The organism is Tomitella fengzijianii, from assembly GCF_007559025.1.
Taxonomy (GTDB): domain Bacteria; phylum Actinomycetota; class Actinomycetes; order Mycobacteriales; family Mycobacteriaceae; genus Tomitella; species Tomitella fengzijianii.
Window position 1 is genome coordinate 1,141,390 of the sequence record NZ_CP041765.1, and the last position, 230,686, is coordinate 1,372,075.

Genomic DNA, 230,686 nt, shown 5'->3' on the forward strand with positions numbered 1-230,686 from the left:
CGATCCCGCCTGTGATCCGGCTCTGCTCGAGAACCCATCACAGCTGTCGGAGCCGTAACCTGATGACCGAGAATTCCCAGTCCGAGGACACACCGGCGCAGTCCAGCCGGGGCGCTTCCTACGCCGCCGCCGGTGTGGACATCGCCGCCGGTGAACGCGCCGTGGAGCTGTTCGCCGATCACGTCTCCAAGGCCACGCGTCCGGAGGTCGTCGGCGGCATCGGCGGATTCGCCGGGCTGTTCGCGCTCAAGGGCGGATATCGGGAACCGCTGCTCGCCGCCTCCTCGGACGGTGTGGGCACCAAGATCGCGGTGGCACAGGCCATGGACAAGCACGACACCGTGGGGCAGGACCTCGTGGCGATGGTGGTGGACGACCTCGTCGTCTGCGGTGCGGAACCGCTGTTCCTGCAGGACTACATCGCCGTCGGCAAGGTCGTCCCGGAACGCGTGGCGGAGATCGTCGGCGGCATCGCCGACGGGTGCGCCATCGCCGGGTGCGCGCTGCTGGGCGGAGAGACAGCGGAGCACCCGGGCCTGATGGAGCCGGGCGTGTACGACCTGTCCGCCACCGGTGTCGGCGTGGTCGAGGCTGAGGACGTCCTGGGCCCGGACAAGGTCCGCCCGGGCGACGTCGTCATCGGCATGCGCGCGTCGGGGCTGCACTCCAACGGCTATTCCCTGGCGCGCAAGGTGCTCCTCGACATCGCCCGTCTTCCGCTGGACGGCTACGTGGAGGAGTTCGACCGCACCCTGGGTGAGGAGATGCTCGAGCCCACCCGCATCTACGCCAAGGACTGCCTGGCGTTGATCGCGGAGACCGAGGTGCGCACGTTCTGCCACGTCACGGGCGGGGGGCTCGCGTCGAACCTCGCCCGCGTCATCCCGCAGGGTCTCGTGGCCGAGATCGATCGGGGCTCGTGGACGCCGGCCGCGGTGTTCGCCCTGATCGCGCAGCGCGGCCGCGTCGAGCGTGCCGAGATGGAACAGACCTTCAACATGGGCGTGGGAATGGTCGCCGTCGTGGCGCCCGAGGACGTGGACCGCGCCCTGGCCGTTCTCACCGCACGCCACGTCGATTCTTGGGTGCTGGGCAGCGTGCGCAAGCCCGCGGAGGACGAGGCGGAGCGGGCGATCCTGGTGGGCGATCACCCGAGGTTCTGACCGGCTTTGCGGCCCCATCCGGCCCGGGCCCCGCGCTGCATGTGCGCGGGGCCCGGGCCGGATGCGTCTGTGACCGCGATTGCCGGAGCCACACGTCTCGCGAGTGCGGAGCGAAAAGCACGGTACGACGCTGGACCGTGCAGTCCGGCGTCGTACCGTGTATTCAAGGCCAGACGAGCGGCCGCGGCTCGCGGCGCACTCGCGTGCTCGGGGTGAGGCTCCTCAGCTACGCCACTGGTCGTGGTCGTCGTCCCACGAGGACTCCGCGTCCTGCTCCGAGCGATCGTCCTCAAGCAGGTCGCCCCCGGAGGGCGACGAGGTCGACAACTCCTGCTGCAGGCTTTCGAAGTCTGTCGTCGGGGAGGAGTACTTCAGCTTCCGAGCAACCTTGGTCTGCTTTGCCTTCGCCCGGCCGCGGCCCATGGCTGCCCCCTTCGCGCAATGACGGGGCGGCCTGGGGAAACGTGGCGGCCCCGTACAACTGAGTATCTTTTCCTGCCACACACTCTAGCCTGCTCGCGCGAGAAGTGCCGCCACCGCCCACCGACGGTGTCGTAATGAACATGCCTGCAGTCCGCCGACCAGCGTAGGAGCGCATCGGCGGGCGCGGACGCAGACTGCGGCATCCGTCAGGTCAGCGCCCCCTCAACCGGTCGATCGCAGCACGGCCGGCCTGCACCCGGTCGTCACGCGGGACCGAGTCGGGGTCGATGGACGCGGCGACGCCGCCCGCGACGAGCGGGGTGTCCGCGGGCACCGAGCGCTTGACCAGAGCGAGCGCGACCGGCCCCAGCTCGAAGTGGTCGATCACCGTGCCGACGCGGCCGACGGTGCGGCCGTCCGCGGTGACCGGGTCGCCGAGGGCGGGGCGCTGGTCCTCGCTGCCGTCGAGGTGGAGCAGTACCAGATTGCGCGGGGCGCGGCCCAGGTTGTGCACGCGCGCCACCGTCTCCTGCCCGCGGTAACAGCCCTTGTCCAGGTGGACCGCGCCGCCCTCGTCCGGCCCGCCGATCCAGCGGACTTCGTGGGGGATCGTGCGGTCGTCCGTGTCGACGGAGAGCCTGGGATTCAGGGACTCGACCCGCAACGCCTCGAAGGCCCACGTGCCTGCGGGGCGCGCGCCGGCACCGGTCAGCCGGTCCCACCACTCGGCCAGCCGGCTCCGCGGAACCACGAGGTCCAGCGCGCCCTGCGCCGGCCACGGCATGCGGCGGACGAATCCGCCGCCGGGAAGCGGTGCAGAAGCGTAGAGCCGCTCCGGGACCGGCACGACGGATGCGAACTCGGGGTGCTGCTGCGGGGCGGTCGCGTGCAGGCCGTCGCCGAGGATCGTGAGAACCGCGTGGTCGTCGGCGGCCTGGGGCTCGACCTTCGCCCAGAACACCATGGAGGTCAGGTAGTGGAGCAGCGAGCGCCCGTGCCCGGGCTCCGTATCGAGCCACAGGGTGTCGTCCCGGTCGGTGAGGACGAAGTGCTCCTGGATCCGCCCCGAGATGTCGAGGACGAGATCCTCGGCGCCGTCGTCGGGCGACAGGGATTCGAGGTGCTGGCTGGTGAGGGAGTGCAGCCAGGAGAGGCGCTCCGGCCCCGGTATCCGGATCACCGGCCTATGCGAGCGGTCGACCACGGCGATGCCGCGGGCGGCGGCGCGTTGCTCGCCGAACGGGTCGCCGAAATGCCATGCGACGCCGTCATCGGAGACCGTGCCCGCGCCGGGGGGTGCGGGGACTGCGCCGGGCACCGACATGGAGGGGCCGTCGGGTACGGGAGTGCTGACTTGGTGGGACGTGTCGTCACGTGAAGCCGGAACCACGTGCCCATCCTACGTCCGCCCCGCCGCGGCACGCTGTACGTGATTGCGCGGGCGCGGGCGGGTGCCCGCATTAGGCTGGTCCCATGACTGATACGGGCGTGAAGGATGGTCCTGGCGGCACTCGTGGCGGCGTGCAGGTCGTGATGACCCTCGACGGCGCGGCGCATGCGCCCGACGCCCCGCTGCTCTACGCCGACGACCTGGCGGTGCTCCGCGGCGACGGGGTGTTCGAGACGGTGCTCGTGCGCGGGGGGACGCCGCGGTTGCTGGACGCGCACGTGGAGCGCCTCGCCGGTTCGGCGCGCATGCTGGAGCTGCCTTCCCCCGACAAGGAGGCGTGGCGGCGCATGGCGAAGGCCGCTGCGGCGCGCTGGGGGACGAAGGACGAGGGCGTGATGCGTCTGGTCCTGACCCGCGGGCGCGAGTCCGGGGGTGGTCCCACCGGCTTCGCCCTGGTCTCACCCTTGCCGGCGCGGAGCCTGCGGGTCCGCAAGGACGGGCTGGCCGTCATCACGATGGACTGCGGGCGCTCGGTGGAGACGGCCGGTGCGTCGCCGTGGCTGCTGGCCGGGGCGAAATCCATCTCTTACGCGTCCAACATGGCCGCCCTGCGATACGCCGAGCGGCAGGGCGCCGGAGACGTGATCCTGGTCAGTTCCGAGGGGTATGTGCTGGAAGGACCACGGTCGACGGTGGTGATCGCGCGCGACGGCGGACTGATCAGCCCGCCCGTGGAGCACGGGATCCTGCCCGGCACCACACAGCATGCGCTGTTCGAGGCCGCCCGGGAACGCAGGATCGCCTGCCGGCACGCGCCGCTGCGGCCGGCGGACCTCATCGCCGCGGAGGGGGTCTGGTTGCTGTCGTCCACCACGCTGGTGGCGTCGGTGCGCACGGTCAACGGGGTCGAGATCGGCCGGTCGGAGCTGGACGGCACCGTTCGGTCCATGGTGGAGACGGCGGTGGGCGGCGGGGCCGGCACCGACGGGCGGGAAGCCGCAACGGCCACGGCGGACGGCGCGTAGGCGGGTTCAGCGCGGGGCGGTCCCCGCAAGTGGTGGGAACGGCCCGCGGGCGCTCAGGTTTGCGTCTGAGGGGCCTGGTGGGCTGCGAGGATCTTGTCCAGGCGTGCGCGGCGCCGCGGTGGGACAAGCCCTGTCAGAAGCACCTGCAGCATCTCGTCGACGCGCCGGGACAGGTCGGTCCTCCGGGTCTCGAACTGGGAGAACAGCTGCACGCCTGCGAACGCGGACACGATGAAGTGCGCGAGCGCCCCGGCGTCCACGTCCTCACGCAAGTCGCCCTCGTCGATCGCGCGTGCTGCGAGCCGCGCGCATCCGGCGATCCAGGTTTCGTAGGGATGATGCGGGCCGTCCGTGATGCTCAGCTCGAGTGTGATGCGCACGCCGGCCCGGACTATCGGGTCCTCCAGGATCTGCCGTGCCATCTCGTGGCAGACCATGACGATCTGCTCGAGTGCGGCGGAGCCCGACTCCTCGATGGCCTCGACTGCCGCATGGGACTGCCGCTCCTGCTCCACGATGACCTCGCGGGCGAGGGCTTCCTTGGTCTTGAAGTGGAAGTACAGTGCGCCCTTCGTGGTGCCGGCCGCCTCGACGACGTCGTTGAGGCTGGCCCCGTCATAGCCGTACCGCTCGAAGGCGATGGCGGCGCCCTTGACGATGAGCGCGCGCGTCGTGAAGGCGCGTGCCTGTGTGACCATCGCGGTGACCTCCGGAGCCTGGGCGGTACCGCACTTGTCGCGCGGTACCGCGGTGTGATGCATCGATGAGGCGCGCGCCGTCATCGAATGGCCGACCCGCGGCCGTCGAACGGGTAGCCGCCATGGGCGGCGACCGATTCTGCGCGAGTAGAACGTGTCACATATTAAATTACCATCAAGAGAATTGCAGGGTGATGCCTCGTCGCAGTCGACCGCAGATGCGCGCCGATGGGGCCACCGGCTGCGGCGTGGCGCGTGGCGCTGGTGGCGAAGGGATAGGTGGCGAAGGGGCGGGTGATCGCCGATGGCAGTGCTCAGACTGCGTACGCGGGGCCGGTCCGGGTGGCGGGCGCTGCGAGTGAACGGTCCCGTCGATCGGGGACGGGCCCGCCGAGGCAGGGGCGGTCAGCCGGCGTAGCGGCTCAGACGCGCCGACATGTGGGGGCGGGGCTCGCCGTCGGCGAAGGCGCGTTCCTCGACGTACGCGAGGTCGCCGCCCTCGACGATCCCGTAAATGCGGGTGGCGCCGCCGTAGTGGGGGCCGGTGGCGCTGCGGATGACGACGTCCGTCGCCATCTCCCAGGAGGATTGATTGCGCGGCGCGCCGTAGAACATCTCGATCACGCCGGAACTGTGCGTGAGCATGAACTCGATGACGTCGTCGTTCGTGATGCGCCAGAACCCCGACTCGCGGAGGGTGGGGCGGACGAAAGCGCCCTCATCGTCGAGCAGCCACGCCCGCGCCTCCCAGGCGAGATACTCGCCCCCGTCGTGGGTGATCGTGATCTGCTGGCCGAAGCGGTGGGCGCCCAGCGCGGGGGAGTCCCCCTCGCCCTCGCCGCGCCATACCCCGACGAGCGGAAGCAGTGCCAGCAGCGCCGGATTCAGGTCCGGCCCCTGGCGCAGGTTCGCGGTGTCGTCCGGCAGCGGCAGGCCGGGAAGGTTGCTCAGGTTGCGGTCTGCGGAGCCGGTGCCGGCGGCCCGCTCGGCGGCCTCCGAGACGGCCCGGTTGGCCGAACCCGCAACGGGCGACGGCCCGACCGGTGCGGGAGCGTAGCCTGTGGGGTCGTCGTTCGACGGCCCGGACATCACTGGTCGGGGGACTCGTTCGAGATCGTGCGCATCACCGTGTAGACGGCGAACCATGCGATGGCGATGCTGCACAGGACCAGAAGGATCGTAAAGAAGATTTCCACGCCTGCCATCCTATCGTGATCGGGGTCCGGCGAATGCGCGCAGGGCCGCATGTGCCGGATATCGCGAGCGGGGGCCCGGCACCGCACGGTGCCGGGCCCCCGCGCCCCGGATGCGACCGGGGCGGCGTCACGGTCGGCTACGCGCCGATGGTGATCGTCGTCTCGTGCACGCCCGGCCCGGACGGTGCGATGGTCGTGTCGCCGTTGCCGGCGGACGACAGCGCACGGACGGTCCAGCTGCCCGGTCCGGCGAAGAACCGGAAGTCGCCGGTGGCGGACGCGACGACCTCGGCGGTGAACTCGCCCGACGAGTCGAGGAGACGGACGAACGCGCCGCCCACCGGCTGCCCGTCCTTTCCCGCGACCCGACCCGTGATCACGGTCTCGGTCTCCGCGTCGACCCCGGCGGGAAGGGTCTGACTCTGCACTGGTGCTCCGCACATGGTGATCTCCCTAGTGTGTTCTGGTGCGCTCTCAGGCGCCCTGTTCGACGGGGGCGCCGACGAGCGAGCCGTACTCGACCCAGCTGCCGTCGTAGTTCCTGACGTTCTTCTTGCCGAGGATCTCCTGGAGGACGAACCAGGTGTGGCTGGACCGCTCGCCGATCCGGCAGTAGGCGATGGTCTCCTTGGAGTCGTCGAAGCCCTTCGCGCCGTAAAGCTCGGTGAGCTCCTCGTCGGACTTGAAGGTGCCGTCCTCGTTGGCGGCCTGGCTCCAGGGGACGTTGAGCGCGCCGGGGACGTGGCCGCGGCCCTGCGCCTGCTCCTGCGGGAGATGCGCGGGCGCGGCCAGCTCGCCGGAGAACTCGCCGGGCGAGCGGACGTCGACCAGGTTCTGGTTCCCGATGGCGGCGATGACGTCGTCGCGGTAGGCGCGGATCGACGTGTCGGGCTGCTGCGCCTTGTACTCGGTGGCGGGGCGGTGCACCGCATCGGTGGACAGCGGACGCGCGTCGAGCTCCCACTTCTTGCGGCCGCCGTCGACGAGCTTGACGTCCTTGTGTCCGTAGTACTTCAGGTACCAGTACGCGTACGCGGCGAACCAGTTGTTGTTGCCGCCGTACAGGACGACGGTGTCGTCGGCGGCGATGCCGCGCTCGGAGAGCAACTTGCTGAATCCCTCGCGGTCGAGGAAATCGCGGCGGACGGGGTCCTGCAGGTCCGCGCGCCAGTCCAGGCGCACGGCGCCCTCGATGTGTCCGGTCTCGTACGCGCTGGTGTCTTCGTCGACCTCGACGAAGACGATGCCGTCCGCGCCGATGTTCTTCTGTGCCCAGTCGGTGCTGACCAGGACGTCGGAGCGTGCCATGAGGTTCCTTCCTCGCTGTATCACCGCAGGGGCGGTGACGCTGGGTGTGTGACTCTCGATCAGTCGATGCGAAAATCGTTCCCCGGCAACGTGATGCCGGTGGATTCTGCGGGGCGATCGCGCGGGGGCGACCGGGTCTCCCGGCGGGTGCGGCCGTCATCGCGGCACAGCCCGCCGGCGGGGCACCGGATCCGGCGCCGGCGGCGCCGCACGAAGGCGGCGGGTCCGGCGGCGCGGAATCCGGTCATGTCATTCGCAGGTAGGCGATCATCGGGTACATCCGGCAGCCCAGGCAGAAGCCGAAGGCGGCGTTCAGCAGCGCGGCGAACAGTGCCAGCGCAGTGGCGAGCGCGCCGAGCAGCGGTACTCCCGCCGCGTATCCGGCCACGCCGACTGCCGCGAAGACTAGGCCCACAGTCTGCGCGAAACGCAGGGGCGCCACCGGTTCCCGCTCCGCCGGCGGCGTGATGCGGGGCGCGACGACGTGGGAGAAGAACCAGCCGTACGGGGTGCGGCGCGGGCCGAAGGCGGCGCCGACGGCGAACACCACGGCCTGGACGGCCAGCAGCCACCAGGCGCCGGTGAGCAGGACCGACGCCAGGACCACGGTGGTGACCGCAGCGGCGAATCGGGGGCCGCGGACGTCCACTACCGCGCTCTGCTGCCGGTGCGCCGGACGCTCAGCGTCGCGGTGGGTGGATTCGAGGGACATCGGGTGTGGGCTCCTTGGCTGCTGAGGATGCCGCGCAACGCGAAGAATGCTGCGGCTGCCGGGGATCCGGCGGGGGACTGCATGGGCGGCGTTCTCAGAGGTACCGGCGATCCGGATCGCGCCTCCGAGGGCGGCGATGGTCGGCATGCCCGAGAATCGATGCCGGGTCCGCGGTGGAATCACCGTTGGAAGCGACCTTTGCCTGGCCCGTCTATCAGCAACAGGAACAGCAACAGCCCCCGAGGCGGCACAGGTCTACTGCGCGGCGTCGGGTGAGCATCATTCGCTCGTGGCTTGTCTGCACACGGTGAGACTACCGTGCGCCCTGCGGTCTGCGCCACTCCGGGTGCGAACCGCGCGCATCAGCGGAGACTAGCGCCGTTGCCGCGGTCGCTCAGTGCAGCCGGTCGCTCAGTGCAGCCGGACGCTCAGTGCAGCCGGTCGCTCAGCGCAGCGGGCGCAGCGCTTCAGCGAGCGCGGACGCGTCCGGCACGCCGCTGATCCGGCCGTGGCCGACGCCCTCGGCGTCGTAGATGAAGGTCGTGGGCAGCGACATGACCCGCAGTCGGCGCGCCAACACCGCGTGCTCGTCCAGGTCGAGCTCGAGGTCCTGCACCGGGGCGCCTTCGGGAGCCTCCGCCGCCAGGCGCGCAGACGTGCCGGCCACCACCCGGCGCACCGCCGCGCAGGGGCCGCACCAGGTGGCGGAGAAGTGCACGACAGCGGGGCCGTCGCCGCGCAGCCCCGCGGCGCGCAGCAGCGCCTGCACCCCGGTCTGATCTCCGGACTCCTCTTCGGCCGTGTCGACGTCGCGATCGGCCTGGTCGTCCGGCCGGCCCGCGGGTGCCGGGCGTCGGGCCACCGTCTGTGCGCCGGCCGTGGGCTTCACCGTGCCCGAGCGCGCGCGCAGGACGAGCCCGACGGCCACGGCGAGCACGACCACCAGCACGAGGATCACCGTTCCCGTCATCGATCCCCCTCCGGGACGATCGTGTCCGGTGCCGATCGGAGGTCGGTCAGTCGGACCCGGACGTCGTCGGCGCCGCCCTGGACGACGATGTCGGTCCCGTCGGAGTGCACGCGGGTGGCGTCGAGGCCGTAGGGGAGGTGACGTGCGTCGATGGTGACGGCGAACTGCGGGCCGACGACCTCGATCGACGGGACCGGCTCGGGTTCGATGCCCGGCGCGCCGGCGCGGGGCCACACCGCGCTGGGGACGATCGACAGCATGCCCTTGTCCAGGACCAGATAGGCGACGACGGAGACCGGACTGCGCACGGGGCCGGATTCGTCCGCGGACGTCTGCACCGTCCCGGTCAGCAGCACGCGGTGGGCGCTGAGCGGCGGGCCGTAGGTGAGAGCGCCCGTCCGGGCGGCGTCGTCCGCGTCGGGCGGCTCGGACACCTCCAGGTCCGGGACGCCCAGCAGCCGGCCGAGCGTCGTCTGGCCGATGACCCAGCTCGCAGTGGCGTGCTCCGCGCGGACCGTCGTCCGGGGATCGGAGATTATGCCGCCATCCGGGAAATCCACTCCAGTGAAACGGGTTTCGACCGTGGTGCGGTAAGAGATCGGGGTGGGTACGTCCTGTGCGCTGACGGTGATGGCAGAGGCGTGCCCGCGGGGCACCGACCACAGGAACGGGAAGGCGGAGATCGAGACCTCCGGGTCGCTTCCGAGCGCTGCGCTGTCGCGTACGGCGCGCGATACGCGGTACTCGGTGGCGATCGCAGCGCCGAAGTCGACGACGACGAGCAGAGCCGCCAGCGCTGCCAGTCCCAGGACGAGTTTCCGCACCCGCCCATTGTCGCCGATCCCGCGGGGCGCCCTACGCGCGGTGGGGGCTGCCGATAGAATCGGCGCAAAGCGATGGATCCGCTGTGCGTTTGGGGGACCCGGTCTCCGCGGTCTCGTCCGGGACACAGCGTTCGGGCCGGGACGGCCGGGGCCGTTGGGGGATCCATGGCCTCCGAGAGGGAGTCCGGGTGGAGCTGCTGATGTTGTCGTCCGCGAACGACGCGGCGGCAGTGCTGCCGCCGCTCGGCCTGCTCGCACACGGGGTGGAGGTCGTCTCGTCCCTGGCGGCCGCGCCCGAGCAGGCGATGCGGGCGGACGTCATCGTCGTCGACGCTTTGGCGGATCTGCCGCGGGCGCGCGCGGCGTCGGCCTCGCTGGCGGCCGCGGTGCCGGACGTTCCGGTTCTGATCGTCGTCTCCGAGGGCGACGCAATCGCCTTGAACGCCGAGTGGGGGCTCGCGGATTTCGTGCTGCCCTCCGCAGGGCCCGCCGAGGTGGACGCGCGCCTGCGACTGCTCGGGGCGCAGGCGGCACGGGGCGGCGGCACCGGAGAGCCGGACCAGGCGGAGCAATCGACGGTCACGCTGGGCGAGCTGGTGATCGACGAGCACACCTACACCGCCAGGCTGCGCGGCCGGCCGGTGGATCTGACGTACAAGGAGTTCGAGCTGCTGAAGTTCCTGTGCCAAAGCCCGGGGCGGGTGTACACGCGTGCGCAGCTGTTGCACGAGGTGTGGGGCTACGACTACTTCGGCGGTACCAGGACGGTCGACGTGCACGTCCGCCGTCTGCGCGCGAAACTCGGCAGCGAGTACGAGTCCATGATCGGTACCGTTCGGAATGTGGGGTACAAGTCGGTTCCGCAGCCGGGTTCACGCGAACAGGGCGACTGACACCGCAGGATCCGGCGCCGGTGGTGCCCATGCCGTTGGATGCGTGCCGCGCGGAGGACTCGACGCGGCACCTGTGCGAGGAGGTCGGGAAATGTCTGGTCCACGGGATCGAGAGGGCGGCGCCGGGGCGCGGGGCGGTGCGGGCGGCCACAATCTGCGGCGCACCTCGCAGCTGACGCAGGAGGAGGCGGACGCGGTGCGGTCGGCGGTCGCCGTGTCGACCCGCGTGGACGGGGTGGAGCCGATCGGTGACGGTCCGATGCGCAGCCTCGCCGGCGGCGCCGGGACGCGCCACCTGCTGGTGCACGACGGGTCCGGACGGCTGCTGGCCTATGCCAATATCGAGGCTCCCGGGACGCCGCACGCGATGGTCGAAGCGTTCGTCGTTCCGGACGCGCGGGGCAGGGGCATAGCGTCGGCGCTGCTGCACGCCGCCACCACGGAGGCAGGGTCGCAAGGGCGCATCTGGGCGCACGGGGACGGGGTGGCGGCACGCGCTGTCGCCGAGCGCATGGACATGGACGTCCGACGTGAGTTGCTGCAGCTCTCCCGGCCGCTGACGGACCCCGCGCTGCCGCCGTCGCGGATGCCGGAGGGCATCTCGTTCCGCACGTTCCGCGATGCCGACGAGGACGAGCTGCTGCGCGTCAACAACGCGGCCTTCAGCTGGCACCCGGAGCAGGGCGGGTGGACGTCCGGGGACTTCGACGAGCACCGCGCGCAGCCCTGGTTCGACCCCGACGGCATCTTCCTCGCGTTCGACGAGGCGCAACCGGGCGCGCTCCTGGGCTTCCATTGGACCAAGGTCCACGCGGCGCGCGGCGACGAACCCGCCCTCGGCGAGGTCTACGTGCTGGGCGTGGACCCGGGTGCGCAGGGGCGCGGGCTGGGGTCGGCGCTCACTCTGGTCGGCCTCGAGCATCTGCGTGACCAGGGGTTGGCGACGGTGATGCTCTACGTGGAGGGGGACAACACCGCGGCGGTCAATACCTATACGCGCCTGGGCTTCACACGCGCGCGCGCCGACGTGGCCTACGGGTGGTCGAGCTGACGGCGGACCTGCGGTGATCGTCACCCACCGTTCCGCGCGCGTTCACCCGGCCGCAGCAGCGCGGTAATCCCGGTCTCTTAGCGTTCGCATCGACGGCAGGGCGCCGTCGATGCGAACCGAGGGGAACGAGTGCAGACACCACAGCTGCAGGACGGCCGCACGGCAGGGCGCGACCGTCAGTCGATTCGACGGATCACCGGTGCCGGGCGGGCGGCAGGGACGCTGGGGCTCGCGGCCGTGACGGTCATGACGGTCGCGGCATGCGGCAGCGACAACAACAGTGCCGCGACCAGCGCCGCTGCCACCGGCGCGGCAGCCGCCGCGGCGGACTTCCAGGTCGATTGCCAGGACAGCCGCGCGTTGTCCGCCGCCGGTTCGTCGGCGCAGAAGAACGCGATGGACCAGTTCACGGCCGCATACATCGCGGCATGCGGCGACGCCGGAGCCAATCTGGCGTACACCGCGAGCGGTTCCGGCGACGGGCGCAAGCAGTTCATCGGCGACCAGGTGGACTTCGCCGGTTCGGACTCCGCGATCACAGGCGACCAGAAGCAGCAGGCGGCTGCCCGGTGCGGCGGCGAGGTGTGGAACCTCCCGATGGTGTTCGGACCGGTTGCGCTCGCTTACAACCTTCCGGGGGTGGACGGGCTGATTCTCGACGGCCCGACGGCGGCGAAGATCTTCTCCGGCCAGGTGACCACCTGGAACGACCCGGCGATCGCCGCGTTGAACCCGGACTCCGAACTTCCCGACACGCCGATCGGCGTCGTGTACCGCTCCGACTCGTCCGGCACCACCGACAACTTCCAGACCTACCTGGAGGCGGCGTCGGACGGGGTGTGGACGAAGGGTGCGGGGTCCGACTTCGTCGGCGGCGTCGGCAACGGGTCCAAGGGCTCGGCGGGAGTGGCGCAGGCCGTCTCGGCCGCCGAGGGCTCCATCACCTACGTCGAAGCGTCGTTCGCGACGCAGTCGGGGCTGCAATCCGCGCAGATCGACAGCGGGGCGGGACCGGTGGAACTGACCCCGGAGAACGCGGCCACCGCCATCTCCCAGGTGGAGTTCGTCGAGCCTGGCGGCAACGACATGGCCATGGACCTCACGTCCATCTACGGCACCGAGGCGCCGGGCGCATACCCGCTGGTCCTGGCGACCTACGAGATCGTCTGCGGCAGTGGCTACGACGAGCAGACCGCCGGCGCGGTGAAGTCCTTCCTGAAGGTCGCGGCCGGTCCGGGTCAGCGGGGCCTGGCCGACATCGGTTACGTCCCGCTGCCCGACGACCTGCGGGCCAGGCTGACCGGCGCGATCGACTCGATCACGGCGGGCTGACCGGGAGATGACGACGATGCTTCGGACGCCGGACTCCGTGCGCGCGCGCGAGGACTTCCGGCACCGTGATCGCGGCGGAGCCGGGGCGCCCGGCGGTCCCGGCCCCGGCGGTCGATTCGGCCGCCGCGGATGGACCGGGCCGTCGACCGGACGCACCGGCGACCGCGTGCTGCGCGCGACGACGAAAACGGCGGCGGTCGGTGTCTCCGCGATGGTGGCGGCGATCGGCGTCTTCCTGGCGTGGCGTGCGGTGCCGGCGTTGCAGCGCAACGAGGCGAACTTCCTGACCTCGCACGAGTGGTCCACCACCGATGTCGCGCACCTCGCGTTCGGCATCGCGGATCTCCTGGCGCTCACCGTGATGGTCTCGGTGTTCGCGCTCGCGCTGGCGATGCCGGTGTCGTTCGGCATCGCGGTGTTCGTGACGCGCTACGCGCCACGGCGCCTCGCCGGGCCCGTCGCCTACGTCGTCGATCTGCTCGCGGCCGTCCCGTCCGTCGTCTACGGGCTCTGGGGGCTGCTGGTCCTGGCGCCGGCGCTCGAGCCCGTCGCCACCTGGCTCAACAGCACGCTGGGATGGCTCCCGCTGTTCGCCGCCGGCTCCGGTTCGGTCGCGGGCGGCGGCACGGTGTTCACGGCGGGCATCGTCCTGGCCCTGATGATCGTCCCCGTCATCACCGGTGTGACCCGGGAGGTGTTCCTGCAGACGCCGCGTGAACACGTAGAGGCCGCGCTCGCGCTGGGCGCGACCCGGTGGGAGGTGGTGCGCACCGCGGTGCTGCCGTTCGGCCGCAGCGGGTTCATCGGCGCCTCGATGCTGGGCCTCGGGCGCGCGCTCGGCGAGACCATGGCGCTGTACATGGTTCTGCAGACGACATCCGCGGCCTTCGGCTGGTCCCTGTTCGACAGCGGTGCCTCCATCGCCTCGAAGATCGCCCTGGGCTACGCGGAGTTCAACAACGAATTGCAGGCGGGCGCATACATCGCGGCGGGGCTGGTGCTCTTCGCTCTCACATTCGTCGTGGGTGCGGGTGCGCGCATGATCGCTGCGCGCGGAAACGGAGGCCGACGATGACACTCGCGACAGACGCACGCGTCGCGCCTGTTCGGGCGGCCACGTTCGTCCCCACCTCCCGCCGGCGCCGATGCACCGACGGAGCGGCGCGCATCCTGGTGTGGGCCAGCGTGGCGGTGGCGCTCGTGCCGTTGGCCTGGATCCTGTGGACCGTGACCGCCAAGGGGCTTCCCGCTGTCGCGTCGTCCACCTGGTTCACGAATTCCCTGAGCGGACTGTCCGCGACGACCCCGGGCGGCGGCGTATACCACGCCATCATCGGCACGCTCCTGCAAGGGCTCGTGTGCTCGGTGATCGCGATTCCGCTGGGGATCTCCGTGGCCGTCTACCTCGTCGAGTATGCCGGTGCGTCGCGGCTCGGCAAGGTGACCACCTTCATGGTCGACGTCCTCGCCGGGGTGCCGTCGATCGTCGCGGCGCTGTTCATCTACGCGCTCTGGGTGGTGACCTTCGGATTCGACAGGTCCGGAATCGCGGTGGCGCTGGCACTGGTGCTGCTGATGGTCCCGATGGTGGTGCGCTCGACGGAGGAGATGCTGCGGATCGTGCCGACCGACCTGCGTGAGGCGGCCTTCGCGTTGGGAGTGCCGCAATGGAAGACGATCGCCAAGGTCGTGCTCCCCACCGCGTTGCCCGGCATCGTCACCGGCACGATGCTCGCGATCGCGCGGGTGCTCGGCGAGACCGCGCCGCTGCTGATCCTCGTCGGCTACGCGCCGTTCATCAACTTCGACCTGGGGTCGGGGGAGATGGGGACGCTTCCCGGGCTGATAGTCGACCAGATGAACAATCCCGGCGCGGTGGGAGCGGACCGGATGTGGGGATCCGCGCTGACCCTCATCGGCATGGTCGCGATTCTCAGCATCGCCGCGACGCTCCTGGCGCGGCGCTCCACCGTCCGCGGCGGTCGTTGAGAACCGGGGCACGTGCCACAGCACCGGAGACCCGTCCGCACTGGGGACGGGAACCCACCGGGGACACCTCCCCGCAACCGCACACGAGAAGGAGGGCCCGCAATGTCCAGGCGGGTAGATCTGAAGGACGTCAACATCCATTACGGCGACTTCCAGGCCGTCGCCGACGTGGACCTGAGCATGCCGGCGCACAGTGTCACGGCGCTGATCGGGCCGTCGGGCTGCGGCAAGTCGACGGTGCTCCGGTCTATCAACCGGATGCATGAGGTCACCCCGGGTGCCCGAGTGGAGGGCAGCATCCGGCTCGACGACGAGGACATCTACGGGCCGGGAGTCGACCCGGTGGCCGTGCGGCGCACCATCGGCATGGTCTTCCAGCGGCCCAACCCGTTTCCGACGATGTCGATCCGCGACAACGTGGTCGCCGGCCTGCGGCTGCAGGGCGTGCGGGACAAGTCCGCTCTGGCCGAGATCACCGAACGCGCACTGCGCGGGGCGAACCTGTGGGGCGAGGTGAAGGACCGCCTGACCTCGCCGGGCGGGGGGCTGTCCGGCGGTCAGCAGCAGCGGTTGTGCATCGCCCGTGCCATCGCGGTCTCACCGGAGGTGCTGCTGATGGACGAGCCCTGCTCGGCGCTCGACCCCATCTCCACGCTTGCGATCGAGGAGCTCATCGCCGAGCTCAAGGAGCAGTACACGGTGGTCATCGTCACCCACAACATGCAGCAGGCCGCCCGGGTGAGCGATAGGACCGCGTTCTTCAACCTGCCGGGAGTGGGCATGCCCGGCGAGCTGATCGAAGTGGACGATACGGAAACGATCTTCTCCAACCCGGCACAGAAGGCCACCGAGGACTACATTTCGGGCCGCTTCGGCTGACCTGCCGGGCCGTGCGCACCGGCGCGGGCGGGTCAGAAGGCCGCCTCATCGAGGTGCATCGGCTCCTCGTCGAGCCCGTCGATGACCTCCCTGGCCGCGGTGATCCCGGGAAGGACGTGGCGGGCGAAGAACGATGCGGCGACCACCTTCCCCTCGTAGAACAACCTGTCCGGTTCGGCGGGGTCCGCGTGGAGCAGCCGCAGGGCGATCTGCGCCTGCAGGGACAACTGCCAGGCGATGAGCAGGTCACCTACTGCCAGAAGGAAGTCCACCGCGCCGAGCCCGACCTTGTACAGCCGGTCCGGGTCATCGTGCGCCGCCATGGCATGGCCTCCGAGCGTGGCGGTCATCGCCTGCACGTCGCCGAGGGCTTGCGCGAGCCGGGCGCGCACCGGGGCGAGACGGTCCGCGCCGACGTCGCCGCCTCGGCTGACACCGTCGTCACCACCGTCCGCGGTTCTCCGGACCTGTTCTGCCAGATGCGCCAGCGCGCCTCCGCCGTCGCGCAGGATTTTGCGGAAGAAGAAGTCCTGTGCCTGGATCGCGGTGGTGCCCTCGTAGAGCGAGTCGATCTTGGCGTCGCGGATGTACTGCTCGACGGGGTGGTCCTGCAGGAAACCCGACCCGCCGAAGCACTGAAGGGTTTCGGTCAGCATCGCGTAGGCGCGTTCGGAGCCGGCGGCCTTCACCACGGGCAATAACAGGTCGTTCACCCGGGCGGCCATGTCGGCGTCGGCGCCGGAGACGCGGGCGGCGACTGCAGCGTCCTGGTGTGCGGCCGTGTACAGGTACAGCGCGCGCAAACCCTCCGCGTACGACTTCTGCATCAACAGCGAGCGGCGCACATCCGGGTGATGGCTGATCGTCACTTTGGGGGCCGATTTGTCCCCCATCCGCGCGAGGTCGACTCCCTGGACGCGCGTACGCGCGTAGTCGAGCGCGCCGAGGTAGCCGGTGGACAACGTCGCGATCGCCTTGACGCCCACCATCATCCGGGCTTCCTCGATCACATGGAACATCTGGGCTATCCCGGCATGCCGGTCACCGACGAGGTAGCCGACAGCAGGGGTGCCATGCATGCCGAAGGAGAGCTCGCAGGTGGCGGAGGCCGTCAGACCCATCTTGTGTTCGATCCCGGTGACGAAGACACCGTTGCGCGCCCCGGGCTCGCCGGACTCGGGGTCGAACAGGAACTTGGGCACGAGGAACAGGCTCAGCCCCTTGGTGCCAGGGCCGGCCCCCTCGGGGCGGGCGAGCACCTGGTGCACGGTGTTCTCGCACAGGTCGTCGGCGTCGGCGGAGGTGATGAAGCGTTTGACGCCCTCGATCCGCCAGGTGCCGTCGTCCTGGCGGATCGCGCGTGTGCGTCCCGCCCCCACGTCGGAACCGGCGTCGGGTTCGGTGAGCGCCATCGTCGCGCCCCATTCCCGCTCCACCGCGATCCGTGCCCACCGCCTCTGCCTGTCGGTCCCGATGCGGTGGAGTATCTCGGCGAACTTGGGCCCGGCGAGGTACATGTATGCGGCCGGCTGGGCTCCCAGAGCGAGCTCATTGAGTGCCCACACCAGGATGCGCGGTGCCGGGACGCCGCCCAGTTCCACGTCCATACCGACGCGGTACCACCCGGCGCTGCGCCATGCGCGGAAGGACTCCTTGAACGATTCCGGCAGGCTCACGGAGTGATCGGCCGGGTCGAAGCGCGGAGGATTGCGGTCGGCGTCGGCGTAGGACGCCGCCAACGGCCCCTCCGCCTGCCGGGCGGCCTCAGCGAGGATATCGCTGACGGCATCCGGATCAAGGTCGCCGAAGGCGCCGTCGGCCAGGATCTTTCCGATGCCCAGCACCTCGAAGAGATTGAACTCGATGTCCCGCACGTTGCTCCGGTAGTGGCCCATCTGCAGCCTTCCGAGTCCGGCTTCCGCGGGTGCGGGCGGCACGGCGTACCGCGTGCCCCACAGTGCGCCGCGACATGCGGGTTACGCAACGGTAGGTTGTGCGTCGCGCCGGGTCCGCAGCGTCCGGCGCCGAGGCCGGTCGCAAAACGATGTCGCGAAACGCTTCGGTGACGGATTTCGGCAGTGTCACGGACGGCGCGGACGTGTCGGACTCCTCGGGTCTGCGCTCGGTGACAGACTCGGCCTCCACCGGTTCGACCCGTGGCTCACAGCAGCTCGTGGTCGACTACCTGGTCCGGCATCTCGCCCGTCGCCAGGAACACCACCCGGCGGGCCACCTGCACCGCATGGTCCGCGAAACGTTCGTAGAAGCGGCCGAGCAGTGCCACGTCCACGGCAGCGCCGACACCGTGCCGCCATTCGCGGTCCATCAGCACTGTGAGCAGGTGATGGTGCAGGTCGTCCATCGCGTCGTCTTCGGCCTGCAGGTGGCCCGCGCGTTGCGGGTCGTGCGTGACCAGCACCTCGCGCGCCGCGTCCGCGAGGGCCACCGCGATCCGGCCCATCTCCGCCACATGCCCGCCGACCTCCTCCGGCAACGCGTGCTCGGGGTGGTTGCGCGCGGCGACCTTCGCGATGTGCGCCGCCAGCGCGCCCATCCGCTTGAGGTCGGCGACGATCTGGATGCCGCTGACGATCTGGCGCAGGTCCCCGGCGACCGGAGCCTGCAGTGCGAGGAGCGCGAACGCCTGCTCCTCGCAGCGTGCGGCCAGTTCGTCGAATCGGGGGCGGGTGGCGAGGACGTGCTCGGCGAGGGGGAGATCCGCCTGCAGCAGCGCCTCGGTCGCCTGGTCCATGGCATCCTCTGCCAGGCCGCACATCTCCGCCAGTCCGGTGGAGAGCTGCTCGAGCTTCTCGGTGTATGTGGATCGCACGGACCCAAGCCTAGGCGGGCAGTCTTGAGGGGCGGTGCGGTCGCGGTGAACGCCGGATGAATTTCCGGGCCGGGTCCGCGGGTGCGGTCAGCTGCAGCTCGTGTCGCCCGCGTTGACGACGCTGACGTCGAGCGGAACCGAGCCCTCTTCGGAGCTGTCTCCGGCGAGCATCGGGGTCAGCACGGAGCCGGTGCTCTGCGGGGTGACGGTGGATTGCGACGAGGTGTCGCTGAGCAGCACCTCGACGATGGAACCGAGCCCGGTGGTGCGCTGCAGCCTGGCGCCCGGGAACGCGGAGGCCACCGTCGCCGCGGCCGCCAGATTGTCCCCGGAGAACTGGACGATCGTCCCGCCGGTGACGGGCGCCGTGTGATTGCCGATGCTGTAGATCTGGAAGCCCTCGGCGCCCAGCTCGTCCGCGGTGGAGGAAGCGAAACCGCCGATGCTCGACGCGTTGCTGACCTGCACCGAGATGGTCCCGGGGGCGACGGCGTGAACCTGGGTCGTATCCGGGTCGCCGGCGGCATCCGCACCTTCCGTCCCCGCGGTGGCCGGGGCGGCGGGCGCGCTCGTCGACTCGGCGCTCCGGGCGTCGGCGCGCTGCTCGCCGGGGAGCGGCTCGTCGTCGATGATCGCGTCGAAGATGTTGCGGATGTCCTGCAGCCGCGGCGTCTCGTTGCCCCAGGCGTCGGTTCCGTCCGTGGGGGCGGTCAGGAAGGTGACCTGATCGGCGTCGACGTTCTGCAGCGAACGGCCGAGCGTGATGAGCGCCTGGGTGTCGAGATTGTCGCCGAAGGACGCCTTGATGAACTCGTTGATGAACGAATTCAGCTTGCCCGGGTCCAGCAGGACGTTGTGCGACAGGGCCTTGCGCAGCAGTGACGACAGGAACATCTGCTGGCGCTTGATGCGCCCGTAGTCGCCGTTGCCCTCCGCCTCGACCTTGCGGGCCCGCACGTACTCCAGCGCGGTCGTGCCGCTGATGGTCTGCGTGCCGGGCTCCGGCAGGATCGTGCCCAGCTCGTCGTCGACCAGGGGCCTGGTGGTGCACACTTCGACGCCGCCGACGGTGTCGACCATCGCCTCGAAGCCTGCGAAGTCCATGCCCAGGAAGTGGTTGACCTTGATCCCGGAGAGCTTCTGGATCACCTGGACGAGGCATCGGGGTCCGCCGAAGGCGTACGCGCTGTTGAGCTTGACGTCGTCCTGCGCCGGCACGATCTCGTCGGTGTAAGTGCCGGACGAGTTGTCCCAGCGCTCGCAGGAGGGGCGGTCGACGTTGAGGTCGCGCGGGAAGGACACCCCCACAACCCGGCTGCGGTCGGCGGGGATGTTGACCAGCATGATGGTGTCGGATCGGGCGCCCTCGACCTGGGTGGAACTGCCCGCGCCCACCTCGGAGTTCGCGCCGGCCCGGGTGTCCGTTCCGATGATCAGGTAGTTCTCGTCCCCGAACTGTCCTGCGGGGTTGCGCACGTCGTCCGAGTTCTGGTCCAACGCGGAGACCTGGGTGTACTGGCTGTCGGTGATGCGCAGGTAGCTCCACACCGCGCCGGTCACCACCAGGGAGAGCACCGAGACCAGCGCGATGGCGACATGGCTGACGCGCAGCCAGTAGCTGGGGTGGCGGTCGTGCCCGGCGCGACCGTGGTGGAGGCGTCCCGGGATGCTCAGTGGCAGCGCCGAGCGGATCCACGACGCGGTCTCCGGCGTGGGGCGGGGCGCTTCCCCGTCCGCTGCGTGCGGGATGCCGACGTCCGCGGCGGCTTCGCCGTCGTGCGCGTCGTCGTCCTGAGGGGAGTCGTCCTGAGGGGAGTCGTCCTGCGGGGGGCCGTCGGAGCGAAGGTCGTCCGGAGGGGCCTTGTCGCCGTGATGAGCGGAGTGCGGCCGTCCCGCCGGGTCGGACGGCGCGGATCCCGCAGGCGATCCCGCGGTCGACTCGGCGGTGTATGCGGGCGCGTCCGGGGGAGTCCGCCGCGGTGGAGCCCCCGCGTCGGATGGGGCGGACGGCGCGGATGCCGTATCCGGTTCCGGTCCGGTGGCCGGATCCGCCGACTCGTCCCCGGAGCCCGGCGGTGCCGTGTCGCCGGGGGCGGAAGGAGCCTGGCCGGGGTGGCCGATGCGTGCGATGAGGTCGGCGACGGTCACCCGGCCGTGCGGCGCCTGGTCTGCGGAACTCAGCCTGCGTCGCCCGCCGTCGGCATCCGACTGCCCGGAGGCGCTTCGACGGGCTTCACGCCCCGGATCGCCGTCGTCCTCCAGTCCTGGGGACCCCTCGTCCCCGACGCCCCGGCCGGTGTCGTCGGGGGCGGCTGCCGGGGGTGATTCCTCGCCCCGGACGCGGGACAGGGGGCGTTCCCAGGGGGCGGTGAAACGGTGATCGTCGGTCACTGCCCGCCCTTCATGCTCCTCGACCCGTCGGCCGTCGTCGTCGGTGGCCCGTCGGCCCCGGGGTGTGCGTGATGCCGCGCGACCGTTGACGGCCGCCGACATCCCTGCCTGTGTCCGGCGGCGCCCGGCCGTTCTCCGGCCATGGTCTCCGGTCGATCACTCATCGTACTTATCGGCGCGCCCGGGCGCCGTGACGCCCACCCGGAAAGGCGCGTCCGGAGCTCGCCGTTGCAGCCGGGCCGCGGCACCCGTGTAGGTCAGCCGCCCGAGTTCATCACGTCGGCGCCGAACGGCACCGTCAGGTCGTCCGGATCGTCCAGCCATCCCTCGGGCAGGACCACCTTTCCGGGCGAACCCTGCCGCCCCCGGGGCTGGTAGCCCTCGGCGGGGAAGGGCACGTCCGGGTCGAGGCGCCCCAGCCGGTCCTCGAACTCGGCCATGCTCGTGACCCGGGCCAGCGCCACCCGCAGCTCGGATCCGGCGGGGAAGCCGTGCATGTACCAGGCGATGTGTTTGCGGATCTCGCGGCAGCCCTTGAGCTCGCCGTGGTGGGCGATCAGCAGTTCCAGGTGCCGACGCATGATGCGCGCCACCTCGCCGAGATTCGGGGCGGCCGGGATCTCGCGGCCGCCCAGGTGCGCGTCGAGCTCGGCGAACAGCCACGGCCGGCCCAGGCAGCCCCGGCCGATGACCACGCCGTCGCAACCCGTCTCCGCCATCATCCGCGCTGCGTCCTGGGCGGTGAAGATGTCGCCGTTGCCGAGCACGGGGATCTGCGGAACATGCTCTTTTAGCCGGGCGATCTGCGACCAGTCCGCCTGCCCCGAATAGCGCTGCTCGGCGGTGCGGGCGTGCAGGGCGAGAGCCACCGCGCCCTCGTCGGCGGCGATGCGCCCGGCGTCGAGGTGGGTGTGGTGGTCGTCGTCGATGCCCACGCGGAACTTCACCGTCACCGGCACGCCGCTGCCCTCGGTGGCCCGGACGGCGGCCGCCACGATCCGCCGGAACAGCGCGCGCTTGTACGGCAGGGCGGAGCCGCCGCCGCGCCGCGTCACCTTGGGCACCGGACAGCCGAAGTTCATGTCGATGTGGTCGGCCAGGTCCTCGTCGACGATCATCTTCGCCGCGTCGTAGGTGGTGTCCGGGTCCACGGTGTACAGCTGGAGCGAGCGCGGCGACTCGTCCGGCCCGAAGGCGGTCATGTGCATCGTCACCGGGTGCCGCTCGACCAGCGCCCGCGCCGTGACCATTTCGCACACGTACAGCCCCGCGGCGCCGCCGGTCCGCTCCCGCTCCACCTCGCGGCAGAGCGTGCGGAAGGCGATGTTCGTGACCCCGGCCATGGGGGCGAGGACCACGGGACTGCGCAGCGCGAACGGGCCGATGGTCAGAGGGGCGGGGCGGGTCTGCAGCGAAAGCACCCGTCCATTGTGCCGGAACTCAGCCGGCGAGCGACTCCCGGCGCTTGCGGTCACGCTCGAGTGCGCGGGCGCGGGTCTCCTCGAACCGCGCGACCTTGCCTTCGAGATCGTCGATGAACGCGCCGATGCGGTCACGCTGGCGCTCGCCCTCGGCCGTGTAGTCGGTGCGCTCCATGATCTGCCACTTGCGCAGCACGGGCTTGACGACCTCGTTGAGGTGCTGGCCCAGATCGTAGATGCCGTTCTTCGCGATGAGCACGGCGTTGCGGCGGAAGTCGGGCATGCCGTGCCCGGGCATCTCGAAGGCCTCGAGAATGTCCGCGATGGCGCCCACCGCCCTGTCCGGCGCGAGCTCCAGGGCGGACTCGCATAGGTTGCGGTAGAAGACCATGTGCAGGTTCTCGTCGGCCGCGACGCGCGCGAGCATGCGGTCGGCGACCGGGTCGCCGCAGGCCTTGCCGGTGTTGCGGTGGCTCACCCGCGTGGCCAGCTCCTGGAAGGTCACGTATGCCAGGGAGTGCAGGATGTCCTTGTCCGTCTGCGGGTTGTAGCCGGTGATCATGTGCTGCATGCGCGCGCGCTCGAGCGCCACCGGGTCCACGCCGCGGGTGACCACCAGGTAGTCGCGCATGACGATCGCGTGCCTGTTCTCTTCCGCGGTCCACGTGCCCACCCACGTGCCCCACGGTCCGTCCAGCGAGAAGTTGGTGGCGATCTCACGGTGGTAGGAGGGCAGGTTGTCCTCCGTGAGCAGGTTCGTGATCATCGCCGCCTTGGCGGTGGGATCGAGGCGTGACTGCTCCTCGTCCCAATCGACGCCGCCCATCGCCGCGAAGTTGGTGCCCTCGTCCCAGGGGACGTAGTCGTGGGGGTGCCACTCCTTGGCCATCGACTGGTGCCGGTTGAGGTTGGCCTCGACCACCGGCTCGAGTTCGGTGAGCAATTCGAGCTCGGTCAGCATGCTGGTCATCGGTTCCCTCCCATTGGACTCCTGGACACGGTCACTTTACGGCACCGTAGGTACGGGTGAAAGGGTCCAGGGGTTGAATTCGTCGATCGTCGATGCACCCTGGCCCGGCCGTGCATGCTGGGTGGTGCCGGCCGCTGCTCGGCGTCCGGAGCGTACGCGACGGGAGGACGCATATGTCGATAGCGACGATCAATCCGACGACCGGCGAACTTGTCCGCAAGTTCGACGAGATGTCCGCCGACGAGGTCGAGCGGCGCATCGCCCTGGCGCACGATGCCTATCTTCGCCATCGCCTCACCGGATTCGACGAGCGTGCCCGCCTCATGCGGGCGGCGGCGGACCTCATGGATTCGGACGCCGATGAGCTGTCCAAGACGATGACCGTGGAGATGGGCAAGACCCGCGAGTCGGCCCGCGGCGAGATCGCCAAGTGCACGAGGACGATGCGGTACTACGCGGACAACGCCGGGAAGTTCCTCGCCGACGCGCCCCGCGACTCGGCGGCCGTCAAGGCGCAGGACGCCTACGTCAAATACCTGCCGATCGGCCCCGTACTCGCGGTGATGCCCTGGAACTTCCCGCTCTGGCAGGTCGTGCGCTTCGCGGCCCCGGCACTGATGGCCGGCAATGTGGGGCTGCTCAAGCACGCGTCCAACGTGCCGCAATGCGCGCAGTATCTCGGCGAGGTGTTCACGCGGGCGGGGTTCGAGGAGGGCTGTTTCCAGACTCTCCTGATCGGCGCCCGGCACGTCGAGGCCGTACTGCGCGATCCCCGGGTACAGGCCGCGACTCTCACCGGCTCGGAGCCGGCGGGCCGGTCGGTCGCGTCGATCGCCGGTGACGAGATCAAGCACACGGTGCTCGAGCTCGGCGGCAGCGACCCCTTCGTCGTCATGCCGTCCGCCGACATCGACCGCGCGGTGAAGACGGCGGTGTTCGCCCGTACTCAGAACAACGGCCAGTCCTGCATCGGCGCCAAGCGGTTCATCGTGCACGCGGACGTCTACGAGGAATTCAGTGCGAAGTTCGTCGCCGGCATGGACGCCCTGCGCGTGGGCGACCCGATGGAGGACGGCGTCGACGTCGGGCCGCTGGCCACCGAACAGGGGCGCAAGGACGTCGAGGCGCTGGTCGACCCGGCCCTGGCGGCGGGAGCGAAGGCGCTGTGCGGCGGCAAGCGGCTCGACGGTGCGGGATGGTTCTACCCGCCGACGGTCATCACGGACATCACCGAAGACATGGACATCTACCGTCAGGAGGTGTTCGGTCCGGTCGCGTCGCTATACAAGGTGGCGGACATCGACGAGGCGGTCTCGCTGGCGAACGTCGTCGATTTCGGGCTCGGCGCCGTCGCCTGGACCGAGGACGCCGACGAGCGCGCCCGGTTCATCCGTGACCTCGAGGCCGGTGCGGTGACCATCAACGGCATGACGACGTCCTATCCGGAGCTGCCGTTCGGCGGAGTCAAACGCTCCGGGTACGGGCGCGAGCTCCACGCCGAGGGCATCCGGGAGTTCTGCAACGCCAAGACGGTGTGGGTGGGCGAATAGGACTCTCCACAGGTTCTCCGTACGGACCGTTCCCGGCCGGGCTCACGACCGGCCGGGAACGACGAACCGATGTGTCCGATGTGTGGGACCGCGGCTGAAAAGTGGGCCGGCACACTGTGGGATGCGCGATATGACGATCGGAACCGGGAATGCCGGCAACGCGATGAGCGGACCGGCGGAAGAGGACACGGCAGTGGACGCGAGCGGCGACGGCGAGTATGTGGCGCCGACGAGTGAGCCGGAGGACGTCGAGCGGCTGTTGCCGGAGGAGGCCGCAGCGCAGGGGCTGACTTTCGCAGACGTCCTGATGCGGCGCCGGGGCGACGACCATCCCGGCATGTTGTTCGAGGATTCGGCGTGGACGTGGGGGCAGGTGGTCCAGGAGTCGATCGACCGTGCCGTGGTGCTGCGCGGGCTGCGCAGCGAGGGCAAGCCCTTCCACGTGGGCGTGCTTCTCGAGAACGTGCCCGAGTACATCTTCCTCATCGCCGCGGCAGGGTTGGCGGGAGCCACTCTGGTGGGCATCAACCCCACCCGTCGCGGCGCGGAGCTCGCGGCCGACATCCGCGGGGTGGACTGCGACCTGATTCTCACCGACTCGGTGCAGGGCGCGGTGCTCGACGGCCTGGACACCGGAGTCGCGGCCGACAGGATCATCGACGTGGACGGTGCGCGGTGGCGCGGACTGCTCGCCGAGGCCGCGGGTTCCGAGGTGCCGGACGTGCCCGAGGCGCACGACCCGTCTCGCATCCTGCTGCTCACGTTCACCTCGGGCTCGACGGGCGCTCCGAAGGCGGTCATCTGCAGCAGCGGCCGGCTGGCGGCGCTCGCGGCGATCAACCACCTGTCGTTCGTGCGTGACGACGTCACCTACAACTCGATGCCGCTGTTCCACGGCAACGCGATCTTCTCCTGCTGGGCCCCGTCGGTGTACACGGGCGCGACGTTCAGCATGCGCCGCAAGTTCTCGGCGTCCGGCTTCCTGCCGGACGTGCGCAGGTTCGGGGCGACGTTCTTCAACTACGTCGGCCGGTCGCTGGCGTACATCCTCGCGGTGGAGGAGACGCCGGAGGAGGCGGACACCCGGCTGCGCACGGTGTTCGGCACCGAGGCGGCGCCGCACGACCGCGACGAGTTCGAACGGCGGTTCGGCGTCCGTCCCATCGAAAGCTACGGCTCGTCTGAGGGCGGGTGCATCGTGAGCCAGACGCCCGATGCGCCGGCGCAATCGTTGGGTCGACCGCCCGTCTTCATGGATGTGCGGGTGCTCGATGACGACGGGAACGAGTGCCCCCCGGCCGGGTTCGACGCGGACGGGAAGATCACCAACGCCGCCGCCGCGATCGGCGAACTGACCACGCTCAACGGTGCGGCGATGTTCGAGGGCTACTACAAGAACCCGGAGGCCACCGCGGACCGCATCGACGGCGAGGCCTACCGCACCGGCGACCTGGCCTACCGGGACGCCGACGGCTTCTTCTACTTCGCGGGCCGCAAGGGCGACTGGATGCGGGTGGACAGCGAGAACTTCTCGGCCGCGCCGGTGGAACGGATCCTGGCCCGGTTCCCGGGTGTGTCGCTGGTGGCCGTGTACCCGGTGCCGGACCCGCGCACGGGCGACCAGGTGATGGCCACATTCCAGATGCTCGGCGGCACCGCGTTCGACCCGGCGGAGTTCGGCCGGTTCCTGGCCGCTCAGCCGGATCTGGGCACCAAGTGGGCGCCGCGGTTCGTGCGCATCACCGACGGCATCCCGGTGACCGCCACCCGCAAGATCGACAAGCCCACGTTGCGGCGTCAGTCGTGGGTGGACGCGCACACGGTGTACGTCGGCGACACCAAGTCGCTCGAGTACACCGCGCTCGACGGCCCTGTCCGCGAGGAACTACTCCTGGAGTACGCCAAGTACGATCGCTCGCCCGCATAGCAGGCGGACGACAGCCGACGGCGGCCCCGGAGGCGCGTCCTCCGGGGCCGCCATCTCTGTGACGCGGGCCCTCCGTCAGCCGGCCGCGAGCATCAACTCGTCGCCGTCGACCGTGACCTCGATGGTGTCGCCGCTGTGCACGCGGTCGTCCAGCAGCAGGTCGGCGACCCGGTCGTCGATCTCGCGCTGAATGGTGCGCCGCAACGGCCGCGCACCGTACTCGGGCTGGTGGCCGCGCTCGGCCAGCCAGCTCACCACGTCGTCGGAGAAGCTGATCCCGATCTCGCGCGTGGCGAGCCGGGCGCGGCTGTCCTCGAGCAGCTTGTCGGTGATCACGTGCAGCTGTTCGGCGGCGAGCTTCTGGAACACCACCACCTCGTCGATCCGGTTGAGGAACTCGGGCCGGAACGACTCCCGGAGTCGACCCAGCACGCGGTCACGCGCCTGCTTCTCCGAGCCGTCGCCGTCGAGCGTGCCGAATCCGATCCCGCCGGATCGCGACGAGATGAACTCGGAGCCCAGGTTGCTCGTCATGATCAGCACGGTGTTGGTGAAGTCGACCGTGCGTCCCTGGCCGTCGGTGAGGCGGCCGTCGTCGAGCACCTGCAGCAGCACGTTGAACACGTCCGGGTGCGCCTTCTCGATCTCGTCGAGCAGGATCACCGAGTACGGGTTCCGCCGCACCTTCTCGGTGAGCTGACCGGCCTCGCCGTATCCGACGTAGCCCGGGGGAGAGCCCACGAGACGGCTGGCCGTGTGCCGCTCGCCGAACTCGCTCATGTCCAGCCGGATCATCCGGTCGGCATCGCCGAACAGGCTCTGCGCGAGCGTCTTCGCCAGCTCGGTCTTGCCCACGCCCGTCGGCCCCAGGAACAGGAAGCTCCCGACGGGCCGGTTCGGGTCGGACATGCCCGCCCTGCTGCGGCGCACCGCCCGGGCGATCGCGTGCACGGCGTCGTCCTGCCCGATGACCCGCGCGTGCAACTCGTCCTCGAGCCGTACCAGCCGGTCGCGTTCGCGCTCGGTCATGCGATCGGCCGGGATGCCCGTGGCACGCGCGATGATGCCTGCGATGTCCTCCTCCGTCACGGTCCGGTCGGCGTCGCCGGAGTCTGCGGCGACACGGTCCGCGTTCGCCGTATCGCCCTCCGGGCCCGCAGGCTTCTCGGCCTGGGCCGCGGCGACCCGCTTCTCGAGCGCGGCGATCCTGTCGCGCAGAGCCCCCGCCGTCTCGTAGTCCTCCGCGGTGACGGCGTCGTCCTTCTGGGCGGTCAGACGTGCGACCTCGCGGTGCAGAGCGTCGGTGTCGACGGTCGAGAGCCGCTTGCGCGCGCCCGCCTGGTCGATCAGGTCGATCGCCTTGTCCGGCAGCAGTCTGTCGGTGATGTACCGCTTCGACAGCTCGACCGCCGCGCGGACCGCCTCCCGGGTGTAGGTGACCCCGTGGTGCTTCTCGTAAGCGGGACGCAGCCCTTCGAGGATCCGCACGGCGTCCTCCACGGCGGGTTCGGCCACCGTCACCGGCTGGAACCGCCGCTCCAAGGCGGGGTCCTTCTCGATGTTCCTGCGGTACTCGTCGAGCGTCGTCGCGCCGATCATGTGGAGGTCGCCGCGTGCCAGCTTGGGCTTGAGGATGTTGCCCGCGTCCATGGCGCCCTCGGACCCGCCGGCGCCCACGATGGTGTGGAGCTCGTCGACGAACACGATGGTCTCGCCCTCGGCCGCGGAGATCTCGTCGAGCAGCTTCGTCAGCCGCTCCTCGAAATCGCCCCGGTAGCGGGTGCCGGAGAGCATCCCGGCCAGGTCCAGCGCCACGACCCGGCGTCCGAGCAGCAGCTCGGGAACGTCGCCGTCGCTGATCCGCTGCGCCAGGCCTTCGACGATCGCGGTCTTGCCGACGCCGGCCTCGCCGATCAGCACCGGATTGTTCTTGGTGCGGCGCAACAGGATCTCCACCACCTGCTCGATCTCGTCGCCGCGGCCGATGACGGGGTCGAAGCCTCCGTCGCGGGCGCGGGCGGTGAGGTCGTCGCCGTACTTCGCCAGCATCGAATCGGATTCGCCGCCGGAACCCGCGCCCGGGCCGCCGTCGTTCGGGCCCTGCCCCTGTGCCGCGGCGATGAGCCGGTCCGGCGTGGCGCCCGATTCGTTCAGCTGCCGGCCTGCCGGAAGGTCGGGGGTCATGGCGAGGGCGAGCAGGACGTGTTCGGGCGCGATGCGCTGGGCGCCTGTCGCCCTGGCCAGCTCGAGCGACTCGCTGAGGATGCGGCTGCCCTCGAACCCCAGGGACGGGGCGTCGGACAGCGCGACGTGCCCGGATGCCGACCCGGCGTCGGTGCCGCCCCTGTCGGGGCGGATTGCGTCGGGGTCGAGGCCCGCGGCCTGCAGCAGGTCCGCGACACGTTCGTGCTGCGCGAAGGCGTGCAGGATGCGCAGCGAGCCGACGACCGATTCGCCGTGGCGCTGCGCCTCGGCGAACGCCTCCGCGACGATCTTCTGGGTCTCCTCGTCGGCGACGGCGCCCAGTTCGATGCGCCGCCGGCCGCCGGGGTTGCCGGAGAACGGGTTGCCTTGGCCGAATCCGCCCGGAGTACCGGAGCCACCGCGGCCGAACGAGCCCGGCCCGTAGAACACTGCCATGAACAGCCTCCTGTATGTGAGTGATTCTGACTCAACTAACAAGGAGGTCGGTGTTCGTATTCCTGCCGGTTCGCCCAAGGTTGAGCGTTGCAGGGTTAATCCTGTGGACGGTGGGCCGTGTGGTCGGCGAGACTCGTGGACAAGTATCGTGTCGGATCGAGCCCCTTTAGCTCAGTTGGTAGAGCTACGGACTTTTAATCCGCAGGTCGTCGGTTCGAGCCCGACAGGGGGCACTCCGGTGGCTTCCATCGCTGGTGGGCATGACTGTTCCGACGTCGACCGCGGGGTGGCCTTCCCGGACCGTGCGGCCGATTTGGCGGACGGGGATCGCATGTCATATGCTTTCCTCGCTCCCAACGGAAAGCCGTTGAGGGTACTTGCCGAGCCTGCTCGGCGAGCCCCCTTCGTCTAGCGGCCTAGGACACCGCCCTTTCAAGGCGGCGGCGCGGGTTCGAATCCCGTAGGGGGTACGTTCCACCGGAGTGTGCCTTCGCGTGCGAGCAGTAGCGTGATCGTCCGCGATCACCACTGCGAACCAGGCGATTCGGTTCCGGCGGCGGGACATGGTAGAAATTACTACCGGAAGCGCGAGTTTCCCGGTGGTACACAGCAAGGCCCTGTGGCGCAGTTGGTTAGCGCGCCGCCCTGTCACGGCGGAGGTCGCGGGTTCGAGTCCCGTCAGGGTCGCAAAAGGTTTCGGTGGTAAGCCGAGACCTTCCGGCCAGGTAGCTCAGTTGGTACGAGCGTCCGCCTGAAAAGCGGAAGGTCGCCGGTTCGACCCCGGCCCTGGCCACAACAGTATTCACACGGAAACCCCGGTAGCCCTTCGGCGCCGGGGTTTCCGTGTTCTACGGCGGCGCGTGCTCCGCCGGAAGGGGTGAGGCGGGGAGTGCGACGCCGACACCGCCGGATAACCTGACCGAACGGCGGCCACCGCCCGCCCCGCAGGGATCGGCACCGAAGGCGGTCAGGTCGCCGCTGCACCACAGCCGTCCCTGCCGCCCCGCCACGAGGAGTGAATCCGTGCCGCAGCCCACCCACCCGCTCGACGCCTCGCTGGAACTGACGCAGGGAGACGACGGGAGCGTCACGGGAGCCACCACGGCGGCGTACGCGAACATGGTGGGACCGTTCGGCGGCAACACGGCCGCGGTGCTCCTGCACGCGGCACAGGAGCATCCGGAGCGCCTGGGGGAGCCCGTGGCACTGACGGTGAACTTCGCCGGGCCCGTCGCGGACGGCGACTTCACCGTCACCGCCCGGCCCATGCGCACCAACCGATCCACGCAGCACTGGTCGATCGAGCTCAGCCAGGACGGCGTCGTCGCCACCACCGCCACCGCGGTCTTCGCGGTGCGCCGGGACACGTGGGCCGCCGACGAGGCGGTGATGCCGCGGGTTCCCGCAGCAAACGAGGTGCCGGCGACGGCGATGCCGCCGTTCATCAAGTGGGCGGACAACTACGAGTTCCGCTGGGTCGTCGGCGGCATCCCCCAGCCGCCCGCGGACGGCGAGGCCCCTGTCGAGAGCGACGATTCGACCACCACGATGTGGGTGCGCGACATGCCGCCGCGCCCCCTCGACTTCGCGGCGCTCACCGGCATCTGCGACAGCTTCTATCCACGCGCGTTCCTGCGTCGCGGCACCGCGCTGCCGGCCGGGACGGTCACCTTCACGGTGTACTTCCACGCGGACGCCGAGGCCCTGGCAGGCCAGGGCAGCGAGCCGGTGCTCGGCACGGCCCGGGCGAAGGCGTTCGGCAAGGGCTACTTCGACCAGGTGGCGGAGATCTGGGGTGCGGACGGCCGGCTGCTGGCGACCTCGCACCAGCTCGTCTACTTCAAGGCCTGACCCGCCGGGACCCGGCCGCGGCGGGACCCGGCGGGTTCCGGAGGATCAATCACCCAGCACGGCGTGCAGGAACTTGCGGGTGCGCTCCTCGTCGGGTTCGCCGAAGATCTTCTCCGGCGTCCCCTCCTCGACGATCCGGCCGCCGTCGAACATCAGCACGCGGTTGGACACGTCCCGCGCGAACCGCATCTCATGCGTGACGATGAGCATCGTGATATCGGTGGTGCGGGCGATCTCGCGCAGCACGTCGAGCACGTCGGAGACGGTCTCCGGGTCCAGCGCCGAGGTCACCTCGTCGAGCAGCAGGATCTCCGGCTCCATGGCCAGTGCGCGGGCGATGGCCACGCGCTGCTGCTGACCGCCGGAAAGCTTCGACGGGTGCTGCTCGGCCTTGTCCGCCAGCCCCACCATCTCGAGCAGTTCCATCGCCCTCGTGCGGGCGTCCTGCTTGGAGTGCCCGAGCACGCGGATCGGCGCCTCGGTGATGTTGTCGATCACCTTCATGTTGGGAAACAGATTGAAGTGCTGGAACACCATGCCGATGGTCCGTCTGCGGCGACGCAGGTACTTCTCCGGTGCGGGGATCAACTTTCCGCGGCGGCGGATGTGGCTCAACGGCTCGTCGCCCACCCAGATGACGCCGTCGGTGACCTTTTCGAGCGTCATCAGCAGCCGCAGGATCGTCGTCTTGCCCGAGCCCGAAGGGCCGATGAGGGTGACGCGGTCGCCGCGGCGCACCGAGAAGTCCAGGTGGTCGAGCACAGTGTTGTCACCGAACTTCTTGACCACCTTCTCGAAGCGGATCATCGGCTGATCCTGCGTGGTGGTCGCGGTGTCAGCTGCGGGCAAGGCGTGCCTCCAGACGGCGGATGAGCAGGGACGTCGGGTAGCTGGCCACCAGGAAGATCAGGCCCGCCATCGTGAGCGCCTCCATGTAGCGGAAGTGGTCGCCGCCGTAGACCTGCGCCACGCGGACCATCTCCGTGACGGTGATCACCGAAAGGAACGGCGTGTCCTTGAACATGGCGACGATGTTGTTGCCCAGTGCGGGCACCACGCGGCGGAGTGCCTGCGGCAGGATCACCGCGATCCAGGTCCTGTGGCGGGGCAGCGACAGCGCGGTGCAGGCCTCCCACTGGGGCTTGGGCACGGCATCGATGCCGGCGCGGAAGGCCTCCGACTGGTAGGTGGCGTAATGGACGCCGATGACGGCGATGCCGATGTAGAGCGGTTTGACGGTGGGCATGGCCACGTAGACGGCGGTGAGCTGCACCACCAGCGGCGTGGAGCGGATGAAGGTGAACACGAAGCTCAGCGGCCACGTGACGGGTTTGAACCCGGTCTGCTGGATCACGGCGACTACGAGCCCCGCGACGACGGCGATGGCCGAGCCGATCACGGTGACCAGCAGCGTGGTCTTGAAACCCTCGAGGAGTACCGGCAGTACGTCCCAGGTGGTTTCCCAGCTCCAGTCGACGCTCATCGGTCACCCCCTCGCAGGCCGCCCGGCCCCTCGTTGGACCCGCCCGGCGCGGACGGTGCGGCACCCGCCGGAGCGGGCGTCGCTGTCATGCGGCGGCGCGGGTCCCACCACGCGGTGTCGACGAGGCCCAGCCGGTGCTTGGCGAGGTACTCGACGCCCTTCATCAGCCACTCGATCACGTACGCGATGATGAAATAGAGCACCAGCACGATGCCGTACGCCAGGAACGTGTTGCCGGTGGCGTTGCGGAGGATCTCCCCCTGGAAGTTCAGGTCCACCAGCGTGATCGCCGAGGCGATGGCGGAGCCCTTGAGCAGCTGGATGATCAGCACTTTCATGGGCGGGATCATCTGCACCCACGCCTGGGGGAAGACGACTCGGCGGAAACGGTCCACGGGCGAGAAGCCCAGGGCCACCGCGGCCTCGCGCTGGGGCACCGGCACCGCGCCCAGCGAGCCGCGTACCACCTCGGCCCCGTAGGCCCCGTAGTTGAGGCCCAGCGCGAGGATGCCGCACAGCATCGGCGAGATCTCCACGCCGAGCTGGGGCAGGACGTAGAACAGCCAGAACATCTGGACGACAAGGGATGTTCCGCGAAAGAACTCGATCACCACACGGGCCGCGCCGCGGACGACGACCGCGGGCGAGGTGGATGCCAGGCCCAGCGTGAACGCCAGGATGAACATCAGAACCGTACCGCCCGCGGTCAACTCCAGGGTGACTACGAGACCGTGCTGGAAATCCGGAAGGTGGTCGAGTACAGCGTCGAGCTGGTCTCCCATACCGCTTACGGCAGCTTCCCGTCGCAGAACGCCTGCGTGGTCCAATCCGGGTCGGGCATCTCCGCCTCGCTGAAGCCGAAGTCACTGACCAGCGAGAGGTAGCGTTGCTTGTCGGTGACGATGGGGCGGACCTTCTCGTTGAAGGCGTCGACCAGTTCGGTGTCGCCCTGGCGGAACGTCGCTGCGCCGCCGCTGATCTGCGGGACGCCGTCGATGGCCTGGACGAACGAGGGCGTGACGTCCACGGGCGCATCCGGTTGCTGCTTCTTCATGTAGTGCAACGACACGCCGGTGAGCGCGAAGGCGTCGACGCGGCCCGAGGTGACCGCGTCCATGCCGTCCTGCGCGGTGTCCACCGAGGTCTTGTTGATCCCCAGCTTGTCGCAGTATCCGCTCTCGAGCGCACCCGCCATCACGGCGATGTTGGCGCCCTTGGCGGCCGCATCGTCGAGGTTCATCAGCCCCATCGGGTTGCCCGGCGGGGTCATCAGCGCCGTGGTGTAGCGGAAGGTGGGGGTGGAGAAGGCCACCTCCTTGCAGCGCTCCGGCAGGATCGACATGTCGGCGCTGACGGCGTCGAACCGCCCCGCTTTGAGCCCGGGAATGAGCCCGCCCCAATCGACCAGCACGCCCTCGACCTTGTCGATGCCGAGCTCCTTGTAGGCGGCGCTGTCGATGGCGATCGCTGCGCCCGTGAGCTTCCCGTCCTCCTTGAAGCTGTGCGGCCGCTCGCCCGCGAAGCCGACGGTGATCTTGCCGGCGTCCTGCGCCTTCTGCAGCGTGTTCCCCGACGCCGTGTCGCTTCCGCACCCTGCGAGCGTGAAGCCGGTGGCGGCCACGAGGCCCACTCCGCCGGCCCCCGCCAGGAATCCGCGCCGCGTAAAGCCCTGCGTAAGCGGCGTTGTCAATGACTGTCTGCTCATGATCGCGCTCCTCGCCGCGGCGGCCGGCACGCGGGCGCCACTCGTCGGTTGCTTCCGTGCCTTCGGTCGAATGTGACCTTATAGGTAATTCGCCCCCGATGTGATCGGCACCCCGGAATCACGCCTCGGGGGAGATGCGATCGTGATGTGGCGTTCGCCCCTGTGCGCCGCGTCCACCGCGTGCGGGCTTCGGGATCAGCAGCGCCACCGCACATGCCAGGGCGGCGGCGCCTGCGGCGGCGTAGTACGCGGTGTCGAAGGCGCCCGGCGCAGGCAGATGCGCCAGGGACCCGGGCACGCCGCCCGCCTGCCCGGCCGCGAGGTCGGCCGCGGTCACGGTCATCGCGGTGAGCAGCGCCGCCACCACCGCGCTGGCAGTGGACGTGCCGATGGACCGGAGCAGCGAGTTGAGCCCGTTCGCGGAGGCGGTCTCGGTGCGCGGGACGGACTCCATGATGAGCATCGGCATCGACGAGTACGTGATGGCGGTGCCGATGCTGACGAACATGGCCCCGAGCACGATGAAAGCGACCGAATGGTCCAGCTGGGTCCGCGCGAGGTACGCGACGGCCATGACGGCCGCACCGACGAACAGCGTGGTGCGGGGCCCACGGCGGTTGGTGATGTACGCGGAGAACGGCGAGAACAATGCCATCGCCATGCCGCCGGGGATCATCGCGAAGCCGGCGGCCATGACGGACAGCCCGAACCCGTGGGCGAGGGAGTCCGGAAGCTGGAGCTGCTGCGTGGTCAGCAGCATGTTCGCGTACATGGAGAAACCGACGAGAGCGGACGCGGCGTTGGTGAGCAGGACCGGCCTGCGGGTGGAGGTGCGCAGGTCCACCAGCGGGTTGGTGACCCGCCGCTCGAACGGGATCCAGACGACGAGCAACGCCGCGGCAAGCGCGAAGGTGGCCAGGGTGCCGGGGCTCGACCAGCCCCATGCGCCGCCCTTCGTGATCGCCATGAGCAGCGCGGTCAAGGCGCCGGACAGGAGGAGCGCGCCGAACCAGTCGAAGCGTCCGCCGGTGCGCACCGGCGACTCCGGTACGACGATGCGCACCGCCACGAGCATGATCGCGCCGAACGCCGCGGGCACCCAGAAGATCCCCTGCCAGCCGATCGCGGCGTCGATCATCCCGGCGAGGGGCAGGGCGAGCGCGCTGCCGATTCCGAGGGTCGCGCTCATCAGGGCGGTCGCCCCGGCAACCTTGCGGGCCGGCAGGTGGTCGCGGAGCAGCGAGATGCCCACGGGGATCAGTGCGATGGCGAATCCCTGCAGCCCGCGGCCGACGACGGCCGCGGCGAAAGACGCGGACACGGCGGGCAGCGCGGAGCCTGTCACCATGAACGCCAGCGACACCTGCAGCATCCGCTTCTTGCCCACCATGTCGGCGAGCCGGGAGATCAACGGCGTCCCCACGGCGGCCGTGAGCAGGGTGATGGTGATCAGCCAGGAGGCGTCGTCCGCGCGAACGCCGAAGATCGTCGGGAACTCCGGCAGGATCGGCACCACCATCGTCTGCAGCAACGCCACCGACGTGCCGGTGAGGCACAGGACGAGCGTGATGAGCGACGGCGATCGGTGGGGCGCGGCCGCCACCTCGCCGCCCGGCGCGGGCGGCGATGGGGGCCCCGGCAGCTCCGGGGCGCCGGCCTCCGCCGCGCGCCGCCGGATCACCGGAACCCCAGAAGCGGGATCTCGCGTTCGACGGGGGTCAGAGCTCCGTGGTGCCCGATGAGCCGAGACTGCAGCGGCTCGTGCGACCGGCGGATGAGCGCCGACGTCCCGGTGGCGACGGCCAGCACGTCGCCGATGCGCCTGCGCGCATCGTCGGTGACGACGGGGCCGAACCAGCCGCGCGCGATGGCGTCGTCGCGCTCGACGACGGTGAACCGCTGCTCCGGCCGGCCGGCCGCGCGCGCGGCCAGCGTTTCCGACCAGCGGTCACGCACGTCCGGGGCCGCGCCGTCGCGCGTGTAGACGTGCCTGTCGCGGGGCTCGCCGCCGATCAGCCGCACGCCGTCGAGCATGTCGGACTCCGCGTCGTGGTCGTCGATGTCCAGCGGGTCGTCGATCGCGAGCATGCCGTGATCGGCGGTGACGATGAGCGCCGCGTCGTCCGGCAGGTCGCGGACGATCGAGGCGGCCAGCAGGTCCACCTGGGCGAGCTCGTCGCGCCAGGAGTCGGAGTCGGGCCCGCGCACGTGTCCGGTGAGGTCCAGGTCGCCGTGGTACGCGTAGACCAGCGCACGGTCGGAGGCGCCGAGCGCGGCCACGGAGCGTGCGGCGAGGTCGCCCAGGGCGAACGTCGCGTCGAACCGGCCGCCGCGCAGCGACGCCCTGGTGAGACCGGACTTCGCCTGATACCCGGGCGCCACCCGGGTGACGGCGATGCCCGCCTCGGCGGCGCGTTCGAAGGCCGTGGCGCGGGGCTGGAACCGCTCCGGGGGCAGCTCCGCGAGCAGGTCCACGTGGTCGCCCTCGCCGTGCAGGCGCCAGCGCAGCGGATTCATCGCGCGATCAAACCCGGGGACGGCCATGAGATAACCGACCAGGCCGTGCTCGCCCGGGGGCACGCCGGTGCCCAGGGAGCTGAGGCTCACCGCGGTGGTCGACGGGAAGCCGGTCCCGATCACCCGCATCGACGCCGAGGTGGCGGGGGCGCGGCGGGTGGTCAGCAGCGGCGCCGCGTCGGCGCAGGCCGCGAGTTGGCGTGCGCCCATTCCGTCGACCAGCAGGATGCACAGCCGGCGCACCGGTGCCGGGCCCAGCAGCGACTGCAGATCCAGCCGGTCGGCCTCGCCCGGGAGTCCGAGCACGGCGAGCGCACTGGGCACGAGGTCGGCGATCGTGCCGGAACCGTATGCGGGAGCGGGCATGGCCGGGTCGTGCGGCCGGGGAGAGGAAGTGACCGTCGCCATCACCTGAGGGTATCCGGGCGCCGTGCGCATCGTATTGTCGGCGGCATGACCGGAGTCGAACCGGAAAGCGCGGACACCGCCGCGGAGGGTGGCACGCTGCGCGACCGGCAGAAGGCCGACAGGCGCCTGCGCCTCCTCGACGCGGCGGCGCGCCTGTTCGCCGACCGCGGCTACGGCGGCGTCTCGATGCGCGACCTCGGTGCTGCGGCGGACGTGAGCGGCCCGGCGGTGTACCGGCACTTCGCGAGCAAGCAGGACGTGCTCGTGGAGCTTCTCGTGGGGATCAGCGAACGGCTCCTGGCCGACGGGAAGGCGCAGGTGGCGATGGCGGACGGCCCCGAGGACGCGCTCGAGCGCCTGGTGGCCGCGCACGCCCGGTTCGCGGTGGCCGACGAGGATCTGATCCGCATCCAGGACCGCAGCCTGGCGGTGCTCGCCCCGGAGGCCGAGCGGCGCGTCCGCCGATTGCAGCGTGAGTACGTCGAACTGTGGGCGAGCACGTTGCGCGAACTGGATGCCGGGCTGTCGGTGCGCGACGCCCGGTTTCGCGCGCACGCGGCATTCGGGCTGATGAACTCGACGCCGCACGCGCCGTCGGTGGACGCGGTCGGGGGAGACCACGCTGTGCGCCTGCTGTCGGCGATGGCGCTGGCGGCGCTGCGCGCGCCGCTCGCCGACTGGCCGGTGTAGAAGCGTCCCCGCGTTCTCGCAGGCCCCCGCCCGCCAAGCCCCTCTCCTGGGCCGTCCTGTCTCGGGTCGGCCCTCGCTCGATGATCACGCTGTCCGTGCTTACCCGGCCACGGAATGCTCGGACGTCCCAGTGATGGTGGACACATGGACGCCCCGGTGCTAGTCTCAGTTATCGGTTGTTAACCGAGTGCGGGGTCGAGGTACTGCCCGGCCCGGGCGCTTGCCGTCAGCCGGACGTCCTGCACGGAGCACCACCGGAATCGGGAGAGCAGAATGGTCGATGCGGATCGCCGCGGAGTTTCCGCGGACCGGGGGGAACTGTCGTACGCGCAGGGCGAGGGGGCGCCGCCGCTGCTGGAGCAGACGATCGGGGCGAACTTGGCCGCCACCGCCGCGCGCCACCCGGAGCACGAAGCCCTGGTGGACTGCGCCGCCGGGCTGCGCTGGACCTACACCGAGATGCGCACGGCGGTCCGCCGGCTGGCCGCGGGGCTGCTGCGCGCGGGCGTCGGCAAGGGGGACCGGGTGGGGATCTGGGCCCCCAACCGCTGGGAATGGGTGATCGTCCAGTTCGCCACGGCGGAGATCGGTGCCGTCCTGGTGAACATCAACCCCGCCTACCGTGCGTTCGAGCTCGAGTACGCACTCGGACAGTCCGGCATCAAGACGGTGTTCGCGGCGGAGAGCTTCAAGGACTCCGACTACCGCGCGATGCTCGACGAGGTCGCGCCCCGGTGCCCCGCCCTCGCCGACGTCGTGTACCTGGGTTCCGCCCGGTGGGCGGAACTGGCGGACCGCCCGCTCGACGACGCCGCCGAGGCGCGGTTGGCGGAGGCGGCCGCGCAACTCGACCGGAACGACCCGATCAACATCCAGTACACCTCCGGCACCACCGGGCGGCCCAAGGGCGCCACGCTGACCCACCGCAACATCCTCAACAACGGGTTCATGGTGGGCGAGCTGATCGACTACACCGAGCACGACCGCATCTGCATCCCGGTGCCCTTCTACCACTGCTTCGGCATGGTGATGGGCAACCTGGCCGCCACCAGCCACGGCGCCGCGATGGTGATCCCCGCGCCGGGGTTCGACCCGCAGGCCACGCTGCGTGCCGTGCAGGACGAGCGCTGCACGAGCCTCTACGGGGTGCCGACGATGTTCATCGCGGAACTGGGGCTGGCGGACTTCGACTCCTTCGATCTGTCCGGACTGCGCACCGGCATCATGGCCGGGTCGACGTGCCCGGCGGAGGTCATGCGCAAGGTCATCGACCGGATGAACATGAAGGACGTCTCGATCTGCTACGGCATGACCGAGACTTCGCCGGTGTCCACGCAGACCCGCACTGCCGACACGCTCGAACAGCGCGTGGGCACCGTCGGGCGTGCGGGACCCCACGTGGAGGTCAAGGTGATCGACCCGGTCGACGGTTCCACGCTGCCCCGCGGGGCTGCCGGCGAGTTCTGCAGCCGCGGATACCTCGTGATGCGGGGCTACTGGGAGGACCGGGCGAAAACCGACGAAGCCATCGATGCCGACGGCTGGATGCACACCGGCGACCTGGCGGTGATGGACGCGGACGGCTACGTGAGCATCACGGGGCGGATCAAGGACATGGTGATCCGGGGCGGCGAGAACATCTACCCGCGCGAGATCGAGGAGTTCCTCTACACGCACCCGGACATCGTCGACGCGCAGGTGATCGGCGTGCCGGACGAGAAGTTCGGGGAGGAGCTCATGGTGTGGGTCAAGCTGCGCGAGGGTGCGTCGCCGTTGACAGCGGACGGGCTGCGGGAGTTCTGCCGCGGCAAGCTCGCGCACTTCAAGATCCCCCGATATGTGCACATCGTCGACGACTTCCCGATGACCGTCACCGGGAAGATCCGGAAGGTGCAGATGCGGTCCGAGGCCCTCGAGCTGATCGGGAGGAAATGATGGCGACCACGGATACCGCGGAGCGCACCGGGAGCGCCGGCCGGAACGGCAGCGGAACGGGCAGCACCGGAACGAGCAGCGCGGGCGGGTCTTTCGGTGACCAGCACCGTGCGCTGGTCACCGAGCTGCGCGAACGGTTGGCGGCTGCGGCGCTGGGCGGCGGCGAACGCGCCCGGCAGCGGCACGTCGACCGTGGGAAGCTGCTCCCGCGCGACAGGGTGGAGCGGCTCCTGGACCCGGGCTCGCCGTTCCTCGAGATCGCTCCGCTGGCGGCCGGCGGCATGTACGACGACGAGTGCCCGGGCGCGGGCGTCATCGCCGGCGTCGGACGGGTGGCCGGCCGCGAGTGCGTGATCGTCGCGAACGACGCCACCGTCAAGGGCGGCACCTACTATCCGATGACGGTCAAGAAGCACCTGCGGGCGCAGGAGGTGGCGCTGCAGAACAATCTGCCGTGCATCTACCTCGTCGACTCGGGCGGCGCGTTCCTGCCCCGGCAGGACGAGGTGTTCCCGGACCGCGACCACTTCGGCAGGATCTTCTACAACCAGGCGACGATGAGCGCGCGGGGCATCCCGCAGATCGCGGCGGTCATGGGCTCGTGCACGGCGGGCGGCGCCTACGTGCCTGCGATGAGCGACGAGGCCGTCATCGTCCGCGAACAGGGCACGATCTTCCTGGGCGGGCCGCCGCTGGTGAAGGCGGCGACCGGCGAGGTGGTGACCGCGGAAGAACTCGGCGGCGGTGATCTGCACTCGAAGGTCTCCGGGGTCACCGATCATCTCGCCGACGACGACGAGGACGCGCTCGAGACGGTCCGCCGCATCGCGGGCACCTTCGGCCCGCGCGCGGACACCCCGTGGGAGGTGGCCGAATCCGCACCGCCGCTCCACGATCCGGAGACCGTCTACGACGTGGTCCCGCCGGACTCCCGCATCCCGTACGACGTGCGCGAGGTCATCAGCCGCATCGTCGACGGCGGCGCCGGGCCCGGCGCCGTGGAGAACGGATTCCAGGAGTTCAAGGCGGAGTACGGCAAGACGCTCGTCACCGGGTTCGCGCGCGTGCACGGGCACCCCGTCGGCATCGTCGCCAACGCCGGCGTGCTCTTCTCCGAGTCGGCGATGAAGGGCGCCCACTTCATCGAGCTGTGCGACAAGCGGAGCATCCCGCTGCTGTTCCTGCAGAACATCTCCGGGTTCATGGTGGGCCGCGACTACGAGGCGGGCGGGATCGCCAAGCACGGCGCCAAAATGGTCACCGCCGTCGCCTGCGCCCGGGTCCCCAAGCTCACCGTCGTCATCGGCGGCAGCTACGGCGCCGGCAACTACTCGATGTGCGGGCGGGCGTATTCGCCGCGTTTCCTGTGGATGTGGCCCAACGCGCGGATCTCCGTGATGGGCGGCGAGCAGGCCGCCTCGGTACTGGCCACGGTGCACGGCGACCGGCTCGAGTCCCAGGGGGAGAGCTGGTCCGACGAGGACATCGAGCGGTTCAAGGCCCCGCTGCGCGACCAGTACGAGCGGCAGGGCAACCCCTACTATTCGACGGCCCGGCTGTGGGACGACGGCGTCATCGACCCCGCCGACACGCGCACCGTCGTGGGTCTGGCGCTGGCCGCAGCGGCGAACGCCCCGCTCGAGCCGGTCTCCTACGGCGTCTTCAGGATGTGAGTGAAACGATGCGGAAATCCGAGCGCAAGCAGGGATTCGACACGGTCCTGGTGGCCAACCGGGGCGAGATCGCGGTGCGCGTGATGCGCACGCTGCGCCGGCTGGGCATCCGGTCGGTCGCGGTGTACAGCGACGCGGACGCCGACGCCCGGCATGTCGCGGAGGCGGATGTGGCCGTGCACCTGGGGCCCGCCGCCGCGCGGGAGAGCTACCTGCGCATCGACAAGGTCATCGATGCGGCCGTGCGCACCGGCGCTCAGGCCGTGCATCCGGGATACGGCTTCCTGTCGGAGAACCCCGAGTTCTCCGCCGCATGCGCCGAGGCCGGCATCGCCTTCCTGGGGCCGTCGGCGCACGCGATCGAGGTGATGGGCGACAAGATCACGGCGAAGAAGGCGGTCACCGCGTTCGACGTGCCGGTGGTGCCCGGCATCGCCGAACCCGGGCTGACCGACGAGGAACTGATCGCAGCGTCCGGGGACATCGGCTTCCCCGTGCTCATCAAGCCGTCGGCGGGGGGCGGCGGCAAGGGCATGCACCTGGTGGACGAGCCCTCGGCGCTCCCGGATGCGCTGGCGACGGCGCGCCGCGAGGCGGCGTCGGCGTTCGGCGACGACACGCTGTTTCTGGAGCGGTACGTGCTGCGGCCCCGCCACATCGAGGTCCAGGTGCTCGCCGACGGCCACGGCGAGGTCGTCCACCTGGGTGAGCGCGAGTGCAGCCTCCAGCGGCGGCACCAGAAGGTCATCGAGGAGGCGCCCTCTCCGCTGCTGGACGAGGCGACCCGCGCCCGGATCGGCGCGGCCGCATGCGATACGGCGCGCAGCGTCGACTACCTCGGTGTGGGGACGGTGGAGTTCATCGTGTCCGCGGACCGCCCAGACGAGTTCTTCTTCATGGAGATGAACACGCGACTGCAGGTGGAGCATCCGGTCACCGAGCTGGTCACCGGCGTCGACCTGGTCGAATGGCAGCTGCGGGTGGCGGCGGGGGAGAAGATCGACTTCCGGCAGGAAGACGTGGTCATGACCGGTCATGCGGTGGAGGGGCGTGTCTACGCGGAGGACCCGGCGCGCGGGTTCCTCCCCACCGGCGGCACGGTGCTCGCCGCGCTGGAGCCGCACGGCGAAGGGGTGCGGATCGACTCGTCGCTGCGCGACGGCACCGCGGTGGGCAGCGACTACGATCCGATGCTCGCGAAGGTCATCGGCTACGGCACCGACAGGGCCGAGGCCATGTCCCGGCTCGACCGCGCGCTGGCGCAGACCGCGGTGCACGGCGTGCAGACCAACATCGAGTTCCTGCGGTACCTGCTGGCCGACGACCGCGTGGCGGCGGGCGACCTGGACACCCTGCTGCTCGATGCGCGCGCCGAGGAGTTCTCGCCCGCCCCGGCGCCGGACGACACGATGGTCGCGGCCGCCCTCGTCCGCCAGCAACGCCTCACCGCCGGCGGGCGGTCGCCCTGGGCGACGGAGATCGGTTGGCGGGTGGGCGGCACGGCGCCGGTCCGCACGCGCATGCGCAGTCCCCTGCGCGCCGAGACCGTGTCGGTGTGGGGGAGTCCCGCTGCGGCACGGGTGCATGTGGGGGAACAGCCGCCTGTCGGCGCATCGGTACTGGACTATTCGCCGGAGCCGGGCGGCCGACTGGGTGCCGTCATCGACGGCGTGCACAGGGCCTACCGGGTCTCGGAGTCGGGGAGCGACATCTGGGTGAGCGATGACCGCGGCACCTGGCGCCTCGGCGAGGAGGAAGTGCGCAGGACCGCGCGCACCCGCGGCCCGCAGAAGGCCGAGGTGCTCAGCCCGATGCCCGGCAGCGTGATCGCCGTCGTCGCGGACACCGGATCCACCGTGTCCGAGGGTGCACCGGTGGTCGTGGTGGAGGCGATGAAGATGGAGCACACGCTGACCGCGCCGGTGGCGGGGACGGTCGAGAACCTGGTGACGGTGGGCGAACAGGTCGGCCTGGAGCAGGTGCTCGCCCGGCTCGTGCCCGACGACACCGCGCCCGACGACACCGCGCCCGACGGCGCGGGCGCGGAAGGCGACGGCGCGGGGGACGGGCCCGGAGATGGCCCTGCGGGACAGGACGACACAGCGGAGACGATCGCACAGGAGGCATCGTGACGACCAGCATGGCGGCGGAACTGCCGGAGGACTACCGGACGCTCAGCGACACAGTGGCGGACTTCGCCGACACCGTGGTGGCGCCGGTGTCGGCGCAGCACGACCGCGAACACACCTTCCCCTACAAGGTGGTGGCGCAGATGGGGGAGATGGGGCTGTTCGGCCTGCCGGTGCCCGAGCAGTACGGCGGCATGGGCGGCGACTACTTCGCGCTGGCCCTGGCGCTCGAACAGCTCGGGCGGGTCGACCAGTCGGTGGCCATCACCCTGGAGGCCGGCGTGGGGCTCGGACTGATGCCGATCTTCAAGTTCGGCACCGAGGAGCAGAAGCAGAAGTGGCTGCCGGACCTCGCCGCCGGCAGGCGTCTCGCGGGGTTCGGGCTCACCGAGCCGGGCGCGGGGTCCGATGCGGGCGCCACCAAGACCACCGCCAAGGCCGACGGCGACGACTGGGTGATCAACGGCGCCAAGCAATTCATAACGAACTCGGGCACGGACATCACCTCGCTCGTCACCGTCACCGCAGTCACGGGCGCGCGCCCCGACGGGCGCAAGGAGATCTCCACGATCATCGTCCCTTCCGGCACTCCAGGATTCGTCGCCGAGCCCGCCTACGACAAGGTCGGGTGGAACGCTTCGGACACGCACCCGCTGTCGTTCACCGACGCCCGGGTGCCCGCGGGGAACCTGCTCGGGGAGCGCGGCCGCGGGTACGCCAACTTCCTGTCCATCCTCGACGAGGGGCGGGTGGCCATCGCGGCCCTGTCCACCGGCGCCGCACAGGGATGCGTGGACGAGTCGGTCAAGTACGCGCGCGAGCGGCAGTCGTTCGGCCGCTCCATCGGCGAGTACCAGGCCGTGAACTTCAAGATCGCCCGGATGGAGGCACGCGCGCACACCGCCCGGCTCGCGTACTACGACGCGGCGGCGAGGATGCTGGCCGGCAAGCCGTTCAAGAAGGAGGCGGCGATCGCCAAGATGGTCTCGTCGGAGGCGGCGATGGACAACGCGCGCGACGCGACGCAGATCCACGGCGGCTACGGGTTCATGAACGAGTATCCGGTGGCCCGCCACTACCGCGACAGCAAGATCCTCGAGATCGGCGAGGGCACCACGGAGGTCCAGCTGATGCTCATCGCGCGTGAGCTGGGGTTCAAGTGAGCGCCGGGGACGAGGCGCAGTCCGAACCGCTGCGGGAGGTGGTGCAGCGCGGGCTGTGGTTCGAGGAGTTCGAGACCGGGGTCGTGTACAAGCACAGCCCGGGGCGGACCCTCACCGAGGCGGACAACGTGCTGTTCACGACGCTGACTATGAACACGCAGTCGCTGCACCTGGACGCGGCATGGGCGGAGGGCCAGCAGTTCGGCCGGCGGCTGATGAACTCGATGCTCACGCTCTCCACGCTCGTCGGGCTCTCGGTCGCCCAGCTCTCGCAGGGCACCATCGTCGCCAACCTGGGCTTCTCCGAGATCGCCTTCCCCAAGCCCATGTACCACGGCGACACGCTCTACGGCGAAACCGTGGTGCTGGCCAAGCGCGAGTCGCGCAGCCGGCCGGACGAGGGCATCGTGACGCTCGAGCACGTGGGGCGCAACCAGGACGGCGACATCGTCGCCCGGGCGGTCCGTGCAACCTTGATGCAGAAACGGCCGCACTGATGCAGAAACGACCCGATACACACCGCGAGACCGGAGGCCACCGACCGTGACAGCACCATCCGCATTGGCGGCAGGCCCGGCGTGGCTGTTCTGCCCTGCCGATCGCCCGGAGCGCTACGCCAAGGCGGCGGCCGCGGCCGACGTCGTCATCCTGGACCTGGAAGACGCGGTCGCACCGGGCGACAAGGCCGCGGCCCGGCGGGCGCTGATCGACAATCCGCAGGACCCGTCCCGCACCGTCGTCCGCGTCAACGCCACGGATTCGCCGGAGCAGGCGCTGGACCTCGAGGCGCTGGCCGCGACGCGATACTCGCACGTGATGCTCGCCAAGGCGGAATCCGCGGAGCAGATCGCAGCGCTGGCACCCCGGCGTGTGATCGCGCTGGTGGAGACCCCGCGCGGCGCGGTGATGGTGCGGGAGATCGCTGCGCAGGCCGCGACGGCGGGCCTGATGTGGGGCGCGGAGGACCTGGTGGCCGGGCTCGGAGGCAGTTCCAGCAGGTCGGCCGACGGCGCGTACCGGCCGGTGGCGCAGCAGGTGCGCGGCGCGGTGCTGCTCGCCGCGAAGGCGTACGGGAGGCTTGCCCTGGACGCCGTCCACTTGGACATCAAGGATCTCGCCGGTCAACGCGCCGAGGCGCTGGACGCGGTGGCGACGGGGTTCGACGCCTCGGTGTGCATCCATCCCGCGCAGGTCGCAGAGGTCCGGACCGCCTACCGGCCCACGGATGCGGAGACCGACTGGTCCCGCCGGGTGCTCGCGGCGGCGGAAGGCGAGCGCGGAGTATTCGCCTTCGAGGGCACCATGGTCGATTCGCCGGTGCTCCGGCACGCCGAAGCCGTCCTGCGCAGGGCGTGAATCCGGCAGTATGACGAGGGTTACGTATTTCGGTTATTGAGATCAGTGACACCCTGCGGTGATCTGTCCCACTACGGTTCGATCCGAACCGCCTCCGGGATCGGAACCCGGGGGCAATGCAACGGTGAGGACTGCAGTGAAAAGACCATGGATTCGTTCGAGCGTCCGGCTCGCGGCGGTCGGGGCGGCCGCGGCCCTGTTGGCGGCGGGATGCGCCTCGACTGATGACGGCGGCGCGTCGGGCTCCGGAGGCGCGACCTCCGACGGCTCGACGACGATCGGCTTCGTCGGTGCCGGCGCCGCCGATTCCGGCGAGCCCGTCGACGGCGGCACGCTGACGTTCGGCTCGTACTCGTTCCCCAGCTCGCTCGACCCCACGAAGACGCTGGCGGCCGGTTCCAACGGCGGAACGGAGATGGCCGCCGTCTACGACACGCTTGTGCGCACCGACCCGGAATCCGGCGACTTCGTTCCGCAGCTCGCGGAGAAGCTGGACCACAACGAGGACTACACGAAGTTCACCCTGACGTTGCGCGACGGTGTGACGTTCAGCGACGGCACGCCCCTGGACTCCGCGGCCGTCAAGTGGAGCATCGACAGGTTCGTCGACGCCGGCCGCGACGTGGCCCAGGTGTGGGCGGACATCGTCACCGGCATCGGCACGCCCGACGCGCACACCGTGGAGTTCACGCTCAACAAGCCGTGGGCGCAGTTCCCCGTGATGCTGGCGATGGGCCCGGGCATGATCGTGGGCCAGGGCTCCGACGCGGGCGGCGACTTCACCCCCATCGGCGCCGGCCCGTACACCCTCGGCGAGTTCGCCCCCAGCGAGAAGATCGTGCTCAATGCGCGCGACGACTACTTCGCCGGCAAGCCGCACCTGGACTCGGTCACCTTCGTGCCCACCCACGGCGCGCAGCAGCAGTTCGAGTCGCTGCAGAGCGGCCAGCTTTCGATGACCTACATCAACCGCGACGCCCAGGTGATCAAGAGCGCCGTCGACGCCGGTCTTCCGGGGTACCTGGACATCCAGGGGCTCGGCAGCCTGGGATACGTCAACCAGCATGAGGGCCGTCCCGGTGCGGACGTGCGCGTGCGCAAGGCCATCGCGTACGGGATCGACCCGCAGGTGATCAACCAGCGCGTCGAGAACGGGCTGGGCATCGCAGGCTCCGAGATCGTCCCGGAGAGCTCGCGGTGGTACGACGGGGCGAAGGGCGTGCCGTTCGATCCGGCGCAGGCGAAGAAGTTCCTCGACGAGGCCAAGGCCGACGGCTACGACGGCAGTCTGCACTACCTGTCCGGCAACGACCCCTCCGCACGGGCCGCGGCCCTGGCGGTGCAGGCGCAGCTCAACGCGGTCGGGTTCAACGTGCAGATCGACTACGCCAACAGCGTCAACGACCTCGTCCGCAAGATGTACGTCGACCACGACTTCGACATGGCGCGCGCGGCGTTGCAGCTCATGGACGACGCCCCCTATCTGCGTCTGTACGCGGGCATGGGCAGCGACTCCAAGAACAACGCCGCAGGCTATTCGGATCCCAAGATGGACGAGCTGCTCACAGCGGTGCAGACGGCCACCGACGACGACGCGAAGAAGGCGGCGATCGACGAGGTCCAGGCCCAGGCCAACGAGACCATCCCTTACGCGGTCTGGGGGCCGGCGAAGGTGCTCACCGTGTGGAACGACGACGTGCACGGCGTCAAGCGCAGCGCCGACAACATCTACCTGCTCGACTCCGCGTGGGTGACAGGATCCTGATCCCCGTGTGACGGGAAGGGACGCCGCCCCGACGGGCGGAACACAGTGACTGCGCCCCGGCCGGAAGGCCGGGGCGCAGTCACTGTGTTCACCTGTGTGCTCGCCTGTTCAGGCGATGGTCACGAACCGCTCTTCCACGCCTCGCCCAGGAGCATGATCCCGGTGGCGGACGGCTCCACGCCATGCACGTTCTTCTGCCACGCCCAGAGGGACGGCAGCGCGCCGATCGGTGCGGATGGGACGGTGGCGTTCCAGTGCTTCTGGATCTCGCCCATCACCGCGCGGGCGTCGTCTTCGGAGGCGGTGGAACGGAACTTCGCGATCAGCGCGTCCATCTGCGGGTCGGCGTACCCGGCGGTGTTCGACGGCGAATCGCTCTGGAGCACGCCCTGCAGGCCGAGGTCCGGAATCGACTCGTAGAAGCCCAGCCCCGCGTGCGCGATGTCGAAGTCGTGCTGCACGTAGACCCCCGTGATGATGTCGGCGGCGCTCGTGGCGCCGTGCATGTTCACGGTGAACCCCACTTTCTGCAGCAGCGCCTGCACCGCCAGCGCGATGGCGTGGTCTTTCGGCTCGTTGAGGAACACGTAGTCCAGGGTGCCGTCGTAGCCGTCGGCCTTCGCCTCGTCCAGGAGCTTCTTCGCCTGGTCGGGGTCGAAGGCGACGCCTGGCACGTCGGGGTGCCAGCGGGAGGACTTCGCGAAGATGTCGGACGTGGGGATCCCCTCGCCCTTCTCGGCGCGCTGGCCGATCTGCTCCGGATTCAGCGCCATGGCGATCGCCTTGCGCACCCGCACATCCGCCCCGGCGCGCCCCTCACGGTTGTTGATGATCTCCGCGCTGCCCGAGTTGAGGATGCCGACATAGCCGGGGAAGCCGGCGTCGACGACGTCCTTGATGGCCGGCGCGAGGCCGCGGATGTACGCGAGGTCGAGCCCACCGGACTTGAGCGAGTCGACGTTCTCCTGCGGGCCGTTGAGGGCGACCATCCGGACGGTGTCGAGCGGCGGCGGTCCGCCCCAGTAGTCGGGGTTGGCCTTGAGCACGCGTGCCTCGCCCGGACGGAACTCCTGCTCGGTGAACGGGCCGGCGCCGATCGGCTTGAAGGCGTCCCCGCTGCCTGCCGTCGGCGCCACGATCATGCCGTAGCCCAGCGCCAGCATGGACGGGAACCGGTGCCAGGGAGCCGTCAGGGTGATGGTCACGGTGAGCGGGTCTGTGGCGGTGGCGGACTCCACGGTCTGCTTCCACAGGCCGGCGTCGGCGCCGTTCTGCTCGGTGTACCGGTCGAAGCTCGCCGCCACCGCCTGCGCGTCCATCGGTGTTCCGTCGCTGAACTTCACCCCGTCGCGCAGCTTCAGCGTCCAGGTGACGTCGTCGTCGGACGTGAGCGATTCCGCGAGCTGCGGCGTGAACTCGCCGCTGTCCGGGTCGTACTTCATGAGAACGTCGTACACGGCGGCGGCCGCGTCGCCGCCGGTTCCGCCGCGGCTCGCGCCCTGCTTGCCGGGGTCGAGGACGGGCGCCAGGGCTTGCACGCCGAAGGTCAGTGTGCCGCCGCGCACCACGTCTCCCTCCTGCGACTGCACGTTCACCAGTCCTTGCGTGAACGCGCCGGATTCGCCGGACGGCGCCGCGTTCCCGGTGCCGTCGCCGCTGCCACCGCCGTCGGAGCTTGCGCAACCGGTGACGAGGACGGCGGCCGCGAGCACGGCCAGGCCGGCACGCCCGGCGGTGCGGACGCGCCGCCTGCGCCGGCCGCCGGCCCTGTGGTCGGTCGATTCCATTGAGTCCTCCGCTTCAAATGTGAACGAGTGATCCCGTGGCCGGGAGACGGCATCATCCTGGGCGAAATTGTGACGCGCAACACTGCTGGTTCCCGCCCAGCGGTACTCCCCCCGGGTGGGGCGGTGTTGCTCTGACGTACGTCCTGCAGACGGCGGCGATCAGGTGAGCCCGTGGCGCTGCAATGCCCGGACCGCGAGCCATGCGAGCGCCGCCGCCTGCGTATCGAGCACGGCGTCGTCGAAGACGATGCGCGGCGAGTGGTTGACCTCTCCGCGCGCCGATTCCGGGAGTTCGTCGGGCCGTGCACCGAGGAACAGGTAGGTGCCGGGTACGCGTTCGAGGACCTTCGAGAAATCCTCCGACCCCATCGCCGGGTACGGCATGGTCACGATCGACTCGGCTCCGACGAGGTCGGTGAGATCGGCGACGGCGGCCTCCGTCTCCGCGGGATCGTTGAGAGTGACCGGGTAGCCGAGGTCGAAGTCCACCTCCGCGGTGCACCCGTGCGCGGCCGCCACCGCTTCGGCCACCTCCGTGATGTGCTGCGGCAGCCGGGCGGCCGCCTCGGCGGAGACCATGCGGACCGTGCCGGCGAGCTCCGCGGTGTCGGGGATGACGTTCAGCGCGTCGCCGGCGCGCATCCGGGTGATGCTCAGGACCACGGGATCGAAGGCGGGGAAACGCCGCGTCACCATGGTCTGCAGAGCGCCCACCAGCTCGGCGGCGGCCGGGATCGGGTCGTGCGCGGAGTGCGGTTGCGACCCGTGTCCGCCCGACCCGCGCACCACGATCCGCAGCTCGGCCGCGCCGGCCAGGACGGGGCCCGGGCGGGTGACGAAGGTGCCGCGGTCTCCGGGGCCCACGTGCACCGCGAAGGCCGCAGCGGGGGGTCCGGCCACCGCGAGCACGCCCTCGTCCAGCATCACCTGCGCGCCGTCGTGCCCCTCCTCGCCCGGCTGGAACATGAAGGCGACGGTGCCCGCGAGCGTGTCGCGCGCGGCGTGCAGCAGGTGTGCGGCTCCGACGAGTCCGGTGGTGTGCAGGTCGTGGCCGCACGCGTGCATCGCGTCGTTGACCGACTTGTACTCCACCTCGGCCAGTTCGGTCACGGGCAGTGCGTCCATGTCGCCGCGCAGCAGCACTGTAGGCCCCGGCCGGGCGCCGCGGAGTACGGCGACCACCGACGTCGTCGCCGAGCCGCGCACGATCTCCAGACCAGGGAGCCCGTCCAGGGCACGCAACACGGCCTGTTGCGTGCGTGGCAGATGCAGACCCACCTCGGGGTGACGGTGCAGGTCCCGCCGCAAGGTGACCAGGTCGGGAAGCAGGGCTCGCGCGTCTTCGAGCAGGCGTGCGGGGGTGACGTCAGTGGAGGGAGCCGGATTCGGCTCCGTGGCCGCGGTCAACGGAGCTTCTGGCTTCCGCCGTCGACCATGAGCGTCTGGCCGGTCATGTAGCTCGCGTCGTCGGAAGCGAGGAAGACGGCGACCGGGCCGATGTCGCCCTCGGGATCGCCGTAGCGCTGCATGGGCACCGCGGAGATCAACTTGGCCGCCGTTTCCGGATGCTGCTCCATCCAATGCGCGACGCCCTCGGTGGCGGCGAGGGGACAGATGATGTTGACGTTGATGCCGTCGGCGGCCCACTCGTTGGCGGCCACGCGGCTCACGGCGCGGATCGCCTCCTTGGCGGCGACGTACGACGCCTGCGTGCGCATTCCGTCCATCGCCGACCCGGAGCCGAAGTTGATCACGGAACCCGCTGCGTCTTTGAGATGCGGGTAGGCGGCCTGCATGAGGCGGACGGCAGGCACGAATCCGGTGCGGAACGACAGGTCGAGGATCTCCGCGGTGGTCTCCATCAGCGGAGCCTGGCGGGACGCGTGCGCGTTGTTGACGAGCACGCTCACCCCGCCGAACTCGTCCACCGCGGCCTTGACGATGCGCTCGGCCCCGTCGTCGGCGGAGATGTCGATCTCCCGGAAGGCCGCCCGCCCGGGGTGCCCGCTCGCGTCCAGTTCGTCCTGCACGGCCGCGCCGGCCTCGGCGTTGATGTCGACGAACAGCACGTTCGCGCCCGCCTTCACGAACGCGGTCACGATGCCGCGGCCGATGCCGCCGGCCCCTCCCGTGACGATCGCGTTCTTGCCCTGCAGGCGGGTCTCGGTGCTCATGGTGTCTCCTCACCGTCGTCGGTGGTGCGCCCGGGGGCCGTCCACCGGGGTCGAGTCGGTCGTCCGTACCTTCCGGACACACCGGGTAGTCTTCGTCACATGTGACGTGCGGGACAACCCGGCGTACCGGCCACCGGCGGTGAGCACGCCGGAAATGGGGAACAGCCACCCGTGGATGACGTTGGGCCGCCGGTTGATCCGGGCGGCAGTCGATACGGAGACGACGATGCCCCGCGGCCTTCGTCGGCCGCGGGGCATCGTCGGGTACGCGGGCGTCACTCGGTCCGGAGCGCGTCCTTCTCGATCGCCGCGAGACTGTAGGCGGCGTAGGTGTTGTAACGGTCGCGCCCGGTGAAGTAGGCGGAAAGCTGCGCGTCCATCTCCTGCGGGGTGAACGTCCCGTCCGCGGCGACGAACTTGTGCTCGATCTTGGGCGAGTCCATCAGCGTGACCATGTTGCCGTAGACGACGAACACCTGCCCGGTGATCTCGTGGGAGGCGGGGGCGGACAGATACTGCACCAGGGTGGCGACCCGCTCAGGTGCGAGCGGGTCGAGTCCGGCCGCGGTGTTCTCGTCGAAGGTTTCCGCCGTCATCTCGGTGCGCGCACGGGGGCAGATGGCATTCGCCTTGACTCCGTACTTGTGCATCCCGTTAGCCGTGGACAGCGTGAGTGCCACGATGCCCGCCTTGGCCGCGCCGTAGTTGGGCTGGCCGGCGGGGCCGAACAGGAACGCCTCCGACGCTGTGTTGACCACCCGGCCGTACACCGGCTGCCCGGTCTCCTTCGACAGGTTCCGCCAGTGCGCCGACGCCGCGTGCGAGGTGGCGGCGTGCCCCTTGAGGTGCACGCGCAGCACGTCGTCCCACTTGTCCTCGGTGAGGTTGAAAACCATCGTGTCGCGGGTGATCCCGGCGTTGTTCACCAGGATGTCCATGGAACCGAACTCGGAGACGGCCGTGTCGATCATCGACTGCGCCAGCGCCCAGTCGGACACGTCGCCCTTGACGGCCACCGCCTTGCCGCCGGCGCCGACGATCTCGGAGACGACCTCGTCGGCGCGGTCGGTCATGTCGTTGATGACGACCGCGGCGCCGGCGTCGGCGAGCGCCAGCGCCTCGGACTTGCCCAGCCCTGCTCCCGCCCCGGTGACGACGGCGGCCTTGCCCGCCAAGCTCAGTTCGTCGGCCATGTCGGCTCCTGTCCTGTTGTCAACTGGATCACGTTCCACTGCGTCGGCCGATGCTACGTCTCCGGCGTCGGCCCGGTCGCTTCGGCGTCCCGGTCTACGGGGCCCGGCGGTGCGCGCATCCGCGGCGATGCGGTAGATGTGATGTCTCCCATACGCGTGCACCCATAGACTCGCGGACGGGCCGCGGGCGGCACGCCCGTGCAGCCATCGGGAACGACTCGACAGGCAGGCGCAGATGATGAACGGGGACGGGACGGACAGCGCGACGGCGGGGCCGGGAGAGGCGGCCGGCAGGCAGCGGCGCGGCCGGGCGATCGCGATGGGCGACGCGGAGCGGGACGCGTTCCTCGCGGCCGAGAGGACCTGCCGCGTCGCCACCGTCGGCGCGGACGGGGCGCCCCATGTGAGCCCGCTCTGGTTCGGCTGGTCGGACGGAGCCCTGTGGTTGTTCTCGATCACGAAGAGCCGGCGATGGCGGGATCTCGAGAGTGATCCGCGCGTGTCCGTGGTCGTGGATGCGGGGGAGCAGTACGACGAACTGCGCGGCGTGGAGATCTCCGGCCACGCCCGGCAGGTGGGCGAGGTGCCGCGCACCGCCGCGCCGGACCCGGAGCTCGAGGCGGTGGAGCAGCAGTTCGCCGACAAGTACATGGGCGGAACCTTCTACGCGGACGGCCGTCACGCGTGGCTGCGCATCGTGCCGGAGAAGATCGTGAGCTGGGACTTCCGCAAACTGGCAGCGCTGCAGAAGGGCTGAGCGGCATGGGCGTGACGGCGGACGGCGCGACCCCGGAGATCTGCCGCGCACTGATCTCCGCCCTGCGGTCGGCGCGCCGCGTGGTGGTGCTCACCGGGGCCGGCGCCTCCGCGGAGAGCGGGATCCCCACGTTCCGTGACGCCCTGACCGGGCTGTGGGAACGGTTCGATCCCGCGCGGCTGGCCACCCCGGAGGCGTTCGCGGCGGACCCCGATCTGGTGTGGGGCTGGTACGCATGGCGACGCGATCAGTTGGCGCGGTGCCGGCCGAACCCCGCGCACGACGCGGTGGCACGACTGCAGCGCGCGGTTCGCGCGCGCGGGGGCACGGTGACAGTGGTGACGCAGAACGTGGACGATCTGCATGAGCGGGCCGGGACACAGGACGTGGTCCACCTCCACGGTTCCATCGCGCAGTCGCGTTGCGCGATGTGCGGCGAGACGGCGGAACCCGGGCAGGCGGGTGCCGACGCTGCCCTCTCCGCCGGATCCGACGGTGCGGGCGAGGGGAAGCGCATTCCGCCGCCACTGTGCGTGGGATGCGGCGGGCGGTTGCGCCCGTCCGTCGTGTGGTTCGGGGAGGAGCTTCCGGTCTCCGCGTGGCTACGAGCGCAGAACGCTGCGGAGGGCGCCGACGTGCTCATGTCCGTGGGGACGTCGTCGACGGTGTATCCGGCGGCGGAGCTGCCGCACATCGCGGGTCGCGCCGGGGCCCGGATAGTGCAGGTCAATCCATCGCCGACCGGCCTGGAGCCGATCGTGCACGACGACTTCCGCGCGAGCGCCGGCGAGGTGCTCCCGGCCCTGGTCGACGCCGCTTTCGGCCGGTAGCTGCACACCCGACCGCGCAGTTCACCCGCACGAACCGGCCATGGCGTCCATACTCGAGAGACGATATGTGACGGATCACAGTGTGATCGCGCATGTGCGGTGTGACCGGGTCGGCGATCGGGTCGCGTACGGGGCGGCGTCGGCGACGGGGAAGTGGGTTGACCGGCGTGTTTGCGGCTCCGCGGCGGGTATCGGTGAGTGGGAGCGTGCTGGCGTTTCCGGGCGAACACTGCATGTCCGTTGATTCGAGAGGTGGGTCACTGCTACAGTTTGAGAATCAATTCCAATTCTGCGGTGCGGCACCCACTGGTTCCGGCATCCTCCTCGGCTTTACCAGCGTCGGCAACGCCGACGCGGGTATCGCCCGCGGCCCCCGGCGCGGACGCTCGCACGCGCCCGGCGGGACCTGCGGACAGGAGGCGGACCCCGGTCGTCCACCACGGATTGCAACGCCGTCACCCGATGGAGGCACCGATGTCATCTGTGGACACCCGTTCGCTCGAGGCCGCCCCGCGCCCCGCCGACGACCAGAAGCCGCTGCCGCCGTCGATGGTCGAACGCATGACCTTGATCCTGGACGCATTCGAGCGGCGCTCGAGTCGCCTCAACCTCGAAGAGGTCGCCCAGCGCACCCGGCTGCCGCGCTCGACCGCGCACCGGATCCTCGACCAGCTGGTCAAGCTCGACTGGCTGGACCACGGCTCGCTCGGCTACGGATTGGGACGGCGCGCACTGGGCTTCGGAGACAGCGGCAACAACCATGCGGAGTTGCGCAGCGTCGCCAACCCGTACCTCCACGAGCTGCACATGCGCACCGGAATGGTCGTGCACCTGTCAGCCCTCGACGGCGCCGACGAGATCTTCCTCGACAAGATCGGCGGCCGTTTCGCCGGCAAGCTCGCCTCGAAGGTCGGCGGCCGCTGCGGCGCACACTGGAACAGCGGCGGCCGCGCCATGCTGGCCGCGCTCACTCCGGAAGAGGTCGACGACCTGGTCGGCGAGCGCATCCGCGCGCACCGCGGCGAGGAGGGCTGGTCGCTCCCGGAACTCCATCAGGAGCTCAACCGGATCCGCCAGCACTACGGACTGTCGATCGACCGCTCCGGGCGTCGGTCGATGGGTCTGATCAGCGTGGGCGCCGCCATCGTCGGCCCGGAGGGGCCGGAGGCCGCCGTGTGCCTGTGCCCGCCCTCGAACGCCGTGCCGCTCGAGCGCTACGCGCCGCTGGTGCTGGCGACCACGCGGGAGATCTCGAACGAGATGTACCCGGAGCTGCAGCGCCTCGCGGGCCAGCGCGGGGGGCGCTCCGGCGCACCGCGTGTAGCAGGTGGCCACCGGCGCGTGCTGCGCACCGCCTGACGTGATCGGAGAGGCGTTCCGGTGATCGGGACTCCCGCAATCCGTCGCGTTCACCGGGGATAATTTCCGGTATGCGCAGAGGAAGTTCCGGCACGCACGCATGATCGGGCAAGGCGCCTCGAGGACGGGAGCACGCTAGATGGTGGACGTCGATTACGAGGGTTCCCGCAGGGAGCTGCAGACCGATGCGGGGGTGCTGCGCTACCACGAAGTCGGCGACGGGCCGCCGTTGCTGCTTTTGCACGGTTCGGGGCCGGGCGTCACGGGGTGGCAGAACTACCGCGGTGTGGTGGGCGACCTGGGCGAGCGGTTCCGCTGCCTGATCCTGGAGTTCCCCGGTTTCGGCGTGTCCGACCCGGGGGAGGGCCATCCGATGATGATGGCCGGCGCCTCCATCGGCCGCTTCCTCGACGGTCTCGGACTGGACAGGGTCGACATGGTCGGCAACTCGATGGGCGGCATCGTGGCGGTGAATGCGGCGATCGCCGCGCCGCAGCGGGTGCGCCGCCTGGTGACCGTCGGCGGCCCGGGAAAGGCGCTGTTCAGCCACGGCCCCAGCGAGGGGATCAAGCTACTCTGCGAGTTCACGGACAACCCCACCCGTGAGGGACTCGTCCGATGGCTGCACTCGATGGTCTACGACCCCGCGGTCGTCACCGAGGAGATGCTCGAGGAGCGGTGGCGTCTGGCCACCGACCCGACCACGCTCGCGATCGCCAAGCGCATGTACAGCACCGAGGCGTTCGCTGCCACCATGGCTGCGGCGAAGAACTCCAAGGTGCCGCCCTACTGGTCGCGTCTGGACAAGGTCCAGGCACCGACACTGCTCACCTGGGGGAGGGACGACCGCGTAAGCCCTCTGGACATGGCGATGCTGCCCATGCGCGACATCCCGCGCGCCGAGCTGCACGTGCTGCCGGACTGCGGGCACTGGACCATGATCGAGGCGCGTGAGGCATGGTTGTCTGCGGCGCTCGCGTTCCTGACCCGTCCGGAATCGGCCGACCGACTGCCCGGATGATCCCGGGCGCGCTACGGGGGAGACCCGCATCGCGCCGAATAGAACAAGCGACCAACCGATCCGGAATCGAGGAAACATGACCAAGGCGCTCGACTACATAATGGAGCGGGCGGACGAGATCCGCGGGAACTCCGCCGAGAACGAGAAGCTGATGCGCGTCGCCGACTCGTCGGCGGACGTCCTGCGCAAGTCCGGCATCATGCGGCTGCTCCAGCCGAAGACGCACGGCGGCGACGAGGCGCACCCGCGCGAGTTCGCGGAGACGGTCATGGCCACCGCCTCGCTCGACGGGGCCACCGGCTGGCTCGGCGGCATCGTGGGCGTGCACCCGTGGGAGCTCGCCGTGGCGGACCCCAAGGTGCAGGAGGAGATCTGGGGCGAGGACCCGGATGTCTGGATGGCTTCGCCGTACGCGCCGATGGGCGTCGCGGTGCCCACCGACGGCGGCTTCATCCTCAACGGCCGCTGGTCGTTCTCGTCCGGCACCGACCACTGCCGCTGGCTGTTCATCGGCGCCATGGTGGGCGACAAGGACGGGAAGCCGTTGATGCCGCCGCAGATGATGCACGTGCTGGTCCCGTGGGGCGACTACGAGATCGACCATGAGAGCTGGGACGTCGTCGGCCTGCGCGGCACGGGGTCGAAGGACGTCGTGGTCAAGAACGCGTTCATCCCCACCCACCGCACGCTGGACGCTCCGAAGGTGATGAGCGGCGAGGCGGCCAAGGAGATGGGCCTGACCCAGACCCTTTACAACATGCCGTACTGGAACGTCTTCCCGCTGGGCATCACCGCAGCCGTGATCGGCATCGCCGAAGGCGCCATGCACGCGCACGTCGAGGCGCAGAAGAACCGCGTGGCGATCACCGGGCAGCCGATCAAGGAGGACCCGTACGTCCTCTACGCCATCAGCGAGGCGGCCGCGGAGATCCAGGCGTCGCGCTCCGCTCTCATCGAAACCACCTGCCGCTTCTACGACAAGGTGGACGCCGGCAAGGAGGTCACGTTCGAGGAGCGGGCCATCGGCCGCCGGACCCAGATCCGCGCCGCGCACCGCGCTGTGCGTGCCGTCGACGAGATCATGGACCGCTCGGGCGGCGGCGCGCTGCACCTGCGCCACCCGTTGCAGCGGTTCTGGCGCGACGCGCACGCCGGCGTGGTCCACGCGGTCCACGTGCCCGGCCAGATCTACCACGCGAGCGCGTTCACGCAGCTCGGCGGCGAGCCGCAGGGCAGGATGGCCAGCCAGATCTAGATCAGGCGCACCGCGCCCCGCCGGATTCCGGCTCAGGCGAACCGACGCCGCGCCCCCGCCTCACCGCAGGCGGGGGCGCGACGTCGTCGTCGGGCCGGAACCGGGCATGCGCACGCCGGGCGCGTCGACCGGTGCCATGGCCCGCGCCATGATGAACGCGTCGGCCTGGCCTGCGGGTTGATGAACGCGATGGGCGCCGCGGTGATGAATAGGCCACGGTGGCGGTGGGCGCTGCCTACGATTGATCTGTGACCCGGCAACTCTCGGAGTGGAGCATCGGACGCCTGCTGATGACGGCGTCCCGGCTGATGCAGCATGCCTGGGAGCAACTGCTGCGCGAACACGGGGTCAGCCACGCCGGGTTCATCATCCTGGAGAGTCTGCGGGACGGCCCGCTTCCGCAGCGCAGCGTCGCACGCTACTGCCGGGTCACCGACCAGACGATCAGCCGCAGCATCGAGCGGCTCGAGCGGCACGGCATGGTCACGCGCGCCACCGATCCTCAGGACGAGCGGCGCCAACTGGTCACCATCACCGAGCGGGGCCGGGAACTGCACGCGAGGATCACGGAGCGGGTGGAATCTGACCCCTTGATCACCGGCGCGATCAAGGATCCGGAACAGTTCCGGGCGGCCCTGCTCGAGCTGATCGCGAACCTGGAGGAAAAGTACGAACAGCGCTGAGACGCTGCGACACGGCGGCGGGGAGGAAGACGGCGGCGGGGAGGATCCGTGAGGATCCTCCCCGCCGCTTCGTCGTAGGCCCCGCCACTACCGGGGCCGTGCCGTGGCGCGCGGTGCGGCCGCAGTCAGCGACCCATCAGCTTGCGCAGCGCCGCGGCGTGGCCGGCGACGAGCTTGTCCCGGGGGAAGCCCGACTGCAACTCGGCGCCCTTCTGGTTGCCGTCCGCCACCCACACCGGGCCGTCGGCGATGTGCTCGAGGCCCTCGCGCGCAACGGTCAGCGGATCGGACACGCGCATGCCGGGAACGTCGAAGTTCAGGCCGGCGCGCTCCATCGCCGGAGTGCGGGTGACGCCCAGAACCAGCTGGACGACGTCGACGCCGCGGTCCTTCATCTCCAGCCACAGGCCCTCGGTGAAGATGCGGCTGAACGCCTTGGACGCGGAGTAGATGCTCTGCTGCTCGGAACCCAGGTAGCCGGACAGCGAGCCCAGCAGGATGATGCCGCCGCGGCCACGCTCGGCCATCGGCTTGCCGTAGAGCTGGGCCAGCTCCAGCTGGCGGTCGACATTGAGCGTGATGACCCCGCGGAAGCCGTCCATGTCACCGGTGACGAACTCGTGGCCGTAGGTGTTGGCGCCGGCGTTGAAGACGAGCAGGCCCACCTCCAGACCCTCCGTGACCTCGGCGATGTTGGCCACCGCGTCGTCGGTGAGCAGGTCCTGCGCGAGCGTCCGCACCTCGACCCCGTGCTTGCGCACGGCCTCGGCGGTCTCCTCGAGGGGGCCGGCCTTGCGGGCGACGAGGACGAGGTTGATGCCGGCCTGGGCCAGCTCGTCCGCGAACGCGGCGCCCACGCCCTCGGAGCCGCCGGCGATGACGGCCCAGGGGCCGTACTTGTTGGTGTCGATCATCGGTGTGTGAGTCCTTTGCTTGAAGTGGCGGGCGGTGTGCGCGGCGCGGTCAGCCGTCCAGCCGCTCGGTGGCCGCCTCGCCGGGCGAACCGAGTCCCGGAATGGTGCGGTCGTCGTCCTCAGGCACGGCGAGCCTGCCTTCGATCACGGCACGCTCGATGCTCGCACGCAACGCGGGGCACGAGTGCGCCTCCGGCTCGAGGCGCTTGCCCTCGGACGCCGCCGACTGCAGAAGCTCGCAGTTCTGGGCCGCCTGGCCGCTCCACTGCACCGAAGTCTGGTGGAAGCTGGACTTGTGCACCAGCACCTCGGTGCCGCAACGGTCGCAGCTGACGGGGTGGAAGTCCATGGTGCTACCCCTGTGCCCCGGCGGTCTCGCGGGCGGCCATGTTCTCGGCGATCTGGGCGCGCCAGGACTTCATCGGCTTCGAGGTGTCGATCTCGAACTCGAAGCGGTCGGTCATCTCGTCGGTGACGTCGGCGCGGTCCACGTAGAACTGCTCGTACCAGCGGCGCAGCTGGTAGACGGGACCGTCTTCCTCGCTGAGCAGCGGGTTGTCGATGCGCGTCTTGGAACGCCAGATGGCCACGTCCTGCTCGAAGCCCTTGGTGATGAACTGGACGTTGGTGGCGGCGATCTTCTCGGCCTTGCCGGCGGGGATGTCGGCGGTCTTGCGCACCGTCGCGCCGTACATGAGCACGAAACGGTCCGGGCTGATCGGGTAGTGGCAGTTGATCAGCTTGGTCTCCACGTCGAAGTCCGCGTAGTGGTAGCAGAGCTCGTCGACCATGAAGGACGGCCCGTAGTAGGAGGCCACCGACGAGTTGCCCTGTGCAACGTGGGCCGGGTTGGCGCCCGGCGGAATCATGTCCTCGCGGCCCTCGCCGTTCATGTACTGGGTGGCGGTGACGCCCTCGAAGACGTTCTTGAAGTACGTCGGCAGCGCGTAGTGCACATAGAAGAAGTGCGCCATGTCCACCACGTTGTCGACGATCTCACGGCAGTTGGTGTCGATGATGATCGTCTTCCACTGCCACTCGGTCCACTCGTCGTCGCCGGTGCGGATGACGGGGATGTAGTCTTCCGGCTCGCTGTTCTCCGGGTCGTTCCACACGAAGAGCAGGCCGTCGCGCTCCAACGTGGTCCAGGACTGGGTGCGGGCGCGCATCGGCACACGCTTGGCGTAGGGGATCTCCTTGCACTTGCCGTCGCCGCCCCAGCGCCAGTCGTGGAACGGGCAGGCGATCTCGTCGCCCTTGACCGTGCCCTGGGAGAGATCGCCCCCCATGTGCCGGCAGTACGAGTCGAGGACCTTGATATCGCCCTTGGTGTCCTGCCAGATGACGAGCTTGCCGCCGAACGCCTCGACGGAGTGGGGCTTGCCGTCGCGGTAGTCTTCGGCCAGCCCCAGGCAGTGCCAGCCGCGGGCGAAGCGCGCCGGGGCGGGGCCCGAGTCGATCATGCGGGCCGAGTTGGTGCCGTCTGCGGTGATAGTCATGACGTCCGTCCTCGATGCGGGTGTGCTGAGTTGAGGCCACGGTATGGCGGCACCTATACGCGCTGGTAGCCCTTCCCGGAGAGCGAGACCTCCGGCGGTGCCTGCGATCCCCGGGTTCCGGTGAGCGGACGGGCGATCGGCGCGGAATACGCCTTTGTCACACGATGGCGTGGCCGGAGTCACCGCGTGGATCGCATTGCAGGAGCCGCCGGCACACGGACGACTACTGAAATGGGGTGCGGAGGGGAATGCCACGTATCGCTGAGGCGCGGGTGCCCGCCGAGCCGAGTTCGAAGCTGCAGTGGGAGAAGTACCGCCGCATGCTCGACACGGCCACTGAGCTGGCCGAAGAGCACGAGTTCGAGCGCGTGCAGATGCATGACGTGGCGAAGCAGGCAGGGATCGCCATCGGCACCCTGTACCGGTATTTTCCGTCCAAGACGCACCTGTTCGTCGGCGTCATGGCGCGTGAGGTCGAGGACATGCGGTCGAGCTACCGGGTGGCCGCAGACCCCTGCCGGTCGCCCCAGGAGGCGGTGGCGGCGCTGTCCACGCGGGCGTTGCGGGCGTTGATGCGCAAGCCGCTGCTGGCCTCGGCGATGGTGCGGTCGATCAACACGGCCCATGTGGACACGGTCCTCGACTCGGCGCGTGTCGATGCGGCCTTCGACGACGCGGTACTCGAGGCGGCGCGCATCGACACGCCGACCGAGCGTGACGAACAGCTGCTGCGTCTGCTCAACCAGCAGTGGCTGGGCGTGCTGCAGTCGTGCCTCAACGGCCATGTCTCGCAGAAGACCGCGGAGGCGGACCTGCAGGCGTTCTGCCTGATCCTGCTCGGGACGCTCTCCAGCGCCGTCGCCTGGAAGGAGTCGCATGGTGCCTGAAGCGCGGCCCCCGCGGATGGGCGAGTACCCGGACGGCACGGTCCTCACCTCGACGCGCGGAGACGCGGCCATCGACAGGGCGACACACGCGGCGCGGCGCCTCATCGACGCTCTGCTGCGCGCCGACCGGGACGGCACCGATCTGTCCGGCGTGGCGGAGCGTCTCGAATCCGTCGTGGACGACCTGGATGCGCAGGCGCCGGCGGTGCAGGACCGGCTGGTGGACATGTGGTCGGGCGAAGGCATAACGCGCCACGACCCGGTGACGGGGCCGGAGAACGCGATAGCCCCGCCGCTCACCCTGTCCGGCCGCGCGGACGGCAGCGTGGACGGCGAAGTGACCATGACCATCCCGTACCAGGGGCCGCCGACCTGCGTCCATGGCGGGGTGTCGGCGTTGCTGCTCGACCACACCCTGGGCGTGGCCAACTCGTGGGCCGGCAGGGACGGCATGACGGCGCAGCTGACGCTGCAATACCACCGTCCCACGCCGCTGTTCCGCGCGCTGACGGTGTCTGCGCGTCAGGAAAGGACCGAGGGGCGCAAGATCTGGACCGTCGGGGAGATCCGGGACGACGAAGGGCAACTGTGCGTGTCCGCGGAAGGGCTGTTCATCGACAAGAAGGTGCCCCGGCCCCGCTGAGAGCTGTGAGCGGGTGCAGGGTGCGGAGACGGGCCCCCGTCAGCGGGGGCCGATGCCGAACAGGCGCGCGGCGTTGTGGAATGCGACATCCCGGAGCCAGTCGTCGCCCAGGTCCAGGCGTGCCAGGGCGTCGAGCGACTCGGCGTAGGGGTAGGGGATGTTGGGGAAGTCCGACCCGTGCAGGATTTTGCCCTGCAGCCCGATCAAACGAGGGCGTTCGGCCGGGTTGAAGGGGATCTGCTCCTCGGTGAATTCAGTGAACGCCATCGTGGTGTCCAGATGGACGTTGTCGTACTCGTCGGCGAGATCCATGAACTCCGAGTACTCGGGCATTCCCATGTGCGCGATGATCAGCGGCAGCCGGGGGAAACGGGCCAGCAGGCGCGCCACCGGCCCGGGCCCGGTGAACCTGCCGGGCGCGGGGCCCGAACCGCAGTGGATGACGGTGGGCACGCATGCGTCGCTGAGCAGGCCCCACACGGCGTCCAGCCGCGGGTCGTCGGGGGAGTAGTCGCCCACCTGCACATGCGACTTGAAGATGCGGGCACCGGCCCGCAGCGCATCCGATACGTATTCCCCGGCGCCCGGCTCGGGGTAGAACGTGGCCGTGTGCAGGCAGTCGGGCGTGCGGGCGGCGAAGTCGGCGGCCCAGGAGTTGAGCCAGGCCGCCATGTCCGGCTTGTGCGGGTAGAGCATCGACGAGAACGCCCTGACGCCGAATCCGCGCAGGGTGTCGATGCGGGTGGCCTCGTCGTGCCGGTAGGCGATCGGCCACGGCCGGCCCACCAGGGGGCCGGCCGAGTCGAAGTACTGCCACACCTTGTCCAGCACGCGGGCGGGCATGAAGTGGGTGTGGACGTCGATCAGACCGGGCAGGCCCAGCCGTCGCCAGAAATCCACGACCTCCGCGGATTCCGCCGCGGCTGCGTCTTCTTCTGGCTCAGGCCGGTGCTGCAAGGTCCGATCACGCTCCTCTACACGGTCGGGATGGCGATCTCCCGGCGCACGATCTTGCCTGTGGCATTGCGCGGCAGCGGGTTCTCCGTGATCCGCCAGCGCACCGGGCGCTTGAAGTAGGCGAGCCGCTCCGAGACCCACCCTCCCAGACCCTCCCTGGTGACGTCCGCGCCGGGTTCGGTGACCACGATGGCGACGGGAACCTGGCCGAAGTCGTCGTCGGGCGCACCCAGCACGACGCATTCGCGCACGCCGGGGTAGTCGTCCAGGCACTGTTCGACCTCGGTCGGGTAGATGTTCTCGCCGCCGCGGACGATCAGGTCGGACCGGCGCGAGGTGAGGAACAGCAGGCCGTCCTTCATCATGCCGATGTCGCCGGTGTGCAGCCAGCGGTCCTCGTCGAAGGCGGCCGAATTGGCTTCATCGTTGTTCCAGTAGCCGATCATGATGTATTGGGCGCGGGCGCACACCTCTCCCTCGACGCCGTCCTCGACCTTCTCGTTGAACGCGTCGCGGATCTCCATCTCCACCGTCAGCGTGGGGCGGCCCACCGTGGTGGGTTGCGCGGCCAGGTCGGGCGGGGTGGCCACGGCGATGCCGCCGCAGCTTTCGGTGAGCCCGTAGCTGTTGACGAGGCTGTTCTGCGCGAAGGGCACATGCTCGCGCAGCTGCTGCTGGAACGACGGGGAGGACGGGGCCGATGCCAGGGCGAAGGCCTTGAGCGACGACGTGTCGTACTTGCCGAAGTCGCCGTCCGAGATCAGGCGCTTGGCCATGGTGGGTACCGCGCCCCAGTTGGTGATCTTCTCCTTCTCGATGAGGGAGAGAACCTTGTTGGCGTCGAACTTGCCCTGGTAGATGACCATCTTGGTGCCCGTGGCGAGTCGCGGTACGACGATGTTGTGCAGGCTCGCGATGTGGAACATGGGCGAGGTCACCAGGTAGACGTGGTCCGCGTCGGCATCATCGCCGGCGAACGCCTCGAGGATCGAATCGTTGAACACGTGGAACCCGGTGACGGCGATGGCATTGCGGTTGGAGTGCACCGCGCCCTTCGGCTTGCCCGAGGTGCCGGACGTGAACAGGATGATCGCCGGGTCGTCCTCGTCGATCTCCACGGACGGCGCGGCCGCCTCGGGGTGTGCCGCCGCCAGCCGGGGGACGTCTTCCTCGAGCGAGAGCAGCGGCACGTCGACCTCGCCGAGCAGCGAGGCCCGCTTGGTGTCGACGAGCAGCAGCTTCGGCTCGCTCAGCTCCATGCCGTTGGTGACCTCCATCGGCGCCCACCAGGCGTTGAAACCCACGGCGATCGCACCCAGCAGCTGCGTGGCCCAGAACGCCTCCACCCACTCGGGGCTGTTGGCCCCGAGGATCGCGACGCGGTCGCCCTTGCCGATCCCGTATTCGTCCGCGAACACCTTGGCGATCGAGCGGACGTCCCGGGCGTGCTGCGCGAACGTGATCCGCTGGCTCTCGGTGACCATGTACTCGGCGTCGCCGTGCCGTTCGGAGTCGACGAGCATCTGCGCGAGCGAACCGATCCTGTTCTTGAACACGGTCATGGGGGCGCCCAGCACGTCCTCCCGGGCGAGCTCGTGCGGCCCTCCCGGGCCGGTCAGCCGTCCGATCAGCTGTGCGTAGGCGGCCTGCGCGTCGACGGGCATCTCGTTCTCCTTCTAGATCCGGACTGCCGGATGTGATCCACGTTGCACGGTGCCGACAGTGTGCCGTGCCGTACCCGTGATGCGGCGCGGAATCTTCCGATGATCGGGACATCGCACCCCCGGCACGGACAGGCGGCTAGCTTCAGAGTAAGAGTGCCCGTGCCGCGACCGCAGGGCGCCCGTCCGAGAACGGTCACCTGGAAGGGGAATGAGAGTGGCGGAATCCGGGCGGGAAGGCGGCGCTGCGGCGCGAGTCGACCGCACGACCATCGCGCAACTGCTGCTGGACCGTGCAGACGATCCGCACCCCGGGGTCCGCACCCGTGAACGCACCTGGTCGTGGGCGGAGACGGTGCGCGAAAGCGCTGCCCGAGGCGCGTTGGCCGCCGCCGCTTTAGCCGAAGGTCCGCGCCACATCGGCGTCCTGCTGGACAACGATCCGGAATACCTGTTCTGGCTCGGCGGCGCGGCGTTGACCGGGGCCGCGATCGTCGGCATCAACTCCACCCGCAGGGGAAGCATGCTCGAGGCGGAGATCCGCTTCGCCGACTGCCGGATCATCGTCACCGACACCGCCGGGCTCGCGCTGCTCGAGGGGCTCGACGTCGGCGTGCCGTCCGACCGGATCTTCGTCGTCGACGGTCCCGGTTACGCGGAGGCCGTCGACGCGCATCGCGGACCGGTGGAGGGCGGTGTGCAGGCGGATCCGGCAGCCGGCGAGGACTCGCTGATGCTGCTCCTGTTCACCTCCGGCACCACCGGCATGTCGAAGGCCGTCAAGTGCAGCCAGGGCAGGCTGGCCCGCCTCGGCTACCAGTTGGGCCGCAAGTTCGAGGTGGGGCGTGAGGACGTCTGCTACTGCTGCATGCCGCTGTTCCACGGGAACGCGTTGATGTCGCTGTGGGCGCCGGCGCTCGCGGCCGGGGCGACAGTGTGCCTCACGCCCAAGTTCACCGCGTCCGGCTTCCTCGGCGATGTCAGGTACTTCGGCGCCACGTTCTTCACGTATGTCGGCAAGGCGCTCGGGTACCTGATGCTCACGCCCGAGCGGCCCGACGACGCGGACAACACGCTCACCCACGGGTTCGGCACCGAGGCGTCGCCGGACGACCAGGCCGAGTTCCGCCGCCGCTTCGGCGCCGTGCTCTACGAGGGCTACGGCTCGTCGGAGGGCTCCGGCAGCGTGCGCAGGGCGCCCGACGCGCCGGAGGGGGCGCTCGGCCGGCCGGCGCACGACGACATCGTCATCGTCGACCCGGACACGCTCGAGGCGAAGAAGCCCGCGCTCCTGGACGGATACGGGCGGGTGCAGAACCCGGACGAGGCGATCGGCGAGATCGTCGACAAGCGGGGCGCCCGCGCATTCGAGGGCTACTACAAGAACGACGCCGCCGACGCGGAACGGCTGAGGCACGGCTGGTACTGGACCGGGGACCTCGGCTACGTCGACGACGGCGGGTTCATGTACTTCGCCGGGCGCAAGGGCGACTGGATCCGGGTCGACGGGGAGAACACCTCGGCGCTGCTGATCGAGCGGATCCTGCGCCGGCATCCCCAGGTCGCCACCGCCGTCGCTTTCGCGGTGCCCGACCCGCGCTCCGGCGACCAGGTGATGGCCGCCGTGGAGATCGAGCCCGGCGCGGAGTTCGACGCCGACGAGTTCGTGGGCTTCCTCGCCGCCCAGAACGACCTGGGGACCAAGGCCACTCCCCGGCTGCTGCGCGTGTCGCGGGGCCTGCCGACGACGGGATCCAACAAGGTCCAGAAGAAGGTCGTCGCCCAGCAGGCATGGCGGTGCGATGAACCCGTCTACCGGTGGGCCGGCCGAGGGGCTGTGGACTACGAACTGATGACGAACGAGCAGATGGACGCGCACGAGGCGGAGTTCGCGGAGCACGGGCGCGTGCGCCTGCTGCCGCCGGGGGCGGTGGGGGCGTGAACCTGGCCCGGCTGCTGGAGGACTCGGCCGGGCGCGGCGACGCCGAGTACCTGGTGGCGGACGGCCAAAGGGTGGGATTCCGCGAAAACCATGAGCGTGCGCACGCGCTCGCAGCAGCGTTGCGCCGCGAGTACGGGATCGGCCGGGGAGACCGGGTGGCGATCCTCGCCGCGAACGGGATTCCCTGGATCACCGCGTTCTGGGCGGTGACGGCGCTGGGCGGGGTCGCCGTGGCGATGAACGCGCGGTGGGCGGCGCCGGAGGTGGAGCATGCGCTCCGGCTGACCGAGCCCGCGCTCGTGCTTGCGGATGAACGACGGCGCCGGCTCATGCCTCGCACCGGCGACGATGCCGTGCCGGTGTGCGCGATCGAGTCCGTCGAGACGATGGTGGCGGCCGGCGCGGGCGGCGTCGTATCCGGCGGGTTGCGTGCGCAGTCGGAGGATCCGGCGACGATCCTGTTCACCTCGGGCACCACAGGCAGGGCCAAGGGGGTCGTGCACCCGCAGCGGAGCCTGATCGCCACCGTCGACCACCAGCGCGCGTCCCGCGTCGACGACCCGGCCCCGCGGCGCTATCTGCTCGCCACCCCGCTGTTCCACGTGGCCGCGCTGCACAATCTGACGGTGCCGCGGCTGGTGGTCGGCGATGCGGCGGTGCTGTGGGAGGGACGGTTCGACATCGACGGCGTGACGCGACTGATCGAGGGGGAGTCGGTGACGCACTGGAGCGCGGTGCCGACGATGGCGGCGCGGCTGCTCGACCTGCTCGAGGAGCATCCGGAAGCCGCGGAGCGGTTGCGGACCCTGCGGGCGTTGTCACTGATCACCGCCCCCGCGTCGCCCGCGATGCAGGACAGGCTGCGGGCGCTGGTGCCGACTGTGCGGACCTCGCTCGCCGCCACCTACGGCCTCACGGAGACGGCATGCCCGGTCACCGCGGCCACGGACTCGGACCTGGCGGCGGATCCGCTGTGCGTCGGCACTCCGGTGCCGCGGATGGAAGTGCAGATCCGCGAGGGGCGGCGCCCCGCCGCCGGCGTGGGCGAGATCTGGGCCCGCGGGCCGCACCTGATGAGTGGATACTGGCGTGACCGCGAGGCGACCGGCGCGGCGTTCGACGCGGACGGTTGGTTGCGGACCGGGGACGTGGGCGAGTTCGTCGAAGGCCGGCTCCGGGTGCACAGCCGCCGCACGGATCTGATCATCCGCGGCGGCGAGAACGTCTACCCGGCCGAGGTGGAGGCCGTCGTCGAGTCGCATCCGGCGGTGGCCGAGTGCATGGTGCACGGCGCCGCGCATCCGGAATGGGGCCAGGAGGTGTGCGCGGTGGTCGTGCCGGCGGACTGGAGTGCCGGCACGCTAGGGGGTGCGGATCCGGCGCTGCCCGACGGTCTTGTCCGGTTCGCCTCCGAACGGCTCGCCGCCTACAAGGTGCCCGTCCGGTGGACGGTGCGGGACGCGCCGCTGCCACGCAACGCCTCCGGCAAGGTGGTGCGCGGCGAGGTGCTCCGGCGCGGAGCGTGATTCGGAGTCGGACGTGCGGCATCGCCGGGTGTGCTCCGGCACAGACCTGGCGTGGTCCTTCCTGCTGGGCCCGGGCCGTGGCCGGGTGACGGGCATGCGTCGACCACGCGCATCGATCTGCGCGCGACGCACATCGCGAGGTGGCCGACGCGGTCGACCGCGGTGCTATTCCGGGGGCGGCTGGGCGCCACCGTCGGAGTCGATCCATTGCAGTGACAGCGAGTGTCCGGCCGGCGCCCGGAACCGCGGCCGTCTCGTAGCGGCGTCGACCTTGACCGTCCACCCGTGATGGTGCACCGACCGGTGGTGCTCGGTGCACAGACCGACGAGGTTGTCCATATCGGTGGGGCCGCCGTCCGCCCAGTGGTGCACGTGGTGCGCGACGCACCAGGCGGGCGGGCGGTCGCACCGGGGGAAGGCGCAGCCGTGGTCGCGGGCGGCGAGTGCGCGGCGCTGCGCCACCGTCGCCAGGCGCCGGCTGCGGCCGACGTTCAACGGCGCGCCGTGGCCGTCGACGCCGACCGGGGTGACCGCGGCGTCGCAAGCCAGGCGCCGCGCGGCGGAGACCGGCAGGGCGGCGAACCAGTCGGTCATGCCGTGGGGCAGGTTGTCGAACACCTCCCCGTACCGGCCGGCGGAGATCAGCCCCGCGCGCACGTCGTGATCGGCGTCGGTGTCCGCGAGGTCGCGAAGCCCGATGTGCACCGACAGCGTCGTACCGGTGCCGGCTCCGCCGCCGAAGTCGTGCATGCCGCCCGCTGCTCCGGCACCGCCGCGCGCAGGTTCCGCTCCGGGCGACTCCTGCGCGTCGGCGGCGGAGCACGTGGTGTGTCGGCGCAGGTATTCGGCGAGCCCGTCGGCCCGGCGTTTGGAGGCGCTGCGGCGGTCGCTCGTGCCGTCCGGCTCGGGCCGCGGCGCGGAGTACGGCGACAGGGCGACGCTCAGCCGCTCGCCGGTCTCGGCGTCGAGATCGCCGCGCAGCACGTAGCGTCCGCCGAGGGTGCGGGACAGGAAAAGGGTGTTGCGGGTGGTGTCGTCGCCGCCGAAGGTGTCGCTGCGGCGGCGCAGCGGCCAGGGGACGCCCTGCCCGCTCTCATCGCCGCCGGCCGCAGAGCCGCCGTCCCCGCCGCCGGAATCGTCCCCGCCGCCGCCGTCGGAGTGTTCGCCTGTGGGTCCCGCCTCGGGATCGACGGGCGGCTCGGTGTAGTGCTCACGGATGCCGTCGATCGTGGCGGACAGCTCGGCCTGCTTGTGGGTGCGCACGAACTCGACGAGCACCGACTCGGCGGTGGCGACCTCGTCGGCGGGCATGTCCGGCGGCGGGTCGTCGAGGAAGTCCATGATCAGCGTCGCGGCGGGCTTGGAGATCTGCTCACCCGCGTAGGCCTCGAACACGAGCGGCCTGTCATGCAGACGCCGGGCGAAGGCGACCAGGTTGCGCGCCAGGTACAGGGACATCGTGGTGCGTTCTGCGACCATGCTCGCGACGTGGGCCGGATTGCCGACGTCGCTGCCGCGTCCCGAAAGCTCGGCGATCAGGCGCAGCATCTCGACCTCGCGGGCGAACAGCGAGTGGACGGCGTCGTCGAGGCCTTCGACGAGTTCCGGCTCGGTGCGGCGCCACAGGCTCGCGGTCATCGGTGAGGCCGAAGCCCCGCCCGCGCCGGTGTTGCGGCCCCGCCTGCGCCCCATCGTTCCGCCCCCCGGTTTCCTTCTGCAGCCCCCCGCTGCAGAATCCACCATACGGGAACGATTGTTCGATGTCATGGAATTGACGAACACAAAATCGAATCGACGTTCGATGACGTCCGGGCATTCCGCGACTGCTTACATCTCGCGGAAGGCGAGCTCCTTGCCGTCGCGGACGAACACCCGGTCCGTCACGTCGTGCCCCTCCGCCTGCAGCTGCCGCTTGATCACCTTGCTGGTCGTGGTGCGGGGGAGGGCCGCGGAGATGCGCACGTACTTCGGCGCCCACTTGGTACCCAGGTCCGGCTGCTCTGCCAGGAACAGGCCGAAGGCGTCCGGTTCGAACTCGACGCCCGGGTAGAGCTCCACCGCGACCATGACCTGGTCGCCCACCGCCTCGTCGGGAACGGCGTACACCGCGACGTGGTTGAAGGCGGGGAAGCGGGCCACGATGCGTTCGACCGGGGCGGCCGCGAAGTTCTCGCCGTCCACGCGCAGACGGTCGGAGGTGCGGCCGGCGAAGTACCAGTACCCGTCGGCATCGCGGTACGCCATGTCGCCGGACCAGAGGATGCCGTGCCGCACGCGCTCCTCGTCGGCCTCCTGGTTGCCGTAGTAGCCCTCGAACTGGTTCACATTGCGGGTGTTGGCGATCTCCCCGATCGCCTTCTCCGCGTTGATCAGACGACCCTGCCCGTCGAACTCGGCGCGTGGGCATTCCTCGAGCGTGTCGGGGTCGATGACTGCGGTGCCCTCGTCGGCCAGCCCCAGCGACCCGGCGGGCATTCCTGGGATCCTGTTGATCCGCATCCCGCCCTCGGAGGTGCCGTACGAGTCGATCACCTCGCACCCGAAACGCCGCGAGAACGTGTCGATGTCCTTCTCGTTCGCCTCGTTGCCGAAGGCGATCCGCAGCGGGTTGTCGGCATCGTCGGGGCTCTCGGGGGTGGCCAGGATGTAGTTGAGCGGCTTGCCCACGTAGTTGAAGAACGTGGCCTTGTAGCGTCGGATGTCGTCCAGCCACGCCGAGGCGGAGAACTTCCTGCGCAGCGCGATGCAGCCGCCGGCGCTGACGGCGGGGGCGATACCGGCCATGATGGCGTTCGAGTGGAACATCGGCATGGCGACGTAGAAGACGTCGTCGGCGCCGAGGCCCCGGCGCTCCTGCTGCTGGCGGGAGATGGTGCCCAGACGGCCCTGCGAGCAGATCACCGCCTTGGGGGCGGAGGTGGTGCCGGAGGTGAACACGAGCGAGAAGATCGTCGCCGGATCGGGAAGTGCAAACCCGCCGCCACCGCGTTGTGCGGACAGCAGATCGCCGAATCCGGGCGCGTCGCTGGTGAGGATGCGCTCGGGCGGGCAGGTGAGTTCGACGCCGTCGAGGAGCGGCCGGTGCGCCTGATCGGTGACGATGAGTTGGATGTCGGTGAAGTCGATGTCACGCACAAGTTCGGCGCCGCGGCGGGTGGGGTTGATGCCCACGATGGTGGCCCCGGACAGGCCGGCGGCGAGGACCCAGAACAGGTTCTCCGGCGAGTTCTCCATGAGCAGGCCGATGTGCCACGGCCCGTCCACCCGCATGCTCCGGGCGAGTTCCGCCCGCGCCTGCGCTTCGGCGACGACCTCGCGCCACGACCATTCGCGGTCCTCGAACCGCAGGCCGGGGTTGTCGTCCTCCGCACGCGCCGCGATGAGCGACGCGAACGGGTCGGCCTTCGTCCAGATCGTGTCGGTGCGCATCAGCGGGCCTCCTCGCCGCGGGTGACCAGGTAGCGGCCCGGGAACTCGCCGCCGCCGTGTACGGCCAGGTCGGTCCCGGTCAGGTAGGACGCGAGGTCGCTGCTGAAGAACAGGCACGCCTTCGCCACGTCCTCGGGCACCGCCATCCGCTGCATGGGAATGATCGACGCCACCGCCGCGCCGCCGTCGTCGCCGTAGACCTCGGCGGCGGCCTCCGTGCGGATGAGGCCGGTGGTGATGTGGTTGACGCGCACCTTCGGCGCCCATTCGAGCGCCAGGGCCTGGCTGAACATGAGCAGGCCCGCCTTGGCGGCCGAGTACGCGGCCGTGCCGGGCTGGGGGTCGTGCGCGGAGACGCTGCCGATGTTGATGATGGACCCGCCCGAGTCCTGCTGCTGCATGACGGCGTTGGCCGCCTGCGCCAGGTAGAACGGGGCGAGCATGTTCAGTGCCACGATCTTGTCGACGAATCGGGTGGACACAGTGGCGGAGTCGGCGTCGGGGGAGCCGCCGGCGTTGTTGACGAGGATGTCCAGGCGGCCGTGGCTCTGCTCGACGTCCTGCACCATCGCCTTGGCGCTCTCCGCGTCGCGCACGTCCAGGGCACGGAACTGCGCGGTGCGGCCGCCCGCGGCGGGCAGCGATTCCGGTTCGGTCCTGCCGCACACTGTGACCTGGGCCCCGGCGGCCAGCAGCGTCTTTGCGATGACGAAGCCGATGCCCTTGGTGCCGCCGGTGACGATCGCCACCCGGCCGCTCAGATCGATCGTGCTCGTGGGGTCGGGGGAGCTCATGCGGTCCTCGCTTCCGGGCGTCGGCATGCCCTGCGTGCCTGCGTGTTCTGGTGCGTCGCCGTGCAGAGTGCTGCGGAGCTGTGCGTCGGCGTACTCCGTATATCGGGATGAGGCTACCAAGCACTTGCTAGGTTGATTACCCTGGTGGTCACTGAACGGGTAGCTAATACCCACCGACACTTGGGAGCGCATCGATGGGCACATTGGACGGCAAGGTCGCGCTGATCACCGGCGCCGGTCAGGGCGTGGGCGAGGGGATCGCCTTCGCGCTCGCGAAGGAGGGCGCGAGCATCGCGGCGCTGGGACGCACCAAGGCCAAGGTGGACGAGACGGCGGAGGCCATCCGCGCCCTGGGCGGCACCGCGATCGCGGTCGAGTGCGACGTGGCCAAGGAGGACCAGCTGGCGCCGGCGGTCGACGAGGTGGTGACCGCTCTCGGCGGGATCGACATCCTCGTCAACAACGCCAACTACAGCGTCCTGGGTCCCATCGCCCAGATCAAGCGGCACCACGTGGAGAAGGCCCTCGCGGTCGGTCCGCTGGCGGCGCTCTCGCTCATGCAGCTGTGCCATCCGGTGATGAAGGAGCGCGGCGGCGGGGCCGTCATCAATATGGTCACCTCCGCGGCCGTGCGGTGGGACACGTCGAACTACGGCGGATACGCGGCGGCCAAGGAGGCCCTGCGTTCGCTGACGCGCGCGGCCGCCTCGGAGTGGGGGCGCGACAACATCCGCGTCAACGCCGTCGCGCCGCACGCGCTGTCGCCCGGCCTCAAGGGCTGGATCGAGCACAACCCCGAGGAGGCCGCGGAGTTCGTCGCCACCATTCCGATGGGGCGCATCGGCGAGTGCGAGGAGGACATCGGCCGCGCCGTCGCATTCCTCGTCGGCCCCGACGCGCGCTACCTCACGGGTGCGACGATCCCCCTCGACGGGGGGCAGGCCCGCTGGGTGTAGTCGGCCCGCAGCACCTCAGACGGCACCGGCCGGCCCTGATGGGGCCGGCCGGTGCCGTTCGTCATCGCAGCGACAGCGCGACGTCCAGCGGTGTCCCGTCGATGTCGACATCCACCGTGTCCACATTGGGAAACTGCAGCGCCGGCTCGGTGAGCTGCGCGCGGACCCGGGGGATGTCGCATTCGCCGCCCATCGTCAGGTCGCCGGTGAGGTGGACCGTCGCATGGCCGTCGGAGATCGTCGCGGACTGGTACGTGAGGTCGGACGCCGCAAGCGCGTTGTACAGCCCTGACGCGCCGTAATCGCGTTCGCGGGTCCCGAGCTGGGCCCGGTACACCTCACCGAGCGGTGCGATCGTCGTCGTGGTGACAGTGACCGGAACTGCGCTGTCGCCGCAGCCCACCGGCATTCCCGATGCGCCGCCGTCGCCCAACGCGATGAATGTCAGCGAGTGCTGGTGCGACGCGGGGACGCCCGCCGAGGTCCCCGAGTCGGGGGCGCCCGTCGGCGCGGCCTCGGCATCGGGCTCGGCGGATGCGGCCGGGCCGCCCGCCGCCGGCGACTGCGCGGCAGGGGACCGGGTCGCCGGAGGAGTCGCCGCTGAAGCCGCCGGCGAAGCCGTGCCCGGGGCGGGTGCTGCGGTGGACGCGCTCGGGGAGGAGCCGCCGCAGGCCGCGGCAGCCAGCGGCAGTACGGCGGCGGCCGCAACGGCGGCGATGGTGCGTGACGTGCGGTGCATGGCTCGGCTCCTCGATACCTTGTGACCGTGACATCGTGTGCAGCTGCGGCAGCGTTGCGCGCTACGGCCTCATCCCGGCCCGCGCATTGTTCGCTGCGCCCTCTTCGGCCCCGTTCTCGTATGACTGCCGCCAGGTGGCGAGTGACGCTCAGCAACCTTTCGACCACAGGTTGGATCTATCCGCTTTGCTCGCACCTGCCGGTCGCCACGATGTTGTGCGGGGTGGAACTGTCGCGTGGCCGGCTGGCGGAGGCGGTCATGGCCCGTTGCCGCAACGACTTCGTCGAGCCGCCCGCCCCGGCTAAGGTCCGGCGCCTGGTGGGCAAGGCGGTCCGGGACTTCGATACGCGGTTCTGCCGTATTACCGTGGACCACGCGACCCGCTCGCGGCTGGAGGACCTGGTCGCGGGCAGCAAGGACGGCGACGAGGAGCCGACTGAAGACCAGGCGCCGGCCGGGGGGTGGGGCCGGTCGCTCTTCACCGAGCTCAAGGCCGACCCGGGAGCCCCGGGGCTGGAAGGCGTGTTCGCGGAGGTGGACAAGCTCCAGCGGGTACGGAAGCCGGATCTTTGGGCCGACCTGTTCGCGGACGTGTCGGAGAAGAAGGTCGACAAGGAGCTGACCGGCGAGCTGAAGAAGGTGCGGGGCGCGGAGGCGATGATGCTCCGGGTCGCCGAGGCGGCCTTGTCTGAGCCCTCCGGCACGGTCCGCGAGGTGATCTACCCCGTCGTCGGCGGGGAGAAGACGCTCAAGGTCCTCGCCGCAGAGGCCGCGGCGAACGAGGCCAAGTACAAGGCGCGTATCCGCGCCGTGCTGCGATCGGTGTACTCGGCGCGCTGACGGCGGATGCGCACCGCGCTGCTGAAGGCGTTGACGCTCAAGTGCAACAACACCGCCTACCGGCCGGTGATGAACGCCATCGACCTGCTCCAGCGGTACCTGGAGCAGCCGCTGAAGGAGGGTGCGTTCTCGAACTCCGACCTGTTCTCCGGCAAGGACGGTGACCTGACGGGTGCGAACAAGGAGAGCCAGGAGGTCCCGATGCTTGCTCGGCACCTTTTGCAGAGCAGTCTCGTGCATGTCGACCTTGCTCGTTCGTTCAGCAGGTTCTGGCCGATCCGAAGTGGGCGGACACGCTCACCGAGACGGACCGGCGGGGGCTGTCTCCGCCGTTCTGGGCCCATTTGAACCCGTGTGGAAGATTCGAACCGGATATCAACAGCCGTCTCGACCCGGGCCTTGCGGCCACCGGAGCCACGATGCCCGGCCCGCGCGCTCCGCAGGTCGAGGCAGCGGCAGTTCCGGCACGGGAAGCTGTGTCATAGCCCCGGAGCGACTCTTGTCGTGACCGGGTGAGCCGTCACCCGGGGCTCGACAGTCGAATCATGTGATATGCTGCCGAAGGACTTTTCGGCTTGTGACTATTCGAGGGAGGTGAGGTTAATGATCGCGGCAGAGACCGCTGCTGTCGGCAGCGCCCGGACCATCCTCACGTCCCGGGTCCCGGTCTGAATCCGTTTCCCTCCATCCTGCTGTGAGCGTGCTTGCTCGCGCGGTGGTCGTGTGACGTCCTGACGGGGCCCCCATCCAAAGGTCTCTCAAGTTGTCATCCTTCTTCTCCACCTCTTCCACCTCTAGCTCGTCGTCCGGGTCGGCCGGTTCAACGCTGGCCGAATTCGGGTGGGACGATGCGTTCGACCGCGCCTTCGCCGCGCATCGCTCCGCCGGTCTGGTGCCGGCCAGGATCGTGCGTGTGGACCGTGGTCAGTGCGACGTCGCCACCGAGTCCGGCCCGGTACGGGCAGGCTCCTCGGCGGTCGCCTCACCGGATCCCGTCCATTCCCCGTGCACTGGCGACTGGGCCGCCCTGCGCACCGGCTCCGATCCGCAGCTGGTGGCCCTGTTGCCGCGCCGTAGCGCCATCGTGCGCTCCGGCGCCGACCGCTCCTCGCGCGGGCAGGCACTCGCTGCCAACATCGACACCGCGGTCGTCGCCGTCTCGCTCGCGGACCCGCTCAACCCGGGCCGGATCGAGCGGCTGCTCGCGTTGGCGTGGGACAGCGGCGCCCGGCCAGTGCTCGCCCTCACCAAGCAGGACCTTGCGGACCCGTCCGGCGCCGACGCCGTGCAGGCCGAGGTCGCCGCTCTGGCGCCGGGCGTGGACACCGTGGTCACCAGCGCCGCCACCGGTGTGGGCCTGGACGTCCTGACCGCGGTGGCGTACGGCACCACGGTGCTGCTCGGCCCCTCGGGCGCGGGCAAGTCCACGTTGGCCAACGCGCTACTCGGCGACGAAGTCCTGGCGACCGGCGCGGTGCGGGCCCAGGACGGCAAGGGTCGGCACACCACCGTTCACCGCGAACTCCTCCTGCTGCCCGGCGGGGGCGTCCTCATCGACACCCCGGGGCTGCGCGGGATCGGCCTGCAGGACGCCGCCGACGGTCTGGAGCAGGTCTTCGCCGAGATCGAGCAGCTCGCTCAGGAGTGCGCTTTCCGGGACTGCGGCCACGGCGCCGAGCCCGACTGCGCGGTCCAGCGGGCGATCCACACCGGTCAGCTGAGCGAACGCCGCCTGGACAGCTACCGCAAGCTGCTGCGCGAGAGCTCCTGGGCGGCCTCCCGCAGCGACGCCCGCATGCGGGCCGGCCGCACCGACCAGCAGAAATCCATCACCCGGCATCTGCGCGCGACCTATCGCTTCCGCGAGCGTCGGCAGTGACGGCGTACGACCGTGCCACTCAGACCTCCACCCCTCTGTGCCTCTACGAAACGGACCGGCCTCTCCTCATGAACAACCCCCTCACCTGGACCACCCGCCCCGAAACCGCCGACGACATCGCCGCGATCCGTGCGGTCAACCTCGCCGCGTTCCCGACCCCGCTGGAAGCCGACCTGGTCGAGGCCCTGCGCACCGACCCGGCCTGGATTGACGGCCTCTCCCTGGTCGCACAGACCCCGGACGGCACCATCGCAGGCTTCGCGCTGCTGACCCGCTGCCACATCGACGACAGCCCCGCCCTCGTGCTGGGCCCGTGCGCGGTGCTTCCCGCCTACCAGAAGACGGGAGCAGGATCCGCCGCAGTCCGCGCGGCCCTCGACGCCGCCCGCGCCCAGGGCGAGAATCTCGTCACCTGCTTGGGGCACCCCGGCTACTACCCGCGCTTCGGGTTCACCCCGGCCTCACGCCACGGCATCCGCCCCACCTTCGAGGTGCCCGACGAGGCCATGATGGTCCTCGCCCTGGATGTCAATGCTCCCGCCCCGAAGGGCACCATCCACTACCCGGCACCCTTCGGAGTCTGACGGACCCGCATCCGGCCGGCCCATCGCACACGACGGCGATGGGCCGGTGCCGGCCGTGGCGTCCCGCGCGAGTCTCGGCACTCCACCTTCTCTCAAACAGTCCTTTGCGCGAGCAAGATCAAACAGAACCCGACGGAGACCGCCGGGAAGCCGATCTCGTCGAATGCCACCCGCCCACGCGGGCGAGCAGCCGCGCCACCGCCCCGTTGCCATCGCCACCCGCAGTCCCCGCGACGAATGCTCGGTATCGACATAGTAGGTAGTCCTAGTATATTCTCCATGTAGCGGAGGTCACACCTCCGCCCGGCAGCGTCGGCCGTGTTCGCCACGGCCGCATCGGGGAAGGCAGGGAACGGCATCATGGTTCACGAACTCGCGCATTTCATCGGCGGACGTCGGGTGCCCGGCGCAAGCGGGGAGTTCGCCGACGTCTACAACCCGAGCGAGGGCGCGGTGCAGGCCCGGGTGCCGTTGGCGAGCGTCGACGAGGTGTCCGCAGCCGTCGGGGACGCCGCTGCGGCGCAGAAGGAGTGGGCGACGTGGAACCCACAGCGGCGCGCGCGGGTGATGATGAGGTTCGCGCAGCTGGTGCGCGACGATGCCGACGAGCTTGCGCGGCTGCTGGCCTCGGAGCACGGCAAGACCATCGCCGACGCCCACGGCGACGTGGCGCGCGGGCTCGACGTCGTCGAGTTCGCGATGGGTATCCCGCACCTGCTCAAGGGCGAGTACACCGAGGGTGCGGGCACCGGGATCGACGTCTATTCGGTGCGCCAGCCGCTCGGCGTGGTCGCCGGGATCACGCCGTTCAACTTCCCGGCCATGATCCCGCTGTGGAAGGCCGCGCCGGCGATCGCCTGCGGCAACGCGTTCATCCTCAAGCCCTCGGAACGCGACCCCTCCGTGCCACTGCGGCTCGCTGAGCTGTTCATCGAGGCCGGGCTGCCCGCGGGGATCTTCAACGTGGTCAACGGCGACAAGGTGGCGGTGGACGCCATCCTGGAGGATCCGCGCGTCAAGGCGGTGGGCTTCGTCGGTTCGTCGGACATCGCCGAGTACATCTACTCCGGCGCGACCTCGCGGGGCAAGCGCGCACAGTGCTTCGGCGGCGCCAAGAACCACATGATCATCATGCCGGACGCCGACCTCGACGACGTGGCCGACGCGCTGGTCGGCGCCGCCTACGGCTCTGCAGGTGAGCGCTGCATGGCGCTGTCCGTCGCGGTGCCCGTCGGCCAGGAGACCGCGGACCGGTTGCGGGAGAAGCTCATCGCCCGCATGGACAAGCTCCGGATCGGGGCATTCGACGATCCGGACGTGGACTACGGCCCGCTCGTCAGCGCCGCCGCCGTCGACCGTGTGCGCGACTACATCCAGGCAGGGATCGACTCCGGCGCGGAGCTGGTGGTCGACGGTCGCGAGATCACCGTCGCCGGGCACGAGAACGGCTTCTTCCTGGGCAGCACGCTGTTCGACAACGTCACCAAGGACATGTCGATCTACCGGGAGGAGATCTTCGGCCCGGTGCTGTGCATCGTCCGCGCGCACGACTACGAGGAGGCGCTGGATCTGCCGTCGAGCCACGAGTACGGCAACGGGGTGTCGATCTTCACCCGCGACGGCGACACCGCGCGCAACTTCGCGAGCCGCGTGGACACCGGCATGGTCGGCGTCAACGTGCCGATCCCGGTGCCGGTCGCTTACCACACCTTCGGCGGGTGGAAGCGCTCCGGATTCGGCGACCTCAATCAGCATGGGCCGGACTCCATCCGCTTCTACACCAAGACCAAGACGGTCACGCAGCGTTGGCAGACCGGCTTCAAGGAGAACGCCGACCACTTCGTGCTGCCGGTGATGGAATGACGGTGCAGTCGGCGCCGGCGGCGGGTGTGTTCGCGCTCAGCGAGGACGAACGCGCGATCATCGACACCGCACGGGATTTCGCATCCGGAAACGTCGCGCCGCATGCCCTGGACTGGGACCGCGACAAGCACTTCCCGGTGGATGTCATGCGCACGGGCGCCGCGATGGGCCTCGGCGGCATCTACGTCCGTGAGGACGTGGGCGGTTCCGGCCTGCGGCGGGTCGATGCGGCGCGCATCTTCACCGAGATCGCGGCCGCGTGCCCCGCCACCGCGGGCTTCATCTCAATCCACAACATGGTGGCGTGGATGATCGACTCCTACGGGAACGACGAGCAGCGCCGGCGTTGGCTGCCGGGGCTCTGTGCGATGGACCTGCTGGGCAGCTACTGCCTCACCGAACCGGGTGCCGGTTCCGACGCGGCGGCGCTGCGCACGCGTGCGGTGCGCGAGGGCGATCACTACGTCCTCGACGGCGTGAAACAGTTCATCTCCGGTGCGGGGGTCTCCGACGTCTACATCGTCATGGCCCGCACCGGGGAGGCCGGGCCGCGGGGGATCTCCGCCTTCGTCGTCGAGAAGGGCGCAGACGGGCTGAGCTTCGGCGCGAACGAGGCCAAGATGGGGTGGAACTGCCAGCCCACCCGGCAGGTCATCCTGGAGGGCGTCCGCGTTCCGGCGGCGAGCCTCCTGGGCGGAGAGGGCGCGGGCTTCGCCATCGCGATGAACGGGCTCAACGGCGGGCGCATCAACATCGCGGCCTGCTCGCTCGGCGGCGCCCGGGCGGCGTTCGAGAAGTCCGCCGCGTACCTGCGCGAGCGCGAGGCCTTCGGTGCGCTGCTCAGCGGCTCGCCGGTGTTGCAGGCCGAGCTTGCCGACATGGCCACCGGCCTCGAAGCGGCCCGGCTGATGCTGTGGCGCGCAGCGGACGCGCTCGATCACGACGCGCCGGACAAGGTGACTCTGTGCGCGATGGCCAAGAGGTACGTGACCGACACGGGCTTCGAGATCGCGAACAAGGCGCTGCAGCTGCACGGCGGCTACGGCTATCTGAGCGAGTACGGGCTGGAGAAGATCGTGCGCGACCTGCGCGTACATCAGATTCTGGAGGGAACCAACGAGATCATGCGGATGATCGTCGGCAGGACGGTGGCGTCGTGACCGTGGGCGGCGACCCCTCACCCGCGGCCGTGCGCGCCGCTGAAAGGACTGACTCGTGAGCACAATCGCATTTCTGGGCCTGGGGCACATGGGCGGCCCCATGGCGGCCAACCTCGTGCAGGCCGGCCACACCGTCCGCGGCTTCGACCCGGTGCCCGCCGCGCAGGAGGCGGCCGCGTCCGCGGGAGTGGGGATGGAGTCCGCCGCGGCCGACGCGGTCGCCGGTGCGGACATCGTGATCACCATGCTGCCCAACGGGGCTCTGGTGCTGGAGCTGTACGCCGAGATCCTTCCGGCGGCCGGGCCCGGGACTCTGTTCATCGACAGCTCCACGATCGACGTGGCCGACGCGCGGAATGCGCACGACCAGGCGGTGGCCGCAGGACACGCCATGATCGACGCGCCGGTGTCCGGCGGCGTGGTGGGCGCCGAGGCGGGCACGCTCGCGTTCATGGTCGGCGGTGACGAGGCCACGTTCGAGCGCGCCAAGCCGGTTCTGGAGGACATGGGCCGCAAGATCGTGCATTGCGGCGCGCCCGGCAACGGCCAGGCGGCGAAGCTGTGCAACAACATGATCCTCGCGATCTCCATGGACGCGGTCAGCGAGGCTTTCGTCCTGGGCGAGGCACTGGGGCTGTCGCATCAGGCGCTGTACGACGTCGCGTCCAACGCGTCCGGCCAATGCTGGGCGCTCACGACGAACTGCCCTGTGCCCGGCCCGGTGCCGGGAAGCCCCGCCAACCGCGACTACGAGGCGGGTTTCGCGGTGGGACTCATGGCCAAGGACCTGGGGCTGGCGGCGAACGCGCTGCGCGAGCACGGCGTCGCGGGGGAGCTGGGCCTGCGCATGGCCGAGCGCTACGCGGAGATGCGCGACGCGGGCCGCGCCGCCAACGACTTCTCCGACATCATCAACGACATCCGGGACAAGTCCAGGAAGGGAAACTGAACCAGTGGGCGATTACGAGACCATCCTCCTCGACCGCAGCGGCCGCGTCGGTCTGATCACGCTGAACCGGCCGAAGGCCCTCAACGCGCTCAACTCCGCGGTCATGCGCGAGGTGATCGACGCGGTGGCGGGTCTGGACGCGGACCCGGGCATCGGCGCGATCGTCGTCACCGGATCGGAGAAGGCCTTCGCGGCGGGTGCGGACATCAAGGAGATGGCGGACCTGGGCTTCGCCGACGTGCACGGCAGGGAGACCTTCTCCGGGTGGGACGCGCTGACGCGGGCGCGCACCCCGATCATCGCGGCCGTCGCCGGCTACGCGCTGGGCGGCGGGTGCGAGCTGGCGATGATGTGCGACATGATCATCGCCGCCGACACCGCGAAGTTCGGCCAGCCGGAGATCACCCTCGGCGTCATCCCCGGCATGGGCGGCTCGCAGCGGCTGACCCGCGCCGTCGGCAAGGCGAAGGCGATGGACCTGTGCCTGACGGGGCGGCAGATGGGCGCCGACGAGGCGGAGCGCGCCGGCCTGGTGGCGCGCGTGGTGCCGGCGGCCGAGTTGCTCGACACCGCGATGGCGGCGGCGGGCACGATTGCGGGCATGGCGAAGACGACGGCGATCATGGCGAAGGACGCGGTGAACGCGGCCTTCGAGACCACCCTGGCGGAGGGGGTGAAGACCGAACGCCGGATCTTCTACTCCACCTTCGCGACCGACGATCAGACGGAGGGGATGGCCGCGTTCATCGCCAAGCGCAAGCCGGAGTTCAACAAGAGCTGAGCCAGTAGCCGGCACCCGGCCCGGTCGTCATCATTCACCGGCGGGGAGGGCGCCGTCGGCGTGGCGCCGGGCCAGGTCGCGGTAGGTGCGGGGGTTGTTGTCCACCCACCAGACGGCGCTGCCGCTGAGCGGCCCGCGCACCGTCGCCGGTGTGCCCGTGGCGACGGTTTCCGCGGGGATCCGTGTGCCGGGCGTGACGACGGCGCCCGCGGCGACCAGCGCCCGGTCGCCGATCACGGCCCCGTCCTGCACCACCGCGCCGTTGCCGATGAGCGCCTGCGCGCCGACCTCGGCGCCGTGCACCACGCACGAGTGGCCGACGGTGGCGCCCGGGCCGATCACCGTGGCCTCCTCGCCTCCGTGCACCACCGAGCAGTCCTGCACGTTCGCGCCGGCCCGCACGATGATCGGGCCGAAGTCGGCGCGCAGTACGGCGTTGTACCAGACGGATGCACCCTCCTCGACGTGCACGTCGCCGACGAGCGTGGCGGTGGGGGCGATCCACGCGCCGGGATGGACCTCGGGCGAGGCGCCCTCGAAGCTGAACAGCGGCATGTGCGGAATGTAGCGCGTCCGCCGCGGATCGGCACGGACCCTGCCGCGGCGACGACCCTGCCGCGGCGACGACCCTGCTCCGGCGGCGCGCGGATTGCGGTGGGAAAGCCGGTTCACGGCTGCCGCGCAGCGCGGCGGGGCTACTGTGACGATACTGTTCCGCAGCCGGCGAGGTGGCCATGTCGAGAGCGCAGCATCCAGCCCTGGTGCGCGGCGCCGTCTGCGCGGCGGTCGCGGCGTCGGCGGCGGCTCTCGCCGTGGCCGCGGCGGCCAACGCCGCGGCGACGCCGCCGTCCGGTGTCATTCCTGTGCCCCTCGGCACGGTGAATATCGGCGGCACCGATCTCACCGCGCGCGTCATCGTGTTCTCTCCGAGCGGCACGACGGGGTGGCACACGCACGACGGCGATGTGCCCGGGATCGTCACCGGCGGATTCATCACCCGCACGCTCGAGGATTGCTCCGTCTACACGGCCGGCCCCGGCGACCCGATGTCCGGCGGTGGCGCCGCGCACGTCGGCGCCAACACCGGCGACACCACTGCGTTCCTGTGGAGCCTGTACATCGACCAGGCCGGGGATCCCCCGGCGATCGACGCGCCTGCGGCGGACTGCCCGGGGCGATAGCACGGAGCCGGCCCCCGGAGCCGTAGCCGCAGGGTTCCGCGGAACCGCGCCGAACGCTCGTCCAGGGTGCTAGCTTCCAGGCATGCTGAAGCGGGTTGCAGTGCGGGTGGCCGGTGCGGCGGTGATGCTCGTCGGGCTCATCGCGGTGCCGCAGAACATCGCCGCGGCGGAGGGCGTCCCGGCGATGGGCGACGACTTCCACTGGGGCGTGGCGATGTCGGAGTTCCAGTCCGGCGGATTCTTCCCGGACAGCAACTGGACGCGGTACGCGCAGGAATCGGCCGATCCGTACTTGAACTCCGTCGATTTCCGCCACCTCTACCGCGAGGACATTCAGCTCGCGGCGGAGATGGGCGTGAACACCTTCCGGCTGTCGATCGAGTGGGCACGCCTGGAGCCGGCGCCGGGGCGGTGGGATGAGAAGGCCTTCGAGTACTACGACGACGTGCTGCGCGCGATCGTCGACGCGGGCATGCGCCCGATGCTCACGCTCGATCACTGGGTGTATCCGGGCTGGGTGGCGGACCGGGGCGGCTGGGCGAATCCGGACATCGTCGACCAATGGCTCACGAACGCCCGCAAGGTGGTGGACCGCTACGCGCATCTCGATCCCCTGTGGGTCACCTTCAACGAGGGCACCGCCTACGTGATGCAGGAGGTCAAGCACGGCGGGCTGTCGCCGGTGGACGTCCCCGTCATGTTCGACCGCATGGCGCAGGCGCACCGATCCATTTACGACTACATCCACGCCGTTCAGCCCGGCGCCATGGTCACCACCAACGCGTCGTACATCCCCACGGTCGAGCCGGTGATGGACGCGCAGCTCATCGACAAGGTGGCGGGCCGGCTCGACTTCGTCGGCATCGACTACTACTACGGCGTGTCGCCCGCCAACCCGACGGCGGTCTACGCGCTGCTCGACGAGCACTGGAAGGCCACCCTGGAGCCCGAGGGGATCTACTACGCGCTGCGGTATTACGCACGCAAGTTCCCGGGCAAGCCGCTCTACATCGTGGAGAACGGGATGCCCACCGACAACGGAGCGCCGCGCGAGGACGGTCAGACGCGCGCCGCGGCGCTGCGCGACGACGTCTACTGGATCCAGCGCGCCAAAGCCGACGGGATGAACGTGATCGGCTACAACTACTGGTCGCTGACCGACAACTACGAATGGGGCACCTACGCGCCCCGATTCGGGCTGTACACCGTCGACGTGCTCACCGATCCGACGCTGACCCGGCGCCCCACCGACGGTGTGGACGCCTACCGGCAGATCATCAGCACCGGCGGAGTGCCGGACGCCTACGTGCCCAGCCGCGCCCCGGCGGGGTGCTCGCTGGTGGACGCGCCGTCGAGCTGCCTGGACCCCGTGACGGTGGACTAGCGGCACGGGACCGACGATTCGGGGACTGACGGCACCTGGAACGGCGGATCAGTCGGCGTCCACGCGGATCATCGTCGCGACCATCGTGGCGCAGTGCGTCTCGCTCGCACCCGCCACGCCGAAAACGTCGGCCTGGCACACGGTGATGGTGCGGCCGGAGCGGACGACGCGGCCGCGGGCGACGATCCGGTCTCCGCGTGCGGGCGCGAGCAGGTTGGTCTTGAACTCGACGGAGAGCACCTCCGAGCCTGGGGCCATCAGCGTCAGCGCCGCGTAGCCGCACGCGGTGTCGGCCACTGCCGTCGTCACGCCGGCGTGGACGTATCCGGCCTGCTGGGTGAGCGCGTCGGCGAACGGCACAGCGATGTCGACCCGCCCGGGTTCCACGCGTTCGAGTAGCGCCCCATAGGTGGTCATCAGGCCCTGCCGCGCGAACGAGTCGCGGACGGTCTGCTCGAACCCGGGATTGCGCACCACATGTTCCGGCATCTCGACAGATTGTCATACCGGCAGGCGCCACCGGGTGGCACCATCGGTTCCGTGAGCGATCATCCGATCTGCGCGACCTGCGGGGTGCAGTTCCCCCGCGGCCACGATCTCGAGCGTTGCCCGGTGTGCGACGAGGAACGCCAGTACGTCGGTTACGGCGGACAGCAGTGGACCACGCTCGAGGCGCTCCGCGGCGACCATGCGAACGTGCTGCGCCAGGAGCCGCGCGGGCTGTGGGGCGTGGGCACGGAGCCGTGGTTCGGCATCGGCCAGCGGGCGCTCATCGTTCCGGGCGAGGACGCCGACGGCGCTCCCGCGAACCTGCTGTGGGACTGCATCAGCCTGGTCGACGACGACACCGTCCGGCGTATCGGGGAGCTGGGGGGACTGGCGGCGATCGCGATCTCGCACCCGCACTACTACAGCGCGATGCTCGAATGGTCCGAGGCCTTCGGCGGCATCCCTGTATACGTGCACGCCGACGACGCGCGATGGGTGGAGCACTGCGTGCGGGGGAGGGCGGACCCGGTGCGACTGTGGGAGGGGGACGCGTTCGAGGTGCTGCCCGGTCGCACGCTGCTCAACCTGCGCGTGCACTTCGCCGGCGGCACGGTGGTGCACTGGCCGGGCTCCGACGGCCGCGGCGCGGTGTGTTCCGGCGACATCCTCCAGGTGGTGTCCGACCGCCGCTGGGTGAGCTTCATGTACAGCTACCCCAACCTGATTCCGGAGCACCCCGACACAGTGCGCCGCGCGGTGCGGATGCTCGAACCTTACGATTTCGACATGGTCTACGGCGCGTGGTGGGGCAAGATCCTCGACGGGGCGCAGGTCGAGGGCGGCGCGAAGGTGGCGGTGCGCCGTTCGGCCGAACGCTACTTGCGGCACCTCGGGGAGGCGCTATGAGTGGCGCGACGGCGGCGCAGTCGCGGGAGATCGCCCGCCTGAGGCTGGCCGCGCAGCGGCTGGTGGGCGAGGGGCTGCCGGATGCCGCCTCCGCCGTCCGTCACATGTCCGCGATGCAGGGCCAGGACCTGCCCGGTGCGATGACGTCGGTCGCCCTGCGGGTGGACGGCCGCTCACGGCAGGACGTCGTGGACGCGATGAACGCGGGCGGCATCGTGCGGACGTGGCCGATGCGCGGCACGCTGCACCTGATCCCCGCGGAGGACCTGGGCTGGATCCTCTCGCTCACCGGTGAGCGGACGCTGCGGGCGACCGCCCGCAATCGCGAACTCCGCGGTGTGGACGACGCGCTGGTGGACCGGGCCCGCATGACGGCATTCGAGGCGCTCGCCGAGCGCGGCGCGCTCTCGCGGGACGAGCTGATGGCGCTGTGGACGGAGGCGGGCGTGATGAGCGACGGCGGCCAGGGGTACCGCCTGCTGTTCACGCTCGCGGTCGGCGGCGACGTCTGCTTCGGGCCGTTCGAGGACGGCGGGCAGCGCATCGTCGCGGTGGCCGACTGGATCCGGACGACGCCGCTGCCGGACCCCGACGAGGCGCTGGCCCAGTGGGTCCTGCGCTATTTCCGCAGCCACGGGCCGGCGACGGTGCGGGACTTCGCGTGGTGGACCAAGTTGCCGCTGAGCGCGATCCGCGCGGCGGTGGCCGAGGCCGCCGACGGCCTCGAGGCGTGGGCGGTGGGCGGCACCGAGTACTTGATGGCACCCGAGACCCCGGAGTTGCTCGCCGGGGCCGGGCGCGCTGCGGGCGGGACGCTGCTGCTTCCCGGATTCGACGAGTTCCTGCTGGGCTACGGGGAGCGCGGGGCGGCTCTGCCCGACGAGCACGCCGGCAAGGTGGTCCCCGGAAACAACGGGATGTTCCGCGGAACCGTCGTGTCGGGCGGCCGCGTCGTCGGCACCTGGAAACGCAAGGGCAGCGGCCGCGCCGTCCGCATCGACGCCGAGCCGTTCACCTCGTTCGCCAAGGCGGTGGCGACGGCGCTGCCCCGCCGGTTCGCCGCCCTGCCGTGAAGCGTCAACTCCGCGGCACCGGTTCGCCGCGGTAGGGGCCGAAGCTCCACTTGTTGCCCTCCGGGTCGCGCACGGCGAACTCCCGGTTGCCGTAGTCCTGGTCGGCGAGCGGGCGCATGATGTCGGACCCCGCGGCCCGCACCTTCTCGTAGAGTCCGTCGACGTCGTCGGTGACCACGTAGGCCCCGAACGATCCGGGTTCCAGCGCCCATTCGGCCCCGGGCTTGTGGTCGCCCAGCATGATTCCGCCGCCCTCCGGCCAGGCGAGCTGGGCATGGGCGACGCGCCCGCCGTCGGTGTAGCAGGCGGCCTCGATGAAGCCGAGCGTGCCGACGAGCCAGTCGATGAGGGCCCGGGCGTCGCGTGCCTGCAGCGACGGCCACACGGTGGGCGCCGGGGTGGTGGTGTCGTCTCTCGTGTTCATGCCGCTCAGTCTCCCGCGCGGCGGTGGCCCCCGGCTTGGATGTTTCCGATCTCCTCGTCCACGAACGCGCTGGGCGAGGTGTCGGTGAAGCGCCGGAACTCGCGTGCCAGGTGTGCCTGGTCGTAGAACCCGGCGGCGGTGGCGACGTCGGCCAGCAGAGGACGGCGGCCGTCGCGCACCGCGCGAGTGAGCGTGGCGAACGCGGCGTCGAAACGCATCAGCCGCCCGAGGTCGCGCGGGGTCACGCCGAGTTCCCGACGCACCACTACCGCCAGCTGCCGTTCGCTCAGGCAGGTGTCCCGGGCCAGTGCGGACACGGGGATCGCGCCGTCCGCCACGGCCAGCCGCACCCAGGCGGTGCGCACCTCGTCGCGCGGGCGGAACCGGGACCGTGCGTCGGACAGGCGGGCGCGCAGATAGCCCTCCACGGCATCGAACCGGCCGTCCCAACCGGGGATCTCGTGAAGTTGTTCGCGCAGCCGTGCGACGCCCGGGCCCAGTATTTCCTCGGCCTGCCAGGTGCGCTGGTCAAGTTCTCCGGTGGGAACGCCGAACAGCGCGGGCGCCGCCAGAGGGTGCACGGACACCTGGATGCCGCGCTGCCGCACGGGCTGCCGGATGTAGGCGGGAGCGATGTGCAGTCCGGCGACGAGGGTGTCGAAGGCGGTCAGGCGTCCCGCGTTCCAGTGCGGAAGAGTGTCGGCGCCCTCCACCGGGTCGTCCATGCTGAGGATGAAGGTGAGTCCCCGCGAAGGGATCCCGCGGTGCAGCCCGGCCTCCAGCCCGTCCGCCGCGTACCCGTACAGCGCGAGCACGCCGGGCACCTGCGAATCGCGGTGGACGAACTCGCGTGTGCTCACGGCGGCGCACCCGGCGCTCAGGTTTCGACGAAGTCGCCGGCGTCGCGACGCAGCTCGGTGAGTACCGATACGAGCTGCTCGACCGCCGGCCCGGCGAGTCCGGGGTCTGCGAAGACCTCGTCGTTGAGCCTCCCGGTGGCGATGCGGGCGAGCTCCCGGCCCTCGTCGGTGACTTCGACCAGCGTGGTGCGGCGGTCGCTGGGGTGCGGCAGCCGACGGACCATCCCGGCGGCCTCGAGGCGGTCGACGACGTTGGTGATGCTGGTGGGGTGCACCTGCAGCCGGGCGCTGGCCTTGTTCATGGGCAGGGCCCCGTGCCGGGCGAAGACCAGGAGCATGAGCATCTCGTACCGCGCGAACGTCAGCCCGTGGGGGCGCAGCACCTTCTCGACGCGGCTGAGCATGATCTGATGCGCGCGCATCACGGAGGTCACGGCGGCCATGCCGTCCGCCACCGGCCCCCAGCCGTGCGCGACCCACTGTCGACGGGCCTCCGCGATGGGGTCCTCGGGCAGGGGGGTCGGCGGACTCATGACACCGATCATACCGATTGCGGAGAGGCCGATTATCGGAAGGCCACGGACCTTCCGGCTCCGCCGACAGGCGTCGGCAGGTCGGCCCCGGCTGCGTCGCGGATCGGATCCCACCCGGACGGGGGTGGCCGACGGGGACGCGGGAGGGTATACGTCTATCGGGATGCGGCGGGATGCGGGACTGTCCTATCGTTGAATGTGACGGGTGTCTCGTTGCGAGTCCTGCCCGGCGGCGAGCGGCCTGCGGGCGCGTTCGCGGGCCCGCGAAGTTTCAGGTGAGGAGTACAGGTGGCACACGACGATCGCGTGGCCATTCGTGACGCCGTCGGTCGGCTGCACAGGGAGTCAGGCCTGCCGATGGTCTTCGGCGGAGCGATCACGGGCAGGGACAGACTCCAGATCACGGAGTTCGTGGGCGCCAAGAGTGGAACCATGCGCGGCCTGCGCGTGCAGGCGGGCTCCGGTCTGGGCGGCAAGGCCATGGCCATGCGGCGGCCCGTGCTGGTCAACGACTACGCCCGGGCGGATGCGATCACGCACGATTACGACGAGGCCGTCACCGGCGAGGGCATCCGCACGATGGTCGGCGTTCCGGTGCTCGTGGGGCGGTCCGTGCGCGGGGTCCTCTACGGCGCGCTGCGGGGCACCGTCGCGATCGGCGACCGGGTGGTCGATTCGATGGTCACGGTGAGCCGCGTGCTCGAGCAGGATCTGGCGGTGCGCGACGCCATGGAGCGCCGGCACCCGTCCAGTGCGATCTTCCCGCTGCCGGAGGAGCATGCCCTGGAACAGGCGCCGCCGGAGATCCGCCGGCGGCTGCTCGACCTGGCGGGCCGCGTGGACGATCCCGACGTGCGCGACGAACTCATGGATGTGGTGGCGCATCTCGCCGGCAATGACGGAGCCACCCCCGAAGCGCACCTCGAGGAGGTGCCTGCCGCGGCATCCGGTTCGGTGGTGCCACGCGTGCGGCTGAGCCCGCGCGAACGGGAGGTCCTCGCCCAGGTGGCGATGGGGCATACCAACGCCCTCATCGGCGAGCGTCTCGGCGTGGGCGCCGAGACGGTCAAGAGTTATCTACGCACCGCGATGCGCAAGCTGGGTGCCAACAACCGGATCGAGGCCGTGGTCGCGGCGCGACGATTCGGCGCGCTCTGAGCAGCGGCGTGGTCCCGCGGGCCGCCGACGTCGTCATCGTGGGCGGCGGCTCCTGCGGGTCGGTGCTCGCGGCCCGGCTGAGCGAGGACCCGGCCTGCTCGGTCCTGCTGATCGAATCCGGTGCCGGAGACCCGGTGCCCGCCTCCCCGACGCCGGCGCACATCCTGCCGATCGGCCCCGGATCGCCGCGCGTACGCCTTTACTCGACGACCTTGCGGCGCGGCCTGGCGGGGACGCTGGTGCGCGGCCGGGGTCCGGGCGGGTCCGGTGCCGTCAACGGCGCATACTTCGTCCGCGCCACGCCGGCGGACCTCGAGTCGTGGGGGAGTACGATCGGCGGTGGCCCGGGCCGGACCGGCTGGTCCTACGGCGACGCGCTCCCGTACTTCCGGCGCTCGGAGAACGACCGCGACTTCGGTTCGTCGTCCGCGCACGGTGCCGCCGGGCCGGTCCCGGTGTCGCGCCGCCCCGCGGGGGAGTGGAGCACGACGACGGCGCGGTTCGTGGCGGCGGCCGAGGCCATGGGATTCCCCGGCGAGCCGGACAAGAATGCCGGCGGGCCCCCGGGCATCGGCCCCGTGCCATGCAATATCGATCGCGGCATGCGCGTCGATCCCGGCTCCGCGTACCTCGCGGCCGCGGCGGAGCGCCCCAACCTGACCGTCTGGACGGGAGCGACCGTCGCGGGGCTGCAGTCCACGGCGGGCGCCGTGCGCGCGGTGCAGGTGATTCGGGACGGGGAATCGCTGCTGGTGGAGGCGGGCACCGCGGTGGTGGCGGCGGGGGCCATCGAGACGCCCGCACTGCTGTGGCGCTCCGGCATCGGCGATCCGCGGATTCTCGGGGCGGCGACGGTGCATCCGCTGCCGGGGGTGGGACGCGAGTTCTCGGACCACCCGGAGATCACGGTCCCCTACGATCCGGTCCCGCGACGGCCGGCTGCCGATCCGCTCGTCGCAGAGCGTGTCCCGCCGCCGATCCTCGAGGCCTGCCTCAACCTGAACTCCGGTGACGGCGCCGTGGAGATCCGTCCCTACACGGCGTCCTTCGGCGACGCGGTGCCGGGGAACCCGCGCATGCCGCCGGTGCTGGGCGCCGCACTCATGGCACCGCGGGGGAGAGGCCGGATGGTTCCGCACCCGACGGACCCGCTGGGCGCACCCCGGATCGAACACCACTATCTGTCGGATCCGCGGGACAAGGCGGCCGCTGTCGCGGCGGTGGACCTGGCCCGAGGGCTGTTGGACGCGTCGGGCATCGGCGCGCCGATCGATGGGATGACGCCGCACCTGGGCACCTCGCAGCATCTCAGCGGAACTTGCCCGATGGGCTCCGACGTCGGCACGTCGGTGGTGGATCAGTGCTGCCGGGTGCACGGAATCGCGGGGCTCTACATCGTCGACACCTCGGTGTTCCCGCGGGTGCCCAGTAGGGGACCGCACGCGACGGCGGTGATGCTCGCCGAGCGTGCCGCGGAGTTCATCGCGTCCGGATTCCCCTGACGGCGCCCTCGGGCGTTCCCGGCCGGCCCCGTACTTCCGGCCGGGCCGCACCTCAGCGCGGGCGGACCACCCGGTAGTCGGAAGTGTGCCAGAACGCCTGCATGCTCGTGATCCTCGCGTCCTCGTCGAACGTCATGACGTCGATGGGGGTGACTTCGACGGTGCGCTCGGGCAGCGTCGTGGTGATGCGGAACCGGAAGGCGGCGTTGTCGCCGGAAATGCGGCAGTCCAGCAGTTCCGACTCGTTGTGGTATCCGGCGGACTTCGCGTAGAACGCGGCGATGGCGTCTCTGCCCCGGTGCGCATCGGTGCCCACCGGGTCCTCCACGGTGGCGTCCGGCGCGTAGAGGGCCAGCACCGCATCAGGATCGGTCGCGCCGACGGCGTCGACGTAGGCCTGGACTGTTGCACGGATCGCTTCGCGCTTCACGGAATCGTCGACGGCCACTGTTCCTCCTGCGTGTTGCGGCGTGTGCTTCCTTGGAACGTTATTCCAGGCCGCGGGCCATTGCGATGGACACGCCGCAGAACCGCGGACCGGGAACTCAAAGGACGGTGTTCCCTTTTAGTCGGTGGGGCCGTATGCTGGCGACTGCAGCTGGTTCGCCCGCCGCGGTCGCAAGGAGCCCCGAGGACCGCGCCGGGCGTCGAAACCCCTGTGCCGCAACGGCACGGGCGGCGAGAGGGAACCCGGTGGGAATCCGGGACTGTCCCGCAGCGGTGAGTGGGAACGAACCCCGCCAATGAGCACTGGGCGTACGCCCGGGAAGCGGCGGGCAGTAGGTGCGGCCGACGCCGCGGGCCCGCGAGTCCGAAGACCTGCCGGCCGTGACGGGCACGCCGTGCCCGTCGGACCACCGCCTCGGGGAATGGGCGTGTCGACAGGCTCGTGTCACAGTGCAGGGAGAACTGCACGGCAGCGGGACTGCAGCGGATCCCGGATCCGCATCGCAGTCCGGTGCTGCCAGGGGCTCGGGGCGTGCGCACGTACCTCCGGCGGTGGTGACACCGACGTTCCTACTGGAGACACACGTGAACACGACATTCACAGCGACAGTTCTGGGCTCACCGCGCATCGGCCCCCGGCGTGAGCTGAAGAAGGCGGTCGAGGCCTATTGGGCGGGCCGCATCGACGCCGACGAGCTACTGGCCACCGGGGCCGCGTTGCGCGCGGACATGTGGTCGCAGCAACGGGCCGCGGGGCTGGACTCCATCCCGGTCGGCACCTTCTCCCTCTACGACCAGGTGCTGGACACCGCGGCCATGCTGGGAGCACTCCCGGAACGGGTCGCGGGAATCGCCGACCCGCTCGACCGCTACTTCGCGGCCGCGCGCGGCAACGACACGGTCGCCCCGCTGGAGATGACCAAGTGGTTCGACACCAACTACCACTACCTGGTCCCCGAGATCTCCCCGCAGACGCGGTTCGCGCTGGATCCGTCGAAACCGCTGGGCGAACTCGCCGAGGCGCGGGCTCAGGGCGTGCCGGCGCGCCCGGTGGTGATCGGGCCGGTCACGTTCCTGCTGCTGTCCAAACAGGTCGACGCGTCAGGCCCGCTGCTGGACCGCATCGACGAGCTGCTTCCGTTGTACGCCGAGCTGCTGGGACTGCTCGCCGAGGCGGGCGCGGAATGGGTGCAGATCGACGAACCCGCGCTGGTCGGCGACCGCACCGACGACGAGATCGCCGTCGCCCGCCGCATCTACGACGAGTTGGCGGCCCTGACGCAACGCCCGGCGATCCTCGTCGCCTCGTACTTCGGCAGCCTCGGTGACGCGCTGCCGGCTCTGGCCGCCACGGGCATCGAAGGCATCGCCGTGGACCTGGTGGCGGGATCGGACGCGCCCGCATGGGTGCCGGGCCTGGCGCGCAAGCATGTCGTGGCGGGCGTCGTCGACGGCCGCAACGTGTGGCGCACAGACCTGGAAGCCGCCCTGGGCACGCTCGTGACACTGCTGGGCAGCGTCGGGTCGCTGGCGGTGTCCACCTCGTGCTCGCTGCTGCACGTGCCGTACACGCTCGAAGCGGAGTCCGGACTGGAGGAGCCGCTGCGTTCCTGGCTCGCGTTCGGCGCGGAGAAGACCGGCGAGGTCGTGACGCTGGCGACCGCCCTGAGCCGGGGGCGTGACGCCGTGGCGGGCGCGGTCGAGGCCGGCGGCTCCGCGGTGCGGTCACGGCGCGAGGACCCGCGCCTGCACGACGAGACGCTGCGCGCGCGGATCGACGCGCTGACCTCGGGGACCAGGGGCAGGAGCGAAGCCGACGTCCGCCGGCGGGCCCAGCAGGGCCTCGGCCTGCCCGTGCTGCCGACCACCACGATCGGTTCGTACCCGCAGACCCGGGAGATCAGGCTCGCGCGCGCCGCGCTGCGCAAGGGCGAGATCGACCAGGCGGAGTACCTGCGCCGCATGCGGAGTGAGATCGGCGACGTGGTGGCGCTGCAGGAGGAGCTGGGCCTGGACGTGCTGGTGCACGGCGAGCCGGAGCGCAACGACATGGTGCAGTACTTCGCCGAGCAACTGGACGGATTCTTCGCCACGCAGAACGGCTGGGTGCAGTCCTACGGCAGCCGATGCGTGCGCCCGCCGATCCTCTACGGCGACGTGCGGCGGCCGAGCCCGATGACGACCGAGTGGATCACCTACGCCCAGTCGCTCACCGGCAAGCCCGTCAAGGGGATGCTCACCGGCCCGGTGACCATCCTGGCGTGGTCGTTCGTGCGCGACGACCAGCCGCTGGCGGAGACCGCCGACCAGGTGGCGCTGGCGATCCGCGACGAGACGGTGGATCTGCAGGCCGCCGGCATCCGGATCATCCAGGTGGACGAGCCGGCCCTGCGGGAGCTTCTGCCGCTGCGCGCCGCGGAGCAACAGGCCTACCTGGACTGGGCGGTGGGGGCGTTCCGGCTCGCCACGTCGGGCGTGGCCGACTCCACGCAGATCCACACGCACCTGTGCTATTCGGAGTTCGGTCAGGTGATCGGCGCCATCGCCGGACTGGACGCGGACGTCACGTCCATCGAGGCGGCCCGCTCGCACATGGAGGTGCTGGGCGACCTCAACGAGGTGGGCTTCGACCTGGGGGTCGGGCCCGGGGTGTACGACATCCACTCGCCACGGGTACCGGGTGTGGACGAGATCGAGGAGCTGCTGAAGGAGGCGCTGGCGGCCGTGCCCGCGGAGCGCCTGTGGGTCAATCCCGACTGCGGGCTCAAGACCCGCGGAACCGAGGAGACGACGGCTTCGCTCCGCAACCTGGTCGAGGCGACGCGACGGGTGCGCGCCCGGCTGTAGCGGATGGGGCGCATCCCGCCCCGATCCGAGAGCCCTCTGCACGGGCCGAGCACCGGTTCCCCGGGTTTCCGGGAGAACCGGTGCTCGGCTCGCAGGGGTCGCCGCTAGTGTGCGTCCGGCTCGATCACCGCCAGCAGGTCGCCGCCCTCGACCTGGGCGATCCCGGCGACCGCGATGCGGCCCACGGTGCCCGCCACGGGCGCGGTGATCGCGGCCTCCATCTTCATCGCCTCGATGCTCGCGATCGGTTCGCCCGCGGCGACGTGGTTCCCGACACCGACCGCGAGCGTGACGACCCCCGCGAACGGGGCCGGCACCTGGCCCGGCTGCGCCGGATCGGCCTTCTCCGCCCGGGGCCGCTCGTCGACGATCGACTCGTCGCGCACCTCGATCGGCCGCAGCTGCCCGTTGAGCGTGCACATCACCGTGCGCATGCCGCGCTGGTCGGCCTCGGAGATCGACTCGAGACCGACGATCAGCGTCTTACCCGGCTCGAGCTCGATGCGGTGCTCCACGCCGGGGATGAGCCCGTAGAAGAACTCCGCCGACCCCAGCACCGACGTGTCGCCGAACTCCCCGCGGTGTGCGGCGAAGTCGCGCGCGGGTGCGGGGAAGAGCAACTCGGACAGACGGTGCCGGCGCAGCCTGCCGGGCGAGGCGAGCATTGCACGGTCGTCCACGCTCAGCGGCGACTGCGGCTCCGCGGCACGCCTGCCGGTGAGGGCGCTGCCGCGCAGCGGCTCGGGCCAGCCGCCTGCGGGCTCGCCCAGCTCGCCGCGCAGGAAGCCCGTCACCGAGTCCGGAATGTCGAAGCCCGCCGGATCGGCCGCGAACTGCTCGGCGGTGGCCCCGGCCCCCACCAGGGCGAGCGCGAGGTCGCCGACGACCTTCGACGACGGGGTGACCTTGATCAGCCGGCCCAACACCCTGTCGGCGCCCGCGTAGGCGTCCTCGATGGTCTCGAACCGGTCGGCCAGCCCGAGCGCCGCTGCCTGGCTGCGCAGGTTCGACAGCTGCCCGCCGGGGATCTCGTGGCGGTACACCCGCCCCGTCGGCGCCCCGATCCCCGTCTCGAACGGCGCGTACAGGCCGCGCAGCGCCTCCCAGTACGGCTCGAGCGCGCACACCGCGGCGAGGTCCAGGCCCGTCTCGTACTCCGTGTGGGCGGTGGCGGCGACCAGCGCCGACAGCGGCGGCTGGCTGGTGGTGCCCGCCAGCGGCGCCGCCGCGCCGCCGCGCCGTCGACCGCCGACGCCCCCGCCGCCGCGGCCGCCAGATACGTGGCGAGCTGCCCGCCCGCGGTGTCGTGCGTGTGCACGTGCACCGGCAGCCCGAACTCCCGGACGAGCGCACCCACCAGGGCGGTGGCCGCGGCCGGGCGCAGCAGCCCCGCCATGTCCTTGACCGCCAGGATGTGCGCGCCCGCCGCGGCCGCCTGCTCGGCGATCCGCAGGTAGTAGTCGAGGGTGTAGAGGTCCTCGGCCGGGTCGGCCAGGTCGCCGCTGTAGGCGAGGGCGACCTCGGCGACGGCCGTGCCGGTGGCGCGCACCGCGTCGATGGCCGGGCGCATCTGCTCGACGGAGTTGAGCGCGTCGAAGATGCGGAAGATGTCGACCCCGGTGGCCGCGGCCTCGTCCACGAACCCCTGGCACACGGCGTCGGGGTAGGGGGTGTAGCCGACGGTGTTGCGGCCGCGCAACAGCATCTGCAGGCAGATGTTGGGCACGGCCTCACGTAGTAGGGCGAGCCGCTCCCACGGGTCCTCCCGCAGGAACCGCAGCGCCGTGTCGTAGGTGGCGCCGCCCCATGCCTCGATCGACAGCAGCCCGGGCAGCATGGCGGCGGTGTGCCCGGCGGCGGCCACCAGATCGTAGGTGCGCACCCGCGTGGACAGCAGCGACTGGTGCGCGTCGCGGAAGGTCGTGTCTGTGACGGCGAGGCCGGGCTGTGCGCGCAGTGCGGCGGCGAACTTCTCGGGCCCGAGCTCGCGCAGTCGCTGCCGCGAGCCGGCGGGCGCCGGGAGACCGGTGCGCGGCAGCTTGGCCTGCGGAGAGACGGCGGTGGGGCGCGGGCCGTGCGGGGCGTTCACGGTGACGCCGGCGAGGTAGGTGAGCAGGCGGGTGCCGCGGTCTGCGGGGGTGTTGCCGGTGAGCAGCTGCGGGCGATGCGCGATGAAGCCGGTGCCGACCGGGCCCGCGGTGAAGTCGGGATCCTCGAGCACCGACTGCAGGAACGGGATGTTCGTGGTCACCCCGCGGATGCGGAATTCGGCCAGCGCGCGCCGGGCCCGGGTGAGCGCACTGGCCCGGTCGGCGCCGCGGCAGGTGAGTTTGACCAGCATCGAGTCGAAGTGCGCGCCCACCTCCGCGCCCACCGAGGTGCCGCCGTCGAGGCGGATTCCCGCCCCGCCGGGAGTGCGGTAGGCGGTGATCTTCCCGGTGTCGGGGCGGAAGTCGTCGGCCGGGTCCTCGGTGGTGATGCGGCACTGGATCGCCGCGCCCCGGATGGCGATGGTCTGCTGGCGCAGGCCCAGTTCTGCGAGGGTGGCGCCGGTGGCGAGGCGCATCTGCGCGCCCACCAGATCGAGGTCGGTGATCTCCTCTGTGACGGTGTGCTCGACCTGGATGCGCGGGTTCATCTCGATGAACACGTGCCGGCCGTCCGCGTCCACCAGGAACTCGACGGTGCCGGCGCAGGTGTAGCCGACGTGCCGGGCGAAGGCGACCGCGTCCGTGCAGATCCGCCCGCGGAGCGCCGGGTCGAGGCCGGGGGCGGGCGCCTGCTCGATGACCTTCTGGTGCCGGCGCTGCACCGAGCAGTCGCGTTCATAGAGGTGGATGACCTCGCCGGACGCGTCGCCGAGCACCTGCACCTCGATGTGCCGGGGCGCGGTCACGGCCTGCTCGAGGTAGACGGCGCCGTCGCCGAACGCCGACGCCGCCTCGCGTGATGCCGCCTCGATCGCGGCGGCCAGCACCTCGGGGCGCTCGACCTGCCGCATCCCGCGGCCCCCGCCGCCGGCGACGGCCTTGACGAACAACGGGAACCCGACAGCATCAGCCTGCCCGGCGAGGGCGGCGAGGTCGGTGGTCGGTGTGGTGGAGGCGAGCACCGGCAGCCCCGCGGCGCGGGCGGCGGCGATCGCGCGGGTCTTGTCGCCCGCGAGCCGCAGCACGTCGGCGTCGGGGCCGATGAAGGTGATGCCCGCCGCCGTGCACGCGTCGGCGAGGCCGGGGTTCTCCGAGAGGAACCCGTAGCCCGGGTACACCGCATCCGCCCCGCACTGACGGGCGACCCGCATGATTTCGTCGGTGTCGAGGTAGGCGCGGACCGGATGGCCCGGCTCACCGATCTGGTACGCCTCGTCCGCTTTGAACCGGTGGGTGCTGCCGCGGTCCTCATACGGATAGACGGCGACGGTGCGGGCGCCGAGCTCCACCGCGGCGCGGAACGCGCGGATGGCGATCTCACCGCGGTTGGCGACGAGGATTCTGGAGAACACTGGTGGTTGCCTTCCTGTACGGGGAAGACGCAGAGCGGCACGCCTCGCGTGCCGCTCTGCGTCCGGGGTGCGGGGCCGCGATCAGGCGGGAACGGCCCGCTGCGGTACGCCGTTGTATTCGCTCAGCGGCCTGATCAGCGCGTTCGACTGGCTCTGCTCCATGATGTGGGCGGTCCAGCCGGTGATCCGGCTCATCACGAAGATCGGCGTGAACATCGGGATGTCGAACCCCAGCAGGTGGTAGGCAGGCCCGGTGGGGAAGTCCAGGTTGGGTTTGATGCCGGTGGCGGCCTGCATCTCGGACTCGAGGATGCGGTAGATCTCCAGCCACGCGCCGCCGTCGCGGCGGTCGGCGATCTCGCCGAGCGCCACGCGCATCGTCGGCACCCGAGAGTCGCCGTCCTTGTACACGCGGTGGCCGAAGCCCATCACCTTCTCGTGGGCGTCGAGCTTCGCACGCAGCCACTCTGCCGCCCGCCCGGGCTCGTCGATCTCGATCATGTCGTGCATGACGGCCTCGTTGGCACCGCCGTGCAGCGGCCCCTTGAGCGCGCCGATCGCTGCGGTGACCGCGCTGTACATGTCCGACATGGTCGAGGTGACCACGCGGGCGGTGAACGTCGAGGCGTTGAAGCTGTGCTCGGCGTAGAGGATCAGCGACGTCTCGAAGGCGCGCACGACCTCGGGTTCGGGGGCCGCACCGAAGCACATGGTGAGGAAGTTCTCGGCGAATCCCAGCTGCGTGTGCGGGGCGATGGGGTCCTGGCCCCGGCGCCGGCGCATGTCCGCGGCCACGATCGTCGGCAGCAGCGCCATGATGCGCAGCGCCTTCTCCCGTGCGGCGACGAGGGCGCCGGCCGGGTCGGCCGGGGCCGAATCCTCGTCAGGGTCTTCGGAACCCAGATAGCTGACCACCGTGCGCACCACGTCCATCGGGTGGCAGGTCTCGGGCAGCTTGGCCAGCAGCGTCAGCAGCGAGCGGTCGGCGCGGCGCTGCGCGCGCTCGCGCACGCAGAACTGCTGCAGCTGGAGCGGGGTGGGCAGCTCGCCGTTCCAGAGCAGGTAGGCGACCTCCTCGAAGCTGCACCGCGCGGCGAGGTCCTGCACTGCGTAGCCGCGATAGGTCAGTGAGTTGGTCTCGGGGATCACGGCGGAGATCTCGGTGGTGTCGGCCACCACGCCCGCCAGACCTTTGCGGATGTCCGGCGCCGACCCCCGGCCGTCGAGCGCGGCGCCGTCGGCTTGCTCCGGCATCATGCGCCTCCTTCCAGCGTGAAGTTGAACAGCGAGGTGTCGAAGGCGTTGTAGCCCTCGTAGTCGAGCAGCTCGTAGAGCCGGCTGCGGTGCTGCATGCGGTCGAGCATCCCGGCCTGGGTGCCCTCGGCGGCGAGCTCGCGCAGCCCCTCCTCGGCGGCGAACATGGCCAGGCGCAGCGTGGTGACCGGGTAGATGACCGCGTTGTAGCCGATGTCCTGGAGCCGGCGTGCGGGGATGAGCTCGGACTTGCCGAACTCGGTCATGTTCGCCAGCAGCGGCACGTCGACGGCCTTGCGGAAGGCCTCGAACTCGGCCTCGTCGGCCAGCGCTTCGGTGAAGATCATGTCGGCGCCCGCGTCCGCGTAGGCCTTGGCCCGGTCGATGGCGGCATCCAGCCCCTCGATGCCGCGGGCGTCGGTGCGCGCGCAGATCACGAAGTTCTCGTCGCGGCGGGCGCCGACGGCGGCGCCGAGGCGGCGGACCATGTCGGCGGCCGGCACCACGGCCTTGCCGTCGAGGTGCCCGCACCGTTTGGGGTTGACCTGGTCCTCGAGGTGGCAGCCTGCCACCCCTGCGTCCTCGAGGTGGGTGATGGTGCGCGCCGCGTTCATCGGCTCGCCGAAGCCGGTGTCGGCGTCGACGAGCGTGGGCAGGGACGTGACGCGGGCGATCTGGCGGCTGCGGTCGGTGACCTCGCTCAGGGTGGTCAGGCCGATGTCCGGCAGGGCCAGGTCGGCGGAGACGACGGCGCCGGAGACGTAGACGCCCTCGAAGCCGACCTCCTCGATGAGCGTGGCGGTGAGCGGGTTGAAGGCGCCGGGCAGCCGCACGATGGTGCCCGACGTCAGGCCGGCGCGCAACGCCGTGCGCTTGTCGGCGGCGGGCACGTCGGAAGTGATCAATCCGGTCATCAGAACAGTCCTTCCGGGAGGCTGGGGGCGGCGGCGAGCGCGCCGCCTGCGGCGGTGAAGGTGAGCAGGCCCAGTTCGTCGGGGCGCAGCTCGGCGGCGCGGACGGCGGTGGCCAGGAAGCGGTCCTGCTCGTCCGGGGCGACGACGCCGTCGGCGAGCGACCGGAACTTGGCCACGTACTGGGAACGGCCGAACGGGCGGGCGCCCTGCGGGTGCGCGTCGGCGACGGCCAGCTCGTCGACGATGACCTCGCCGCAGTCCAGGGTGATCTCGGCGCGCGCGCCGAACGCCCGGGCCGCCGGGTCGGGGTCGTGATACCGGCGGGTCCATTCGCCGTCCTCGGCGGTGGCGACCTTCCGCCACAGCTCGACGGTGTCGGGGCGCTGTGCCCGCTCGGGGGAGTAGGAGCGCTCGTGGTGCCACGTTCCGTCCTGCAGGGCGACGGCGAAGATGTACATCACCGAGTGGTCGAGGGTCTCGCGGCTGGCGTGCGGGTCGAACTTCTGCGGGTCGTTCGCGCCGGTGCCGATCACGGTGTGCGTGTGGTGGCTGGTGTGCAGGGTGACGGTGGCGATCCGAGACAGGTCGCCGATGCGCCCGCGCAGCCGGAAGGCCAGGTCGATGATGGCCTGCGCCTGGTATTCGGCCGAATGCTCCTTGGTGTAGCTGTCGAGGATGGCGCGCTGCGGGGCGCCGGGCGCGGGCAGCGGAATCTCGTAGACGGCGTCGGGCCCGCCGAGGAGCCGGGCGATCACCCCGTCCTCGCCCTCCCAGATCGGGGCCGGGGCGCCCTCGCCGCGCATCGCCCGGTCCACCGCCTCGATGGCGGCCTTGCCCGCGTAGGCGGGGGCGTAGGCCTTCCAGCTGGAGATCGCGCCCTTGCGGGACTGCCGGGTGGCGGTGGTGGTGTGCAGGGCCTGGCCGATCGCCTGGTAGATCACCTCGGGATCCAGGCGCAGCGCGGCGCCGATGCCGGCGGCGACCGACGGGCCGAGGTGGGCGACGTGGTCGATCTTGTGCTCGTGCAGGCACATCCCGCGCGCCAGGTCGATCTGGATCTCGTACCCGGTGGCAATACCGCGCACCAGGTCCGCGCCGGATGCCCCTGCGTGCTGGCAGGCGGCGAGGATCGGCGGGATGTTGTCGCCGGGATGCGAGTACTCGGCCGCCAGGAACGTGTCGTGGAAATCGAGCTCGCGCACCGCGACACCGTTCGCCCACGCCGCCCACTCCGGCGACACGGCCGAGTCGACGCCCCACGCTGGTGCGCCGCCCGAGGCCGCCGGGTGGGCGAGAGCCTGAGCGCGTGCCGCTCTGGGCGGACGGCGGGTGAGCGACGCGGCGGCGACGGCGGCGTCGTCGATGATGCGGTTCACGACCATTTCGCGGACCGTCTCGCAGGCGGGGGGCGCCTGGGCGGCGATCTGCGCGATCTTCCATGCGAGGTGCTCGTCGCGGGGGAAGTCCTCCGCCGAGCGGCGGGTGCGGACGGTGTGGACGGAAAGACCCGGTGCGGGCATGCGGCCTCCTGTGTGGTGCTGGCGATTCGCACGCTACACAGGCGGAGAAGGCGCTGAGAATACCTTGCTGATGCGTATTTCTGTGGCGATCTACCGATGATTCTGCGGATGTTGTGAAGGGCTGTGCGGATACACTTCCATGTGCGATGCGGCGGCCGGCCCGTGCCGACCGCGCGTGGGAGCGGTGACGGGTGCCGGGAGGTCGATGGCGATGCAGAAGATGTTCGTCGGCGCGCGTCTGCGTCGGCTCCGCGAGGAGCGCAGGCTCAGCCAGGCCGGCCTCGCGCGTGTGCTGGAACTGTCGCCGAGCTACGTCAACCAACTCGAGAACGATCTGCGGCCGCTGACCGTGCCGGTGATGATGCGCCTGAGTTCCGCGTTCGATCTGGAGCTGGACTTCTTCGCTTCCGACGGTGACGCACGGTTGATCGCAGACCTGGACGAGGTGTTCGCGGACAGTCCCGCCACCGAGCGGCCCACGGTGCGCCAGGTGGAGGAACTCGTGTCGCGTATGCCGGATGTCGGCCGAACGCTGGTGCGGCTGCACCGGCGGCTGCACGCCGCCACCGAGCAGGCCGAGCGGCTCTCCGGCCGGGCGGTGGCCCATCCCGACGGGGCATCCGCGCCGGCGTCGGAGCCGGACGGGGCGGGCGACTCCGCTGCGGTGGGCGACGGGATCGAAGGACTCGCGACCCCGTACGAGGACGTCCGTGACTTCTTCTACGGGCGTCGGAACCATTTCGCCGAGCTCGACTCCGCGGCGGAGGAGCTCTTCGAGAGTTGTGGCCTGCGGCCGGGCGGCCTCGACATCCAGCTCGCCCGGCTCCTGCGTGACGAGCACGGGGTGACCGTGCGGCTGCGTACGGACGACCCCCGGAGCCCCGGCCCCAAGCGCGAATACGATGCGGCCGCGGGCGTGCTGTTCCTCGCCCGTCGCCTGGACGCCGGACAACGCGCGTTCCAGATGGCGACGCAGATCGCGCTGCTCACACGGCGCGCGGTGATCGACGCCATCGCCGACGCGAGCGGTCTCGCCCCTCAGTCCGCCGCGCTGGCCCGCGTGGGCCTCGCCAACTACTTCGCGGGTGCACTGCTGTTGCCGTACACACGGTTTCTGGATGCGGCGGAGGAGTTGCGCTACGACATCGACCTGCTCTCGGTGAAGTTCGAGGTGGGGTTCGAGACGGTCTGCCACCGGTTGTCCACGCTGCAACGACCGGGACAGCGCGGGGTGCCCTTCTTCTTCGTGCGCACCGATCGTGCGGGGAACATCTCCAAGCGGCAGTCGGCGACGGCCTTCCACTTCTCCAGGGTCGGCGGCAGCTGCCCGCTCTGGGTGGTGCACGACGCGTTCGCGTCGCCGGGGAGGGTGCTCACCCAGGTGGCGCAGATGCCCGACGGTCGCACGTACCTCTGGATCGCGCGGACCACCCACGAAGACGGCCGCGGCTACCGTGCCCCGGGCCGGACGTTCGCCGTGGGGCTGGGGTGCGATATCGGTCATGCGGACCGGCTCGTGTACTCCGAAGGCCGGTCGCTCGCGGATCCGGGCGCCATCGTCCCGATCGGTGCCGGCTGCAAGGTGTGCGACCGCCCGCAGTGCGCACAGCGTGCGTTCCCGCCGCTGGGAAGCCGCCTGCAGATCGACGAGGACGTCAGCAGTCAGCTGCCGTATCGGCACGCGTACACGGAGTAGGACCGCCCGGGAGTCGATGCGCGCGCCGGCCGGCGCCGGCCCGGGGCCGCTCGGACGGCGGCGGCACCTGCCCGGCCGGGCAGTTCTCCGCTGCCGCCCGGCCGGTTACCGCCGCGAAGCCTTGTGACCTGGTTCACGCCGAACGCACAGTGGCACTCGACGCCGGAAGCCCGGTGTCGACGCACAGCCGACGGACACCGGCCGCAGGGCCGCCGCACGCGACGAGGAGAACACCATGGCAATCGAGCTGAACCAGATCTGGGACTTCCCGATCAAGGAGTTCCACCCGTTTCCCCGCGCCCTTCTGGGCGTCGGAGCCCACGATATCCTCGGTGTGGAGGCGAAGAACCTCGGCTTCAAGCGTGCGCTGATGATCACGACCGGCCTGCGCGGCACCGGGATCATCGAGGAGCTGATCGGGAAGATCAAGCACCAGGGCGTGGACGTGGTCCTGTACGACGGGGTGGAGTCGAACCCCAAGGACTACAACTCCATGGAAGCCGCGGCGATGTACACGAAGGAGAAGTGCGACAGCATCATCTCCGTCGGTGGCGGCTCCAGCCACGACGCCGCCAAGGGCGCGCGGGTGGTCATCGCGCACGACGGCCGCAACATCAACGAGTTCGAGGGCTTCTCCAAGTCCACCAACAAGGAGAACCCCCCGCACATCGCCGTGTCCACGACGGCCGGCACCGGCTCGGAGACGTCCTGGGCCTACGTCATCACCGACACCTCGGACATGGAGACCCCGCACAAGTGGGTGGGCTTCGACGACGCCATCATCCCCACCCTCGCGCTCGACGACCCGCTGCTGTACTACCCGCTGCCGCAGCACTTCACCGCGTACTGCGGCTTCGACGTGCTGGCGCACGGCAGCGAGCCCTACGTCTCGCGACTCGACTTCCCGCCGTCGCTCGGCAATGCCCTGTACTCGATGGAGCTCGTCGCGAACAACCTGCGCGAGGCCGTGTTCGAGCCGCACAATCTCAAGGCCCGCGAGGCCATGATGCACGCCCAGTACATCGCGGCGCAGGCGTTCAACTCGGGCGGGCTCGGCATCATCCACTCGATCTCGCATGCGATGAGCGCGTTCTTCGACAGCCACCACGGCCTGAACAACGCGATCGCATTGCCGCGCGTGTGGGAGTACAACCTGCCGTCCCGCTACCAGCAATTCGCCCGGATCGCGGAGACGATGGGCGTGGACACCCGCAACATGACCACCGTTCAGGCGGCCGACGCGGCCGTCGAGGCCGCGGTGCGGCTGTCCGAAGACATCGGCATCCCCGCGAACTTCTCCTCGGTGCACACCGATACCTACGAGAAGAACCAGATGAACACCAACAAGTACGAGGGGCGCGGCGACAGCATCCCCGGCGACCAGGGCACGGTCCGCAAGATCTCCGAACACATCCTGGACGACTGGTGCACCCCGGGCAATCCGCGCGAGGTGACGGTCGAGTCCGCGATCCCGGTGGTCGACCACTGCATCAACGGCTCGTACTACTGATCCGTCAGCCGCCCGTTCCATCGAAGGCCGGCGGCGCTCAGCATCGCCGAATGCCGCCGGCCCACACTCCATCGAGGTGACCGAAGATGACCACTGCCGGCCTCCGGACCGTGCAGCCTGCAGCGCAGGATGCGACCTCCTTCAGCGATCCCGAGCAGTTGCGGACCGCGCTGCGCGAGACCGACTACATCGCCGACGACGATCTGGCCACCGTCGTCTACCTGGCGACGACGCTGGACCGGCCGCTCCTGTTGGAGGGGCCGGCGGGCGTGGGCAAGACGGAGCTGGCCAAGTCGCTGGCCGCGGCTTCGGGGCGCCGGCTCGTCCGACTGCAGTGCTATGAGGGTTTGGACGACAACCGGGCGCTCTACGAGTGGGACTACGCCAAGCAGCTCCTGCACGTGCAGATGCTGCGCGATCGGATCACCGAGGCCACCGCCCACATCACGGACCTGGACGAGGCGTCCCAATACCTGGCGGGCCGGGACTTCGGCCTGTACTCCGAGCCCTTCCTGGCCATGCGGCCGCTGCTGGAGTCCATCATTTCCGAACAGCCGGTGGTGCTGCTCGTGGACGAGGTGGATCGCACCGAGGAGTCGATGGAGGCCCTGCTGCTGGAGGTGCTGGCGGAGAAGCAGGTGACGATCCCGGAGATCGGCACGTTCGCGGCGCGCACGGTGCCGTGGGTGGTGCTGACCTCCAACGACACCCGCGAGCTGTCGCCGGCGCTCAAGCGGCGCTGCCTGCACTTCCACCTGGGCTATCCGACGTCGGCCCGCGAGCGGGAGATCGTCACCGCGCGGGCACCGGAGGTCGAGAACCCGGTGGCGGCGGAGGTGGTGGAGCTGGCGCGCCGCCTGCGCGAGCTTCCGTTGCGCAAGAGTCCGTCCATCTCGGAGGTCATCGACACCGCGCGGGCGGCGGCGGTGCTCGCGCCGGGCGAGGAGTCGCTGGCGGAGGCCACGCGCCGGGTCCTGCTGGCGTCGCTGGTGAAGTACGAGTCGGATCGGGCGATGGCCCAGGAGGCCCTGGCCGGGCAGGCGGCGCCGGCCCGGGGACGGTCGCAGGAACAGGGCGGAAGCGCTGCAGACCCTTCCGGCGCCGCGGAGCCGGCCGCCGAGAGGGTGACCATAGCCGACCGGCCGGCCAACACGACGGCCGTCGCGTTCCGCACGCGCGGCACGCGCGGAGAGGGGAAGTGAACCGGCCATGACCGAAAGCGCCTTGTCCCAGCGGATTCCCCCGCAGGAGAGTGAAACGGACCGGTTCGCCGTGGACCGTCCCGTACGGGTCCTGGACGTGGTGTCGGCGGTGTTCGGCGGCCTCCTGCGCCGCGCCGGGGTGGCCGCGTCGCCGGCGGAGGTCATCGGGATCCGGCGGATCCTGGCGGTGATCGGCGGCGGCGACCTTGCGCGGCTGCGCGCGGCGCTGCGGGCGGGGTGCGTCAAGTACGCGCACGAGAACGCGGGCTTCGACGTCGCATTCGACGCACTGTTCGCAGCGGGTGCCGCGGGCAGGGGCGGCGATGACTCCATTGCGCAGTGGACGCCGAACTCCGACGGCCTGCCGACCGCGCTGGAGATCGAGGAGGACGAGGAGATCGGCCGCTACGCCGGTTACGACGAACGCTTCGCCGAGGTGGGCGACGAGCTGGACCTGCCCGACTCGGAGGGCGGGTTCAACCCGCACCGGGACGACGACGACGTCTCGCTCACCGGCTCCGATCACGACCTGTCGGTGTCCACAGAGGCGGACCAGGGCCGGCGGGGCGTCACCTACACCGTGGAGGTGGACCGCGCGTCGACCACCACTGTGGGCGCGCTGGCCGACGGCACCGGCGTGGCCGCGGTGGGGGACCTGCGGTGGGACGATCCCGATCAGATCCTCGCGTGGCTGGACTCGTACGACCCGACGCGGGCCTATGGCGCCGACGATGATCCCGGACCGCTCACCGAGGCGCAGCTCCAGCGCCTGTCGGAAGCGATCGAATCGTTCGTCGACGCGCTGGCGCAGCGGGGCGCGGTGGTCCCCCCGGAGCTGACGGGGGAGGCCGTCGCCGCGGATCCGCACGCCGACGTCGAACTGGCGTGCCACGAGATCCTGCGCCGGATGCGCGGCGCGCCCCGTGCCCGGCCCCGGACGAAGGGGCGGGGCGGGCTGGACATGCGCCGGACCGTGCGCGCGAGCCTGCGCACCGACGGCGTGCCTTTCCGGCTCGTCACCCGCACCCCGGTGCCGGACCGGGTGCGCCTGCTGGTGCTCGCCGACGTCTCGCTGTCGGTGCGGCCGGTGACGGCGTTCGCCCTGCGGTTCGCGCAGGCCATGCACCGGAGGGCGGCGCGCTGCCACGTCGTCGCCTTCGTGGACCGGCCCGTCGAGGTGACGGGGGCGCTGCTGCGCGGCGGCGGTGACGACGTGCTCGCCGGGGTGCTGTCCGACGAGCAGATCGATCTGGAGGCGAGCAGCGACTACGGGCGGGTGCTCGACGAGATGCTGGAGCTGCACGCGGGGCTGCTGGACAAGCGCACTGCGGTGCTGGTGGTGGGCGACGGGCGCAGCAACGGGCTGCCGCCGCAGGCGGACCTGCTCGCCGCGCTGCGGCGGCGGGTGCATTCGCTGGCGTGGATCACGCCCGAACCCCGGCGGTACTGGGCGCAGGCCACCTGCGCGATGGACGAATACGCGGAGGCGTGCGACCAGGTGGTGGTGGCGCGGGACGCCGAGCAACTGCTGGCGCGCTCGGCCGAGCTGGCGCACGCCCTTTCGTGACCGCGGGGATGTGACGGCGGCGCGTCCTGGCCGATCGGGCAGGCCGCGTCCTGTCCGCGTGAACGATGTGCGGGCGCGGGCGGCGGCATACCCTGGGGACACCCCGTTGATCGGACCCGCACCGTTGATCGGACCCGCACAGTGCACACCGTGAATTCTGATCGTGACACGCCCCGACGTAATCCGGGCAACCCGCGCGCCCGCACGCCCGTCGTCGGTGGATCCGCACCCGGCGAGGTGATCTCCGCGCGCGTGTTCAAGTTCCATGCGCCGGAGATCGTCTTCGGCGACGGCGCGATGCCGGAGGCGTCTTTCGCCGCGCTCCGATTCGGCGGCGCCCGCCCCCTGGTGGTCACCGACGCCGGCGTGCTCGCGGCGGGCTGGCCGCAGATGTTGCTGGACGGGCTGCGCACGCAGGGCATGGAGCCGGAGCTGTGGAGCGGACTCACCCCCAACCCGAAGGACCACGAGATCGCCGACGGGCACCGCGCCTACGCCGGCCACGGCTGCGACGTCATCATCGCGCTCGGCGGCGGCTCGGTGATCGACGCGGCCAAGGGCATCGCGATCCTCGCCGCCAACGGGGGACGGATCCTCGATTACGTGGGGATCGACCGTGCGCAGTCGCCGATCCCCCCGCTCGTCGTCGTCCCCACCACCTCCGGATCCGGGGCGGACGTGTCGCAGTTCTGCGTGGTCACCGATACCGACCGCCGGGCCAAGGTGACGATCATCGGCCGCGCGCTGGTTCCGAACGTGACGGTCGTGGATCCGCGCCTGCTGCCGACCATGCCGGAGCGGGTGGCCGCGACCACCGGCCTCGACGCGCTCACCCACGGAATCGAGGCGTACGTGTCGGTGGCGCGCACCCCGCTGACCGACAGGCACGCGCTCCAGGCCGTCGGGCTGGTGTTCGATCACCTGACCGCCACTCTGGAACGGCCGGACGTCATGGCGGACCGGCGCGCCATGGCGCTGGCCAGCCTGGAGGCCGGAATGGCGTTCAGCAACGCGATCCTGGGTGCGGCGCACGCGGTGAGCCACCAGGTGGGCGGCATGCTCGACGCCACGCACGGCGAGATCAATGGCATCGTGCTGCCCCACGTCATCCGCTTCAACGCCGAAACCGATCCGCAGCCGTACGAGGATGTCGCCCGGCACCTGGGGCTGACAGTGCGGGGGAACGCCCCGCAGGCGGCGGCCTGGGCGGTCGCCGAGCACGTGGAGGCGCTCGTGGCGAACGTCGGGATGCCCGCGGGCCTCGCGCAGCTGGGGGTGCGCGACGAGGACCTGCCACGCCTGGCGCGTGGCGCACTGCAGGACGCCTGCATGACCACCAATCCGCGCGCGGCGGACGAGGCCGCGATGGTGCGGCTGCTCCGGGACTCGCTGTGACCCGGCGCGGCGGGTCGGATCTCGAGCGGCTCACCGGGGTGCGCTCCGGCAAGTCGACGTTCTACCGCGAATACCGCGGGGCGGCGGAGCGGCTGGAGCGGGTGGTGCATGCGCTCGACACGATCTCGCGGGCCCTGGTCCGCACGGTGGAAGGACCCGAGGCGCTGGTGCTCGCCGTCGCGGAGGCCGTCCGCCTGCATCTCGAGGCGCAGTGGGTCCTGTTCGCGCTGGCGGACGGCGAGCTGCCCGAGGCGGAGCCGCGCCACTTGGTCGTGGACGCCCAGGGCCACCCGTACGCCTACGAGGGGCTGCGCGGCGGGGACCCGCCGCCCGAGGACATGCCGGCGGTGGTGATCAACCGGCTCAACGACATCCTGCGCGGCGAGTTCGACTTCCTCGCGCGCCCCGTCGTCGATCCGCATCACGCGCACGTGCCCATCGATCTCGGCGGCGGTGTCGTGGGGGCGTTCGCCGCGTGGACGCCGCCACGGCGCCGGCTCGACGCCACCGACGAGTCCGTGATGCGCATCTTGGCCGGCCAAACCGCGGTGGCGCTGCAGAACTCGGCGCTCTTCCAGAGCCGCCAGGTGTTGCTCGAGCGGGCCGAATCGTCGTACGCGGCCGCATCGGCGCAGGCCGACCAACTCGCCGCGCGCAATGCGGAACTCGTCGAGACGCAGTGGAGACTGGGGTTGGCGACGCGCCGCAAGATCGTCGACGACGAAAGGCACCGCATCGCCCGGGAACTGCACGACAGCGTCACGCAGTGCGTACTCTCCGCGGGGATGCAGATCGAGGTGTGCCGGAGCGGAATCCCCGATGCCGAGCGCGGCGAACGCCTGGACCTGGCGAAGACGTTGACCAGGTCGGCGGTGGAACAACTGCGGTCCGCCATCTACGCGCTGGACCACAAGGGGGAATCGGAGAGGTCGGGCCTGGCGGAGATGCTCCGCCAGCTGTGCACCGTGCACATGCCGTCGGACCTGCGCGTGCAGTTGCGGATGACCGGCGCCGCGGCCGATCTGCCGCGGGACGTCGAGCACGCGCTGCTGCGCATCGCGGGGGAGGCCCTCTTCAACGCTTCGATGCACGGCGGCGCGACGCGTGCGATCGTGCGCGTCGATCAGCGCGCCGACGGCGTGACACTCGCCGTATCCGACGACGGCACGGGCGATCCCGCCGCGCTGCGATTGCGGCTGCGGATCGCGCAGGCCGGGGACCTGGACGTGCATCACCGGGGACTGGCCAACATGCAGGCCAGGGCACAGGAACTGGGCGGCACCCTGGCGGTGCGGCGCGCGCGGATCGGCGGCGTCCGGGTCGCCGTGGCCATCCCGCTGCCAGTGCGGGAAGACGCGGATCCCGGTGCGGCGGAACCGCCGGCGCCCGGGCCGGGGCGGTCGGCGGATCCGGCACGCGGAGAGCGGGGCCCGGCATGACACGGCTGGTGCTGATCGACGACCACGCGATTCTTCGGCAGGGCATGCGCTCGATCCTGGAGCGCGAGCCGGACATCGAGGTGGTCGGCCAGGCGGCCGACGGGGCGGAGGCGCGCGCGGTGGTGGCCTCCACCTCTCCGGACGTCGCGATCGTCGACCTCAAGCTCTCCGCGGGCTCCGAGCTCGAGGGACTGGGTCTGTGCGCGGCGCTGACGGCCGAGCATCCGGACGTGGGCCTGCTCGTCCTCACCACGTTCCTCGATGAGGAGCTCGTGGTGGAGGCGATGCACGCGGGCGCGCGCGGCTACGTGGTCAAGGACGTGGACACTACGGAACTGGTCCGCGCGATCCGCGCCGTCGCCGCGGGCGAGAGCGCCTTCGACGCGCGCAGCGCCGCCGCCGTGGTGCGGTCGATGAGCGGCCGGACCGCACCCCGCGAGTCGTTGACGTCGCGCGAGATGGACGTGCTGCGACTGCTGGCCACGGGCCTGTCCAACGGCGCCATCGGTGAGCGCCTGTACATCTCGGCGACCACCGCCAAGTTCCACGTCAGCAACATCATGCGGAAGCTGCAGGTGGCCACCCGCGCCGAGGCCGTCTACGCGGCCAGCAAGCGCGGCATCATCTGACAGGCCGCCCGCCCCCGGTCAGTGGTCGAGGACGAGCCAGCCGCCGTGGTGGTCGCCGACCGTATAGCCCATCCCCAGGCGGGTGCCCAGGGTGTGCAGGTCCCGGGCGTCGAACGTCTGGACATGGCCGAAGCAGGTCTGCGCCTGTCCCTCGTACGGCACCGCGACGATGACGCGCCGCCGGGCGAGGCGCACCGCTTCCTGCACCACCGCGAAGGCCTTGCGCGGCGGCAGGTGCTCGAGGAGGTGCAGGACGGTCACCGTGTCGGCGGCGCGGTCGGGCAGGGGCACGGAGGCCGCGTCGCAGGTGAGGGTGCGCAGCGGCCGCTGCATCGCCGACGCGGCGTCATCGAGCAGCCGCATCGTGCCGGCACTGAGGTCGGTGGCCGTCACCGACAGTGGGGCTGTGCGGCGATCGCGGGCCAGGCGCAGCGGGAAGAATCCGAAGCAGGAGCCGAGGTCGAGCACCTCGGTGCCGCTTATCAGCTGCTCGGCACGCCGGTGGACCGGCGCGAATGCGGCCGAACCACGCTCCAGGGCGGCGACGGAGTTCCGATAGAACGGAATCCACGGCGACGCGGCGACGTGATGCGCCGGGTGCCCGGGGACGTGCCCCGGCGCCGAGTGCACGAGGCCGATCAGCGTCGCCTCGAACTCCGCAGGGCCCGCGAGCATCCCGGTGGCGTCGAGCTCGGCGGCGATGAGACCGGCGGCGTCGTCGGAGATCGTCTCCGCGTCGAATCGGTGGAGCACGGTCAGCGTGCGGCCGGTGCGGAAGGCGCGGAAGTGCCGGGTATCGACGACGCCGGTGCCGCGCGGGCGCTCGGCGAGGAGCGTGCGCGCCGTCGCGGAGTCCACGTGGCACACGCGCACTCCGTCGCGTTCCCAATGCCCGTGGTCGCCCTGCCGGTGGCCACCCTGCTCGCCGACCCAGCGGCCCTGGATCCGGTGCGCGTCGTCGTGCCTGTGTCCCAGGCGCTGGTCGCGCTTTGCGGGCCTGCCGGACCCGGGCGCATGGAGCCGCCGGTCGGGCCTGGTGACGGGCGACGGGGTGACGGAGGATCGGGCGGCGTGGGACGGGTGGACCGGTGCGGTGTGCAGGTCGAGGGTCATCGAGTTCTCCGGACGCTGTGGCGGCGCTGCCGGTCACGCTGCCGACGTGTGCGCTTGGTCACATTGACGTTAGGTTCTGGAAGGCCCCGGCGGTCCCTCCGGTGAGGCGCTGTCGTGTGGTCGACCGGCGGGTTCCCGGCCTGTCCGGTCGGGCAGGGGCGGCCCGCGCACGAGGGCCGGCGCCGGCATTGCGGCGCCCGCCGGCGAGGCCCGCGATCGACGGCGGGGAACAGGTGGGCTACGGTGAACCCGCCAGCTATCAAGAGCGGTCGAGAAACCTGGTTCGATGACGCCGCAGCAACCCCCCGGAAGTCCGGGTGCGGGTGCTCCCGCCAGGAGCGATGGACGGGTGATCACATGCGCGGCAACGCAACCGCCGTATTCGTTTTCCTGCATTCCCGGCGCTGCATCGATCTGTGCCGGGTGAGCACCGAGGGCTGTCGAATGCCCCGCGGCCGGGCCTGACCGGCCGAATTCCCCGCGCCCCCGATCGCAGGCGGCGCACTGCGCTTGCGCGCATCTTCTTCTTCCCTGCATGACGCTCTGCACGGCGCGTGGCGTCGCGGGCCGCCGTAGGCCCGCGCGCCTGCCGCCGCGCATTCGACGAAAGGACCATCATGACCATCACCACGGGCGCCACCACCACCGCTACCACGGACACCGCCGACCAGCACCGGCTGCGCAGCGAGGTGCGCGCGGCCCACGTCCCGGGCACTGCCACGCAGGTCCGGATCACGGCGCGCGACCACGCCTTCACCATCGACGAGCCGGCCGGACTGGGTGGCGACGACAAGGGTGCCAACCCGGTGGAACACCTGCTGGCGGCGCTGGGCAGCTGCCAGGCGATCACCTTCCAGGTGTGGGCGCAGAAGCTCGGCGTCGCCCTCGACTCTGTCGACATCGAGCTGGGCGGCGACATCGACCTGCGCGGATTCTTCGGCCTCGACGAGTCCGTGCGTCCGGGGTTCCAGGGCATCGACGTGCGGGTGAGCATTTCCGGGCCGGAATCGCGCGAGCGCTACGAGCAGCTCATCGCGACGGTCGAGAAGCACTGCCCGGTTCTCGACAACCTGGCACACGGCGTGCCGGTGACGACCTCCGCGCGCATCGCCTGAGCGGCTCAGCGACGGCCGATCGGAGCGCCCACTGCACGGTCCGAGCGCCGGTTCCCCTGTTGTCCGGGAGGATCGGCGCTCGGATCGGGGTAGGGGTGCTCAGCATCGCCCGGCCGCCTCGTTCTCCAGCCGGGTCCGGTAGTACAGGGTGCCGTCGATGCCGCCGGCGACCGGGCGCGGCCGGGGAGACTTAGCCCCACGCCCGTCGCCCGACGACGCGCCGCGCAACCGCCGTCCCACCCACGGCACCAGGTGCTCGCGCGCCCAGCGGGCCTCGCTGCGCACCGTCGCGCGCGGCACAGGACCGGCAGGCGGCGGGGCCCAGCCGCCGGAGCCGGGCATTCCGAACAGGTCGGCGGCGGCCTGCGCCAGGCGCGCGTGTCCCAGCGGCGTGAGGTGCAGGTGATCGTCGCCCCAGGCGCGCGGATCCTCGAACACGGTGCCGGTGGTGTCGGTGATGGGGTGCACGCCGTGGTGGGCGGCCAGGTCGCGGTAGACGTCGTTGAGTCGCACCCGGTTGCGCTCGAGCAGCCGCGAGACCGGGGTGATGCGACGCAGGTCGGGGATGGGCACGAAGACCATCGGCGTGCCGCTGCGGTGGAACGGTTCGACCAGGGCGACCAGGTCGGAATGCAGCGTGTCGAAGTCGGGCCGCGGGCGGAGCAGGTCGTTCATGCCCGCGGTGACGGTGACGTAGTCGGGCGCGAGCGCCGCCGCGGCGTCGCGCTGCGCCTGCACGATCTGCCGGATCCTGTAGCCGCGCACCGCGAGGTTGGCGTACTCGATGCCGCCGTGGTGCGTGGCCAGGCGCGCGGCCAGCCGGTCGGTCCAGCCGCGCGGCGTGCCGTCGGGCCAGGGCGTGTCGCCGACCCCCTCGCTGAGGCTGTCTCCGATCGCGACGTAGCGCAGCGGCATGGTGCGGCTCCTGGTGTTCGCGGTGTGGCGGGTGCGGGGGTGTCCGGCGCAGGGAGGCAGTTCTGAAGCTACACGGATCGTCTCGCGACGCGGACCGTGTGCGGCGCGGTCGCCGACGAAGCCCGCGCCCCGCAAACGGGGGCGCGGGCTTCGGGGAAGACCGGTGCCGCGGTTCAGCGGCCGGATCCGGCGGGCGCGTGCGGGTGGACTCCGTGGCCGCTCCCGTCGGCGCCGAGGCTCTGCGCGTAGGCGACGCCGAGCGCCAGCAGGACGAGCCCGGCGGCGACGAAGGCGACGACCCGGAAGAGCCCGTCGAGCGCGGACAGGTCGAACAGGAACAGCTTGCCCACGGCGGCGACGCTGACGGCGAGCCCCGCGGTGAGCGTGATCGCGCGGGGCCCGTCGTGCAGCCTGCGCGCCCGGAGCAGAGCGGCCGCGGCCGCGGCGAACCAGACCAGCGTGGCGGCGGTGTGGCCGGCGCGGAAGCCGCTCTCGGTGCCCCCGGTGATCAGCTGGGCGGTGCCCAGGCAGACCTGGGTGAGCAGGCCCAGGCACAGCACCCCGCCGACGGTCCAGCAGTATTCGGCGCGCAGCCGGGGCCGCGCGGCCCACGCCGCGGCGAGGACCCCGACCACAGCGATGGCGACAGCGGCGGCGACGAGCATCCCCACCCGCCGCGGGGTGTCGAGCGCATCCGGGGACCAGAGCTGTTCGACGGCGCCGGCCGCCGCCATGGCGCAGAGCCCGATGCCGGCGAGCGCGGTGGCGATGACCAGCAGGACCCGCTGCTGCGAGCCTGCGTGGCGCACCGCGACCGCCGCCACCAGCGCAATGCCCAGCAGTGCCGCCGCGTCCACGTCGTCGGTGGCGGCGTAGGCGACGGTGACCGGGGCGATGAGGGCGGCCGCCGACAGCCACACGCTGCGCGCGCCGAGCGGTACCGGCGTGCGGTGCGCGGTGCCGATCACCACGCCGACCAGCAGCAGCGCGCAGACTGCCGCCACTGCGGCGGACGACGGGCGGTCGAGCACGCCCGGCAGTGCCATGACGGGCAGGGCGGCCGCCGCGGAGCCGAGTGCGATGAGGACGGGGCGGGAGCTCGACGGAAGCAGGATCAGGGCGGAGGCGAGGGCCAGGGTCAGGTTGGCGGCGACGGCGGCGCCGAAGAACCAGTCGGCGGGATCGCCGGAGACTCCGGCGGCCAGCAGCGGCAGGGTCGCGCCGGCTGTGTTGACGAGGAACACCGCGGTCCAGTCGCGGCCCCGCCCCGGCCACAGGACCGCCGCCGCGTAGGCGAGCGTGAAGCCGACCAGCACCTCGTCGGAACCATCGGTGATCACGGGGGCGAACACCAGCACTGGCACCGAGACCATCAGGCACAGCGCCTGACTGTCCCAGCGGTGCGCCAGAACGAGGCCGGCGCCGGCGATCGCGCCTCCGGAGAGCACGCCGGCCACCGGCGGCAGCCAGTGGTAGATCGTCGAGCAGGCGAGGACGTCGAACAGTGCGGTGGCCACGCCGGTTGCCACCAGGGCGGCCGCTCCGGACCGCTTCGGGGTGTGCCGGCCGATGCGGGCTCCCGCGGCGAACAGGGCGACGGCGAGGGCCGCGCCGCCCGCGACCCGCACCTCCGGCCGCAGCAGGCCGGCCTGTGCCGCGAGCACCAGCAGCAATACGACGCCGATGAGGGTGATCGCGACGCCGAACGTCGCCAGCACCCGGCCCACCAGCCCGCGTTCCGCGGCGGACGACAGGCGTTCCGCAACGCTCTTGCGCGCGGCGGCCGGGGGCCGTGGAGGCGCCGACTGCGGGTAGGGCGGCTGTGGCCACGGGGCCTGCGGGAAGTGCGCCTGGGAGCTAGGCGCCTGGGAGCTAGGCGGCTGCGGGTAGGGCGGCTGAGGGTACGGGGCCGCGGGCGCTCGCGGGGTGGCGTATTGGACCTGCGGCCGGGCGGGCTCCGCGAGATCGGTGCGGACGAAGGCCGTGAAGTCGGCCGAGACTTCCGAGACGCGGCGCGACAGCTCGCGGAGCTGCGCGTCGATGCGTTCGGCGGTGACGGCCGAGCCGGGATAGTGGTTCATGCGTCTCAGCCTTGCCGTGCTTGGCGCGGCGCACATGCGCAGAACTACTCAGAAGGCCTGGTCATCTACCTCTGGTGATCTGCCCCCTGCCGGACCGGTGCGCACTGTTATCGGGTCTCGCCGTCGATCCCGTGCTCGATGGCATACCGCGCGAGTTCCACGCGGTTGCCCAGCTGGAGTTTGCGCAGGGCGGCGCCCACATGGTTCTCGACTGTGCGCGTGCTGATCTCCAGCCGTGTGGCGATCTGCCGGGACGACAGCCCCTTCGCCACGTACCGGAGCACCTCGGTCTCGCGCGGCGTGAGAACGGGGGCATCGGCCCGGGGTGCGCGGGCGATCCGCCGGTACTCGCCGAGCACCAGGCCGGCCAGGCCGGGCGTGAACACGGCCTGCCCGTCGCCGGTGGCGACGACCGCGGCCACCAGCTCGGACCGCTGCGCGCTCTTGACCAGGTACCCGGTGGCGCCGGCCTTGATCGCGTCGAGCACGTCCTCGCGCTCGTCGGAGGCGGACAGCACCAGCACGCGGGCACCGGGATGCGCCTGGAGGACCTGTGCCGTCGCGTCGGCGCCGGAGCCGTCGGGCATCTGCATGTCCATCAGGACCACATCGGGCCGGACCGCCGCGGCACGTGCCGCGGCGGCGGCGACGCCGTCGGCAGTGGCCGCCACGTCGAATCCCTCCTCGGCGAGGTCGCGGGCGACACCCTCGCGCCACATGGGGTGGTCGTCCACCACCATCACACGCAGTGCCGGCGTGGCCTCGGTCACCGGGAGTCCGCCTTTCTTGCAGTGTCCGTCTCGACTACGACTGCCGGGACGGTCAGCTCCCATTCTGTCCCGGAGCCGGGGGCGGATTCCAGACGGGCGCGCCCGCCCAGGCGCTCCACTCGGCCGATGATGGACCGGGAGACGCCCATCCGGCCCTCGGCGGCGGCCTCCTGCAACCGGCCCGGCGGTATGCCCGCACCGTCGTCGCGGACGCTGACCACCACCTCGTCGCCCAGGTCCTCGAGCAGGATGTACGTGTGCGCGCCGGCGCCGGCGTGCCGGGCGACGTTGTCGAGGACGTTGGCGACGGCGGCGAGCACCTCGTCGGCGACGGCGGCGGGCAGGACCACCGGGTCGGCCGGAGTGCTCACGTGGATGCGATCGGAAGCTCTCGCCCGCAGCTCCGGACCCAGATCGCGGCCCGAGCGCGCGTCCTGCGGGCGAGGGGCGGGCGGCTCCTCGGCGATCAGGCGCCGGAGGCTGCGTTCCTGCCCGGCGGCGAGCGTCGCCAGTTCCTCCGTGGGGCCCCCGATCTCCCGTCCACGCCGGGCGATCAGCGCCAGGGCCTGCAGTACGCCGTCGTGCACCTCGCGCGCCAGACGGTCGCGCTCGGCGGACCGCGCGGCCAGACCGACCGCCGCCGTCAACCGCTCGTGCGTCACGCGCGCCCGCGTCGCGGCCATGCCCACGGCCACCGCCGCCGCGGCGAGGAGGATCATCGTGGCGTTGCGTCCCATGTTGAGGACGATCTCGCCCTTGACGAAGTAGTTCGCCGCGCCGATGACCACGGCGCCCGCGAATCCCGCGCGCGCCCCGCCGACCAGGGCCGCCGACAGCACCGCGCTCGCCATCCACAGGGTGGTCGGCCAGGTCTGGTTGTGCGCGATCCAGTCCTTGTCGGCGACCAACGAGGTGGACAGCATCATCGCGGCCGACACGGCCAGTTCGCCGGACACCCACCATCCACGCCGCGCGAAGCCGTGCAGGTAGCCGGCCATCGACGCGGCGTTCGCCGCGGTCAGCGCAGCGAACAGTACCCAGGTGATCCCGGGGTGCAGCAGATCCCCGTCCACTGCCACGAGGAAGCCGAGCGCGTAAAGGAAGCCGATGGCGCGGAACACCTGGGCGGCACGCCACAGCGGGCCTGCGGCATCGTCGTCGGTGAGCCCGCGGCGCAGCGAGTTCAGTACCGCGGTGGCCGATGCGTGATCGTCGGGCGCCCGTGCGCCCGCCGCGCGGGTGCGGACGGTTCTCGTCATCCGTCGATCATGGCCCACCATCCGTCGATCACGGACAAAGAGGACCGAAACCGTCCTGTTGACCTGTCACGGTGGGGGCATGAACACATCCACCTGGAACGAACAACTGCGCTTCCAGATCACGATGCACTGGGAAGAGCAGGTGCGGCCGCGGCTCGCGGGGCTGACCGACGCCGAGTACTTCTGGCGGCCGGCCCCCGGCTGCTGGACGGTGCACCCGCGGGGCGAGGGCACCGCCGCCATCGAAGGGGGCTCCGGAGACTTCACCATCGACTTCGAGTTCCCGGAGCCGTCGCCCCCGCCGATGACGACGATCGCCTGGCGGCTCGGTCACGTCATCGTCGGCGTCCTGGCCATGCGCAATGCGGGTCACTTCGGCCGGGCTCCGGTGGACTACACGACGTTCGACTACGCCGGCACCGCGCGGGACGCGCTGCATCAACTGGACACGGAGTACGCCGCCTGGCTCGCGGGCGTCGAGGGGCTCGGCGAGGACGGGCTTTCGGCGCCGAGCGGCCCCGCGGAAGGCCCGTGGGCGGAGTACCCGATGTCGACGCTGGTGCTCCACATCCACCGCGAGCTCATCCACCACCTCGCCGAGGTCGCGCTGCTACGCGACCTCTACGCCCATACGCAGTGCTGATGAGCGCGGCTGCGGCCGGCGGGCAGGTGGACGGGACGGCCTGAGGGCAGACGGGATCGGGGAGTCATCGCGTCGTGTATGCGCTACCGATCCGCCTGGGCGTGACGTCGGCCGCGATGTCCGTGACCGCGGTGCCGCGCGCCACCGGCAGCGAGCCGAGGCCCTGCTCGAGCACCGTCATCCCCTCGTCGAGCAGGGCGTGCAGCCGGGCGCCGGACCCCGAGCCGTGCGAGCCGACCAGGTCGCCCCCGGCCCCGTCCAGCCACTTCTCGTACGCGGACAGGGCGACGCCGAGCAGCGTCCACGCCACGGACTGCGGGACGTGATCGTCGGCGCGCATGCCGGTCCGCCGCGCCACGTACTCGGCGATCGCGTGCCGCCAATCCGTGTACATCAGCATCGAGTACGCCTGCAACGGCTGCTCGCCCAGGATCAGCGCCATTCTGCGCCGGTGGGTGACGGCCTCCTCGTCGGGGAACGTGTTGAACCTGATGAGCACGCGCCGCAAGCCCTCGGCGGGCGTGATGTCGTCCGGGAGTCCGTCGAGGCCCGCCCGCATACGCTCGAGGTGGCCCTCGAAATCCCCCCAGGGCACGGCGTTCTTCGACGGGAAGTACCGGAAGAAGGTGCGACGGGCGATGCCGGCCGTCTCGGCGATCTCATCGACGCTCGTCTTCTCGAAGCCCTGTTCGGTGAACAGCTTGATCCCCACTGCGCCGATGCGGTCGGCACTGGTGGAGGGGCGCCGACCTGCCCGACCGGCGGGTTTCGTGATCTTCGGCATCGGATCTCCTCCTAGTGATGCAATTATGCACCCGATGCCATTACAGTGATGTATCAGGTCACAGTCCTCATCTGGCCGTGGCCACCGTCGAAGGAGGTTCGCATGTCCGACCGCAAAGCAGTCCAGGCCGATGCCGTGGACACCGTCGTGGCCGAGGAGTCGCTGATCGAGGAGGTCTCGATCGACGGCATGTGCGGGGTCTACTGATGACTGCCGCCGCCCCCGGGTTCGAGAACGAGCCCGGGTGGCGGCTGCACCCCCAGGTGGCGCTGCGCCCCGAGCCGTTCGGTGCGCTGCTTTACCACTTCGGCACCAGGAAGCTTTCGTTCCTGAAGAACCGGACCATCGTGGGGATCGTGCAGTCGTTGCCCGAGCACCCGTCCATCGCCGCCGCCATCGACGCGGCCGGTGTCGATGAGAATTCGCGGCACCTGTACGTGCACGCACTGACGACGCTCGTGTCGTCGGACATGCTCGTGTGTTCCAACCAGTCGGCCGCCTGAGCAGTAACGGAGGACCCATGACCGCCACACTTTCGCAGCCGGCGCCCGTCGGCCGCCTGGTCGACCAATTCGAGTCCGGCCTCGACGCCCCCATCTGCCTGACCTGGGAACTCACCTACGCATGCAATCTGTCGTGCGTGCACTGCCTGTCGTCGTCGGGTCGGCGCAATCCCGACGAGCTCAGCACCGAGCAGTGCAAAGCGATCATCGATGAGCTGCAGCGCATGCAGGTGTTCTACGTGAACATCGGCGGGGGCGAGCCGACCGTGCGCCCCGACTTCTGGGAGCTCGTCGATTACGCCACCGACCACCAGGTGGGCGTCAAGTTCTCGACGAACGGCCTCAAGATCGACCGCGCGGTGGCCGAGCGGCTGGCCGCTTCCGACTACGTCGACGTGCAGATCTCGCTCGACGGCGCCACCGCCGAGGTCAACGACGCGGTGCGCGGCAAGGGCTCGTTCGACATGGCCACCAAGGCCCTGCAGAACCTGGCCGACGCCGGATTCAAGGACGCCAAGATCTCGGTGGTCGTCACCCGCCACAACATCTCGCAGCTCGACGAATTCAAGGCGCTCGCGGACCGTTTCGGCGCCACCCTGCGCATCACCCGGCTGCGCCCGTCGGGCCGCGCCGTGGACGTGTGGGACGAGCTGCACCCCTTGCCCGAGCAGCAGCGCGAGCTCTACGACTGGCTCGTCGCCCACGGCGAAGGCGTTCTCACGGGCGACTCGTTCTTCCACCTGTCCGCCTACGGGGACGGCACCGGCGCGGGGGGCAACGGCGGCGGGCTGCCGGGGCTCAACCTGTGCGGGGCCGGCCGCGTCGTGTGCCTGATCGACCCGGTCGGCGACGTCTACGCCTGCCCGTTCGCCATCCACGATGAGTTCCTGGCGGGCAACGTGCTGCGCGACGGCGGATTCGAGTCGGTGTGGAAGTCGGCGGAGCTGTTCCGCGAGCTGCGCGAGCCGCAGTCCGCGGGGGCGTGCGCCAGCTGCAACTTCTACGACTCGTGCCGCGGCGGCTGCATGGCCGCGAAGTTCTTCACCGGACTGCCGCTCGACGGCCCCGACCCGGAATGCGTGAAGGGCTACGGCGAGGCGTTGCTGGCCGACCGCGGCATCGACATGGCGCTGCCGAAGCCCAGCGTCGATCAATCGCACCGCGGCCGCAAGCGCGGCGGCGGGCCGGGCACGCCCATTCCGCTCAACCTCATCACGCGGCCCCCGTCGCGCGCATGCGACGAGAACCCGCTGGCGGACCTGCCCGAGCAGATGCGCTGAGCGGGCACCGACCACACCTGGATCATCGAGATCATCGGAAAGAAGTAGCAGCACATGGTAAATCCCTGGTTCGAGACCGTCGCCGAGGCGCAGCGCCGTGCGAAGAAGCACCTGCCGCGGCCGGTCTACATGGCGCTGGTCGCCGGCTCCGAGAAGGGGTTGACGACGAGCGACAACATGAACGCGTTCAGCGAGCTCGGTTTTGCGCCGCACGTCGCGGGCCTGAAGGACGAGCGCGAGCTGGCAACCGAGGTGATGGGCCAGCCGCTGTCGATGCCGGTGATGATCTCGCCCACCGGCGTGCAGGCCGTGCACCCCGACGGTGAGGTGGCCGTCGCACGCGCCGCCGCCAACAGGGGAGTGGCGATGGGGTTGAGCTCCTTCGCGAGCAAGTCCATCGAAGAGGTCGCGGACGCGAACCCGCAGACGTTCTTCCAGATGTACTGGGTGGGCGACCGCGACACGCTCGTCGAGCGCATGGAACGCGCCCGGGCCGCCGGCGCCAAGGGCCTGATCATGACGCTCGACTGGTCGTTCTCCATGGGCCGTGACTGGGGCAGCCCCGAGATCCCGGAGAAGATGGACTTCACCGCGATGCGCAAGAACGCCCTGCAGGGCGCGTTGCATCCGAAGTGGTTGCTGCAGTACGCCAAGTCCGGCTCCATCCCGGATCTCACCACGCCGAACCTGAAGAAGCCCGGCCAGCCTGCGCCCACGTTCTTCGGCGCCTACGGCGAGTGGATGGGTACGCCGCTGCCCACGTGGGAAGACGTGGCCTGGCTGCGCGAGCAGTGGGGCGAGAACTTCATGCTCAAGGGCGTCATGCGCGTCGATGACGCCAAGCGCGCCGTCGACGCGGGCGTCACCGCGATCTCCGTGTCCAACCACGGCGGCAACAACCTCGACGGCACGCCCGGGCCGATCCGCGCGCTGGGCCCCATCGCCGACGCGGTGGGCGACCAGGTCGAGGTCGTCATGGACGGCGGCGTGCGCCGCGGCGGCGACGTCGTCAAGGCGCTCGCGCTTGGCGCGAAGGCCGTGATGATCGGCCGCGCCTACCTGTGGGGCCTCGCAGCCAACGGGCAGGCCGGCGTGGAGAACGTGCTGGACATCATGCGTAGCGGCATCGACTCGGCCGTGCTGGGACTCGGCCACAAGTCGGTGCATGATCTCAGCCGCGAGGACCTCATCATCGCCGAGGACTTCGTGCGCAAGCTGGGTGTCTGAGCGGAGTCGGATGTCTGAGTAGCGCGACCATGCACGACGACGAACCCGCGCGGCCGGCATCGGCCGCGCGGGTTCGGCTTGCAGCACGGGGACCTCTGGCGGGGCGGCTACCGCCGTCCGCGGCGCTGTTGGGGCCGCACGTCACGAACCTGGGCGAAGGCCGCGCGCTCTCACCCGCGCATGCTGCCTATTACGCCGAGCGTGCGGCCGGTGGTGCGGGAATCGTCGTGACGGAGACGGCGTCGGTGCATCCGTCGGATTGGCCGTACGAGCGCGCGCCGCTCGCCGCGGAGTGCGCTGACGGCTGGGCGCGGATCGCCGGTGCCTGCCGTCCCCACGGCACCCTTGTGCTCGCGGGTCTCGGGCACCGCGGGATGCAGGGCAGCAGCGCGTACGGGGACCGGCGCGCGCTCTGGGGGCCGTCGGCGGTGGCGGATCCGGCCGGCCGGGAGATGCCCGTGGTCATGGAGCGCGGCGAGATCGGCGCAGTCGTCGCCGGATTCGCGGATTCCGCGCGGCTCGCCACCGGGGCCGGATGCGACGGCGTGGAGGTCGACGCCGGGCCGACATCGCTGCTGCGGCAGTTCCTTTCCAACCTCACAAACCACCGGACCGACGCCTACGGGGAGGACCGCGCCGCACTGCTGCTCGAGGTGCTCGGCGCGGTGCGCGAGGCCGTCGGGGATGCCGTGGTGGCGCTGCGGCTCAGCTGCGACGAGGCCGTGGCCTGGGGCGGCATCACGCCCGGCGGGGCGGCCGACGTGGTGCGCCGCGCCGCGGACATCGCGGACCTGATCACCGTGGTGCGCGGCGGCCTCTACACCGTCGACGCGTACCGGCCGGTGGCGTTGCCGCCGTGGGCGCAGGAGCACGCGAGGTTCGATACTGCGCCCGGGTTCAACGCGGGACTGTGCCGTGCGATGCGCTCGGCCGCCGGCGGCCGAGCGGTCGTCGCGTTGCAGGGTTCTGTGACGGACCCGGCTGCGGCGCAGGGCTTCCTGGCGGACGGCACGGCGGACGTCGTCGAGATGACCCGCGCCCTCATCGCCGATCCGCAGTTGGTGACCAGTGCGCGGGCGGGCGCGCCGCACCGGCCGTGCCTGCTGTGCAACCAGGCGTGCATGGTGGACGATCCGCGCAACCCGCTGGTCGACTGCGTCGTGCGGCCTCGCCCCGCCGACGACGGAGGTGCCGTCGGCCTGGGAGAGCCGCGGGTCGTGCCGCGGCGCGCGCTCATCGTGGGGGCGGGGCCGGCCGGGCTCACCGCGGCGCGGGAGTTCGCTTCGCACGGAGCTGAAGTGACCGTCGTCGAGCGCGCTCCCCGGCCGGGCGGGACGTTGCGGGTGGCGGCGGCAGCCCGCCCCCGGCTGGCACTGTTCGCGGACTGGCTCGAGGCCGAGTGCGCCCGACTCGGTGTCGCGATCGAGTGCGGCGTCGACGACGGGGCGGAGCGTGCCGCGGCTGCGGCCGCGTCGGGAGTGCACGTCGTACGGGCCAGCGGTTCCGCCCCCCGGCCCGCCGGGTTCCCGTGGGGGTGGTGGACCGATGCGGGCGTGCTGCTCCGCAGAGCCGTGGCGCCGGACGGTCCCGTACTGGTGTGGGATCCGATCGGCGGGCCGATGGGGATCGCCGTCACGGAATGGCTGGCCGGGCGGGGCGTCGACGTCGGCATCGTCACGCCGGATCCGGTGGTGGGCGCGGACCTCGCACGCGCGGGCGACCTGGTCGGCGTCAATGTGCGGCTTCAGCGTGCGGGGGTGATGCGGCATGTGTATTCGCACATCCGGTCACAGGAGAGCGGCGCCGCCGTGGTGGAGAACCGGCACACGGGCGAGCGTGCGGAGGTGGAATGCGGCCTGGTCGTCGACTGCTCCCCGGGGCTGCCGGGGACGGTCCTCGGTGGTGAGGCCGATGGGTATGCGTGGATCGGTGACTGCGTGGCGCCGCGGACGGTGCTCGAGGCGGTGCGCGACGGGGAGGAGGCTGCGAAGACGGTGATTGCGCGACGCCGGGAGGGCGGAGGGGGACGCGGTCAGGACCGCGACGGGGGCCGTCACAGCCCCGTCGGCAACCCGCCGTCGTAGAGGTCGAGCACATTGCTCGCGCCCCGGAGCGTGTCGACGACGCACCGGGCCGGCGTCGCGTATAGCTCCAGGTAGTCGACCTCGCCGCGGGCCGGATCGACGGCCCACGCCAGGCGCTCGGTGCCCAGCGAGAGCTGCGCGTCGATGCCGCCGGTGTTGCCGCGCGGGTCCTGCCGGTGCCAGGCGCCGTCCAGGTGCACGGCCACGAGGCCGTGCAGTACGTGCCCGTCGCCGTGCTCGAGCCGTTGGTAGCACAAGCCGGCGGGGATGCCCTCGCACCGCAGCAGCGCGGCCAGCAGATGCGCCTTCGCGTAGCAGAGCCCCACCCGCTCGGCGAGCACCTCGGCCGCCGTGAGCGTCACGCGCGGATCTCGGGCGTCGTACGAATGCGCCACCGCGTCGCGCACCCATTCGAAGGCCGTTCGGGCATAGGCCGTGGCGTCGTCGGTGTCGGTGGCGGTCGCGGTGTGGCCGGCCCGCGCCCGCAGGTCGCGCGCCAGCGCCAGAATGTTCGGATTCGCCGTGTCGACATAATCGTCGCGGCCGAGGAACGCCGCTGGCGAGGCGGAAGGGAAGCGCAGTGCGGTGCTCGTCATGCCGTCATCATCCCGTGTCCCGGGATCATTCCCCTCGGGGGCTTCTCGCAGTCCGAGCGCCTCGTGCACACGCCGCGCGCGCGTTCACCAGGGATCGATGTGCACGAGGTGCTCGGACTGGTGGTCTGGCTCGGCGGCTCAGGGGAACGGCAGCGTGATCGAGCCCGGGGGGATCATCGCGGATGCCGAAGCGAACGGGTCGAACGAACCTGGAGGCGGCCCCAGCGACCCCGGCGGCAGCGCAATCGAGCCTGGGAGCAGGTCCACCGACCCCGGCGGCAGGAACCCCTCGGCGGCCAGTGCGGGACTGATGCCGGGGCGCAGATGCTGTCCGCACGTCGGCCATGCGCCGATACCCTGACCCGCGAGCACGCGCTCCGCCACCCTCACCTGATCCGCGCGGGTGGCGTGGGCCGGGTTCCCGACGCCGCCGTACGCCTGCCAGGTGGGCATGCTGAACTGCAGCCCGCCGTAGAAGCCGTTGCCGGTGTCGATGTGCCAGTTTCCGCTGGATTCGCACTGGGCGACGCCGGTCCAGTCGTAGGCGTGGGCGGTGCCGGCGCCGAGGGCCAGCGCGATGCCGAGCGCGGCGGTCGTCGCGATTGTCGCGCCGAGGGTGCGGATCGTTGCGGGGGCGGCCACGGGGATCTCCTTCGCGGTCGTTCTCCGCAGCAACTGTAGAGGCATGGGACGCCGGATGGTTCGTTTCGGCGTTTCTCGCCGTGCGACCGAGGCGCGCGACCGGCATCACGCCGGACTTTTGGCCTCTACCACGGAGTCTGGACGCCAGTCGTGGATTCACGATGTTTCCCGCCTGTCGGGAGGAGTGCGGCACCATTCATGTATCGCGAAATGATGTGCGTCACATGCGCATCCGTCGTCTGTGACACATCATCGGAAGGAAGCCCCATGGGAGCCCTGGAGACCGCACAGAACTTCTTCCACGCCTGCGAATCCGCAAAGGGGTGGGATGAATGCCGCAGATTCGCCGAAACCGATGCGCAGTTCCACAGCCCCGCCGGCAGCTACACCGGCCTGACGACGCTGGAGGCGTACTGCGACCAGGTCGCCGGCGCGTTCGCCACCACATTCCGCGGTTCGACGTATGCGCTCGTCGCCTCCGCTTACGACGCGGACAGTGGTATCGCCTTGCTGCAGGGGATGTCCTACGCCCAGCACACCGGCGACGGCGGGCCGGTGGCGCCGACGCGCAAAATGGCGGAGATCCCGTTCGTCTACTCGATCCGGATCAATTCGGAGAACAAGATCACCCGATTGGAGAAGCTGTACGACGAGTCGGCTTCGCGCGAACTGCTCGGCTGGCCTGCACTGTAGGCGGCCCCGCGGACCAGGGTTGACCCTCGTTGCGCACCCGCCCGACTACCGTCGGACGGGTGCGCAACGACGAAACCCCGGCCACCCCGCTGCTGTCGTCCCCGCTGCGGCTGGGAGCCGACGGCCGCTCAGCGGTGCTGCGCAACCGCGTCGTGTTCTGCGCGCACCTGACCAACCTCGCGGTGGACGGGTTGCCGAACGCCGACCACGCCGCCTACTACGAGGCGCGGGCGCGCGGCGGTGCGGGACTGATCATCACCGAGGAGCACACCGTGCACGCCTCGGACCGCCCCTACGAGAAGCTCATCCGCGGCTACGACCCGGGCGCGATCGACGGCTACCGGGCGATCACGGACCGCGTCCACGCGCACGGCGCCGTCGTCCTCTCCCAGCTCAACCACAACGGCGCGCAGGGCAGCTCGCTGTACACCCGCCGCGCGCTTTCCGCGCCGAGTGCCGTATGGGACCCGATGTTCCGCGAGGTGCCCCGCCCGCTGGACCACGCCGGGATCGCGGACATCGTGCGCGGCTTCGCCGACACCGCCCGGCACTGCCGCCTCGGCGGGTTCGACGGGGTGGAACTGCAATGCTCGCAGGCCTCCCTGATCCGGCAGTTCCTCGCGTCCGGCACCAATCTCCGGGACGACGAGTACGGCGGCACGCTCGCCCGGCGGGCGCGGTTCCTGCTCGAGGTGATCGCCGCCGTGCGCGACGCGTTGGGCCCCGGGAAGATCCTGGGCGTCCGGCTGGCGGGGGAGGAGCGGGTAGACGGCGGGATCACGCTCGACGAGGCAGTGGCGGTGGCGCGGCGCGTGGAGGCGACCGGCGACGTCGACTACATCAACACCTCGATCGGGCTGGCGACGAGCACGCTGCACCTGATCGAAGCGTCGATGGCGACACCGGCCGGTTACGCGCTGCACATCCCGTCGGCCCTGCGTGCCGCCGTCGACCTGCCCGTGGTGGGCGTCGGCCGGTTCTCCAGGCCCGGCGAGGCGGAGGCCGCCCTGCGCGACGGAGCGTGCGACCTGGTGGGCGTGGTGCGCGGCCAGATCGCCGACCCGGACTTCACGGTTGAGGCGGTGGCGGCACTGACCGGCGGCACGGCCGGCGGACCGCGCGTGTGCTCGGCGTGCAATCAGGAGTGCATCGGGCGGGTCGGGTTCAACCGCCCCATCCGCTGCCTCCAGAACCCGCATGCGGGCCGGGAGAACGCGACGCACACGCTCGTCGGCCTGTCCGCCCCGGCACGACGTCTGCGCGTCATCGTGGTGGGCGGCGGCCCGGCGGGGATGCAGGCCGCGGCAGTGGCGGCCGAACGCGGCCACGAGGTGACCCTGTTCGAGAGTCGCCCACGGCTCGGCGGGCAGATCGTGCTCGCCGCCGCTGCGCCGTACCGGGAGGGACTTGCGGAGATCACGCGGGACCTCGCGCGGCGGTGCGCCGCGGCCGGGGTACGCATCGAGTGCGGCGTCGCCGTCCGGGCGGGGACGGTCAGCGCGGGCGCGACACCCGACGCGGTCGTCGTCGCCACCGGCGCGCTGCCCGACGCGCCGGAGTGGGCGCGCGGACTGCCGGTCGGAGCGTATGCGGATGTGCGCGAGGTGCTTGCGGCGCCGGATCGGGCGTGGCACGGCACCGACGCCGCCGGCAGCCGGGTCCTCGTCGTCGACGGCCTGGGTTTCCACCCCGCCACCTCGGTGGCCGAGTTTCTCGCGGCGCGCGGCTGCGCGGTGACCGTGTGCACCGACGGCATGGTCGTGGGGCAGGATCTGGGTGTGACTCTGGACCGTGAGGGCTGGCTTGCCCGTGCGCATCGGGCCGGCATCCGGCAGCGCGCCGACACCGTCATCGCCGCGGCGCGGCGGCACGGCGCGGGCGTGCGCGTCACCCTCGTGCACCACCCGACCGGGGCGGCAACCGAAGACGACTGGGACCGGGTGGTGTTCGCGGGGCAGCAGCGCAGCGACGACACGCTGTGGCGCGCGCTGACAGGCGGCGCGCAGGGCGACGGTCGGCCGGAGACCGTCGGCGCGGCCGGTTCGGCTGCCGGGTTCCGCGTGTACCGGATCGGCGACGCGCTGGCCCCGCGCCGCGCGGACGCCGCGATCCGCGAGGGCGAGCGCGTGGGGGCGATGCTGGGGTCGGGTGCTGCACCGGGATCGACTTCCGCACCGGGATCGGGGGCCGCGCTGTGAACCTGGCGGAATCCGCATGGCCCGAGGCCGCGGCGGACCTGCTGGTGGTGCCGGTCGGGTCCATGGAACAGCACGGCCCGCACCTGCCGCTCGACACCGACACCCGCATCGCCACCGCCGTCGCCGCGTCGCTGGGGCGGGTGGTCGCGCCCGCCATCGCCTACGGCGCCAGCGGCGAGCACGAACAGTTCCCCGGCACGGTGTCGATCGGCTCCGAGGCCCTGCGGCTGCTCCTCGTCGAATACGGGCGTTCGGCCTGCCGGTGGGCGCCGCGGATCGTCTTCGTCAACGGGCACGGCGGCAACGCCTCTGCGCTGGCGTCCGCGGTGAAGCTGCTGCGCTACGAGGGCCGCGACGCCGCATGGTGGACGCCGGTGATCCAGGACGGCGACGCCCACGCGGGCCGTACCGAGACGGCGATGATGCTGCACCTGGCGCCGGGATCGGTCCGGATGGGTGCGGCGGCCCCCGGGAACACGGCACCTGCCGGTGACCTGTGGCAGGCGATACGCGAGGGCGGCGTCGCCGCGGTGAGCGGGTCCGGCGTGCTCGGCGACCCCACGGCCGCGACCGCGGAGGAGGGGCGGCGGACCGTCGAAACCCTGTGCGCGGAGCTGCAGGCGGCGGTCGACGGGTGGAGCCCGGACGGGCACGGGAGGATCGCGGCGTGAGTGACGGACTCCCCATCGGTTTCCGCGTCCGCGTCGGTGCGTCGGTGCGCGTCCTCGACGGTGGCACGGCGCTGATCGGCGGCGCGCCCACCCGGCTGCTCCGGCTCAAGCCCCGTGCCGCCGAGCTGCTCGCGTCGGGGGAGCTGACGGTGGTCGACGCGGTGACCGGCGCGCTGGCCCGCCGGCTGCTCGACGCCGGCATCGCCCACCCTGCCCTGTCGCCCGCCGACATCGGCCTGAGCGCGGAGCCGCTGCACGAGGTGACGGTCGTGATCCCGGTGCACGACAACCAGCCGGGGATCGACCGGCTGCTGCGCGCACTCGTCGGCGTGCCGGTGATCGTCGTCGACGACGGCTCGCCGGCGCCGGTCCACGCTCCCGGCGCGCGGATCATCCGCCACGATGCGCCGCGCGGCCCGGCCGCCGCGCGCAACGCGGGGCTGGCCGCCTGCGATACCGCGCTCGTCGCGTTCCTCGACTCGGACACCGTCCCCCGGCCGGGCTGGCTGGACGCGCTGTCGGCGCACTTCACCGACCCGTCCGTCGCGCTCGCCGCGCCGCGCATCACGGCGCTCGACGCCGCGGACGAGCCGGAGAATGCGTGGCCCGGTGCAGGCCTCACCCGTTACGAGGAGATCCGGTCGTCTTTGGACCTGGGCGCGGCGCCGGGCCCGGTGGTGCCCGGCACCCCGGTGTCATACGTGCCGAGCGCTGCGATGGTGGTGCGGCGGACGGCGATCACCGGCATCGCGACGGAAGTCTCCGCGGGCGGGGGTTTCGACGAGCGCATGCACGTGGCCGAGGACGTGGACCTGTGCTGGCGCCTGCACGAGGCGGGATGGCGGTTGCGCTACGACCCCGACGCGGAGGTGACGCACGAACACCGCACGCGGCTGCGCGGGTGGCTGGGGCGCAAGGCGTACTACGGGCTGGGGGCGGCGCCGCTCGCCGAGCGCCATCCGGGGGAGGTGGCGCCGCTGATCCTCGCCCCGTGGTCCGCGGTCGCGGGGGCCGCGGTGTTCACCGGTACGCGCGCCGGAGCGGGCGTCGCCGCCGTCGTCTCCGCCGGCGCGGGGGTGCGGATCGCGCGCACCCTGTCCGGGCTGCGGCATCCCGGGGGCACCGCGGCCCGACTGCTGGCTCTCGGTCTCGTGTCCGCGCTGTGGCAGCTGGCGCTGGGGGTGTGCCGGCACTACTGGCCGTTGGCGGTGATCGCCGCCGTGGTGTCGCCGCGCGCGCGGCGGGTCGTCGTGGCCACGGCCGTCGCCGAGGGGCTGGTCGATTGGTGCGAGCGTGACTTGCGGGGCGGGAACGGGCGGTGGCGGCGGCCGCGGCTCGACCCGCTGCGGTACGTGGTGTGCAAGCGGCTCGACGACGCGGGCTACGGGGCCGGCCTGTGGCTGGGCGCGATCCGTGCGCGCAGCGTCGCGGCGCTGCTCCCGCGGCGAGGGTGAAGGCCTGCCACGATTGCTCTCGTCCCTGTGACCACGATTACAGTGGTGGCCACAGGAAGGAGGGCGACGGTGGCGGCGGATACGGAATCCGGCAATGACGCGGCACCCGGAGTCGGCGGGCGCGCGGGGGGATGGGTCGCGCTGCGCCCGGGGGAGGACGCCGCGGCGGTGGCCCGGCGGCTCGGCGAGGCCCATGAGCGGTTCGTCACCCGCCGGACAGGGGTCGCAGGCGGCGATGCGGCGGACGCGGACGGCGACGCGCAGTCCGACGGCGACGTCCGCGCAGTGGTCCTGGAGTCGTGGGAACGGAGCAGGCGCAGCGGGGTCGACCCGGAGGCCACCGGCGCTAGCCTGGCGCTGACCGGGGCGGACCTGCGCGAATATCGGTCCGCCCACCCGCTGTCCACGATGCTTCCGGTGGTGCGTCGGCTACTCGTCGAGGATGCTGTCGATTCCGGCCTGCTCGTCGCGATCAGCGACTCGCTGGGGCGCCTGCTGTGGGTGGAAGGCGACGCGTCGATGCGTGATCGTGCCGCGGACATGGCCTTCGCCGAGGGTGCCGACTGGAGCGAGGCGACCATCGGCACCAACGCCCCCGGCACCTCGCTGGCGTTGGATCACTGCGTCCAGCTGTTCGGCGCCGAGCACTTCGCGCGCCCCGCCCGGCGGTGGAGTTGCGCCGCCGCGCCGGTGCACGACCCGGCCACCGGGGCGATCCTGGGCTCCATCGACATCACCGGAGGCATGCGGGTGGCCGCCCCCGAGGTCCTGACACTGGTGCGGGCGACGGTGGCGGCGGCGGAAGCCGAACTGCGCCTGCATGCGGTGGCGGGCGGCGGCGCGGAGCAGCCCGGTGCGCCGTCGGTAGACGGCGGGCTGGCGACGTTCCCCGGAGCGGACGCGCCGGCCGCGCGCCGGTTGCGGGTGCTCGGCCGCGACCGGCCCACGCTGCGCCACGCCGGCGGCGAGCTTCGACTCAGCCCCCGGCACGCCGAGATCCTGGTGTTGCTCACCGAATACCCCGACGGGATGGGTGCAGAGCAGCTCGCCGTGCAACTCGACGAGCGGTCCCTGGACTCGGTGACGGTGCGCGCCGAGATGTCACGGCTCCGCCGGGTGCTGGGCGTGGACACCGTCGCCTCGCGTCCGTACCGGCTGACCGGCGAGGTGCTGACAGACGTGATGGCGGTCCGCGGCGCGTTGGGCAGGGGGGACGTGGCCGGTGCGTTGCGCCTCTACCGCGGCCCGGTGCTGCCGGATTCGCTGGCTCCCGGGGTGTCGGACGTGCGGGATTCCGTCGACGCGCGCATGCGTGAGGCGGTGCTCCGCAGCGGAGACCCGTCGCTGGTGCAGCGGTGGGCCACGACGTCGAGCGGCCGGGACGATCAGGCCGTCTGGCAGTCCCTCGTCGCCGCATTCCCCGTCGGCTCTCCTGCTTTCGTGCAGGCCAAGGCGCATGCGGACCTGCTGGAGCGCCGATTCGGCCGCGCTGCAACCCGGTTGCAACGTCCGCGCGCCTAGTGTCGTGAATCACACCCGGTCGGCCGGGTGGTGAACACGAACCAAAGGAGTGCGCGATGACCGTGTATGCCCGCCCCGGTGCACCGGATGCTGTGATGTCCTTCCAGTCCCGCTACGACAACTGGATCGGCGGCACCTGGACCGCCCCGGTGGGCGGCGAGTACTTCGAGAACACCACGCCGGTCACCGGTCAGGCATTCTGCGAGGTCGCACGGTCCGGCGCCGCCGACGTGGATCTGGCGCTGGACGCCGCCCACGCCGCCGCCCCCGCCTGGGGCAAGTCCACCGCCGCCGAGCGGGCGCGGGTGCTCAACAGCATCGCCGACCGCATGGAGGCGAACCTCGAGTCGATCGCCGTCGCCGAGTCGTGGGACAACGGCAAGCCGATCCGCGAGACGCTCAACGCGGACATCCCGCTCGCCATCGATCACTTCCGGTACTTCGCCGGCGCGATCCGCGCGCAGGAGGGCTCGCTCTCGCAGATCGACGAGGACACCGTGGCGTACCACTTCCACGAGCCGCTGGGCGTGGTCGGCCAGATCATCCCGTGGAACTTCCCGATCCTCATGGCCACCTGGAAGCTGGCGCCCGCGCTCGCGGCCGGCAACGCCATCGTGATGAAGCCGGCCGAGCAGACCCCGGCGTCGATCATGCACCTGATCTCCATCATCGGCGACCTGCTGCCGGACGGCGTCCTCAACATCGTCAACGGCTTCGGCACCGAGACGGGCAAGCCGCTGGCGTCCAGCAATCGCATCGCCAAGGTGGCGTTCACGGGCGAGACCACCACGGGCCGGCTGATCATGCAGTACGCCAGCCAGAACCTCATCCCGGTCACGCTCGAGCTGGGCGGCAAGAGCCCCAACATCTTCTTCGACGACGTCCTGGCCAAGGCTGACGCGTACCAGGACAAGGCGCTCGAGGGGTTCACGATGTTCGCCCTCAACCAGGGCGAGGTGTGCACCTGCCCGTCGCGGTCGCTCATCCAGAACACCATCTACGACGAGTTCCTGGAGCTCGCGGCCATCCGGACCAAGGCGGTGCGTCAGGGCGACCCGCTCGACACCGAGACGATGATCGGTGCGCAGGCCTCGAACGACCAGTTCGAGAAGATCCTGTCCTACATCGACATCGGCAAGGCCGAGGGCGCCAAGGTGATCACCGGCGGCGAGCGGTCCGACCTGGGCGGCGACCTGTCCGGCGGCTACTACATCCAGCCGACCGTGTTCGCGGGCTCCAACGACATGCGGATCTTCCAGGAGGAGATCTTCGGCCCCGTCGTCTCGGTCACCTCGTTCACCGACTACGACGACGCCATCCGCATCGCCAACGACACCCTCTACGGGCTGGGCGCCGGCGTCTGGTCGCGCAACGGCTCCACCGCCTACCGTGCGGGCCGCGACATCCAGGCGGGGCGCGTGTGGACCAACACCTACCACCAGTACCCGGCGCACGCGGCGTTCGGCGGGTACAAGCAGTCGGGCTTCGGCCGGGAGAACCACCGCATGATGCTCGACCACTACCAGCAGACGAAGAACCTGCTCGTCTCCTACGCGGAAGGTGCGCAGGGCTTCTTCTGACCGTCTTCCCCGGCCGCCGCATCCCCCCTCCTGCGGCGGCCGGGGACTCCGACACCGGTGCGGGGGACATGTGCTGAGGCCGTCCCCCGCACCGGAACCAGACCGACCTGGAATGCACCCGGATCCGAGGACCAGCCGATGATCGCACCTCCGCGCGTGGCCGCCACGGTCGCCGCCCGAGACCTGCTGTGCAGCCTGCGCCGCCGGCACGGTCCGCTCATGCTCCACCAGTCCGGCGGCTGCTGCGACGGGTCCTCGCCGATGTGCTACGGCGCCGGGGAGTTCCTGGTGGGCGACCGCGACGTCCTCCTTGGGGAGCTCGACCTGGCGGCGGAGCCCGGTGTGGTTCCGGCCGCGCGCCCCATCGGCGAGAACGCCGTGGCCGTGTGGATCTCCGGGCCGCAGTTCGCGGCGTGGCAGCACACCCAGCTGATCCTCGACGTGGTCGCCGGGCGCGGCGGAGGCTTCAGCCTGGAGGCGCCCGAGGGCGTCCGGTTCCTCACCCGCTCGCGCCCGTTCACGCAGGCGGAGCTGCGGGCGTTGACCGACGCGCCGCCGCTGACCGGGGCCCAGGTGGAGGCGGGGGACGTCCCGCCGGCGCCTGGGCTCCCCGTGGTGGTGGAGGACGCCGCCGACGCTGGGTCAGCCTGCGGGTTCCGCTAGCGCGCGTTCCTGTGCTGGCCCGGCCGAGCGCCTCCTGCACAGCCCGAGCGCCTGATCGCGCCATCCCGGCGGGAAACGGTGCTCGGACTGTCCGGTATTCCATGAATTGACGGAACCCGGCGCGGCGGGAGCGGGGGACGCGGATACTGCGTGCATCACGCGATCCGCTGTCGATCAGGCGAACCGCCCGATCAAGGAGCCGCCCATGCCTCAGGGCCCGTTCGCAGGAATGTCCCGCCGCGAGTTCCTCGCCAAGGTGACCGCGGCGGGCGGGATGGCGGTGCTGACATCATGGGCCGGCCCCGTCATCGAGCGCGCCTACGCCGCGGACCCGGCCGGGACGGGGTCGCTGGACGACATCGAGCACATCGTGCTGCTGATGAACGAGAACCGCTCGTTCGACCACTATTTCGGCACCCTGTCGGGAGTGCGCGGATTCGGCGATCCGTCCCCGGCGTGGAACCAGTACGGATTCCAGCCGGGCGTGGGGCCCACCCCCGACGGCTACGTCAACCCGTTCCGCCTGGACACCAACCGGGGCCCGGCGCTCGACGGCGAGTGCATCAACGATCCCACCCACAGCTGGGGTGCGCAGCACCGCGCCTGGAACGGCGGTGCCATGGACCGGTGGATCCCCGAGCACATCGCCGCGGAGGGGCCCGCCAACGGCCCGGCCACCATGGGCTACTACACCCGCGCGGACCTTCCGGTGCACTACGACCTGGCCGACGCCTTCACCATCTGCGACAACTACTACTGCTCGGTGATGGGCCCCACCGACCCCAACCGGCTGTACTGGATGAGCGGCACCATCGACCCCGACGGGACGCACGGCGGGCCGCTGGTGAAGACGCCGTACCTCATCCCCCAGAACACCTACAGCTGGCGCACCATGCCGGAGAATCTCGAGGAGGCCGGGGTCTCCTGGAAGATCTACAACAACAGGGATCTGGGTCCGGTGTCGGCCGTGGTGCTCGACGGCATGATGGGGTGTTTCCGCCAGGCCGCGGATCCCGCGTCGGTGCTCGCCCGCAAGGGCAAGGATCCGACCTATCCGGACGGGTTCCGCGACGACGTGGAGAACGACCGCCTTCCCGCGGTGTCGTGGCTGATCCCGCGCCTGCTCGACTGCGAGCACCCCGCGCTGCCCCCGGCGCTGGGCGCCACCGGACTGCTGATGGCCCTCGACATCCTCACCGCCAACCCCGCGGTGTGGGAGAAGACGGCGCTCATCGTCAGTTACGACGAGAACGGCGGCTTCTTCGACCACGTCGCCCCACCCACCCCGCCGCCCGGCACCCCCGGGGAGTACCTCACGGTGCCTCTTGGCGGGGTGGACGATGCCGACGGCATCGCGGGGCCGATCGGGCTCGGGTTCCGCGTGCCGGGGCTGGTGATCTCGCCGTACAGTCGCGGAGGCCTGGTCTCCTCCGAGGTGTTCGACCACACCTCGCAGTTGCGGCTCATCGAGCGCCGGTTCGGGGTGGACGTGCCCAACCTGACGCCGTGGCGCCGGTCCACCTGCGGCGACATGACCTCGGCGTTCAACTTCGCGGGCAGGCCCGATCCCACGGTGCCGCAGATGTTCGACGGCTACAGCCGGGTGGGGCCCGCAGTGCTGCAGTGCGGCGGCAGCATGGGGCTCGGGTTCGTCAACATGGGCGCCTCGTACCCGGTGCCGCCGAACAGCATGCCGGTGCAGGAGCCGGGCGCGCGGGGCAGGCCGTCGGGTATGTCGCGGCCCGCACCCGCCTGATCCCGCACCCGGATGACCTGCGCCCGCGCATCGATCCGCGCACCCCTTGTGCATTCCGCGCGCGTGATCGCGCGGTCCCCGCGGGAAACGGTGCCCGGATCGGTGGCAGGCCCGACTCAGGCGAGGAACACCGCCAGGTCCGTGCGCATGGTGGCGGGGTCCGCATCGGGCGTCGGCTCGGTCACGTACACCTCGAAGAACCGCGTGGTGGGCGTGTGGCCGGCCGACGCGACATCGCCCATGAACCGTCCCCACGCGTCGCCCAGGCCGTCGTACGAGCCCAGGTGGCTGGTGGCCGCCACGCGGCCGGCGGGGATCGACGACGCGACCACGGTGTGCCCGTCGCCCAGGTCCAGCGACTCCGTGAGCGGCGCGGTGACGGGGACGCCGACCGCCATGTCGACGGTGTCGGTGGGCACGCGCGTGTGCATCGCCAGCGCCGGGCCGGCCGGTGCCGTGCCCGCGGAGGCGAGTGCGGGGAACAGTTCCGAGAAGACCGCGTCCATCAGCTCGGGCATGCGGGCCATCGGATAGTCGCGGACCTCCACGACGGCCAGCGGCACGTCGGGGCCGTCGAAGATCACGACGCCGTCGTAGGCGTCGGCGGGGAAGTACGGATGCGATGCGGTCATGGCCGGTTCCTTCCTGGGGCGGGGTGCGTGCGGGTATGGAGACCGGGCGGTTCCGCGGGAATCATCGCGGTCCTTCGGCGAGCCGGTGGTTTTTCGGTGCCTCAGCCGCGAAGGTCCACCGGAGAACCACCAACTCGGCGGCGTGGCTACCGGTATTCGCCGGGCGTCTTCCCCGTCCACCGCTTGAACGCGCGGCGGAATGCGCTGGGCTCGGAGAACCCCAGGCGCGCGGAGATGACGTCGACGGACTCGCCTGATTCCAGCCCGGCCATCGCGTACTCCTGGAGCACCGATTCGCGAAGCCTGCCCAGGGAAGTGCCCTCCGCGCGCAGCATCCGGCGGAGTTGGGGTTCGCTCACCGCCAGCGCCGCGGCCACGTCCGAGGCCGTGGGCTGAGTGCCGCGGATGCCGAGCTCGACGATCCGCCGGGCGCGGGCGGTCAGGCCGCTGTCGTAGTCGCGCCGCGCCAGCAGGGTGCCCGGCGACGCGCGCAGGAACTCGCGCAGCGAGTCCTCGTCCTGGACGACGGGACTCGCCAGATCCGCGGCGGCGAACTCGAGCGCGGGATCGCGGCCGCCGAAGGTGACGGGAATGCCGAACATGTGGTGGTAGGCCACCACGTCGACCGGCTCGGGGGCGGAGTAGGGGAGCTCGACTCTCAGCGGCTCCAGGCGCCGGCCGGTGAGCCACGCGGCGAACCGGTGCACCAGCAGCAGCCCGAAGTCGGCGACGACGGCGGCGTCCTCCCGCGCGTCCGCGCGCGCCGCCGGAAGCACCGAGGTGTCGAACCAGAAGCGCACTCCCGCGTCGTGGAAGTCGATGCGCACCGGCGCCGAGGAGGGCAGCGCGGGGAGGAACCCCGCGAGCCGGTGCAGCGTGGAATCGAGGTCGGGGCAGTGGATGATCGCATGGGACAGCAGCGCGAACGTGCCGCGCGGCACCGGCCCCAGTCCCAGCCCCATGAGCTCGTCGTCGGTGATCTCGGAGGCGCCGAGCATGAAAAGCGCGACCTGGTCGACGGTGAGCCGGGTGTCGGGATTGTCGAGCTCGTGCACGGTGATTCCCGCGGGCGCCAGGGCGGGGCCCAGGTCGGTGCCACGGCGGGCGGACGCGTGCAGCGCGCGCCGCACGAATCCCACCGGGACCATCCGCACGGCCATGCCGGCCTCCTCCGTTTCGGTCACGAACGCTGATCGTTCGGGTCCTTACCGCCCGCCGGGCCCGAGCATACGGTGAGGTGGAACGCACCCGGACCGGCACATGCGAGGGTCCGGCCGGCACGCATGTCCGCACAGGAGGGCCACCGTATGGAGCGCACACTTTTCGACGACGACCACAAGCTGTTCCGGGAGTCCTACCGCGGGTTCCTCGCCGAGCACGTCGCGCCGTTCCACGACCAGTGGGAGGACGACAACATGGTCGACCGGGAAGTGTGGGTGGAGGCCGGCAAGCTCGGTTTCCTCGGTATGGCGGTCGACGAGAAGTACGGCGGCGGCGGGGTGCAGGACTTCCGCTACAACACCGTGGTCACCGAGGAATCGGTGCGCGGCGGGTACAGCGGCCTCGGCTTCATGTTGCACAACGACGTCATCCAGCCGTACCTGACCAATCTGTGCAGCGACGAGCAGAAGGAGCGCTGGCTGCCGCGGTTCTGCACCGGCGAGCTGATCACCGCGGTCGCCATGACGGAGCCGGGCACGGGCTCGGACCTGCAGGGCATCAAGACCAACGCCAAGCGCGACGGGGACGATTGGATTCTCAACGGGGCCAAGACGTTCATCACCAACGGCATCCACTCCGACCTGGTCATCGTGGTGGCGCAGACGGATCCGTCCAAGGGTGCGCAAGGCTTCTCGCTCTTCGGCGTGGAGCGCGGAATGCCCGGTTTCGAGCGTGGCCGCAACCTCGACAAGATCGGGCTCAAGGCGCAGGACACCGCGGAGCTCAGCTTCAACGACGTGCGGGTGCCCTCGGCCAACCTCATCGGCGAGGAGGGCATGGGGTTCATGTACCTCATGCAGAACCTGCCGCAGGAGCGCCTGTCCATCGCCGTGGTCGCGGCCGCCGCGATGGAGCAGGTGCTCCAGGAGACCATCGAGTACTGCCGCGACCGCAAGGCCTTCGGCCGGTCCATCGGCTCGTTCCAGAACTCCCGGTTCGTCATGGCCGAGCTGGCCACCGAGACCAAGATCGCCCGGGTGTTCGTCGACCAGTGCATCGAGGCACTGAACCGCGGCGAGCTCACCATCGAGGAGGCCGCGATGGCCAAGTGGTGGACCACCGAGAAGCAGGTGGCGCTGATCGACCGCTGCCTGCAGATGCACGGCGGCTACGGATACATGCGCGAATACCCGGTGGCCAAGGCGTTCATGGACTCCCGCGTGCAGACCATCTACGGCGGCACCACCGAGATCATGAAGGAGATCATCGGCCGCGGGTTGGGGATGTGACCTTGCCTCAGGATTCGTCACCGCCTCAGGATTCGTCACCGACTCGGGATTCGCAGTCCGGCGGGCCGCTGACCGGCCTGCGCGTGCTGGAGCTCGGCGGCATCGGACCGGGCCCGCACGCGGCGATGATGCTGGGGGACCTGGGCGCGGACGTGGTGCGCGTGCGCCGCCCCGGCGGCCTGGTGCTGCCCCCGGAGGACCGCGATGTGCTGCTGCGCGGGCGCCGCCTCGTCGACCTCGACATCAAGACGCAGCGCGACGAGCTGTTGGACCTGGTAGAGCGCGCCGACGTGCTCATCGAGGGGTTCCGGCCGGGCGTGTGCGAGCGGCTGGGTATCGGCCCCGACGACTGCGCGCAGCGCAATCCCCGCCTGATCTACGCGCGGATGACCGGGTGGGGCCAGGACGGGCCGATGGCACAGCGCGCCGGGCACGACATCAACTATCTTTCGATGACGGGCATGCTTTCCACCATCGGTCGGCGCGGCCAGCCGCCCGTGCCGCCCCTGAACCTGGCCGCCGACTTCGGCGGTGGGTCGATGTTCCTGGTGACCGGCGTGCTGGCCGCCCTGTTCGAGCGGCAGAGCTCGGGCCGCGGGCAGGTGGTGGACGCCGCCATGGTGGACGGGGTCAGCGCACTGGGCGCGATGCCGTGGTCGTTCCGCGCGTCGGGGATGTGGCAGGACGATCGCGAGTCCAACCTGCTCGACGGCGGTGCGCCGTTCTACCGCGTCTACGAGTGCGCCGACGGCGGATGCATGGCGGTGGGGGCGATCGAACCGCAGTTCTACGCGCTGCTGCTCGAGGGGCTCGAGCTGTCCGCGGACGACCTGCCGATGCAGATCGACCAGTCGCGGTGGCCGGAGCTGCGCGCGTTGTTCGCGGAGCGGTTCGCCACGCGGACGCGCGACGAGTGGACCAAGGTGTTCGCCGACGTCGACGCGTGCGTGACCCCGGTGCTGAGCATGGCCGAGGCGCCGGACTCCGAACACCTCGCGGCGCGGGGGACGCTCGTGCGCAGCGGGCCGGACGGCGCGCCGCAACCGGCGCCGGCGCCGCGTTTCTCGCGGACGCCCGCGGCGGTCGCGGGCGTGCGGCCGCAGGGCTCGACGCCGCTGGAACAGATCGGGTGGGACGCCTAGCTTGACCGCCCACACTTCGGCCGGAGTCCGGGCCGTGGGGTCACCCCCGCAGCCCGGACAGGCGTCGCGCCCCCTCGGCCAGCACCTCGTCGCGCTTGCAGAACGCGAAGCGCACCAGGTGCCGCCAGGGGCCGGGGTCGTCGGTGAACGGCGCCATCGGCACCGCGGCAACGCCCACCTGCTCCGGCATCGCGCGGCACAATCGCGCGCCGTCGTCGTAGCCGAGCGGGCGCGGGTCGGCCAGCAGGAAGTACGTGCCGGCGCAGTCGTGCACCCCGAACCCCGCCGTGCGCAGCGCGTCCGAGAGGAAGTCCCGCTTCGTCTGCAGTTCCGCCCGGTTGCGGTGGATCCACTCCTGCTCGGTGCGCAGCGCCAGCTCCACCGCGGGTTGGAACGGGGTGCCGCCGACGTAGCTGAGGAACTGCTTGGCGGCGCGGGCGGCGGCCACCAGCTCCGCGGGGCCGCACACCCAGCCCGTCTTCCAGCCGGTGACGTTGAACGTCTTGGCGGCCGACGACACCGTGAGGGTGCGGTCGCCGAGTCCGTCGACGGCGCACAGCGGCACGTGCGGCCCGGCGGCGTCGTCGTACACGAGGTGCTCGTAGACCTCGTCGGAGAGCACCAGCACGTCGTGCTTCCCGGCGACTTCCGCGATGACGGCGCGGTCGGCGGCGTCGAAGACCGTTCCGGTGGGATTGTGCGGCGTGTTGACGATGAGCATCCGCGTCGCATCGGACACGGCCGCCCGCAGTCCGTCGTGATCGAGCCCGAAACCGCCGCCGCGCGGGACCAGCGGCACCGTCCTGCGCACACCCCCGGCGAGCGATATTACCGCCGAGTAGGAGTCGTAGTACGGTTCGATCAGGACCACCTCGTCACCGGGTTCCACCAGGCCCAGGACCGCGCCGGCGATCCCCTCGGTGGCGCCTACGGTGATGAGGACCTCGGTGTCGGGGTCGGTTTCGAGCTCGTAGCGGGCGCGGCGGTCCTCGGCGACGGCGGCGCGCAGGCCGGGCATGCCGATGCCCGGTGCGTACTGGTTGAGCCCGTCGGCGATTGCCGCGCGAGCGGCGTCGAGCATCGCGGGCGGGCCGTCGGTGTCCGGGAAGCCCTGGCCCAGGTTGACGGCGTCGTACCGGGTGGCCAGCGCGGTCATCTCGGCGAAGATCGTGGCGCCGTATGGCCGCAGCCGCCGGACGGTGGGGACGGGGCTGGTCGAGTTCGGGGCGGGTGCCGGCATGGCCCCCACACTAGCCGCGCGCGGTGGCCGGAAACGGCGTCCCGTTTCCGGGGCGGCACCGGACGCCCCGCCGCCCAGAGTGGTAGAACACGTTATAGAAACGTAAAGGAAAGGAACGAATGCCGATGACTACCGAGGCATACATCTACGAGGCGATCCGCACGCCGCGCGGCCGCGGCAAGAAGACGGGATCGCTGCATTCGGTCAAGCCGATCTCACTGGTCACCGGCCTGCTCGACGAGATCAAGGTGCGGTTCCCCGACCTGGACTACGACCGGTTGTCCGACCTGATCCTGGGTTGCGTCACCCCGGTGGGCGACCAGGGCATGGACATCGCCCGCACGGCGATCACCGCGGCCGGCTACCCGGACACGGTCGGCGGATTCCAGCTCAACCGCTTCTGCGCGTCAGGGCTCGAAGCGCTGAACCTGGCGGCGCAGAAGGTGCGCTCCGGGTGGGACGAGCTGGTGCTGGCAGGCGGCGTCGAGTCGATGTCCCGGGTGCCGATGGGCAGCGACGGCGGCGCGTGGGGCCTGGACCCGGCCACCAACTACGACACCGGGTTCGTGCCGCAGGGCGTGGGCGCAGACCTCATCGCCACGATCGAGGGCTTCGATCGGGAGACCGTCGACGCCTATGCCGCCCGCTCGCAGGAGCTGGCGAAGAAGGCGTGGGACGGCGGCTACTTCGCCAAGTCCATCGTGCCGGTGAAGGACCAGAACGGGATCACGATCCTCGACAACGACGAGCACATGCGCCCCGGCACCTCGGTGGAGGCGCTCGGCGGCTTGAACCCGTCGTTCGCCACCGTCGGCGAGATCGGCGGCTTCGACGCGGTGGCGCTGCAGAAATACCACTGGGTCGAGAAGATCAACCACGTGCACCACGGCGGCAACTCGTCCGGCATCGTCGACGGCGCCGCGCTGCTCATGGTCGGCTCCGAGCAGGTGGGCAAGGACATGGGGCTCACCCCGCGGGCGCGCGTCGTCGCCACCGCCACCTCCGGTGCCGATTCGACGATCATGCTCACCGGACCCACCCCGGCCTCGAAGAAGGCGCTCGCCACCGCGGGCCTGACCATCGACGACATGGACCTGGTGGAGATCAACGAGGCCTTCGCCTCGGTGGTGCTGCGGTTCCAGAAGGACATGAACGTCCCCGACGAGAAGCTCAACGTCAATGGCGGCGCCATCGCGATGGGGCACCCGCTGGGCGCGACCGGCGCGATGATCACCGGGACGATGGTCGACGAGCTCGAGCGCCGCGGCGGCCGCTACGCGCTGATCACGCTGTGCATCGGCGGCGGCATGGGCGTCGCCACCATCATCGAGCGCGTCTGATCGTCACCGGCGGGAAATCCTGAAAGGGCAACACGGAAACATGACTGACAACATCATCGCCTGGGACAAGGACGCCGACGGCATCGTCGTGCTCACCATCGACGACCCCCACCAGGGCGCGAACACGATGAACGAGCGGTACCTGACGTCGATGAAGACCATCGTCGACCGCCTGTACGAGGAGAAGGACGCGATCACCGGCGTCGTGCTCGCGTCGGGCAAGAAGACCTTCTTCGCCGGCGGCGACCTCAACAACCTGCTCGCCGTCCGCAAGGACCAGGCCGCGGAGATCTTCGAGCACAGCCTGGCCGCCAAGGCGGATCTGCGTCGGCTGGAGACGCTCGGAAAGCCCGTCGTCACCGCGATCAACGGCGCGGCGCTCGGTGGTGGCCTCGAGATCGCGCTGGCCACCCACCACCGCATCGCCGCGGACGTCAAGGGCGTCAAGATCGGCCTGCCGGAGGTCACGCTGGGCCTGCTGCCCGGCGGCGGCGGCGTCGTGCGCACCGTCCGGCTCCTGGGGCTGCAGAACGCTCTGATGGGGGTCCTGCTGCAGGGCCAGCAGCGCGGACCGGCCGCAGCCAAGGAAGTCGGCTTGATCGACGAGGTCGTCGACTCGGTCGACGCGCTCGTCCCTGCCGCCAAGGAATGGATCAAGGCCAACCCCGAGGGCGGCGTGCAGCCGTGGGACGTCAAGGGGTACAGGATCCCGGGCGGCACCCCCGCGACCCCGGCCTTCGCCGCGAACCTGCCCGCGTTCCCCGCGAACCTGCGCAAGCAGCTCAAGGGCGCGCCCATGCCCGCGCCGCGTGCCATCATGTCCGCGGCCGTCGAGGGCTCCCAGGTGGACATCGACAACGCGCTGCTCATCGAGGCGCGGTACTTCACCGAGCTGGTCACCGGCCAGGTGGCGAAGAACATGATCCAGGCGTTCTTCTTCGACCTGCAGTCGATCAACTCGGGCGCCTCGCGTCCGGACGGCGTCGAGAAGACCCCGATCACCAAGATCGGCGTGCTGGGCGCCGGAATGATGGGCGCGGGCATCGCCTACGTCTCCGCCAAGGCCGGCTTCGAGGTGGTGCTCAAGGACGTCGAGCAGGCCGCCGCTGAGCGCGGCAAGGGCTACTCGGTCAAGCTCGAGGAGAAGGCGCTGAAGCGCGGCAAGACCACCGAGGAGAAGTCGAAGGCGCTGCTGGACCGCATCCATCCGACCGCCGACGCCGCGGACCTGAAGGGCGTGGACTTCGTCGTCGAGGCAGTCTTCGAATCGGAGGAGCTCAAGCACAAGGTCTTCCAGGAGATCGAGGACGTCGTCACGGAGGACGCGCTTCTGGGCTCGAACACCTCGACGTTGCCGATCACCGGACTGGCGAAGGGCGTCAAGCGCCAGGAGGACTTCATCGGCATCCACTTCTTCTCGCCGGTGGACAAGATGCCGCTGGTGGAGATCATCCGCGGGGAGAAGACTTCGGACCGGGCCCTGGCGCGCGTGTTCGACTACGTGCAGGCGATCCGCAAGACGCCGATCGTGGTGCACGACTCGCGCGGATTCTTCACCTCCCGCGTCATCGGCACCTTCATCAACGAGGCGATCGCGATGGTCGCCGAAGGCGTCGCACCCGCCACGGTGGAGCAGGCAGGCCAGCAGGCCGGTTTCCCGGCGGCCCCGCTGCAGCTCTCGGACGAGCTCAACCTGACGCTGATGCAGAAGATCCGCAAGGAGACCGCCGACGCCGCGGCAGCAGAGGGACGGACGCTGCCGGCGGACCCGGCCGGCGACGTCATCAACGCGCTGGTCGACGCGGGCCGCACCGGCAAGCTCGGCGGCGCCGGGTTCTACGACTACGCCGATGGCAAGCGTGCGGGGTTGTGGCCCGGCCTGGCCGGCGTGGTCGGTGACGCCGCGTCGGACGCGCCGCTGCAGGACCTCATCGAGCGGATGCTGTTCATCGAGGCGATCGAGACGCAGAAGTGCTTCGATGAGGGCGTCATCGACACCACCGCCGACGCCAACATCGGCTCGATCATGGGCATCGGCTACCCGGCGTGGACGGGCGGCGTCGCCCAGTACATCGTGGGCTACGAGGGAGGCAAGGCAGGCTTCGTCAAGCGTGCCAAGGAGCTCGCCGCCACGTACGGCGAGCGCTTCACCCCGCCGGCCAGCCTGGAGGGCTGAGCAGGAACGGGCTGATCCTCCGCGGCCACGGGGCCCGACGCGTCCACGGATGCGCCGGGCCCCGTGCCGTGTCCCTGTGCGTCCGGCGCGTGCGCGTCACCGGCGGGGCCGCGCAGTACAGTGGCGATTCGCATCAGAGAGGACTGCAATGGCCGCCGAGACGGAACTGCCCACCATCGACCTGGCCGCGCTCGATGCCGGCGACCCGGCGGAGCTGCGCGCGCTGCGCACTGCCACGCACGGCCTCGGATTCTTCTACCTCACCGGCCACGGCGTGGACGCGGACGCCGCCGACGCGCTGATCGCCGCGGCACGGGAGTTCTTCATGCTTCCGGAGCAGCGCAAGCGCGCGATCGAAAACGTGCGCTCGCCGCACTTCCGCGGCTACACCGTGCTGGGCGGCGAGCGCACGCAGGGGCGGGTGGACTGGCGCGAGCAGTTGGACATCGGCGCCGAGCGCTCGGCGGCAGCGCCGGACCCGCAGCGGCCCTGGCGGGTGCTCGACGGGCCCAACCAGTGGCCAGCGGAGGTGCCCCGGCTGCGCGGCGCCGCACTCGAGTGGATGGACCGGGCCGGGGCCGCGGGCATGCGCCTGCTGCGGGCCTGGGCGGTGTCGCTCGGCGCGTCGGCCGACCACTTCGACAGGGCGTTCGCAGATCCGGATCCGCTGCTGAAAATCGTGCGGTACCCCGGGCACGACGGCACAGTGAGCGGGCAGGGCGTGGGCGGGCACAAGGACGTGGGCGCGCTGACGCTGCTGTACCCGGAGCCGGGGACGTCCGGCCTGCAGGTGGAGGCGGACGGACGCTGGATCGATGCGCCGCCCCGGCGGGGGAGCTTCATCGTGAACATCGGCGAGTTGCTGGAGGTGGCCACCGACGGGTATCTGAAGGCCACCAACCACAAGGTGCTGCCGCCGCCGGACGGCAGCGACCGGATCTCGCTGCCGTTCTTCCTCAACCCCGGGTTCGACCAGAAGCTGCCGCCCGTGGAACTTGTTCCCGCCCTCGCCTCCCAGGCGCGCGGGGTGGGACAGGATTCGCACGGCGGGCGGCTGCATGCGGTCTACGGGCTCAACGCGCTCAAGTCGCGGCTGCGGGCGCACCCCGACGTCGCCCGTCGTTTCCACCAGGATCTGCTGGAGCTGCCGGACCTGCGGTGAGCCGGCCGGCCGGGGCGGTGGGGCCGTCGTCGGCGGGCGGCACTGCGCTGTGGGCTGCGGCGGCCAGAAGTGCCGGATCGTCGAGGTGCAGGCTCACCGAATCGACGTGCCGCGCGCCCCGGCCACGCGCTGTCCAGGCCGGCAGAACGGCCGTGACCGGCGCGTGAAGGTCGATGTCGAGGCAGGTCCCGTCCTGGTTCGGCAGGATCAGGCGGCGCCCGCGGACGGCCGGAGAGGTGGGGGACCACCGGCGCCGTCGCACCACCGCCGCGATGTCCGCGAGGTCGAGTGCGGCGACGGTGCGTCCCGAGCGCCGCAGCACCAGGGCGCCGCCGAGCAGATAATTCGGACGGGTCCGCCCCAGTGCCACGACGCCGCCCAGCATCAGCAGCGACCACAGTGACAGCGCCGCGACGGCGATGCGCAGCCACAGCCACGGCAGCAGCAGGTCGAGCACCGCGACCTCGACGATGGTCGCCACCGCGAAAGCGGCGGGAAGCGCGACGGTGCCGCGGCCCGCGTGCAGGGGGACCGCCCCCGGCGGCAGGTCGCAGCGGCGCCGCGCCCACAGCCACAGCGCGCGGTAGGAGCGCAGTTCCGCCCGTACCGCGGGGGCGAACGGCGACTGTGCGGCCACTCGCCGCACCGCTGACGGAAGGCTGTCGCCGCGGCGATGGTGCGCGCGGACGGCGACGGCCAGCGCGACGGCGGAGATGCAGAGCAGCGGCACCTCGGCGGCGAGGAAGAGGCGGACCGCCTGGCCGCCGGTGATCGCACCGGTCGCCAGCAGGGCCGCGTCGGCCGCCACCACGGCGGCCGTGACCACGGGCGCCCACCGGTGGAGCAGCCTGGCGGCGTCGGCGCCGTTCACGGCGCGCTCCCGCCGTGCGGTGCAGAGGTGCGGATCCGCCGGTGCAGGCGCGCGACGACCTCCCGCTGCGCAGGATCGTTCACCACGTCGCCGAGCAGCGCAGGATCCTGCGGGGCATCGCCCGCCGTACCCGCGGCGGCGGGGCCGTCGCCCCCGCCGCCCTCGTACCAGTGCGCCATCAGGCCCGCCAACGCCTCGGTGATCGCGGCGATCTCCTCGCGCACGGCCTCGGGGTCCCGGTGCTCCAATTCCGCCCAGCGGCCGAGAAGATCCAGGTAGCGGGTTCGCCGGTCCGGGTCCGCCAGCAACCCCGTGAATCCGTCGAGCAGCCCGTCGGGGGCCTTGCCGGACAGGGTCAGCGCCTCGACCATGTCCTGTTCGATCTGCAGAGCGGCACGGGCGGCGGGCGTGGTGGACTCCGCGACGAGCACGTCGCGGAACAGCCCGGCGAGGCGCGCCGGTAGCGGGGAGAGTGGGCGACAGTGGTGCGCGTCGTCGAGCATCGCGGCCAAGCGGGTGCGGCGGCGGGCCAGCACCGCACGCTGCTCGTCGATGCCCGCGATGAGAGCGGTGAGGTCGGCCTCGACCGGCCGTGCCATGGGAGGCCCGGCCGTGCCGCCGCCCGCCCCGTCGAGCATTCCGGCGACGGACTCCAGCGGCACGCCGCTCTCGGCGAGCCACCGGATGCGCATCAGCCGGATCGCGTCCGGCATGGCGTACTCCCGGTACCCGTTGGAACGCCGCGGCGGCTCGTCGAGCAGACCCAGCCGGTGGTAGTAGCGCACGGTCCGCGTGGTCGTTCCGGCGAGCTCGGCGACCTGTCCGATTCTCATGGCACCAGTCTCGACCATGACGCCGCGTCAAGCTCAAGCCGCGACCGCGCCGCGCATCACCTCATTCGAGGAGCTTCATCACCGCATACACCGCCCCGACCACGCCGGCCACGACGAGGATCGCCGACACGATGCGCGACGCAGTGGGCAGGATGTTCTCGACCCTGACGATCAGTCGGTGTCCGGCTTCCTGCGAACACAATGCCAGCGCGCCCATCAGCGCTGCGACGGGGAGCAACGCGATGATCACGAAGACGACGGAAAGACCCAGCCGGGTGGCCGTGTCGTGTTTCGCCATCACGGCTATCGCCCCGTAGAAGGGCGCGGAGGTGAGCGACTGCGCGCCCCAGGTGATCACGCCCAGGACGAACGCCAACGCCGGGTGCACCTTCCGATGCACGGGAAGCGAGAGCGGGGGCTTGATGAATCCGCGGGCCGCCACCGCGATCACCGCCAGGGCGATGAGCAGGCCGATGATCGAGATCACCGTGCCGGACAGTGCATCGAGGGCCCTGTGGATGATGTCGAGGATCACGGTGAACGAGAACGCCAGCGTGAGCGCCAGACCGCAGATCCCGCCCACCATGAAGGCGACCGCGGTGCGGATGTAGGACCACCGGGAGGCGCTGGAGATCCACACGTAGGACACGGCGAGCAGCGCCAGCACGTTGACCGCGTCCACCGCGGCCAGCGGGATGATCGATACGAGCGACTTCATGCGTGGATGGTCCGCCTGTGGAGTCTGGATGGTCGTGGTCACGGACGTCCCCGCGGGGCGGGTCCGGCAACCCATCCTTGCAGTGCCGCCGGTCGGACGTGCACCGACCCGCCCGAACGCGGCCGGTTCCCGGTCGCCGCCTCCGGGGGGCGCCGTGTCCAGGTGGTTCAGGCGGGCATGACGCAGGTCATAACCGGTCCGCCCGCATGGCCGGGATACTGACCGTTGGGTAGCGTTGGGCGGTCGACAAACGGATGAGGAGGAAGGTGCGCCCCACTTCTACCCGCGCTGCCGACCGCGGTGACACCGAGCAGGTTGTGGGCCGACGCACGCGCATCCACGGTGTGGACCTCATCAGGGTGTCGCTGTTCACGCTGGTGCTGATGGTGCACGCGACCGGATCGATCAACTGGGACCCGGACCATGTGCGCGGCATGCAGTTCTTCACCATGATGGTGCACATCGCACGGTACGGATTCGTGTTCGTCACCGGCTTCGTCCTGTTCCTGGCCTACTACCGCAGCCCCATCACGGCGTCGACCTTCTGGCGACGGCGGTACGGTTTCGTCGCTGCGCCGTACCTGGCCTGGTCGGTCATCTACGTCATCACCGGTTACGCCTTCGTGCGCGAGCCGTGGCCGGACGCCGCCGGCGTGACCGGCGACATCGGCACCGCCCTCCTCCAGGGCAACGCGCAGTATCAGATGTACTTCCTGCTCATCTCGATGCAGATCTACCTGTTGTTCCCCCTGGTGCGGATGCTGCTGCGCCGCACCGAGGGGCATCACGGCAAGGTGATGGCAGGAGCAGTGGCGATTCAGGCGGGCATGTTCACGCTGTTCAGCTTCTACCATCCGGATCTCGACTGGTACGGGCACATGTGGAAGACGCTGCCCACGTACGCGCTGTTCCTGGTGGGAGGGGCGCTGGCGGCCGTGCACTACGAGCGGTTCGCCCCATGGGTGCGCCGCAACCGGCACTGGCTGATGCCGTTGTCGCTCGCCGGCGCCGCCTTCACCGTCGTCATGTTCTTCGTGACCACGGGCGACGGACACATCCCCGGGCTCGCCTACGCGGCGTGGAGCGTGCAGAACCTGCCGTGGTACCTGGGGGCGGTGGCTCTGTTCTTCATCGTCGGGCAGGCCTGGGACGACCGCCGCGGTGACGGGACGGGATGGGGTGCCCGGCTCGTCGACTACGGGGCCGTCCGGGCCTTCGGGATCTTCGCGGTGCACCCGCTGGTGATCGACCTGATCCACCAGTCCGGCTTCGTGGACTGGCTCTACGCCACCTACCCGGACACCACCCTGCAGCGCAGCATTCTCCTGGTGCTCGTGACCCTGGTGGCGAGTCTGTGCCTGGTGGAGCTCATCCTGTACACGCCGCTTGCACGCGTGCTCGTCGCGCACGACAGGATCCGTCCCCGGCGAAAGCCGCGCGCCGGCGGGGAGTCGACGATCCCCCCGGCATCGAAGGCCGATGCTTGCGCCGAACCGGCTCCCGCCGTGCCTGCTGAACCGGCCCCCTCTGCCACGGCGCCCGAAGCGGGCGCCCCGGCGCACGGATCCCCGGAGCACGCGGGCGCGGCGGCCCGGTAGGCTGCCGGCGCCCGGGTCACACGGCGCGCGACGAGTCCGTGTCGAACAGTTGCGCGTGCGCCCGTACGCGGACCTTCGCGATCGCGTCGATGATCGATTCGAGGTGTGCGCGCGCGGCGCGCCGCCTGGCCACCTTCGCGTCCACGTCGTCGCCGGTGTCGAGCAGCCCCGCATCGGCGAGGAAGGTGTATCCGCCCTCGAGCATGGCCTTGCCCACGGAGGATTCGCCGACGATGAGCTGACGCTCGAGCGCCGTCCGCCCGTAACGCAGGGATTTGGCTATGATCTCCTGCTTGTCGGTGGCCTCGTCGGGGGCCAGTCCCGCGACGACGGTGGAGACGATCCATCGGGCCTCGATGAACGGCAGCAGAGTGCTGTGTGCGACGAGGGGACGGAACCCGTCCAGCAGGGCATCCACCTCCTGTGCACCCGGCTGCGCGAGCGTGGTGCGCCAGTCCGCGTCGTAATCGGAGAGCACACCGTCGACGGCCCGCCGGAATTCGTCCGCGGAGCCCAGGAAGAAGGTGGCGTGGAGCATCGCGTGCAGCGTGTCGGCCGTCCGGTCGAAGGCCTCCACGCGCGTCTCTGCGGGCTGGTCCGCGGCGACGGCCACACACACCTCCGCGACCGCCTTCTCGATGAAGTAGTGCACGATCGTGTTGCGGTAGTAGCCGGCCACCAGGTCCTGGCCCCTGCCCAGGCCGATCAGTTCCACGGACGCCCCGGTGGAGCGGCGGAGGACTCCGGTGCCCAGCGCGTTCTGGAAGAGCGTTTCGCCCGCGGCGTGGTCGCCGTCGCTGAGGATGTCCTCCAGTCGGACGCCGCGCGCCTTGAGCCAGCGCACGATCTCGCGCGTCGCCTGATCGAGCTCGGCGCGGGTGAGGGCGCGTGGCTGCGTGCCCAGCAGGACCAGGCACAGCAGCGAAGCCATCGTCACGGGCACGCAGGCATTCGCACGGCGTGCGACGTCCGTCGACACCTGTCGGAGCAGCTCCGGGGTGGGCTCCGGCGCCACTCCGCCCAGCACCACGGGTTCGGCGAAGTCCAGGTAGATGTCGCCCATCGGGGCCTTCAGCCTGCGCAGATAGTCGAAGAACCAGCCGAGGCTTTCCGACTCCTTGGGCTTGCCGGCCTCCTCGCGCGCGTACTCGGCCGTCTCGCCGATGAGGTCGTAGTTGATGGACACGGGGATGAGGTGCAGGTCCTCGGTGCCGGTGGCGTGCGCGGCGTCGATCGCATACTTGAGCAGGCCGAAGCGAGGCTTGCCGATGATGCCGCTGCGCGACCGCGTGCCCTCGAACGACCAGCTCAGCGGGAACCGCTTGGCCATCAGGAAGCCGAGGTACTGCCGCAGCGCCAGCTTGTACACAGGGTTGTCGTTGAACTTGCGCCGGATGAAGATGGTGCCGGACCTGCGGCCGGCGTACCCGACCCCGGCGAAGGCCATGTTGATGCCGCCGATGGAGTGCGGGGCCGGGAAGTCGTTGTCGTACATCACGGACATCAGTGCGATGGCGTCGATGTGCGACTTGTGCGTCCACAGCAGCGCGGACGGGTGGTCCCGCATCATCGCGCGTGCGCGTTCGACGTTCGCCGGGTCGGTGACCACCCTGCGGTAGCCGAGCGAGGTGATCCAGCGCGTGAGCGTGCCCATCCAGTCGATGAAGAACGTGCTGGGCGTGGCCACGAGCTCCTGCAGGTACGTGCGGGTCTCGGCGCGGATGTCATCGGCGGGGCGGCCGAGGGTGCGGGCGGCCTCCGCGACGGCGGCGCGGTACCCGCCCCGCGCTTCGATGCCGGGGATGACGAACCTCGGCACCTTGTACCGGCGTCCGCGCAGGCCGCGTTCCTCCATGTCGAGCGTGAGATCCGCGTGCCGGGCGATGAATGCGTCGAACGACTCGGGGCCGTCGCCGTCCCCCTCCGCCTCGTAGCGCGAGCGCAGGTCGGCGATCGTCGCCCCCACGCCCAGCAGCACGAGGTGCCGCGCGGGATCGTCGCGGCGCAGCCTGCGCGCGATCTGATTGCGCGGCCGCGCCGGATCGCCCAGCACCAGGTCCCGGAAGCGCGGGGTGGAATCCTGGGTACCGCGCGCCGGGACCCACGCCCGGCGCACCGGGACCACGGAGGTGTCCTCGTCGGACGAGGCGACGGCGGCGGCGAGCTCGGTCGTGTCGGGCGCCTCGGTGCCGCTGAACGCGACCTGCGCGAAGCGGGCACGGGCACGGCCTTCGGGGTGGTGGCTCCGTACCCACTCGGCCAGCGAAGCCATATCGCGGACGTCCTCGGCGTCGCACAGGAACAGCGTGGCGGTGTCTTCCATCGATCCGGCCTTGTCAGTCATCGTCGCTCGGCCAATCCGCGAGGGTATCGAGGTACATCTGCCGCACCTCGGCGATGCGGTCGTCGAGTTCTTCGAGCTTCCAGTCCGCGGTGGGCACAGGGGGGAGCACCGCGACATCGACCTTGCCGGGGTTGATCGTGACCGCGTCGCGTGACCCGAGCATCTCCGCATTGCGGATGATGATCGGCACCACGGGGATGCCGGCGTGCATGGCGATGCGGAACGCGCCCTTCTTGAACGGTCCGACCTCGCGGGTGTCCAGCCGCGTGCCCTCCGGCGCGATGAGCACCGACAGGCCCTTGTCCGCCATCTCCTCGATGGGCTTGAGCGCCTCGACGGCGGACTTGGTGTTGTCGCGCTCGACGAAGGCGATATCGGCGAAGCGGCCGAACGCGCCGATCATCGGGTCGTCCTTCAGCTCGGCCTTCGCGACCGAGGTGAAGTCCCTCCCGATGAGGGACACGGCGATGAACGGGTCGAAGCCGTTGCGGTGATTGAACAGGAACACCGCAGGTCGCGACGCGGTGAGGTTGTCGCGGCCGAGGACGTTCATCTCCACGCCGTTGATGCGGAGCATGAGCGAGGACCAGTTCTCGGTGATGAAGTTGATCGCGCTGCGGCGGTTGCGCTCCAGCAGGCCCTTGGCGGCTCCCAGCCCGGCGATCGGCAGGAACGTGCTGAAGCCGATCAGCGTGCGTATCGACGACCCCGCGCCGCGGCTGGAGAACCGGGTGACCGGCCAGCCGCGCTTGCCGGCGACCTTGGCCATCGTCTCGCCCGGGTTGGTCGGGCGCGGCTTGCCGACGAGGTACATCAGCGCCACGTCCTCGTCGCCGTCGGCGTAGAAGTAGCTCCGGTCCAGGTCCACGCCGTGGTCCGCGGCGAACTGCTGCGCGGCGTATGCCTTCGTGTCGCCCCAGATGACCGGTTTCGCCACGTGGCCGGTGAGGATCCCGTCCTCGTCCTCGAACCGGTTGCAGACGACGTGGTCGATTCCGAGGGCGTCGGCCACCGGCTGCACCTGGAACGTGGTGGCGGAGGACGTGAGGACGACGGTGTGCCCCCGTTCCTGGTGCGCGCGGACGATTTCGCGCATCTCAGGGTAGATGCGGCCGGCGACCTTCTTCTTGTACAGGCGCAGCGCCATCTCGTCGAGATCCTCGACGGCGCGGCCCGCCCAGGTGTGGGCGCCGAGGTCGAGGAGTTCGGCGAACGTGTCGGGGTTGAGCCCGCCGCCGCCGACCATCACACCGAGCGTGCGCAGCACGTCGACGGGGCCGTACTCGCCGGCCTTCATCCGCTCCTCTGTGAGATACCGGGCGGTGTACCCCGCGACAAGAGTGCCGTCGAGGTCGAAGAATGCGCCCACTGCGGGCCCCTCGGGTCCGCCGGCGATCTCCGCCACGGTGCCGGGAAGTCTGAGGTTGTCGGCAGCCATCTACTTGTCCCCGTCCTTCGCCGCCGGCGCCTTGCGCGCGGCGGGCTTGCGTGCTGTGGTCCTGCTCGTGGCCGGTTTCGATGACGATGCCGGCGTCGATGAGGGTGCCGGCGTCGACGACGATGCCGGTGCCGCCGCGGGCATCCGGGACGCCTTGGTGCCCGTGGAGGAGATCGCGGCCGTACCGCGCCCGCCCCCGAGGACCTCGTCGAACCCTGCTGCCAGCGCCTGCTCGAGCGCCTCGGAGTCGCTGAACGCCGCGGTGTCGTAGTTGACGCCGACGAAGCACCGGCCGGCGAACGAGACCATCGTGGCCATCATCGCGACGCCCGGCAGCGGCCCGATGGGCACGCTGCGGGTGATGCGGCACCCTGCGATGTAGCGCTCCGTCACCTTGCCGGGGACGTTGCTGGCCTGCACGTCGATGCCGAGGCTCCCGGTGCCGGTGCCGGCGAGCAGCTGCTGCGGCAGCCAGGACAGGACGGGCGCGAGGATCGCGGTGGGATCGATGGACGACCCGGAACGGGCGTGCAGGACGCTCTTGCGGATCGCGAGCATGCGCTTGGCGACGTCCGGCTCTGCCACCGGAAGCGCCATCGTGATGGCCGACCACTGGTTGCCCGCCGTGGAATCGCCGCCCGCTCGGGCATTGACCGGCATGGCGAGGTTGAGCGAGTCGACGGGCACGCCGAGTCGCTCATGGTAGATGCGCATGGCCCCCGCGATGCCTGCCAGGTAGGCGTCGTTGACCGAGCAGCCGTGCGACTTGGCGGCCGCGCGGATGTCGGCCAACGGGAAGTCGAGCGTGCTGAATCGGTGGTCGAGGCCGCGGCGGCGCAACAGAGGGGAAGGCTCGGCGGCGGCCGAATCGGCGAGCTTGCGCAGGTCGTCGATGGTGCGGGCGGCGGATCCCACCGCGCTGCGCGGATCGGTGACGGCGCTGCCCGCGCGGCGTGCGATGCCGGCCGCGCGTGAGAGCGAGCCCAGGACGAGGCGCTGCGGAAGCCCGCGCACCGCCGACTGCGTCAGCTCGAGCGGTGTGACGTCCTGCGGCACGGGGACCGGGGGCATCGGCTCGGGGGACGGGTCGCGGCTTTCCTGGTGGATCATCTGGTCCAGCAGCATGCCGCCGACGCCGTCGGTCACGGTGTGGCTGAGCTTCCAGAGCAGCGCGGCCTTGGCGTCGGGCTCGTCGAGGCCCTCGACCAGCGTGGCCTCCCAGAGGGGGCGGCCCGGGTCGAGCGGAGTGGAGTGCAGGACCTCGGCCAGATCGAGCAGTTCGCGCAGTGAGCCGGAGCCGGGCAGCACCACGCGGCGCAGGTGGTACCCCAGCGAGAAGTCCGGGTCGACCACCCAGCGTGCCGGTGCCAACGGCAGCAGCGGGGCCACCACCCGTTGCCGTAGCCGTGGCACCACCCTGGACGCGCGGTCGATCTGCTCACGCAGCGCCTCGAAGTCGGGAACCGCGTCGAGCGTTTCGATGAACATCAGCGACGTCCGCGAGTGGGCGTCCATGTCCGCCCGGAACATCATGTAGTCGAATGCGCTGAGTCTGTCGTCGAACTGCACTGTCGTATCGCCCATCGGCGCGCACCCTCCCAGGAGTCGCCACGGTCTCCGCGTGGCGCGAGTCGTCATTCGGCTCAGGTGGCGTGCAGCGCCCATTTCGCCCACGCCACCCAGCGGCCGTGGCCTGTCGCACAGCGGGCCCCGGCATGTGACAAGCATTGCAGGTCGGCGGTGAACTTGCGCGGCGAATACTGGTGATCGGGAGGTCAGACGCGGGAGGCCGCGGCCCACTCCAGGAATCTTTCGACCCCGCGCCCGGCCCGGCGGGTGCGGATCGAGTTCAAGTGGTCGTAGGCGTGCTGTGCCCCGGGGAGTTCCGCGAAGGCGACGACGCCGTCGGAGACGTTGCGCAGGTGGCGGACGAAGTGCCGCGACTCCTCGATCTCCACGCCGGTGTCGTCCGTCCCGTGCAGAACGAAGAACGGCGGCGCGGAGGCGTCCGCTTGCAGCAGCGGCGACGCCAGAGCGAAGTCGGCGGCGTCGTCGACGGGGTCCTTCTTGAGGATCATCGGCGCCAGGAAACGGTCCCGGCGCTTGGTGGCGTGCGCGGTGCCCGACTGCGCGGTGAAGTCGTAGATGCCGTACTGGGACACCGCCGCCTGGATCGAGGTGTCGGCCCCGTCGGGCAGGTGCGGCTGCAGCCGCGGGTCGTTGGACGTGAGCGCGGCGAGCGAGGCCAGGTGCCCGCCCGCCGAACCGCCCGTGATCGCGATGAACGACGGGTCTGCGCCGTACTCAGAGGCATGCGCACGGACCCACGCGATGGCGCGCTTGACGTCGAGGATCTGCGCGGGGAACGGGTCCTTGGGGCACAGGCGGTAGTTGACGCTGACGCACACCCAGCCGCGTGCGGCCATCCGGTGCAGCAGGGGCAGCGCTTCGTACCGCTTGTCGCTCCCCATCCACATCCCGCCGTGCACGTGCACCAGGACGGGCGCCGGACCGCTTCCGCCGCCCGGGCGTGTCCCGCTGCGCGACCGGTAGACGTCGAGCCGGCACAGCTTCTCGGCCCGCGCATGCGCCGCGGCGTCCGCGCCGTCCACGCCGTCCGGGTCGAGGTAGGAGATCTCGCGGAGCACCTCGACGTCGCCGCTCCGCAGCGGCACGGGGGACAGGCGCGCGGCGAGGCTCTCCCGTCCGGCTGAGGGCGGCCGCCCGCGGCCGATCGCGTCGTCCAGCGCCGCATCCACCGCGGTCCCCGTGGCCATGGCCCGGCGGATGAGTTCGGCCTGACCCGCGATGGTCAGTGCGGACACGGCGGCGGCCGCCGCGCCGCGCCCCTTCGCCACGCCGACGGCGGCATCCGCCGCGGAGGCGCCGAGCAGGTACGGCGACAACTCGTTGACCGGGCCGCCCACCATCATCGAGCCTGCGCCGAGCCAGTAGTTCGACGGCGGTGCGACGGAGTTGGCGGTGACCGCGGCGCCGGCCCAGAGCCGCGGCGGGACACCGCCCGCCATGCGGCGCAGCGCGCGCAGCGGGCCGCCCGGCCGACCCGCCCCGCCGCGGTTCCGACGTCCCGATTCCCTCTCAGCGCTTTTCATGCCCGCTGATGGTAGGTGGGGTGACGCGATTTGTCGCGAATGAGTTCCGGTGCACAGGCGGTGGCGGAGCCGTGGCGGAAGGGGCGGGCGCCGGTACGGGTGGCACGATGGCGGGTGGCGACAGGCGTTCGGCTCGCCGGCGTGGTGCAGAGGGCGTCACGGTGTGACGCGACACGATCAGAGGGAGTTCACTGTGGGAGAGGTCAAGGCTGTCAGCGAGATCGACATCGTGGCGGAGCCGTCGGCGGTGCTCGAGGCGGTGGCGGACTACGCGACCGTCCGCCCGAAGATCCTGCCGGACAACTACCGCGACTATTCGGTGGTGCAGGGCGGGAACGGGGACGGCACCATCGTGCGCTGGACCCTGCAGGCCACCAAGAAGCGCGTGCGGTACGTGGAGGCGGCGGTCTCGGTCCAGGGCGACACCGTGACGGAGACCGACGCCAATTCGACGATGGTCACCACGTGGACCGTCACCCCGATCGCCGACGGGGCGCGCGTGGCGGTCGAGACCGCGTGGGCGGGCGCCGGCGGCATCGGCGGCGTGTTCGAGGGCATCTTCGCGCCGCTGGGGCTGCGGAAGATCCAGGCGGAGACCCTCGCCAATCTGGCCAAGCAGGTCAAGTAGCCGGTCGTCTCCGCGGCGGCACCGTCCGGTGCCGCCGCGGAGACGGAGTCAGCCCCGGGCCGGCCACACCGGCGTGATCGGCCAGGGGCGCTCCCTTTCGAGCTGGGCGGCGACCCGGATCAGCAGGTCCTCGCGGCCGAAGGCGGCCACCAGTTGCACGCCGACGGGCATGCCGTCGCGGTCCGTGCCCAGCGGCAACGAGATCGCGGGCTGGCCGGTGATGTTGAACGGGCTGGTGAGTCCGCCGTAGACGGCGCCGTGCGTCCAGATGGCCTCCACCGAGCCCGCGTCCAGCAGACCCAGCGGCGGCGTCAGCGCGCCGAGCGTCGGCAGCATCAGCAGGTCGTGGTCGGCAAAGAACGCGCCGACCGTCCCGGCCACGGACGCCAGCTTGTCCAGTGCGATCCCGAAGTCCGCGGCGCTCAGCGTCTTGGTGCGCTCGTAGATCATCCGGCCGACCGCTTCGAGGTCGTCGTCGCGCAGGTCGCGGCCCAGAGCGGCCAGCCGGGCGTCGACCGACGCGGTCATCGACACCGCCATCCCCATCGACATGGGCGCCACCATGTCGTCGAGCGGGAACGTCGGCGCCCCGGGTGCCACGCGGTGACCCAGCCCGGACAGCACCGCCGCGATGTCCTCGACCGCCGCGGCGCAGTCCTCGTGCACGGGGCCACCGTCGGGGAAGTGCGTCATCGTCGCCACCCGGAGGGTGCCGGGGTCGGCGCCCACCTCCGCGGCGTAGGTGCGGGCCGGCTGCACGATCGTGACCGGGTCGCCGATGCGCGGCGCGGAGACGACGTCCAGCAGCAGCGCCGAGTCGCGCACGCTCCTGGTGACGGCGTGCTGCACGGACAGCGGCGCACCCAGCGGGTTGCCCGCGCACGTGCGTCCGCGTGACGGTTTGAGGCCCACGAGTCCGGTCATGGCCGACGGTATGCGGATCGAGCCCCCGCCGTCGCTGGCGTGGGCAGCGGGAAGGATGCCGGCGGCCACGGCCGCCGAAGCGCCGCCCGACGATCCGCCCGGGGAACGGCTCAGGTCGTGCGGGTTGCGTGCCGGCCCGAACAGCGCGGGCTCGGTGGAGGCGTTCTGTCCCCATTCGGGCGTGTTCGTCTTGCCGACGACGGCCAGCCCGGCGCGCCGGTACGCCGACACGATCGGGGAATCGGCGTCGGCCGTCGCGTCCGCGAACAGCCGGCTGCCGTTGGTGGTGGGCAGCCCGGCGACGTCTGCGCCGAGATCCTTGATGGCGAACGGGACCCCGTGCAGCGGGCCCTCCGGGAGTCCGGCGTCCACCTCGGAGAGCACCTCGTCGGCGCGCGTGGCGACGAGGGCGTTCACCGTGGGGTTGCGTTTCCCGATGCGGTCGAGCGCGAACTCGACGACCTCGCGCGCGGACACCTCTCCGTCGCTGATCGCCTGCGCCAGACCCGTCATGTCGCGCTTGTCGAACAGTTCTTCCATCCGTGCTCCTTCGCCGTGGGCGTTCTCGCCGTCCCGGATGCGCCGTGCGCGCGGTGTCGCGATGCCGTCATCGGCGCCATTGTCGGCCCGGACGCGCCGTGGCATCCACCGCAGTCCCTGTGAGCGGGTGACCATGGTCACCTCCGGGTACGGTCGATTCAGGGCGGCGGGGGTGGACGACCGGCGACGGGGCGTGTGCCCGGATCAGGCCGGGAGGATGATGAGCATGGAGGGCGGTCGGACATTGGCGACGGGCGTTGTTCCGGAACCCGGTGCGGGCGAGGGCGGTGCGGGCGAGGGTGGTGCAGCCCGGAGCGCCGACGGGTACGGGTTCGCGATCATCGGCGCGGGCCTGGGCGGGCTGGCGGTGGCCATGGAGCTCGCACGGTCCGGGCGCACGGACTTCGTGCTGCTCGAGCGCGCGGCGGACGTGGGCGGGGTGTGGCGCGACAACACCTATCCGGGTGCGGCATGCGACGTGCCGTCGCCCTACTACTCATTCTCCTACGAACCCGAGCCGGACTGGCCGCGCAGGTATTCGGAGCAGCCGGACATCCTCGCCTACATCCGGCGGCTCGTCGACGACTACGGCCTGCGGCGCCGCATCCGCTTCGGGGCCGCGGTGACGGCGGCGCGGTTCGACGAGGGGGCGGCCCGATGGGACATCACGCTCGGCGACGGAGAGGTCCTCCGGGCACGGTTCCTGGTTCCCGCGGTCGGCCAGCTGTCCACTCCCATGCTGCCGCCGATCCCCGGCATCGCATCGTTCTCCGGCCCGGCGTTCCACTCGGCCCGGTGGCGGCACGACGTCGACCTCGCCGGCAAGCGGGTGGCGGTGGTCGGGACCGGCGCCAGCGCCGTCCAGTTCATCCCGCACGTGCAGCGCGCGGCGGCCCACCTGACGGTGTTCCAGCGTTCCGCCCCCTATCTGTTGCCGCGACTGGACCGTGCATACGGTGCGCGGCACCGCAGGCTGTTCCGCGCCGTGCCGGCGACGCTGGCGGCGGAACGGCTGTTCTGGTGGTGTTTCGCGGAGCTGTGGACGCTGCAGATGAAGGGCAATCGCGCCGTGTCCGCCGCGTTCCGCGCGTGGTCGGCCCTGCACCGGCGTCGGGGCGTGCGGGACCGGCGGCTGCGGGACGTGCTCACCCCGGACTACCGGATGGGGTGCAAGCGGGTGCTGTTCTCCAGCGACTACTACCCGGCGGTGTCGCAGCCCGATGTCACGGTCGAGGCCGACGACGTCGTCGGGGTGACGCCGAGCGGCATCACCACCGCCTCAGGCGCGCAGCACAGTGCGGACGTGATCATCTTCGGCACCGGCTTCCGCGCGCAGGAGTTCTGCACCGCCGTCGACATCCGCGGGACGGGCGGCGCCGCACTGGCCGAGCGTTGGGCCGACGGTGCGCGGGCGTACCTGGGGATCGCGGTGCCCGGCTTCCCCAACCTGCTGTTGATGTACGGGCCCAACACGAACCTCGGTTCGGGTTCGATCCTGTTCATGCTCGAGCGTCAGGCCGTCTACATCCGCCGCCTGGCGGAGCTCGCCGACGCGGCGGGCGCCGACGCCGTCGACGTGCGGCCCGACGTGGAGGCCCGGTTCGACGCCGACGTGCAGCGGCAGCTGGCGCACAGCGCGTGGACCGGTTGCGACAGCTGGTACGTCGCCGAATCGGGCAGGATCGTCAGCAACTGGCCGGACACGGTCTCCGCCTACCGGCGCATCACGTCGCGGGTGTCCCTGGGCGACTACACGCTGATCCGGGCCGGTCAGCCGCGCAACGCCTCCGGCAGGTCACGCTTGGACAGCAGGATCATCTGATTGGCGGACTTGTCCACCTCCGCCGTGCGCGGAATGCTGCGCTGGAGCAGGTCCCACTCGTAGCCGGCGATCAACGACTGACCCTGGCCGATCACCGACTTGTCCTTGGTGCCCCACGACAACGGCATGAGACTCGCGGTCTGCCATGACGCGCCCCGGTACCGGTTGGAGCGGTCCTGCAGCACGGCGACGCAGGGGATCTTGGCGCCGACGACCATCGGATGTCCCGTGATGGCCGTCGCGGTGCGCGTCACCAGTGCGTACACCGGGTCCACGTCGCCGGTGCGGGAGACGTTGACCAGGCCCAGCAGGGTGACGCCGTGGCGGCGCTTCTCCGCGAGCACGGCCCCCACCAGCTGACTGCGCTCGTACTGCTGCTTGATGGAGCCGACCTTGCGGGGCAGCAGGTACGCCAGGACGATCGAGCCGACGCCCATGATCACCAGGGCCGCGGCGAGGATGTACCAGCCGCCCGAGCCGAACACGGCCGCGAGCACGCCGCCGGCGATCCACAACAGCGCGACGAGAATCGAGGAGATGCGCAGCCGGCGCAACTCCTGGTAGTTCTCGTTGACACTCTTGGCGAACTTGACATCGACGGGGAACGGCAGTTGGCGCACAGCACCGATCCTAGCGGTCGCCGTCACGGCATCGGCCGCCGCCGGGTCACGCGTCGCCGTCGGGCAGGTCGCCGCCGACGTCGGGGATCGACGGCCCCAGCAGTTCGTCCGCGTCGACGATCCGGTAGGCGTACCCCTGTTCGGCCAGGAAACGCTGCCGATGCGCCGCGTATTCGGCGTCGAGGGTGTCGCGCGCCACCACCGAGTAGAAGTGCGCCTGCCCGCCGTCGCGCTTGGGCCGCAACAGCCGGCCGAGCCGCTGCGCCTCCTCCTGCCGGGAGCCGAAGGTGCCGGAGACCTGCACCGCCACCGCAGCCTCGGGCAGGTCGATCGAGAAGTTGGCGACCTTGCTCACGACCAGCGTGCGGATCTCGCCGTTGCGGAAGCTGTCGAAGAGGCGCTCGCGCTCGGCGGTGCGGGTGGAGCCTTGGATGACGGGCGCGTCCAGCGCGGCGCCGAGTTCCTCCAGCTGGTCGAGGTAGGCGCCGATGACGAGAGTCTGCGCGCCTTCGTGCCGGTCGAGGATCGCCTGCACCACCGGCACCTTGGTCTCCGCTGTGGAGCACAGCCGGTAGCGGTCCTCGGAATCGGCGGTGGCGTAGATCATCCGCTGGTTCTCGGTCAGCGTCACCCGCACCTCGACGCAGTCCGCGGGCGCGATCCAGCCCTGTGCCTCGATGTCGCGCCACGGTGCGTCGTACCGCTTGGGGCCGATCAGCGAGAACACGTCGCCCTCGCGGCCGTCCTCGCGCACCAGGGTGGCGGTGAGCCCCAGCCGCCGCCGGGACTGCAGGTCGGCCGTCATGCGGAACACCGGGGCCGGCAGCAGGTGCACCTCGTCGTAGACGACCAGGCCCCAGTCGCGCGAGTCGAACAGCTCGAGGTGCTTGTATTCGCCCTTCGACCTACGCGTGATCACCTGGTAGGTGGCGATCGTGACGGGCCGGATCTCCTTCTTCTCGCCCGAGTACTCGCCGATCTCGTCCTCGGTGAGGGTGGTGCGGTCGATCAGCTCGCGTTTCCACTGTCGCCCGGCGACGGTGTTGGTGACCAGGATCAGCGTCGTGGCCTGCGCCTTGGCCATCGCTGCCGCGCCGACCATGGTCTTGCCCGCGCCGCAGGGCAGCACCACCACGCCGGAACCGCCGTCCCAGAACGAGTCGGCTGCCAGCTGCTGGTAGTCGCGCAGCTGCCAGGGATGGGTGGTGGTATCCAGGGCGATCTCATGCGCCTCGCCGTCGACGTATCCGGCGAGGTCCTCCGCGGGCCAGCCCACCTTGAGCAGCATCTGCTTGAGCCGCCCGCGCTCGCTGGGGTGCACGCGCACCGTGTCGTCGTCGATGCGGTCCCCGAGCATCGGCTTGATCTTCTTGTGGCGCATCACCTCTTCGAGCACCGCACGGTCGAGGCTGATCAGGGTGAGCCCTTGCGCGGGGTGCTTGACCAGCTGCAGGCGCCCGTACCGCGCCATCGTGTCGGCGACGTCGACCAGCAGCGGCTGCGGTACCGGATAGCGCGAATAGGAGACGAAGGCGTCGACCACCTGCTCGGCGTCGTGGCCCGCGGCGCGCGCGTTCCACAGCGCCAGCGGGGTCACGCGATAGGTGTGGACGTGCTCGGGCGCGCGCTCGAGCTCCGCGAACGGGGCGATGGCGGCGCGTGCGTCCGCGGCCTGCGGGTGGTCCATCTCCAGCAGCAGCGTCTTGTCGGACTGGACGATCAGCGGTCCGTCGCTCACGTGGCCTCCCCAGTGTCGTCGCCGGCGGTGTTGAATCCCGGCGGTGTTGAATCCCGGCGGTGTTCGGAGCCGCCGGGCGGGATCGGCCCGGGCCGGCCCCGTCGTCGTCAACGCTCCTCAGTCCGCCAACGATACCGACGTGATCCGGTGCAGTGAAAAAGCGTGGCGGGCGCCGGTGACGGTGTCGAGCGCCTCCAGGACGCCGCCGTTGAACGCGAGGGGCTCGACCAGGCGGTGGATGGCCGTGCCCTGGGCGTCCACGTAACCCACCGTCACCGTCCGTCCCGTGCGCGTCGCGGTCTGCAGCAGGGAGACGGTGGCGGCGCCGCCGGCGCGCGTGCCGTCGGCGCGGACGGTGCGGGAGCCGGAGTTCTCCTCCGCCTTGTCGCCCGCCCGCATTCCGGCGACGATCGCGGCGAGATCGGCGTCGCCGAGGGCGGCGGGGCGGGGCCGGTGCACGTTCTGCCGTGTCCGGCGCGGGGTCGCCACCCGGGCGCCGCGCGGGCGCAGGTCCAGGACGCCGCCTTTCGCGTCCTCGCCGACCGCGGGAATGCCCGCACGGCGCAGCACCTCCATGAGGTCGGCCAGCTCCAGACCGCACACGGCGACGGTGGGGGCCAGCCGGCGAAGTCCCAGGTCCGGCAGCCGGGTGAGGACCTCGGACAGCAGGACTTCGTCCTCGCATCGGAGGAACGCGTTGGCGAAGCCGATACGCAGCCGGCCGTACCTGCGCGCCACGTCGTCGATCAGGTAGGTCAGGGCCTGCGGGACGGGGGTGCGCGATGCGCCGGCGAACAGCTCGTGCAGCTCGGACCCGCTCATCCCGGAGTCCAAGCCGGCGCGCAGGGAATCCTCGGTGAGCCGGTACACCGTGGCCGCTCCGGCGGACTCGACCTCCGCCACCCGCGAGATCGCGGCCGCGAGTTCCGGCACGAGTGGGCCGGGCGCGATCATCGTGAGGTCGGCCTGCAGCAGCACGTGGTCCACCGGTTCGGGCATGGCCGCCTGCATCGCCGCCGCCGCGGGATCGGCCCGCTCGTCGGTCCCGGCCTCCTCCGTAAGCCCGCGACCGGGGGCGGAGAGCGCCCCCTGCGCGACGACGCCCATGTCCTGCGCCTCTGCAAGGAGGTACTCGACGTAACCCAGCGGCATGCGTGCGTGGCGGCGGGGCCGCAGCCACCGCAGTGAGGCGAGCAGGTCGGCCGCGCCGATCCCGGTACCGGCCGGCTCGGCGGCCAGCCGCCCCAGCACCGCCTCGCGGTCGGCGACGACGCCGGGGGCGGTGAGCTCTGCGGCCAGCGCGGGCACCACCTTGTCCGCGGCATCGCGCGTGCCGATCTCCCAGATGCGCCGTGGCATCCGCAGCCAGGTCCGGGCCAGCACCGCCCACCGGGCGGCCGGTTCCAGGCTCAGCCACGCGTCGATCTCCGTGGACGGCGCCCAGTAGGAGTCCGCGGCGTCGTGCTCCGGGACGGGGTCGGGCAGGCCGGAGCGGATGAGGTCTGCGCGCGCGAGGACCTCCAGCAGGAATCCGATGCGCCGTTCAGCAAGCGAGAGCTCCTTGGCCAGCCGACGGATCTCCCGCACCCCCACCCCGCCGCTGCGCAGCACGGGCACGGGGTGAGCGCCCAGCGAGTCGAGGACGGCGCCCGCGTGCCTGAGCAGCTCCGCGGCCTCGCCGGCCGCGGTGGCATCGACGGTGGCGGGATCGTGCACCGTCGGCGACATCGGGGGAGGGGTGAGCCGCACCTGCGCGGCGGCCAGGGATCCGGCCGCGGAGCGGACGGCATCGGGCAGCCGGACGGTGTGCTCGTCGACCTTCTCGAGCAGGCCGGCGCGGATGAGGCGCTGCACGGGGCTCGTCTGCGGGGCGTCGTGCGCGGCGGCACGGGTCCTGCCGAGTCCGCCTCCGGCGAGCAGCGCATCCACCATGGACCGTTCGTCGTCAGGCAGCGATTCCAGCCGGGCGGTCATCCCGTCGGGAGCCGCTGCGGTGCCGCCTCCTGCGCTGTCACCCCCGTCGCCCCGGTGCGCGGTGCCGTGGTCCACGATGCCGGCCTTGGCGAACGCGGCGGGCGGGGAGGGCAGGACCTCCCGTGCAGCCGGGGCCATCTCCAGGCCGTCATGCCCCCACACCAGTGCGGCGGCGCGGAGCGCGCCCAGCGCACGATCCACGGCGCCGGGTCCGGCGGCCTCGTCGAGTGCGTCGTGCACGGCGTCGACGTGCACGGGGGCGGTGTCGGCATCGGCGTGGGCGAGCACCCCCAGGACGGCCATCGCGAGCGTGTCGTGGTTCTCGGCCGCCCTGTGCACGGACATGCGCTGCGCGGCGCGGTCCGCCAGCACGGAGGTCGAGGCCGGGGGCGCGACGGCGAGGTCGGGGCGGAGCCGCACCAGCAGGGCGAGGTCGTCGTCCGTGCACCGCCGCAACCACTCGGCGAGCCCGATCCCGCCGCCGTCCGCGGCGTGGTCGGCTTCGGGGTCTGCTGCACTTTCTGTGGCCATCGGGACCCAGGTTAGTGACCTGGGCTGGCCGATGTCGGCGGCGAGGTGTCAAAATGGGTCCGTGGCTGAGAATTCGGTGGCGGAGAACGCCCATAATGTCGAGATCGCTGTGTCCCATCACCGTCATGACTCGGGATGGCCGGAGCTTCCCGAGGGCGAGCACGCCGTGACGGAGCTGTCGTCCGCCCGTTCGGGCGGGCTGTCGCCGTTCGGTGAGGTCATCGAGCTTCCGCTGCCGGCGGAGGACCTGCCGTACTTGCATCCGATCACGGTGCCGAACCGCTGATCTTCCATTTACGGGGCGTCTTCCCCGTACGAGGAGTCTTCCACGTACCGGGCGCCGGCACGGCGGCACCGCCATGCCGGCAGTGCACGCAGGAGGTTTCGCGATGACCGCCGACGACGGGGCGCCCGCAGCGTTGACGCATGTCGACGAGGCGGGCCACGCCAGGATGGTCGACGTCGGCGGGAAGCCGTCGAGTGCCCGCCGCGCAGTCGCGGCGGGCACTTTCCGCACCACCGGGCAGGTGATCCGCCTGCTCGTGGACGGTGCGCTGCCGAAGGGCGACGCGCTCGCGACCGCCCGCATAGCCGGGATCATGGCGGCGAAGAAGACGCCGGAGCTGGTGCCGCTGTGCCATCCCATCGCCCTCTCGGGGGTCACGGTGGAGTTCGAGGTGGGGGAGGAGTCCGTCGGCGTGACGGCGACCGTCCGCACCACGGACCGCACCGGCGTCGAGATGGAGGCGCTCACCGCCGTGGCCGTGGCGGGCCTCACGCTGCACGACATGGTCAAGGCGGTCGACCCCGCCGCGGCGATGGACGACGTGCGCGTGCTCGCGAAGGACGGCGGCAAGACCGGCGAATGGCGTCGGCCGTGACAGCGCAGGACGGTCGCGGGAGGACAGACGTGGCCGCGCGGACCGCGGTCGTCATCGTGGCGTCGACGCGCGCGGCCGGCGGCGTCTACCCGGATCGTGCGGGGCCGGTGGCGGTGGACTGGCTGCGTGCGCGCGGATACTCCGCCGCGGACGCGCGCGTGGTGCCCGACGGCGACGCGGTGGGCGCGGCCCTGAGAGACGCGTTGCGGGCCCGCCCCGACGTCATCCTCACGTCCGGGGGCACGGGAATCTCCCCCACGGATCGGACACCGGAGCAGACGGCGCCCCTGCTGGAAAGGACCGTGCCGGGCCTGGCGGACGCGATCCGCGACGCCGGCGCGCCGCAGGTGCCGACCGCCGTGCTGTCGCGCGGCGTGGCGGGAGTGGCCGGACGCACCCTGGTGGTGAACCTGCCCGGTTCGTCCGGGGGCGTGCGCGACGGCCTCGGCGTGCTCGACGGGGTGCTCGACCACGCCGTCGAGCAATTGCGGGGAGGGGACCACTGATGGCCGGGCACGGGCCGGATACTGCGGGCGTGACGGCGGAGGTGCGCCGCGCGGAGGTCTCCGCCGCGCGGATCACGCTCCGCGGCCACGAGGACCACGTCGCGCACCACTCCGCCGGCGCGGTCGTGGGGTTCTGCGGCGTCGTCCGCGACCACGACGGGGGGCGCGGCGTGCTCCGGCTCCACTACACCGCGCATCCCAGCGCACAGGACGTGCTGGCGCGCGTGGCGCAGGAGATCTCCGAGGCGCATCCGGGAGTCCGGGCCATCGCAGTGAGCCACCGCGTAGGCGACCTCGAGATCGGCGACGAGGCCCTCGTGGCCGCAGTCGCCGCGGACCACCGGCACGAGGCGTTCGCGGCCTGCTCCGCGCTCGTGGAGGCGGTCAAGGAGCAGCTTCCGGTGTGGAAGCACCAGTTCTTCTCCGACGGCACCGACGAATGGGTGGGCTGCGCGTAGAGGTGGCGCGGGCGCGGCGTGCACATGCGGTGCCCGGCCCTTCGAACGGCCGGAGGAATGGGAAAGGTCCGGTCCGCACCGTGTCGGTGCGGACCGGACCTTTCGCTGTGCTCTGCCGGGCGGGTGTCAGCCCAGGTTGAGGTTCGCCAGCGTCAGGTAGTGGGCGACCACGTCGCGGTCGACGTCCACGCCCTGAGCCGATGCGTAGTGCACGGCGTTCGCGGCGGCATCCTGGATGTTCGCGCGGAAGTCGTCGTTCACCGGGACGTTGTTGTCCGCGGCGTAATCGAGGACCTGGTCCACGATCTGGCTGACGACATCGGCAGGCGCCTCCTCGACGGGGGCCGCGGGCGCGGCCTGCGTCACGGCGGGAGCCGGGGCCGGCTCGGGGGCGGGCGCGGCGGGGGTGCGCGGGGTGTAGCCGCCGAGTCCCTTGCCGCACACCGGCCATGCGCCCTTGCCCTGGCCCGCGAGGACCTCTTCGGCCACGGCGATCTGCTGGCTCTGGGTGGCCTGGTTGGCGCTGGGCGCGTATTGCGTTCCGCCGTAGGCGGCCCAGGTGCTGGGCGAGAACTGGAGCCCGCCCTGGTAGCCGTTGCCGGTGTTGATCGACCAGTTGCCGCCCGACTCGCACTGTGCGACGGCGTTCCACTGGGCGTCGGTGGCGGCGTTCGCGGTGCCGGCGAGTGCCAGCGATGCGCTGCCTGCGACAGCTCCGGAAACGGCGATCTTGGTCATGGTGCGCCCGGCAGTGCTGGGCTTGCGGTGACGTCCGGCCATCGTTCTGGGATTTCCTCTCCACACACGCCTGCGAAGTCAGCTGTCGGGTTGGGGCTGAGAGGTAGCCCTGCGCACCGTGCCGGCCTGCGGCCGTTCCGGTGTGCGTTCACCCCTAGGGGCCGTGTGGCGGCACGGGCGCGTCGCCCGGTCCTCCGTGGCCCCGATGTCCTTTGCGGACTTGGGTTCCCCGCTTCCGTCCCTGGGTTGTTCGTCGGTATCCGGGTCCCCGTCGGACGGAGTTCGGCGTTACGGGGCCGGATCGGCCGAGTCATCGACCGCGGACGACGCTATCCGTTACGGGACCGTGAGTCACGCTTGTCTCCGTCGCGGGCGCTTGATAGTCCATAACTGGCCTTCATTGCAAATCTTCGCCGTTGTTGCAGGTGACAGCCTTGTGTTACCTAACGATGCGGGGTCGTTACCCTACCGTGACGTGATGCACGTCACTTCTGGTCAAGGATTGCGGCTTGTTCGGGTGTGTCGTGGTCGACGTGCTCCACTCTTGACGGGAGCCGGGCCCGCGACCAGCGCCGACCCGTCGGCGCCGGCTCTCAGCCGCCCGCGAAAGGCGGGAGGATGTCCAGCGTCCCGCCCTCCGGCGGGAGGTGCAGCGGGGCGTGCCGGTCGCGCACGGCGACGCCGCCCCACAGGAACGAGCAGCGGTTCAGGACCTCCGAGACCGCGGGGCGCACGGCGGCGAGGTGCTCCAGCACGCCGTCGAGGCTCGGGGAGGGGGAGGGGCTGGTGATGAGCTCCTCATCGCGGCCCGCGGCAGAGGCCGCCCCCGCGAAGTATCGGATGGAGATGGTCGGGGCGCTCACAGGCGTCGCCTTTCTGTCAGGGCACGTTCGGCAGGGATTCTCCCGGCGTGTCCGGAAGGGGGCCGCGTTGCGCTCTCAGCGTGCTCTGAAGGCCGGTGGCGGGATGGCGCGTGCGCATACCCGCCCTCGGGCGTATCAGCCGCCGATGGCGCTCATCGGACGGTCGGGCTGGTGGAAGCCGGGCGAGCCGATGCCGTGGCCGGCCTTCTTCGCCCACATGGCCGCACGCCAGCGGCGGGCTATGGCGTCGTCGTCCGCGCCGCCGCGCAACAGCGCGCGCAGGTCGGATTCCTCGCGTGCGAAAAGACAGTTGCGCACCTGGCCGTCGGCGGTGAGCCGGGTCCGGTCGCACGCGGCGCAGAACGGCTCGGTCACCGAGGCGATGATGCCGACGGTGGCCGGGCCGCCGTCGACCAGCCAGCGTTGGGCCGGTGCGGAACCTCTGTGCGCCGGGTCGGGGGTGAGCCGGAAACTCGCCCCCAGCACTTCGCGGGTCTGTTGCGCCGTCACCATCGTCGAGCGGCGCCAGTCGTGGCCCGCGTCGAGTGGCATCTGCTCGATGATCCGCAGCTCGTAGCCGTGCTCCAGGCAGAACTCCAGCAGCGCGGGAGCGTCCTCGGCGTTGAGGTCCGGCTTGAGGACGGCGTTGACCTTGACCGGCGTCAGGCCGGCGTCGTGCGCCGCCTGCAGGCCCGCGAGGGCGTCGTCCAGGCGGTCGCGCCGGGTGATGGCCGCGTACTCCGTGGGGTCGACGGTGTCCAGCGACACGTTCACCCGGTCGAGTCCGGCGTCGGCGAGTGCCTGGGCCTTGCGTGCAAGGCCCAGGCCGTTCGTTGTCAGGGCCAGGCCGGGGCGCGGGTCCAGAGCCGACGCGGCGGCGATGATGTCGACGATGTCCCGCCGCAGCAGCGGCTCCCCGCCGGTGAACCGGATCCGGGTGACGCCGAGGTCCCGGGTGCCGATGCGCAACAGCCGCGTGATCTCGTCCGCGGTGAGGAGCTCGTCCGTCGGCAGCCATTCGAGCCCCTCGGCCGGCATGCAATATGTGCACCGGAGATTGCAGCGGTCGGTGAGCGAGACGCGCAGGTCGGTGGCGACCCGCCCGAAGGTGTCCGACAGCGGGCCGCGGGCGAACCGCGCGTCGGCTTCGTCGATCCCCGCCGGGCCGTGCGCGGCAGCTTCGCCCATGGCCGGCAGCCCCAGGTTGACCGCTGTCATGCCACCACCCTATCCGTCTGCGGCGCCACGTCGACCTGTGAACCGTGGATAAGCCGCCCTGCGCACGACGGTGGGCGGCGACTGTGCATGCGCATCGCCGAAGGGAACGCAAATGCGGTCATGCGAGGAGGAAAAAGGCGCATATGATGTTCCAATGTTGCGGACGCGGACCGGAACCCTGCGGCGGAACCACGTGGCAGCGCCCGGATGGCTTCTCCTGCCCGCCGCGATCGGGGTCATCGTCATCGGTCTGCCCATCGTGGGACTCGCGGCGACGGTGCCGTGGGGCCGCTTCCTGGGCCTGATCTCATCGCCGTCGTCCCTGACCGCGCTGCGCCTGAGCCTGCAGACCGCCGCGGCGGCGACGGTGATCGTGGTGATCCTGGGCGTGCCGATCGCGATACTCCTGGCGCGATCCGAAGGGCGCTGGGCGCGGCCGGTGCGGGCCGTGGTGCTCGTGCCCCTCGTTCTTCCGCCGGTGGTGGGCGGCCTCGCCCTGCTCTACACCTTCGGCCGGGGCGGGATCGCCGGCGCGCGGTTGCAGGCGCTGGGCATCGACATCGCCTTCTCCACCACCGCGGTGGTCCTGGCCCAGGTGTTCGTGTCGCTGCCGTTCCTGGTGCTGAGTCTGGAAGGGGCGCTCCGGGGAATGGACACGCGCTACGAGGCCGTCGCGTCGACGCTGGGAGCGCGCCCGGTCCGGGTCCTCCGCAAGGTCACGCTGCCGATGGTGATGCCGGGCCTGGTCTCCGGCGTGGTGCTGGCGTTCGCGCGGTCGCTGGGGGAGTTCGGTGCGACGATCACCTTCGCGGGCAGCCTGCAGGGCCGCACCCGTACGCTGCCACTGGAGATCTACCTGCAGCGTGTGGACGATCCGGACGCGGCAGTGGCGCTGTCCATGGTGCTCATCGTCGTGGCGGTGGTCGTGGTGGTCGCCATCCACGGACGGGGCGCCCGGTCGCGCGGACCACGAGGGCGGAAAGGTCCGGAGTGGAACGGTCCGGGGCGAGGTGGGCCTGTGCGGGGCGGGGCCCGTGAGGAGTTGGTCGTGTGATGAACGACGGGAGTGTGCGCGTGTCCGGAATCGATGAGGACGCCGGTGACCGCGGTGCCGCCGACGGCGCGCCGTGGCTGTCGATCGACGCGACGGTGATCGAGCGGGGGTTCGCGGTGTCCATGCGCCTCGCCCCGGGGGAGGTGGTCGCGGTCCTCGGTCCCAACGGGGCCGGAAAGTCGACGCTGCTGTCGGTGATCGCGGGCCTGGTCCGGCCCGACGCCGGCCACGTCCGCGCCGGCGAGCGCATGCTGCTCGACACGGACGCCGGCACGGACGTCCCGGTGGCCCGGCGCAGGGTGGGGCTGCTGGCGCAGGACGCGCTGTTGTTCGGCAGCCTCTCGGTGGCGGAGAACGTCGAGTTCGGGCCGCGCAGCCAGGGCGTGGGCAGGCAGGAGTCCTCCGAGACGGCGCGCCGCTGGCTTGCGGAGGTCGGTGCCGGTGACCTGGCGGAGCGCAAGCCGCGGAAGCTCTCGGGCGGCCAGGCGCAACGCGTCGCGATCGCGCGGGCGCTGGCCGCGGGCCCGGAGGTGCTGCTGCTGGACGAGCCGATGGGTTCCCTCGACGTGGCCGTCGCCGCGCAGGTCCGCTCGATGCTGCGTCGTGTCCTGCGCGACCGCGCGGCGGCGACGGACGGGCGCAGCGCGGCGGTGATCGTCACGCATGACCTGGTGGACGCGCTGACGCTGGCGGACAGGATCATCGTGCTCGACAACGGGTCGGTCGTCGACGACGGGCCCGTCGAGCGGGTGCTGCGGTCGCCGCGGAGCCCGTTCGCGGCCGACCTCGCCGGTACGAACATGGTGTCGGGGCGGGCGGTCGCCGCTGTCGACGTCGCCATGGAGCCGGACGGGGCCGGTTCCGGGGGGCGCGGCGGCCGGCGGTGGCGCCGGGAACGTGCCGCCAAGGCGCCGGCCGCCGGCGGGGCCGCGGTGGGAATGGCTGCCGGGGGCTTCGCGGTGGAAGGCGACGCGCCGTCGTCGTCCGCGGCGATCCGCACCGTCTCGGGCGCCCAGGTGTCGGGCGGTACGCTGCACCGGCTGGTCGAGGACGAACCCGCGGTGGCGGTGTTCTCACCCCGCGCGGTGGCGGTGTACCGCACGGCCCCGCACGGTAGTCCGCGCAACGTGTTCCGCGTTCGGGCGACGGCGGTGGAGGCGCGCGGGGATGCCATCCGCGTCCGGGCGGCCGATGATGCGGGCACTTCGCTGATGGCCGAGATGACCACCACCGCAGCACGAGAGTTGGGCATCGCGGCCGGCGACGAGGCGGTGTTCGTCGTCAAGGCGTCGGAAGTGCGGGTCTACCCCGGCTAGCCGCACTGCCCGGGGACCTGGCCGTATCACCCGCGGGCTTTGCGCGCCGGCACCCTCCGGACAGGCATTCTCCGCACAGGGAACTTGCGCAAGTGGAGTTTGTGCAGGGGACGCGGATCAGGCGCGTTCTCGTCGGCCGGAGACGAGCGCGCCGGCCACGCCGACGATCATGCCGAGCGGACACAGCATCGCGGCGAAGTAGAAGTACGTGCTCAGGTGCGCGTTGAAGACCGGCGCCGCGAACGAGATCGCGATCGCGACCAGGCCCACGGCGAACAGCACGATGCCGAGCCGGATGATCGCGGTCGAGACCGGGTGGCCTGCGCCGGCGGCCTGGCGCGCCGTGGCTCCGGACTCCGGTGCCCGCTCTGCTGTGATGGGGGGTGTCGGTGCGTCGTTCACCTGTACCACGGTAGCGCGTCGGCGCCGCGCGCAGGCCGCCGACCGTCCACGCGGCCCGTGTCGCCGCCGTCCGCGGGCCGGATGGCGGCGACGCAGGTCGGCCACGGAGCATCGAGCGCGGCGTCGGGGGTAGTCTCGGAACGAGGACGCGTCCTGCGGTGTGCGGGGCGCGTCAGTCGTGCGGGTGGCGCGTGAGAAGTGCGGGTGCACACGTCCGTGCCGTGCGCGAAGGCCCCCGCGGCGCGGCCTTCGGGCCCCGCAGTGCGGATTCGGACATGACGGCGGTGGTTCGAGCACGACGACGGTATTCGAACAGTCGCGTTCTTTCGCTTCGAGAGGGTGAACACGGTGCCGACGGGCAATGTGAAGTGGTACGACAGCGCGAAGGGTTTCGGCTTCCTGACGCAGGACTCGGGTGAGGATGTCTACGTCCGCTCGGGCGCGCTTCCCGAAGGGGTCGAGTCGCTCAAGGCCGGGCAACGGGTCGAGTTCGACATGGCGACCGGGCGTCGTGGACCGCAGGCGCTGCGCGTACAGGTGCTCGGGCCTGCCCCGTCGGTGCGCCGCGGACTGCAGGCCCGCCGCGATGCCGCGCACCGGCGATCGCCCGACGAGCTGCACGGGATGGTCGAGGACATGATCACCCTGCTGGAGGCCACGGTGCAGCCTGATCTTCGCAAGGGGCGATACCCGGACCGCAAGACCGCCCAGAGGATCTCCGAGGTGGTCCGGGCGGTCGCGCGCGAACTGGACTCGTGACCGCCTGCGTGTGACCGGCCGCACCGGACCCACGCGGTGGGCACTGCCCGGTCAGCGGGTCTTTATGGACCAGGTCGCATGGTCGATGTAGGTGACCTCACCCGTCGCCTGGTCGATGATGCCGGTGGGCAGCGTGATCTCGACCCCCGCGAGCACGTTGCCGTCGGGGTTCACCGGCGGCACGGTGACGGAGTGGGTGCTGCCGGGCGTGAAGATCTGCTCCTCCGGGATCAGCGAACCGACCCCGCCGTCCACGACTCCGGGATCGACGTAATAGCGCTTCAGGCTCCACGGGGCGCTCGCTATGGCGTCGGGGACGTCGATCACCATCGGGGTGCCCTCCGACACCGGGATGTCGGCGGTCTCGCCCTGCGGGTCGCACTCGGTGGGTGTCTGCGGATCGCACCACTCGAAAGGCTCGACCGCCACGGTGCTGTCGCCCACGGTGGCCGTCACCGTGGGACGTTCGACCGTGTCGTCGGTGACGAGGTTGAGCACGAGGATCGTGACTCCCACGATGGCCGCCACGACGACGACCGCGATGAGGCTGCGCAGGATCAACCGTGTGCGGCGGCTGCGGGCCGGGCGCCGGCGCTGCGTGCTCCTGCGCTCGTCTGCGTCGGTTGTGCTCACCTGGTGCTCCTCATCATCATCTTCCGGAATCCTCTGCATCGCCGTGGTCGTCCCGGCGCTGTGCGGCATGCCGCACGGGCTCCGCCGTCCCGCGCTGCCCGTCCGTTTCCTCGCGCCCGTTCAGCCCGCGGGCGTCGATCGGGTCACTTCGGCGGTCTCGGGTGCGACGGTGTCGGGCCTGCGGCCGCGGAACGCGGGGATCACCGACCTGCCCTGCGCTATGAGCACCGTCTGGACGAGGCCCACGGCCAGGATGCACGAGATCACGGTGAACCCTATCCAGTAGTCGGTGGGCAGCAGCACGCCGAGTGCGCCGCCGAGGACCCAGCTGAGCTGGAGGATCGTCTCGGAACGCCCGAATGCCGACGCCCGGGACCGGTCGGGGAGGTCGTGCTGGATCGCCGCGTCGAGTGAGACCTTGGCCAGCGCGCTCGCGATATTGCCGAGCAGCGCGGCCAGCGCCACCGTGGCCAGCACGTGCGTGCCCGCCGCGAAAGCCGCGGCGATGAACGCGGCCGCCGTGCACCAGAGTACGACGGTCGCGGGCTTGCGCAGTTTGAGCCGGGCCCCCGCTGCGTTGCCCGCCACGTTGCCGGCACCGGCGGCGACGGCGATCAGGCCGGTCAGGATCAGCCCCAGCAGACCCTCCTCGTCGGCGTGGGCCTTGGCGACGAACGGGATGTACAGGAACAGGAATCCGATGAGGACCTTGATGGTGCCCGTGCCCCACAGCCCGGTGAGGATGTTGTGGCCCAGGGGCTGGCGCAGGGTCGACGTGGCGTTTCTGCCGCGGCCGAAGCGCCGGCGGCGCTTGGTGGAGCCGTCGCGCGCGCCCGAGCCGGGACCGGTGTCGGCGTCCGACGTGGGCGCGGGTGCAGGCGTGCCGTGGTAGCTGAATGTGGTGGCGATCTCGCCTTCGGTGACCTCCACCCACGACGGGATGCGCATGCTCAGGTACGCGCCGCCCAGAGCGAACACCGCAGTGAGCCACAGTGCGCCCGAGGACCCGGCCGCGAACGCGACGATGCCGGCGATCCCGCCCGCCACGGTGGTGCCGCCCACCAGGCCGAATATCTGCAGCCGCGAGTTGACTCGCACGAGGTCCATGTCCGGCGGCAGCAGACGCGGTGTCACGGCGGATTTGAGGACGGAGAACGATTTGCTCATCACGAGCATGCCGAGCGCGGCGGGGTAGAGAACCCACGAGTCGAAGTTGAGCGCGAGGATGATCGCGAGCACCACGCGCACCCCGTACGAGGACGCGAGCGCGATGCGGCGCCCGCGCTGGATCCGGTCCAGTGCGGGGCCGATCAGCGGTGCGATGACGGCGAACGGGGCCAGCGTCACCAGCAGGTACAGCGCCACCTTGGACTTGGATTCGCCGGTGGCCGCCGAGAAGAACAGGGTGTTCGCCAGGGCCACCGTCAGCGCGGCGTCGCAGGCGAAGTTGGCCATGTACGCCCAGATGAGCGCGGTGAGTCCGGACTTGTCGGCGCCGTCCGCGTTGGCGGCGCGGCGCACGGTGGCGATTCCCTGGGCTGTGAGCTGGCGGCTGCGCATCGCAGCGACGCGGGTCACGGTGATCTTGCGCGGCATGCCTCCTCCGCGGCGCGCGCCGTCGGCGCGTCCCCGCCGGTCCCGGTCCGCCGTGTCGTCGGATCCGTCCGGGTGCATCGAGCGGTCCCCGTCGGCGTCGGCGGGTCCCTCGAATGCGCGGGTGCGTGCGTCCTCGTCGTCCCGGGGCAGCGGCGGGAGCGATGGCCTGCGTGGGCCGGGGTGCGCGTCCTGGCGGCGCGGACCGGGGGCGTGATGCGTGTGCTCCGGGGGCTGGTATCCGGCGTCTCCGTGGCCGCCGCTGTCCCCGCGGAGTCCGCGCGGGCCGTCGTGTTCGTACGGGTCGGGGTGGGTCGGGTAGTTCGACATCCCCGGGTGGCGCGGTGCGGAAAAATCCTGAGGCATGAACTCCGGGGAGCCCGGGGGCGGGGACTCCGCACCGCCGGGCGCGCCGACGCGCCCGCCGTCGTGCTGCGCGTGCGGATACGTGGTGTCACCGTGGCCGTCCGGGCCGCCGGCGCGCGGCGGTCGCCCATGCGGCCACCAGGGCCGGTGGCGTGGATCGTCTTCGGTCACGTGTCGATTCTTCCCCAGAAGTCGGAACGGCGCCGACAGGGTGCCCCGGAATGTCCGCAGCTGTGACGGTGCACACCGCCGACCGGCCGTCGCGATGGCCGCCGTGACGGACTGCGGGACATACGGCAAAATGGGGGCCGTGAACCCCGTCGACTTTCCCACTGCAGGTGAACATGACGTCATGGCGTCCGCGGGCGCGGCGGAACGAGGCTCCGCGGACGTGCCGCCCGTGCTCGCCGACGCGGTAGGCCTGGCCCGTGCCGCTGTCGTCGACCTCGGCGAGGGGCGGGTCGGTGCCCATCTCGCCACGGTGGGCGAGGACGACTCGTCCGCATCGCACTACTTCGCCGCGGACATCCAGGGCTACCGCGGATGGCAATGGGTGGTCGTGGTCGCGGCCGCGCCGGGGTCGGAGGAGGCGACGGTCTCCGAGATCGCACTGCTCCCGGGTGTCGACGCGCTCGTCGCGCCCCAGTGGACCCCGTGGGAGGAGCGGGTGCGCCCCGGCGACCTCGGCCCCGGCGATCTGCTGCCCCCGCCCGCGGACGATCCGCGTCTGGTGCCCGGCTACGTCGCGAACGGCGATCCGGAGATCGACGACGTCGCCTGGGAGGTCGGGCTGGGACGCCGCCAGGTGATGAGCCGCGAGGGGCGTGACCTCGCCGCGCAGCGCTGGCACGACGGCGACCACGGTCCGGGTTCGGGAATGGCCAAGGCGGCGCCGGGCACGTGCGGAGGCTGCGGGTTCTACCTGCCATTGGCCGGAGCGCTCCACGGCGAGTTCGGGGTGTGCGGCAACGAATTCGCCGCCGACGGCACCGTGGTGCACGTGGGCTACGGGTGCGGTGCGCACTCGGACACTTCGCTGCCCACCGGTGCGGGCTCGCCGGCGTACGAGCCGTACGACGACGGCGCGCTCGAGTCCGTGGCCGTGCGGTCGCCGGAGCCGGGCGATGCTGCAGGCGGAGACCAGGACGGGTCGCCCACGGGGACCAGTGGCGACTGATTGCACCGGGGACCACCCCGATGATCGGTTCGACACCCCGGACCCGTCCGACCCGGCCGATCCGTTCGGCGTAGCGGAACTCCGTGCTGCGACGCTCGAATCGTGGCGGCGATCGCCGACGCGGCTGCGCGAGGACGCGGCTGCGGAGGCGGACCTGCGGCGCGGCGGCTATCGGGACCGGGTTTTCACCGAACTCGCGCAGAACGCGGCCGACGCGGCCGCCGAGGCCGGAGTGCCCGGCGAGCTCACCGTTGCAGTGACCTCCGGGGCGGACGGCGACGAGCTGCACGTCGCCAACACGGGCACCCCTCTGAGCCGCGCCGGAATGGTCACCCTGTGTGCGCTGCGGGCGTCCACCAAGAGCGGAGGCGTGGGCCGGTTCGGGGTGGGTTTCACGGCGGTGACGGCGTTGGGCGACCAGGCCGCGATCCGGTCGCGGCACGGCGGCGTCGTGTTCTCGCGGGAACGGACGCGCGCCGCCGCAGCGGAGGCGGGCATCGCGGAGCCGGCGGAAGGCGTGCCCACTCTGCGCCTTCCGTGGCCTGATCCGGCGCCGCCGCGGGCGGGAGCGGACACGGAGGTGGTGATCCGGCTGCGCGCGGAGGTGGATGCGGGGGCATTGACCGAATCCTTCTGCGCGGAGGCGCCCGAGCTGCTGCTGGAACTGCCGGCGCTCGCGGCGATCACAGTCGGGGACCGGCGGTGGACGCGCGACGACGAGATTATCGGCGTCGCCGTCGAGGACGAGCCGGTCGCCGCGGGTGCGGTTGCAGATGCGGAATCGGATTCGGAGCCGACGCCGGACGACCGGCCGGAGGGGGAGCCGGACCAGTGGCGTCCGGCGCGAACTGCGGACCGCCAGGACCGCCCGGTGCTGCGCTACCGCCGGATCCGCGATTCCCGGGGCGACGACGCGACCTGGGTCGAGTCGTCGGCTCCCGGCGCGCGGTGGCTCGCGCGGGTGGTGGACGGCAGGGTGGTGGCAGGGGCGCCGGATGTGGTCCGGGCGCCCACGCGTTCCGACGAGGAACTGTCGTTGCCCGTGCTGCTGATCGTCGAAGCGCCGATGGCCCCCGACCGCCGCCGGCTCATGCCCGGCACCGTGCTGAGCGGGGCGGCGTCGCACTACCCGGATCTGATGCGCGCGGTGCCGGACGACGAGCGCCTGCGCCTGGTACCGGAGGCCGGCTTCCCGCGCGGTCCCGTCGACGCCCGGCTGCGTGAGGACCTCACGGCCGTGCTGCGCACGCGCCGGTGGCTGCCGACGGTGCAGGGGCGCGACGTGGCCGGCGGCGTGGCGGTCCTGGTCCCGGGGCTCACCGACGAACTCGCGGAAGTGCTGCGTGGGACCGTGGACGCGCTGCTGATCCCCGGGTTCTCGGGGCAGCGGGCGCAGACGCTCCTGGCGCCGTACGGGGTGCGGATCCTGGACGCGGCGGGGTTGGCGGATCTGCTCACCGGTGTGGAACGGCCGCCCTCCTGGTGGCGCACGCTGTATGCGGCGCTGGAGCCGCTGGCGGCGGACTCGGCCGTGCTCGACCAGCTCGGGGCGTTGCCGGTTCCGCTCGCCGACGGCCGCACGGTCACCGGGCCCCGCACCGTCGTCGTCGGCGACGGACTGCTGCCCGAGGCCGGCGCCGACCTGAACGGCAACGGCCCGGACGACGGCGGTGCCGTGCCGGTGCTGCCCTGGGTTCGGCTCGTCCATCCCGCCGCGGCGCACCGATTGCTGCTCCGTCTCGGAGCGGCGCAGACCGGCGTCGGCGACCTGCTGGCCGACCCGGCATTGCGCGCAGCGGTCGCCGACGAGCTCGAATCCGCCCTCACCGGGGAGTCCCCGATGAGCGACGGTGGCAGGGGACCGGACGGAGAGGGACCGGACGGCGGGGGAGGTGCTCCGGCCGGGGTGAGCCGGCTGGTGGACGCCGTGCTCCGGCTCGTGCGGGTTTCCGTTGCGGGGACCGCGACAGACACGGCGGATCCTGAGCCGCAGCTCCCGGACTGGATAGGGATGCTCCCGCTGCCGGATGCGGGCGGTGAGCCGCGCGCCGCGGACGAGCTGCTGGCGCCGGGCGCGCCGCTGGCGGAGGTGCTCGTCGGAGATTCGCCGTTCGGGGTTCTCGATGCGCGCGTGGTCGACGCGTACGGTATCGACGCGATCCGCGCCGTCGGCGTGGGCTGGGGATTCAGCGTGGTGCGTGACGAGGCGCCCACCGGGCCCGACCACGATTTGGACGACGAGGACGCCTGGTGGTCCGGCCTGGACGGCGAGCCTGAGACGCTCGGCGCGGTGCGGGATCTCGACCTGGTGGACCCGGACAGGTGGGCCGCGGCGCTTCGGGTGCTTGCCGGTGATGCGCGGATACGGCCGCTGCTCAGCGACCGTGCCGGGTACACGGCGTGGTGGCTGCGGCGGCACGCGGCGATCGGAGGGATTCCGGTCGCCGCGTTGCGCGGCGACGATCCGACGTTCGACGGCCTGCTCGACATCTTTCCCGGGCCGGACGCCGGGGACGACGATCTGCCGGGGCTGACCGATGACAGGATGTCGGCTCTCGGCGAGGGCGTCCTCGCCGGCGGAACGGTGGACGGTCCCATGCTTGCGCGGACCCTGATCGACAGGCTCGCCGATCCGGACCGTGGGCCCGGGCCCGCTGTCGTCGTACACGCGCACCGGCTGCTGGAGGGCGCGCTCGAGGACGGGGCCGTCGATCTGGACGACGTCGATCCGCCGGACTCCGTCCGCGCAGTCGACGGCGGCGTGGTGGCCGCTGCGGACGCGCTGGTACTGGACGACCCGTGGTTGGCAGCGGTCGTGCCGCAGCGACGATTGGTGGTCGGCACCGTCGCAGGGGCGAGCCTGCTGGCGGATCTCCTGGACGTCGACCTGGCGTCGCAGGCGGTGCGGTCGTCGGTGACGTCGTCGGGGAGGCGGAGCACCTGGGCCGCGGAGTCCGGTGCCGTCGTGGCCGCCGCGCAAGCCGGCGTCGAGGTCCCCGGCGGTCCGGTGCTGGTGCACGAGGACGGTCTCTCAGTGCGTGTCGCGGTGGATGGGGAGGAGCCGCGCGAGGTCGCAGTGCCCTGGTGGGTCGACGACGAGGGCGCAGTGCACACCGACGGGGCATGGGCCGTGGCGGTCTCCGGAGCCGCTGCAGTCCGTCGAAGCTGACCCTCGCGGGTCTCTCGCGTCGGTCTGCGCGGCGCCGCCCTACGTCAGGCCCTGCTGCGCGCCCTTGCGTCCCGATCGTGCGCCGCGCCGTTGAATCAGGAAGACGGCGGTGCCCAGCGCACCGATGACCAGCCCGGCGTAGCAGACGGGGAGTGCGCTCGATGAGGCTCCGTCCGCGATCAAGAAGACGATGGTCGCGATGATCCAGGCGCCGAAACCGGCGGCGACCACCGGGCGCGGGTCCAGTGCCGCCGCGGGGAGCGCAGGCCTGTCCCGCACGGCGTCGGCGTCCGATTTCGCCGCCGCGGTACGGGGTGCGGGCGGATCGTCCGGAACGCCCGGCTGCTGGTCGGTCACGGAGTCGAGACTACGTGGTGTCCGGTCCGGAGCCGCGGGCCGGACGGCGCGGGGTGAGAGGAAGGTCATTGGTCGCGGCTTTCGTGCCGGAGCCGGACGTCCGGTAATTTATCCTGCTCTTCATGGCAGACGACGACGCAGCGCAGGCGCAAAAGGATCCGGCGGCGGAATCCGGTACCGGCGCCGCGACGAAGCCCCGGGGCCGGCTGCCCGCTGTCGACGCCTTCTTCAAGATCACCGAGCGCGGGTCCAGCTACACCCGCGAGATCCGCGGCGGCGTCGTCACCTTCGTCACCATGGCGTACATCATCGTGCTCAACCCCCTGATCCTCGGCAGTTTCAGCGAGGACGACGCGGCGGCGCACAAGGACGTGCTCGGCAACATCCTGCCGGTAGGGCAGGTGGCCGCCGTGACGGCGCTGGTCGCCGGCGTCATGACGATCGCGTTCGGGCTCATCGCGAAGTACCCGTTCGGCTTCGCGGCAGGGCTCGGGATCAACACGCTGCTCGCGGTCTCCATCGTCCCGCAGGTGACCTGGCCGGAGGCGATGGGCCTCGTAGTCATCGACGGCATCATCATCGTCATCCTCGCCGCCACCGGATTCCGGACCTCGGTGTTCAACGCGATCCCGGCGCAACTCAAGTCGGCGATCGCGGTGGGCATCGGCCTGTTCATCGCGTTCATCGGCCTGGTGGACGCCGGGTTCGTGCGCCGCATCCCGGACTCGGCCAACACGACGGTCCCGGTGGGGTTGGGGATCGACGGGTCGATCGCCTCGTGGCCGACAGCGCTTTTCGTCTTCGGGCTGCTGCTGATGGGTGTGCTCGTCGCAAGGAAGGTGCGCGGCGGATTGCTCATCGGCATCGTCGTCACCACGATCGTCGCCTTCGTCGTCGAGCAGATCTGGCACATCGGCGCTTCGGCGGGCACCAACCCCAAGGGCTGGAGCATGTCGGTGCCGGACATCCCCGGCACCCTGGCCGGTCTGCCAGATCTGAGCCTCGTGGGCGACTTCAGCTTCGGCGCCTTCGCGCGCATCGGTGTGCTCTCGGCGTCGCTGCTGGTGTTCACGCTGGTGCTCGCGAACTTCTTCGATGCCATGGGCACGATGACCGGGCTCGGCAAAGAGGCGGGCCTCGCAGACAAGGACGGAAACCTGCCCGGAATGGGGCGGGCGCTGATCGTGGAGGGGACGGGCGCCATCGCGGGCGGCGTCGGCTCCGCGTCGTCGAACACGGTGTTCGTCGACTCGGCGTCAGGGATCGCCGACGGTGCCAGGACCGGGCTCGCCAACATCGTGACCGGGTTGCTGTTCATCGCGGCGATGTTCCTCACCCCGCTCTACGAGGTGGTACCGCTCGAAGCCGCAGCGCCCGCGCTGGTGGTGGTCGGCGCCATGATGATGAGCCAGATCAAGGACATCGACTTCGGCCGCTTCGACGTCGCGCTGCCGGCGTTCCTCACCATCGTGGTGATGCCGTTCACCTATTCGATCGCGAACGGCATCGGGGTCGGGTTCATCACGTGGGTGGTGCTGGCCGCGGCGACGGGGAAGGCGAGGAAGACCCATCCGCTGATGTGGCTGGTGGCGATCGCGTTCGTCGCCTATTTCGCGGTCGGCCCGATCACAGACGCCGTGACCTGAGAAGCCGCCTGAACGGGCACGCGGTCCCGGGGCGGGCGGCGCCCGGCGCCGCGGCTGCGGAACAATGGTGGGGTGGTCAACGTCATCGACATCACCGACGCCGACGATCCGCGGATCGACGACTATCGCAACCTCAACTCGTCGGACCGGCGCCCGGATCTGCCGGGGGGCAAGGGGCTGGTGATCGCCGAAGGGGTGCTGGTCGTCCAGCGGATGATCGAGTCGAGGTTCGCGCCGCATTCGCTGCTGGGTGTGGACAGGCGGTTGCAGGAGCTGGGCAGCGGACTCGACGCTGTCGACGTCCCCTTCTACCGGGTGGCTGCGGAGGTCATGGACCGGTGCATCGGTTTCCACCTCAACAGGGGCGTTCTCGCCGCGGCGCGCCGGTCGCCGGAGCCGGATCTCGACACGGTTCTCGACGGCGCGCGAACGGTCGCGGTGCTCGAGGGCGTCAACGATCACGAGAACATCGGTTCGATGTTCCGCAATGCGACGGGGCTCGGGATCGACGCGGTCGTATTCGGTGCTCGATGCGCAGACCCGTTGTATCGGCGTGCCGTGCGGGTGTCGATGGGGCACGTGCTGCGGCTCCCGTTCACGCATCTTCCGGAATGGCCGGCCGGGATCGCCGAGCTGCGGTCGCATGGCTTCAGCGTGGTCGCATTGACTCCGGACCCGGAGGCTCCCATGCTTGCCGAGGTACTTCATGACCGGGGACCGGCCGATCGCGTGGCGCTGCTCGTGGGGGCCGAGGGTCCGGGATTGCGGAAGCACACCATGAACGCGTGCGACGCGCGGGCCCGCATCCCGATGGCCCCCGGCACGGACTCGCTCAACGTGGCCACCGCGGCCGCCGTCGCATTCTATGAGCGGCTCCGCAGCATGCAGTTGGCCGACGTGGGGTGACGAGGAGGCCGGGTAGATGGTCCGCGGACACGTGCACCAGGAAGCGGTGAATCGTGGCAGGCCGCATCACGGCACGGTGCATCACGGCGTGCATCACGGCACGGGAGCGCGGTCGGGTGGAACTGCCAGGACGACGCCGTATCCGGCTGCCGGGACCGTGGTGTCGACAATGATGGCGGCGTGGACCGCGGTGTTCGTGGCAGTCGCCGGGCTGGGACTGACGGCGGTGTCCCCGTGGCTGGCGATCGCGGTGAACGTCGTGGCGGCGGGCGTGGCCGCAACCGTGGCCCACCGGTGCCGGCTTGCTACAACGGTGCGGTGGATCGTGTGGGGCGCCGTCCCGGGGGCGATCCTGGGCTGGGCAGCACTGGCGGTTCTCGCGTTGTAGCGTTCTGGCGCGCGTGTCACCACGGCGGCAGCCCTGCGGCGGCGGACCGGGCATGCACTCCGGCGCCGATGCGGAAACCGGCGGCGTGCGACTAACCTCACTGAGTATGCGCCGGACAATTTTCGACACTGATCACGATGCGTTCCGCGACAGCGTGCGCACATTCATCTCCCGCAACGTCGTGGACCGGATCGACGAGTGGGAGTCGGCCCAGATAGTTCCGCGTGAACTGTTCACCGAGGCCGGTGCTGCAGGATTCCTCGGTATGGCGATTCCCGAGGAGTTCGGCGGCGGGGGAGTCCCCGATTTCCGCTTCAACATGATCATCGGCGAGGAGTTCGCCTACGCGGGTGCGGGCGCCGCCGGCCTGGGCCTGACTCTGCACAATGACATCTGCCTGCCCTACCTCCTTTCCCTCGCCGACGACGAGCAGAAGAAGCGCTGGCTGCCCGGCATCGCCTCCGGGGAGATCATCTCGGCCATCGCGATGACGGAGCCGGGTGTGGGCTCGGACCTTGCGAACATCGCGACCACGGCCATCCGTGACGGTGACGAGTACGTGCTCAACGGCTCCAAGACGTTCATCACCAACGGCATCAACTCCGATCTGGTGATCGTGGCGGCCAAGACGGACCCGCGTCAGAAGCACAAGGGGCTCAGCCTGATCGTCGTCGAGCGCGGGATGGCCGGATTCGATCGCGGCCGGAACCTCGCCAAGCTCGGCCTGCACTCCCAGGACACCGCGGAGCTGTTCTTCGACGACGTGCGCGTGCCGGCGTCGAATCTGCTGGGGGAGGAGGGCAAGGGCTTCGCCCACCTGATGCAGAACCTGCCGCAGGAACGCCTGTCGATCGGCGTCGCAGGTGTCGCAGCGGCCCGCGCCGCGTTCGACTGGACCAAGGACTACGTCCGCGAGCGCAAGGTGTTCGGCAACTCGGTGGGCGCATTGCCGACGACGCGGCACGAGCTGGCCCAGATCGCCACCGAGGTCGAGGTGGCCCAGCACTATGTGGACCAGGCGGTGCTGTCGCTGAATGCGGAGGAACTGAGCGCGGTCGACGCGTCCATGGCCAAGCTGTGGTGCACCGAGCTCCAGGGGCGCACGGTCGACCGTTGCCTGCAGCTGTTCGGCGGTTACGGATTCATGCTGGAGTACCCGATCGCACGTGCCTATGCCGATGCGAGGGTGACGCGGATCTACGGCGGCACCAGCGAGATCATGAAGGAGATCATCGGCAGGTCGCTCGACGTCTGATCCTGTCCCGTCGCGGCGGCACGCCGACGGGCGCGGACGTGATTCCGGCCTCCGGTACCGGACACCACCTCGGTACCGGAGGCCGGATGCTGCGCCGGCGGACGGGGCCTCAGCCGTTGGCGTTGCTGCGGACTCCCAGCAGCACGTCCTCCCAGGACGGCATCGTCGGCTTGTGTTTGCGGGCCTTGCCGCGGGTGTGCGGGCTCGGGTGCGGGATGAGCGCGTCCTCGGACTCCTCGTCGCGACCGGGGCGGGGCTCGGCCGGGGAGGCGTCGTCGGCAGGAGCCTCCGCGTCCTCGGCGGACGGGCGGTCCGTGCCGGTGCGGTCCCGCCCGGATGCGTCATCCTGCCGCGCGCCGTCGCCTGCTGCGACGCCGTCGGCCGGCGCCGCGCCGGCGTCGCCCGCTTGCGCGCCGGGCTCGGTGCCGACGCGCGGAGCGGCGGTCTCGACCTCCGGCGCCGCATCCGAGTCGGGTTCGACGCCGGCGACATCGGGCCCGTGGATGCCCACGTGCGGCGCGGACGTGGGCGCCGGTACCGAGGCGATCGGGCGCAGCGGCCGGTTCACGTCGGGGTCCAGCAGCTCCGTGGCAGCGTCGTCGAGAGCATTGAGAGTCCCCGTGAGCCCCTCTTTGTACAGGCGCCAATGCGCGGAGTTGCGCGAACGCCCCGCCCACCACGACAGCTGCACCACCCACTCGCCGTCCGCGGTGCGCCAGGCGTCCCATTCGCCCGCCTCGGGATCCAATCCGCGGGCACGGAAGACGATGGTGACGATCTCCTCGAGGGTCTGCACCGCAGGCCCGTCGGAACGCACCGGATGCCCTTTGCGGCCCATGTCCGCGGCGTTGCCGCGCTCGAGCAGGACCGGATGTGCGAAGCGTTCGACTCGGGACTCGGGAATTCCGGCCAGCTCCGCCACCTCCGCGACGGAGGCACCGGCGCGTACGCGTGCCTGGATCTCGCGCGGGCGCAGCTGGCTGCTCGTCTCCACCTCGATCTGTCCCAGGCGGCTGAGGTCACCGCGCGCAGCGGCGCGCAGGCGATCGTCCGCGGGGACGGAGAAGCGGTCTTCGGAGCCCTTCACCTGGAGCAGGACGTTCTTGCCGCCCGCGTCCATGCCGATCACTTGAAGTTCTCGCACGCGTAGACCTCCTGTGGCAGCTTCCGGTAGGGCGAGCGTAACCGAGTCGAGACCACTGCGCGGGGAGGACACGCGTCGGGGTGCTTGCCATTGCTGTCGTTGCACATTACTGAAGTGCCAAAGGTACCCGAGTGCGACGCAGGGGGCGAAAGTGGCGGATGGGACCGTGCTTCCCATCCGCCGCAAGGAGCACGGAGAACGGCCGGGGCGGAGCGCAATCGCTGCGCTCCGCCCCGGCAGTCCGCGGAATCAGAGTTTGGCGGCGACCCAGTCGATGCACTGCGTCAGGCGCGTGACGTCGTCGGGGTCGATGGCCGGGAACATGCCGATGCGGAGCTGGTTGCGTCCGAGCTTGCGGTACGACTCGGTGTCGACGATCCCGTTGGCGCGCAGCACCTTCGCGACGGTGGCGGCGTCCACGTCATCGTTGAAGTCGATGGTGCCCACGACCTGCGACCGCAGTGCGGTGTCGGTGACGTACGGCGTCGCGAACCCGCTGGCCTCGGCCCACGAGTACAGGCGCGCGGAGGAATCGGCGGTCCGCGCGGTCGTCCAGTCCAGGCCGCCGCCGGCGTTCATCCACTCGATCTGATCGGCGAGCAGCAGCAGCGTCGCCAGTGCGGGAGTGTTGTACGTCTGGTCCTTGCGGCTGTTGTCCACGGCCACGGGGAGCGACAGGAACTCCGGGGTCCATCGGCCCGAGGCCTTGATCTCCTCGACGCGGGCGATCGCGGCCGGACTCATGATCGCGATCCACAGCCCGCCGTCTGCGGCGAAGGACTTCTGCGGCGCGAAGTAGTAGACGTCGGCCTGGGTGATGTCCACGGGCAGGCCGCCGGCGCCGGAGGTCGCGTCGATGGCGACGAGCGCGTCGCCCGCGCCCTCGGGGCGCCGGACCGGCAGGGCGACGCCCGTGGAGGTCTCATTGTGCGCCCAGGCGATGAGGTCGGCCGACGGGTCGGCGGTCGGCGTCGGCGCCGAGCCGAAGTCCGACTCGACCACGATCGGGTCGCCGATGAAGGGGTTGCCCGCGGCCACCTTGGCGAACTTCGAGCTGAACTCGCCGTAGCTCAGGTGCAGCGAGCGCTCGCGGATCAGGCCGAAGGCAGCGGCATCCCAGAACGCGGTGGAACCGCCATTGCCGAGGACCACCTCGTAGCCGTCGGGCAGGGAGAACAGGTCGCGCAGGCCGCCGCGGATGCGGGCGACCACGTCCTTTACCGGGGCCTTGCGGTGGCTGGTGCCCATGACCGCGGCACCCACCTCGACGAGCGTGTGCAGCTGCTCCGGGCGGACCTTGGACGGCCCGCAGCCGAATCGGCCGTCTGCAGGCTTGAGATCGTCCGGAATGATCAGGGCGGTGGGGTCGGCCATGAGTCGCAGCATCCTCGTCGTCGGGGTCCGTACGAGGACCGAGTTTAGCCCGCGCCGCCACTGCCGGCGTTCCGGCGTGCTCTGCAGTGCCCGCGCGGCCGGGCGGGCCGGCCGGGATTCCCGGCCGGCGGACGCTCCACCGTCGGACGCTCCACCGTCGGACGCTCAGCCGCCGAAGACCTCGGCCCAGCCCTCGACGGACTCCGGCCCGCGCGGGCCGGGGCCCACGTACAGCGCCGCCGGACGCACCAGCTTGCCCAGCCGCTTCTGCTCCATGATGTGCGCGCACCATCCCGCTGTGCGGGCACAGGTGAACATGGCGGGCATCATCTGCGGCGGGACCTCGGCGAAGTCCAGCATGACCGCCGCCCAGAACTCCACGTTGGTGGCGATGGCGCGGTCCGGACGGCGCTCCCTCAGTTCGGCAAGAGCGGCCTGCTCCAGTGCCGCCGCGGCCTCGTAGCGGGGCGCGTCGAGCTCCTTCGCGGTGGCACGCAGCACGCGGGCGCGCGGGTCCTCGGCGCGGTAGACGCGGTGTCCGAACCCCATGAGCCGTTCGCCGCGGTCCAGGATCCCCTTGACCAGCCCGCGGGGGTCGTCGGTGCGTTCCGTCTCCTCGATCATCGGCAGCACCCGGGCAGGGGCGCCTCCGTGCAGAGGGCCGGACATGGCGCCCACCGCACCCGACAGCGATGCGGCCACGTCCGCGCCCGTCGAGGCGATGACCCGCGCGGTGAAGGTCGACGCGTTCATGCCGTGCTCGGCGGCGGACACCCAGTAGGCGTCGACGGCGCGGACGTGGCGGGGGTCCGGATCGCCCTTCCAACGGACCATGAACCGCTCGGTGATGGTCGAGCACTCGTCGATCACCGTCTGCGGGACGGCAGGCTGGTAGATGCCGCGGGCCGACTGGGCCACGTAGGACAGGGCCATCACCGATGCGCGGGCGAGCTGTTCGCGTGCGTCCTCGTCCGTGGTGTCCAGCAGCGGGTCGAAGCCCCAGATCGGTGCCAGCATCGCCAGGCCGGCCTGCACGTCGACCCGCACGTCGCCGGTGTGGATGGGCAAGGGGAACGGCTCGGCCGGAGGGAGGCCGGGGCCGAACCTGCCGTCGACGAGCAGCGCCCAGGCGTGCCCGAAGGTGATCTTGCGGGAGACGAGGTCGTCGATGTCGACTCCCCGGTACCGCAGGTGACCGCCGTCCTTGTCCGGCTCGGCGATCTCCGTGGTGAAGGCGGTGACTCCCTCGAGGCCCTCGGAGAAGCCCTCGGGGAGGTCGGCTGCGGTCGGCATTGTGGCGCTCCTGGATCTTCGATTGCGCGGGTATCGGGCTGCGCGGGCGTTGGGCTGCGCGGGCGTCGGGCGCGCAGTCGTCGGGCTGTGCGGTTGGCGGGTCCGACGGCCGGTTCGCGGCCCTTACCCACGAGTATGACGCAAGACACACGCGAAGTGCAGTCCGGGGCGAGGCGCTGCCTGGCAGGGTTCCGGTCCGCGCGTCCGGGCGGCCTTCGGTACCGGCGGGTAGCCCGCATCGGCCCGTGCCGCGGTAGGCTGAAACCAAGTGCGCAGGTCACAGGATCGACGTGCGCTGCGCGGGTGGCCGGACGCGGACCTGCTTGGGCACCGCCCCCGGAGGGTGACTAGATTCTGTGGTGGGAACCGATGCTCCAACAGGGGTTATCCGGGCCGAGGACTTCCACGTTACTGAGTCACCAATCGGAGAGGGATGTTCTGTGTCTGCTGAGAATGACCAGAAAGCCGTACTCAGCTATCCGGGCGGTGAGCAGCCCCTGGGGGTTGTGCGTGCGGCCGAGGGCAACGACGGCGTCGCGCTCGGCTCGCTGCTGGCGGACACCGGCTTCGTCACGCTGGACGCCGGGTTCGTCAACACCGCCTCGTGCTCGTCGGCGATCACCTACATCGACGGCGGCAACGGGATCCTCCGATACCGCGGCTACCCCATCGAGCAGCTCGCGCAGAACTCCACGTTCATCGAGGTCAGCTACCTTCTGATCTACGGCGAGCTGCCGTCCGCCGCCCAGCTCGAGACCTTCACCGAGCAGATTCGCCGGCACACGCTGCTGCACGAGGACCTCAAGCGGTTCTTCGACGGATTCCCGCGCAACGCCCATCCCATGCCGGTGGTCTCCAGCGCGGTGAACGCCCTCTCCGCGTACTACCAGGACTCGCTCGACCCCGGCGATCCCGAGCAGGTCGAGCTGTCCACCATCCGGCTGCTGGCCAAGCTGCCGACCATCGCCGCGTACGCCTTCAAGAAGTCGGTGGGCCAGCCCTTCCTGTACCCGGACAACTCGATGGGGCTGGTCGAGAACTTCCTGCGGATGACCTTCGGCCTTCCGGCGGAGCCGTACGACCTCGATCCGGAGATCGCGGCGGCCCTGGACATGCTGCTGATCCTGCACGCCGACCACGAGCAGAACTGCTCCACGTCGACGGTCCGCCTGGTGGGGTCGTCCAACGCCAACCTGTTCACCTCGATCTCCGGCGGGATCAACGCCCTGTGGGGCCCGCTGCACGGCGGCGCCAACCAAGCGGTGCTCGAGATGCTCGACGAGATCCATGCCGCGGGCGGGGACACCAAGGACTTCATGCGCCGCGTGAAGAACAAGGAAGACGGCGTGAAGCTCATGGGCTTCGGCCACCGCGTGTACAAGAACTACGATCCGCGCGCGGCGATCGTCAAGCAGACCGCGGACAAGATCCTAGACAAGCTGGCGCCGGACGACGAGCTCCTCGGCATCGCCAAGGGCCTCGAAGAGGTGGCGCTGAACGACGACTACTTCATCGAGCGCAAGCTGTACCCGAACGTCGATTTCTACACCGGCCTGATCTACCGGGCGATGGGCTTCCCGCCGCGCATGTTCACGGTGCTGTTCGCGCTGGGCCGCCTGCCGGGCTGGATCGCCCACTGGCGGGAGATGCACAACGACCCGGCCACCAAGATCGGCCGTCCCCGCCAGATCTACACCGGCCACACGTCCCGCGATTACGTGGACCTTTCGCAGCGGTCGTAACCCGCAGCCGCGTGCACCGGCGCGCCGGGACGACCAGTCGCTCCCGCACACCCAGTAGCAATGAGACACGTCGCAGCGTCGACGACGAGAGGTGATCGCAATGACCAAGCCAGTGGTCGAGTACCCGGAGGGGCCCCCGCCGAACGACTTGGTCGTCGAGGACATCGTCGTCGGTGACGGTCCCGAGGCCCAGGCCGGCGACATCGTCGACGTCCACTACGTGGGCGTCGAGTACGACTCCGGCGAGGAGTTCGATTCGTCCTGGAGCCGCGGAGAGTCGATCCGCTTCCCGCTGCGCGGGCTCATCAAGGGCTGGCAGGACGGCATCCCCGGAATGCGGGTAGGCGGTCGACGTCAGCTGACCATCCCGCCGGAGCTGGGCTACGGGCCGGCGGGGGCGGGCCACCAGCTCTCCGGCCGGGCCTTGGTGTTCGTCATCGATCTGCTCGGTGTGCGCACACCGGACGACGCCGAGGAGTAGCCACCGGGCGACCCGTTCTCCGGCGTCACGCGTTCTCGGGCGTCAACGGTTCTACTGCTCGGCCAGGAGCCTGTCGATCATCGAGGTGAAGGTGTCGATCGGCTGCGCGCCGAGGATCGGATGACCGTTGACGGAGAATGCGGGCGTGGCGGGGATTCCGAGCCGCTGCGCCGTCATCGTGTCGACGTGCAGCAGAGCTTCGAAATCGTCACTGTTCATCTGCGCCATGAACCGGTCGATGTCCGGCACCCCGGCGTCGACGGCGAAGCCGCGGAGGCGCTCCGGGCTCATCTCTGCGTGGCCGGACTCCGGTGCGGCGGCGTAGAGGGCGGAGTTGAACTCCCAGAAGCGACCCTGAGCGGCAGCGGCCCGCCCGGCGCGTGCCGCACGGGCGGACTCCTCACCGTAGATGGGCAGATCCCGCCATTCGATCCGGAGCTGACCGCTGTCCACGTACCGGTCGATGAGCTCCGGCTTGATGTCCTGGCTGAACTTCGCGCAGAACGGGCAACGGTAGTCTGCGAACTCCACCAGGACGACCGGCGCGTCGACGGCCCCCATGGCGAGGGCGTCTCCCTCGGTCCTGCGAGCCAGATCGCCGAGCGGCCCGACCCCGCCGTCCGCGGATGCCCGGTCCTCGTCCGAGATCGATGCCGGGTTCGCCCCCGCAGCGGTCGCGTCGTCCTCGCCCTGTCCGGTGAACAGGACGATCCCCAGAACCACTGCGATGACCACGACGACGGCGAAGGCGGCGTACTCGATCCGCCTGCGCGTAAGTCCGGCCGCGGCAACAGGAGGGGACTCCCGTGCAGTGCGGCGGTCAGGATTGTCGTCCGGCTGCGGGTCCATCGATTCTCCGTCCGGTTTTTCTGCGTCGTCGGGGCGTTCCACTCATGCGAGCGAACTACTAGGCGGAATAGTATCCAAACGGCTACTATTTTGCATAGTTGCCCTGGGGCGAGGAGTGCGGCAACCGTCGGCAGTGCCTGTTGCGGAGCGCCGGCGTTACGAACGATCGGTGTGGCGGGCGCACGCGGGCTGTTGCGGTGCGCAGTGTCTGGGTCCGGTCAGGAGCTCAGGCGCAGGCACACTATGGCCGCAGCGGTGAGCGCCGATGCGATGGAAACGACCACGGGCACGACGGCCACGGTGACGGCGAGCGGGTAGTCCGCCGCCGCCCAGCGACGGCGGCCGCGATCGGGGCAGGCGCTGAGCCAGCACAGTCGTGCCGCCACCGCATCACCGGACAGTGCCAGCCCGGCCACGGGCGCGGCATACGGCGTGCCCGCGGCGAACTCATGCACGGTGAGGAGCGCGGCACCGACGGTGCCTGCGCCATTGCTGTGCGCGGCACGATTGTCCGCGGAGAACTCGACGAGCGTGCGGACGGCGTCCGGTGCCCGGGCGAACAACGGGATGAACGGCAGTGCGGCGGCCGTCGCCTCCGCCAGCCCCACCAGCGCGTGGTGCCGCCCATGCAGGTGGGCCGCCTCATGGTCGAGTACGGCGGCGCGTTCGGCGGTGGGCAACCGGCGGATATGCCCGCTCGCGATGATCGTCGGCGCCGCCCCGCCGACGCTGTAGCAGACCGGCTCGTCGGCATCGACCCACAGGACGGGGAACCCGCGGTGCGCGGTGCGGGAATCCGCGAGCCGATTCACCTCGAGCAGCAGCTTGGCCTCGGACGTGCGGCGCGTTCGCAGACGGCGCGCCACGGTGACCGCGACGAACAGCACGAGCCCGCCGAGCGCGGCGGTCGTCGCAACCTCCACGGCGGGAAGCCACGGGAGCGTGCCGTCCTCGCGCAACTGCTGCAGGCACACGTGGGCGGCGCCGAAGGTGGTGCGGCCCGGCTTGGTCATCAACGACACCGGGACGGCGATCAGGGCGCCCAGCACGAGCGTCATCGACGCTGTCCACGCGGCCAGCGCCAGGCGTGGGTGCAGCCCCGGCGCGACCGTGACGGACAGGTATCGGGGCGCGCCGAAACCGACGACGAGCGTCGCGATCAGCAGGCCGAGTGCGGCGATCACGTCGCAGTCCGTCCAGTGTCGGCGGGCCGGGCGCGTCCGGCCTTGCGCAGGGCACTGCGCAGGAACGCCGACTCCTCGTCGGTGGCGGACTGCGCGAAGTGCAGCAGCACGTTCTCCGGATCCCCACTCGAGGACAGCACCTCACGGAGCATCTCCGCGCCATACTGCGGGCGGGACTTGGCCGCACGATAGAGGAACGCGCGGCCGTCGCGCGTCCTGTCCGCCATGCCCTTGCCGTGCAGGTTGTCGAGGACCGTCATCACCGTGGTGTAGGCGTGGGTGCGGGGGGCGTCGAGACGCTCGAGAACCTGGCGCACCCGCAGCGGCTCAGTGCTGGCCCACAAAACCTGCATGACGGCCGACTCGAGCTCGCCCAGCCTCACCATGAGGACAGCCTCACCGGCCGCTTCGGCGGCCGCTGCCCGCATATGTCGTCCGGCATCGGTACTCCTGGTCGAAGGTCTGGTCCAGGCCAGTCTAACCTCGCCGCGGCATGGGCCGGCGTCCGCTCTTCGGGAGCGGCCGCAGGTGACGACGTGGCCCTACTGGTCGCTCCTGATCATCTCCGCGCACTTCTCGCCGATCATCATCGTCGTGATGTTGGGGTTGACGGCGACGATGTTCGGCATGATCGACGCGTCGGCGACGCGGAGGCCGCGTACGCCCTTCACCCGCAGCTGTGGATCGAGCGGGGCGCCGGGATCGTCCGGCGATCCCATCGGCACGGAGCCCGTCGGGTGGTAGACGGTGTTGTGGGTGCGGGTGATGTAGTCGGCGATCTCGTCGTCGGTGCGCACCGCATCGCCGGGGAACAGTTCCATGCCCGCCCACTCGGCCATCGCGGGCTGCGCGACGATCTCCCGCGCAAGCTTGATCCCGTAGGTCATGATGTCCATGTCGTACGGGTCCGAGAAGTACCGGGGGTCCACCCTCGGCTTGTCGCGGAAGTCCCGGCTGCGCAGCCGGACGGTGCCGCGGGAGCGTGCCTTCGTCACATTCGGGGTCAGGCAGAACGCGTTCTCCGACGTCGGATATCCCTGCCGGACTGTGTGCATGTCGAACGGGGTGTTGCCGAAGTGGAACATCAGGTCCGGCCGGTCCAGCCCCTCCACGGTGTTCGTGAAGATCCCGATTTCCCACCACTGCAGCGATTCGGTGACCATCGGCTTGCGTGCGTCCCACTGGATGACGCCCTCGGGGTGGTCCTGCAGGTGCGAGCCGACGCCGGGGGAGTCCACCAGCACGTCCACGCCCACCTCACGCAGGTGCGCGGCCGGGCCGATGCCGGAGAGCATCAGCAACTTGGGCGAGTCGATGGCGCCCGCCGAGACGATGACTTCGCGGTCGGCGTGGATGGTGTCGGTGCGCACGAGGTCCGGGTTCAGCACCTGGACCCCGGTGCAGCGCTTGCTGTCGTCGATGACGAGCTTCTTGGCCCACCGGCCGGTGAGCACCGACAGATTGGCACGCGTGTCCATGACGGGGTGCAGGTAGGACACGGACGACGACGAGCGTACGCCGTTGTCCAGCGCGTTCGTCTGGAAGAAGCCGGCCCCCTTGACCACGGTGCCGTCGTTGAACTGGACGGTGGGGATGCCGGCCTGGGCGCAGGCCTCCAGGATGGCGACCCCGGCCGGGTCCTCGGGCGCGATGTTGCGGATGCGCACCGGGCCGTCGTGGCCGTGGCGGTCGCCGGGCTGGTCGTTGTTCTCGAGCCCGCGCACCAGCGGCAGCGTCTTCTCGGATTCCCAGCCGGTGCAGCCCCAGTCGGCCGCCCACTCGTCGAGGTCCTCGGCCGGCGGCCAGAACGCGATGCACGAGTTGTGGGACGAGCAGCCGCCGAGCACCTTCGCCCGCGCGTGCCGCATGAACGAGTTGCCGTGCTCCTGCGGCTCGACCAGGTAGTCCCAGTCGTAGCCGGATTCGAGCAGCGCCGGCCAGCGGGTGAGCTGCAGGATCGCGTCGTCGCCCACGTCGCTGGGGCCCGCCTCGATCAGCGCGACAGTCACCGACGGGTCCTCGCTCAGCCGGACCGCGACCGCCGCGCCCGCGCTGCCGCCGCCGACCACGACGTAGTCGAAACGCTGCTCTGCCATGGGGTCTCCTTAGCGGGGATTCGCTCAGTGCTGCGGGAACCAGCCGGTGACGGCGGGCCGCAGGTTCTGGTAGATGTGCTTGGTCTCCTGGTACTCGGCCAGGCCGGTGGGCCCCAGCTCGCGGCCGTTTCCGGACATGCCGTACCCGCCCCATTCGGCCTGCGGCAGGTACGGGTGGAAGTCGTTGATCCACACGGTGCCGTGCCGCAGACGTGCGGCGACGCGTTCGGTCTTGCCGGCATCCTGGCTCCACACGCCTGCGGCCAGCCCGTAGGAGGTGTCGTTGGCGATGGCCACCGCCTCGTCCTCGGTGCGGAACGTCTCGACGGTGACCACGGGCCCGAAGCCCTCGTCCTGCACCACGGACATCTCCGAGCGGCATGCGTCGAGCACGGTCGGCGTGTAGTAGAAGCCGGATTCGAGTGCGCCCGCGGGCCACTCGCCGCCGCAGCGCAGCACCGCGCCCTCGTCGATGCCGGCCTGCACGTAGGCGGTGACCTTGTCGCGGTGCGCCGCGGAGATCAGCGGCCCGGTCTCGGCGGCCTCGTCGAACGGGCCGCCAAGGCGGATCTGCTGCGCACGGCGGACGAGCTCGTCGACGAACCGGTCGCGGATCGACTCCTCGACGATGAGCCGGGATCCGGCGGAGCACACCTGCCCGCTGTGCACGAACGCAGCGTTGAGGGCGTTGTCGACGGCGGCGTCGAAGTCGGCGTCCGCGAAAACCACGTTGGGGTTCTTGCCGCCGAGCTCCAGCGCCACCTTCTTCACCGTCGGGGCGGCGGACGCGGCGATGACACGGCCGGTGGCGAGCCCGCCGGTGAACGAGACCAGGTCCACGTCGGGATGCTCCGACAGCGGCGCGCCCGCAGTGGCGCCGGCGCCGAGCACCAGGTTGCCGACGCCCGCCGGCAGCCCGAGCCCGTCGAGCACGTCCATCAGGAGGATGGCGGTGTGCGGGGTGAGCTCGCTGGGCTTGAGCACGAACGTGTCGCCCGCCGCCAGCGCCGGGGCGACCTTCCAGGCCACCTGTAGCAGCGGATAGTTCCAGGGGGTGATCATCCCGCACACGCCCACCGGCTCGTGCACGATCCGGCTCGCGACGTCGGGGATGCCCGGGTCCACCACGCGGCCGGCCTCCTGGCCGGCGAGCCGGCCGAAGTAGCGGAAGCTCGCCGCGATGTCGTCCATGTCGATCTCGCTCTCCACCAGCCGCTTGCCGGTGTCGAGCGATTCCGCGCGCGCGAATTCCGCCTTGCGCGTGCCGCCGATGACGTCCGCCACCGCGAGCAGCAGCGCCCCGCGCTCGGCGGCGGGCGTCCCGCTCCAACCGCCCTCGTCGAAGGCGCTGCGGGCCGCGGCGATGGCGGCGACCGTGTCCTCACGGGTGGCCTCGCTGACCGAGCCCACCGGGCTGCCGTCGGCGGGGCAGTGGATCTCCCGCGTGCCGCCGTCCGCTGCCGCGGTCCACCGGCCGTCGATGAACAATGTCGATGGCATGGGTGCCTTCTCCTCGTGATGTCGGTGGGGTCGGTGGTGCCGGGGGGGGTGTCGGTGCGGCCGGGTCACGCTCCGGTGGAGCTCTCCCTGATGCGCAGGAAACCGAGATGCCGTTCGTACTGGTCCAGGACGTCTTCGATGATCTGGTCCTTGGTGAAACCCATGATGTCGTAGCCCTGACCGGTGCCGCCGTCCACGTACACCTCCATACGGAGGTACTCGTCGGAGGTGCGCGGCAGGCTCATCCCGTAGGCGGGCACGGCGACCCGTCGGCGCCACACCTGGTAGTGGAACGGCGTGGTGCCCTCCGAACCCACCTCGAGCTCGATCAGCTCGTCCTCCCCGGGGCCTCCGTCCGTCTCCGGCGCCCCCGGCGACGCGATCGGCCCGCAGTGCGCGTCGATACCGCGGCTGCGCAGCTCGTCGACCACCTCGCCGAGGCTCGGCAGGAGCACGTTCCGTTCGAAATCGCGCGCCCGCTCCTCACCGGGGAGACTGAGTACCCGTCCGAGTCTGTGCCGCCAGGACTGCGTGCGTTCGTTCCTGGTGCGGCCGGACAGCGAACCCGGCAGGCTCCGCTGGGCGCTCTCCACCCGGAACGACTCGACCCGCAGTGAGCGGTACAGACCGATGATCACGAGGATGATGACGAAGGCGAAGGGCAGCCCCATGATCACCGTGGCGCTCTGCAGTGCTCCGACCCCGCCGACGATGAGCATCGCCACGGTGAGCGTGCCGGTGGCCAGGGCCCAGAAGATGCGCAGCGCGGGCCGGCCGTCGTGCTGCGGGCTGGGCAGCTTAGACGACAGGTTCGCCATCACCAGCGCGGCCGAGTCCGCGGAGGTCACGTAGAACAGCAGCGCGGTCAAGGTGGCCACGGCCGCGACGGCGACGAACGCCGGATAGTTGTTGAGCAGTTCGTAGAAGGCGCCCTCGGGTTCGAGCACCGCCTGTTCCCCGAACTCGTCATCGCCCGATCGCACCAGGTCCAGCGCCGAATTGCCGTAGATCGACGCCCACATGAGGATGTAGAGGAACGGGATCGTCAGCGTGCCCAGGACGAACTGCCGGATGGTGCGTCCGCGGGAGATCCTGGCCAGGAACAGGCCCACGAACGAGGCCCACGCGATCCACCACGCCCAGAAGAACACCGTCCAGTCGGTCATCCAGGTGCCGGTGTCCTCGTAGGCGAAGGTCTGGCCGACCATGCCGGGGAAGAGCCGGAAGAAGTCGGCGACGTTGAGCACGAGGGCGTCGAGCAGGAACCGGGTCTTGCCCATCACCAGCACCCAGATGCTCAGCGCGAGCGCCAGGAACACGTTGAGAAGCGAGAGCATCTTGATGCCCTTGTCCACGCCGGAGATGGCGGACAGCGTGGCGACGGCGACGCCGACGACGACGATGGCGATCTGCGTGCCGGTGCCGATCGGGATGCCGAACACCATCTGCAGGCCCACGTTGACCATGACCACGCCGATGCCCAGCGATGTCGCGACGCCGAAGATCGTGCCGAGCAGCGCGGCGAAGTCGACCGTGTCGCCCAGGGCCCCCTTGACGCGCTTGCCGAACACGGGCGCAAGGGCGGAGCGGATGGCCAGCGGCATGTTCTTGCGGTACGCGAAGTAGGCGAGCGCGATGCCCATCAGCGCGTAGAGGCCCCAGCCGCTGACGCCGTAGTGGAAGAGGGTCCACGCGACGCCCTCGCGTGCGGCGTCGACGGTCTCCGGCGCGGTGCTGGGAGGGTCGAGGTATTGGGTGACGGGCTCCGAGACGGCGAAGTACATCAGGTCCGTGCTGATGCCGGCGGCGAACAGCATCGACGCCCACGACATCAGTCCGAACTCGGGCTGGGAGTGCGCCGGGCCGAGCTTGATTCCGCCGTACCGGGACACGGCCAGATAGATGACGAAGACCAGCACCACGGCGACGAGCGCCACGTAGAACCAGCCGAACCAGTCCGACGTCCAGGTGACGACGCTGCCGAGCACCGATTCCGCGTTCTCGGGCGCGATGAGCGCCCAGAGGGTGATCGCCAGGGTGACCGTCGCCGCGGGGACGAACACCCGCCAGTTGGTCCGCGCCCGGTCGGGCGCTTCGTCGACGTCGGCCGGATCGGAGGACTCGATCGTGGTGGCACTCACGTGGCGGATTCCTTTCGCAGGCTGACGTATGCCCCGCCGCGGAGACGAGTACGGGCCGGTCGACGCGGCTGCGTCCGGCCCGTCCTGTCCGACCCGCTCTTGTCCGACCCGCTCTTGTCCGGACCGATCCCGTCAGGTCGTGGCGTTCGGACCGGCGAGTGCACGGACAGCGGCGATTTCACAGTAGGCCACGTGGGCGCACGGCGAGCCCGGATGCTGAAACGGGCCTGGACAGGAAGAAGTGGATATGCATGGTGCGGCATGTAGTGCCACCTGCGGGATCATCAGCAACGGTGACGCGGATCATGCGCTGCGGGAGTGGATCTCCGCGTTCCTGCGCCACCCCCGTTCGAGGGGATCACGCCGGCGGGGCGGGGCGGGATTTCATCGGAAGGTCGCTTCCGCTTCGGCTCGGATCCGCGTCCCGGTGAAGACGGGCGACTTGACTCGGGGACCATGAGCAGACCAGAGATATCCCTGCCCGACCTTTCCGTCTCCGGCGGCACCACGCGCCGTGGCTTCCTCACGTGGAGCGCCCTGGTGGGCGCGGCGGCGTTCACCCCCGCGATGCTGTCCGGGCCCGACGCCGCGGCCGCCCCCGCGGCCGGTTCGCTGGGCAGCGCCGGAAGCCTCGGAGGCGGTCATCCGTTCGCGCTCGGCGTGGCGTCGGGCGACCCGCTGCCGGATTCGGTGATCCTGTGGACCCGCGTGACGACCGATCCGCTGGTACCGGGCGGCGGGGTGCCGCCCGTACCGGTGCCGGTGGACTGGGAGGTGGCCCGCGACGAGCGCTTCCGGGACGTCGTGGCCCGCGGCACCGACGTGGCGTTGCCGGCCGCGGCGCACTCCGTGCACGTCGACGTGCGGGGGCTCGAACCGTGGCGCCGCTACTTCTACCGGTTCCGGGCGCTGGGGGAGCTCTCTCCCGTCGGCCGCACGCGGACGGCGCCCGCAGCGGGGGCCGACGTCGGCGCGGTGGCCTTCGCCTGGGCGTCCTGCCAGGCCTGGTATCAGGGTTACTTCACGGCGTACGCGGACATGGCCGCGCAGGACCTGGATGTGGTGTTCCACCTCGGCGACTACATCTACGAGTACGACCTGCCGAAGGACTCCGTGCGCCCGCTCGACGGACTGAGCCCGGAGGTGCGCCGGGAGACGACGACGCTGCAGGACTACCGGCTGCGCTACGGGCTGTTCAAGAGCGACGAGCACCTGCAGAGCGCGCACCGCGCTGCGCCGTGGATCCACACCATCGACGACCACGAGGTGGACAACAACTGGGCGTCGGCGATCTCGCAGGACGAGGGCGCCGACCCGCGTGCGTTCCTCGAGCGGCGCGCGCAGGCCTTCCGGGCGTGGTGGGAGCACACACCCACCCGGGTGCTGCCACCGTCGGGGCCGGACATGCGCCTGTACCGGCGCTACGAATACGGCAGTCTGGCGTCGTTCTCCGTGCTCGACACCCGCCAGTACCGCAGCGACCAGGCGCACGGAGACGGCCAGCACGTGCAGGACAAGGTCACCGCCGACCCGGGGCGCACGATCACCGGCGGGGAGCAGGAGCAGTGGATCCTCGACGGGTTCGACAGGTCGCACGCCCGCTGGAACTTCCTGGCGCACCAGACCGTCATCACCGACCTGCCGCGGATCCGGGACGGTGAGCGCCAGGTCGGCATGGACGGCTGGAGCGGGTATGAGGCGTCGCGGCACCGGGTCCTGGACGGCGCGCGGGATCGCGGTGTGCGCAACCTCGTCTCGATGGTCGGCGACATCCACCGCACCACCGTCTCCGAGCTGCGCCGCGATTATCGCGACGACTCGTCGCCGGCGGTCGGCGTGGAGATCGCCGGCACGTCCATCTCCTCCGGTAAGGACGGCGCGGACAGCGACAAGGCGAACGAGGAGTTCCTCGCGAACAATCCCGCGATGAAGTTCGGCAGCGCCCAGCGCGGATACGTGCTCTGCGAGCTGCGGCCGGACCGGTGGCAGGCGCAGCTGAGAGTGACCGACAAAGTGACCGTGCCCGGCCGTCCGGTGCGCACCCGGGCCACGATCACCGTGCCCGACGGGAGGCCGGAGATCGACGTGCGCGCGTGAGGGTGCGGGGGAGGAGAGGATGGCCCGCATCGAAGTCGAGAACGACCCGACAATCAGGCGGAACACCCTCGTCGAGCACGAGCCCTGCCTGCGCGAGTACTTCGCGCACGGGATCAGGCGCGGCTGAACGCGGAGGTCCCATCCGGCGCGTCACGCCCGTGGCCTCGTCGGGGTCACGCGGCGCGATGTCCGCACCGACTGCACGGTGCGCGAGGACGTCAAGTCCACGCTGTGGTCGCCGCTCAAGCGACTGCTCAATAAGCACGGGTACCCGTCGGACGAGCAACCCGCCGCGATCAAGGCGGTTATCGTCCAGATGGAGGCCATCGCACCGAGAATGGGCGCATGATGCACTCCCACCCTTCCGGCCCGGACGCCCACGACGGCCCCGACCCGCTCGACGGCTCCAACCTGCTCGACGGCTACGCCCTGCTCGACGGCTACGCCCTGTGCTGGGGGTGCGTCCCCGGCGCCGGCCTGGCGGATCTGACGGCCCTCGCCGCCCGGCACGGTTTCCGCGAGGTCAGTGTGCGTCCCCGCCAGTACTTCGCGGCCGCCCGCGACGATCCCGGATGGCGCGGGTTGTTCGACGACGCCGGCATGCGGGTGGGCGTGGTGGACGCATTGCTGTCGCGGCTGCCCGGGGCGCCGGATCCCGGCGACGTGCCGCCGGGGCTGCGGGCCGACTACGCGCTGGGCCTGGACGACTGCCTCGAGGCGGCGGAGGCGCTCGGGGCGCGGGCGCTCAACGTGGCGCACTACCTGGGCAGTGCTGTTCCACTCGACGAGATGGCGGACGCGGTCCGCGAGGTCGCCGACGCCGCCGCGCGGATCGATCTGGCGGTGGCGCTCGAGTTCATCCCCGGCACCGGCATCCCCGACCTGGCCGCCGCACTCGACATCGCACGCCGGGCGGCGCGGCCGAATGCGGGCGTGCTCTTCGACAGCTGGCACTTTCTCCGCAACGGCGGCGCGCTCGGCGACATCGCCGGCCTCGCGGAGTGCCCCGTCGTCGAGGCGCAGCTCAGCGATCGTCGCACGCCCGCGCCCGGCGAGGAGTACGTGCCGATGCGGGGGCGGCTGCCGCTGGGGGAGGGCGAGGCGCCGCTCGCCGCCATCGCGCGGGCGCTGCGGCAGGCGGCGCCGGAGGTGGTGTTCAGCCTCGAGGTCTTCCCGGACGAGCCCGGCGACCCGGACCGGACCGTGGCGCACCTGGCGGAGACCACCCGCGCGTTCGCATCCACCCACCGGTGAGCGCGCGCCTACGTTCCGGAGCCGGAATCCGTAGGCACGCGCTCACCGGTCACGCGGTCACTGCGCGGGGAACGCCTGCGGCAGTGTCATTCCGCGCTCGGTCATTACGGCGCGCAGGCGAGTCGGGTAGTCGGTGATGAGTCCGTCGACGTCGAGGTCGAGGAGCTCGCCCATGCGGGCGGTGTCGTCGACGGTCCACGGCACCACGCGGTAGCCGGCGTCGTGCGCGGCGGCGATGAGCGGTGCATCGACGAGCTTGTGCGACGGGGACAGGACTTCGACGCCGAGCGTGTCCGCCGCCGCGAGGATGTCCCCGCCCGCCGCGTCGTAGTCGACGGGACCGGTCCACTCGGACCCGGAGAACCAGTTCGAGTCGTTCCACAGCATCACCAGCGGGATCGACGGCTCCGCCGCGCGCACCAGCGGCAGCGACCGCCAGTCGAAGCTCTGGATCATCACCTTGTCCGTGACGCCCTTGTCGCGCACTACGGCGAGAATGGTGTCGACGAACTCCTGCGGCGAGGCGGTGAGCCCGGGCCTGTCCGCCTCGATCTTCGTCTCGATGTTGAAGTGCACGTCCGCGTTCCGCTCCTTGGCGACGGCGAACACGTCGCGGAGCCGGATGAGCGTGTTGCCCTCGACCACCTCCGCGTCCGGGTGGTTCGGCAACGGAACGTCGCAGGCGAGCGTCTGCAGCTGATCCCACGTGAGGTCGTGGAGGGCGTCACCGACGTACGGGAACACGGGATCGCCGTCGGTGGCGGGCGCGGTGTCGCGGCACTTGCCCGCGGAGATCACCGGGTCGTGCCACACCACCGGCACGCCGTCCGCGCTGATGCCGATGTCCAGCTCCAATGTGGTGACGCCCAGCTCGACGGACTTCTCGAACGCCCGCCGTGATTCCTCGGTGGTCTCGCCGAGGCCGCCGCGGTGTGCCTGCAGGTCGAACCCGTCCGGGAGGTTCGCCGCGGGGCCGCTGGTGCCCGGTTCGCCCGGGAGCGACCCCGTGCCGAGGGAGCCGAGCAGGCCGGTTGACCCGAACGGGCCGGCGGACGGAGCGGCGTGCGCCACGGTGGAGATCGCGGTGGCGGCGGCGATCGCGGACGCGACTACGGAAACGCTGCGGATCAGCGGCCGGCGGCGCCGCTCTGCGGGACGTCGACTGTGCGACATGGGGTTCCTTTCACAGGGCAGGACACCCCGGTCCGGAGTGCCGCTGCCGACGCTAGGTGCGGCGCGGGCGCCCGGCGGGACTCGTGCGGTGAGCGCCCCGAGGATTCACCCGGTAATCGACGGCCGGTCGCCGCGTCGCCGCCTCACCGGTCACGATGACGTCACGCCGCCGGAACGTGTCGGAGGCCTGTGCGAGACTCTGCTCGTTACGGGGAGAGCCGGTCTGTCGCCGGCCGGCGTCCATGCGGCGCGCCTACAGTTCTCCGACGGCACAGTGGGAGGTAGCCGATGCGGGTGTCGCACCCTTATCTTCGGGTGGTCGCGGGGTTCTTCGCCGCCGTGTTCCTCATGGGCGTCGTGGACCTGGGCCTGGACGGGGAGGCCGGCGCGGCGATCGTCGCGCTGGTGCTGGCGGGCGCGCTCGGCTGGTACGCGGTGATCGGGCCGTTGCGCGTGCGTGCGCGGCGCATCAGTGAACAGAACGCGGCGACGGCCGCCCGCGCCGACGCGGCGAACCAGGCCTACCTGGCCGGCGACCTGCGCGCCGCGATGGCCCCGCCGCCGCCGGTGCCGCCCCGCCTGCCCGTGCGGCGCGGCGTGCTCGCCGCCGTCGGCGTCGCCGCGCTCCTGTTCGTCATCGCCGTCGTCAGCGTGGTCACCGGCAGCGGCGAAGCGGCCGGTGCGGTGGTTCCGCACGGTGCGGCGCTGCAATCCGCCTCCACACCGGCCGTGTAGTCAGTCGCCCAGCTGCTTCTCCAGCGCCTCGAGCACGGCCATGTCCTCGATGGTGGACGGCACCACCACGTCCTGCTTGTCGACGATCTGGCGCATGGTCTTGCGCAGGATCTTGCCCGAGCGGGTCTTGGGCAGGGCGTCCACCACGGTGACGTCCCGGAACGAGGCGACGGCCCCGATCTCGTCGCGCACGAGCGCCACCAACTCCTCACGCAGCGTGTCCGCGTCGATGGTCGACCCGGACTTGAGCACCACGTAGCCGCTGGGGCGCTGGCCTTTGAGGTCGTCGTGGATGCCGATCACCGCGCATTCGGCCACGTCCGGGTGCCCCGCCACCACGGCCTCCATCCCGCCGGTAGACAGCCGGTGGCCGGCCACGTTGATCACGTCGTCGGAACGGCCCAGGACGAAGACGTAGCCGTCCGCGTCGATCCGGCCGGAGTCGCCGGTGGCGTAGTACCCGGGGAACGCCGCCATGTAGGACCCGTGGAAGCGCTCGGGGTCGCCCCACAGCCCGGTCAGCGTGCCCGGTGGCAGCGGCAGGCGGATCGCGATATTGCCCTCCTCGCCCGCGCCCACCTGCCGGCCTTTGTCGTCGAGGATCTCCACCCGGTAGCCGGGCACCGGCACCGTCGACGACCCGGGCTTGATGGGCATGGGCTCGAGCCCCACGAGATTCGCGGTGATCGGCCAGCCGGTCTCCGTCTGCCACCAGTTGTCGATCACAGGCACGCCGAGGACCTTGCCCGCCCACTCGAACGTGTCGGGGTCCAGTCGCTCGCCGGCGGTGAACAGGTGCGTCATCGAGGACATGTCGTGCGGCCCCATCAGCGATGCGTCGGGGTCGACCTTGCGGATGGCGCGAACGGCGGTGGGCGCGGTGAACAGCGCCTTGACGCCGTGCTGGGCGATGACCCGCCAGAAGGCGCCGGCGTCGGGGGTGCCCACGGGTTTGCCCTCGTAGAGCACCGTGGTGGCGCCGGCGAGCAGCGGGGCGTACACGATGTAGGAGTGCCCGACGACCCAGCCGACGTCGGAGGCGCACCACCACGTATCGCCTGCGCGGATGTCGAAGATGTTGGCCATCGACCAGTGGAGAGCCACCGCGTAGCCGCCGTTGTCGCGCACCACGCCCTTCGGCTTGCCGGTGGTGCCGGAGGTGTAGAGGACGTAGAGCGGGTCGGTCGCCGCGACGGCGACGGGTTCGGCGTGTTCGGCATCGGCCATGAGCCCGTCCCAATCGAGCCAGTCCGGGTGGTCCTCGGCGGAGCCGGCGACCTGCTCGCGCTTTTTGACGATCACCGTCTGCGGGGCGGACGCCGTCATCTCCAGCGCCTGGCGGACCATCGGCAGATACGGCACGCGGCGCGCGGGTTCTATGCCGCCGGAGGCCGTGACGAGCGCTTTGGGCTCGGCGTCCTCGACGCGCGCGGCAAGTTCCTTTGCGGCGAAACCGCCGAAGACGACCGAGTGCACTGCGCCCAGACGCGCGCAGGCGAGCATGGCGATGGCCGCCTCGGGGATCATCGGCATGTAGATGACGACGCGATCGCCGTGGCCGATGCCCTGAGCGGCGAGCACGCCCGCGAACCGCGAGACCTCGTCGAGCAACTCCGCATACGAGTAGGTGCGCTGCTCGCCGAGCACCGCGGAGTCGTAGATCAACGCGGCGCGGTCGCCGTGTCCCGCGGCCACATGGCGGTCGAGCGCGTTGGCGCAGGTGTTGAGCCGGCCGTCCGGGAACCAGCGGCCGGACTCCGAGGCTTCGGCGTCCAGGGCGCGGGTCGGGGGCGCCGACCACTCGATCCCGCGCGCGGCGGTCAGCCAGAATTCGTCCGGCGTGGTGATCGACGCGTCGTAGGCCTGCGTGTATGCGCCGGTGCGCGGACCGTGGCCGCCCTGCCCGTTGCTGGTCATTTCCCACCTCGACTCGGGTAGTCCGATGTGCTCGAACCCTGTGGCTCCTCAGGTTCGAGCCCGATACGACCACAGTATTGTGCCGACGGTCACAATGTCAGCCCTGGCGGGACGCGGCGGGGTCTTCACCCCTTCACGGGGGTGGGCGCATCGCCGCGTTTGGTGGACTTCTGGCTGGAAATCGGCCGAATTCCGACCAGATGTCCACCAAACGCGGTCAGGGGTCACGCGGTCAGGGGAGCCCCAGGCGCCGGTACCGGTTCAGCCGGGCACGCATCCGGTCGTCGTCGCCGAAATCGGCGAGCGCGCGCAGTTCGGCGGCGATCGCGGCGCCGGCGCGGGCGACGAGCTCCGCGGGGCCTTCGCCGGCTTCTTCGAGGACGACCGCGTCGATGATCCCGTCGCGCAGCAGGTCGCGTGAGCGGACGCCCTGCTCGCCTGCCATCTGCGGGGCGTGTGCCGTGTCGCGGTGCACGATGGCGCTCGCCCCCTCCGGCGGCAGCGGCGCCAGCCACCCGTGCTGCGCGGCCAGCACGCGGTCGGCGGGCAGCAGCGCCAGCGCACCGCCGCCGCTGCCTTGCCCCAGAATGATCGACACGGTGGCCGTGCGCAGCGTCACCAGGTCGGCTACGCAGCGCGCGATCTCCGGGGCCAGGCCGCGCTCCTCGGCCGCGACGGACAGCGCCGCGCCGACAGTGTCGATGACGAGCACGAGGGGCAGCCGCAACTGCTCGGCCAGCCGCATCGCCCGGCGTGCCTCCCGCAGCGCCCCCGGACCCATCGGCGTCGTGGGCGTCTGCGCCACTCTGTCCTGTCCCAACACCACGGCGGGTACGCCGTGGATCCGCGCCAGCGCAAGCACCATCGCGCTCTCCACCTCGCCTTGGCCGGTGCCGCTGAGCGCGACGAGATCGGCGGCGGAGTGCGCGAGCAGGGCGCGGATGCCCGGCCGATCACCGTGCCGGGACAACATGACCGACTGCCATGCGGGGACGTCGGGGACGTCGGTGCAGCTCGAGACGACGTGCGCCTCGGGATCCGGCCCGGCGTGCGGGCCTGCGGCGTGCGATGGGGGTTCCGGGCTCCCGGCGAGCACCCGCAGCGCGCGAACCAGCAGCGGGCGCAGGTCGGAAGGGGCCACGACGCCGTCGACGATGCCGTTGCGGAACAGATTCTCCGCGGTCTGCACCCCGTCCGGGAACTCTTCGCCGTAGAGCGCGGCATACACGCGGGGGCCCAGGAAGCCGATCAGGGCGCCCGGCTGCGCCACGGTGATGTGGCCGAGCGAGCCCCAGGAGGCGAAGACGCCGCCGGTCGTCGGGTTGCGCAGGTAGACGAGGTACGGAAGGTGCGCTGCCTTGTGGTTCTGTGCCGCCGCCGCGATCTTGACCATCTGCAGAAAAGCCGTGGTGCCCTCCTGCATGCGCGTGCCGCCGGAGGTGGGCGAGGCGATCACCGGCAGTCCTTCCGCGGTCGCGCGTTCGATGGCGGCGGTGATGCGCTCGGCCGCGGCAACGCCGATGGATCCGCCGAGGAACCCGAACTCGCAGGCGATCAGCGCCACCCGGCGGCCGTCCACGGTGGCCTCGCCCGTGAGAACCGATTCGTCCACGCCGGTGCGCTCGCGGGCGCGGCGCAGCGAGTCGGCGTACGCGTCGGTGGTGGCCGGCAGCACCGGGGCGGAGTCCCAGGTTGCGTACGAGTCCTCGTCGACGACGGCCTCGATCATGGCGTGTGCGGTGATGTGCTCGGGCGCCGCGCCGGGTGCGGGCATGGGCCGCCTCCTATCGGGTTCCTCCGCGGTGGTGTCCCAGACGCTACCGTCAGGGCCGGTGCGTGACTGTATCTTCAGGATGAGCGGCTACCGGCGAGTAGACGGTGCGCCGGCGGCGAACGGGAGAGGAGTGGACGGGTGACTGGAACCGACGCGGAATCCGCGAAGGTCGGCGTGCTGCACGAGGGTGCCGTGGCGGTGCTGGAGTTGCAGCGGCAGGACAAGCGCAATGCGCTGAACACGTCGATGTGCGACGCGATCCGTGAGGCGGTGGCGGCGGCCGCCGCAGACGGCGCGCGTGCCGTCGTGATCACCGGTGCGGGCAGCGCGTTCTGCGCCGGCGCGGACCTGTCCGGCGATGTGTACAGCAGCCGATTCCCGTTGGCGCTGGTGCACATGCTGCACACGATCGAGCAGGTGCCGGTTCCGGTGATCGCCGCGGTCAACGGTCCAGCCATCGGGGCTGGCACCCAGCTGGCCATGGCCTGCGACCTGCGTGTGGTCGACGAGGGTGCGCGCTTCCAGATTCCCGTCGTCAAGGTGGGCCTCGCCGTGCACAACTGGACCGTCCGCAAGCTCACCGAGATGGTCGGCGGAGGCCACGCGCGCACGATGCTCTTGGGCGCGGAGCAGTTGGACAGCGAACGTGCGGGTGCGCTGGGCCTTGCGAATCGGATCGGCGACGTGGCGGCGGCCCGGGAGTGGGCGGCGGAGTTGGCGGGCTTCGCCCCGCTGAGCCTGCAGCACCTGAAGATGGTCTTCAACGACGACGGCGGCCGGTCCAAGGCCTCGGACGAGCAGACGGAGCTGTTCAACAAGGTCTGGGCCAGCGAGGACAAGTCGGAGGCGAGCCGGGCGCGACGCGAGGGCCGCGCACCCCGGTTCCAGGGGGCATGACCGCCGTGCGGCCGACCGGTCGCGATCGCCGCGGTCGCCGGGCGGCCGCGGCGATCGCGTGCGCCGGCGCTGCGGGCGCGGCGGCGGTGCTGGCCGGCGAGCTGCGCCACGTGCGGGGCGAGATCGGGGCCGCGGCGCCCCGGGGTGCGCGGTTCCGCAATTCCGAAACGTCGACGGCGTTCGAGCCCGGGGCGCTGTGGAGCGGCGTCCGTGAGATGCGCCGGGTGGGCGACCGCAGGAGGCCTGCGCGGGCGGTTCCGGTGATCGTGCCGGATTTCGGCGCGGCGGCGGGGGAGTCGGCGGCGACCTGGCTGGGACACGCCACGGTGCTTCTGGAGATCGAGGGGCGGCGGGTGCTGACCGATCCGGTCCTGCGTGAGCGCTGTTCCCCGTCCCGGTGGATCGGCCCGCGTCGCCTGCACCGTCCGCCGGTGATGGCTTCGGGGCTGCCGCAGATCGACGCGGTGGTGATCTCCCACGACCACTACGACCATCTCGAGCGCGCCACGGTGGTCCGTTTGGCGCGGACGCAGGACTGCACGTTCATCGTGCCGATGGGGGTTGCGGCGCACCTGCGGAAGTGGGGCATCGACGGTGCCCGCATCGTGGAACTGGACTGGGGTGCGTCGGCGGTCGTGGCGGGGCTGTCCTTCACGTCGTGCGAGGTGCGGCACTTCTCGGGGCGCGGGCTCCGGCGCGACGGGACGCAGTGGGCCGGCTGGAGCATGGCAGGAGCGCGGAAGCGGGTGTTCTTCGGCGGCGACAGCGGTGGCACGACGGCGTTCGCGGCGGCCGGCGACGCGCACGGACCGTTCGACCTGACGGTGCTGCCCATCGGGGCGTACTCGGCGCTGTGGCCGGACATCCACATGACGCCGGAGGAGGCCGTCGCCGCGTGCGTCGACCTCAACCCCGGCGGTCGCACCACCACCTTGCTCCCGGTGCACTGGGCGACGTTCGACCTGGCCCCGCACACGTGGTCCGAGCCCATCGTCCGGCTGCTCGAGGCGGTCCGGGGCCGGGCGGGTGCACCCGGCGTCCGGACCGACGCTGTCGTGCCGCCGCCCGGGCGCAGAGTGGACCTCGAGTCGTGGGCCGGCGGCGGTGAGCCCTGGTGGAGTCAAGACGGCATCGCTGATTGACGGTCGCGGGTGGCGCGGGAGTCACTAAGGTGGCTGTGTGTCGATCGACGAGTCGGATCCCGGGCGCGAGGCCCGGATGCCCGGGGCGCCCGCGCGCGAGGCGGGGCCGGTCCCGCATTCTCCGGATCCTGACGCGTTGCGGCCGGCCACGGGCGAAGCACTGCGCGAGCCCCGCGACGTGACCGATCCGGGCCTGACCGCGGCCGAGGTGGCGCAGCGGGTGCACGACGGGCTGACGAACGACGTCCCGCAGCGCGGATCGCGTTCCACGGCGGACATCGTCCGTGCCAACGTGTTCAACCGCATCAACGCGATGCTCGGGGTTCTGCTCGTCATAGTGCTCGCCGCCGGCTCGCCCATCGACGGCATGTTCGGCCTGGTGATCCTGGCGAACAGCGGCATCGGCATCATCCAGGAGCTGCGCGCCAAGCGGACCCTCGACAAGCTCACGATCGTCGGCCAGGCGCGGCCGGTGGTCCGCCGCGACGGCACCGCGGCGGAGTTGCCGCCCGAGCAGGTCGTCGCCGACGACATCATCGAGCTGGGCGCGGGCGACCAGCTGGTGGTCGACGGCGAGGTGATCGAGGCGGCCGGGCTCGATGTGGACGAGTCGCTACTCACCGGCGAATCGGACCCCGTCCACAAACCCGTGGGGTCGCGCGTGCTCTCCGGGAGCTTCGTCGCCGCGGGCGGCGGGGCCTTCCGCGCCACCGCAGTGGGGGCGCAGGCGTACGCAGCCCGGCTCGCCGACGAGGCGAGCCGGTTCGATCTGGTCGATTCGGAGCTGCGTTCGGGCGTGGACCGCATCCTCAAGTTCGTCACCTATCTGCTGATCCCCGCCGGCGTGCTGACCATCTACAACCAGATGGTCAATTCGCAGGAGGGCGTGCGCGACTCGCTGATCGGCATGGTGGCGGCGCTGGTGCCGATGGTGCCGGAGGGCCTGGTGCTGATGACGTCGATCGCGTTCGCGGTGGGCGTGGTACGGCTGGGGCGCCGCAAGTGCCTGGTGCAGGAGTTGCCCGCGATCGAGGGGCTCGCCCGTGTGGACGTGGTGTGCGCGGACAAGACCGGCACGTTGACGGAGAACGGAATGCGGCTGTCCGAGGTGCGCGTGACGGACCCCGCCGGCGCAAGCGGCGCCGCCGGCGCCGATGCGCCGGGGAAGCCCGAGGCGCGTCGGCGGGTCGACGACGCCCTTGCGGCGCTCGCGGCGGCGGAGGCCAGGCCCAACGCGTCGATCCGCGCGATCAAAGAGGCCCTGCCTGATGATCCGGGCTGGCGTGCCACGGCCGTCGCGCCGTTCTCGTCGGCCAAGAAGTGGAGCGGGATCTCCTTCGGCGACGAGGGCGATTGGCTGCTGGGAGCGCCGGACGTGCTCCTGGATCCGGCGTCGGACGTGGCACGCGAAGCCGAGGAGACCGGTGCGCGCGGCCTGCGCGTCCTGCTGCTCGCCCGGACGGACCGCCCCGTCGACGACCCGGACGCCGCCGCCTCCGCGCGTCCGGCCGCGCTGGTGGTGCTCGAACAGAAGGTGCGACCCGACGCCGGCGCCACCCTCGAGTACTTCGGAAAGCAGGGCGTCGCGGTCAAGGTGATCTCCGGGGACAACGCGGCGTCGGTGGGCGCGGTCGCGCAGTCTCTCGGCATCACGGCCGGCGGCGCCGCGGTCGACGCGCGCTCGCTGCCCGAGGACGACCCCGACGCGCTCGCGGACGTCCTCGAGACGACGACGACCTTCGGGCGTGTGCGACCGGACCAGAAGCGGGCGATGGTCACCGCACTGCAGTCGCGCGGGCACACCGTGGCGATGACCGGCGACGGCGTCAATGACGTGCTGGCGCTCAAGGACGCCGACATCGGGGTGGCGATGGGCTCGGGCAGCCCTGCGACCCGCTCGGTGGCGCAGATCGTCCTGCTCGACGACCGTTTCGCCACCCTGCCGTTCGTCGTGGGCGAGGGGCGCCGCGTGATCGGGAACATCGAACGGGTCGCCAACCTCTTCCTGACCAAGACCGTCTACTCGGCGCTGCTGGCGTTTCTCGTGGGCTTCGCCGGGGTCATCGCGGCCGTCGCGGACGCCGACCCTGTGCCGTTCCCGTTCTTGCCCAGGCACGTGACCATCGCCGCGTGGTTCACGATCGGCGTGCCGGCGTTCATCTTGTCGCTGGCGCCCAACAACGAGCGTGCGCGCACCGGCTTCGTCTCCCGAGTCCTGCGTCTGGCGGTCCCGGCCGGCGTCATCATCGGCATCCTGACGTTCGTCTGCTACATGATCGTCTACCAGGGCGCCGACCTGCCCGAGCCCGTACGGGAGCAGGTGTCCACCAGCGTGCTGATCACCCTGATCGTCGCGAGCCTGTGGGTGCTGGTCGTGGTAGCGAGGCCGTACAGGTGGTGGAAGATCGCGCTGCTCGTCGTCTCCGGACTGGCGTACGTGGTGCTGTTCTCGATCCCGTTCGTGCGCACGTTCTTCGAGATCGACCCTTCCCACTGGCAGTGGACCGTGGTGGGGCTGGTCTGCGGCGCGGTGGGTGCGGCGCTGATCGAGGCGGTCTTCTGGATCGACAGGGCGCGCACCGGGGACACGCGGCCGCTGTGGGGGAGCCCGGGCGGTGCCTGACGGCGACGCCGGCGCGCAGGGCGGATCCGGCCTGCAAACGTGGCCGGAACGTGGAACGGTGGTATCAGATATGCCGGAGAGCCCGGCATGCGATGACTGGAGGTGGGCCTGATGGGCTTCGCTGACTCGATCAAGGGCCTCGTGGGCAAGGCGAAGGGCTACGCGCAGCAGAACCCCGACAAGATCGATCAGGCGGTGGACAAGGTCGGCGACACCGTCGACGAGAAGACCGGCGGCAAGTACGCGGACAAGGTCGACAAGGCGCAGGACACGATCAAGGGCAAGATGTCGGAGTAGCCTCCTCCGGGACAGAGGCGACGGTGGCGGCCGGTCGCGGGGGAATGCCCTCGCTGCCGGCCGCCGCCCGCGGTGAACACGACGGGAGATTCGATGACCACGCTGAAGGTGACCGAGACGTTCGCGCTGTCCCCGCAGGCGGCCTGGGACCGTGCATCGGATCTGCATCGTTTCGAGCAGTGGCTGACGATCCATGACGGCTGGCGCAGCGAGCTTCCCGACACCGTCGAGCAGGGCCTGCGGATGACGTCGGTGATCTCGGTCCGCGGAATGCGCAACCGCGTCGATTGGACGCTGGAGGAGTACCGCCCCATCGAACGGATCGGGCTGCGCGGCGAGGGCAAGAGCGGCACCAAGGTGGCGATGACGCTGACCATCGCGCCGGCGGGCGACGGCTCGGCCATCACCATGGACGTCGACTTCTCCAACCCGATGGCGCGGGGGCCCATCGGTTCCGCCATCGGACGGTCGCTCAAAGGCGACATCAAGCGTTCGATGGCGAAGCTCGCGGCTCTGCCGCCGGACTGAACAGGGCCGCCGGACTGAACAAGGGCGGACAGTCGGTTGCACCGGTCGCCGCCGCGCGTCAGCGCCCAGCGAGACGTCCCGCGATGCGGGTGGTCGACCGCTTGGGGACGTGCGGCACCTCCCACGCTTCGGCGCCCAGCGCGCGGGCGGCCAGACGCTTGGGCTCGGCGTGCGGGTCGCCGACGGTGAACACCAACGCGTGCGGCTCCAGCGGCGCGAGAATCGCGCAATACTCACGCCATCCGGCGAAGTCCGGATCCCCGGAGATGATGAACGTGCCGTCGACTGACCGCAGCGCGGCCAGCATCGCGGCGCGATCGGTCGCGGAATTGATGGGGCGCGTCATGCCCTTCCAAGCGCGGATGCGTGCGTCGTCCTCGACCCCGACCACCAGCGGATGCCCCCGCCGGTGGGCCTCACCCAGCAGCCGCAGGTGCCCAACGTGCAGGATGTCGAACGCGCCGGTGGCCACCACCGGGTGCGGCGGGCGGTCGGCGGTGGTCCAGTCGGCGGTGAGATGGTCTCGGGTCACATCCGCATTGTCCACCCGAGCGTCGGCGGGTATGGGGAAAGGCTCGCGCAACGCCGCTTACGGCGGGTCGCCGGTGCGTTAATGTCGGGGCATGGCCGTGACCAGAGTGGACCGGGACGCCGTGCAGGCGGCGCTTTTCGAACAGTGGTCGGTGCTGGAACAGTTGCTGCGGACCCTGGATGCCGGGCAGTGGCAGGCGCCCACGGCGTTGCCGGGGTGGACGGTGCACGACACGGCGGCCCACATCATCGGCACGGAGTCGATGCTCGACGGCCAGGACACGCCGCCCGCACCGGCCGGAGCGACACCCGCCGGGCACGTGCGAAACCCCATCGGCGAGGTCAACGAGCGGTGGGTGCTGTCGATGCGGCCGGTGCGGCCGGCGGACCTGATGGACAGGTGGACTGCGCTGCTGGCGCGGCGAAGGCATGCGCTGGAAGAGATGCCGCAAGAGGACTTCGACGCCGAGACCGCCACCCCCGTGGGGCCGGAGTCATACGGGCGTTTCATGCGCATCCGCCTTTTCGACTGCTGGATGCACGAGATCGACATCCGTGACGCCGTCGCGCGCCCGGGCGACGAGGGCGGCGCCCGGGGAGAACTCGCATTCGCCGAGATCGCCGGAGCGGTGCCGTTCATCGTGGGCAAGAAGGCGGGCGCACCCGACGGTGCCAGGGTCCGCCTGACGCTCACGGACCCCATGCCGCGGACGTTGGACGTCCAGGTCTCCGGAGGCCGCGCGGCCTTGGCGCCGATAGCGGGAGAGCCCGACGTCACCGTCACCATGCCCTCCGGCGTCTTCGTCCGGCTCGCCGGAGGACGGGTGACCGCAGACGAGGTCGGGGAGCGGATCAGGGTCGACGCCGGGCGGTCCGGCGCGATGGCCGCCGATGATGCGGTGGCGTTGGGCCGGCGGATCCCGGAGTCTCTCGCCTTCACGATCTGAGCCCAGGTCGCAGGTGTACGGGCGCGGTGCGGGCGGCGTCCTCTGCGCTGAAGAAACCGGGGCGCTTTCGTATAGTGATTCCATGGCATTGATCACGGAGGTGGAGACCGCCGAGGGGCGGGTGCGCGGCCGCCGCTACCGGGACTTCCTCAGCTGGCGCGGGATCCCGTTCGCGTTGCCGCCCATGGGCAGGCTCCGGTTCCGATCGCCCCGGCCGATGACGCCGTGGGAGGGTGTTCGTGATGCCTTGAGCTGGGGTTTTGCTCCACCGCAGATGAAGTTCGCGACGATGATGGGGCTCGGCAAGTACCAGCCGATGAGCGAGGACTGCCTCACCCTCAACGTGCTCGCGCCGGCGGCCCCCAGCGCGCGGCCGCGCCCGGTCATGGTCTACATCCACGGCGGCGGATACGTGATCGGGACCAGCGCCACCATGGTCTACGGCGGCCAGGGGCTGGTGGAGCACGGCGACATCGTCTACGTCTCGCTCAACTACAGGCTGGGTCCGCTGGGCTACCTCGACTTCTCGGAGTTCTCCACGCCCTCCCGTCCCATCGAGTCCAACCTGGGGCTCCGGGACCAGATCGCCGCGCTCGAGTGGGTGCGCCGCAACATCGCGGCGTTCGGAGGCGATCCGGACAACGTCACCGTGTTCGGCGAGTCGGCCGGCGGCAACTCGGTGGTCTCCCTCATGTCCTCTCCGCATGCGGAGGGCCTGTTCAACAGGTCCATTTCGCAGAGTGCCGACGCCGGGGTCTGCTACGGGCGGGAACGGTCGCAGCGGTGGGCCCGGATCTTCCTGGACGAACTCGGCGCCGAGGACGGCCGCGAAGTGCAGGCGCTGGAAGCGGCGGGAGTCCGGCACCTGGGCAAGGCGGGACTGTCGTTCATGCGACGTGCCCTGGAGGACGAGCCCGGCACGCTCGGCTACGCGCCTGTCGTCGACGGTGACGTCCTGCCGATGGCCCCGCTCGACGCGTTCGTGGAGGGCAAGACGCACCGGGTGCCGATGATCATCGGCACCAACCGGCGCGAGGGCGCGCTGTTCCGCAAGTTCGGCGACGAGGGCATGCCGCTCACCACTGATCGCGTGGACCTGCTGTTCGAGAACACCGAGCCGCAGTTGCGCGAGCGTGTGCTCGCCGCGTACCCGTCCTACCCCTCGGACGGCGCGCTGACCGCACTGTGCGGCGACGCCATGTTCTGGAAGCCGTCGCTGGACTGCGCGGACGGACACGCGCAGACGGCGCCCACTTACTGCTACCGCTACGACTACGCGCCGCGGCTGATGGACACCCTCGGGCTGGGCGCGACGCACGCCACGGAGCTGGTGCCGGTGTTCGGGCTGGGCGAGACGACCTTCGGCAAGTCCATGACCGCCCTCGGCGGCGCGCGTGATCTGCGCGGGGTGAGCCGGCGGATGCAGGGCCACTGGCTGCGCTTCGCCCGGGAGGGGGCACCCATGGACACGTGGCCGCGCTACGACGCCCACGAGCGCCGCACCATGATCTTCGACCGCCGCGACCGCGTGGTCTCCGACCCGCGGCGCGAGCGCAGGGAGGCGTGGGAGGGCTTCCGCGGGTATCGGTGACCGCTGCTCCTAGTCGCATGTGCCCCGTCCGCGCTGGTGGCAGAATGGGCGGTGGACGCCCCGGCGCGGCCGATTCGCACCGGGCGGTCCGCGAGGGACGGGAGCGGCAGTGGCTGAGCGGGATTCGGGGAATTCGGCGGGCGTCACCGCAGGGACGGTGTGCGTGGGCGTCGACGGTTCCGAGGGCTCTGCCCGCGCCGTGCGGTGGGCCGCGCGATATGCGGCCGCCGGCGCGTTGCCGCTGCAGCTCCTCTACGTCGTGACGGTACCGTCAGTGTTCTATTCGGAGCCGATGGCGGCGCGGTTCGTCGAGGACGAGCGCACGCGTATCGGGGAGAAGATCCTGCGGGAGGCGGCCGCGGCCGCGCGGGCGGCCGTCGACGGCGCGGACCTGGTGATCGACGCCGGCTACGAGGTGGGGTCGCCGTCCGAGGTGCTCATCGATCGCACTGCCGACGCACGGCTGCTGGTGATGGGCACGCGGGGCCACGGTGAGCTGACCGGCCTGTTCGTCGGCTCGGTGACGCGGGCGATCGTCGGGCATGCGCATTGCCCGGTGGCGGTGATCCCCGGGCTTCCGGACGGCGTCCCCGATCCGTCCGACAGGCCCGACGCGCCGGTCGTCGTCGGCGTCGACGGTTCGGAGGCGGGCCTCGCCGCGCTCGATTTCGCCTACGCGGAGGCGGAGGCGCGGGGCGCGGAACTGGTGGCCGTGCATGTGTGGAGCGACGCCGGGGTGCATCCGAGACTCCTCGGCTCGCGTGCGGACGACCCGTACTGGCTGCGGGTCCAGCGCACCGAGGAGGAGCGGCTGCGCAGTCTCGTCGAGGAGCGGAGCGCGCGGCATCCGGGGACGTGGGTGCATCAGGTCGTCGAACGCGAGAATCCCGCGAAGATCCTGGCGGAGTGGTCGGCGCACGCGCAAATGGTCGTCACCGGAAGCCGGGGCCGCGGCGGCTTCGCGGGGCTGGTGCTCGGTTCCACCAGCCACGCGCTGCTGCACCGGAGCAAGTGTCCTCTGGTGGTCCTGCGGCCGCGCGGGTGAATGAAGCCGGCGCACGCCTTGTGCGCGTGGTCACCGCACGCCGCGCGGGCGGAACTGGACGCTGATCCGCGGCCCGCTCACACGGGTGGACTTGGGGATGCAGTGTTCCCAGGTGCGCTGGCAGCTGCCGCCCATGACGATGAGGTCGCCATGTCCCAGCGGAAAGCGCAGCGACGCCGAGCGGGCTGCTCCCTCCGGCCTCCGGCGCGGACGAAGCAGCAGCGTCCGCGCGGCCCCCAGCGAGAGGATCGCGACCATGGTGTCTTCCGTGCGGCCGCGGCCGATGTCGTCCCCGTGCCAGGCGACGCTGTCGGAGCCGTCGCGGTACCGGCACATTCCGACGGTGCGGAACGGCTCGCCCAGTTCCGCGCCGAAGCGGGCCGACAGCAGCGACAGACCCTGCGCGATCAGCGGGTGGGGGAGCGGCTCGTCCTCGCCGTAGAAGCGGACCAGCCGCGGCACGTTGACCACCCGGTCGTACATCGTCCGGCGTTCCGCGCGCCAGTCCACGGTCCGAGTGAGACGGTCCGGCAGCTCGTCCGCGCCGCGCAGCCAATTGGGGTGCAGTTCCACCCAGGCGCCGTCTGCGAGCGGGGTGCGCGCCCCCGCACCCGGGTCCGCAGGGCCGCCGTGGGCGCGAGTGGCCGCCGGCAGGGCGCGGAAACAGGGCCGGTCCACAGCGGAATCGAACAGTGTCGGTTGGAAGGCCGCCGTCATGGTGCGATCATACATTCGAATCGAACAGGTGCGCTATAACCCTCACCTGGCGCGTGTCCACCGCGCGGAGACGATCAGACCGGGCCGCCGAGCCCCGCGTGCATCTCCCAGACGATCACCTCGGCGTCGGTCCTGTCCGGACCGGACGCGGCGGTTCCCGCGGTGGGCAGTGACAGCAGTTGGCCGCCGCCGCCGCTGATCCGCACGGCGTCCCCCTCCGCCAGCGGTCCGGCGCCCTCGAGTACGGCCGAACCGCGTGCGACGAACACGTGCAGCATCGGCGCGTCGGGGAGGGCCACCGGCCGCGAACCCGGCTGCAACCTCGCGACGTGCATCGCGGCATGACGGTTGCGGATCCGGATCGCCGAGTGGTCGCGGTACGCGCCCATGCCGGAAGCGACGGTGACCAGACCGCCACGCAGCAGTTCGTCCTGGACCTCGAGCTGCTCGTAGCCCGGGGTCGTGCCGGGCTCGTCCGGCACCACCCACATCTGGATCAGCCGCACGGGATCGTCGTGTTCGGCGGCGCGGTGCGCGAGGTCGCCGCCGAATCGCCGGGCGTCGTTCTTCTCCGAGTGCAGAACGCCAGTTCCCGCGCTCATGCGCTGCGCCAATCCCGGATAGATGATTCCCGAGTTCCCCATGGAATCCTGGTGCACCAGAGATCCGCGCAACACCCAGGTCACGATCTCCATATCCCGGTGCGGGTGGGTGTCGAACCCCAGCCCCGGCGCGATGACGTCGTCGTTGTTGGCCATCAGAACGCCGTGGTGGGTGTTGGGGGGGTCGTAGTGGTGGCCGAAGGAGAACGAATGGCGCGAGTCCAGCCAGTCGATCCGCGTGGAGAACCGGTCCGCCGCGCGGCGGACGTCCATGCGTGGGGCGGGAGGGCCCGGGGGGTGCGTGGTCACGGTGGAGCTCCTTCGCGCTGACGGACGCACGGCCGCGGTCCCGAGCAGGCCGGCGGCGCAACGTCATGGCCCGGAACCGATTCTACGCAGCGGACTCCGGGTCGCGGCGTTCCGGGACGCGGGGCGACGTCCACCGGCACACTGTGGGCATGACGGACAGCTTCGCGCCCGCCCCCGCCTCGCTCGCGCCGCCTGCGCCCCGTGTGCGCGGGGTGCTTTGGCGTGCGGACGGGGGCAGAGTCGACGGTCTTTCCCCGAGGGAGTTGGCCGGCGAGTCCGCGGCCGGTGCGCGCGGCACCACGTTCTGGATCGACGTGCTGTGGCCAGACGAGGCGGTGCTCGCCGAGCTGAAGGACGCCTTCGGGCTGGACACCAACGCGATCGAGGACTCCATCGCCTACGACGAGCGGCCCAAGGCCGCACGGCACTCCGGCCACCTGTTCGTCACCGCCTATGCGACCGGAATCGGCGGCGTGGGCGAGGGCGGGCCGTCCGCGATGACCGGCGCTCCCGCGGCGGATGCGGTCGACGGGGGATTGAATGCGACGGTGGAGGACTCCGCGGAGAATGCCGCATTCGCACGGTGGGCGGACATGGGAAACGGGGCGGATGCGGGCGGCGTGCCGGGCAGGAGCGGCGGGGCGGGCGCCGGCGCCGCGGGGCGACGACGACGGCGGCGCCACCGCCGGGGCGGCGGCAGCTCTGCACCGTCGCGCCTGCGAGCGAGCCGGGTGTCGATGTTCGTGCTTTCCCGCGGCATCATCACGGTCCGGCGCGACGACAGGTTCGATGTCGACAAGGCGGTCACCCGGTGGCGTGGCGGATCCGCGGGCGGGGCGGCGGGGCCGATGGGGTTGCTGCACGCGATCCTCGACGTCATCGTGGACGGCCACCTGGACACGGCGGAGCAGTTCGACGACGCGCTCGAAGACATCGAGGACCGGTTGTTCGACGAGCGCACCCACGACCGTTCGGTGCAGCGGTCCAACTACCGGCTGCGCAAGGAACTCGTGCACTTCCGGCGCCTGGTGCTCCCCATGCGCGACGTGGTCTCGGCGATCGTTCGTCATCGCGACGACGACCGCGACGCCTGGCCCAAGGAGCTCAGCAGCGATTTCGCGGACCTGTTCGACCATGTGCTCCGCGTGGCCGAATGGACGGAGTCGTTGCGTGAGCTGGTGACGACGATCTTCGAGACCAACCTCTCGCTCCAGGACGCCCGGCTGAACACGGTGATGAAGAAGCTCACCGGCTGGGCGGCCATCATCGCGGTGCCCACGGCCATCACCGGGTGGTTCGGGCAGAACGTGCCCTACCCGGGTTCGGAGGAGGTCTCCGGGCTGATCGTGAGTGCGACGGCGATCGTGGTGCTGGCGGTGGGCCTGTTCGTGGTGTTCCGGCGGAAGGACTGGATCTGATGGCGGATGGCGAGGGGGAGCGCGCCCCGGACCGTCGACCCCGCCGGCTGTTCACCGCCCTCGTTCCGCCGACGGACGTCCGCGGCGCGATCGCCGGGGCCCTGCCCGGCGACCTGGGCGTGCGCTGGGCGCACCCGGAGCAGATGCACGTCACACTCGCATTCCACGGCGCCGTGCGCGATACCGGGGCGCTCGTCGAGCGGATTACCGCGGCGGCCGCGGAACACCCGCCGATCCGGTTGCGGGTGGGTGGGGCGGGCAGCTTCGACCACCACGGCGGCAACGTCGTCTGGCTCTCCGCTGACGGGCGGACGGAGCAGGATCGCGCGGAGCTGCGCGGGCTCGCCGCCGGCTGCGGTGCGTCGCACCGCTTCACTCCGCATCTCACGCTGGCGCGCGTGCGGCGCTCGCAGTCGGCGTCGGCCCTCGCCGTCGCAGCGGCGGTGGAGCCGGTCGACGTTCTCGTGCAGGAGGTGAGCGTCGTCGAATCCCTGCTGGGCGCGGGGGAGGGCGGGCGCGCGCTGTATACGGTGGTGGCGCGGCCCGGACTGGGTGGGCCTGCGGGCTCCGGCGGTGGCGACGGGGCCCGGCGGCAGGCGTGACGGCGGTGCGGTGACGGACTGTCGGCGGTGGATGCGATACTGGCGAGGGCTCCGGGGGGAGCCTGCTTCAAGTGAGGTCCAGGGGGGATCATGCATTCGACAGGTCATTCGGCACCGGTGGACGCGGCGGGGGTGCCGGTGGACAGCCCGCGCTTCGCCGACCCCGGTCCGGTCTCGTGGTTCTATGTCGTCACGGCGCTCGCCGCAGTGCTACTGCCGCTCGTCGCGCTCGGCCTGTGCTTCCCGGCGCAGGGCGTGGCCACGCTGTGGTTCCTCGCGTTGACCGCCTCGGTATGGGTTCCCGGCTACCTGCTCGTCCTGTGGATCGCGTTCCGCCTTGTGCAGACCCGCAACGCCGGCCCGCGCTTCTTCCACCGCGCGCCGCGTCCCATGAAGTCGGTGACCGCCGCCGGGCTGTGGGTGATGGGGCTGGCGGCGGTCCTCTGCGCATTCATCATGCCCCACGCGGGCTATGCGGGCACCGACGCGCATTCGCTCGCAGAGTTCGTGGGGTTCGGCCGCCTGCACTCGATGGAGCTCTTCTCCTCCGTCGGCGGCATCGGCGTATGCGGCGGACTCGGCCTCGCTGTCGCGGGGTACATGTGCGCGATCCTGGCCGGATCGCAGGCCCAGGGACGGGCGAGGACGGAGGCCCTCCGCGCACACGAAGAGGCCCTCCACGTCGATTCCCCGAATCCCTGGGCGAACAGTCAGTGGCGGAGCTAACGTCGATGTGCCGTGCGGGACGGCAGGCCCCTCGGCGCGCCCGGTCGGTGTGCGCCGGGCCGAAGGCCGGCCCTTCGCGGCGCGTCGACCCGGCGCATCGGACGGTATCGGAGGCTGCCCCATGATCGGTTGGACTGGAACTCGGCGAGGGGCGCTTCACGCGATACCGCGGCCCGCGCCCGGTGTACACGCCGGTGCGCGGCGTACCGCGGTGGCGGCGGCCGTGGGGGTCATCGCCGCCGCGGGGACGTTGCTGTCCGCGGGGCCCGCAGCAGCCGCGCCGGAGACCACCTACTACGTATCCCTGGGGGATTCGCTGTCCACCGGATACCAGCCGGACAGCAACACCGACGAGCCCATCGCCTACAGCGACCGGATCTACGCGGCATTGCACGCCGATGATCCGGGGCTCGAGCTCAAGAAGTTCGGCTGCGACGGGGAGACCTCGGTCTCCATGGTCGAGGGCGGGCACTGCGACCAGTACCAGCAGCAGTCGCAGCTGGACGCGGCGGCGGCCTTCATCGAGGCGCATCCCGGCCGGATCGCCTACGTGACCAACGATATCGGCGCCAACGACATCTTCCCGTGCGTCTCGGGTGGGGGCGGCGATTCAGGCTCCGTGGATTCAGGCTCCGTGGATTCGGGGTCGGCGGGTGCGTCGGTCCTGCCGATGGCGGGCTGCGTCGCGGAGAAGCTGGGCGTGATCCGGACCAATCTCGCCACGATCGACTCGCGCATCCGTGAGGCCGGCGGCGACGACCCGGTGTACGTGGGGATGACCTACTACAACCCGATGCTCGCGTCGTGGCTGCAAGGCGGGATGCAACGTGCACTGGCCGGCGCGACAGTGCCCGCCGACAACCTGCTGTCCGCGGTGATCACCAGCACCAACTCGCAGCACGGGTGGAAGACGGCCGATGTGACCGCCGCGTTCGACACGAACGACTTCACCGGAAACGTCGACCTGCCGGGAGTCGGCACGGTGCCGACGAACGTCGCCCGGATCTGCACGTGGACGTGGATGTGCAGTCTCGGCGACATTCACGCGAACGAGGCGGGGCACCAGGTCATCGCGGACACGTTCATGCCGCTGCTCACGGGCGAGGGCGGTGCGGGCGGCTCGCTGGGCTCCACGGGGTCGTCGGGATCCCTCGGCTCGGTGGGCTCCGTCGCCGACGGCCCCGACGGGTCAGTGGGATCGGTGGGGTCGGTGCGCGCCCTCACCGGGATGGGCGGTTCGTGATCCTCGCCCGGCCTGCTTGACCCTCACACCGTGTCAGCCCCTTCGATGGGAGTCGAAGGAGGCATTCGCCATGACACCACGGAATAATATCGACGCCGGCCGCAGGACTGCGGATGCGCTGGCGCACCCGAACCCGTCCGTCAGGCTGCGGGCTGCCATGGCGGCAGGCTCGCGGCCGGACGCGTCGCTCGCGCAGACTCTGGTGTTCCGCTGCGCGGTGGAGCCCGATTTCTACGTCCGCGACATGCTCACCTGGGCGCTGACCCGTGTGCCGTCGGCGGTGACGGTGCCACTGCTGCTCGACGCGCTCGGATCCGACGCCACGCAGGCGCGGAGTCAGGCGCTGCACACGCTGTCGAAGATCGGCGACGCCGCGGCGTGGCCCGCGGTCGCGGAGCACCTCGGGGCGGAGGACGACGAGGTGGCGCGCGCGGCATGGCGCGCGTCGGTGTCCCTCGTCCCGGCCGGTGCGGAAGAGACGCTGGCCACGCGGCTGTCCGCGGAGCTGGGCAGGGGCGGTGCGGAGATGCGGCGCTCGCTCAGCCGGGCCCTCGCGGCGCTCGGCGAATACGGCGCGGAGGCCACCGAAGCGGCGGGACGTTCCGGCGACGAGGCCGTGCGCCTCCACGTGCGCGATACGCTGGCGCTCATGGCGGATCCGGACGCGGCAGCCGACGCGCAGGTGCATGCGGCCCGGCGTCTGCGCGCACTGGGGCCGCAGGCGGCGCAGGGCGACTGATGCTGATCGGCGAACTGGCGAGGCGGTCCGGAGTGAGTGTGCGGATGCTGCGGCACTACGACTCGCTGGGGCTCGTCAGCCCGAGCGGGCGGACACCGGGCGGCTACCGCGAGTACGCGGCCACCGACCTTCGCCGACTCATGCACGTCGAGAGCCTGCGCTCGCTCGGCCTGCCACTCGCGGCGGTCAAACGCGCACTGGACGACGACGGGTTCTCACCCCTCGGATTGCTCGACGAACTCCGGGACTCGGCGCGCCGGCGGATCGCGGCGGACACGGACCTCCTCGGCCGTCTCGACGAACTGCGGTCGGCGGAGCCGGCGGGCTGGGAGGACGCGGTCCGGGTCGTCAACCTGCTCAACGCGGTGCGGTCGGGCTCCGGAGCCCGACGGCAGCAGGCCGTGCTCGCACACGACGGCGGCATCGCCGCGGTTCCCGGCTCAGCTCTGGCCGAGGTGCTTCTGGCGGAAGAGGACGCCAACGTGGCCGGAGCGCTGCGCTGGGCGTTGGCGCAGAACCCCGCCGGGGGAGTCGACGTGCTGGCCGCCGGACTCACCGCCGCGGATGCCGGCACGCGCCGCCGCGCGGTCGCGGCATTGGCGGAGCTCGGGGGCGCCGAGGCACAGGCTGCCCTGCGGGGTGCGCTCGACGACGGCGACACGGAGGTGTGCGAGCGCGTCGCCGTCGCGCTGGGCTCCGCGGGCGACGCCGCCGCCGTTCCGACGCTCGTGCGGATGGTGATCGACGGGCGGCGCGACGTGGAGGCGGCCGAGACGCTGGCGCGCCTGGTGCATGCGGGGCCGGTCACCGCGGACGAGGTCGTCGCGGCGCTGTGCGGTGCGGCCGGGCATGGCTGCGGCGCGGACACTCTCGCGGTGACGGACGAGGGCAGCGGATCGGGCGATGCCCCGACCGCGGTTCTGCTCCGGGTGGCGCAGGCCATGGCGGAAGTCGGCGGACACGCATCACGGCAGGCGCTGGGAGCCCTGGCGCTGCATCAGGACCGAGTGGTGGCGACGACCGCCGAGGTGATCCTCCGGCAGATCGCGGGCGGCGACGCGACGTGACGACCTGCGGCGCCGAGGTGTTCAGCCGGGGGCGTCGCCGGTGATCGCGCAGACACCGATCAGCACGACGACAAGGACCACGACGGCCACGAATGCGGTTGCGCCCGCGAACACGAGACCACTGGCGACTACGAGGGCGATGAATACCGCGACGATCAGCCAGCCTTGCCACGTCACCGGTCTCCACCCCCAGCCGACGCCGCGCTTGGGTCCGAACCAGGGTTGTCTGGTGAAACGCATCGTCGACTCACCTCCCTGCCGGTACCGCCCATGGTACGAGCCGAGCCGACGCGGGGCTTCCGGCCCCGCCGGCCAAGTAGGGGTTCGCACTTCCGCCGGATCGATCGAAACCGCGTGCAGCTGCCGGAGAGTGGTAGAAACCCGCTATGAGCAGCGAGTTCATACTGTGCCCCCGGCAGGATTCGAACCTGCGACACCCGCTTTAGGAGAGCGGTGCTCTATCCCCTGAGCTACGAGGGCATGGGACGCGGGCGGACGGGATTGCGATGACCGGACGCCGGTCGTGTTCGCGGTGTGCTTCGCGTCGTCGTGCATGTGTTGTTGTCGGTGCCCGCGGCGGGAACCTGATTGCGCGAGTGTGAGTGTAGCGGCTCGCGCAATCGCTTCCCGTCGCGGTAGGAGTACCGGTTTGTTCAATGTGGTGGACACCACATCGGGGCGGTGAAAGACTCTGCTCGTGTCGACGAGGAAGCGGGGCGGAGTGCGGAGCAGTGTCATGGCCAGGGGCGGGGTGCTGGCGGGGGCCGTGGTCCTCGCAGGTTCCGCGGTTGCGGGATGTTCGGATGCACCCGCCCCGCCCAGCGACGCCGAACTCGAGGCGATCACCCTCCCGAGTCCGCGGCCTCCGCCCAATGCGTCGAGCGACGCGGGCCCGTGCGCACTGCTGACCGGCGCCGAGATCACACAGCAGACGGGCGCGACGATCGACCGCACCAGTCGCGTGGCGGGCGGTTGCGTCTGGCAGGGGCTGTCCGACGGCACGCTGCCGGTCGTCGACTTGGAGGTCCGCAGCAACGGCGACGGCGACGTCATGCGCGTGTACGGCGAGGTGGAGCGGTCCGCGCGGCAGGGCGGCGAAGTGCAGGACATCGACGGGCTCGGCGAGCGTGCCTTCACCACATCGGTTTCGGCGCCCACGGTGTGGTGGGTGCAAAACGGGGCGGTGTACGGGCTGTCGGTGATGCTTCCTCCGGGCGAGGGGACGCGTAGCGGGCCGACGGCCGCATTGGACCTGGCACGGTTGGCGTCGAGCAGGATCGAGGGGTGATCGCATGTCCCGTCCAGTGCGGGTAGTGGTGTTGGGGTCGGGGTCGTGGGGTACCACCGTCGCGAGCCTGGCCGCCCACAACACGCGGACCACGCTGTGGTGCCGCCGTTCCGAGGTGGCGGAGGAGATCAATTCCGACCACCGCAACCGCCAGTACCTCGGGGAGCGGCCGCTGCCGGACGCTCTCGACGCGACCGACGATATCGAGTTCGCCGCCTCGCAGGCGGACGTGCTCGTCGTCGGCGTTCCGTCGTCGGCGGTTCGCGCCACGCTCACCGAGGTGGCGCCGACGCTGCGCGCATGGGTCCCCGTCCTCTCGCTCGTGAAGGGGCTCGAGGCCGGCAGCCGCATGCGGCCCACACAGGTGGTCGGCGAGTGCCTTCCCGGGCACCCCGTCGGGCTGCTGGCGGGCCCCAACATCGCGAGCGAGATCATCGACGGGATGGCCGCCGCGGCGGTCATCGCCACCCAGGACGAGCACGTGGCCACTGCGCTGCAGCCGCTGTTCGCCGCGCCCCGCTTCCGCGTCTACCGCAATACGGACGTGCTCGGTTGCGAGCTCGGCGGGGTTCTCAAGAACATCGTCGCCATCGCGGCGGGCATGGCGGAGGGGCTCGCGGTCGGCGACAACACGCGGGCGATGGTGCTGGCGCGCGGACTGGCGGAGATGATGCAGCTCGGCGAGGCGATGGGCGCCGATCCGCGCACGTTCATGGGACTCACCGGCATGGGCGATCTGATCGCCACGTGCATGAGCCCGGCGTCGCGGAACCGCCGCATCGGTGAGGCGCTGGCGCGGGGCCTGACGGTGGCCGAGGCGGCCAAGGAGCTGGGGCAGGTCGCGGAGGGTGTGAAGACGGCGCCGATCGTGATGCAACTGGCCGACGAGTTCGGGATCGACATGCCCATCGCCGCCGAAGTCGAAGCGGTCGTCGCCGGCCGCCACACCCCGGAGCAGGCCTATGCGGGGCTCGGCACGGTCCCACCGGGCACTGATCAGCACGAGAGCGCCTGAGTAAGCCGGGAGCGCCTGAACGCCCGAGCTGCGCCCCGTTGCACAATGGGGTACGTGTTCACCGAGACCCAGCCCGAACGTCCTCGTGCCCGCCGTCGCACTCGTCCGCGCAGCGTGGCCGCGCTGCTGTGCGCGGCGATCGCCTTCATCACGCTCGCGGCCTGCTCCAGCGGGACGAGTAGGACCGCCTCGCTCGACGACGTGCCGCCGGGGACGGTCGTCATCACCGGCATGCAGTTCGCGCCCGCCGACATCACCGTGCAGGTGGGCGACACCGTCACCTGGCAGTTCCGCGACAACGGCGTGCCCCACGATGTGACCAGCACGGACGAGTCCGGGGCCGTCGCCGCGGATCCGGTGCTGGACAGCGGCCAGAAGAAGCGCGGGGAGTACACCCACACCTTCACCGAACCCGGCCGCTACACCTACATGTGCACGCTGCACCCGGATATGACCGGCGTGGTCACGGTGACGCAGTGACGGAACCGGGCACCTGACGGGCCCGCCTGCGGACGGGCGCCTGGAGAGCCTGCCGGGCGGGACCGGTCAGGAACCCGCCTTGTTCCCGAGGACGCCGGCCACTCCGGCCGACGCAGCGGAGCCGAGCGAGCCCATGGAGCCGAGTGCGTCGCTGTTGGACAGACGCGCGAACGGACCGGCGGCTCCGCTGTAGTGGTTCACGTCGACGTTGCCGGAGATGCCGGGGACGCTGCCGGCGTCGGAGTACTGCCAGAACGCCCAGTCCTGCCAGCCTCCCGGCAGCGGCAGGGTGGGGCCGCTGCCGCCG

At 71.0% G+C, this 230,686-nt stretch carries 199 protein-coding genes, 5 tRNA genes, 3 pseudogenes and 3 riboswitches (1 of these 210 cut by a window edge); of the genes and pseudogenes, 115 read left to right on the forward strand and 92 right to left on the reverse strand.

Annotated elements, in window-relative coordinates; translation table 11 throughout:
- The first annotated feature begins 62 nt into the window (after window positions 1-62).
- Window positions 63-1,163, forward strand: coding sequence for a phosphoribosylformylglycinamidine cyclo-ligase (gene purM, locus FO059_RS05260; protein WP_143906962.1), 1,101 nt, complete (start codon window positions 63-65; stop codon window positions 1,161-1,163).
- 222 nt (window positions 1,164-1,385) lie between these two features.
- On the opposite strand, the gene FO059_RS05265 is transcribed toward purM, so the two are convergent.
- Window positions 1,386-1,586 carry a DUF3073 domain-containing protein gene (locus FO059_RS05265; RefSeq protein ID WP_143906964.1) on the reverse strand — a complete coding sequence of 67 codons (201 nt, stop codon included), beginning with the start codon at window positions 1,584-1,586 and terminating at the stop codon, window positions 1,386-1,388.
- 211 nt (window positions 1,587-1,797) lie between these two features.
- Window positions 1,798-2,910 carry a CAF17-like 4Fe-4S cluster assembly/insertion protein YgfZ gene (ygfZ, locus tag FO059_RS05270; protein ID WP_143910460.1) on the reverse strand — a complete coding sequence of 371 codons (1,113 nt, stop codon included), beginning with the start codon at window positions 2,908-2,910 and terminating at the stop codon, window positions 1,798-1,800.
- Window positions 2,911-3,059: 149 nt separating this feature from the next.
- On the opposite strand from ygfZ, the gene FO059_RS05275 reads away from it, so the two are divergent.
- Window positions 3,060-4,001 carry an aminodeoxychorismate lyase gene (locus tag FO059_RS05275; RefSeq protein WP_143906966.1) on the forward strand — a complete coding sequence of 314 codons (942 nt, stop codon included), beginning with the start codon at window positions 3,060-3,062 and terminating at the stop codon, window positions 3,999-4,001.
- Window positions 4,002-4,054: 53 nt separating this feature from the next.
- On the opposite strand, the gene FO059_RS05280 is transcribed toward FO059_RS05275, so the two are convergent.
- From FO059_RS05280 to FO059_RS05310, 8 genes are all read right to left on the reverse strand, one after another.
- The gene (locus FO059_RS05280) at window positions 4,055-4,699 is read right to left on the reverse strand and encodes a ScbR family autoregulator-binding transcription factor (protein WP_143906968.1); all 645 of its coding nucleotides are present in this window, start codon (window positions 4,697-4,699) and stop codon (window positions 4,055-4,057) included.
- 405 nt (window positions 4,700-5,104) lie between these two features.
- Window positions 5,105-5,788 (reverse strand): FABP family protein, encoded by a 684-nt coding sequence (locus FO059_RS05285; RefSeq protein WP_143906970.1) that lies wholly within the window; start codon window positions 5,786-5,788, stop codon window positions 5,105-5,107.
- A gap of 244 nt (window positions 5,789-6,032) precedes the next feature.
- Window positions 6,033-6,338, reverse strand: a complete 306-nt coding sequence (locus FO059_RS05290; RefSeq protein WP_143906972.1) for a DUF1416 domain-containing protein — start codon at window positions 6,336-6,338, stop codon at window positions 6,033-6,035.
- Between the two features lie 31 nt (window positions 6,339-6,369).
- A complete protein-coding gene (locus FO059_RS05295; RefSeq protein WP_143906974.1) occupies window positions 6,370-7,203 on the reverse strand; it encodes a sulfurtransferase in 834 nt (277 codons plus the stop codon).
- Window positions 7,204-7,447: 244 nt separating this feature from the next.
- Window positions 7,448-7,915, reverse strand: coding sequence for a DUF4395 domain-containing protein (locus FO059_RS05300; protein ID WP_143906976.1), 468 nt, complete (start codon window positions 7,913-7,915; stop codon window positions 7,448-7,450).
- Window positions 7,916-8,129: 214 nt separating this feature from the next.
- Complete coding sequence (locus FO059_RS19000; protein ID WP_372435213.1) at window positions 8,130-8,198, reverse strand: putative leader peptide; 69 nt, start codon at window positions 8,196-8,198, stop codon at window positions 8,130-8,132.
- Between the two features lie 162 nt (window positions 8,199-8,360).
- The gene (locus tag FO059_RS05305; protein WP_143906977.1) at window positions 8,361-8,885 is read right to left on the reverse strand and encodes a thioredoxin family protein; all 525 of its coding nucleotides are present in this window, start codon (window positions 8,883-8,885) and stop codon (window positions 8,361-8,363) included.
- Window positions 8,882-9,709, reverse strand: coding sequence for an LmeA family phospholipid-binding protein (locus FO059_RS05310; protein ID WP_158726603.1), 828 nt, complete (start codon window positions 9,707-9,709; stop codon window positions 8,882-8,884). Before FO059_RS05310 ends, FO059_RS05305 begins: the two co-directional genes overlap by 4 nt.
- Before the next feature lie 188 nt (window positions 9,710-9,897).
- Between FO059_RS05310 and FO059_RS05315 the strand changes: the two genes are divergently transcribed.
- The 6 genes from FO059_RS05315 to pstB all read left to right on the forward strand — a co-directional run bounded on the left by FO059_RS05315 (window position 9,898) and on the right by pstB (window position 15,853).
- On the forward strand, window positions 9,898-10,602 hold the full coding sequence (locus FO059_RS05315) for a winged helix-turn-helix domain-containing protein (RefSeq protein ID WP_199257064.1): 705 nt from the start codon (window positions 9,898-9,900) through the stop codon (window positions 10,600-10,602).
- A 154-nt stretch (window positions 10,603-10,756) separates the two neighbouring features.
- Entirely contained in the window at window positions 10,757-11,653 is an 897-nt protein-coding gene (gene mshD / locus FO059_RS05320; RefSeq protein ID WP_408033857.1) for a mycothiol synthase, read from the forward strand.
- Window positions 11,654-11,899: 246 nt separating this feature from the next.
- Entirely contained in the window at window positions 11,900-12,985 is a 1,086-nt protein-coding gene (gene pstS, locus FO059_RS05325) for a phosphate ABC transporter substrate-binding protein PstS (protein ID WP_143910461.1), read from the forward strand.
- Window positions 12,986-13,001: 16 nt separating this feature from the next.
- On the forward strand, window positions 13,002-14,060 hold the full coding sequence (gene pstC, locus FO059_RS05330; protein WP_143910462.1) for a phosphate ABC transporter permease subunit PstC: 1,059 nt from the start codon (window positions 13,002-13,004) through the stop codon (window positions 14,058-14,060).
- The gene (pstA, locus tag FO059_RS05335; protein WP_143906985.1) at window positions 14,057-14,974 is read left to right on the forward strand and encodes a phosphate ABC transporter permease PstA; all 918 of its coding nucleotides are present in this window, start codon (window positions 14,057-14,059) and stop codon (window positions 14,972-14,974) included. The genes pstC and pstA overlap by 4 nt, the downstream gene beginning before the upstream one ends.
- A gap of 102 nt (window positions 14,975-15,076) precedes the next feature.
- Window positions 15,077-15,853 carry a phosphate ABC transporter ATP-binding protein PstB gene (gene pstB / locus FO059_RS05340; RefSeq protein ID WP_143906987.1) on the forward strand — a complete coding sequence of 259 codons (777 nt, stop codon included), beginning with the start codon at window positions 15,077-15,079 and terminating at the stop codon, window positions 15,851-15,853.
- Between the two features lie 32 nt (window positions 15,854-15,885).
- Here the strand turns inward: pstB and FO059_RS05345 are convergent, their stop codons facing one another.
- From FO059_RS05345 to FO059_RS05365, 5 genes are all read right to left on the reverse strand, one after another.
- Window positions 15,886-17,748: an acyl-CoA dehydrogenase gene (locus FO059_RS05345; RefSeq protein WP_143906989.1), complete on the reverse strand. Its 1,863-nt coding sequence runs from the start codon at window positions 17,746-17,748 to the stop codon at window positions 15,886-15,888.
- Window positions 17,749-18,014: 266 nt separating this feature from the next.
- Window positions 18,015-18,683, reverse strand: a complete 669-nt coding sequence (gene phoU, locus FO059_RS05350; RefSeq protein WP_143906991.1) for a phosphate signaling complex protein PhoU — start codon at window positions 18,681-18,683, stop codon at window positions 18,015-18,017.
- An 87-nt stretch (window positions 18,684-18,770) separates the two neighbouring features.
- Window positions 18,771-21,074: an LCP family glycopolymer transferase gene (locus FO059_RS05355; RefSeq protein WP_233266897.1), complete on the reverse strand. Its 2,304-nt coding sequence runs from the start codon at window positions 21,072-21,074 to the stop codon at window positions 18,771-18,773.
- Between the two features lie 257 nt (window positions 21,075-21,331).
- Window positions 21,332-22,486: a tRNA dihydrouridine synthase DusB gene (gene dusB, locus FO059_RS05360; RefSeq protein WP_268892875.1), complete on the reverse strand. Its 1,155-nt coding sequence runs from the start codon at window positions 22,484-22,486 to the stop codon at window positions 21,332-21,334.
- Between the two features lie 28 nt (window positions 22,487-22,514).
- On the reverse strand, window positions 22,515-23,465 hold the full coding sequence (locus FO059_RS05365) for an acyl-ACP desaturase (RefSeq protein ID WP_143906993.1): 951 nt from the start codon (window positions 23,463-23,465) through the stop codon (window positions 22,515-22,517).
- A 173-nt stretch (window positions 23,466-23,638) separates the two neighbouring features.
- Here FO059_RS05365 and FO059_RS05370 point away from each other — a divergent pair, with 173 nt between their 5' ends.
- Both FO059_RS05370 and FO059_RS05375 read left to right on the forward strand, forming a co-directional pair.
- Window positions 23,639-25,015, forward strand: a complete 1,377-nt coding sequence (locus tag FO059_RS05370) for an NADP-dependent succinic semialdehyde dehydrogenase (RefSeq protein WP_143906995.1) — start codon at window positions 23,639-23,641, stop codon at window positions 25,013-25,015.
- A gap of 307 nt (window positions 25,016-25,322) precedes the next feature.
- Window positions 25,323-26,942, forward strand: coding sequence for an AMP-binding protein (locus FO059_RS05375; protein ID WP_372497941.1), 1,620 nt, complete (start codon window positions 25,323-25,325; stop codon window positions 26,940-26,942).
- A gap of 75 nt (window positions 26,943-27,017) precedes the next feature.
- Here the strand turns inward: FO059_RS05375 and FO059_RS05380 are convergent, their stop codons facing one another.
- Window positions 27,018-29,582 (reverse strand): ATP-dependent Clp protease ATP-binding subunit, encoded by a 2,565-nt coding sequence (locus tag FO059_RS05380; protein ID WP_143906996.1) that lies wholly within the window; start codon window positions 29,580-29,582, stop codon window positions 27,018-27,020.
- Window positions 29,583-29,742: 160 nt separating this feature from the next.
- Here FO059_RS05380 and FO059_RS05385 point away from each other — a divergent pair.
- From FO059_RS05385 to FO059_RS05405, 5 genes are all read left to right on the forward strand, one after another.
- A tRNA-Lys gene (locus tag FO059_RS05385) sits at window positions 29,743-29,815 on the forward strand.
- A 164-nt stretch (window positions 29,816-29,979) separates the two neighbouring features.
- Window positions 29,980-30,052, forward strand: a tRNA-Glu gene (locus FO059_RS05390).
- A 143-nt stretch (window positions 30,053-30,195) separates the two neighbouring features.
- Window positions 30,196-30,269: transfer RNA gene (locus FO059_RS05395), tRNA-Asp, on the forward strand.
- 32 nt (window positions 30,270-30,301) lie between these two features.
- Window positions 30,302-30,375, forward strand: a tRNA-Phe gene (locus tag FO059_RS05400).
- Window positions 30,376-30,605: 230 nt separating this feature from the next.
- Window positions 30,606-31,433 carry an acyl-CoA thioesterase gene (locus FO059_RS05405; protein WP_233266895.1) on the forward strand — a complete coding sequence of 276 codons (828 nt, stop codon included), beginning with the start codon at window positions 30,606-30,608 and terminating at the stop codon, window positions 31,431-31,433.
- 45 nt (window positions 31,434-31,478) lie between these two features.
- Here the strand turns inward: FO059_RS05405 and ehuA are convergent, their stop codons facing one another.
- The 6 genes from ehuA to FO059_RS05435 form a co-directional block, all read right to left on the reverse strand.
- Entirely contained in the window at window positions 31,479-32,240 is a 762-nt protein-coding gene (gene ehuA, locus FO059_RS05410) for an ectoine/hydroxyectoine ABC transporter ATP-binding protein EhuA (protein WP_143910467.1), read from the reverse strand.
- Window positions 32,241-32,268: 28 nt separating this feature from the next.
- Window positions 32,269-32,916 (reverse strand): ectoine/hydroxyectoine ABC transporter permease subunit EhuD, encoded by a 648-nt coding sequence (ehuD, locus tag FO059_RS05415; RefSeq protein WP_143906998.1) that lies wholly within the window; start codon window positions 32,914-32,916, stop codon window positions 32,269-32,271.
- Window positions 32,913-33,698: an ectoine/hydroxyectoine ABC transporter permease subunit EhuC gene (ehuC, locus tag FO059_RS05420; protein WP_143907000.1), complete on the reverse strand. Its 786-nt coding sequence runs from the start codon at window positions 33,696-33,698 to the stop codon at window positions 32,913-32,915. The genes ehuD and ehuC overlap by 4 nt, the downstream gene beginning before the upstream one ends.
- Before the next feature lie 5 nt (window positions 33,699-33,703).
- Complete coding sequence (locus FO059_RS05425; protein WP_143907002.1) at window positions 33,704-34,621, reverse strand: transporter substrate-binding domain-containing protein; 918 nt, start codon at window positions 34,619-34,621, stop codon at window positions 33,704-33,706.
- 118 nt (window positions 34,622-34,739) lie between these two features.
- Entirely contained in the window at window positions 34,740-36,302 is a 1,563-nt protein-coding gene (locus tag FO059_RS05430) for an MFS transporter (RefSeq protein ID WP_233266894.1), read from the reverse strand.
- Window positions 36,299-37,546 carry an alkaline phosphatase family protein gene (locus FO059_RS05435; RefSeq protein ID WP_233266893.1) on the reverse strand — a complete coding sequence of 416 codons (1,248 nt, stop codon included), beginning with the start codon at window positions 37,544-37,546 and terminating at the stop codon, window positions 36,299-36,301. The genes FO059_RS05430 and FO059_RS05435 overlap by 4 nt, the downstream gene beginning before the upstream one ends.
- 45 nt (window positions 37,547-37,591) lie before the next feature.
- Between FO059_RS05435 and FO059_RS05440 the strand changes: the two genes are divergently transcribed.
- The 8 genes and pseudogenes from FO059_RS05440 to FO059_RS05475 all read left to right on the forward strand — a co-directional run bounded on the left by FO059_RS05440 (window position 37,592) and on the right by FO059_RS05475 (window position 48,257).
- Complete coding sequence (locus tag FO059_RS05440; RefSeq protein WP_143907004.1) at window positions 37,592-38,236, forward strand: TetR/AcrR family transcriptional regulator; 645 nt, start codon at window positions 37,592-37,594, stop codon at window positions 38,234-38,236.
- 273 nt (window positions 38,237-38,509) lie between these two features.
- Entirely contained in the window at window positions 38,510-40,171 is a 1,662-nt protein-coding gene (locus FO059_RS05445; protein ID WP_143907006.1) for an AMP-binding protein, read from the forward strand.
- Entirely contained in the window at window positions 40,168-41,844 is a 1,677-nt protein-coding gene (locus FO059_RS05450) for a carboxyl transferase domain-containing protein (RefSeq protein ID WP_199257063.1), read from the forward strand. Before FO059_RS05445 ends, FO059_RS05450 begins: the two co-directional genes overlap by 4 nt.
- A gap of 8 nt (window positions 41,845-41,852) precedes the next feature.
- Window positions 41,853-43,838: pseudogene (locus FO059_RS05455) on the forward strand (acetyl/propionyl/methylcrotonyl-CoA carboxylase subunit alpha); the annotation flags it as partial.
- A gap of 134 nt (window positions 43,839-43,972) precedes the next feature.
- Entirely contained in the window at window positions 43,973-45,136 is a 1,164-nt protein-coding gene (locus tag FO059_RS05460; protein WP_199257062.1) for an acyl-CoA dehydrogenase family protein, read from the forward strand.
- The gene (locus FO059_RS05465) at window positions 45,133-45,633 is read left to right on the forward strand and encodes a MaoC family dehydratase (protein WP_143907012.1); all 501 of its coding nucleotides are present in this window, start codon (window positions 45,133-45,135) and stop codon (window positions 45,631-45,633) included. Before FO059_RS05460 ends, FO059_RS05465 begins: the two co-directional genes overlap by 4 nt.
- Window positions 45,634-45,679: 46 nt before the next feature.
- The gene (locus FO059_RS05470) at window positions 45,680-46,492 is read left to right on the forward strand and encodes an HpcH/HpaI aldolase/citrate lyase family protein (protein ID WP_233266892.1); all 813 of its coding nucleotides are present in this window, start codon (window positions 45,680-45,682) and stop codon (window positions 46,490-46,492) included.
- A gap of 136 nt (window positions 46,493-46,628) precedes the next feature.
- The gene (locus tag FO059_RS05475) at window positions 46,629-48,257 is read left to right on the forward strand and encodes an ABC transporter substrate-binding protein (RefSeq protein WP_143907014.1); all 1,629 of its coding nucleotides are present in this window, start codon (window positions 46,629-46,631) and stop codon (window positions 48,255-48,257) included.
- A 119-nt stretch (window positions 48,258-48,376) separates the two neighbouring features.
- Here FO059_RS05475 and FO059_RS05480 read toward each other — a convergent pair whose 3' ends face one another.
- The 4 genes from FO059_RS05480 to FO059_RS05495 form a co-directional block, all read right to left on the reverse strand.
- A complete protein-coding gene (locus tag FO059_RS05480) occupies window positions 48,377-50,044 on the reverse strand; it encodes an ABC transporter substrate-binding protein (protein WP_143907016.1) in 1,668 nt (555 codons plus the stop codon).
- A gap of 159 nt (window positions 50,045-50,203) precedes the next feature.
- Entirely contained in the window at window positions 50,204-51,451 is a 1,248-nt protein-coding gene (locus FO059_RS05485) for a M20 metallopeptidase family protein (protein ID WP_233266891.1), read from the reverse strand.
- On the reverse strand, window positions 51,448-52,218 hold the full coding sequence (locus tag FO059_RS05490; RefSeq protein ID WP_143907018.1) for an SDR family NAD(P)-dependent oxidoreductase: 771 nt from the start codon (window positions 52,216-52,218) through the stop codon (window positions 51,448-51,450). Before FO059_RS05490 ends, FO059_RS05485 begins: the two co-directional genes overlap by 4 nt.
- Window positions 52,219-52,493: 275 nt before the next feature.
- Window positions 52,494-53,411 (reverse strand): 3-oxoacyl-ACP reductase, encoded by a 918-nt coding sequence (locus FO059_RS05495; RefSeq protein ID WP_143907020.1) that lies wholly within the window; start codon window positions 53,409-53,411, stop codon window positions 52,494-52,496.
- 235 nt (window positions 53,412-53,646) lie between these two features.
- Here FO059_RS05495 and FO059_RS05500 point away from each other — a divergent pair, with 235 nt between their 5' ends.
- The 6 genes from FO059_RS05500 to FO059_RS05525 all read left to right on the forward strand — a co-directional run bounded on the left by FO059_RS05500 (window position 53,647) and on the right by FO059_RS05525 (window position 59,316).
- Entirely contained in the window at window positions 53,647-54,168 is a 522-nt protein-coding gene (locus FO059_RS05500) for a pyridoxamine 5'-phosphate oxidase family protein (protein WP_233266890.1), read from the forward strand.
- Between the two features lie 5 nt (window positions 54,169-54,173).
- Window positions 54,174-54,998 carry an SIR2 family NAD-dependent protein deacylase gene (locus FO059_RS05505; RefSeq protein WP_143907022.1) on the forward strand — a complete coding sequence of 275 codons (825 nt, stop codon included), beginning with the start codon at window positions 54,174-54,176 and terminating at the stop codon, window positions 54,996-54,998.
- A gap of 474 nt (window positions 54,999-55,472) precedes the next feature.
- The gene (locus tag FO059_RS05510) at window positions 55,473-56,357 is read left to right on the forward strand and encodes an IclR family transcriptional regulator (RefSeq protein ID WP_233266889.1); all 885 of its coding nucleotides are present in this window, start codon (window positions 55,473-55,475) and stop codon (window positions 56,355-56,357) included.
- Between the two features lie 139 nt (window positions 56,358-56,496).
- The gene (locus tag FO059_RS05515) at window positions 56,497-57,378 is read left to right on the forward strand and encodes an alpha/beta fold hydrolase (protein WP_143907024.1); all 882 of its coding nucleotides are present in this window, start codon (window positions 56,497-56,499) and stop codon (window positions 57,376-57,378) included.
- Between the two features lie 76 nt (window positions 57,379-57,454).
- Window positions 57,455-58,633 (forward strand): acyl-CoA dehydrogenase family protein, encoded by a 1,179-nt coding sequence (locus FO059_RS05520; protein WP_143907026.1) that lies wholly within the window; start codon window positions 57,455-57,457, stop codon window positions 58,631-58,633.
- A gap of 248 nt (window positions 58,634-58,881) precedes the next feature.
- Window positions 58,882-59,316, forward strand: coding sequence for a MarR family winged helix-turn-helix transcriptional regulator (locus FO059_RS05525; protein WP_233266888.1), 435 nt, complete (start codon window positions 58,882-58,884; stop codon window positions 59,314-59,316).
- A gap of 125 nt (window positions 59,317-59,441) precedes the next feature.
- Here FO059_RS05525 and FO059_RS05530 read toward each other — a convergent pair whose 3' ends face one another.
- From FO059_RS05530 to FO059_RS05540, 3 genes are read right to left on the reverse strand one after another with little or no spacing between them, the layout of a single operon-like run.
- Window positions 59,442-60,230, reverse strand: a complete 789-nt coding sequence (locus tag FO059_RS05530) for an SDR family NAD(P)-dependent oxidoreductase (RefSeq protein WP_143907028.1) — start codon at window positions 60,228-60,230, stop codon at window positions 59,442-59,444.
- A gap of 49 nt (window positions 60,231-60,279) precedes the next feature.
- On the reverse strand, window positions 60,280-60,579 hold the full coding sequence (locus FO059_RS05535; protein WP_233266887.1) for a hypothetical protein: 300 nt from the start codon (window positions 60,577-60,579) through the stop codon (window positions 60,280-60,282).
- 4 nt (window positions 60,580-60,583) lie between these two features.
- Window positions 60,584-61,729 carry a Rieske 2Fe-2S domain-containing protein gene (locus tag FO059_RS05540; protein ID WP_168226585.1) on the reverse strand — a complete coding sequence of 382 codons (1,146 nt, stop codon included), beginning with the start codon at window positions 61,727-61,729 and terminating at the stop codon, window positions 60,584-60,586.
- 248 nt (window positions 61,730-61,977) lie between these two features.
- On the opposite strand from FO059_RS05540, the gene FO059_RS05545 reads away from it, so the two are divergent.
- The gene (locus tag FO059_RS05545; protein WP_143907030.1) at window positions 61,978-62,616 is read left to right on the forward strand and encodes a TetR family transcriptional regulator; all 639 of its coding nucleotides are present in this window, start codon (window positions 61,978-61,980) and stop codon (window positions 62,614-62,616) included.
- Window positions 62,606-63,259 carry a PaaI family thioesterase gene (locus FO059_RS05550; protein WP_143907032.1) on the forward strand — a complete coding sequence of 218 codons (654 nt, stop codon included), beginning with the start codon at window positions 62,606-62,608 and terminating at the stop codon, window positions 63,257-63,259. Before FO059_RS05545 ends, FO059_RS05550 begins: the two co-directional genes overlap by 11 nt.
- Window positions 63,260-63,298: 39 nt before the next feature.
- Here the strand turns inward: FO059_RS05550 and FO059_RS05555 are convergent, their stop codons facing one another.
- Together FO059_RS05555 and FO059_RS05560 are read right to left on the reverse strand one after the other, a co-directional pair.
- Window positions 63,299-64,216 (reverse strand): amidohydrolase family protein, encoded by a 918-nt coding sequence (locus FO059_RS05555; RefSeq protein ID WP_233266886.1) that lies wholly within the window; start codon window positions 64,214-64,216, stop codon window positions 63,299-63,301.
- A 17-nt stretch (window positions 64,217-64,233) separates the two neighbouring features.
- Complete coding sequence (locus FO059_RS05560) at window positions 64,234-65,880, reverse strand: class I adenylate-forming enzyme family protein (protein ID WP_143907034.1); 1,647 nt, start codon at window positions 65,878-65,880, stop codon at window positions 64,234-64,236.
- Between the two features lie 208 nt (window positions 65,881-66,088).
- On the opposite strand from FO059_RS05560, the gene FO059_RS05565 reads away from it, so the two are divergent.
- Window positions 66,089-67,819, forward strand: coding sequence for an AMP-binding protein (locus tag FO059_RS05565; RefSeq protein WP_143907036.1), 1,731 nt, complete (start codon window positions 66,089-66,091; stop codon window positions 67,817-67,819).
- Complete coding sequence (locus tag FO059_RS05570; protein WP_158726602.1) at window positions 67,816-69,345, forward strand: class I adenylate-forming enzyme family protein; 1,530 nt, start codon at window positions 67,816-67,818, stop codon at window positions 69,343-69,345. Before FO059_RS05565 ends, FO059_RS05570 begins: the two co-directional genes overlap by 4 nt.
- Before the next feature lie 165 nt (window positions 69,346-69,510).
- Here FO059_RS05570 and FO059_RS05575 read toward each other — a convergent pair whose 3' ends face one another.
- The 3 genes from FO059_RS05575 to FO059_RS05585 form a co-directional block, all read right to left on the reverse strand.
- A complete protein-coding gene (locus FO059_RS05575; RefSeq protein WP_158726601.1) occupies window positions 69,511-70,983 on the reverse strand; it encodes an HNH endonuclease signature motif containing protein in 1,473 nt (490 codons plus the stop codon).
- A 189-nt stretch (window positions 70,984-71,172) separates the two neighbouring features.
- A complete protein-coding gene (locus tag FO059_RS05580) occupies window positions 71,173-72,774 on the reverse strand; it encodes an AMP-binding protein (RefSeq protein ID WP_143907042.1) in 1,602 nt (533 codons plus the stop codon).
- Window positions 72,774-73,568, reverse strand: a complete 795-nt coding sequence (locus tag FO059_RS05585) for an SDR family oxidoreductase (protein WP_143907044.1) — start codon at window positions 73,566-73,568, stop codon at window positions 72,774-72,776. The genes FO059_RS05580 and FO059_RS05585 overlap by 1 nt, the downstream gene beginning before the upstream one ends.
- Before the next feature lie 194 nt (window positions 73,569-73,762).
- On the opposite strand from FO059_RS05585, the gene FO059_RS05590 reads away from it, so the two are divergent.
- Window positions 73,763-74,524 (forward strand): SDR family NAD(P)-dependent oxidoreductase, encoded by a 762-nt coding sequence (locus tag FO059_RS05590; protein WP_143907046.1) that lies wholly within the window; start codon window positions 73,763-73,765, stop codon window positions 74,522-74,524.
- A gap of 61 nt (window positions 74,525-74,585) precedes the next feature.
- Here the strand turns inward: FO059_RS05590 and FO059_RS05595 are convergent, their stop codons facing one another.
- On the reverse strand, window positions 74,586-75,263 hold the full coding sequence (locus FO059_RS05595; protein WP_143907048.1) for a GerMN domain-containing protein: 678 nt from the start codon (window positions 75,261-75,263) through the stop codon (window positions 74,586-74,588).
- A 141-nt stretch (window positions 75,264-75,404) separates the two neighbouring features.
- Here FO059_RS05595 and FO059_RS05600 point away from each other — a divergent pair, with 141 nt between their 5' ends.
- The 8 genes from FO059_RS05600 (at window position 75,405) to FO059_RS05635 (ending at window position 83,319) form a co-directional block, all read left to right on the forward strand.
- The gene (locus tag FO059_RS05600; RefSeq protein ID WP_143907050.1) at window positions 75,405-76,103 is read left to right on the forward strand and encodes a hypothetical protein; all 699 of its coding nucleotides are present in this window, start codon (window positions 75,405-75,407) and stop codon (window positions 76,101-76,103) included.
- Between the two features lie 6 nt (window positions 76,104-76,109).
- Complete coding sequence (locus FO059_RS05605; protein ID WP_143907052.1) at window positions 76,110-76,451, forward strand: hypothetical protein; 342 nt, start codon at window positions 76,110-76,112, stop codon at window positions 76,449-76,451.
- 478 nt (window positions 76,452-76,929) lie between these two features.
- Window positions 76,930-77,982 carry a ribosome small subunit-dependent GTPase A gene (rsgA, locus tag FO059_RS05610; RefSeq protein ID WP_233266920.1) on the forward strand — a complete coding sequence of 351 codons (1,053 nt, stop codon included), beginning with the start codon at window positions 76,930-76,932 and terminating at the stop codon, window positions 77,980-77,982.
- A gap of 68 nt (window positions 77,983-78,050) precedes the next feature.
- The gene (locus FO059_RS05615; protein WP_143907056.1) at window positions 78,051-78,566 is read left to right on the forward strand and encodes a GNAT family N-acetyltransferase; all 516 of its coding nucleotides are present in this window, start codon (window positions 78,051-78,053) and stop codon (window positions 78,564-78,566) included.
- Between the two features lie 360 nt (window positions 78,567-78,926).
- Window positions 78,927-80,429: a CoA-acylating methylmalonate-semialdehyde dehydrogenase gene (locus tag FO059_RS05620; protein WP_143907058.1), complete on the forward strand. Its 1,503-nt coding sequence runs from the start codon at window positions 78,927-78,929 to the stop codon at window positions 80,427-80,429.
- 26 nt (window positions 80,430-80,455) lie between these two features.
- The gene (locus FO059_RS05625) at window positions 80,456-81,589 is read left to right on the forward strand and encodes an acyl-CoA dehydrogenase family protein (RefSeq protein ID WP_143910478.1); all 1,134 of its coding nucleotides are present in this window, start codon (window positions 80,456-80,458) and stop codon (window positions 81,587-81,589) included.
- 55 nt (window positions 81,590-81,644) lie between these two features.
- Window positions 81,645-82,538 carry a 3-hydroxyisobutyrate dehydrogenase gene (gene mmsB / locus FO059_RS05630; protein WP_143907060.1) on the forward strand — a complete coding sequence of 298 codons (894 nt, stop codon included), beginning with the start codon at window positions 81,645-81,647 and terminating at the stop codon, window positions 82,536-82,538.
- A gap of 4 nt (window positions 82,539-82,542) precedes the next feature.
- On the forward strand, window positions 82,543-83,319 hold the full coding sequence (locus FO059_RS05635; RefSeq protein ID WP_143907062.1) for an enoyl-CoA hydratase: 777 nt from the start codon (window positions 82,543-82,545) through the stop codon (window positions 83,317-83,319).
- Window positions 83,320-83,349: 30 nt separating this feature from the next.
- On the opposite strand, the gene FO059_RS05640 is transcribed toward FO059_RS05635, so the two are convergent.
- A complete protein-coding gene (locus FO059_RS05640) occupies window positions 83,350-83,874 on the reverse strand; it encodes a gamma carbonic anhydrase family protein (RefSeq protein WP_143907065.1) in 525 nt (174 codons plus the stop codon).
- Window positions 83,875-84,053: 179 nt separating this feature from the next.
- On the opposite strand from FO059_RS05640, the gene FO059_RS05645 reads away from it, so the two are divergent.
- Together FO059_RS05645 and FO059_RS05650 are read left to right on the forward strand one after the other, a co-directional pair.
- Window positions 84,054-84,500, forward strand: a complete 447-nt coding sequence (locus FO059_RS05645; RefSeq protein WP_143907067.1) for a cupin domain-containing protein — start codon at window positions 84,054-84,056, stop codon at window positions 84,498-84,500.
- Between the two features lie 82 nt (window positions 84,501-84,582).
- Window positions 84,583-85,884: a family 1 glycosylhydrolase gene (locus FO059_RS05650; protein ID WP_143907069.1), complete on the forward strand. Its 1,302-nt coding sequence runs from the start codon at window positions 84,583-84,585 to the stop codon at window positions 85,882-85,884.
- A 48-nt stretch (window positions 85,885-85,932) separates the two neighbouring features.
- On the opposite strand, the gene FO059_RS05655 is transcribed toward FO059_RS05650, so the two are convergent.
- Entirely contained in the window at window positions 85,933-86,373 is a 441-nt protein-coding gene (locus FO059_RS05655; RefSeq protein WP_143907071.1) for a PaaI family thioesterase, read from the reverse strand.
- 51 nt (window positions 86,374-86,424) lie between these two features.
- On the opposite strand from FO059_RS05655, the gene FO059_RS05660 reads away from it, so the two are divergent.
- Window positions 86,425-87,279 (forward strand): MBL fold metallo-hydrolase, encoded by an 855-nt coding sequence (locus FO059_RS05660; protein ID WP_199257061.1) that lies wholly within the window; start codon window positions 86,425-86,427, stop codon window positions 87,277-87,279.
- Entirely contained in the window at window positions 87,276-88,352 is a 1,077-nt protein-coding gene (locus FO059_RS05665) for a winged helix DNA-binding domain-containing protein (RefSeq protein ID WP_233266884.1), read from the forward strand. Before FO059_RS05660 ends, FO059_RS05665 begins: the two co-directional genes overlap by 4 nt.
- A 4-nt stretch (window positions 88,353-88,356) precedes the next feature.
- Here FO059_RS05665 and FO059_RS05670 read toward each other — a convergent pair whose 3' ends face one another.
- From FO059_RS05670 to FO059_RS05680, 3 genes are read right to left on the reverse strand one after another with little or no spacing between them, the layout of a single operon-like run.
- Window positions 88,357-88,776: a VOC family protein gene (locus FO059_RS05670; RefSeq protein ID WP_143907073.1), complete on the reverse strand. Its 420-nt coding sequence runs from the start codon at window positions 88,774-88,776 to the stop codon at window positions 88,357-88,359.
- A gap of 5 nt (window positions 88,777-88,781) precedes the next feature.
- Complete coding sequence (locus FO059_RS05675; RefSeq protein ID WP_143907075.1) at window positions 88,782-89,636, reverse strand: AraC family transcriptional regulator; 855 nt, start codon at window positions 89,634-89,636, stop codon at window positions 88,782-88,784.
- Between the two features lie 17 nt (window positions 89,637-89,653).
- Complete coding sequence (locus FO059_RS05680; RefSeq protein WP_143907076.1) at window positions 89,654-90,169, reverse strand: MarR family winged helix-turn-helix transcriptional regulator; 516 nt, start codon at window positions 90,167-90,169, stop codon at window positions 89,654-89,656.
- Between the two features lie 288 nt (window positions 90,170-90,457).
- Here FO059_RS05680 and FO059_RS05685 point away from each other — a divergent pair, with 288 nt between their 5' ends.
- Together FO059_RS05685 and mftG are read left to right on the forward strand one after the other, a co-directional pair.
- Window positions 90,458-91,327 (forward strand): LuxR C-terminal-related transcriptional regulator, encoded by an 870-nt coding sequence (locus FO059_RS05685; RefSeq protein ID WP_233266883.1) that lies wholly within the window; start codon window positions 90,458-90,460, stop codon window positions 91,325-91,327.
- Between the two features lie 8 nt (window positions 91,328-91,335).
- The gene (gene mftG, locus FO059_RS05690) at window positions 91,336-92,829 is read left to right on the forward strand and encodes a mycofactocin dehydrogenase MftG (RefSeq protein WP_143907078.1); all 1,494 of its coding nucleotides are present in this window, start codon (window positions 91,336-91,338) and stop codon (window positions 92,827-92,829) included.
- A 52-nt stretch (window positions 92,830-92,881) separates the two neighbouring features.
- Here mftG and FO059_RS05695 read toward each other — a convergent pair whose 3' ends face one another.
- On the reverse strand, window positions 92,882-93,277 hold the full coding sequence (locus FO059_RS05695; RefSeq protein ID WP_168226586.1) for an SgcJ/EcaC family oxidoreductase: 396 nt from the start codon (window positions 93,275-93,277) through the stop codon (window positions 92,882-92,884).
- Window positions 93,278-93,512: 235 nt separating this feature from the next.
- A riboswitch (cobalamin riboswitch) is annotated at window positions 93,513-93,650 on the forward strand.
- 211 nt (window positions 93,651-93,861) lie between these two features.
- Here FO059_RS05695 and metE point away from each other — a divergent pair.
- Entirely contained in the window at window positions 93,862-96,123 is a 2,262-nt protein-coding gene (gene metE, locus FO059_RS05700; protein WP_143907080.1) for a 5-methyltetrahydropteroyltriglutamate--homocysteine S-methyltransferase, read from the forward strand.
- A gap of 104 nt (window positions 96,124-96,227) precedes the next feature.
- Here metE and FO059_RS05705 read toward each other — a convergent pair.
- From FO059_RS05705 to FO059_RS05720, 4 genes and pseudogenes are all read right to left on the reverse strand, one after another.
- A pseudogene (locus FO059_RS05705) lies at window positions 96,228-99,625 on the reverse strand (pyruvate carboxylase).
- An 81-nt stretch (window positions 99,626-99,706) separates the two neighbouring features.
- Window positions 99,707-100,879, reverse strand: a complete 1,173-nt coding sequence (locus FO059_RS05710; RefSeq protein ID WP_143910483.1) for a bifunctional 2-methylcitrate synthase/citrate synthase — start codon at window positions 100,877-100,879, stop codon at window positions 99,707-99,709.
- Window positions 100,879-101,793 (reverse strand): methylisocitrate lyase, encoded by a 915-nt coding sequence (prpB, locus tag FO059_RS05715; protein ID WP_143907082.1) that lies wholly within the window; start codon window positions 101,791-101,793, stop codon window positions 100,879-100,881. The genes FO059_RS05710 and prpB overlap by 1 nt, the downstream gene beginning before the upstream one ends.
- Entirely contained in the window at window positions 101,793-103,313 is a 1,521-nt protein-coding gene (locus FO059_RS05720) for an MmgE/PrpD family protein (protein ID WP_143907084.1), read from the reverse strand. The genes prpB and FO059_RS05720 overlap by 1 nt, the downstream gene beginning before the upstream one ends.
- A gap of 211 nt (window positions 103,314-103,524) precedes the next feature.
- Between FO059_RS05720 and FO059_RS05725 the strand changes: the two genes are divergently transcribed.
- From FO059_RS05725 to FO059_RS05755, 7 genes are all read left to right on the forward strand, one after another.
- A complete protein-coding gene (locus FO059_RS05725) occupies window positions 103,525-105,009 on the forward strand; it encodes a short-chain fatty acyl-CoA regulator family protein (RefSeq protein WP_143910484.1) in 1,485 nt (494 codons plus the stop codon).
- Between the two features lie 235 nt (window positions 105,010-105,244).
- The gene (mdo, locus tag FO059_RS05730; protein ID WP_143907086.1) at window positions 105,245-106,519 is read left to right on the forward strand and encodes an NDMA-dependent methanol dehydrogenase; all 1,275 of its coding nucleotides are present in this window, start codon (window positions 105,245-105,247) and stop codon (window positions 106,517-106,519) included.
- An 86-nt stretch (window positions 106,520-106,605) separates the two neighbouring features.
- Complete coding sequence (locus FO059_RS05735) at window positions 106,606-107,721, forward strand: MadB family AAA-type ATPase (protein ID WP_143907088.1); 1,116 nt, start codon at window positions 106,606-106,608, stop codon at window positions 107,719-107,721.
- A gap of 7 nt (window positions 107,722-107,728) precedes the next feature.
- Window positions 107,729-109,288 carry a MadC family VWA domain-containing protein gene (gene madC, locus FO059_RS05740; protein WP_143907090.1) on the forward strand — a complete coding sequence of 520 codons (1,560 nt, stop codon included), beginning with the start codon at window positions 107,729-107,731 and terminating at the stop codon, window positions 109,286-109,288.
- 237 nt (window positions 109,289-109,525) lie between these two features.
- Window positions 109,526-110,683, forward strand: coding sequence for an iron-containing alcohol dehydrogenase (locus FO059_RS05745; RefSeq protein ID WP_268892858.1), 1,158 nt, complete (start codon window positions 109,526-109,528; stop codon window positions 110,681-110,683).
- Window positions 110,680-112,122 (forward strand): MadS family sensor histidine kinase, encoded by a 1,443-nt coding sequence (locus FO059_RS05750; protein ID WP_143907092.1) that lies wholly within the window; start codon window positions 110,680-110,682, stop codon window positions 112,120-112,122. Before FO059_RS05745 ends, FO059_RS05750 begins: the two co-directional genes overlap by 4 nt.
- On the forward strand, window positions 112,119-112,751 hold the full coding sequence (locus tag FO059_RS05755; protein WP_143907094.1) for a MadR family response regulator transcription factor: 633 nt from the start codon (window positions 112,119-112,121) through the stop codon (window positions 112,749-112,751). Before FO059_RS05750 ends, FO059_RS05755 begins: the two co-directional genes overlap by 4 nt.
- Before the next feature lie 18 nt (window positions 112,752-112,769).
- Here FO059_RS05755 and mftM read toward each other — a convergent pair whose 3' ends face one another.
- Entirely contained in the window at window positions 112,770-113,864 is a 1,095-nt protein-coding gene (gene mftM / locus FO059_RS05760; RefSeq protein ID WP_143907096.1) for a mycofactocin oligosaccharide methyltransferase MftM, read from the reverse strand.
- 253 nt (window positions 113,865-114,117) lie between these two features.
- Window positions 114,118-114,212: riboswitch (SAM riboswitch) on the forward strand.
- A gap of 269 nt (window positions 114,213-114,481) precedes the next feature.
- On the opposite strand from mftM, the gene FO059_RS05765 reads away from it, so the two are divergent.
- Entirely contained in the window at window positions 114,482-114,979 is a 498-nt protein-coding gene (locus FO059_RS05765) for an OsmC family protein (protein ID WP_143907098.1), read from the forward strand.
- Between the two features lie 99 nt (window positions 114,980-115,078).
- Here FO059_RS05765 and FO059_RS05770 read toward each other — a convergent pair whose 3' ends face one another.
- From FO059_RS05770 to macS, 4 genes are all read right to left on the reverse strand, one after another.
- A complete protein-coding gene (locus FO059_RS05770; protein ID WP_143907100.1) occupies window positions 115,079-115,894 on the reverse strand; it encodes an SGNH/GDSL hydrolase family protein in 816 nt (271 codons plus the stop codon).
- Between the two features lie 173 nt (window positions 115,895-116,067).
- Window positions 116,068-117,975 (reverse strand): DUF2339 domain-containing protein, encoded by a 1,908-nt coding sequence (locus FO059_RS05775; RefSeq protein WP_158726578.1) that lies wholly within the window; start codon window positions 117,973-117,975, stop codon window positions 116,068-116,070.
- Window positions 117,976-118,082: 107 nt separating this feature from the next.
- Complete coding sequence (locus tag FO059_RS05780) at window positions 118,083-118,715, reverse strand: response regulator (RefSeq protein ID WP_143910486.1); 633 nt, start codon at window positions 118,713-118,715, stop codon at window positions 118,083-118,085.
- Between the two features lie 26 nt (window positions 118,716-118,741).
- Window positions 118,742-120,004: a MacS family sensor histidine kinase gene (macS, locus tag FO059_RS05785; RefSeq protein ID WP_143907104.1), complete on the reverse strand. Its 1,263-nt coding sequence runs from the start codon at window positions 120,002-120,004 to the stop codon at window positions 118,742-118,744.
- A gap of 79 nt (window positions 120,005-120,083) precedes the next feature.
- On the opposite strand from macS, the gene FO059_RS05790 reads away from it, so the two are divergent.
- Window positions 120,084-120,647, forward strand: coding sequence for a DinB family protein (locus FO059_RS05790; RefSeq protein WP_143907106.1), 564 nt, complete (start codon window positions 120,084-120,086; stop codon window positions 120,645-120,647).
- 64 nt (window positions 120,648-120,711) lie between these two features.
- Here the strand turns inward: FO059_RS05790 and mftR are convergent, their stop codons facing one another.
- A complete protein-coding gene (gene mftR / locus FO059_RS05795) occupies window positions 120,712-121,431 on the reverse strand; it encodes a mycofactocin system transcriptional regulator (protein WP_143907107.1) in 720 nt (239 codons plus the stop codon).
- Between the two features lie 102 nt (window positions 121,432-121,533).
- On the opposite strand from mftR, the gene mftA reads away from it, so the two are divergent.
- The 5 genes from mftA to FO059_RS05820 are packed head-to-tail and all read left to right on the forward strand — an operon-like array spanning window position 121,534 to window position 126,525.
- The gene (gene mftA, locus FO059_RS05800; protein WP_143907109.1) at window positions 121,534-121,638 is read left to right on the forward strand and encodes a mycofactocin precursor MftA; all 105 of its coding nucleotides are present in this window, start codon (window positions 121,534-121,536) and stop codon (window positions 121,636-121,638) included.
- Window positions 121,638-121,934 (forward strand): mycofactocin biosynthesis chaperone MftB, encoded by a 297-nt coding sequence (mftB, locus tag FO059_RS05805; RefSeq protein WP_143907111.1) that lies wholly within the window; start codon window positions 121,638-121,640, stop codon window positions 121,932-121,934. The genes mftA and mftB overlap by 1 nt, the downstream gene beginning before the upstream one ends.
- A gap of 17 nt (window positions 121,935-121,951) precedes the next feature.
- Complete coding sequence (gene mftC, locus FO059_RS05810) at window positions 121,952-123,214, forward strand: mycofactocin radical SAM maturase (protein ID WP_143907113.1); 1,263 nt, start codon at window positions 121,952-121,954, stop codon at window positions 123,212-123,214.
- A 54-nt stretch (window positions 123,215-123,268) separates the two neighbouring features.
- Complete coding sequence (mftD, locus tag FO059_RS05815; RefSeq protein WP_143907115.1) at window positions 123,269-124,441, forward strand: pre-mycofactocin synthase MftD; 1,173 nt, start codon at window positions 123,269-123,271, stop codon at window positions 124,439-124,441.
- Between the two features lie 29 nt (window positions 124,442-124,470).
- Window positions 124,471-126,525 carry a mycofactocin system FadH/OYE family oxidoreductase 1 gene (locus FO059_RS05820; RefSeq protein ID WP_143907117.1) on the forward strand — a complete coding sequence of 685 codons (2,055 nt, stop codon included), beginning with the start codon at window positions 124,471-124,473 and terminating at the stop codon, window positions 126,523-126,525.
- Here the strand turns inward: FO059_RS05820 and FO059_RS05825 are convergent.
- Both FO059_RS05825 and FO059_RS18950 read right to left on the reverse strand, forming a co-directional pair.
- Window positions 126,495-127,121 (reverse strand): transglutaminase domain-containing protein, encoded by a 627-nt coding sequence (locus FO059_RS05825; RefSeq protein WP_143907119.1) that lies wholly within the window; start codon window positions 127,119-127,121, stop codon window positions 126,495-126,497. The genes FO059_RS05820 and FO059_RS05825 overlap by 31 nt on opposite strands.
- A 138-nt stretch (window positions 127,122-127,259) precedes the next feature.
- On the reverse strand, window positions 127,260-127,763 hold the full coding sequence (locus FO059_RS18950) for a transglycosylase family protein (protein WP_372497901.1): 504 nt from the start codon (window positions 127,761-127,763) through the stop codon (window positions 127,260-127,262).
- Window positions 127,764-128,030: 267 nt separating this feature from the next.
- Here FO059_RS18950 and FO059_RS05835 point away from each other — a divergent pair, with 267 nt between their 5' ends.
- The 8 genes from FO059_RS05835 (at window position 128,031) to FO059_RS05870 (ending at window position 138,299) form a co-directional block, all read left to right on the forward strand.
- On the forward strand, window positions 128,031-128,456 hold the full coding sequence (locus tag FO059_RS05835) for a hypothetical protein (protein ID WP_143907123.1): 426 nt from the start codon (window positions 128,031-128,033) through the stop codon (window positions 128,454-128,456).
- Between the two features lie 59 nt (window positions 128,457-128,515).
- Window positions 128,516-130,654, forward strand: coding sequence for a mycofactocin system FadH/OYE family oxidoreductase 2 (locus FO059_RS05840; protein ID WP_143907125.1), 2,139 nt, complete (start codon window positions 128,516-128,518; stop codon window positions 130,652-130,654).
- A complete protein-coding gene (gene mftE, locus FO059_RS05845; protein ID WP_143907127.1) occupies window positions 130,651-131,325 on the forward strand; it encodes a mycofactocin biosynthesis peptidyl-dipeptidase MftE in 675 nt (224 codons plus the stop codon). Before FO059_RS05840 ends, mftE begins: the two co-directional genes overlap by 4 nt.
- Entirely contained in the window at window positions 131,322-132,779 is a 1,458-nt protein-coding gene (gene mftF / locus FO059_RS05850; protein ID WP_143907130.1) for a mycofactocin biosynthesis glycosyltransferase MftF, read from the forward strand. Before mftE ends, mftF begins: the two co-directional genes overlap by 4 nt.
- 141 nt (window positions 132,780-132,920) lie before the next feature.
- Window positions 132,921-134,300: a helix-turn-helix domain-containing protein gene (locus FO059_RS05855; protein WP_143910487.1), complete on the forward strand. Its 1,380-nt coding sequence runs from the start codon at window positions 132,921-132,923 to the stop codon at window positions 134,298-134,300.
- A gap of 56 nt (window positions 134,301-134,356) precedes the next feature.
- Window positions 134,357-135,880, forward strand: coding sequence for an acetaldehyde dehydrogenase ExaC (exaC, locus tag FO059_RS05860; RefSeq protein ID WP_143907132.1), 1,524 nt, complete (start codon window positions 134,357-134,359; stop codon window positions 135,878-135,880).
- 138 nt (window positions 135,881-136,018) lie between these two features.
- Complete coding sequence (locus tag FO059_RS05865; protein WP_143907134.1) at window positions 136,019-136,543, forward strand: DUF779 domain-containing protein; 525 nt, start codon at window positions 136,019-136,021, stop codon at window positions 136,541-136,543.
- A gap of 205 nt (window positions 136,544-136,748) precedes the next feature.
- The gene (locus FO059_RS05870; protein WP_143907136.1) at window positions 136,749-138,299 is read left to right on the forward strand and encodes an alkaline phosphatase family protein; all 1,551 of its coding nucleotides are present in this window, start codon (window positions 136,749-136,751) and stop codon (window positions 138,297-138,299) included.
- Between the two features lie 116 nt (window positions 138,300-138,415).
- Here the strand turns inward: FO059_RS05870 and FO059_RS05875 are convergent, their stop codons facing one another.
- Both FO059_RS05875 and FO059_RS05880 read right to left on the reverse strand, forming a co-directional pair.
- A complete protein-coding gene (locus tag FO059_RS05875; protein WP_143907138.1) occupies window positions 138,416-138,931 on the reverse strand; it encodes a GyrI-like domain-containing protein in 516 nt (171 codons plus the stop codon).
- Window positions 138,932-139,077: 146 nt separating this feature from the next.
- Window positions 139,078-140,091 (reverse strand): AraC family transcriptional regulator, encoded by a 1,014-nt coding sequence (locus FO059_RS05880; RefSeq protein WP_143910488.1) that lies wholly within the window; start codon window positions 140,089-140,091, stop codon window positions 139,078-139,080.
- A gap of 147 nt (window positions 140,092-140,238) precedes the next feature.
- Here FO059_RS05880 and FO059_RS05885 point away from each other — a divergent pair, with 147 nt between their 5' ends.
- Together FO059_RS05885 and FO059_RS05890 are read left to right on the forward strand one after the other, a co-directional pair.
- Window positions 140,239-141,381: an acyl-CoA dehydrogenase family protein gene (locus tag FO059_RS05885; RefSeq protein WP_143907141.1), complete on the forward strand. Its 1,143-nt coding sequence runs from the start codon at window positions 140,239-140,241 to the stop codon at window positions 141,379-141,381.
- 2 nt (window positions 141,382-141,383) lie between these two features.
- On the forward strand, window positions 141,384-142,523 hold the full coding sequence (locus FO059_RS05890) for a CaiB/BaiF CoA transferase family protein (RefSeq protein ID WP_143910489.1): 1,140 nt from the start codon (window positions 141,384-141,386) through the stop codon (window positions 142,521-142,523).
- Window positions 142,524-142,563: 40 nt separating this feature from the next.
- Here FO059_RS05890 and FO059_RS05895 read toward each other — a convergent pair whose 3' ends face one another.
- On the reverse strand, window positions 142,564-143,763 hold the full coding sequence (locus FO059_RS05895; protein WP_143907143.1) for a pyridoxal phosphate-dependent aminotransferase: 1,200 nt from the start codon (window positions 143,761-143,763) through the stop codon (window positions 142,564-142,566).
- Window positions 143,764-143,888: 125 nt separating this feature from the next.
- Between FO059_RS05895 and FO059_RS05900 the strand changes: the two genes are divergently transcribed.
- The 3 genes from FO059_RS05900 to FO059_RS05910 all read left to right on the forward strand — a co-directional run bounded on the left by FO059_RS05900 (window position 143,889) and on the right by FO059_RS05910 (window position 148,441).
- Window positions 143,889-145,103 carry an acetyl-CoA C-acetyltransferase gene (locus tag FO059_RS05900; RefSeq protein WP_143907145.1) on the forward strand — a complete coding sequence of 405 codons (1,215 nt, stop codon included), beginning with the start codon at window positions 143,889-143,891 and terminating at the stop codon, window positions 145,101-145,103.
- A gap of 40 nt (window positions 145,104-145,143) precedes the next feature.
- Entirely contained in the window at window positions 145,144-147,279 is a 2,136-nt protein-coding gene (locus tag FO059_RS05905) for a 3-hydroxyacyl-CoA dehydrogenase NAD-binding domain-containing protein (RefSeq protein ID WP_143907147.1), read from the forward strand.
- Window positions 147,280-147,427: 148 nt separating this feature from the next.
- Window positions 147,428-148,441: an isopenicillin N synthase family dioxygenase gene (locus FO059_RS05910; RefSeq protein ID WP_143907149.1), complete on the forward strand. Its 1,014-nt coding sequence runs from the start codon at window positions 147,428-147,430 to the stop codon at window positions 148,439-148,441.
- Here FO059_RS05910 and FO059_RS05915 read toward each other — a convergent pair.
- The 3 genes from FO059_RS05915 to FO059_RS05925 all read right to left on the reverse strand — a co-directional run bounded on the left by FO059_RS05915 (window position 148,362) and on the right by FO059_RS05925 (window position 150,863).
- A complete protein-coding gene (locus FO059_RS05915) occupies window positions 148,362-149,312 on the reverse strand; it encodes a hypothetical protein (protein ID WP_143907152.1) in 951 nt (316 codons plus the stop codon). The two genes, FO059_RS05910 and FO059_RS05915, sit on opposite strands and share 80 nt — an antisense overlap.
- Complete coding sequence (locus tag FO059_RS05920) at window positions 149,309-150,145, reverse strand: MerR family transcriptional regulator (protein ID WP_143907154.1); 837 nt, start codon at window positions 150,143-150,145, stop codon at window positions 149,309-149,311. The genes FO059_RS05915 and FO059_RS05920 overlap by 4 nt, the downstream gene beginning before the upstream one ends.
- A gap of 61 nt (window positions 150,146-150,206) precedes the next feature.
- On the reverse strand, window positions 150,207-150,863 hold the full coding sequence (locus FO059_RS05925) for a hypothetical protein (protein WP_143907155.1): 657 nt from the start codon (window positions 150,861-150,863) through the stop codon (window positions 150,207-150,209).
- A 266-nt stretch (window positions 150,864-151,129) separates the two neighbouring features.
- Here FO059_RS05925 and FO059_RS05930 point away from each other — a divergent pair, with 266 nt between their 5' ends.
- A complete protein-coding gene (locus FO059_RS05930) occupies window positions 151,130-152,461 on the forward strand; it encodes an acyltransferase (RefSeq protein ID WP_158726576.1) in 1,332 nt (443 codons plus the stop codon).
- 16 nt (window positions 152,462-152,477) lie between these two features.
- On the opposite strand, the gene FO059_RS05935 is transcribed toward FO059_RS05930, so the two are convergent.
- From FO059_RS05935 to FO059_RS05950, 4 genes are all read right to left on the reverse strand, one after another.
- Complete coding sequence (locus tag FO059_RS05935; RefSeq protein WP_143907159.1) at window positions 152,478-154,805, reverse strand: 1-acyl-sn-glycerol-3-phosphate acyltransferase; 2,328 nt, start codon at window positions 154,803-154,805, stop codon at window positions 152,478-152,480.
- Window positions 154,798-156,243, reverse strand: coding sequence for an HAD-IB family hydrolase (locus tag FO059_RS05940; RefSeq protein WP_143907161.1), 1,446 nt, complete (start codon window positions 156,241-156,243; stop codon window positions 154,798-154,800). Before FO059_RS05940 ends, FO059_RS05935 begins: the two co-directional genes overlap by 8 nt.
- Window positions 156,244-157,827, reverse strand: a complete 1,584-nt coding sequence (locus FO059_RS05945) for a wax ester/triacylglycerol synthase family O-acyltransferase (protein ID WP_158726575.1) — start codon at window positions 157,825-157,827, stop codon at window positions 156,244-156,246.
- 191 nt (window positions 157,828-158,018) lie between these two features.
- Entirely contained in the window at window positions 158,019-159,356 is a 1,338-nt protein-coding gene (locus FO059_RS05950; RefSeq protein ID WP_143907165.1) for an alpha/beta hydrolase, read from the reverse strand.
- 193 nt (window positions 159,357-159,549) lie between these two features.
- Here FO059_RS05950 and FO059_RS05955 point away from each other — a divergent pair, with 193 nt between their 5' ends.
- Entirely contained in the window at window positions 159,550-159,984 is a 435-nt protein-coding gene (locus FO059_RS05955) for an SRPBCC family protein (protein ID WP_143907167.1), read from the forward strand.
- Between the two features lie 48 nt (window positions 159,985-160,032).
- Here FO059_RS05955 and FO059_RS05960 read toward each other — a convergent pair whose 3' ends face one another.
- Complete coding sequence (locus tag FO059_RS05960) at window positions 160,033-161,448, reverse strand: amidase (RefSeq protein WP_143907169.1); 1,416 nt, start codon at window positions 161,446-161,448, stop codon at window positions 160,033-160,035.
- A gap of 226 nt (window positions 161,449-161,674) precedes the next feature.
- Here FO059_RS05960 and FO059_RS05965 point away from each other — a divergent pair, with 226 nt between their 5' ends.
- The gene (locus FO059_RS05965; RefSeq protein WP_143907171.1) at window positions 161,675-163,270 is read left to right on the forward strand and encodes a flavin-containing monooxygenase; all 1,596 of its coding nucleotides are present in this window, start codon (window positions 161,675-161,677) and stop codon (window positions 163,268-163,270) included.
- Here FO059_RS05965 and FO059_RS05970 read toward each other — a convergent pair.
- The 3 genes from FO059_RS05970 to FO059_RS05980 form a co-directional block, all read right to left on the reverse strand.
- On the reverse strand, window positions 163,219-163,890 hold the full coding sequence (locus FO059_RS05970; RefSeq protein ID WP_143907173.1) for a DUF3239 domain-containing protein: 672 nt from the start codon (window positions 163,888-163,890) through the stop codon (window positions 163,219-163,221). The two genes, FO059_RS05965 and FO059_RS05970, sit on opposite strands and share 52 nt — an antisense overlap.
- 46 nt (window positions 163,891-163,936) lie before the next feature.
- On the reverse strand, window positions 163,937-165,628 hold the full coding sequence (locus FO059_RS05975; protein ID WP_143907175.1) for a DNA repair helicase XPB: 1,692 nt from the start codon (window positions 165,626-165,628) through the stop codon (window positions 163,937-163,939).
- Between the two features lie 117 nt (window positions 165,629-165,745).
- On the reverse strand, window positions 165,746-168,133 hold the full coding sequence (locus FO059_RS05980) for a helicase-associated domain-containing protein (protein WP_143907177.1): 2,388 nt from the start codon (window positions 168,131-168,133) through the stop codon (window positions 165,746-165,748).
- A 61-nt stretch (window positions 168,134-168,194) separates the two neighbouring features.
- Between FO059_RS05980 and FO059_RS05985 the strand changes: the two genes are divergently transcribed.
- From FO059_RS05985 to FO059_RS06000, 4 genes are all read left to right on the forward strand, one after another.
- Entirely contained in the window at window positions 168,195-168,419 is a 225-nt protein-coding gene (locus FO059_RS05985) for a hypothetical protein (RefSeq protein ID WP_282451494.1), read from the forward strand.
- A gap of 103 nt (window positions 168,420-168,522) precedes the next feature.
- A complete protein-coding gene (gene moaC / locus FO059_RS05990) occupies window positions 168,523-169,014 on the forward strand; it encodes a cyclic pyranopterin monophosphate synthase MoaC (protein ID WP_143907179.1) in 492 nt (163 codons plus the stop codon).
- Window positions 168,999-169,520, forward strand: a complete 522-nt coding sequence (locus FO059_RS05995) for a MogA/MoaB family molybdenum cofactor biosynthesis protein (protein ID WP_168226587.1) — start codon at window positions 168,999-169,001, stop codon at window positions 169,518-169,520. Before moaC ends, FO059_RS05995 begins: the two co-directional genes overlap by 16 nt.
- Window positions 169,521-169,549: 29 nt before the next feature.
- Window positions 169,550-169,978 (forward strand): molybdenum cofactor biosynthesis protein MoaE, encoded by a 429-nt coding sequence (locus FO059_RS06000; protein ID WP_143910491.1) that lies wholly within the window; start codon window positions 169,550-169,552, stop codon window positions 169,976-169,978.
- A 126-nt stretch (window positions 169,979-170,104) separates the two neighbouring features.
- Here the strand turns inward: FO059_RS06000 and FO059_RS06005 are convergent, their stop codons facing one another.
- From FO059_RS06005 to moaA, 3 genes are all read right to left on the reverse strand, one after another.
- Window positions 170,105-170,758 (reverse strand): transglycosylase family protein, encoded by a 654-nt coding sequence (locus FO059_RS06005; protein WP_143907183.1) that lies wholly within the window; start codon window positions 170,756-170,758, stop codon window positions 170,105-170,107.
- Between the two features lie 9 nt (window positions 170,759-170,767).
- Window positions 170,768-170,943: riboswitch (cyclic di-AMP (ydaO/yuaA leader) on the reverse strand.
- A gap of 366 nt (window positions 170,944-171,309) precedes the next feature.
- Window positions 171,310-171,579: a MoaD/ThiS family protein gene (locus FO059_RS06010; protein WP_143907185.1), complete on the reverse strand. Its 270-nt coding sequence runs from the start codon at window positions 171,577-171,579 to the stop codon at window positions 171,310-171,312.
- A 135-nt stretch (window positions 171,580-171,714) separates the two neighbouring features.
- A complete protein-coding gene (gene moaA / locus FO059_RS06015; RefSeq protein ID WP_143907187.1) occupies window positions 171,715-172,797 on the reverse strand; it encodes a GTP 3',8-cyclase MoaA in 1,083 nt (360 codons plus the stop codon).
- A 154-nt stretch (window positions 172,798-172,951) separates the two neighbouring features.
- Here moaA and FO059_RS06020 point away from each other — a divergent pair, with 154 nt between their 5' ends.
- Together FO059_RS06020 and FO059_RS06025 are read left to right on the forward strand one after the other, a co-directional pair.
- Window positions 172,952-173,851 carry an ABC transporter permease gene (locus FO059_RS06020; protein WP_143907189.1) on the forward strand — a complete coding sequence of 300 codons (900 nt, stop codon included), beginning with the start codon at window positions 172,952-172,954 and terminating at the stop codon, window positions 173,849-173,851.
- Between the two features lie 122 nt (window positions 173,852-173,973).
- Complete coding sequence (locus FO059_RS06025) at window positions 173,974-175,167, forward strand: sulfate/molybdate ABC transporter ATP-binding protein (protein ID WP_143910492.1); 1,194 nt, start codon at window positions 173,974-173,976, stop codon at window positions 175,165-175,167.
- A gap of 117 nt (window positions 175,168-175,284) precedes the next feature.
- Here the strand turns inward: FO059_RS06025 and FO059_RS06030 are convergent, their stop codons facing one another.
- A complete protein-coding gene (locus tag FO059_RS06030; RefSeq protein WP_143907191.1) occupies window positions 175,285-175,569 on the reverse strand; it encodes a hypothetical protein in 285 nt (94 codons plus the stop codon).
- Window positions 175,570-175,917: 348 nt separating this feature from the next.
- Here FO059_RS06030 and FO059_RS06035 point away from each other — a divergent pair, with 348 nt between their 5' ends.
- Entirely contained in the window at window positions 175,918-176,328 is a 411-nt protein-coding gene (locus tag FO059_RS06035) for a cold-shock protein (RefSeq protein WP_143907193.1), read from the forward strand.
- A gap of 51 nt (window positions 176,329-176,379) precedes the next feature.
- On the opposite strand, the gene FO059_RS06040 is transcribed toward FO059_RS06035, so the two are convergent.
- The gene (locus FO059_RS06040) at window positions 176,380-176,961 is read right to left on the reverse strand and encodes a DUF2771 family protein (protein WP_158726574.1); all 582 of its coding nucleotides are present in this window, start codon (window positions 176,959-176,961) and stop codon (window positions 176,380-176,382) included.
- 120 nt (window positions 176,962-177,081) lie between these two features.
- The gene (locus FO059_RS06045; RefSeq protein WP_233266832.1) at window positions 177,082-179,091 is read right to left on the reverse strand and encodes an MFS transporter; all 2,010 of its coding nucleotides are present in this window, start codon (window positions 179,089-179,091) and stop codon (window positions 177,082-177,084) included.
- Window positions 179,092-179,272: 181 nt separating this feature from the next.
- Here FO059_RS06045 and FO059_RS06050 point away from each other — a divergent pair, with 181 nt between their 5' ends.
- Window positions 179,273-180,097, forward strand: coding sequence for a DUF3027 domain-containing protein (locus tag FO059_RS06050; protein ID WP_233266837.1), 825 nt, complete (start codon window positions 179,273-179,275; stop codon window positions 180,095-180,097).
- Window positions 180,087-183,266, forward strand: coding sequence for a sacsin N-terminal ATP-binding-like domain-containing protein (locus FO059_RS06055; protein WP_199257040.1), 3,180 nt, complete (start codon window positions 180,087-180,089; stop codon window positions 183,264-183,266). The genes FO059_RS06050 and FO059_RS06055 overlap by 11 nt, the downstream gene beginning before the upstream one ends.
- 39 nt (window positions 183,267-183,305) lie before the next feature.
- On the opposite strand, the gene FO059_RS18665 is transcribed toward FO059_RS06055, so the two are convergent.
- Window positions 183,306-183,623 carry a DUF2530 domain-containing protein gene (locus FO059_RS18665; RefSeq protein ID WP_372497902.1) on the reverse strand — a complete coding sequence of 106 codons (318 nt, stop codon included), beginning with the start codon at window positions 183,621-183,623 and terminating at the stop codon, window positions 183,306-183,308.
- 122 nt (window positions 183,624-183,745) lie between these two features.
- Between FO059_RS18665 and FO059_RS06065 the strand changes: the two genes are divergently transcribed.
- The 4 genes from FO059_RS06065 (at window position 183,746) to FO059_RS06080 (ending at window position 187,818) form a co-directional block, all read left to right on the forward strand.
- Window positions 183,746-185,269, forward strand: coding sequence for an NCS2 family permease (locus FO059_RS06065; RefSeq protein WP_143907202.1), 1,524 nt, complete (start codon window positions 183,746-183,748; stop codon window positions 185,267-185,269).
- 72 nt (window positions 185,270-185,341) lie between these two features.
- On the forward strand, window positions 185,342-186,175 hold the full coding sequence (locus FO059_RS06070) for a TrmH family RNA methyltransferase (RefSeq protein ID WP_143907204.1): 834 nt from the start codon (window positions 185,342-185,344) through the stop codon (window positions 186,173-186,175).
- Between the two features lie 16 nt (window positions 186,176-186,191).
- Complete coding sequence (locus FO059_RS18880; protein WP_143907206.1) at window positions 186,192-186,563, forward strand: DUF2537 domain-containing protein; 372 nt, start codon at window positions 186,192-186,194, stop codon at window positions 186,561-186,563.
- Window positions 186,564-186,669: 106 nt separating this feature from the next.
- Entirely contained in the window at window positions 186,670-187,818 is a 1,149-nt protein-coding gene (locus tag FO059_RS06080) for an acyl-CoA dehydrogenase family protein (RefSeq protein ID WP_143907208.1), read from the forward strand.
- A gap of 109 nt (window positions 187,819-187,927) precedes the next feature.
- Here FO059_RS06080 and sepH read toward each other — a convergent pair whose 3' ends face one another.
- From sepH to FO059_RS06095, 3 genes are all read right to left on the reverse strand, one after another.
- A complete protein-coding gene (gene sepH, locus FO059_RS06085) occupies window positions 187,928-188,962 on the reverse strand; it encodes a septation protein SepH (RefSeq protein ID WP_199257039.1) in 1,035 nt (344 codons plus the stop codon).
- Between the two features lie 249 nt (window positions 188,963-189,211).
- Window positions 189,212-190,336 (reverse strand): phosphoserine transaminase, encoded by a 1,125-nt coding sequence (gene serC, locus FO059_RS06090; RefSeq protein WP_143907212.1) that lies wholly within the window; start codon window positions 190,334-190,336, stop codon window positions 189,212-189,214.
- 165 nt (window positions 190,337-190,501) lie between these two features.
- Window positions 190,502-191,629 carry a citrate synthase 2 gene (locus FO059_RS06095; protein WP_143907214.1) on the reverse strand — a complete coding sequence of 376 codons (1,128 nt, stop codon included), beginning with the start codon at window positions 191,627-191,629 and terminating at the stop codon, window positions 190,502-190,504.
- 440 nt (window positions 191,630-192,069) lie between these two features.
- On the opposite strand from FO059_RS06095, the gene FO059_RS06100 reads away from it, so the two are divergent.
- Window positions 192,070-193,371 (forward strand): citrate synthase, encoded by a 1,302-nt coding sequence (locus tag FO059_RS06100; RefSeq protein WP_143907216.1) that lies wholly within the window; start codon window positions 192,070-192,072, stop codon window positions 193,369-193,371.
- 100 nt (window positions 193,372-193,471) lie between these two features.
- Entirely contained in the window at window positions 193,472-193,852 is a 381-nt protein-coding gene (locus FO059_RS06105; RefSeq protein WP_143907217.1) for an FKBP-type peptidyl-prolyl cis-trans isomerase, read from the forward strand.
- A gap of 51 nt (window positions 193,853-193,903) precedes the next feature.
- Here FO059_RS06105 and FO059_RS06110 read toward each other — a convergent pair whose 3' ends face one another.
- The 6 genes from FO059_RS06110 to betT all read right to left on the reverse strand — a co-directional run bounded on the left by FO059_RS06110 (window position 193,904) and on the right by betT (window position 201,622).
- On the reverse strand, window positions 193,904-194,701 hold the full coding sequence (locus FO059_RS06110) for a DsbA family protein (RefSeq protein ID WP_143907219.1): 798 nt from the start codon (window positions 194,699-194,701) through the stop codon (window positions 193,904-193,906).
- Window positions 194,702-194,919: 218 nt separating this feature from the next.
- A complete protein-coding gene (locus FO059_RS06115; RefSeq protein ID WP_143907221.1) occupies window positions 194,920-195,885 on the reverse strand; it encodes a M56 family metallopeptidase in 966 nt (321 codons plus the stop codon).
- Entirely contained in the window at window positions 195,882-196,271 is a 390-nt protein-coding gene (locus FO059_RS06120; protein ID WP_143907223.1) for a BlaI/MecI/CopY family transcriptional regulator, read from the reverse strand. Before FO059_RS06120 ends, FO059_RS06115 begins: the two co-directional genes overlap by 4 nt.
- Window positions 196,272-196,427: 156 nt before the next feature.
- Window positions 196,428-197,981 carry a GMC family oxidoreductase gene (locus FO059_RS06125; RefSeq protein WP_143907225.1) on the reverse strand — a complete coding sequence of 518 codons (1,554 nt, stop codon included), beginning with the start codon at window positions 197,979-197,981 and terminating at the stop codon, window positions 196,428-196,430.
- 24 nt (window positions 197,982-198,005) lie between these two features.
- Window positions 198,006-199,481, reverse strand: a complete 1,476-nt coding sequence (locus tag FO059_RS06130; RefSeq protein WP_143907228.1) for an aldehyde dehydrogenase family protein — start codon at window positions 199,479-199,481, stop codon at window positions 198,006-198,008.
- Window positions 199,482-199,546: 65 nt separating this feature from the next.
- Window positions 199,547-201,622, reverse strand: coding sequence for a choline BCCT transporter BetT (betT, locus tag FO059_RS06135; RefSeq protein ID WP_143907230.1), 2,076 nt, complete (start codon window positions 201,620-201,622; stop codon window positions 199,547-199,549).
- 456 nt (window positions 201,623-202,078) lie between these two features.
- On the opposite strand from betT, the gene FO059_RS06140 reads away from it, so the two are divergent.
- The 3 genes and pseudogenes from FO059_RS06140 (at window position 202,079) to FO059_RS06150 (ending at window position 204,973) form a co-directional block, all read left to right on the forward strand.
- Complete coding sequence (locus tag FO059_RS06140; protein WP_143907232.1) at window positions 202,079-203,719, forward strand: alkaline phosphatase D family protein; 1,641 nt, start codon at window positions 202,079-202,081, stop codon at window positions 203,717-203,719.
- Between the two features lie 166 nt (window positions 203,720-203,885).
- A pseudogene (locus tag FO059_RS06145) lies at window positions 203,886-204,068 on the forward strand (type I restriction enzyme endonuclease domain-containing protein); the annotation flags it as partial.
- Entirely contained in the window at window positions 204,065-204,973 is a 909-nt protein-coding gene (locus FO059_RS06150) for a sugar phosphate isomerase/epimerase family protein (RefSeq protein ID WP_143907235.1), read from the forward strand. The pseudogene FO059_RS06145 and the gene FO059_RS06150, both read left to right, overlap by 4 nt.
- A gap of 57 nt (window positions 204,974-205,030) precedes the next feature.
- Here the strand turns inward: FO059_RS06150 and FO059_RS06155 are convergent, their stop codons facing one another.
- On the reverse strand, window positions 205,031-206,146 hold the full coding sequence (locus FO059_RS06155; RefSeq protein ID WP_143907237.1) for a glycerophosphodiester phosphodiesterase family protein: 1,116 nt from the start codon (window positions 206,144-206,146) through the stop codon (window positions 205,031-205,033).
- 288 nt (window positions 206,147-206,434) lie between these two features.
- Here FO059_RS06155 and FO059_RS06160 point away from each other — a divergent pair, with 288 nt between their 5' ends.
- Window positions 206,435-206,881 (forward strand): hypothetical protein, encoded by a 447-nt coding sequence (locus FO059_RS06160; RefSeq protein WP_143907238.1) that lies wholly within the window; start codon window positions 206,435-206,437, stop codon window positions 206,879-206,881.
- On the opposite strand, the gene FO059_RS06165 is transcribed toward FO059_RS06160, so the two are convergent.
- The gene (locus tag FO059_RS06165; protein WP_143907239.1) at window positions 206,882-208,798 is read right to left on the reverse strand and encodes a propionyl-CoA synthetase; all 1,917 of its coding nucleotides are present in this window, start codon (window positions 208,796-208,798) and stop codon (window positions 206,882-206,884) included.
- Window positions 208,799-209,030: 232 nt separating this feature from the next.
- A complete protein-coding gene (locus FO059_RS06170) occupies window positions 209,031-210,572 on the reverse strand; it encodes a carboxyl transferase domain-containing protein (RefSeq protein ID WP_143907240.1) in 1,542 nt (513 codons plus the stop codon).
- A 138-nt stretch (window positions 210,573-210,710) separates the two neighbouring features.
- Between FO059_RS06170 and FO059_RS06175 the strand changes: the two genes are divergently transcribed.
- The 5 genes from FO059_RS06175 (at window position 210,711) to FO059_RS06195 (ending at window position 216,059) form a co-directional block, all read left to right on the forward strand.
- On the forward strand, window positions 210,711-211,469 hold the full coding sequence (locus FO059_RS06175) for an enoyl-CoA hydratase (RefSeq protein ID WP_143907242.1): 759 nt from the start codon (window positions 210,711-210,713) through the stop codon (window positions 211,467-211,469).
- The gene (locus tag FO059_RS06180; RefSeq protein ID WP_210416606.1) at window positions 211,466-212,611 is read left to right on the forward strand and encodes an MBL fold metallo-hydrolase; all 1,146 of its coding nucleotides are present in this window, start codon (window positions 211,466-211,468) and stop codon (window positions 212,609-212,611) included. Before FO059_RS06175 ends, FO059_RS06180 begins: the two co-directional genes overlap by 4 nt.
- A gap of 76 nt (window positions 212,612-212,687) precedes the next feature.
- Window positions 212,688-215,234 carry an HAD-IC family P-type ATPase gene (locus FO059_RS06185; RefSeq protein WP_143910495.1) on the forward strand — a complete coding sequence of 849 codons (2,547 nt, stop codon included), beginning with the start codon at window positions 212,688-212,690 and terminating at the stop codon, window positions 215,232-215,234.
- Between the two features lie 111 nt (window positions 215,235-215,345).
- Window positions 215,346-215,531 carry an antitoxin gene (locus tag FO059_RS06190; protein WP_143907244.1) on the forward strand — a complete coding sequence of 62 codons (186 nt, stop codon included), beginning with the start codon at window positions 215,346-215,348 and terminating at the stop codon, window positions 215,529-215,531.
- 93 nt (window positions 215,532-215,624) lie between these two features.
- On the forward strand, window positions 215,625-216,059 hold the full coding sequence (locus tag FO059_RS06195) for a type II toxin-antitoxin system Rv0910 family toxin (RefSeq protein WP_143907246.1): 435 nt from the start codon (window positions 215,625-215,627) through the stop codon (window positions 216,057-216,059).
- Between the two features lie 58 nt (window positions 216,060-216,117).
- Here the strand turns inward: FO059_RS06195 and FO059_RS06200 are convergent, their stop codons facing one another.
- Window positions 216,118-216,591, reverse strand: coding sequence for an adenylyltransferase/cytidyltransferase family protein (locus tag FO059_RS06200; protein WP_199257038.1), 474 nt, complete (start codon window positions 216,589-216,591; stop codon window positions 216,118-216,120).
- A 91-nt stretch (window positions 216,592-216,682) separates the two neighbouring features.
- On the opposite strand from FO059_RS06200, the gene FO059_RS06205 reads away from it, so the two are divergent.
- The 3 genes from FO059_RS06205 (at window position 216,683) to FO059_RS06215 (ending at window position 220,173) form a co-directional block, all read left to right on the forward strand.
- A complete protein-coding gene (locus FO059_RS06205; RefSeq protein ID WP_233266828.1) occupies window positions 216,683-217,537 on the forward strand; it encodes a maleylpyruvate isomerase family mycothiol-dependent enzyme in 855 nt (284 codons plus the stop codon).
- Between the two features lie 82 nt (window positions 217,538-217,619).
- Complete coding sequence (locus tag FO059_RS06210) at window positions 217,620-219,128, forward strand: carboxylesterase/lipase family protein (protein WP_143907248.1); 1,509 nt, start codon at window positions 217,620-217,622, stop codon at window positions 219,126-219,128.
- A gap of 109 nt (window positions 219,129-219,237) precedes the next feature.
- On the forward strand, window positions 219,238-220,173 hold the full coding sequence (locus FO059_RS06215; protein ID WP_158726572.1) for a universal stress protein: 936 nt from the start codon (window positions 219,238-219,240) through the stop codon (window positions 220,171-220,173).
- Window positions 220,174-220,203: 30 nt separating this feature from the next.
- Here FO059_RS06215 and FO059_RS06220 read toward each other — a convergent pair whose 3' ends face one another.
- Together FO059_RS06220 and FO059_RS06225 are read right to left on the reverse strand one after the other, a co-directional pair.
- Entirely contained in the window at window positions 220,204-220,890 is a 687-nt protein-coding gene (locus FO059_RS06220) for an alpha-ketoglutarate-dependent dioxygenase AlkB (protein WP_143907252.1), read from the reverse strand.
- Window positions 220,891-220,964: 74 nt separating this feature from the next.
- A complete protein-coding gene (locus FO059_RS06225; RefSeq protein ID WP_143910498.1) occupies window positions 220,965-221,765 on the reverse strand; it encodes a pirin family protein in 801 nt (266 codons plus the stop codon).
- A gap of 185 nt (window positions 221,766-221,950) precedes the next feature.
- Between FO059_RS06225 and FO059_RS06230 the strand changes: the two genes are divergently transcribed.
- From FO059_RS06230 to FO059_RS06250, 6 genes are all read left to right on the forward strand, one after another.
- Window positions 221,951-223,219 carry a magnesium transporter CorA family protein gene (locus FO059_RS06230; RefSeq protein WP_233266827.1) on the forward strand — a complete coding sequence of 423 codons (1,269 nt, stop codon included), beginning with the start codon at window positions 221,951-221,953 and terminating at the stop codon, window positions 223,217-223,219.
- Complete coding sequence (thpR, locus tag FO059_RS06235; protein WP_143907254.1) at window positions 223,219-223,821, forward strand: RNA 2',3'-cyclic phosphodiesterase; 603 nt, start codon at window positions 223,219-223,221, stop codon at window positions 223,819-223,821. Before FO059_RS06230 ends, thpR begins: the two co-directional genes overlap by 1 nt.
- Before the next feature lie 90 nt (window positions 223,822-223,911).
- Complete coding sequence (locus tag FO059_RS18325; RefSeq protein WP_158726571.1) at window positions 223,912-224,547, forward strand: hypothetical protein; 636 nt, start codon at window positions 223,912-223,914, stop codon at window positions 224,545-224,547.
- Window positions 224,548-224,758: 211 nt separating this feature from the next.
- The gene (locus FO059_RS06240; RefSeq protein ID WP_158726570.1) at window positions 224,759-225,790 is read left to right on the forward strand and encodes an SGNH/GDSL hydrolase family protein; all 1,032 of its coding nucleotides are present in this window, start codon (window positions 224,759-224,761) and stop codon (window positions 225,788-225,790) included.
- A gap of 70 nt (window positions 225,791-225,860) precedes the next feature.
- On the forward strand, window positions 225,861-226,529 hold the full coding sequence (locus FO059_RS06245; protein WP_143907258.1) for a HEAT repeat domain-containing protein: 669 nt from the start codon (window positions 225,861-225,863) through the stop codon (window positions 226,527-226,529).
- Entirely contained in the window at window positions 226,529-227,596 is a 1,068-nt protein-coding gene (locus tag FO059_RS06250; protein WP_143907260.1) for a MerR family transcriptional regulator, read from the forward strand. Before FO059_RS06245 ends, FO059_RS06250 begins: the two co-directional genes overlap by 1 nt.
- A gap of 21 nt (window positions 227,597-227,617) precedes the next feature.
- Here FO059_RS06250 and FO059_RS06255 read toward each other — a convergent pair whose 3' ends face one another.
- A complete protein-coding gene (locus FO059_RS06255) occupies window positions 227,618-227,836 on the reverse strand; it encodes a hypothetical protein (protein WP_143907262.1) in 219 nt (72 codons plus the stop codon).
- A gap of 167 nt (window positions 227,837-228,003) precedes the next feature.
- Window positions 228,004-228,076, reverse strand: a tRNA-Arg gene (locus FO059_RS06260).
- A gap of 256 nt (window positions 228,077-228,332) precedes the next feature.
- On the opposite strand from FO059_RS06260, the gene FO059_RS06265 reads away from it, so the two are divergent.
- Genes FO059_RS06265 through FO059_RS06275 form a run of 3 tightly spaced genes read left to right on the forward strand, consistent with a single transcriptional unit; the run spans window position 228,333 to window position 230,379 of the window.
- On the forward strand, window positions 228,333-228,884 hold the full coding sequence (locus FO059_RS06265; RefSeq protein ID WP_143907264.1) for a hypothetical protein: 552 nt from the start codon (window positions 228,333-228,335) through the stop codon (window positions 228,882-228,884).
- A gap of 4 nt (window positions 228,885-228,888) precedes the next feature.
- Window positions 228,889-229,899, forward strand: coding sequence for an NAD(P)H-dependent glycerol-3-phosphate dehydrogenase (locus tag FO059_RS06270; RefSeq protein ID WP_143907266.1), 1,011 nt, complete (start codon window positions 228,889-228,891; stop codon window positions 229,897-229,899).
- Window positions 229,900-229,953: 54 nt separating this feature from the next.
- Complete coding sequence (locus tag FO059_RS06275; RefSeq protein ID WP_233266825.1) at window positions 229,954-230,379, forward strand: plastocyanin/azurin family copper-binding protein; 426 nt, start codon at window positions 229,954-229,956, stop codon at window positions 230,377-230,379.
- 66 nt (window positions 230,380-230,445) lie between these two features.
- Here FO059_RS06275 and FO059_RS06280 read toward each other — a convergent pair whose 3' ends face one another.
- Window positions 230,446-230,686, reverse strand: the 3' portion of a protein-coding gene (locus FO059_RS06280) for a glycoside hydrolase family 25 protein (protein ID WP_143907271.1). Its footprint extends 557 nt past the window's final position; only the last 241 of its 798 coding nucleotides appear in the window; its start codon lies off the right edge, out of view — the gene reads right to left on this strand; it ends in the stop codon at window positions 230,446-230,448.

Coding starts and splice junctions, on each gene's coding strand:
- mftR (WP_143907107.1), bottom strand. CDS start 121,431: ATGCCGAAGATCACGAAACCCGCCGGTCGGGCAGGTCGGCGCCCCTCC.
- FO059_RS05425 (WP_143907002.1), bottom strand. CDS start 34,621: ATGAGCAGACAGTCATTGACAACGCCGCTTACGCAGGGCTTTACGCGG.
- FO059_RS05780 (WP_143910486.1), bottom strand. CDS start 118,715: ATGGTGGTGGACGACCACCCCATGTGGCGCGAGGGTGTCGCCCGCGAC.
- FO059_RS05980 (WP_143907177.1), bottom strand. CDS start 168,133: ATGGCCACAGAAAGTGCAGCAGACCCCGAAGCCGACCACGCCGCGGAC.
- FO059_RS05535 (WP_233266887.1), bottom strand. CDS start 60,579: ATGGACTTCCACCCCGTCAGCTGCGACCGTTGCGGCACCGAGGTGCTG.
- FO059_RS06150 (WP_143907235.1), top strand. CDS start 204,065: ATGATGCACTCCCACCCTTCCGGCCCGGACGCCCACGACGGCCCCGAC.
- FO059_RS05640 (WP_143907065.1), bottom strand. CDS start 83,874: ATGCCGCTGTTCAGCTTCGAGGGCGCCTCGCCCGAGGTCCATCCCGGC.
- purM (WP_143906962.1), top strand. CDS start 63: ATGACCGAGAATTCCCAGTCCGAGGACACACCGGCGCAGTCCAGCCGG.
- FO059_RS06195 (WP_143907246.1), top strand. CDS start 215,625: ATGACCACGCTGAAGGTGACCGAGACGTTCGCGCTGTCCCCGCAGGCG.
- FO059_RS05515 (WP_143907024.1), top strand. CDS start 56,497: ATGGTGGACGTCGATTACGAGGGTTCCCGCAGGGAGCTGCAGACCGAT.
- FO059_RS05560 (WP_143907034.1), bottom strand. CDS start 65,880: ATGCCCGTCGACGCGCAGGCCGCCTACGCACAGCTGATCGGACGGCTG.
- FO059_RS05665 (WP_233266884.1), top strand. CDS start 87,276: ATGAGTGGCGCGACGGCGGCGCAGTCGCGGGAGATCGCCCGCCTGAGG.
- FO059_RS05670 (WP_143907073.1), bottom strand. CDS start 88,776: ATGAACACGAGAGACGACACCACCACCCCGGCGCCCACCGTGTGGCCG.
- FO059_RS06110 (WP_143907219.1), bottom strand. CDS start 194,701: ATGGACCCGCAGCCGGACGACAATCCTGACCGCCGCACTGCACGGGAG.
- FO059_RS06250 (WP_143907260.1), top strand. CDS start 226,529: ATGCTGATCGGCGAACTGGCGAGGCGGTCCGGAGTGAGTGTGCGGATG.
- FO059_RS05545 (WP_143907030.1), top strand. CDS start 61,978: ATGCCACGTATCGCTGAGGCGCGGGTGCCCGCCGAGCCGAGTTCGAAG.
- mftM (WP_143907096.1), bottom strand. CDS start 113,864: ATGACCCTCGACCTGCACACCGCACCGGTCCACCCGTCCCACGCCGCC.
- pstC (WP_143910462.1), top strand. CDS start 13,002: ATGCTTCGGACGCCGGACTCCGTGCGCGCGCGCGAGGACTTCCGGCAC.
- FO059_RS05500 (WP_233266890.1), top strand. CDS start 53,647: ATGATGAACGGGGACGGGACGGACAGCGCGACGGCGGGGCCGGGAGAG.
- madC (WP_143907090.1), top strand. CDS start 107,729: ATGACCGAAAGCGCCTTGTCCCAGCGGATTCCCCCGCAGGAGAGTGAA.
- FO059_RS05965 (WP_143907171.1), top strand. CDS start 161,675: ATGGAGGGCGGTCGGACATTGGCGACGGGCGTTGTTCCGGAACCCGGT.
- FO059_RS06265 (WP_143907264.1), top strand. CDS start 228,333: ATGGCCAGGGGCGGGGTGCTGGCGGGGGCCGTGGTCCTCGCAGGTTCC.
- ehuC (WP_143907000.1), bottom strand. CDS start 33,698: ATGGGAGACCAGCTCGACGCTGTACTCGACCACCTTCCGGATTTCCAG.
- FO059_RS06130 (WP_143907228.1), bottom strand. CDS start 199,481: ATGCCATCGACATTGTTCATCGACGGCCGGTGGACCGCGGCAGCGGAC.
- FO059_RS05935 (WP_143907159.1), bottom strand. CDS start 154,805: ATGACTGACAAGGCCGGATCGATGGAAGACACCGCCACGCTGTTCCTG.
- FO059_RS05505 (WP_143907022.1), top strand. CDS start 54,174: ATGGGCGTGACGGCGGACGGCGCGACCCCGGAGATCTGCCGCGCACTG.
- FO059_RS06125 (WP_143907225.1), bottom strand. CDS start 197,981: ATGGCAGAGCAGCGTTTCGACTACGTCGTGGTCGGCGGCGGCAGCGCG.
- FO059_RS05905 (WP_143907147.1), top strand. CDS start 145,144: ATGACTGACAACATCATCGCCTGGGACAAGGACGCCGACGGCATCGTC.
- pstA (WP_143906985.1), top strand. CDS start 14,057: ATGACACTCGCGACAGACGCACGCGTCGCGCCTGTTCGGGCGGCCACG.
- FO059_RS05755 (WP_143907094.1), top strand. CDS start 112,119: ATGACACGGCTGGTGCTGATCGACGACCACGCGATTCTTCGGCAGGGC.
- FO059_RS05920 (WP_143907154.1), bottom strand. CDS start 150,145: ATGAGAATCGGACAGGTCGCCGAGCTCGCCGGAACGACCACGCGGACC.
- FO059_RS06005 (WP_143907183.1), bottom strand. CDS start 170,758: ATGGCCGGACGTCACCGCAAGCCCAGCACTGCCGGGCGCACCATGACC.
- FO059_RS05365 (WP_143906993.1), bottom strand. CDS start 23,465: ATGACCAGCATGCTGACCGAGCTCGAATTGCTCACCGAACTCGAGCCG.
- FO059_RS05940 (WP_143907161.1), bottom strand. CDS start 156,243: ATGGCTGCCGACAACCTCAGACTTCCCGGCACCGTGGCGGAGATCGCC.
- FO059_RS06080 (WP_143907208.1), top strand. CDS start 186,670: ATGCGCCGGACAATTTTCGACACTGATCACGATGCGTTCCGCGACAGC.
- mdo (WP_143907086.1), top strand. CDS start 105,245: ATGGCAATCGAGCTGAACCAGATCTGGGACTTCCCGATCAAGGAGTTC.
- FO059_RS05770 (WP_143907100.1), bottom strand. CDS start 115,894: ATGCCGCTGCGCTACGTCGCGATCGGAGACAGCCTCAGCGAGGGGGTC.
- FO059_RS05895 (WP_143907143.1), bottom strand. CDS start 143,763: ATGCCGGCACCCGCCCCGAACTCGACCAGCCCCGTCCCCACCGTCCGG.
- FO059_RS05865 (WP_143907134.1), top strand. CDS start 136,019: ATGATCGCACCTCCGCGCGTGGCCGCCACGGTCGCCGCCCGAGACCTG.
- FO059_RS05345 (WP_143906989.1), bottom strand. CDS start 17,748: ATGGGCCACTACCGGAGCAACGTGCGGGACATCGAGTTCAATCTCTTC.
- FO059_RS06120 (WP_143907223.1), bottom strand. CDS start 196,271: ATGGTGAGGCTGGGCGAGCTCGAGTCGGCCGTCATGCAGGTTTTGTGG.
- FO059_RS05445 (WP_143907006.1), top strand. CDS start 38,510: ATGGTCGATGCGGATCGCCGCGGAGTTTCCGCGGACCGGGGGGAACTG.
- FO059_RS06025 (WP_143910492.1), top strand. CDS start 173,974: ATGCGCCTCGCCCCGGGGGAGGTGGTCGCGGTCCTCGGTCCCAACGGG.
- FO059_RS06270 (WP_143907266.1), top strand. CDS start 228,889: ATGTCCCGTCCAGTGCGGGTAGTGGTGTTGGGGTCGGGGTCGTGGGGT.
- FO059_RS05440 (WP_143907004.1), top strand. CDS start 37,592: ATGACCGGAGTCGAACCGGAAAGCGCGGACACCGCCGCGGAGGGTGGC.
- ehuA (WP_143910467.1), bottom strand. CDS start 32,240: ATGATCCGCTTCGAGAAGGTGGTCAAGAAGTTCGGTGACAACACTGTG.
- FO059_RS18325 (WP_158726571.1), top strand. CDS start 223,912: ATGCATTCGACAGGTCATTCGGCACCGGTGGACGCGGCGGGGGTGCCG.
- pstB (WP_143906987.1), top strand. CDS start 15,077: ATGTCCAGGCGGGTAGATCTGAAGGACGTCAACATCCATTACGGCGAC.
- FO059_RS05380 (WP_143906996.1), bottom strand. CDS start 29,582: ATGGCAGTGTTCTACGGGCCGGGCTCGTTCGGCCGCGGTGGCTCCGGT.
- FO059_RS06185 (WP_143910495.1), top strand. CDS start 212,688: ATGCCCGGGGCGCCCGCGCGCGAGGCGGGGCCGGTCCCGCATTCTCCG.
- FO059_RS05265 (WP_143906964.1), bottom strand. CDS start 1,586: ATGGGCCGCGGCCGGGCGAAGGCAAAGCAGACCAAGGTTGCTCGGAAG.
- FO059_RS05875 (WP_143907138.1), bottom strand. CDS start 138,931: ATGACCGCATCGCATCCGTACTTCCCCGCCGACGCCTACGACGGCGTC.
- FO059_RS18880 (WP_143907206.1), top strand. CDS start 186,192: ATGGTCCGCGGACACGTGCACCAGGAAGCGGTGAATCGTGGCAGGCCG.
- FO059_RS06095 (WP_143907214.1), bottom strand. CDS start 191,629: ATGCCGACCGCAGCCGACCTCCCCGAGGGCTTCTCCGAGGGCCTCGAG.
- FO059_RS05290 (WP_143906972.1), bottom strand. CDS start 6,338: ATGTGCGGAGCACCAGTGCAGAGTCAGACCCTTCCCGCCGGGGTCGAC.
- FO059_RS05490 (WP_143907018.1), bottom strand. CDS start 52,218: ATGAGCACCGAGACCCGCCTGCAGGGCAAGAACGCGATCGTCACGGGA.
- FO059_RS05530 (WP_143907028.1), bottom strand. CDS start 60,230: ATGATCGACACCAACAAGTACGGCCCCTGGGCCGTCATCGCCGGCGGC.
- FO059_RS05370 (WP_143906995.1), top strand. CDS start 23,639: ATGTCGATAGCGACGATCAATCCGACGACCGGCGAACTTGTCCGCAAG.
- FO059_RS05900 (WP_143907145.1), top strand. CDS start 143,889: ATGACTACCGAGGCATACATCTACGAGGCGATCCGCACGCCGCGCGGC.
- FO059_RS05725 (WP_143910484.1), top strand. CDS start 103,525: ATGCAGAAGATGTTCGTCGGCGCGCGTCTGCGTCGGCTCCGCGAGGAG.
- FO059_RS06160 (WP_143907238.1), top strand. CDS start 206,435: ATGCGGGTGTCGCACCCTTATCTTCGGGTGGTCGCGGGGTTCTTCGCC.
- FO059_RS05765 (WP_143907098.1), top strand. CDS start 114,482: ATGACCATCACCACGGGCGCCACCACCACCGCTACCACGGACACCGCC.
- ygfZ (WP_143910460.1), bottom strand. CDS start 2,910: ATGTCGGTGCCCGGCGCAGTCCCCGCACCCCCCGGCGCGGGCACGGTC.
- exaC (WP_143907132.1), top strand. CDS start 134,357: ATGACCGTGTATGCCCGCCCCGGTGCACCGGATGCTGTGATGTCCTTC.
- FO059_RS05510 (WP_233266889.1), top strand. CDS start 55,473: ATGTCATCTGTGGACACCCGTTCGCTCGAGGCCGCCCCGCGCCCCGCC.
- moaC (WP_143907179.1), top strand. CDS start 168,523: ATGACCGCCGACGACGGGGCGCCCGCAGCGTTGACGCATGTCGACGAG.
- thpR (WP_143907254.1), top strand. CDS start 223,219: ATGGCGGATGGCGAGGGGGAGCGCGCCCCGGACCGTCGACCCCGCCGG.
- FO059_RS06140 (WP_143907232.1), top strand. CDS start 202,079: ATGAGCAGACCAGAGATATCCCTGCCCGACCTTTCCGTCTCCGGCGGC.
- FO059_RS05870 (WP_143907136.1), top strand. CDS start 136,749: ATGCCTCAGGGCCCGTTCGCAGGAATGTCCCGCCGCGAGTTCCTCGCC.
- FO059_RS05950 (WP_143907165.1), bottom strand. CDS start 159,356: ATGAAAAGCGCTGAGAGGGAATCGGGACGTCGGAACCGCGGCGGGGCG.
- FO059_RS06205 (WP_233266828.1), top strand. CDS start 216,683: ATGGCCGTGACCAGAGTGGACCGGGACGCCGTGCAGGCGGCGCTTTTC.
- serC (WP_143907212.1), bottom strand. CDS start 190,336: ATGGCCGACCCCACCGCCCTGATCATTCCGGACGATCTCAAGCCTGCA.
- FO059_RS05450 (WP_199257063.1), top strand. CDS start 40,168: ATGATGGCGACCACGGATACCGCGGAGCGCACCGGGAGCGCCGGCCGG.
- FO059_RS05295 (WP_143906974.1), bottom strand. CDS start 7,203: ATGGCACGCTCCGACGTCCTGGTCAGCACCGACTGGGCACAGAAGAAC.
- mftB (WP_143907111.1), top strand. CDS start 121,638: ATGACTGCCGCCGCCCCCGGGTTCGAGAACGAGCCCGGGTGGCGGCTG.
- FO059_RS06190 (WP_143907244.1), top strand. CDS start 215,346: ATGGGCTTCGCTGACTCGATCAAGGGCCTCGTGGGCAAGGCGAAGGGC.
- FO059_RS05280 (WP_143906968.1), bottom strand. CDS start 4,699: ATGGTCACACAGGCACGCGCCTTCACGACGCGCGCGCTCATCGTCAAG.
- FO059_RS06165 (WP_143907239.1), bottom strand. CDS start 208,798: ATGACCAGCAACGGGCAGGGCGGCCACGGTCCGCGCACCGGCGCATAC.
- FO059_RS05820 (WP_143907117.1), top strand. CDS start 124,471: ATGCACGACGACGAACCCGCGCGGCCGGCATCGGCCGCGCGGGTTCGG.
- ehuD (WP_143906998.1), bottom strand. CDS start 32,916: ATGAGCGTCGACTGGAGCTGGGAAACCACCTGGGACGTACTGCCGGTA.
- pstS (WP_143910461.1), top strand. CDS start 11,900: ATGACGGTCGCGGCATGCGGCAGCGACAACAACAGTGCCGCGACCAGC.
- FO059_RS06170 (WP_143907240.1), bottom strand. CDS start 210,572: ATGCCCGCACCCGGCGCGGCGCCCGAGCACATCACCGCACACGCCATG.
- FO059_RS05285 (WP_143906970.1), bottom strand. CDS start 5,788: ATGTCCGGGCCGTCGAACGACGACCCCACAGGCTACGCTCCCGCACCG.
- FO059_RS05620 (WP_143907058.1), top strand. CDS start 78,927: ATGGTTCACGAACTCGCGCATTTCATCGGCGGACGTCGGGTGCCCGGC.
- FO059_RS05435 (WP_233266893.1), bottom strand. CDS start 37,546: ATGGCGACGGTCACTTCCTCTCCCCGGCCGCACGACCCGGCCATGCCC.
- FO059_RS05720 (WP_143907084.1), bottom strand. CDS start 103,313: ATGCCCGCACCGGGTCTTTCCGTCCACACCGTCCGCACCCGCCGCTCG.
- FO059_RS05995 (WP_168226587.1), top strand. CDS start 168,999: ATGGCGTCGGCCGTGACAGCGCAGGACGGTCGCGGGAGGACAGACGTG.
- FO059_RS06220 (WP_143907252.1), bottom strand. CDS start 220,890: ATGACGGCGGCCTTCCAACCGACACTGTTCGATTCCGCTGTGGACCGG.
- FO059_RS06210 (WP_143907248.1), top strand. CDS start 217,620: ATGGCATTGATCACGGAGGTGGAGACCGCCGAGGGGCGGGTGCGCGGC.
- FO059_RS05775 (WP_158726578.1), bottom strand. CDS start 117,975: ATGAACCACTATCCCGGCTCGGCCGTCACCGCCGAACGCATCGACGCG.
- FO059_RS06050 (WP_233266837.1), top strand. CDS start 179,273: ATGGCGTCCGCGGGCGCGGCGGAACGAGGCTCCGCGGACGTGCCGCCC.
- FO059_RS06230 (WP_233266827.1), top strand. CDS start 221,951: ATGACGGACAGCTTCGCGCCCGCCCCCGCCTCGCTCGCGCCGCCTGCG.
- FO059_RS05925 (WP_143907155.1), bottom strand. CDS start 150,863: ATGAAGTCGCTCGTATCGATCATCCCGCTGGCCGCGGTGGACGCGGTC.
- FO059_RS05480 (WP_143907016.1), bottom strand. CDS start 50,044: ATGGAATCGACCGACCACAGGGCCGGCGGCCGGCGCAGGCGGCGCGTC.
- macS (WP_143907104.1), bottom strand. CDS start 120,004: ATGACGAGAACCGTCCGCACCCGCGCGGCGGGCGCACGGGCGCCCGAC.
- FO059_RS05590 (WP_143907046.1), top strand. CDS start 73,763: ATGGGCACATTGGACGGCAAGGTCGCGCTGATCACCGGCGCCGGTCAG.
- FO059_RS05300 (WP_143906976.1), bottom strand. CDS start 7,915: ATGTCCCTCGAATCCACCCACCGCGACGCTGAGCGTCCGGCGCACCGG.
- mftD (WP_143907115.1), top strand. CDS start 123,269: ATGGTAAATCCCTGGTTCGAGACCGTCGCCGAGGCGCAGCGCCGTGCG.
- FO059_RS06065 (WP_143907202.1), top strand. CDS start 183,746: ATGGCAGACGACGACGCAGCGCAGGCGCAAAAGGATCCGGCGGCGGAA.
- FO059_RS05710 (WP_143910483.1), bottom strand. CDS start 100,879: ATGCCGGAGCAAGCCGACGGCGCCGCGCTCGACGGCCGGGGGTCGGCG.
- FO059_RS05885 (WP_143907141.1), top strand. CDS start 140,239: ATGGAGCGCACACTTTTCGACGACGACCACAAGCTGTTCCGGGAGTCC.
- FO059_RS05790 (WP_143907106.1), top strand. CDS start 120,084: ATGAACACATCCACCTGGAACGAACAACTGCGCTTCCAGATCACGATG.
- FO059_RS06225 (WP_143910498.1), bottom strand. CDS start 221,765: ATGGACGTCCGCCGCGCGGCGGACCGGTTCTCCACGCGGATCGACTGG.
- FO059_RS06020 (WP_143907189.1), top strand. CDS start 172,952: ATGTTGCGGACGCGGACCGGAACCCTGCGGCGGAACCACGTGGCAGCG.
- FO059_RS05605 (WP_143907052.1), top strand. CDS start 76,110: ATGCGCACCGCGCTGCTGAAGGCGTTGACGCTCAAGTGCAACAACACC.
- FO059_RS05835 (WP_143907123.1), top strand. CDS start 128,031: ATGGGAGCCCTGGAGACCGCACAGAACTTCTTCCACGCCTGCGAATCC.
- FO059_RS06180 (WP_210416606.1), top strand. CDS start 211,466: ATGACCGCCGTGCGGCCGACCGGTCGCGATCGCCGCGGTCGCCGGGCG.
- mftC (WP_143907113.1), top strand. CDS start 121,952: ATGACCGCCACACTTTCGCAGCCGGCGCCCGTCGGCCGCCTGGTCGAC.
- FO059_RS05580 (WP_143907042.1), bottom strand. CDS start 72,774: ATGCGCACCGACACGATCTGGACGAAGGCCGACCCGTTCGCGTCGCTC.
- FO059_RS06155 (WP_143907237.1), bottom strand. CDS start 206,146: ATGTCGCACAGTCGACGTCCCGCAGAGCGGCGCCGCCGGCCGCTGATC.
- FO059_RS06105 (WP_143907217.1), top strand. CDS start 193,472: ATGACCAAGCCAGTGGTCGAGTACCCGGAGGGGCCCCCGCCGAACGAC.
- FO059_RS05540 (WP_168226585.1), bottom strand. CDS start 61,729: ATGACTATCACCGCAGACGGCACCAACTCGGCCCGCATGATCGACTCG.
- FO059_RS05735 (WP_143907088.1), top strand. CDS start 106,606: ATGACCACTGCCGGCCTCCGGACCGTGCAGCCTGCAGCGCAGGATGCG.
- FO059_RS05520 (WP_143907026.1), top strand. CDS start 57,455: ATGACCAAGGCGCTCGACTACATAATGGAGCGGGCGGACGAGATCCGC.
- FO059_RS05495 (WP_143907020.1), bottom strand. CDS start 53,411: ATGGCCGACGAACTGAGCTTGGCGGGCAAGGCCGCCGTCGTCACCGGG.
- FO059_RS05575 (WP_158726601.1), bottom strand. CDS start 70,983: ATGACCGCGAGCCTGTGGCGCCGCACCGAGCCGGAACTCGTCGAAGGC.
- FO059_RS05375 (WP_372497941.1), top strand. CDS start 25,323: ATGCGGCGCCGGGGCGACGACCATCCCGGCATGTTGTTCGAGGATTCG.
- FO059_RS05615 (WP_143907056.1), top strand. CDS start 78,051: ATGAACAACCCCCTCACCTGGACCACCCGCCCCGAAACCGCCGACGAC.
- FO059_RS05960 (WP_143907169.1), bottom strand. CDS start 161,448: ATGGAAGAACTGTTCGACAAGCGCGACATGACGGGTCTGGCGCAGGCG.
- FO059_RS05945 (WP_158726575.1), bottom strand. CDS start 157,827: ATGGGCGATACGACAGTGCAGTTCGACGACAGACTCAGCGCATTCGAC.
- FO059_RS05645 (WP_143907067.1), top strand. CDS start 84,054: ATGTCGAGAGCGCAGCATCCAGCCCTGGTGCGCGGCGCCGTCTGCGCG.
- FO059_RS05880 (WP_143910488.1), bottom strand. CDS start 140,091: ATGGCCGTGCGGATGGTCCCGGTGGGATTCGTGCGGCGCGCGCTGCAC.
- prpB (WP_143907082.1), bottom strand. CDS start 101,793: ATGACCGGATTGATCACTTCCGACGTGCCCGCCGCCGACAAGCGCACG.
- FO059_RS05305 (WP_143906977.1), bottom strand. CDS start 8,885: ATGACGGGAACGGTGATCCTCGTGCTGGTGGTCGTGCTCGCCGTGGCC.
- FO059_RS05910 (WP_143907149.1), top strand. CDS start 147,428: ATGGCCGCCGAGACGGAACTGCCCACCATCGACCTGGCCGCGCTCGAT.
- moaA (WP_143907187.1), bottom strand. CDS start 172,797: ATGACAGCGGTCAACCTGGGGCTGCCGGCCATGGGCGAAGCTGCCGCG.
- FO059_RS05680 (WP_143907076.1), bottom strand. CDS start 90,169: ATGAGTCCGCCGACCCCCCTGCCCGAGGACCCCATCGCGGAGGCCCGT.
- FO059_RS05565 (WP_143907036.1), top strand. CDS start 66,089: ATGAGAGTGGCGGAATCCGGGCGGGAAGGCGGCGCTGCGGCGCGAGTC.
- mftA (WP_143907109.1), top strand. CDS start 121,534: ATGTCCGACCGCAAAGCAGTCCAGGCCGATGCCGTGGACACCGTCGTG.
- FO059_RS06245 (WP_143907258.1), top strand. CDS start 225,861: ATGACACCACGGAATAATATCGACGCCGGCCGCAGGACTGCGGATGCG.
- FO059_RS05595 (WP_143907048.1), bottom strand. CDS start 75,263: ATGCACCGCACGTCACGCACCATCGCCGCCGTTGCGGCCGCCGCCGTA.
- FO059_RS05585 (WP_143907044.1), bottom strand. CDS start 73,568: ATGAGCTCCCCCGACCCCACGAGCACGATCGATCTGAGCGGCCGGGTG.
- FO059_RS05275 (WP_143906966.1), top strand. CDS start 3,060: ATGACTGATACGGGCGTGAAGGATGGTCCTGGCGGCACTCGTGGCGGC.
- FO059_RS05550 (WP_143907032.1), top strand. CDS start 62,606: ATGGTGCCTGAAGCGCGGCCCCCGCGGATGGGCGAGTACCCGGACGGC.
- FO059_RS05655 (WP_143907071.1), bottom strand. CDS start 86,373: ATGCCGGAACATGTGGTGCGCAATCCCGGGTTCGAGCAGACCGTCCGC.
- FO059_RS06255 (WP_143907262.1), bottom strand. CDS start 227,836: ATGCGTTTCACCAGACAACCCTGGTTCGGACCCAAGCGCGGCGTCGGC.
- FO059_RS05650 (WP_143907069.1), top strand. CDS start 84,583: ATGCTGAAGCGGGTTGCAGTGCGGGTGGCCGGTGCGGCGGTGATGCTC.
- FO059_RS05825 (WP_143907119.1), bottom strand. CDS start 127,121: ATGACGAGCACCGCACTGCGCTTCCCTTCCGCCTCGCCAGCGGCGTTC.